This window comes from Pantoea cypripedii (assembly GCF_011395035.1).
In the GTDB taxonomy this organism is placed as follows: Bacteria; Pseudomonadota; Gammaproteobacteria; order Enterobacterales; family Enterobacteriaceae; genus Pantoea; species Pantoea cypripedii_A.
Genome location: NZ_CP024769.1, coordinates 100,540 through 288,442 on the forward strand (window position 1 = coordinate 100,540; position 187,903 = coordinate 288,442).

Below are 187,903 nucleotides of genomic sequence, written 5' to 3' on the forward strand. Positions count from 1 at the left end.
AAAAGCGAAATTCCAGCAGATCCTTAAATTCCAGATCGTTAAGGCTAAACACAAAGGTGCCGCTCTTTGGTTTGATCTGCACCAGACCTTCGCTCTGCAAGCGCCGCAAGGCATCACGGACCGGGGCTTTGCTTGCCGCTAAACGGGTGGCGAGGGCTGACTCTGAAAGCTTTCCGCCCATTGGCAGCGAGCCATTAACGATCATGTCCTTGATTCGTTTGTACACCACATCTTTCAGAAGATCCTGCGCCATAGTTTTACTGTCTGCTCCACCACTAATCGGAGCAGTATGTATACCAGAAATGCAGCCATTCGGACATGAGGTAAATCGCGCTCCGCACAGCCAGATTAACGTTTAGCCGTCTGCTCGTTATCAGCGTTATGTCGTCGTCCGGCGGCCGCTAACTCAGGACCATAATTTGCCACCAGCACCGAGAACGTTTCCTGGGCCTTGATGCGATACAGCTCCTCTGAGGGGTGAATACAGTCAGGTGACAGTAACGATTGCCAGTCTTTCATCTGCAAAATACGTTGATACTGCCTGACCAGCGGCACGGATTCCGCGCGTGCCACGGCATCAAGTTTGCTGACATAAGGCGCGATATGCCATTTCTCACCGCCGCCGCAAATAGGATGTGGTTCCTGAAGGATCACTTCTTTTCCTGCTTCGCGAGCAATATTCACGAGTTGCGTCATTACCGTAGTGTATTTATCCGGGCTGACACGATAATCCGGCTCAATATCCCGAAAATGAAAATGGCGCGCATCGTTAGTCGCAAAATTCAGCAAAATGATCCTGGCAGGGGATTTTTTCATTTCTTCACGCCAGCTTTTATTGTTTTTATAGAAATACTTTCCATTTAAAAGGTCCATGGCTTGCGATGAAGATGCACCTTTGTTGACGACGGAGATACCCGCGCCGTATTTTTCTTTGATGAATTGGTTAATAAGGCCTATTTCGTTATTTTTTATGAAAACAGGATGAACCTTACCGTTTTCCCGGACCGCCATCGCTCCCTGAGTGCTCGAACCACCGTAAGCTTCAATAATAAAATTATTATTGGTAGTGCCAGTGGCAGATATGGCCGGGTTGATTGCTGTGCATGATGAGAAAAATATTCCAATGTGCAACAGTTTCGCTTTCATGACGATTGCGCCTTTAGTCACGGGATATGAAAGAATTTAAGATTGTGAGTATATATGCCATATGACGGCAGCTGAAGTGCCATCAGAAGACTCCTAAAGGATTTTAAAATAAATTACTTCAATGAAAAATTAAGATAAAGATCTTATTTTGTTTAAAATCATTATGTTGGTGATTTTTAGTGGTTGTATTGTAAGGCGGGCTGGATTTCCTGTTGATAAAATTATAATTACATTTTCTTTATATTTTCATTGTGAAATGTTTATAAATAAATTGACCTTTAATGGATGGGTTAGATAATACCATGCCAGGAAAATCATTCGGTTAAGGAGTGGAGATTCATTCAGGTGCATGCCAAATAATATCAGGGTGTCACGTTTTATCTGCTGCATTTATTTTTCGCAATATTAATGCTGTTGCAGGGTTTGATTATAAAGCAATAGCGATATTCTTAAATTAGGTAAACGAACTGTAAATGAGTGAGTGAAATGCTAGCATTATTTTGAGTGAGGTCCTTTCCCCTTTAAATAATTCATCACTGAAGGTGCGAACGTGAATACACAATCATTTCTCTCTGGCCGAAATATCGGTCTCGACCTGCTGCGCGCGGGATTAATTCTGGAAGGTGTGCTTTTACATGCTTCAAGAAGTCTGCCAGGTGAAAATGGCTGGTATTATGTCGCGCAGCGCGATCCGTCCGAGTTATTTACTGCTTTTCTGAGTATGTTTCATACATTCAGAATGGAAGTGTTTTTCTTTCTTTCGGGAATGTTTGCGGCATTAATTGTATTGCGCAAAGGTCAAAAGAGTTTTCTTGAGAACCGCCGCAAACGCGTGCTGATGCCACTCATCACGGCATATTTGTTTATTCCACCTTTAATGTATGTAATTGCCGGGCAAATGAAAGGCACTCCCTTATCCATAACGGGTTGGTTACACAGTTATTTATGGATGCACCACCTGTGGTTTCTGGTTTCGCTGTCGGTAATGTCCATGGTGATTCCGGGTAGCTTCTATCAATTTGTATCCCGGCAATTAGCCAAATTATCGCTGCCGATGCTGCTGGTGACACTAATCCTGCTGGCTAATGCCTGTTTTTTACTCAAATTTTTGATTAAAGGGCAGGGTGAGTTTATTGAATTGATTCCCGTTACCGCGCGCTTTCTGGTTTATTACGCCGCAGGCTTCGCGCTGTATGTTAACAGAGAGAAAATCGCAACATATGCGCACAGCTGGCTGCTCAATAAATGGTTGATAGCGGCGATGGCGCTGGTCACCTGGCTGGGATTCTATGTGGTTGCGCATCAGCATATTGGTAGCGCATTGAAATATCTTCCGGTGCTGATGGGTAGTGTGCTGTCAGTGCTGCTTTCTTACTGGCTGGTCTTTACCTTTGAACGTCTGCCGCTGAAAGAAAACCGTTTGCTGACGGGGGTGGTGGATTCCGCACTGGTCATTTATCTGCTGCATTATCCGGTGGTGATCACCTTCTCGTGGCTGATGGATGTCTGGCTGCCGGCCAACCTGTCGATTATCTATGTGCTGATTAACTGCGCCATCGGCCTGGCGGTGAGTACCCTGTGTTATTGGCTGATAAAACGCTCACGGGTCACATCATTGTTATTTGGCTTGAAACCGCAGACGAAGAAAGTGGTGATGCCAGCCGAAGTGAGTTTGTAATGAAAACGCCAGCCTGCTGTTCGGCAGGCTGGCAAACTCAACGCGCCGCGTGGAGGAAGGTTTCAACCTGGTTATGGTCAGGGATCGGTGCCACAGCACCATAACCCGTGGTGGTGAGTGCGGCGGCAGCGTTGGCGTAATGCAGTGCGCTCTGTGGGGCATCACCCGCCAGCAGCCGGGTGAGAAAAGCCCCCGAGAAGCAGTCCCCTGCGCCGGTGGCATCGACGGTCGCCACTTTATGGCCTGCCGCGACCACGCGTTCCGAGGCGCTGGCGTACATGGCACCTTCGCTACCCATTTTCAGCACCACCTGTTTAACGCCGAGTTGCAGATAGAAATCGGCGATGGCATCGGCATCCTGCAAACCGGTCAGCAAACGTGCCTCATCCAGGCTTGGCATGCAAATATCCACCTGCCGCGCGACTTCATGGATCACTGCTCGCGCACGTGCCAGTGGCCACAGCTTCAGGCGCAGGTTGGTATCGAAAGAGGTGACCGTTTGATGTTTGCGTGCCAGTTCCAGGGCAGCAAAAACGCTGTCGCAGGCGTTATCGCTGATCGCCAGGGTAATTGCTGAAGTGTGCAGCAGACGCGCTGCTGCGATGGCAGCTTCCGGCAGATCCTGCGGACGCAGGCGTGAAGCGGCAGAACCTTTACGGTAGAAAGTAAAATGGTGGCCACGTTCATCGTGACTAATAAAGTAGATGCCGGTAGGGGCATCTGCATGGCGCAGCACCCAGTCGCAGCGCACGTTTTCCTGTTGCCACAAGGCGACAAACTGATCGCCAAAGACATCGTTGCCGAGTTGGGTGAACATCGCCACTTTCGCCCCCTGACGTGCGGCGCTGACGGCAAAGTTTGAGGTGTCACCGCCATAACCGCTCAGGTAGCTAACCGGCTGCTGTGCACCCGGTAACTGGCTGAATTCGTAGAGTGGTTCACCGAAGGAGAGAATATCCAAATCTTTCATGTTGTTGATCCTGTCAGACGACCACGACGGGGTGCCGTGGCCGTTTATCACGGTTAAATGCGGCCGTATTTGGCCAGCCCTTCACGCAGCGATCCTGACTGGATAATCAGTTTGGCCTGTTCCAGCTCGCGCTGATCGATGGATTTGGACAGTTCCAGCACCGCTTCAACCTGGGCCTGCGGGACACACACCACGCCATCGACATCACCCACAATCAAATCACCCGGGTGAATCGTCACCTCGCCCAGGGTTAAGGTGACGTTGGCGTCGAGGGTTTTGAAGCGCCCCAGCGTGGTGCCAGGGGTCACGGTTTTGGCAAACACCGGGAAATCGTAATCACGGCGGATCTCGGTTAAGTCACGCACGCCGCCCATCAATACCGCGCCCTCATGCTTATTCGCGACTGCGCCAGCGGTCATCAGGCCACCCCAGACAGCAACGTTTTCCAGTGCCGGGCTGCCGCCGATCACAATCACGGAACCGGCTTCTGACTCATCAATGGCATCCAGCGCATGCTGTGGCGGTAATTTTTCCTCGGTGACATCTTCGAGGATGGTTACTGCCGGGCCGACAATCTTCTTATCGTTGATACGGTTCTTCACCTCAAACGGCAGGAACATGGTTTTACCGACAATCTGGTCGCAGGCATCCGCAATCGAAGCGGTGGAAAAAATGGCGCGATAACCTTCAATAATCTCTTTGCTATACATCTTCTCTTCCTCTTGGCAGGGCGGGTGATTAACGATTCACCCAATTCAGGGGTTTGTTACCTTCAAAAACGCGCAGCACTTCCTGCGCGGCTTTGCGTTGCAGTTCAATCACTGATTCCTCAGTGAACCAGGCGGTATGGTCGGTACAAATCACGTCAGGTAATGTCAGGAGCGGGTGGTCAGCGCGGATGGGTTCCTGTTCAAACACATCAAGACCGGCAGCGAACAGCTGACGATTTTGCAGGGCCTGAAACAGGGCGGTTTCATCGATCAGGCCGCCGCGTGAGGTGTTTACCAGCACGCTGGTGGGTTTCATCATCGCCAGCTGTTCCGCGCCGATCAGATGGCGGGTTTTCTCTGACAACGGGACATGCAGGGAGATAAAGTCGGCTTCACGACACAATGTTTCCAGCGAGACGTTGACCACCCCGGCATCTTCTGCGGCCTGAGCATCCAGCAGCGGATCGCACACCAGCAGCGAGCGGAAACCGATGCCGCGAGCTTTAGCCGCCAGGCAGCGGGCGATACGACCAAAGCCCACCACGCCCAGCACTTTGCCGCTCATGCGGAACATGGGTTCAGCCTGGCCGATGTTCCACTGGCCCTGATGAACCTGCTGATTGCGTGAGGTAATGCGGCGGGTAGCGGCCAGCAGCAAGGCCAGCGCGTGTTCGGCGACGTCTTCCGATCCGTAATCCGGTACGTTGGCGACATAAATCCCTTTCTCTTTCGCCGCCACGAGATCGACGTTATCCACCCCGACGCCGTAGCGCACCACCGCCTGGCATTTATCCAGTGCGGCGATCATGCCGCTGTCGAGGCGTGCTTCACGCAGCATCACGGCATCGGCATCACGCAACTGTGCCAGCAGCGTGTCCCGCGCGGTATTGGCAGGGATCACCACAAACTGCGGATGAAAGGCGGCGAGAATGGCTTCTTCTTCACGGTAATGCACGTAACCCGGTTCGAGAACCACAATCTTTTTCATGACAACCTTCTTAAACTGACATGTTAGTTTTGATTGATGTTGACGGTGAATATCCGTATCAGCAAGATTTAAGTCTGATATTGGTGATATGCGTCACGTTTTATTGATTAAATCTGAAATGTTAGATTAATGTCCCGGCATCGGAGCAACGCTGGGTTCGCGCTGACGTTGCAGCCATTTGATGATCATCATGGTGCAGATCCCGCCTACCAGCATGACGATGCTGAGATAGACCATCGGCGCGGTGGCGCTTTGCATTTGATCGCGGACCAGTGGGATGGTGTTTTGGGCGAAGAAACCACCGAGGTTAGCCAGCGAGTTAATGATGGCAATACCCGCAGCCGCTGATGCGCCGGAGAGGAATTTGGTCAGATTCCAGAAGCAGGGCTGGATGGCGAATACCGATAACACCACGCCGCAGATAAAGGCAAAACTGATGACCGGCTGGCTGGCAAACCACACCGAACCGATAAGGCAGACGGCAGAGGTAAACATCGGCAACGCGACATTAATGAACGGGTTATTGGTGCGTTCCGGCTTCTGTGTCAGCCAGCGCAGCATGATCATCACCAGCGCCCAGGGGATCATATTGACGAATCCGTTGGTCATATCGGTGACCCCGAATGATTTCACGATGGTGGGCATCCAGTAGCTGATGCCATAAGCACCGAAGCAGATAAAGCCATACACCAGGGCCAGCGCCAGTACGCGTTTATCCGTCAGGGATTTGAATAGCGTATCGACAGATTTATCGGTCTCCTGACGGCGTTCTTCATCCAGGCGTTGTGACAACCATTGCTTTTGTTCGGCTGTCAGAAACGAGGCGTGGGACGGACTGATCGGGAACCAGAACAAGATCGGAACGATAAGCACAATCGCCAGCAGGCCGGTGATCAGGAACAGCCATTGCCAGCCTTCGTAACCCATAATGCCGTGCATGCTGAGCAGCGCGCCGTTAAGCGGGGCACCAATCATATTGGCAAACATGCTGGCTGTGACGAGGAACCCGACAATGCGCGGACGGTATTTAGTCGGGAACCACTGCGTTGAGTAATAAATCAGGCCGGGATAGAAGCTGGCTTCCGCCAGTCCAAGCACAAAGCGCAGGCTGTAGAACATGGTCAGGCTTTGTGTGAAGGCGAGGGCGATGGTGATGATGCCCCAGGCAGCGAGGCTGAGGGCGAACCAGCGTTTCGCACCGACCTTAGACAGGATCAGGTTACCCGGTACGCTAAAAATCAGATAACCAATAAAGAACAGCGACGCCCCGAGGCCAAATGCCGACTCACTCCAGCCGAGGCTGCTGACCATCTGCAATTTGGCAAAACTGATATTTTGCCGATCGATATAGGCCACCACGTACATCGCCACCATCAGCGGCACCAGCATGGTGATGATTTTACGGATAGTGGTGTGCTCGATGTCGTTGATAACATCGCGCGTTTTACTCTCTGTCAAAGTACTCATGGCTGCTTTCCTGATTCTTATACGATTGAATGACAGCGTGAGAAGCCGCGAAAAGAAAACGTCTGCTCCCTGGTGGGGTGGTGGTGCAAGGTGGGGTTGAGGTAATGCCTCACCATGCATGGACGTTAACTTCGCGCTGAATGTCACTGGGTGATAAAACTGACATGTCACAAATCTATCAGGTGGCAGGAATAAAGTTAGGTGTATGTTAGTTCTTTGCTAAATCGATCACAAAAAGTGCAGCAGATAGCGATTTAATGTGATGACTATCACGCAGGGAGGTGGATTTGAGCACAGATCTTGCAGTCCGAGAGGCAATATCCAATTCTCAATCTAACATGTTAGTTTTGGTTTTGTGAGAATATTATTGATAATCAATGTGATGAAAGAAGTTTGGGTATGGCTTTTTCCCCCTGACGCAGCCAGGGAAAGAAGACAAAGAATGCCGAAGAGCGGCAAAGATCACATATCATTTCAGCTGATAGCCGCCATAACCCCGACTGATGTCTGCGCTGGATTTTGTGAGGCAGTATGCAAAATCACCACATGGCCCCTTTACCTGATAAACGAGGATGCTAGATTCTGACATGTCAGAAATCGACACATAACCACAATAAAACCATCCTTCAGGGGTAAAATTATGTTCTATGCATCTCCCTCATACCCGCTCAAAAAGCGTTCTGCGCTGATGTTGTTACTCATAGCGAGCGGGGCCGGATTGCCAGCGCTGGCAGCGGCACAACCCAAACTGGATGTGGTCGCCGAGTGGAACCGTCTGCCTTATGACCTGAGCGATCCTGCTGCTGCCGCGGCATGGCAAAAGAACGACACCAAAGCGATGCTGCATGGTGTCAAAGTCGATGCGCACGGCAACCTGTATGTCAGCACCGCCCGCTGGGGTGGTCCTGAAGTGCCCGCGACCTTGTCAAAACTGGTGAAAAAGGATGGGCAGTGGATGCTGAAACCTTTCCCCAGCGAAGCGATGAACGATGTACACAATCCGCAGGGTTTAAAGGCGGTGCTGGGATTTGAGATCGATCGTAATAACGTGATGTGGATTCTCGATCAGGGCCACATTGCGGGTGCGCCGAATAAACCCGGTGATGAAAAGCTGGTGGCCTGGGATTTAAATAAAAACAAAGAAGTGGCGCGTTACACCTTTACCAACGATCAGGTCGATTTTACCTGTTCATTCCTCAATGATGTGGCGGTAGATAATGATGCCGGTGTGGTTTACATCACCGATTCCGGCATTATGTGCCATCCGCTGAAAGGCGGTTTGCTGGTGTACAAAATGAAAACCGGTGAGGCCAAACGGGTGTTATCTGCGCCTGAATGGGTTAACGACCAGCCTGGTTTTACCTTCAGTATCCACGGTGAAAAAGTGCTGAAGGATAAAGACGGTAAAGCCAATCCGATGCTGACCGGTGCCGACGGGATTGCGCTATCCGGTGATAAGAAAACCCTTTACTGGACCAATCTGACGGGTAACCGGTTGATGAAAGTGCCAACCGCCGTGCTACGCAACTTTAATAACAGCGAAGCGCAGATCGAGCAGGCGATCAAGGTGGACACGGTGTTACCGTCGAATACCGACGGCATCACGGCGGACAGGCAGGGCAATCTGTATCTCACAGCGCTGATGCTCAATGGCCTGATGAAGCGTGATGCAAAAACCGGCAAAGTCACCCCGTGGGTGACCAGCGACGCAATCGCCTGGCCGGATACCATCGGCTGGGGACCGCATGGCGATCTTTACTTTGTCAGTAACCATCTCAACAGCTGGGTCGGTGGGGAGATGAACTTCAATAATCCGCCGGTGCCCAATTTCCGTATTTACAAAGTCCATGTGGGTGGCGAGTCGTATACGGCGAAATAACCGGGTTTGCACGCCGTAACGGCACGATTTAAGCGCCGTTACGGTTTGTTGCCAGGCTAATTATTGCGGGCGTCGTCGAGGGCATCTTCGGCATCCGCCAGTTTCTGACGCAGTTGTTTCACTTCACGTTCCCTGCGGCGAATTTCCTCCGTATTACCGTTACGCGAAACCGAATCGCGGCAGTGTCTTTTCACTTCAGTGATGGCACGTTCCAGCCCGGCAATCTCATATTTGTTGTCATATTCCTGGGCGTAGCTCATCTGGCGCTGAAGCGCCGCTTTGCGCTGTTCACAGTTTTGGGTTTGGTCAGACGCATGGCTGGCGACTGAGAATGCCACGAGGGGCAGCGTTAAAAACATTTTCATCGATAAATATTATCTCCTTGAATATTAGCGTGTTCTTCCTGGATGAATCGTTGTCATATTCAGGCCGAAGTGCATACGCAGCCTTTACTGCGTTCGTCAGCCGTAATCTAACGCTATTTATTTTTCAGGCTTTCGGTTTTGGTCTATTTCTTCTGTTTATTGGCAACCAGGATAAGAAGCAAATTCACCAACCAATTGAGCGAAATCCAGAAGTTCAGGTCTTTTCCCGATAATTCCGCCGGACTGTCAGTAACTGTCGTCCTGGACGCCGAAGGCAGATGCTCCAAAGACGGGCGATCAGAGCGTGGGGATGCAGCGCGCGCGGGAAGAGACCTGTTTTCCAGTGACTCACGGCTTGTCAGGTCCACCGGCGAAGTGGTGGACAAGTGTGGTGCGATGCTGCTGCCGGAGAACCCCCACGGCAGAGGAGAGTGAACGAAACGCCAGCAGATGTGGCAGCTCCGGTTGCAGAAAACAATGCTGATCCGCTGGTAACAACATAAAGTTATCCCTTTGGCTCAATTCTGCTCCGACAGCTGCACCGCCATGGTATTTGGCTCCAGTGCTTCAAACAGGTGTGGCTCGTCGGCGGGATAGCAAATGTAATCGCCGGGGCCGAGCAGTACCGGGGCATCACTCGGGCCAACCAATGCTCGCCCCTGGGCGATAATTACATGCTCCACCGAACCGGGCGGATGCGGTTTTGACGCACGCGGTGCACCAGGTTGGCTGGTGATCAGATAAAGATCGCGACGTCCGCCTGGCGGGCAACTCGCCAGCAGCGCGGCCTGATAATCCGCCAGTTCAGCAGACACCACCATCCCTTCACCTTTGCGAATCACCTGTAACCGCTTCACTTCCGGCTCCATCAGGCGCGCAAAGGGAATATTCAGCGCCACACATAACGACCACAACGTTTCCAGGCTGGGATTGCCGTTAGCCGCTTCCAGCTGCGAAAGGGTTGATTTAGCGATACCTGCACGGCGCGCGACTTCAGCCAGCGAAAGTCCGGCGCGCTGGCGTTCACGTATCAGTCCGGCGGCAATAATGTCAATCGGCGGGGTCAAAGCTACTCCTGTTCGATATAACGAACGATCGTTCATCTTGTAAAACGGTGTCGGGGCGTTCATTATAACGGCTTTCCTGTTCGATATGAGATCAAATTATTATGCGTCTGGGAGCAGTGACTCTGGATAAAGGGGTGATAAAAGCGATTGTCCTCGTTTGTCTGGCCGATGGTATCGTCGGACTTTCTTATGGATCGCTGGCAGCAGCGGATGGTTTCCCGCTCTGGGTGCCGATTGCGCTGTCCACTCTGGTGCTGGCGGGCGCATCCGAATTTCTGTTTATTGGTATTATCGCCGGTGGCGGCAGCCCGTTAACTGCGGCGGCTGCCGGGTTGCTGGTCAACGCGCGTCATTTGCCGTTCGGCATCGCGGTAAAAGATTTGGTCGGGCAGGGCGGTCGTGCGCTGTTTGGCTGCCATATCATGAATGATGAAAGCGTGGTGTTTGGCATTTCCCAACCGAAGCTGGCCCAGCGTCGCGTGGCTTACTGGATTTGCGGTCTGGGTATTTTTGCCATCTGGCCATTGAGCGTGATCAGCGGTGCGGTGATTGGTCGTTTTATCCCGGACGTGTCGGCGATTGGACTCGATGCGGTATTTCCCGCCATTCTGATCGCCCTGATTTTCCCGGCACTGCGCCAGCGACGCACGCGCATACCGGCTTCGCTCGGGGCCATGCTCTCAGTACTCGCCACCCCATTTGTGCCTGCCGGAATGCCGGTGTTGTTTTCTTTATTAGGTTTGCTGAGCTGGCGGGAGCGTAAATAATGGAAAATGGCTTAATCATTGCGGGTATCGCGCTGCTGGCGAGCGGGACATACCTGATCCGTTTTGCCGGATTCCGTCTCGGTAGCCGTATGCAGATGTCGGAACGCGCGCGCAGCATGTTGTCCGACGCCGCCACTGTGTTGCTGCTGGCAGTGGCGGTCACCACTGCACTGTTTGAAGGGACTCACTTCGCCGGTGTTGCCCGTATCGCAGGTGTGCTGTTTGCCGTCTTCCTTGCCTGGCGCAAAGCACCGTTGATTGTGGTGATCATTGGTGCGGCATTGATGACGGCAATCCTGCGTTACCTCGGTGTCCCCTGATCGCGCCAGGTATGCGCACGTAATTCATACACCAGGCTGGCGGGGGCGCCGGGAATGTCCACAACCCGGTCATAACAGCGCAACCCCGCCTTCTCCAGTACCTGCTGTGAAGCCAGATGATCTTCACGTACCGCCGCATCCACCACTGGCAGCTGGCAGTGATCAAAGGCATAGGCAATCACCGTGCGGGCAAATTCAGTGGCATACCCTTTGCCCCACACCTCTTTTGCCAGCCGGTAACCAAGATTATTCACGGGCCGGCCGGCAAACTCCCGCACCGTTAATCCGCCAAAACCCACGACTTCTTCAGATCGCTCGCGCAGACAAATCGCCCAATTGCCAAACGGATAGGATTGCCAGTGCGCCAGCCAGCGTGTTAACACTTCTTCAGTAAAGTTGAGGTCAGGAAAAGGACCGGCTGGATTAAACATGTTGCTGTCGGGATCGCCATAAATGGCGAACAGGGTATACAGATCCCGCATTTCAACCGGACGCAGAAACAGTCGTGCCGAGAACAGTTGCATGTGACTCACCTTATGTATCTTCCTGATCGCGTTTCTGGATTATAAGCACAGCAGGAGAAACCATGACACCTCGTTTAGCTCGTCCTGATGAAGCTGCCGCACTCTGGCGTATCCGTAACCTTGCGATTCGTCACGGTTGTCAGGCAGTGTATCCCGCCGATGTGATTGCCGCCTGGACGCCGGACGCGTTACCGGAGGGGTATTTTGAAGCGATTCGCGGCAATCCTTTCTTTGTGGTTGACGATCCCAGCTATGGCACGGCTGCCACCGGTTTTCTCGATCTGGCGAATGGCAGCGTTGAAGCCATCTTCACCCTGCCATCCTGTTATGGCAAAGGCTACGCCAGCGCCATTATGCAGGCGATTGTGCAGGAAGCACGGCAGCGTGGTTTTCGCCAACTGACGCTGGCGGCGACACCCAACGCCTGTGGATTTTATCTGCGTCACGGTTTTAGCGTGGTGAAAGAAAGTCTGTATCACTCGGCGCTGGCCGGTGCAGCGTTACCTTGTGTTGAGATGAAATATGACCTTTAAGACTATGATTACAGGACGTCAGCAGAAGAAGGATCTGGATAAGATGGTGATTAACTGCGTGGTCTATCGCCACGGCAAGCGTGAAGAAAACGTCAACATTGCCGACATCAGTGAGGTGTTAAAAGAAGAAAACACCTTTGTCTGGCTGGGATTGTATCAGCCGGATGCCGCCTTTATGCAGACGCTGCAACAGGAGTTCAGCCTGCATGAGCTGGCCATTGAAGATGCGCTGGTGGCGCATCAGCGGCCGAAAATTGAGCAGTATGGTGAGTCAGTGTTTGTGGTAGTCAAAACTGCGCACCTTGACGATCAGCAACGTATCACCTTTGGTGAAACGCACTTTTTCCTCGGTAAAAACTTCCTGATCACCGTGCGTCACGGTTCCACCGATGGCTATGGTGGCATCCGTGCGCGTGCCGAAAAAAACCAGGCGATGATGAGCGAAGGGCCAGGCTACGCCATGTATTGCATTCTCGACTGTATCGTTGATAACTACGCCAAAATTACCGCCAGCCTGAGTCAACGTATCAGCGAAATGGAAGACCAGATGTTCACCACCCGTTTCCATCGTGACACGCTGGAAGAGGTTTATCATCTGCGCCGTGAGTTGTTGTCGCTGCGCAATGCGGCGATGCCGGTCACCGAGATTTGCCCGCAGCTGGTACGCTTCCACGAAAATCTGATCCCAAAAAATCTGCGCGCCTACCTGCGTGATGTGCAGGACCATGCGCACCACGTGATGATCGATGCTGAAGATATGCGCGAAATGCTCACCAGCGCCATGCAGGTCAATCTGGCGTTGGTATCGGTGCAGCAAAGTGAGGTGAACAAGAAGCTGGCCGGATGGGGTGCGGTGCTGATTGTACCGACCATCATTTTTAGTATGTATGGCATGAACTTCGCTGATATGCCGGAACTGCACACCCACTTTGGTTATCCGGTGGCGCTGCTGGTGACGTTTATGATCTGCGGTTTTATGTGGTGGCGACTGAAACGTTCTGGCTGGCTGTAATCGGGCACGACGATTTTTGATCAAACGATTTTGTTATCACTGCGCGCGGAAAAGGGGCAATTTGTCGGTTGTCTCATGTTCCGCGCGTTTATCGTCCGCTGAGCGCTAAAACTGCTGGCTGCACCAGCAACAGTGATTCCGCTAGTAAAATATTCAACCGCGTGTCAATTCTCTGACATTTTATGCTGTCTCCTGTCATCACGCTTTCCTATCATTGCATCCAGATAAATACAACATATCCCACATTAACAACAAAAATCGGTCTTGCATCTCTGTGTAGCTATGCCACTATCAGCTCAACAGTTAGTCGGAATAACAGAGCGTGAAATATGCAGGGTATGCCGGATTTATTAACCGCAGCGGCACAGATTCGTCAGGGTGAACGCAGCAGCGTGGCTTTAGTGGAAAGTTGTTTACAGCAAATAAAAACCCACAATCCCACATTGAATGCATTCGGCGATGTCTATGACCAGCAGGCATTAGCCGAAGCGGAAATCTGCGACCGTGAACGCCAGCAGGGAACATTGCGCGGTCCACTGCATGGCGTGCCGTTCGGTATTAAAGATCTGTTTTCCACCGCCGGATTGCGTACCCGCAAAGGATCGCTCACCGCTATGGATAATGTCCCGGATAGCGATGCACCGATCATTGCGCGCTTAAAAGCGGCCGGGGCGATCATTATTGGCAAAACCGCCACCACCGAATTTGGCTGGACCGGATCCAGTTATTCTCGCGTGTATGGTCATGGCCGTAACCCGTGGGATCCATCCCTGACCAGCGGTGGCTCCAGCTCTGGATCGGCGATTAGCGTGGCGGCACGCATGGTGCCTGCGGCGCTGGGTTCTGATGGCGGTGGCTCGGTGCGGATTCCTGGTGCATTTTGCGGCATTTTTGCCCTCAAGGCATCGCTGGGTCGTATTCCCACCTGGCCGTGGTCGGCGACGGAAATGCTCAGCCATGCCGGGCCGATGACCCGCACGGTACGAGACAGCGCGCTGCTGTTTGATCTGCTCTCCGGCCCGGATGCGCGCGATCATCAGGCGTTACCGGCGAAAACCGAAAGCTGGCTGGAACGTTGTGATGCACCGCTGCCACCGCTGCGTGTGCACTACAGCCCGACGCTGTTTAACACGCCAGTGGATGCCCGTATTGCCGCCTGTGTTGAACAGGCCGTTGAGCAGATGGCGCATGCGTTGCCCATCACGCTGACCGCGAAGCCCCTCAGCTGGCAAAGCCCGTTCGGCACCTTCGATACCTTGTGGAGTGGGGGACGCGGCATCGCCTATGGCGCAGCACTCCGGCAGCAGCTCGACCAGCTGGACCCCGGTTTTGCCGCCCTGATTGAACGTGCGCAACGTATCGATCTGGCCGATTACCTGAACGCGCAAAAACAGCGCGCCCATTTTGCCACCCAGGTACACGCGTTGTTTGATGAGGTGGATTTACTGATTACGCCTACGCTGCCGATTCTGCCCTTTGCCGCTGATCGCCACGTCCCGCCAGGGCAACCGGACGGGGACAGTGGCGTGGAGTGGGCGCGCTGGACCCCCTTTACCTGGCCTTTCAATCTGAGCGGTAATCCGGCAGCCACGGTTCCGTGCGGTTTTACCCCGGAAGGCTTGCCGGTGGGATTACAGGTGATCGGACGTCGTTATGCTGAAGGGGAGGTGTTGCAGTTCTGCGCCGCGCTGGAAGCATTAATGCCATGGGATCAGCATTCTCCCAACCTGTAGCGAATACCTTGTCAGGATTCTATGGGTATACTGCGTTTTTCTTCGCAGAAACAGAAGGGTAAGCATGATCAATCAGCCGCGACTCGATGAGATCAAACGGGTACTGAGCCACGACAAACGTGTGCGCGTCACCGAACTGGCGCAGAAGTTTGTGGTATCGGAAGAGACCATCCGCCGCGATTTGAAGTATCTGGAAGAACAGGGCGTGCTGCGTCGGGTGCACGGTGGCGCGATTCTGCCGGTGCCGAGCGAGGAGCAGCCGCTGCAAATTCGCAGCCGCATTAAACCGCGCGCCAAAGTGCGTATGGGGCAGCTGGCGAGTGAACTGGTTGAAGAGGGGATGGCGTTGTTCCTTGATACCGGCACCTCGACGCTGGCGCTGGCACAACAGCTGACGCGCTTCTCGCGGCTGAAAATTATCACTAATTCACTGGATATTGCGACGCTGCTGACGCAGCAGAGCGAGAATGCTGTGACGCTAACACCAGGGCGCGTCCGGCGTAATGATAACGCACTGATTGGCCCCCATACGCTGGATTTTGCCCGGCAGTTTCACTACGACATCGCCTTTATGGGCATCGGCGCGGTGGATCGGGACAACGGCTTTATGGACTACGAGGAGCCGGAGGCGTTATTACGGCGCGTGCTGAGCACGCACTGCCGCCAGAGTGTGATTCTGGCGGATGAAGGCAAATTTGGACTGCGTACCTTTGTGAATACGCTGCCGTTCAGCGCGGTCGACACCTTAGTGACCAATGCGCCGCCACCGGCAGCTTTTGTAGCGAGTCTGGAGAACGCCCATGTCAACATCCTCCATCCCGGCACGGCCGCGGATGACGTCACGCGACTATCAGGCATTTGATGCGCTGTTTGCCACCAGCAGCCGCATTGGTGCCACGGCGGCAGGCGGTTTGCATCGTCTGACGGCCAGCGCCGAAGATCAACAGGTACGCGATGCCTTTTGTACCTGGCTGACCCAGCAGGGTTTTGACGTAAAGATTGATGAAATCGGTAATATTTTTGGTCTGATGACGTTGCGCCCAGGGGCACCCTGGCTGCTGTGTGGATCGCATCTCGATAGCCAGCCGCTCGGGGGACGTTTCGATGGCGCTTACGGCGTCACCGGTGCCGCAGCCACCCTTGCCGCGCTGGCGCGGCAGTTGCGTGACCATCCCGCTGAAGCACAATGCAACCTCGCAGTGGTCAACTGGACCAATGAAGAAGGCGCGCGTTTTCAGCCGAGCCTGATCGGCAGCTCGGTCTTCACTGGCGCTGTGACGCTGGATGACGCACTGGCCTGTACCGATGCCGATGGCATCACGCTGGCAACCGCGCTGGCAGAAATTGGTTATCGCGGTAAAACGCTACCGGCATTGCCGTTGCGCGCCTACCTCGAATTGCATGTGGAACAGGGCCCGCACCTTGAGCAACAGGGTAAACAGATTGGCGTGGTGACGGAAACCTGGGCGGCGCTGAAATGGCAGGTGACGTTTCGCGGTGAGCAAAACCACACCGGCCCGGCGTTGATGAGTCGCCGTCGTGATGCGTTGCTGGCGGCGGCACAGACTATCGTTGCGGTACGTGCCGAGGCCGATCGTCATGGAGAAATCCTGCACACCTCGGTGGGGCGTCTCGAAACCAGCCCCAACTCCCCCAACGTGGTGACGTCTGAAGCCACGGTGTACATCGAATTCCGCTCTGCTGATGAGGCGTTGTTGCATCAATTACGTGACAGCTTCAGCCAGCAGATGCAATCGATTGCTCAGGCCACCGCTACCGATGTCAGCCTCGATCGCGCGCAATTTCGCGCGCGACAACAGCTGGATGCCGGACTGGCACAGCGCGCGTTGCAGCAGGCAGAACACCTCAGTCTGAGTGCCATGCCGCTGCGTAGCGTTGCCGGGCATGATGCCGTCAGCCTGAGTTATCACTGCCCCAGCGCGCTGCTGTTTGTCCCGAGTGCGGGCGGGTTATCCCATAACGAGCGTGAATTTACCGCCACTGACGACCTGCATCGTGGGTTGGACCTGCTGATGGCGCTATTGAGCGATCTCATCCTGCAACCCGTCCCGGAGGAAACCGCATGATGACGCGCTTAGAACAGGTTCTGGAAGCGTGGCAACCCGGTCAGCGCTTTGTTGTCGAACCCGGCTGCGCCGGGGTGGCTTCACCCCATCGGCTGGCGACGGAGTGGGCAGGATTTCGACTTGAGCATGCGGGCCAGCGCTTTTACGCCAAAGTGTTATGTGATGATCAACGCGCGCTGCTGGATGTGCGCCGCAGTGCCGAAATCAGTCGTCAGGCCGGTGAGTTGGGCATTGCCCCTGCGCTGCGCCATGTTGATGAACAGGCTGGCGTGCTGATCTTCGCCGCGCTGGATGACGATTTTCGCTGGGCGAAACTGGCCAGCTTCAGCGACCCGGCGCAGTTCGGCGCGCTGACTCGCATCCTGGACCGCTTGCACGATGCCGCGTTACCGCTGCCACAGCATACGCGTCAGCAGGACATGCTGCGGCTGCGCCAGCAAATAGGGCAGGCAAACATCGCATTGCCGGAGGAGATGGTATGGCTCGGTGAGTGTGTTGATCTGGCCTGGCAGGCACTGCTGGCTGCACCCTTTACGCCGGTGCTGATTCACGGCGACCCGATTGCCAGTAACTGGATGGTCAACAGCCAGGGTGACTGGCGTCTGCTGGATTTCGATTACGCGGCGCAGGGCGATGCCTGGCATGATATCGCCACCTTAATTCATGAACAGTTGCCCACTGATGATCGCTGGCGCGATGCGATCCGCGCCTGGCGCGGTGAATGCAGCGAAGCCGATGTCGCGCGCTGCCGTTTGTACGCGCTGGCGGATGATTACCACTGGACACTGTGGGGCATGCTGAATGGCCACACCAGCGCACGCGGGCTGGAGTTTGCCAAACTTGGCCAGTGGATGTTGCTGCGCTGCCGCCAGAGCGCGCGCGATCCCCGATTCGAACGTTGGTTAACCCTGACAGCGGAGCAATCACGATGAGTAAACAACCCGGACAAGCCGTAAGCTGGCAGGAGCAGCGTCTGGAGCAGGCAATCGCTGCGATGCCCGGCTGGCAGAACAAAACCATCCACTATCGCCCGGTTTGCGGGGGAATCTCGAACGCTAACTGGCATGTGGCGGTTGCAGGTGCGCCCAGTGCTTACTTCGTCAAAATTCCCGGTGAAGGCACCGAGCGGTTTATCAATCGGGACACCGCACACGAGGCCAGCGTCAAGGCGGCACAAACCGGTTATGGCGTGCCGGTAGTGGCTTATCTGCGCGAGTTAGGGGTGGAGATATTCGAGTTTATTGACGGCTGGCGAGCTTCATCCAACCTCGATTTTCAACAACCGGCGATTCGCCACCGCGCGTTGCATGCGTTGAAAAGTTTTAACGACCAGCCGCTGCTTACCGAGAACAAAACCGTGTTCGATATGCTTAATGAACATATTGGACAGGTGCAGGCGCTCAATGCTCCCTTTTCGGCGGATGCCGTCTGGCTGCATAAACAGGCGCAACGTGCACAACAGGCGCTGGAAGCCGCGGGACTGGATAGCGTGCCTTGTATGAATGACACCCTGGCCGGGAATTTTATGCTGAATGCCAGTGATGAAATTCGTCTCGTAGATTTCGAGTATGCCTCGAATAATGACCGTTGTTACGAACTGGCATTATGGTTTGGCGAAATGTTTTTTACACCGCAAATTGAACTTGAGTTGCTGGAAGATTATTTCGGCAAAGTGGATAGCGCGATATTTGCCCGCGTACAGATCCATAAATATCTCGCTGATATGAAGTGGTCAACCTGGGCGATTATTCAGCATCAGGTGGCGGAGATTGATTTTGATTTCTCGAAATATGGTCGCTGGAAAGAATTACGCGCCCGCAGCGTATTAAATCATCCCGACTGGGAAAACTGGTTGCGCGCTGTTTAATCAACTTATTATTCTGATTAACCGAAGGGTCGGCATTGATGCCGACCGGGTCAATAATCGCACGTTTTCGTAGCGGCGCGATTTATCGCGCGGGTTCCAGTGGATATGGTCTTATTGCACCACAGGGGAAAGGCTGTCTGACAGCAGGTAAAGGAGTGCGAACACCGTCATTCTACATATCGGAGGGGATTATGAGTACCATGATCATGGCGCAACAATTGCGCGATCGCATTCGTATTAAAAATAAAATCTTTGCCGTCTATCTGTTGGCGTTATTACTGCTGGCGCTCTGTCCGCCGTTATATTTAAGCATCAGCGGCAGCAGTGCATTGTTTCTGGGTATTCCGTTGCCGATTATTTACTGGCTGGCTATTGCGGTATTTCTTGGTGTCGGATTATGGGTGATGTATCTCGCTGAGTGTGCATTTGGCGAGATTCCCGCGGATGAGGAAGTATCATGAAAATTAGCGCCGCAGAACCACATTATTTAATTACCTTTGGCATGATCGGTTTATTTTTGGCGATCATGATTGCTGTACTTTATGCCACCAACCGTAAAAGCACTTCGTTCTCCGATTACGCCGTTGGCGGGCGCTCTTACGGTCCCTGGTATATCGCCATGAGTTACACCAACTCCTGGTGGCCGGGTGCGACCTTCACCGCGTTTTTTGCGCTCTCTGTCAGCGGTGTGATTGGCTTCTACGGCGCGGTGTATTCCACGCTTGGCGTCACCGCCATGTATCTGATGGCGCGCCGTGCCTGGAAATGGGGCCAGCACTTTAACCTGACCACGCAGCCCGATCTGCTGGGAATGCGTTACAACAGCCCGGCGGTCAAACGTGTGGCATCGATCATTGGCATCATCTGCGTGTTTCCGTGGGTGGTGATGGGCATCCAGGCACTGGCGTTGCTGGTGGAGTTCGCCAGCTTTGGTCGCTGGGGCGTCACCACTTGTCTGGTCGCGGGGGTGTTACTGATTCTGGTACGCCAGTACTGGACGGTAAGTATGGGCATGCGTGGGTTGATCATGACCGATATGTACCAGGGCATCATCGCTTATGGTCTGGGCGCGCTGGTGTGTGTGGTGCTGCTATTCAATGGCGATCACAGCTTCGGTCAGCTATCGTCACTGCCACCGACGATGTTGCAGATTCCGGGTGCCGAAGGCTCGCATTACGGTTCGTGGTATATGTTCAGCCTGATTTTCACCGGCGTGGTGGGTTCGATGTGCTGGCCGATGAGCTTCCAGCGTATCTACACGGCCAGCGGTATCAAGGCGGTGAAGAAGGGCACGTTGCTGACCATTCTGCTGGTGGGCGGTTTCTACGCCATCCTGATGTTGTTTGCTACGGCGGTCAGCCAGGACCCGAATGTGCAGGCCAACCCACAGAACGGTTTCTTCACGGCCTTGTTTGATCAGGGTGGTCCGTGGCTGCTGGCGTTAGCGCTGGTGATTGTGCTGGCAGCGAGCATCGGCCACGTCGATGGTTGTGTGCAGGTATGCGGCACGCAATTCGCCAATGACCTTGCCACCTGGAACAAACCGCGTAGCGATCGTCAGTTAACGGTGCTGGCAAAATCGGGCATGGTGGTGTTTATTGTGGCGGCTGCGTTGCTGGCGTATTTCACCTTTAACTATTCACGTTTGCAGTTGCTGGCGCAGATCTCCTACCAGGGGATTATCCAGCTGGCGGTGCCGCTGTTCTTCGGTATTTTCAGCCGCTTTGGCAACAAGCAGGGCGCACTGCTCGGCATGATGACCGGCATCATTATCGCCATCGTGCTGACGGTATTTTTCCCCGATGACATTCCGGCTCTCGGCTCGCTGACCAGCGGCATTGTCGGCCTGGCAGGTAACCTGCTGGTGTTTGTCGCCTGCGGCGTACTGGTGCCGGTGGATGCCAAAGAGAAAGCGCGGGTTGAGGAACTGTTTGCGCTGGCGGAACGCCCCACGCAGCCGCTGGGGAAACCGGTGCTGAATTAATGCGGATGTAAAAAAAGCCCCATTTATTGGGGCTTTTAATCAGATGGCGAAGACATCCGGACCTTTTATCGCAATGGTATTAAGTACGCGAAGCGCAGCGCCATTGGGTTTTTTTTCACCACGTTCCCATTTTGAAATAGTCACAACGGACATATTCACGTACAACGCCAGCATGGCCTGACTTAAGTGGAAACGATCACGTAAGGAACGTATTTCTTCGCCATTCATATCCTGAACTACTGGCAGGCTTGCACGTAGTTCTCGCAGCTGGACGCGGGCATCAATACGTTTTACCAGGTCATCAGAAACCACGCCGATTTCGTTGAAATCGTGAGCGATTTCCTGCAAATCTTTAAGATGATTCACCATCACACTTCACCTCTCTCATTTTCCCTGCCTTAATGGCTATCTGTGCCTGTTCAGGCGTCATACACATCAATTGCACTGCAACCGCTTTATAGAACGCAAGTTCAGCATCCGGGATTTCCTTACTGTTCTTCTTCACATCATTTTTAACCCAGCCATTCATGAAAAATAAATCCTGACCTGACTTAAACGCGATGATTACGCGAGCACCGTAACTTTTTCCCCGGTTTAATGGGATACGTTTTTTATAAACATCCCCACCCAGATTGGCTTCATAGTGGCCCGCCATAACTTCCTTTGCAGCTTTGCATAACTTTCCGTTGTCGACGTCAGTACCTTTAAGGTTCCTGTCGAACGGTTTTAAAACGTAATTTGTCATCACTTTTCCTTGTTGATTTTATTAGAGCTTCCCTGCTCGCAATCACACTATATATAGTACTAAGTATTGTATATGACGACAACCTAATCAATGGTTGCTTAGGAAGCAGATGCATCTTCCGCCAAATAAGTCCATGATAAGCCGATGATTCCCAACAGGAGCCGATCATGGCGATGTCCACCCCTTTCAATATTGGCCTGCTGCTTTTTCCTTCTCTGACACAACTCGATCTTACCGGCCCGTGGGAAGTCTTCGTGCGGATGCCGGGCGTGAATAACTACCTGGTATGGAAAGATCGCCAGCCGGTGATGTCTGACCGGGGGTTAGCCATCATGCCGACGGCCACCTTTGCGGATTGCCCGCCACTGGATCTGATCTGTATCCCTGGTGGTCCGGGGCAAATTGCGCTGATGGAAGATGACGAAACGCTGGATTTTGTCCGGCGTATGGCCGACAAGGCGCAGTGGGTGACCTCGGTCTGCACCGGCTCGCTGGTGCTGGGTGCGGCGGGATTGTTGCAGGGCTATCGCGCCACTTCCCATTGGGGATCGCTGGATCAATTAAGTTTGTTTGGGGCGACGCCGGTACAGGAGCGAGTGGTGCGCGACCGTAACCGTATCACCGGTGCTGGCGTGACTTCCGGTATCGATTTTGCGTTGACGGTAGCGGAAGAACTGCTGGGCCGTGCAGCGGCAGAAAATATTCAGTTGCAGATGGAGTACGATCCGGCACCACCGTTCCACAGCGGTTCACCACGCAGCGCTTCAGCAGAGAGGCTGGCCGAAGCGCAGCAGCAGATCGCGGAATTTATCGCCCGCCGTCGGGTGGCGAGCGAGAGAGCGGCCGGGCGGCTTAAGCGTTAAGTAGCTGGCCCAGCTCCAGTTTAAGGCAGCGATCGGCGAGGTGAAAATAGCGATCGTCATGGGTTATCACCAGCACGGTTTTACCCCGCGCTTTCAACGCGGGCAGCAGCTGGTGATAAAACACTTCGCGGAACGCCGGGTCCTGATCGGCAGCCCATTCATCAAACAGATAAAATGGTCGATCTTCCAGCCACGCCACCAGTAACGCCAGCCGTTTGCGCTGGCCGGTGGAGAGTGCCAGCGTCGAAAATACGCCATCCTGCAACGTGACTTTGTGGTTAAGCTGCAACGCTTCAAGTAGCTGTTGTGCTTCATCATTCCAGCGTGCGGTATCAATCCCCTGAAGATCGTCGAACAGGTGAAAATCGTTGAATACCGCCGAGAACAGCTGCCGATAGCGCGCGCGGCTGGCATCGGTGATGGCCACACCATCCAGCAGCAACTCGCCGCCATCCGGTTGATATAAGCCGGTAATTAGCCGGGCCAGCGTGGTTTTGCCGCTGCCATTACCGCCGGTGAGATACACCAGTTCACCGGCGGTAAATTGCAGCGAAATCGGTCCGACCTGAAAACCCTGCGCTGCGCCATGATGGTAGGTCAGGTCGCGCAGCTCCAGCCGCTGAAATCCCAGTGGGGCCGAATCGATATGGGTTTGCTCGGGTGGTAATTGCAGCTGCATCGCATTGATGCGCTTCAGGGCAACCTGGGTCAGGGTCAGCGAGGGCAGGGTAGAGAGCGCGCTTTCAATCGGCACAATCATATAAAGAAACACCATGGCAAACCCCGACAACACCGCACCGTGCAGGTCCAGCACGCGGGTCAGCAGAAACATCACCACACCGATAAACGCGAAGAAAAATACGCTGGCCCAGATATTCGCCAGCGAATACAACACGTAACCACGCGTGCGCTCGACGCGCACTTTCTCAATAGTGGTGAACAATCGATTATGCAGAAACGCCTGCTTGCGCGCGGCGTGCAGCCGCAACTCCTTGGCCCCGCTAAACAATGCATTGACATCGCCGGTCAGGGTTTCTTCGCGCTGGCGCGACTGGCGCATCAATTGCAACGCACGGCGATGAACCCAGCTGTAGGCGAGGGAACCAATCAGCACGGTCACAACCGCAATCCCCATCACCACCGGCGACAGGTAACCCAGATAGGCCATACAGCCAATAATCACCGCCAGCGACATGACAAAAGCCGGGAGCGAAACGAAAAATATCACCACCTGATCCAGATCCTGGGTCAGGATGCTGAGTGCGCGCGGCATACCGTGCAGCTCCAGATCGGCGTAGCGGGCATCCGCCACCTGCTGCACCAGCATGCGTCGCAGCTGTGCTTTGCTGCGCTGGCCCATCGCCATAAACAGTGACTGACTCAGGGTTCGGGTACCGAGCATCAGCAGCGCCAGCAGACCAAACTGCCAGGCCAGTTGCAGGCGTTGCGCGTCCGTAGCGTTCAGCCCCTGGTTGATTAATGCCAGCAGCGCGGCGTTGCTTAAACCACCCACCACGCTACAGCCCAGTGCGAGAAAAAATAGCGCACCGGTGGTGCGCAGTAACATCAGGTAAATCGCCACCTCATCTCCTATGAGTTTGTACTATGCAACGGACGCCACAGCAGTAGCGCCAGCCATGGGCCGCCGATCAACGTTGCCATCAGTCCGGCCGGAATTTGTCGTGGATAAAGTAAGTTGCTGCCTGCCCAGTCAGCCAGCATCATCAGCACCGCGGCAATCAGCACCGCCAGCATCAGTTGTCCGAGCGGACGACGTGCGCCCAGTTGCCGGGCCAGCTGGGGTCCCAGCAGACCGATAAATGACAATGGGCCGACGATCAGGGTCGCCACGCCCGTCATCGCTGCCGCCAGCACCATCAACAGCAGGCGCGCCCGTGTGACGTTCAGCCCCAGCGAGGGCGATACCGTATGCAGTGGTAACAGCAGCAATGCGCGGCGCAATAACGGGGTCAGCGCCAGCAACAGCAGCGCCAGTACCAGCGCAATTGCCGCCGTGCTGGCGTTGACGTAGTAGGTTGAACCGGTCATCAGTTGGCGCAACATCGCCGCCGCCAGCCCATTATTACTCATTACGATCGCCGCCACGGACTGGAACAGTGCGGTAATTGCCAGACCGCTTAACAACATGCGTTGTGGATTGAGGGCATAATGGCGCGCCTGCCACAGAGTGAGCGCCAGGGTCAGCAGAGCACCGCTGGCGCTACTGGCCAGCATCAATGCGACGCCACCGAGCGGCCAGAGCAACAGTTGTACCGTGATACCCAGTGAGGCACCTGCGCCAATACCCAGCAATTCCGGGCTGGCCATCGGATTACGGCTGACCCGCTGGATGATCACACCCGCAGCTGCCAATAATACGCCTGCCGATAATGCCGCCAGCAGACGTGGCAGACGGAATGGGAGCAGCGCCTGTAGTTCCGTGGCCGAGTTCCAGTGCCAGCCGTTAATACCGCGAGCGAAATCGAGCGACACCGCCAGCATCAGAAAAAACATCACCATCACCGGCAGCAGGATCATGCGATGGGTGGGGAAGGGAGACTGAGAAGGTTCACTGACGTCAGGTTGAAAGACATGACGCAGGCGGGGCAAAAACCACAGTAGCAGCGGTCCACCCGCCAGTGCCGTCATCATGCCAGTTGGCAGCAGCAGACCACCGATGCCGTTCAGACGACTGACGCCCTGGTCGGTCAGCCACAGCAACCCGGCAGCCAGCAACGGCGACCAAATCAGTTTCTGGCGCAGATGCTTTGCCCCCGCCAGCGTGGCGAGATGTGGGGCGGCGAGGCCAATAAAACCAATCACGCCGACCACACTGATCACCAGGCTGCTGATCACCAGCGCTGACAACAATGCAATGCCCCGCACCAGTCCGGCGGGCATGCCAATTGAATGCGTTACCCGCTGATCCAGCGCCAGCAACCGCAGTGGCCGCAGGATCAGCACCACTGGCAAGGCGGCGACAAGCACGCGCGGCAGTAGCCACCAGAGCTGGCTGGCATTCTGCTGGGTTAGCGTACCGCCGCCCCAGATAAATACCGCCGCCAGTGAACGGTCATAGATGATTGTCAGGAGCAGATTGACAGAGCCACAGTAGAGATTGACCAGCATGCCAGCCAGCGTCAGTGCCAGAGGCGTAAAGCCCTGGCGCAAACTCAGCAGAAACACCACCGCAAAGGCCAGCAGTGCACCGCTCAATGCGATCCATTCCCGCCCGGCCAGTAGCCACGCAGGGCCAGCCAGCGACGCGATTGACAGCGCCAGCGTGGCACCGGAAGCGATGCCCAGCGTCATTGGCTCTGCCAGTGGATTGCGCAGCGCCTGCTGCATCACCACGCCGGTAAAGCCCAGCGCCAGCCCGCACAGCAACGCCATTCCCTGACGCGGTAACCACATCTGGCTGAAGATCTGTTGCGTCAGGCTGGGCTGCGGCGCGCCTTGCAGTGCCTGCCAGATATCTGACCACGCCAGCTGTTGGCTGAGTTGTTGCAGGTTGAGGCACATCGCAAACGCGAACAGCAGGAAACAGAGCAGGGCCGGATGGCGCGTTATCATGCGTGAGCCTCCTGCAACGCGCTGACCAGCGTCTCAGCAAAACGTACCGCAGTGAGCACGCCACCCTCGGTCGATAAACCATCGGGCAACACCAGCAGGCGGTGACCGCCGCGCGTCAGGGTATGCCACAACGGGGAGTTGATGACCAGTGTCAGATCGACCTCCGGCCACGAGGGCAGCAGTACCAGCCAGCCGGGGGGCATTTGCGCCAGTTGTTCCAGCTCCAGCGTCGCCATGCCCTGTGGGCCGACGGCGAAGGGGGGATGATGATCCAGCCCCAGCAACCTCAGCATGTCGTTAAACAAACTTCCCGGACCGAGCGCCAGCACATGCAGGGTATCCAGCGGATGCAGCAGATAGATGGGCCGTGGCTGAAATTGTGCGGCTAGTTGCCGGGCCTGGTCGAGCCGTTGCAGCAGGGTTGCCATCACCTGGTCCGCCCGGAGGACATCTCCCGCCAGTTGTGCCATAGCATGCAAATTCTGCTGTGCCTGTTGCCAGGGATGAGGGCTATAAATCGCGAAGTAATGCAACGGCGCGATGCGTGACAGCTGCGCTTCGGCCATGCGGTGTGCGGGGGTGACCAGCAATTGAGTGGGATGCAGTTCAAACAGGGTTTCATAGTTAGGCTGAAACAGCAGGCCGACATCAGCCACCTGAGGTGGCAGTGGCGGCTGGCTGAATAAGCGACGATACCACTCTGGCGCAGCCACACCCACCGGCGTGACGCCGAGCAGCAGCGCCATTTCGGTCAGACCCCAGTCGAGGATCACCCAGCGAGGCTGGGCTGCCGCGCGCAACGGAAACGAAAAAAGGGCAGCGCTTGCCAGCGCGCCCTGTAGTAATTGCCGACGACTGATTACCACTGATAACTCACCGTGGCGATCAATTGCCGCCGCAGACCGAAGTGGCAACCGAGATCATTACAGTTGCTGATGTACTGTTTATCGGTGAGATTTTGCAGGTTCAGCGCCAGCTGCCAATCCTGCCAGCGGTAACGCATCATCGCGTCGTAAATCATCACCGCCGGTACTTTAAGGCTGTTATCGGTGGTGGCGTAGTTGGTGCCCACGTAGCGCCCACCGCCGCCGATAGTCACACCATCAAGCACGCCCGGTAAGGCGTATTCGGTCCACAGGCTGGCAGTCTGTCGTGCGATCGCCACCGGCTGTTTACCCTCGGTATCATCGTTAGCCGAGATCACTTTCGGGTTGGTGAGTGCGTAAGAGGCGTTAACCAGCCAGCGTGACGTGATGTTCGCTTTTGCTTCCAGCTCGAAGCCCTGAGAGCGGATCTCACCGGTTTGCACCGAATAGTTAGCATGCTCCGGGTCGGCGGTCAGGACATTGGTCTGACGCAGGTCGTAGAGTGCCGCGCTGAACAACGCGTTAAAGCCATTTGGCTGGTACTTCACGCCCACTTCGGACTGCTTGCCTTTGGTTGGCGTAAAGGGATTGCCCGCGTATGAGGTGCCGGACTGCGGCTGGAACGAGGTACCGTAGCTGATATATGGCGCAATACCGTTATCGAAGTGGTACATCAGACCGGCGCGACCGGTAGTGGCGTAGTCGTTCAGTTCAGTACGGGTATCGGTGACCCAGTTCTGAGCGCGGCTTTGCGCTTTGTCATAACGTCCACCCAGATTCAGGATCCAGTGGTTCCACTTCATGCTGTCCTGGAGGTAAAAACCCAGCTGGGTCATAAAGGAACGGCTGTGATAATCGATCGACGGGCTTGCAACCGGCGTACTGTAATCCGGGTTGAGGTAGCTGATATCAGACGCGGTACCGTAGCCGCTATTCTGACGTAAATCGTCGTGCACGTAGTCCATGCCCACCGTCACCGCATGGTTGACCGGGCCGGTATACAGATTGCCTTGCAGATTGGTATCGACATCAAAGGCATTGAAGGACTCGATCACGCGCATACTGTCACGGCTTACCGTCGCTGACCCGTCAACCACGGTATTGGTCGGATAGACCATCTGATAATCGCTGCTGGTGTGCAGATAACGCAGGTTCTGGTGCAGGCTCCAGCTATCATCGAACTTATGCATAAAGTCATAGCCGATGCTGGCCTGTTCGCGGCGATAGTAATCGAAGCCTGGCTGGCCGCCGTAGAAGTTGTCGGAGTAATTGCCCTGCGCGAGGTGGATTAAACTGCCTTCCAGCGGCATCTGGTTATAAAACCCGGCGTAAGGATCTTTACGGAACTGCCCAAGCAGCGTCAGGCGCGTGTCATCGTTGGGTTGCCAGGTGAGCGCCGGGGCGATGTCGTAATGCTTGTATTTGGTGTAATCAACCTGGGTGTCGTTACGTGACCAGGTGCCGGTAATACGGCCCAGCCAGTGTTCGTCATTGTCCAGCGCACCAGAGAGATCCAGCCCGGTTTCAAACAGGTTATGGCTACCGGTGCTGACAAAAATCTGGTGGATAGGTTCGGCGGTGGGGCGTTTGCTCACCAGGTTAACCACGCCCCCTGGGCTGGCTTGTCCAAAGGTGACCGAATCCGGGCCTTTGACCACTTCGACGCGATCCAGCAGGAAAGTATCGAAATTCGGACGCGACCAGTAAGTCACCGTAGGCAGACGCAGGCCATCCAGGAACTCATCGGCAGCGAAACCACGAATGTAGATATCATCGAAACGGTAATCTGCGCCACCCCCTTCTGAGCCGATGCCGCTGTTATAGCGCAACGCCTGGGCCACGTTCAGTGCCCCCTGGGAGGCCATCTGCGCCTGAGTGATCACCGAGATGCTTTGTGGCGTTTCGATTAACGGGCGGCTGCTTTTGGTGGCAGAATCCGCTTTTTTCGCCACCTGGTTCCAGCTGTCGGCATCGCCGCCATCGGTATCCACGTTATTGGCGGTGACGGTCAGCGTATTGTCATGCGAATTATTATTGTTATCTGCTGCCCATGCAGGTGTGCTGCTGAATAACACCAGCAGCAATGCGCTCAGTGGTGTGCGTTGAAAAGTGCGATGACGCAAGATTTTTATCCCCGATATAGTCCAACGGCCCTAAATAGTGATACAAATGATAATCATTACTATTTTATTTGATAGCGCCGCGCTGGCGGCTTCGCGTGATAGGTTTCTGAAATAACGCCAGGCAGACAGCAATCGGCAATCTGACAGGATTGGATGTGATGGTATTGAACAAACCACGGCTAACCGATGCCAGCCCGGCCTTACCGTTATTAACCACACGGGAAATGCATTATCACGCGGGACGTGAGGAGCGATGGCATGCCCATGAAGTGGCGCAGCTGGTGCTCTGTTTGCAGGGGGTGATGCGGGTGCAAACGCATAGCGCGTCATGGACATTAACGCCGGGCAGGGCGCTGTGGTTACCCGGCACCTTACCCCATGCGTTAACGGCGCTGAGCGATATTCGCAGCCTGAGCCTCTATCTCGAACCGGTGGTGGCGCGCGCCTTCTGGCCGGACGCGCGCAGCATGATGATTTCGCCACTGCTACAGGCGTTGATGCAAACGCTGGTGGAGATGGAACAGCAACCTGGTCCCGATCCACTGCGGGTGGAGCTGATAACACCGTTGCTGCTGGATGAAATCCGTCGTGCACCCGAGGGGCCGGTCTGCGTGCTGCCGCTACCTGCCGATCGTCGTCTGATGAACATCTGCCAGCAGTTGCTGCAAAGCCCGGCCAGCAGCGACACGCTGGAAGAGTGGGGCAATCGTGTCGGAGCCAGTTCGCGTACCCTGGCACGCCTGTTCCGCGATCAAACCGGTATCACTTTTACGCAATGGCGGCAGCAGTTGCGGTTGTCAGAAGCGCTGGTGCAACTGGCGCAGGGGCAACCGGTACTGCGCATTGCCAGCCAGCTTGGCTATCAAAGCCCCAGCGCCTTTATCTCGATGTTTCGTCGTTTGCTGGGCGATACGCCGCAACGATTTTTGCGGATTTCAGGGTGAAATCGCCAGCCGGTTAAGCATCAATGCCCGCGTGCGGTGGGTGATCGGGTGAGATCCTTTGTGGTTATTTCGCCCGTCACTCTTCCGTGATTCTCAGCACCAAAAATAGAAATTCCCACCGTTTTACAACAGCCACCTGTCATTCTTGCGCATCTTTATGACGCCACAGGATCCTATGCAGAACCTCTCAGCCGGGATGCGGTGGCTATGACTACATCGTGTCAGCAAAATTATTTTTACCTAAACTTCGTACCACGCTGATAAGTTGATGCAGTCCTGATTCTAATTCTGTGGCGGTGCTGGTTTCAGGGAGGCGGAGTATGGCCAGTAACGCTTTCTTGTCGGCATCTGCTGCCAGTACCACCGGGCTGGAATAATTGAGTTGCAGCACGTTGTGCAGAAAATTCACCTCGCTGGGTAAGGGGCCGACAGGACAACACATTTCCAGACTATTTTCTGACTCATGGAAATAAATCGTCAGTTCGTCATCAACGATTAAAATCGGATCGTCACCGTCTATTTCAAGTCCGAGCGCGTCATAAAGACTATAAATAATATTTGACATAATTTCTCAACTCTTAACCAGTGGTGACAGGCCTTGTGTATCGTTTAATATCTTGCTGTTGCCTATGCGATCATTAAATGACAGATTCATGCCGGGAAGTGGCAGGAATTTGATGACTTTATTACCCGCAACACCAGTGTTGTAAACCTGAATTTCGGCATTGCCGCCCTTTGCAAGCACTTCCTGAAACAATTCCTGGTCGCCTTTACTGTGAGGGCTACCCGGCTTACTTAATGGTTTTCCCTGGTGCTGGCTTATCACTTCTCTTTTGATTTCCGCGTCCATCATACCTGTTCTGTCTTTACCACTTTTACAGTTCCAGCACGGCACGGCACCTATTTCATAGGCCAGCATGGCGATACGCTGTGCTGCTTTGTAAGGTTCGCCACCATCATGATGATGGGATTTGTCAGTAAAAATCTTCCTGAGTTGCTGGCTAAGTTCCAGCAATTTTGGGCCATTAACGGGGTTGCTTTTCAGATAGTTACCGACCATGCCGCCAGGTTGAGCGCTGGCTCCCAGGTCTGGGCCCAGGAGTTGCTGCAGGGCCTGGGCATTATATTTGTCTGAGGCAGACCAGCCCAGATTGAACTTCAGTGCGACTTCGTTGACCCCCAGGTTAAATGCGACAACGTTCAGATTCACCTTGATCTGTTTTAATTCGCCTTGTTCATCCCTGACGGTAAGACTCAGCGGTGTTTGTTTGGTCAGTGATTGCCAGGCGTACATTTGGTCAGCGAGCATAGCATCCTCTTTTCCGATCGAACTTGCTGTAACCAGTGACGTGGAGACAAGGTCTAAAGAGACTTCCTGACCGGAGAGTGCTTTCGTCAACAAATGAGGTTTTGTATATAAGGCCGCGGTTATTACCTCCTGCGCCCGAGCTAACGCACCGGCCTGGCGAGCGGAATCACCCTTTTTCAATCCATATGGCGAGAGAATACCGTGACGGACGCCGCGGAATAACGTCTCAGGATGACCTTCCTTATCCGGAACCGTAATTTCTGACATCCATAAATTTGTGGCGTGTTGAGTATCAGTATTTGATGAGCTGCAAACACCTTTGTCCAGATAGGATGTTGGGAAAATATCCTTGCTGCCCAGTTTCATTTTTCCAGCGGGAGTCAATGTGCTGAGGTAATTAAGGCCGCCATGTTCAATGGTCGTGTTTATTTTCTCCCAGTTAATGTTATTCCTTTTTTTTATTGCAGCCTGTTTGAATTCCTGTTTAATGATTTTTTTGACGTCCTTTAAGGGAAAGCGATGTTTATTGCTGAATGCACTGGAAATATGGTCGATGAGTTTTCCATGCAATTTTTCAGCGGAGTTCATTTGCTCTTTTGTGGCCATATGAATGTCTGACTCTGTCGCTTTTAACAGCCCCGGCAACGATCGCAACCTGTTTGTATCGAGTTTCAATTTCTCCATGACACATTCCGCGGTGTGGAGAAGATCGGTCTGGAAGGCCAGCAGCGCATTGACCGAACGGGGTGGTGTGGAAATATTGCCCCCCGTTTCTGAGCGGACCGGGCAAGCGAGGTAGGGATTGGGTGCATGACTACTGGTGAACGGCAACTTATCCTGCATGGCAGAATGGGGTGGTACTTGTTCAGAGCACACATCATGGTTTCTGAGTTCTGCGTGCGATCGTACAACCTGCATCACATTAATCTCCTGATAATAAGACAAAATTTACCGTGCGAATGTGGTGACATGTGGCACTGAATAAACTCAGTCTACTCAATCAGGTGAATGACTTTTTTTAAAAACAACCTTTTCTTATAGTTTTAGTACAACCGACTGACATCAGCGCTTGCAACGAAGTCGCTTAAAAATCCAGCAACTATTCGTTCAGTAACAAAATCAGAAATACTGATGATCCGCCGTCGATTATGAATGTTATGACTGGTTCATTTCCTGCTTATGGATTTTTATCCTGTTTTCGCAGGGGATTAGCAAAATATCATGAAAATTCAGCAAGTAACCCACAAGAAAGCGCGTTGCATTCTGCCAGGGGCTGTGAATAAATACAGAGACTTTCTTCATAAAAATGCCATATAGGCCGGGCGCAAGCCTGAAAAAGACCATCGTAACCATGACAGACCATCAAGCCAGTTTGGCCAGGGAAATCAGCGCCAAAAGCGAAAGCCTGGAAGCCCATCTCATCAATATCCGTCGTGATATTCACGCTCATCCTGAACTGGGTTTCGATACCCACCGCACCGCGAAAATCGTTGTGCAGGAGTTGTTAGCCCTCGGCCTGACGCCGAAAACTGGTGTCGGGAAAACCGGTGTGATGCTGGACATCGTCGGTGCTCACCCGGGCAAAACCTTGTTATTGCGCGCCGATATGGATGCGCTGCCGATTCACGAGCAAACCGGTTTGCCGTTCAGCAGCAACTATCCGGGCAAAATGCACGCCTGCGGCCATGATATTCATACCGCGACCCTGCTGGGTGTGGCGGCCATCCTGCCGCATTATCGTGACCAGCTGCACGGCACGGTACGCCTGATTTTTCAGCCAGCGGAAGAGACGCCGGAGAGTGGTGCGGAAGCGATGATCGCCGACGGTGCAGCGGAGGGTGTCGATCTGGCAATCACGTTGCATAACAAGCCGGAACTGGCGGCCGGTGAAATCGGCCTGACGCGTGGGGCCAGCACCGCCTCCAGCGATGAGTTTGATTTGGTGGTGCACGGCACCTCAACCCATGCGGCGCGCCCGCATATGGGCACCGACCCGATCATTGCGGCGGTGCATCTGATCACCCAGCTGCAAACTATCGTTTCCCGTGAACTCGATCCGGCTAATTCGGCGGTGCTCACCGTCGGTCATATCCACGGTGGTACCACCCACAACATCATTCCGGATAGCTGTCTGATTCAGGGCACGGTGCGGGCGAAGTCCCCGGCGGCGCGTGCGCATATCGAGACGGCGTTTAAACGTATTTGCTCGGGTGTGGCGCTGGCGCTGAATACGCGTATCGAGGTCAATTATCAGCGCGGTGTGCCGCCACTGATGAATGATGACGCGTTGATTGACCAACTGGAAACCATCCTGTCGCATCAGTTTGGTAAAGCGATTATCGCCAAACCCAGTGCCAGCTTCGGCGCTGAGGATTTCTCGCTGTTTACTGAACGCGCACCGGGCTGCCAGATTCATATCGGTTCCGGCGCGCCAGGGCGCGACGATCACCTGCACAACTCGGATTATCAACCCGATGAACGCAGTATCCATGCAGGCACTCAGGCATTAGCCCGTTTAGCCATCGATTTACTCTCCAACAATCAATAACGAACCTTGAGGTTTTATGATGATGCGTAAAGGGCTTTTCACCGCTTCTGTTGGCATGCTGCTGCTTGCCACTTCTGCTCTGGTCCAGGCGAAAGATTTTGGCACCCTGAAATTTGCCACCGAAGCGGCTTATCCTCCGTTCAACCAATCCACGCCGAGCGGCAAAATTGTCGGGTACGAGCCGGATATGGTGGCGGAACTGGCAAAACGCGTGGGCTTTAAATACGAGCTGGTGGCACAGAAATGGTCAGGCATGATCCCCGGCCTGGTGGATGGAAAATATGATGCGGTGGTCGATGCGGTGACCGTGACGCCGAAGCGTGAAGAAGTGGTGGATTTCACCCATCAGTACACCGTTAGCGTTTCTGGCTTTGTCACCCTGAAAGGCAGTGCGCTGGATACCCTGCCAGGTAACAACGAAGTGGTGCAGGCCGGTGATGACGCGGGTATGACCAAAGCCATCGATGCGCTGAAAGCGAAGTTCAAAGGCAAAACCATCGCGGTGCAGGTTGCCACCATCCAGGCTGACTTCCTCAACAAATATCTGTCTGATGTTGCCACCATCCGTACTTATCAGGGTGGCCCGGAAACCTTCGCTGACCTGCTGAACGGTCGCGTTGATGCGGTGATGGCGTCACGTACCAACCTCAACGCCTATGTGAAAAAACATGCGGATACCGTGAACAGCACCGGCTATGGTTTCGTTGGCGGTGTGCTGGGTCAGGGTTCAGCCATTGCGCTGCGTAAAAACAATCCAGAGCTGAAAGCTGCGCTGGATGCGGCCCTGGTTTCCATGATCAAAGACGGCACGCTGAAACAGCTTTCAATTAAATGGTTCGGCGAGAACGTCGCACCTGCGGAATAATGCCTGACGCTTATGACTATCGACTGGCAACTGTTAGGATTCGGTGATGAAGGGTGGGGCGGCGTGTTGCTTAATGCCGCTACCGTCACCGTGACCGTTTCTCTCTGCGCCTGGCTGCTGGGCGCAATTCTTGGCAGCCTGTTGTGCTGGATGCAGATTGGTGGCTCGCGCTGGCAGCAAAAGCTGGCGGGTGGCTATATCACGCTGTTTCGCGGTGTGCCGGAACTGTTGGTGATCTACCTGTTTTACTTTGGTGGCCGCCAGGTGGTGGGCTTCTTTGGTGCGCTGCTGGATTTACCTGGGCCGTTCGATGTGAACGGCTTTGTCGCTGGCGCTATTGCCATTGGCCTGATCTCGGGCGCGTATCAAAGCGGCGTGTTCCGTGGGGCTTACCATGCCATTCCGAAAGGGACGCTGGAAGCCGCGACTGTCACGGGCATGGGGCGTTTGATGTTATTTCGCCGCATGATTGTGCCGCAGGCGCTGAAAACTGCGCTACCCGGCATGGGTAACCAGTGGCAATCGGTGATTAAGGAATCGGCCCTGGTCTCAGTGACTGGCCTGGTCGAAACCATGAACCAGATTTCTACGGCCTCCAACTCAACGCAAATGCCGTTCTTCTTCTACAGCGTGGGTGCGGTGATTTATCTCATCATCACGACCTGTTCCGATTTTGTTTTCCGCTATGTGGAAAAAGTGGCCATGCGCGGACAACAACGCGCCCGGTTGTAAGGAGGCCCGATGGATTTTTCCTTTTTGCAGCACACGCTGGTAGCGCTGCTGCGCGGATTACCGCTGACGCTGAATCTTGCCATCCTGTCGCTATTGGGCGGCGGGGTGCTGGCGTTACTGTTGAATTTGCTGCGACAAACTCGCGTGGGCAGCTATGTCGCGCGTTTTTACGTCTGGCTGTTTCGCGGTACGCCGTTGCTGATTCAGATTTTCATGATCTATTACGGACTCGGCAGCTTACCGGCGGTGCGGGAAAGTCTCTTCTGGCCGCTGCTGCGTGATCCATATTGGTGTGGTCTGATCGCCCTTGTTCTCAATGATGCGGCTTATACCTCCGAAATTCTGCGCGGTGGCCTCAACGCGGTGAGCGTGCAATCGCTGGAAGCGGCGAGGGTATGCGGCATGTCGCGCTTTACCATGCTACGTCGTATCACGCTGCCGATTGCTGTGCGTCAGGCGCTGCCTGCTTACAGCAATGAAATCATCTCGATGATTAAATCAACGTCGCTGGTCAGCACCATCAGCTTGATGGAAATGACCGGGATTGCCGATTCGATTGTGTCCGAAACCTTCCGCGCGCTGGAAGTATTTATCAGCGCGGCGATTATCTACCTGCTGCTGACCGTGCTGGTGAGCAAAGGTGTGGCGCTACTGGAGCGCCGTTTGTCCCCTTACTACGCTGGAGCACGTTAATGAGCAAACCGACTATCGCCCTGAGCCATCTCAGAAAAAGTTACGGTGGCCATGAAGTGCTGCACGACATCAGCCTGACGGCGCAGGATGGCGATGTGATCTCGCTGATTGGTGCCAGTGGTTCAGGCAAAAGTACCCTGTTGCGCTGCATCCCCTTTCTCGAAATTCCACAGGGGGGAGAGATCGCGGTGGGTGACGAAGTGGTGACTATCGATAATCCGCACGAAAAACTGAATCGCGAGCAGCGTAACCGCATCAAGCTGATGCGTATGCAGCTGGGTTTTGTGTTCCAGAGCTTCAATCTGTGGCCGCATAAAACCGTGTTGCAGAACATCATCGAAGCACCGGTGCATGTGCAGAAACGCAGCCATAAAGAGGCGCTGGAAGAGGCCGAAGCGCTGCTGCATAAAGTCGGTCTGTATGAAAAACGCCATGTGTGGCCGTCACAGCTTTCCGGGGGGCAGCAGCAACGTGTGGCGATTGCCCGCGCGCTGGCACAGCAGCCGAAGGCGATTCTGTTCGACGAGCCTACCTCGGCGCTGGATCCGGAGCTGGTGGGGGAAGTGTTGCGCGTCATCCGTGGGCTGGCGGAGGAAGGGCGTACCATGATTATCGTAACCCACGAGATGGGTTTTGCCCGCGACGTTTCCAATAAAGCGGTGTTTTTACATCAGGGTAAAATCGAGGAGTCCGGTTCACCACAGCAGGTGTTCAGCGACCCGATTTCGCCCCGTTGTAAAGCCTTTGTCAGCAGCCATTTGCAACGCAACAGCTAACCTTCCCCGGATTTGAATGTAAGTAGATTTTACATGATGTCTTAAAAATGCCTGATTCCGCACCGGTGTGGTGTTAAAAAGCAAGACCACGCCAGTGCTGGAGTCAGACAATTATTCTCCCGAGGTGCCTGACGTTCGCAGTATCTGCTGTCTTTTTACCTGGTGCTATTCTCGCAAATCCCTGACGGAATGCGGCTTCACGGCTGATTTTCGCCGGTGGAGATGTGGCCGTACCCAGACTATTATCAGCGCTCTCATCACGTTTCAGCTGCGGGATAAATTGATGATTGCGACGGTCTGGTTAGTGGAAGATGACGTATCAGTGCGCGAATCCCTTGGGTTCCTGTTGAAAGCGTTGGACTATCAGGTGGTGGATTTTGTTGATCTTACCGATTTTGAGGACGCGACAGCGGGTGCCAGGCCATTACGGGGTTGTCTGCTGCTGGATGTGCCACTGCCGGACATCAACGGACAAAACTGGCTGGAGGAACACACCCAACGCCACCCGTTATTACCGGTGATTATTATGGCCGACCATGACACACCGGAAGCCTATCGCCACGATGCTTTTGCTTTTTTCATCAAACCGCTGGATATGGAACCCTTGCTGGCAAGTATTAAACAAGCGGTGGAGGAGAGTGCGCGGCGCGTTGAGCGCTGGCACTCAGGGTGACGATGTTATACCAGTGCGACTTTCCCCTGTTGCAGACGTCGCGAGGTGACAAAGCACAGCAGCGGTACCGGTAAAGTAAACAGCAACAACAGCCATAGCAACACGTACACGGCATCGACACCGTCATTTTGCAGGTTGTTGTACAGCTGAACGGGCATTCCCTGGGGGAAGTAAGCAAAGATCATCACGATACCGAATTCGCCCATGGCACGAACCCATGCCAGAGCAGTGGCCGATGCCAGACCCGGAGCGGCCAGCGGCACGGACAGGCGCCAGAAACGCTGCCACGGCGGCGCACCGAGAGTGCGACCGGCTTCGAGAATTTCTTTTGGCACGCCAGCGAAGGCGGAACGCGCGGCGGTGATAAAGTAAGGCAACGCGCCATACCATTGCGCCAGCACAAAGGCTGCCGGGTTATTCACCAGCGTCATGCCGAATCGCCCCAGCAGTTCACCAGGGACACTGTATGGCCCATAGGCGCTCACCAGCAAAATCCCCATCGCCAGCGGTGGCGTAAGTAGCGGGATCAATACCAGCAGCTCTACGATCAGGCGCGCTTTACCCCGCGCCTGTGATAGCCACCAGGCCACCGGTAATCCGCTGATAAAAATCAGCACCAGCGCCACCGCCCCGAGAGCGAGCGAGGTGGCGATGGCGTGGCTATCGCCCCATGCCAGCCGCAGATGTTGCCAGTGCGTCACACCAATCAGCGTGACGAACGGGACAGCCAGCAGCAGCAGGGCAGGGAGTGAGAGCCACAACGCGGTGGACTGGCGTTTCCTCATGGCTGGTACAGCACGCCACCTTTCGGTGCTGCATAGCCGTTCTGTTTCAACAGCGCCTGGCCCGGCTGGCTCAGCATAAAGTCAACAAAGGCTTTACCGGCAGCGGTGCCGTTTGGTGCATTTTTCAGTACGGCGGCGTAGTACACCATCGGTTGAGTATGCAGGGTTTTTTCCTCACCTTTGCTGTCTTTCACCTGGAAGCTGACCGTGTCATACCACTGTTTCGCCTGATCCGGATTGCTCAGATTGATTTCATCCGGCAGCGCGATATAAGGCAGATGGGCGGAGATCACTTCACTTTCGTAACCGGCCGCCGCATCAACCTGGCCACTTTCCAGGCGTGCCAGCAGGCCACCTTCCAGATGGGTTTGCGCCGGGTTCTGCACTCCACCCATGATTTTTTCGGCGATACCCGGCTGGTGGTAATACTTCTCAGCCAGCAGCAGGGTAAAGACGATGTTCTGGCCTTTCGGATCGTTAATCGGATCGGTACGACCAAATTTCAGACCCGGCGTCGCCAGCACTTTCAGCCAGCTGGCATCGCTGCCTTTGGCCTGAGCAAACTGCTGCGCGTATTTCCCTTTCGGGCTATAGGCGATCACCATGCTGGTACTGGCGACGGGCACTGCGGTATCGATCAGTCCGGCATCTTTCAGGATCTGCATCGGCCCTGGGGTGATGGAAACAAATACATCGGCAGTGATTTTCTTACTCGCCAGCAGGCGAGCCATGCCGTAAGCCCCCTGGCCCTGACCCTGGTAGTTACCGTTATTTTCTTTAGCAAACGCTGGACCTAATGCCTGGTCCATGACTTTGCCCATCGAACCGGCATAGGTCACACGGATGTCGGTCTTTGCCAGGGCATTGAGACTGAGACTCGCGCCTGCGGTAAGCAGTAACGCGCTAAGCAGTTTATGTTGCATTCCATTTCTCGCTATATAATTAGGTAAATAACGATTAACAGGATAAGCATAACGAGGCAAGGAGTAAACTATTGCTAAATATAGCGAAAGGCCCGACGACGCGGGCCTTGGGATCAGGCAAGAATCCGTTTTGCCCAGGATTCGATCTCATCACCACTGCCAATATCCGCCTGCACCAGCCCATTGACCATAAAGGTGGGTGACACGTGGATACCGTTCTGGCGTGAATATTTGCAATGCCATTTGATTTCGTTCTGCAATTCAGCGCGGTCAAAAGGCTCGCGTGCATTGACACCGCTGTATTGCTCCAGACGATCGAGGATCTGGTTCGGCGTAGCGTCCATATTGGGGCCGCGGGCGTGATCGGTGAACTCGAACTCTTCGCGGTGATCGGCCACCGCTTTCAACACCGCTTTGGCGGCGGCTTTGCCTGCCGGCAGGGTGGAGGCGGCAAGAATGTAGCGCACAATCAGGCCGGAATACATATGCCATGGTTGTGATTGCAAACGGATTTTCAGCGTCATCTTCTCTTCGCCGACCAGGTTTAATAACGCATCAAACTTATTAAATGCGCGCACCGAGAACGGGCAAGTGGGTTCGAGAAACACTTCAAACACCTTCGGGCCATGGCCCCAGACCAGTGGATCGGCATGCAATGCGGTTGACTGACTCATCGTGACTCCCTGTGTAGAGAAAAAGTTTTTCTACTTTGACAAAGCGTTGCGGCGACGACCAGCACAAGCTAAGGCTTTTTTGTTACAAAGCCATTCTCTGGTGTCATAATTCGTGCCAGATAAAAATCAGTTTGCAGATCCGCGAGCTACGAAATTGTCAGGCGCTATGCCCTTTGCCAGCCAAATAACCAACTATAGTTATCCTACATTTTCGATGTTTCAGGCGCTGCGACCGCCGCGCCTTTTTTTATTCATTTGCCCGGAGCTGAGAGAGATAAAAAAGAGGTTAATCGTGCTTGCCGAAATTTCCTGGAAAATCATCCATCAGGTTATCAATCAAACGATTGCGGAGATGGTGGATGAGCAGCAGACGCTGGATGTGTTGACCCTGCGTGGGCGGTTAAGGGAAATGGCCGAAAACGAGAGCGATGAAGAGATGGTGCTATGTTACTGGCAGGCGATGAAAGTGTTGACGCACTTGCCGCCAACGGTGACAGCCAGTCAATTGATTGAGGCGGCGCGCAATGCCTTCCGCAGCCCGATCAATCATGACCCGTTTTAACTTTGCATGCTTTTCTGCTGCACCGCAGCAGGTGCTGACGTAATCGTATGATTATTCGGCATAATAATGGGGCGTGATTTGATAGACTCCTGTCATCAGAGACCAACCACTGAGGACAGCGATGAAAATTACGAGCTATGCCGCCATGCAGGCGGGTGAGGCGCTGGTGCCTTACGAATACGAAGCCGGTCCACTGGCTGATGAAGATGTGCAGGTAGCGGTGGATTACTGCGGCGTTTGCCACTCTGATCTGTCGATGATCGATAATGAATGGGGCGGTTCAACGTATCCGCTGATTGCCGGTCACGAGGTGATTGGGCGTGTGGTGGCGCTGGGGGAAGCCGCGCAGAATAAAGGACTGAGCCTCGGACAGCGTGTCGGTATCGGCTGGACAGCTAAAAGCTGCCAGCATTGTGACGCCTGTATTACGGGCGACCAGGTCAACTGCGAAAATGGCAAGGTCTCCACCATTAATAACCACGGTGGTTTTGCCAGCCATCTGCGCGCTAACTGGCAATGGGTGATCCCGCTACCAGAATCGCTGGATATCGCCACCGCCGGTCCTTTGCTGTGCGGCGGCATCACGGTGTTCAAACCGTTGCTGATGAACAACATCACTGCGACCAGCCGCGTCGGGGTGATTGGTATCGGTGGCCTCGGCCATATGGCGATCAAACTGTTGCGCGCCATGGGAGCGGAAGTGACGGCATTCAGTTCGTCTGCCGGTAAAACCGAGTCGATTCTGGCGATGGGTGCTGACCGCGTGGTCAACAGCCGCGATCCCGAAGCGCTGAATGCGCTGGCGGGGCAGTTTGATTTGATTATCAGCACCGTGGCGGTTGATCTCGACTGGAAACCTTATTACCAGGCACTGGCGCGTCAGGGCAAGTTCCACACCGTCGGTGCGGTAATGAAGCCGTTTGAGGTTCCGGCATTTAGCCTTATTGTTGGCGACCGCGCGGTTACCGGTTCTTCCACCGGTTCTCCGGGCCAGCTGCGTGCATTGCTGAAACTGGCCGCGCGCGTTGATATCGCGCCGACCGTGGAAGAATTCCCGATGTCGCAAGTGAATGACGCGCTCGATCATGTCCGTGCCGGTAAAGCGCACTATCGCGTGGTGCTGAAGGCGGATTTCTGACAGGAGAGGCGCGATAAATCGCGCCTCTCAGGCACTGACTTGAAGCGGCGCGATTTATCGCGCTGTTTTTATCACGCCGCTACGGCACAGGCGTTACCCCTGCGCATCATCCTTCTCGCCGAGGAACCAATACCACAGCGGAATCGACATCAACGCGGTAAACACCGTGGTATAGAGCGCGATCATAAAGCCCTGCGTCAGATACATGGTCAGTGACCAGCTGCTGAACGGGATGCCATATTGATCAATCACCCCGCCAATAATCGCATTGCTCATCACCGAGCCGACAATCAATGCCAGCACACACAGCCCATACAGGAAGTGGCGCATCTCTTTGCGCTTAACGGCGAATCGGGCGCGAATAATGCCAAGCGGAGATTGCTGGGCTGCCAGCAGCGCCTGCTCGTCAACCGGTGCGCGTTGCTGACGACGGAAACGCAGCATATCGACCAGCAAAAACGTCAGCAGACTCACACCCATCACCGGCAACGCATAACCCAGCGCCAGTGCCAGGAGTAAACAGGCTCCTTTGGCATAGTGTGGTAACGCCAGCCAGGCTGATGTCAGGGTTTGGGTCGGACTGGCTTCCGCCTGCTGTGGACGACGCAACCACCACATGCGATAACCCAGCACAATCATGGTGCATAAACCCAGACCGAAGGCCGCCAGCAGCAACTGATTCGCCAGGCCAAACAACACGCCCATGTGCGCATCCACCCCCCAGCGTGTCAGCTTCGCCACCAGCGGGAAACGATCGAAATACACATGATCGACGATGGTGAAATCCTGCGGATTCACGGCAACCGCATCCACCTGGGTAGGCCAGCTGCGATCGATTTCGCTTACCGTCCATGCCTTATCGGCATTCTTTGGCTGGCGTAACTCGACTTTGGCCGCCGAAATCCCCGCGGCTCGCGCTGCGTGCAACGCGCGATCCCAGTCACCATCGGCAACATTCACCGGGCCATGTTGTACCGGCATCGCCATCGTCGACATATCCATGCCCGGCATACTTTGATGGTCGGCATGGGGGTCGGCAGCCATCGCAGGTTCATCATGGTTGAGCGCGGTGTTGACCTGCGGTGTCAGCCAGTTCAGTTCGGTGCGCCAGCGATCAATATTGCCACCCGCCCATTGCGACCAGGTTAGCCCGGTGACGGAGAAAAACAGTAAGCCCAGCAGCAGCGTCAGGCCAAGGGTGATATGCCAGTGTCGGCTCAAGGCAAAACCTGCGCGTGGTGTTTTTGCCTTGCGGCGTGGACGCGTCCCCAGCCACAGCAGTACACCGCCGAGCGCCGCCACCCACAGCCAGGATGCCGCCAGCTCGCTGTAGTTGCGGCCAAAATCACCCAGCAGCAGGCTGCTATGCAGCAGGTCGATGGTCATACGCAGCGGCAACACGCCGCTGGTGCCATACACCGTCATATCGCCCTTCACCTGTAAGCTGTAGGGATCAATAAATACCGAACGTGACTGCGAAGCACCAAGGCTGGGATCGCTGAACTGCACACGCGTGGTATCGGTGGCACCCGGTGCCGGGCGGACGGCGTAGATACGTTGTTTATCGCCAGCATACGCACGGGCGGCGGCGATTTGTGCCGACAAGGGTTGTGCGTGGTCGCCAGGCTGAACACGTAACGCGTCTTTATACAGCACGTTTTCCAGCTGGGGCGTCAGCACATACAGCGTGCCGCTCAGCGCAGCGATAAAGATAAAAGGGGCGACAAACAGGCCAATGTAAAAATGTAAGCGGCGTAGCAAATTAAGCACCGCGCCGCGCGGTGCTACAGAGTGAACAGCAGACAAAGCCGTCTTCCTTGCGATAAAAGAATGCTCAAGCGTCACCCAACGGGATGCGCTACCGATCGAATCATGTCAGCAGGAGAGAAGGGCAGGCGGCGCGCGCGGTCGATGGGTCGTGATTTGACGACGGATCACCGGTGCGATGACGCAGGGCAGCGGTGGGGCACGGGAAATGACCAGCATCAGCCAGATGAAGGGGATAAACACCCACATCATCAATGGCACATGTACCAGCAGATCACAGTAGCCACAGGCAAATTCGCCGTCGTCCATCATATGATGGTCCATGCCCGGCATCATCATATCCGGCATGGCTTCGTGATGCATGGGCATATCGGCTATCATGCTTTGCATGTGGTTCTGCCGTTCCAGCAACGTTTTCGACACCACCGGCGCAACAAACAGCAATAACACCGCCACGATGGCGATGCAGGCAGTCAGGCGCTGGCGAATTGCAGACGAAAACATCATGGCACAAACGGGGGTTACTGATTAAATTGGGCGGAAGTGTAACGCGATTACCTGGGATGGGTTAAAAAAACTGAGGGCATTTAAGAAATAATTCGCATCTTTTGAAAAAAATCACGTAACACCCAGCTTTTGTTAACCTTAATGCAACCTGGCAAGATCAATAGAGAAACATTAAAGCGGAGAAGCAATGAAGATTGTCACCCTTGACGGCGATACCCTGCCACGCGCGCCACAGCGTCCCCAATGGTGTACCGACTGGCAATATCGCGCCACCACCTCGCTGGCGGAGCTGGTCCATGTGCTGCATGATGCGGAGATTGTGATCACCAACAAGGTGCCGTTGCGCGCTGATACGCTCCGTCAGCTGCCCGCTTTGCGTTACATCTGCGTGGCGGCCACAGGTTATGACTGCATTGATCTGGCGGCCTGTCGCGAGCGTGGCATTGTTGTCAGCAACGTACCGGGCTACTCCACGCGTAGCGTGGCGGAATGGGTGATGGCGGCATTATTTGCCCTGCGGCGTCATCTGGTGGACTACGTCAACAGCACGCGTAGCACCTGGCCAGCCTCGTCGCATTTTTGCGTCCATCGTCAGCCGATTCAGGACATCTATGGCGCGACGCTGGGGGTCATCGGGAAAGGCGATATTGGCCGCGCAGTCGGAGAGATGGCTCAGGCGCTCGGGATGAAGGTGCTGTATGCCGACCGTAAAGGCAGCACTGTCTTGCGCGAGGGGTATGTGCCGTTTGAGCAGGTACTGGCGCAAAGCGATGTGCTGACGCTGCATTGCCCGCTGACGCCAGAAACCAGGCAGCTGATCAATTTATCCGCGCTGGCGCAGATGAAGCCTTCCGCCCTGCTGATTAACACTGCGCGTGGCGGTCTGATCAACGAAACCGAGCTGGCCCACGCCCTGCGTCAGGGGGTGATTGCCGGGGCGGCGCTGGATGTGCTGACCAGTGAACCGCCTGCTGCCAATCATCCGCTATTACAGGCTGATGTGCCCAACCTGATGCTGACGCCGCATATCGCCTGGGCCAGCCAGCAGGGGGTTACCAACCTGCTGCGCGGTATTGAGAGCAATCTCGCCGGATTCTGGCAGGGCACGGCGCAGAATGTTGTGTAGCGGCGCGATTTATCGCGCTTTGATGTGACAAACTAAAAAATCGATCGTCCCAGCCGTTCCGTCAGCATTTCCAGCATCACCGTACCGGCCAGTGAGTTGCCCGAGCTATCCAGCGCGGGCGACCACACCGCGATACTCATTTCTCCCGGGATGACAGCGATGATGCCGCCGCCAACGCCGGATTTTGCTGGCATTCCCACACGCCAGGCGAACTCGCCCGCACCATCGTACATGCCGCTGGTCATCATCAGCGCGTTCACCTGCCGTGCATGACGCGGTGAAATCACCGTAATTTCATCGCCGAGGCTGCGTCCCTGATTCGCCAGGTAGAAGAACGTGCGAGCCAGTTCGGTGCAACTCATTGCCATCGCGCAGTAGTGAAAATAGGTTTCCATCACTTTGCTGACATCGTTGTGGAAATTGCCAAAGGACTTCATCAGCCAGGCAATTGCGGCGTTGCGTGCCGAATGTTCGTATTCGGAGCGCGCCACTACCCGGTCATAATTGATGCCATTGCGCTGCGCCAGATGACGCACAATCTCCAGCATGCGCTGACGCGGTGCCGTCAGTCGGCTTTCCAGCAGGTCACACATCACCAGCGCCCCGGCGTTGATAAACGGATTGCGCGGTTTGCCCTGTTCCAGCTCCAGTTGCAGCAGCGAATTAAACGCCTGGCCGGATGGCTCTTTGCCGACGCGCTGCCAAATATCCGGTTCGTCATATAACGTCAGCGCCAGGGTCAGTGACAACACTTTCGAGATCGACTGAATGGAAAAACGGGTATCGGCATCCCCAGCCTGATAACAGGTACCGTCGGCGACATAAATTGCGATGCCTGCCTGATCGGGTGACACCCCCGCCAGCGCGGGAATATAGTCCGCCACTTTTCCCTGCCGGGCCAGCGGGCGAACCTGTTCAATAATCTCTTCCAGCAATGCGTTACTGAGTTCAGTCACTTTTATGCTCCGTGCATAGCCATTCTGACCGGGGATGATCGGGACTTGCAGCCTGAGCGTCAATCAGTGACACAAAAAACTGTGAGCAATCAGGGTGAAGCCTGCGTTACAGTGCATTGATTATGCACCGATGATGAGACATCACCATGTTAACCAATCTGTTGCAGGCCTTCCCTGCAGCGGCCCAGGCAGGCAGTTCTGAAACCTTCGAGCAACTTCTGCAACGTCCCAACCTGCGTATCGAGCGTATTGTTTCGACCGGTCAGGCCAGCCCGCCGGATTTCTGGTATTGCCAGACGCAGGGTGAATGGGTGTTGATCGTGCAGGGGGAGGCCGGTTTGCAGCTGGAGGGGGAAGCCGAACGGCAACTGCGCCCGGGTGACTTTGTTGATATCCCTGCTGGCTGCCGTCATCGGGTGAACTGGACGGCGGCAGATCAGCCAACGGTGTGGCTGGCGATTCACTACGGTGAGTTGCCCGATGTAGAAGAACAATAAATTTAAACATAGAGGATGGCATGTCTGTTACACAAGATTCTGCGCAGCCGGAAACGGTGATGCGCGCGGGGCGTTTTCTATTGCTGCAACGCCTGATGCGGCGCGATAAAACGCCAGTGGCGCTGCTGTTACTGGCGGCGCTGGTTGGCATTTTAACTGGCCTGGTGGCTGTCGCCTTTGATAAGGCGGTGAACTTTATTTTCCATTCACGGGTGAACTGGCTGGCTGATCAGGCGAGCAACCCGGTTCTGAATGTGCTGTGTGCTTTCTTTGCGGCCGCACTGCTCGGGGCGCTGGGGTACTGGCTGGTGCGACGCTTTGCGCCTGAAGCGGGGGGATCGGGCATTCCGGAAATTGAAGGTGCGCTGGAGGAACTCAGACCGGTGCGCTGGTGGCGTGTATTGCCGGTGAAGTTTATCGGTGGGATGGGCGCACTCGGTTCGGGCATGGTGCTGGGGCGTGAAGGTCCGACAGTGCAGATTGGTGGCAATATTGGGCGTATGTGTACCGATATGTTCCGGGTGCGTTCGTCAGAAGCGCGTCATACCTTGCTGGCAACCGGTGCGGCGGCCGGGCTTTCAGCCGCGTTCAACGCGCCGCTGGCGGGGATTCTGTTTATCATCGAGGAAATGCGCCCACAGTTCCGTTACAGCCTGATTTCTATCAAAGCGGTGTTCGTCGGTGTGATTATGTCGAGCATCGTGTTCCGCCTGTTTAATGGCAATGAAGCGATTATCAATATCGGACAATTAAAAGATGCACCGACAGCCACCTTATGGCTGTATCTGCTGCTCGGCATCCTGTTTGGCGGCTGTGGCGTGGCATTTAATCGTCTGATTTTCTGGACGCAGGATCAGTTCCAGCGGTTGCATCACGGGCGTACTGCGCCCTGGGTGCTGTGGGGCAGCCTGCTGGCAGGTATTTGTGGCGTGCTGGGTTGGGTGCTGCCGGAAGCCATCAGTGGCGGCATCACGTTGATCCCGGATTTCTCTGCCGGACATTTCACCGCCCTGGGATTATTTGCTCTGTTCGCGTTACGTGTGGTGATCACCATCTGCTGCTTTGCCTCAGGTGCACCTGGCGGGATTTTTGCGCCGATGCTGACGCTGGGCACTCTGCTCGGTACCTGTTTTGGTCAGCTTTGCATACATTGGTTTCCGGGTTATCAGCTGGAAGCGGCGACGTTTGCCGTCGCCGGGATGGGGGCGCTGTTTGCCGCTTCGGTGCGTGCACCGCTGACTGGCATCGTGTTGGTCCTGGAGATGACCAATAACTATCAGCTGATCCTGCCGATGATCATCACCTGTCTCGGGGCCACGCTGGCGGCGCAATTCTTTGGTGGCAATCCGCTGTATTCGTCATTGCTGGCGCGCACCCTGGCGAAAGCCCAGCGCCGCGAAAATGCGCCGTAGCGGCGCAATTTATTGCGCGGGGTTTTGCAGCATCAAGCTGTTCATTGCACGATAAATCGTGCCGCTACCAATTTATGCAATGGGCCGTCGCCGCTGACTTTTACGGCCGTTTACCCACGCTGTGGGTAAGCCGGGTCCATTTACGCGCTTGCTCGCTCAGGCTGAAGCCGAGGCCGTGGCGGTCAGAAATCAGCATGCGCCCATCACGCAGCTCCAGCTGTTCATTGAACAGCGGATTGAGCCACTCAAAATGTTCCAGCCAGGGTTCAATCGGGTAGGTTGCTGCCAGATGGATATGAATTTCCATGGCGAAATGTGGGGCCAGCTTGCGTCCATGGCGTGCTGCCAAATCCATAATCTTCAGAAACGGCGTGATACCGCCGACGCGTGGCGCATCGGGCTGGACGAAGTCGCTGGCGTTGCCAAGGATCAGTTGTTCATGTTCACGGAAGCTGGTGAGCATCTCGCCGGTGGCAATCGGGGTATCCAGCGCGGCGGTCAGGGCCGCGTGCCCCTCAACATCGTAAGCATCAAGGGGTTCCTCAATCCACACCAGATTGAATTGTTCCATTTTTCGGCCCATGCGAATGGCCGTTTCGCGATCCCATTGCTGGTTAGCATCGACCATCAGCGGGAAATCATCACCCAGCGTCTGACGTACCGCCGCCAGGCGACGCAGATCTTCTTTGGTATCAGGCTGACCGACTTTTATTTTGATGCCGCCAATGCCGTTCTCGCGTGAAATGGCGACATTCTTCAGCACCTGATCGAGCGGGGTATGCAGGAAGCCGCCCGAGGTGTTGTAGCACTGCACCGAATCGCGATGCGCCCCAAGCAGTTTTGCCAGTGGCAGGCGCGCGCGCCGGGCTTTCATATCCCACAGCGCAATGTCGAAGGGTGAAATAGCTTGTACGGCCATGCCGCTGCGTCCGACCGATGCGCCTGCCCACAGCAGTTTGGTGTAGATTTTGTCGATATCGTTAGGATCTTCTCCGAGTAACGCATCGGCGATTTCACAGGCGTGAGCATAAATACCCTGACCCCCAGCGCGTTTGGAATAGCTGAAACCGATACCTTCAAAACCATCACGTGTGGCGATTTCCGCCACAATAATCGCCACTTCGGTCAGTGGCTTCTGGCGTCCGGTCAACACTTTGGCATCGCTCACTGGCGTCGCCAGCGGCAGAAAAGCCAGCGATAAATTGACCCAGACGATACGGTCGCCACTTTCGGCAGCAGTGGCGGCACCCTGCGCTTTGGCATAAGTCACTGCGGAGGAATTAACACCTGACATGCGAGTCTCCTGTTAAAATGATTGCGCTAACATTTTTGTTTCGTAGGGACTATGCGCCAGGATGTTCGGTCGTTAATGTTCGATTGATCACATTTCCGATATTATGATGGATAAAATGATAGCCCTAACATTTACCGGGGAACTTCGTTTTACGTTATGCTATCCGCTGGTTTTCTCCAGGCTAAGTGGCAATGAAACAACGTAATCTGGCGCGCAAAGGTGCGCCCACGCTGGAAGATGTGGCCCGGGTTGCCGGTATTTCACCGATGACAGTTAGCCGTGCGCTCAATTCGCCCCAGCAGGTTCGGCCCGCGACGGTTGAGAAGGTGCTGGCTGCCGTGCAGGCGACCGGCTATATCCCGAACGCGCAGGCGGGTAGCCTCGCCACGAATCGTAGCCGCTTGATTGCTGTGGTGGTGCCGCAAATCAACAACAACATGTTTGTTGATACCATCCAGAGTCTCAATGACACCCTCAGCGCACAGGGTTATCACATGCTGCTGTGCGTGACCGGCTATGAGGCCGAGACTGAGGCGGAAACGGTTGCCACATTGCTGTCGCGACGACCCGATGGTGTGGTGCTGACCGGTATCCATCACAGTAGCCAGCTGAAGAAGGTTTTGTTGCAGGCCGATGTGCCGGTGGTGGAGATTTGGGACATGACACCGACCCCCATTGATATGCTGGTCGGCTTTTCTCACGAAAAAGTCGGCGCATGCGTGGCGTCATATCTGGCGCAGCGGGGTTATCAACGCCCTGCGTTGATCTGGACTGACGATCAGCGTGCATTACAGCGTAAGCAGGGCTTGCTGGAGGCATTGAAAGCGCAGGGTATCACCCCGCTTGCCGATGCACCGGTAGCACTCCCTGCGCTGATGACACGTGGACGTGAAGCCTGTGCTGAGGTGCTGGACACCCAACCCACGGCGGATGTGCTGGTGTGCAGTTCCGATACCCTGGCGCAGGGTGCGCTGATGGAAGCGCAGGCGCGCGGCCTGGCGGTTCCCCGTCAGCTGGCGGTGATTGGTTTTGGCGATCTCGATTTTGCCGCCGCTAATTTTCCTGCGATTTCCACGGTGCGTATCGATCGTCAGGCCATGGGCCAGCTGGCTGCACAGCAACTGCTGACCCGGTTGCAAGGCGAAACGGTGATCACGCCGATTATCGATATGGGTTTTACCATGATTTCCCGTGGTTCGGGTTAAGGCGCGTGATCCTCATCACTGGTGAAAAATATTTTCCATGTTATAAAATGTGGAAATTTTATTTCATATGGAGAGGAAACCGTTATGTCGTCATCGCTTAACCTTGAAACCCTGTTGCAACAGGAAGCGGAACACCGTCTGCCGCAGTTTGACTTCGATCTTGCCTGGCAAATCGGTCAGAGCATCCAGCAGCGCGGCCGTGAAGCGCAGGCACCCATCTCGATTGAAGTTTATGCTTTTGGTCAGGTGCTGTTTCTGGCGGCGTTGCCAGGATCCTGTCCGGATAATCTGGAGTGGATGCGACGCAAGAGAAATACCGTGTTGCGTCACGGCCACTCTTCAATGTATGTGGGGCTGCTTAACGAGCAGAAGGGCGAGCGGATGGAGCGGCAGGCGTTTATCAGCCAGGCGGATTACACCGATCACGGCGGCTCTTTCCCGTTGCTCAATCCTCAGGGCGCGATTATTGGCGCTGTCAGCGTCAGCGGTTTACCTTCTGAAGACGATCACGCGTTAGCATTATGGGGGATTGCCCAGCTGCTCTAGACAGGAAGTCAGGCTGACCGCTTACTGCGGCCAGCCTGATTCGGTTACTTCATGGCGGGTGTTTTCAGCTTATCTCCGGCATCAGTCGCCTGGCGCAGCGTTGCCACATCGCTGGCTTTCACCTCTGCTGCCTGATTACCCCACGAATTGCGCACGTAGTTGAGCACATCAGCCATCTGCTGATCGTTCAACTTCCAGGCGAAAGCCGGCATCCCTGCCGCCGTTGGGCGATCTTCGGTATGGGGCGCACGCGCACCATCCAGCAGCGCATGAATCATATTGGTGGGATCGTTAAGCATCGCCGTGTTACCCGCGAACGCTGGTACCATGCCGTGAATGCCTTCCCCGGCCAGACCATGACATGCCGAACAATCCACCTCATAACGCAGCGCCGCCTGATCATGGCGTGCCTGCTCCATCACGAAGCCGGTCGGCTGCGGGGTCGCGGAGGCGGGCAGGCTACGCAGATAGGTGGCAATGGCGTGCAGATCATGATCGTTGAAATATTGCGTCGAATGCTCGACCGCTTCAGCCATCGGACCCGCCGCCACGCTGCTGCCATTGGAACCGGTTTTCAGGTAATCGGCGATCTCCTCATCCGTCCACTTGCCGATACCGGCATGGGGATTTTGTGAAATATCCGGGGCATACCAGCTGCCGAGGTTGCCACCCTGAAGATACTGGCTGCTGATTTCGCCGCCGAGGGCATTGCGCGCGGTGTGGCACACGCTACAGTGCGCCGGGCCATCGACAATGTATTTGCCGCGATTCCAGGCATCGGTCTGCGTAGTTTGTGGTTTAAACGCGGCATTATCGAAGAACAACAGGTTCCAGCCTGCCATCGCCAGACGAATGTTGTACGGGAAATTCATCCCGGCATTTTCGTCGATGGCATTTTTCACCGGTTGCTGCGCGGAAAAATAGGCCCAGAGATCGTGCATATCCTGATCGCTGATCTGCGTATAGGCGGTGTAAGGCATGGCCGGATAGAGGAAGCCATGCTCGCCACGCCCCTGGCGTACTGCGTTGAAGAAATCACGCTCGGTCATCTTACCGATGCCAGTTTCGCGATCCGGCGAGATGTTGGAGGTCAGCAACGCACCGAAAGGCGTATCGATCTTATAGCCACCGGAGAAATCAGCGTTATGGCAGGCGGCGCAGTCGGAAAGGCGCATGACGTATTCACCGCGTTTAATGGCGGCATCGTCGTTGCTGTGAAAATCCGCCAGCTGCACCTGATCGTCTGCCACGTCTGAGCGGGCGCTATCCAGCACCACCCACATTCTGCCGGTCACGCCAATTGCTGCGACCACTGCCAGCGCGGCGAGGGTCCAGCTAATCTTTTTTGCTTTCGCCATGATTACGCTCCCACCAGCGGTGCCGGGTTTTTAATGTAGGTCTGGTGGATGGCTTGTGCCGCACGTACCGCCAGCGCACCCACTGTCACTGTTGGGTTGTAACCGCCATTGTTGGGGAAGGCGGACGCACCGACCACAAACAGGTTGTGAGCGTCCCAGCTTTGCAGATAGGGGTTCAGTGCTGAGGTGCGGGGATCCGCGCCCATCACCACACCACCGATGGTGTGCGAGCTGTGTTGCATATAGGGGTTCCAGCTTTGTTCTGCCTGGTTATCCACCACCAGATGCTGGCCGCCCACTTCTTTCATGATGTTGATAGCGCGATCGGTGACGTATTTCGCCATGCGCACATCATTCTGGTTCCAGTCAAAGGTCATGCGCAGCAGCGGCTGGCCGTGACGATCTTTGTAGTTGGGGTCAAGATCGAGGTACGCCTCGCGCATCGGCATCGAGGTGCCCTGGCAGAAAATGGTACCCGCGGTCTGATAATCACGCGCATAGCCCGCTTTCCACTCGCTGCCCCAGCGTTTGGTACCCGGACGCAGCCCGTTCATGTTCTGAATCGGGCGGCCATTGGTGGAGAAGCCCATAATTCCAGCACCACCAATAAAATCGAGGCTGCTATGGTCAAAGTTATCGCCATTGAAATCATCGATTTGCACCGCCAGCGCACCGCCGCCAATAAACGGGTTCATATATTCGTTATCGAAAAAGCCGGTGACGCTGGAGCAGGTCTGGTAGTTGTAGTTACGGCCAATGGTGCCGCGCCCGGTAAGGGGATCGTATTTTTCACCCACCTGTGACAGCAGCATCAAACGCACATTATCCATCTGATAAGCGGTGATGCAGACGATATCGGCGGGCTGGAAACCTTCCACGCCTTCTTTGGTAATAAACTTCACCCCTTTCACCGTCTTACCGTCTTCATGTTTTACCGCATGCAGGACTTCAGTTTCCGTCAGCAGCGTGAAGTTGGGACGGCGCATCAACACCGGTAGAATGCAGGCCTGGGGTGAGGATTTGGAGAAGTTACCGCAGCCGTGGAAGTCGCAGAAACCGCAGTAGGTGCACGGCCCCATGCTGACGCCCAGCGGGTTAACATAGGCCTGCGACAGGTTGCCTGCCGGAACGGTAAACGGGTTATACCCCATCTTTTCCGTGGTCTGGCGGAACTTGCTCATCCAGTGGGTATCTTTCAGCGGGGGAGTCGGATAGTCACGCGAGCGCGGTCCTTCGAACACATTGCCGCCTTTGCGGCGTTCGCCATTGAGATTACCGGCGAAACCGGAGGTGCCGGCGATACGTTCGAAGCGGTCGTAGTAGGGGGCCAATTCATCATAGGTGATACCCCAGTCCTGCAACTGCAATCCCTGCATTTTCCCTGCGCCGTAGCGTTCGCGGGTCTGCGTTGCGACCTGAAAATCCCACGGGGTAAAACGCCATGACATCCCGGCCCAGTGCGTACCGGCACCGCCAACGTTCCAGCCAAACTGAAACGCTGACCAGTTACGCACCGGTGCGGCCAGCTGATCGCTACGGTTGCGGAACGTCGTGGTTTCAACGCTCATCGGTTGCAGAATTTTACGTCGGGTATGGAAACGCAGCTCATCGGCATCAATGGAAACCGGAAAATCGGTGGAGGTATCGCGCCACGCACCACGCTCAATCGCGACAACATTCAATCCGGCACGGGTCAGTTCTTCAGCCATCACCGAACCGGCCCAGCCCAGGCCGACGATAACCACGTCAGCCTTATTTCTTATTTGTGACATTGACTCAGCTCCAGCGTATTAATCGTTGGGAATCAGACTGACGGGAATCAGCGCCAGGTTTTCGTTGCGGCGCTCAATATAAGGGCGATAGTCATAGCGTGCGCCGGGGAAGCCAATCATCTTCCAGCCCGCCATATTTTTATTTCCACCGTAAATCGGATCGGATAAATAGCCTTCGCGCACGTTTTGCAGCATTAATTCAAAAAACGCCTGGCTGTTTACCGTATTTCCCAGATCAACTTTGCCATCTTCCATTTTTGTCAGAAAGTCATCGACTTGTTGCGCATTTAAAGTATGAAATGACGCCTGATGGTTTTTCTGTGCCCAGGCTTCCAGCGCAGTCAGCCCGGTTAAATAACGTTCCTTTGGCGTGGAGAGAAATTGCGGACTACCCATAATTTTCTCTTCATTTTCCGGGTGCAGCGGTGCGGCTAAATAAAGCGCCGCGCCGGAACCATAATCGCCCGCCAGCTGGCTATCGAGAAATTCAATACAACCCGCTTCACTGGCTGAAGGGCCGAGGTGGTCTGCGGGAATTAAACGATCAAAAATCGCTGCCAGATTCTGGCGATCCAGAGGGTTGGTCAGTACCTGGTAACCCTGCTGCCACGCGGGCTGCGGCAGGTGATCGGCACTCATTTGGGTTTGCAGCGGGACATTATGCAACTCCTTCGCGCGCAGCTGCGGGGCGACGGCAAGCGACGCAACAATCGAGCTGAGCGAAAAGAGCGCTTCTCTTCGGTTCATACATCTTTCCTTTCATCATTCCGTCTGCTGACGGATACGGCAGATAAATTTTACAGAGCACGACGTTCTAAACAGATGGCACGGCGATGCCGCGCGATAAATTGCGTGCAGGCATCAGCGACGAATCTGCATTCGTTATTATTTTCTCAGAAGGTATTTAAATACGGTTCGGACGTGTTGATATTATCGGTACGCCGTTCCGCAGGCTGGAATTTCCTGGCCTGATTAACAAGCATTAAATTTTAATTGATATAATTTGCTGCCATCGCTGCGGGTCCTGACGGCAGCAACTCTGGCAGCGATATTCACGTTGGGGCAGAATGACGTCTCCTTCTTATTACCTCACGGCTTCAGGTGAGAGCGTCGTATACGCAATTCTCCCTGAGTCCAGACGCCACCAGGGGTGGCACGTTCATCAATCAGACGGTTTAAGGCTTCTTCAATTAACAAATCAATGCGCTGGCTAAAGGTGGTGAGTTGCCAGCCGGGCAGGGCGGCCTCATCGATACCATCAAAACCCACCACCGCCATATGTTTGTTGCCAGCGCCCTCGCGCAATGCTTCCAGCGCCCCCAGTGCCAGCGCATCATTCTCACAGAACAAGGCGTCGATGCGGTCAGCAGGCGCGTTGGCATTGAGATACCCGGTCAGCACCGCATAGCTGCGCTCCTGAGCATAGCCACCCGCCGTCAGCATCACTTCCAGCGTTAACCTCGCTTCTGTCAGCGCCTGCTGTAAGCCATCGAGACGCTGCAAATGGTTGCTGCTGGTTTCTGGTCCGCGCATATAACCAAAGCGGGTATATCCCTGCGCCAGCAATAACTCGCCCAGCTGTTTTCCTGCACGCTGGTCATCGATCTTCACTACATCGATACCGGGAACATCATTGTTGCGACACAATTGCACCAGCGGGATGTGGTGCAGTTCCTGCGCGATATCCACCAGTTCTTCCGTCAGCACCGTGCCGAGAAACAACAAACCATCGACCTGCAATTGATCGGCCAGCATCATCACCGATTTATGGTTCTCGCTGTTGGTGATGTTCAGCAGCAGGGCCATGTAACCGCGTTTCTGCAACTGATTGGTTACCGTATCAATCAACAATAGCGAGTGCGGATTTCTCATCTCATCAATCACTACCCCGATAATGTGCGTCTTTTTTTGCGACAGGCTGCGCGCCAGCAGGTTAGGGCGATAGCCCAACTCGGTTGCTACGGCCAGCACGCGTTCACGCGCTTTGTCGGAGATCGAAGCCCCTGGCGTAAAGGCGCGCGATACTGTCCATTTCGATACACCCGCCTGGCGTGCGACATCGCTGGCGGTGGCTTTGTGGGGTTTTGTAATGGGTTTGCTCATAGCACCTGCATATCGGAGTTAGCGAAAGACCCCTGCATTGAACGTGAAACCCAATCGAAAATAAACACCCAAAGCGAGTTTGTGCGTCGAAACCCGTCGTGAAATAACCCTGTTTTTATGATGTTGCGATTATGTTTGATCTATGCACCCGATTGCAACGTTTTTTGCAATCGGGTGCAAATGATTCACATTTTGTGATCGTTTCCGCTGATTTGCATTTTGCCGGATTGACTAAATTTTCGGCGTAGACGACATTTTCGCCAGTGCCCCCCGAAGATTTGACTGTCCGTCTCTTTTTTTTGTTTATTTTGCACCCGGGTGCAAAATGCGAAAATCAGCAGTGTCGCTCTTCCGGTCGGATCATAACGACATGACCCTACAGGAAATGACCATGAAGACTTTGAAAACGATAGTTCTGACATTAGGTGTGTTGGTGTGCGGCAGCGTGCAGGCTAAAACCTGGCAGGTTGGTGTTGCGCTGGCCAATTTCGATCTCAATTTCGTCTCAATTCTGCGTACCCAGATGGTGCATGAGCTGGATAGCTCCGGTATGAAAGGACAGTTTTCCGATGCCAAAGGCGATGTGGCTCTCCAGGTTCAGCAGGTGGATGATTTTATTAACCAGGGCGTTGACGCCATTATCCTCAACCCGGTGGATACCCAGGGGGTAAGGCCGATGATGGAGGCGGCAAGACGCGCCAATATCCCGCTCGTCTTTGTGAATCGTAAACCGGAGGTGAAGCTGACAGGGCAGATGGCGTATGTCGGTTCTGATTCAGCCCTGAGCGGAAAAATGGAGATGGAAGCGCTGGCGCAACGCATGAACTACAAAGGCAATGTCGCCATCATTATGGGGGCGTTATCAAACGAAGAAGCGCGCGAACGCACCCGTGCGGTGGAAGAGGTGATTGCTGCGCATAAGGATATGAAAGTAGTGGAAAAGCAGACCGCGAAATGGCAGCGCAACGAGGCGGTGGATGTGGTGTCCAGCTGGTTACTCAACGGTACGCCAATCGATGCCATTGCCGCCAACAACGATGAAATGGCGATCGGTGCCATCATGGCGCTGAAACAGGCGAAGAAGGAACACGTGCTGGTGGCCGGTATTGATGGCACGCCGGACGGTCTGCAATTTATTAAAAACGGTGACATGGCGGTGACCATCTTCCAGGACGCAAAAGGACAGGCGACCGGGGCGGTGCAGGTCACCAAAGCGATGCTGGATAAACAGAAAACCGCACCCTACAACTGGATTCCGTATGCCACGGTCACCCAGACGAATTACCCGCAATTTGAACAGAAAAACCAGAAATAAACCCTTACCTTTGACCTCAATTGCACCCGAGTGCAAAATAATTAAGGAGTGGCTATGCAAAACGGTGAAAAGAAGATCCCCCGTCCTTTACGCTGGGCAATGATCGGTGGCGGGCGTTTAAGCCAGGTCGGCTATAAACATCGCTCCGGCGCGCTGCGTGACAATACCGCCTATCAGCTGGTGGCCAGCGCATTCGATATTGATGCCGAACGAGGCCGTGATTTTGGCGTCAACCTCGGATTGGCCGCCGAACGTTGTTACGACAACTATCAGCAGCTGCTGGCGGAAGAGGCGCAGCGCGAAGATGGCGTTGAAGTAGTAACCATCGCCACCCCCAACGGCACCCACTATGAGATCACCAAAGCGGCACTTAACGCAGGTCTTCACGTGATCTGCGAAAAACCACTATTTTTCACCACTGAGGAAGCACAGGAAATTAAGGCCCTGGCGGCAGTTAAGGGGCTGATCGTCGGCGTCACTTATGGTTTCTCCGGCCATCCTTTGCTGATGCAGATGCGGGCGATGATCGCCAAAGGCGATATTGGCGAAGTACGCATGGTCGAGCTGCAATACACCCACGGCTTTAGCGCTAACGATAGCGCCGACAAATTCAGTGATGCGCAGAAATGGCGTGTTGACCCGAAAATCGCCGGGCCATCATTCGTGCTGGGTGATATCTCCACCCATACCTTCTATATCTCGCAACTGGTGCTGCCACAGCTGCATATCACATCGTTGTTATGCGATCGCCAGAGCTTTATCCCCTCCCGCGCGCCGCTGGAGGACAATGCACTGGTGCTGATGCATTACGACAACGGTGCCGTTGGCCGCATGTGGGCGTCATCGATCAATGCCGGTTCGATGGATAGCCAGAGCATTCGCGTGATTGGCTCACGCGCCAGCCTGGAGTGGAGTGATTACAACCCCGGCGAGCTGAAATATGAAGTGCAGGGACAGCCAAATCAGGTACTGCATCACGGCATGCCCTATCTCGATGACAGCGCGCTGGCGGATGAACGCCTTGGCGCACTGCATACCGAAGGGCTGGCGGAGTCGTGGGCCAATATTTACCTCAAATTCGCCATCGCCATCAACGCCACGCAGCGTGGTGACCAGCAAACCCTCGCCAGCCTGATCTATCCCGACATTAACGCCGGGCTGGAAGGGGTGCGCTGGATCGAAAACTGTGTCCGTTCGGCGGATAACGGTGCCTGCTGGGTTAACTATCAATAAGGAACCATCATGAGACTTTCTTTCAGTCAGTAAACCTTTTAACACGGTGGGCGATAGCTCGCCGTGTTCTGTACATCCCGCCGTGTCTGCCCGATAATTCGACTTAATGCGTACCATTGAGAGACAGCCTATGACCAGACATCCACAGCGCGCAGAGATTCGCCTGGAAAGCGTGCTGGCGGCGCTGGGCAACCCGATGCGGATGACGGTGGTGAGCATCCTTGCCGATGGTGGTGAACATACCTGCGGTTCGTTGCTCCAGGGCGTATCAAAATCCACGCTGACCCATCACTGGCGCGTCTTGCGCGACAGTGGCGTGATCTGGCAGCGGCCTTCCGGGCGTGAAAACCTGTTGTCACTGCGCCGGGAAGATTTGAATGCACGTTTTCCCGGACTGGTGGATGCTTTGCTGACGGCAACCGAACAGGATGCGCTCACCCGCGCCACCCTCAATGATTTCCAGCCGTGAAATGCGTTGCATTTGCCACAGCATGGCAACAACGCCTGTTGCGACTGCAACTGTGTTAACCGATGGCTTACCACTCATTCCTTTATAATCAATAAATTACTTGCTGGGTAAAACTGGCATAGCCACTGCATAACGACATATAGCCAAAAGATTTAAGTGCTATTAAATCTTTTGATTTTCGATATAAGTCGCGCATCGCATGAGGACTCGCTATGTCAGTACCACAACCTGTTAGCCAACCCCTGCAATTTGCCTATTGGGTGCCTAACGTTTCCGGCGGTCTGGTGATCAGCCAGATTGAGCAGCGCACGCACTGGGACGCGGAATACAATCGCCAGCTGGCGAAAATCGCCGAAAGTGCTGGGTTTGATTACGCGTTGACCCAGATTCGTTTCACTGCCGGATACGGCGCAGAAAATCAGCACGAATCCGTGACCTTCTCTCAGGATTTGCTCAGCCAAACCTCACGTCTGAAGGTGATTGCCGCCTTATTGCCGGGACCGTGGAATCCGGTGCTGGCGGCCAAACAAATTGCCACCATCAGCCATTTGTACGGACCACGCATTGCGGTGAACATTGTCAGCGGCTGGTTTCGGGGGGAATTTAAAGCGATTGGTGAACCCTGGCTCGATCATGAAGAACGTTATCTGCGCTCGGAAGAGTTTATCCGCTGCCTGCGCGGCATCTGGGGCGAGGAACGCTTCACTTTCGCCGGGGACTTCTATCGCTTCCGCGATTATTCGTTAAAACCCAAACCACTGTCGCCACAGCCGGAGATTTTCCAGGGCGGTAGCTCCCGTGCCGCGCGTGATATGGCTGCGCGGGTTTCGGACTGGTATTTCACCAACGGCAATACGCCGGAAGGGGTACGCCAGCAGGTGGAGGATATTCAGGCCAAAGCCCTTGCCAGCCAGCACCGGGTGAAAATTGGACTCAACGGTTTTGTGATTGCGCGCGCGAGCGAGCAGGAAGCGCAGACGGTATTGCAGGAAATTATCGCCAAAGCCAACCCGGATGCGGTGAAAGGTTTCCAGCATGAAGTGAAAAATGCGGGCAGCGCCTCGCCGGAAGGGGAAGGCAATTGGGCGAAATCATCGTTTGAAGACCTCGTACAGTACAACGACGGCTTTAAAACCAACCTGATCGGCACGCCGCAACAAATTGCGCAGCGCATTATCGCGTTGAAGCGAGCCGGTGTGGATTTGCTGTTGCTGGCATTCCTGCACTTCCACGAAGAGGTGGAGTATTTTGGCCGTGAAGTGATTCCGCTGGTCCGTGAGCTGGAACGGCAGGAAGCAGAAACAGCGGTGCTGGCCTGATCAGAGATGGCGCGCCCGCCCGGCGAGGGGGGCCATCACCATTTGTATCGCAGCAATCACCACCAGCAATGTCAGCGGTAGCAGCCAGTTGCCGCTGGCATCGTGCAACATACCAAAACAAAGTGGCCCCAGCGCCGCCAGGCCATATCCCACACATTGCGCCATGCCGGATAGCTTCGATGCCTGGCGATGATCCTGGGTACGGAGATTAAATAACGCGAGGCAAATCACCATTGATGCCCCCGCACCCAGACCCGCCAGTACCAGCCACAACAGCGCCAGTGCCGGTGCCAGTAATAACCCCGTTACCGCAACAAAAATCGCCAGCGAAGCGGCAAAGCCAATGGCACGTTGATCGCGGAACTTTTTTAGCGCGCTCATACAGGCCAGGTTAGCGACAATCGCCACAATTTGATAGATGAACAACATCCAACCGGCTTCCAGCTGACTGATACCGTTGTCCTGGGCAAACGGGGTGAACCAGCCAATCAGGGTGTAAAACGTCAGTGACTGGCAGGCCATAAATAACGACACCTGCCAGCCAATGGCGGATCGCCAGGGCGACCGCGTCGGTTGCTGGGTTGCCGTGGCATGGGGATGTGGTGCGGTTTTTTTCAGTTTTGGCAGCCAGGCCAGTAGCGCGACGACGGCGGGGACTAACCAGACACCCAGGGCCAGATGCCAGCCCGAGTCGGTGAGTTGTGCCAGCGGCACCGCCACACCTGAAGCGATGCTGGCGGTGATCGCCATCGTGGTGGCGTACAGGCCGATATAACGTGCGGTATGCGCGGTGAAATCGCGTTTGATTAATGGTGGCAGCAACACGTTGGCGGCGGCGATACCTGCGCTGAGCAATAGCGTGCCGCCCCATAACGCGTTTTCACTGCCGCTGATGCGCAGCAGCGATCCCAGGGTGATGAATAGCAACGCGCCCCACAAGCTGCGCTCTAACCCGAAACGGTTGCCCAGCCATGCCGCAGGTGGCGCGAGAGTGGCAAACATCAGTAACGGCAGGAAATTCAACACCCCTGCGGCGCTGGCGCTCAGGCCAAAGGTCAGACGAATATTTTCCAGCACCGGCCCGGTAGCGGTGATCGGCGTGCGCAGATTGGCTGCAGTCAATAGCAGCAGGAACAGGAAAAAACCGGAACGGCGCAGGGCAGGAGTTGCAGAGAAAACAGTCTGGGTCATTTTTTCGCACCATAGAAAAAGGCAGAACAATTCTGCTCATGGTGCGTTGGTTGACGTTAACGCTTACGCAACGGCAGGTTGCCGTTGGGAGTCGGTGATACTAACGAGGCCGGGAGGGGATGTAAAGGGGGCAATGTTCATGATTCATGAACATTGCGAAGGCGTGAACATTTTCAGCGTCAATGGCGGGCCTGCACCCGCCAGCAGCCGTGATTATTTTGCCAGTAACGGCGGGATGGAGGGCACTTCCGGCGCATTGTCGATATCACTCTGCGTCATACGGAAAGCTTCCGGGTAATGCTCGCGCTGGGTACGCCGGGCGGGTTCGGTATCACGCCAGGTGTACAGGCAGTGCTGGCACTGGAAAACCGTCCAGACCCCTTTCACCGGTGATGTTGCCATCGTTTCAATATATTCGTCAGCACAACGTGGACAGATCATCTGTTTCTCCTTATTTGCGATTTGCCAGCAAGGCGGTAAGTTTTTCGACCCATACGGCGGTTTCCGGCAGGTCTTTCACCGGCTGGCTGTAGTGACCACGGGTATCCGGTGCAACCGGGGTGGTGGCGTCAATAATCAGTTTGTCAGTGATACCCGCAGGGCTGGAGCCGGGGTCGAGTTCCAGTACCGACATATTTGGCAACTGAACCAAATCACCCGCCGGGTTCACTTTTGATGACAACGCCCACATCACCTGGGGCAGGTTGAACGGGTCCACATCTTCATCAACCATAATCACCATTTTGACGTAGCCCAGCCCATGAGGGGTGGTCATGGCGCGTAGCCCTACCGCGCGAGCAAAGCCGCCGTAACGTTTTTTGGTGGAGATGATGGCGAGCAGGCCGTGGGTGTACATGGCGTTCACCGCCTGCACTTCCGGGAAATCGGCTTTCAGTTGTTGATAAAGCGGTACGCAGGTCGCCGGTCCCATCAGATAATCAATTTCTGTCCACGGCATACCCAGATACAGCGATTCGAAGATCGGTTTGGTGCGATAAGAAACCTTGTCGATGCGCACCACCGTCATGTTACGCCCACCGGAATAGTGGCCGGTAAATTCGCCAAACGGCCCTTCAATTTCACGCTTCCTCCCTTCAATCACCCCTTCAAGAATCACTTCGGAACCCCAGGGGACGTCAAAGCCGGTCAGCGGCGCGGTGGCGATGGGATAGGGGCTTTCGCGCAGCGCGCCAGCCATCTCATATTCGGATTGGTCATAGCGCAGTGGCGTGGCACCCATCAGGGTAATAATCGGGTCGTTACCCAGGGTGATGGCAATCGGCAAATCTTCGCCACGTTCTTCGGCTTTATGCAGATGCAGGGCAATGTCGTGCATTGGCACCGGCTGTAAACCCAGTTTACGTTTGCCTTTGACCTCCATACGGTAAATGCCGACGTTTTGTTTGCCAAAATGGTCAGGATCAAGCGGGTCGCGTGAAACCACACAGGCTTTATCCAGATAGAAGCCGCCATCGCCGTCGTTCAGCCGGAACAGCGGCAGAATATCGAACAGGTTGATGTCGTCGCCATCTACGGTATTTTCCGACCAGGGGGCATTCTCGCGACGTTCCGGGGCGACCGGGAAGTTATCCCAGCGGCGAATAAACTCATCAATTTGTTGTTTGACTGGCGTATTGGCAGGCAGACCGAGAGAAATTGCATGGTTTTGCCAGGAACCAATGGTGTTCATGACCACATGCGCATGGTTAAAACCTTTTATCCTGGTGAAAGAGATTGCCGGTGCACCGTCACCAATCCGCCCGGTGGCATTGGCCGCTGCAGCGATATCAGGCTCTGCCTGTACTTCTTCTTCGATATTCAGTAGCTGCCCCTGTTCATCAAGGGCTTGCAGAAAACTACGCAGGTCATCAAAGGCCATTCTTAACTCTCCTGTTTCAGGACATCTTGTGAAGTCGGTGTGCGTAAACCCTGCCAGCGGCGGGCCCTGGGAAACTCAAGGCCAAACTGATCGAGCACGCGGGTTACGATGTGGTTGGTCACGTCATCAATGGTTGCGGGATGGTTATAAAAAGCGGGCATCGGCGGCACCATCGCGACACCGAGGCGGGAAAGCGCCAGCATGTTTTCGAGGTGAATGGTGCTGAGCGGGGTCTCCCGGGGCACCAGCACCAGCTTGCGCCCTTCTTTGAGCACCACATCGGCAGCGCGTCCCACCAGACCCTCGGCATAGCCGGAGCGAATACCGGCCAGTGTTTTCATGCTGCAGGGGATAATGATCATCCCATCGGTGCGGAAAGAACCGGAGGAGATGGAGGCTGCCTGATCCGCCGGGCTGTGCACCACATCCGCCATTCCGGCAACATCACGTGCGCTATAGGGGGTTTCCAGCTCAATGGTGGTTTTTGCCCATTTGCTCATCACCAGATGGGTTTCCACCTCGTTGATGGGTTGCAGTGCCTGAAGCAGTGCCACACCCAGCGGTGCGCCGGTGGCACCGGTCATTCCGATAATCAGTCTCATAACATCCTCTGAATATTTTGTTCGTGTACGAACGTTATATTTAAACTAACGCCACCAGAGACAGTGTGCAAGAGTCCAGAGCAAAAAAATTCGTATACGAATTTTATTATCAAAGCGGGAAGTGTTAAGCAGGTTGGCGCTATCCGTACTTGTTGCATTACAATCAAGCGCTTAAGCATCTTCATTTCAGCCCCGGACGACATCATGCAAAAAGAATTGGGTAATGTGTTTTTTCATCTGATGCGGGAACTGCTGCAGGAACACACCTCCCTGTGGCAGAAATCGCTGCCTGAATTGACCAAACAGCAATATGCGGTGCTGTGTGCTGTCGAGGAACAACCGGGGATTGAGCAACTCGATCTCACCGAGGCGGCCTTAAGTACCAAGGCGACGCTGGCGGAATTGCTGGTGCGGATGGAAAAGAAAAACCTGATTGAACGGCAGCACGGCACCAGCGACAGACGCCGCCGGTTTATTTTCCTGACATCGGAAGGGAAAAAAGCATTAAGTGAAGCCAGGCCGATTGCCGAACAGGTTGATACTTTTTTTCTTTTCCGGCTCGGAGAACAGCAGCAAAGCGAAGTGGTGGTATTGCTGAAAACCATGCTTGGAAAGGGAAATTGAAGTTAATTATAACATTCAGCAGCGTTATCAATATGAAACGATATTGTTTCTTCCGATAATTTCGCGACTACCTTCACTATTTCAGACTTTAATGCTTGCTGGGATAGTCATATTCAGGTGAAAGTTATTCCAGGAATCAAAAAGCCAGGCTAAATAAGGATGGCCTGAATAACTTTCATCTCTAGTCAGCAGAGCATTTATATTATGCCAGATAATAATGTCATCGTGCCAGTGACCGGGCGCGGGATCATTCAGCCTTCAGTGCAAGCACGTCAACTTCCTGTTGCCAGAATGACAGGGGCAGTTAATCGTATTACCCCCTCGGTTGCAGCAATATCCTCATCGTTACCGCCGCGAGAGAAAATGTATTCTGATGGTGCTATTGCGCGGCCTGAAACGATATTAACCCGGCCATCAATTCTCCGGGAAAGAATTGTTCGGCCTGAGAAAGTTATCGCTCAAAATCATTTTCTTTCTGGTAATAAAACACCCGTCACGGGTGGCCGTGAACCACTGACAGTCAGTGCTATTCTGACCGCGAAGTTACAAGAAAATCGACGGGGAACGGGGAAAGTCAAATCCATCAGAATAAATACCCAACGTTCCCAGGGGAGTCGGTCAGGTCTGGATCATTTGCTGAGCCGAAAAGAATGGGCGGCAGAGCTAAATAATTCACAGCAACGGTTAGCGCGCATTAATCTCAGCGATGTAAATCAGGCAATATCTGAGCATAGGAGGGGTAGTGATCCGCTGCAAATGTCGTACATGAATACTGGTGCCAGTACATCACAGCAGCCATCATCGCCCGCCACCGATGTTCCTCCGATACCGCAAACGTCTTATCGGGGTGAGGGTGACCCGTGTGAAATGTATGCGCAGCAACAACAGCATATGGTGATTTTGACCCGTGGTGCGGGCGTGTACGCGCAATTTCCTAATCTGCGACCCGCGCTGGTATTAGCGAATAAAGTTGTGGGTGAAGCGTTCAGGAAAATAAAAAACCCGGAACATGTCGGTGAAGTGATGGATGCTATTGCATTTTGCACGGGTATTCGGCCAGAACGCGTCACCTTTACTATCTATCGCGACTTTTTAGGGCAGGTTCACTCTTTGTTGCGCCAGTTAACCACTTACCTGCCGGGTGAAATAAATGAAAACCAATTTGCTATCGTTGCAACCCCGCCAGGAAGCATTATGGCAGCGGCAACCATCCCACAGGATCCCCATAACCGGATATGGTTTGCCCGCAATCAGTCGACAACCGGCCTGGCTGAATTATTCAAGACAGTGATACATGAGCTTGGTCACATGTTCACAACAGAGAACCCGGCGTTTGATTTCATCTATCTGATACCGCAGGGGTGTAATGAGCAGGAGGTCTGTGATGTGGATGAATTGCAAAAAGCGTTAATCAATGAAGTTGCGTATATTGGGCATAATGTCGACGTGCGTGAAGCCTATTTTAAAAACACGATGAATATGCTGGGAAACAGTTATCCTGGCGCGCCGTTACAGGACATTTTCAGAGCCAGAACTTCCACTGAGGCTGCACGCGCAATGGAATATGATGACTGGCTGCGCTATGCGTTAGTCAGCAGAACATCCGATTTACTGAGTATATTGGTGATGAAGTTAGGCTATGAAAAATTTCTCAAAGGCTTACCGCCTCAGGCACGTTCTACGGCTGATCCTGCATCGGAGATGGCCAGGATAGAAGCAATCAAGGACAGAGCATCGATTAACCTGCATCTGAATACCATCTGTAATGTTATGCGCGATATTACAACGGATTTCAGAGCAGCCAATGGCGCAATGAGAAAGCTGGCCAGTATTGCGTTGCCTTATCCCGCCGAAACAGCGCAATGGTTAAAATTAATGGGGGGAGAGCTTCCCAATATGATGGGGCGTCTTTATCGCAATGAACCAAAAAATTCTGCACATGTCCTGGGTACGGTTAATTGTATTTTAACCTGGTTAATGGAAAAGGGGAGTTTACCTGCCAGCTATGTAAAAGGATGTCTTCTGCCGATTCCCTATACTTATGATTTTTACAACCCTAAAAAAAGTGAAGAGATATGGCGGGATAAACTGATTAATTGCTGGCTGGATTTATTACGCAGTTATCTCAGACAATCTTCTCCCATTCCACGGCAGGGGGACATCGAACACCTCATCAGGATATTGATCCAGCAATCGATGCACTACAGGAACATACCCGGATCTGTGCCATTTTATAAAGCTCTGGCAGTCGAGCTGGTACGTCGTATGAACTGGTTTAATCATGCAGCTATAAATCAACCCGCAAAAAGTGACGAACCTGAAAGAAAAAAAGTGAAAACCACGCCAGACCAGCCCGATAGCCAGCTGGTCAATCTGGCAAAAAAACAGCTCTGGTATGTCGTGATTGAAGATATAGATGGGGAATTTTTGCGTGGCTTCACTCCGGCAGGAGAACGTATTGTGGTGCGGGAAATTTTCACTGAACGACTCAGCAGGCCCGCCGCGCCCGGAACCAAAAAAATACGATGTACCCTACGAGAATGGCAGGAAAACGGACAGGTTTATTATCACGGTACAAAAGATGATGGGACACTCCTGCGCTGTGAGAATGATGAAAATAACCTCAGCCGGGCGGCAATGGCTGCTTATTTGCGGGAAGAGCCCACGGAAGAGCAAGTCATCATGCTGGCAAGAGAGTTAGCGGCCGGGGAAGACAACCACTGACAAAAATCTGGGCTATTTTGAGTAAGGATACTGACCCGTTAACGAAGAAGGACGGATGATGCTTTGGTTATTGAATACGCTAATCCTGCTTTCCACCGTCGTGCTGATGGAGGTGGTGGCCGCGCTGGCGCATAAATACATCATGCACGGCTGGGGATGGGGCTGGCATTTGTCACACCATGAGCCACACCACAACAAATTCGAACTCAACGATCTCTACGCCGTGGCATTCGCTGTGCTGGCGATTGTGCTGATCTTCCTCGGCGTCAAAGGGCTATGGCCCATGCAGTGGATTGGCGCAGGTATGACGGTATACGGTGCGCTGTATTTTATGGTGCACGATGGTCTGGTTCACCAACGCTGGCCGTTCCGCTATATTCCGCGTCGCGGTTACCTCAAACGCCTGTATATGGCGCACCGCATGCATCACGCGGTGCGCGGACGTGAAGGTTGCGTCTCGTTCGGTTTTTTATATGCCCCGCCGTTGCCTAAGTTACAGGCGGCGTTGCGCCAGCGACAGGGGCGAGAAAGGGTGTCAAAGAATCATACGCAACGGTAGCGGCGCGATTTATCGCGCGGGGTTTTCCGGTCGTTGCCACAGCCCAGCCGGGCGCGCCAATGGCGCAACCAGCCGCGATCGCATTGCCAGCATGGCTCCCTTCAGCAGTAACCCAAGTTTCTCACCTTTGCTGGTATGCTGACGCGCATCCCACGCCTGTGCGCCTGCCTGCAATACTTTCATGCCAACTTCACGATACACGCCGTGAGCAGTGGCGATAGCCCAGGCCGAACGCAGCGGCAGCCCTGACAATCCGGCGTATGCGGACTGATAATAAGGTTCTGCTTCTGCCACCAGCCGTGCAGCTAACGTGGCAATCGCTGCACGATGTTGCACATCGGCGAGGTTTTCGGCGTGTAAACCCAGCGGATGCAGCCAGTCCGAAGGCAGATAGCAGCGACCATTGCGTGCGTCCTCGATGATATCGCGTGCGATATTGGTCAGCTGAAACGCCAGCCCTAAATCACAGGCGTGATCCAGCACCTTTTCATCACGCACCCCCATGACGCGCGCCATCATTAAACCCACCACCCCCGCGACGTGATAGCAGTAGCGCAGGGTATCGTCGAAGCTCAGATAGCGCTGGTTACGCGCATCCATAGCAAAACCTTCGAGATGGTCGAAAGCCAGTTGCGGTGGGATATGGTGCATCAACGCCACTTCCTGAAAGGCTGCAAACGCCGGTTCAGTCATGGTGGCACCGCTGTAGGCCCGGCGAGTTTCCAGTTGCAAATGCGCCATACGGGCCAGTGCATCATCGACAGCATGCTGCGATCCGGGCATTCCCAGCGTTTGGCCATCAATGACGTCATCGCAATAACGACACCAGGCATACAGCATCAGCGTGCTGCGTCGCGTTGAGGCATCAAACAGCTTTGCAGCGGTTGAAAAACTTTTTGAGCCAGCAGCCATGGTCCAGGTGGCGTGCTCCATTAGCGGCATACTCATCCGGCAAGATCCTCCAGCATCAGTTGCGCAGTGGCTTTGGCCGAGCCAATGACCCCAGGAACCCCGGCACCGGGATGGGTGCCTGCGCCAACCAGATATAAATTATGAATCGCAGCATCGCGATTGTGTGGCCGGAACCAGGCGCTCTGCGTCAGAATTGGTTCCAGCGAAAACGCTGAGCCATGATGGGCATGTAGCGTGTCGCGAAAATCAAAGGGCGTGAACATGCGCTCGGTCACCAGTTGCGAACGCAAACCAGGCATCTGGTGCTGCTCAAGATAAGCAAAAATACGATCGCGTAAGCGCGGGCCTTCCTGCTGCCAGTCAATATCCGCCGTGCCCAGATGTGGCACGGGCGTCAGCACATAAAAACTGCCACATCCCGGCGGTGCCAGACCCGGATCGCTGGCGCAGGGGGCATGCAGATACAGCGAGAAATCCGGCGAAAGCTGGTTGCTATGGAAAATCTCATCAATCAACCCGCGATAGCGTGGGCCGAAACATACCGTGTGATGTGCCAACTGCGCATGTGGTTGATTCAGGCCGAAATAAAGTACAAACAGCGAGTTACTCATGCGTTTGCGTTTTAGCGCAGCAGCGCGTTTGGCGGCCAGGGGATGATGCGCCAACAGGCTGGCATAGGTATGAACCACATCGGCGTTGGAGGCCACTGCCGCTGCGGCAAAACGTCGCCCATCGGCCAGCTGCACACCGCTTATCCGGTCACCCTCAGTTTCAAGCCTGTCCACCTGCGCATTCAGCAACAGTTCGCCGCCGAGATCCTGAAACAGCTTCACCATGGCGTTGATCAGCGCCCCGGTGCCACCACGCGGAAACCACACGCCCCATTCACGTTCCAGCGCATGGATTAAGGTATAAATCGATGATGTGGCAAACGGATTACCGCCCACCAGCAGCGAGTGAAAAGAAAAAGCCTGACGCAGATGGTCATCCTGCACAAACTTCGCCACCATGCTGTAAACGCTGCGCCATGCCTGCAAGCGACCGAGTTGCGGACCGGCGCGCAGCATAGCGCGTAGCGACAAAAAAGGGACGGTGCCGAGTTTCAGGTAACCCTCATTGAAGACATCGCGTGAATAGGCGAGAAACTGACGGTATCCCGCCACATCAGGCGGGTTAAATGCGGCGATTTGTTGCTCCAGCCGGGTCTGGTCGTTGTCATAATCGAGCGTCCGACCATCCTCCCAGCACAGGCGATAAAAGGGGGTGACGGGCATCAGTTCGACATAATCACGCAATGACTTGCCCGCCAGCGTGAACAGCGCCTCAATGGCGGTGGGATCGGTAATCACCGTGGGGCCGGCATCGAAGGTAAACCCCTGATCCTGCCAGACATAAGCACGGCCACCGGGTTTATCGCGCTGCTCCAGCACGGTGGTAGGGATGCCCGCTGCCTGTAGACGGATTGCCAGCGCCAGGCCGCCAAAGCCCGCGCCAATCACGTAAATACGCTTCATGGTTTCTTCCCTGTTTGCACTTTTGTCGCCAGCAGCGCCCGCAACGCGGCAGCGGGTGGGACCGGAGGTTTGCCGCACAGAATGCGTACTTTGTCGGTAAGGGTCAGCTGCCCGGCATAAAAGCGGCCAATTAATCCGGCATTCAGCTGGTAAAAACGTTGCATCACGCGCCAGCGTTGATTGGGCTGACCGGCGAGAAACAGCATGCGATTCAGCAGGCGGAAAAAGCGTTGCTCACGCCACTGTCGTCGGGCAAAGGTCTCGATATGTTGGCTCAGCGTATTGGCATCGGTGGGCAGCAGGCTGGCGATGTGTTCCGCCAGCGCCACCGCCGTGGGTAATGAATAGCCGGTGGTGGCGTGGAACAATCCGGCGCGCAGGCCGCTGCATGGCTGCCCACGTTGCTGCTGCCAGAAAGCGTCAATATCTCCGCTCAGGGTGATGGGCAATGCGCCGCGTTCCTCACGTATCAGCAGGCTTAAGTGCCAGCGCTGCTGTCGGGCATAATCGGCGATATGCTGTCGTGCCACTTCCTGTGCCAGCAGAGGGGTATCGATATAGTGGGTGTCCTCAATCAGCAACCGGTCATTGCTGAGTGGCAGGGTGTAGACAAACCGGTAACCTTGCTGCTGCGGCACTGTTGCATCCATCAGTATCGGTTGGGTCAGCCCATGCGGTTGCGCCAGTTGCCATTCCTGACCGATAAACACCTGATAGCCGAGGGACAGATGCGGGGAATATTGCACGCCACGACCGTCGATCACCACCGGAGCCTGCCATTGGCGGCCATCAGCCAGCGTGACGCTACAGGGCGTCAGCTGTTGTACGGTACAGTGGGTGCAGAGGTCATCGCCGAAGATGGCATGCAGCTGACGGGCAAAGGTGGCCGACGAAATCGTGAAATAATCACCGGGCAGGGTGCGTTGCAACGCCGGGAAACGCACCTGATATCCTGACCAGCGCCGGGTAACCAGTGGCGCGATCCAGCGATGCTGATCGGCATGTAAATCCTCCTGATGAAACGACCAGGTGTGGTTACCGCCTGCCTGGGGCTGGCTTTCCAGCAGCAGGCATTTCAGCGTGGGATGTTGCTGGCGCAGCCGCAAAGCGATCAGCCCGTTTGCCAGCCCGGCCCCCACCAGGATGACGTCATAGTCGCTGCTCAGTTGAACCTCGCCAGCTGTTGATTAAACAGGGCGTGCATGTACTGGCGGGTAGCCATACCGCGATGGCAGGCGCAGGCCAGATGCGCATCGGCGCTGCGCAGATGGTCACGTAAGCGGCGCTCGGCACCTTCTGCCCCCAGCATCGCCACCAGTGTGGATTTTCCCGCGTCCTGGTGGCGATCTTTACCGGTGTGCTTGCCGCCATCGGCGAGATCGTCAAGTAACTGAAAGGCCTGGCCTAAGTCCTGAGCAAAAAAGCTCAGTTTCTGTCGTACCGATGGCGAAGCGTTTGCTGCGATTGCCGCCATTTGTAGCGTGGCGCGGAATAACACGCTGGTTTTGAGTTCATTGGTGAGTTCGATGGCTTCGGCACTGCGTATATGAGCGCCATCATGCAGATCCTGAAATTGCCCCTGCACCAGTCCCTGTAAACCTACCGCCGAAGATAGCTCGGCAACGGCGGCGGATTTATGTTTTGCTGCCAGGCCGGGTGCCAGTGCGATCACCTCAAAAGCGCGGCTAAGCAGCGCCACCGCCGCGAGGATGGCGACATTCTCGCCAAATTCGCGGTGCACGGTGGGGCGGCCGCGACGCATCTGCGCATTATCCATTGAGGGGATGTCATCAAGAATCAACGACGCGGCGTGCACCATCTCCACCGCGCAAGCGAGGTCGAGCAGGCCCGGTTGTTGGATGTCGCACCCCATATCATGCGCCGCCAGCAACAGCAGCAAGGGACGAATGCGTTTGCCGGGTGCCAGTGTGCCTGCCCGCATTGCTGCCCGCACGCGATCTGCCTGCTGCCCGCCAGGGAGCAACTGCTCAAGATGTAACTGCAACCGCTGTTGCAGCCGGTGCAGCTCGCTGTGCGGGTTGGCAAGAGTATCAACACGGGCAGACATAGCGTTTTCCAAAGGTTATTAAATCTTTGTGGTTTTTTTAACCGTAGACTGCACAGGGGGACTTCGCCAGATAAGCGAAGCGATTTGTATTGAGACTCTGAATATGACTGGCCTAAAGCTGCGCAATAGTTAACGTGATCGCTGCGACGAAAAAAGTAACCACTCGCCGTAACATAACGTTAATCCGTTAGTCTGAGGATGAACCCAATTTATCGCGGAAAGAAAAATGCCAACCACACAACCTGAAATCCTTATTATTCAGCCGTTGATGCCGCTGCTGGATGAAAAGCTGACGCAACATTTTCACTGCCATCGCTTATATGAGCATGATGATGCGGCGTTATTTTTGCAGCGCGAGGGAAAGTCCATCGAGGCAATTGTCACGCGGGGTGACGTTGGGGTGGATAATTCTCTGCTGGCGCAATTACCGGCCTGTAAAGCGATTGCCGTTTTTGGTGTCGGTACCGATCGTATTGACCTTGCCAATGCCGCATCACGCCAGATACAGGTCAGTATCACCAAAGATATTCTGACCGATGACGTGGCGGATCTGGCGCTGGGACTGACGCTGGCCTTTTCCCGTAAATTGCTGCATTACGATCAGTTTGCCCGTTCCGGCCAGTGGGAAGTGCAGGCTCCGGCGCTTTCCAGCAAAGTCAGCGGCAAAAAGCTCGGCATCGCCGGGCTTGGCGCGATTGGTCTGGCGATTGCCCGCCGCGCAGAGGCCTTTGGTATGGAGGTGGCCTATACTGCCCGTAGTGCCAAAGCGGTGAGCTATCGTCGCTGCGATAATATCGAACAACTGGCGGCATTCAGCGATTTTCTGGTGCTGGCTCTGCCGGGTAGCACGGAGAATCAGCATATTGTCGATAAAACCGTGCTGAAAGCGCTCGGTGCCGAGGGGGTGCTGATCAATGTGGCGCGCGGCAATGTGGTTAATGAAACGGATCTGATTGCGGCATTACAGCAGGGGGTCATTAAGGGCGCGGCACTGGATGTTTATCCGCAGGAACCGATTATTAACCCAGCCCTGTGTGCGCTGGAGAATGTGATATTAATGCCGCATATTGCCAGCGCTACCTATGAAACGCGTGAGCAGATGGCAAATAATGTGCTGGAGAACCTGTTGTCTTATTTCTCCACCGGAGAAATTGTCAGCCCGGTATAATTTTATTATCTGACTTCAGAAGAAAAACTTATATCCATTGTGGCAATGCAGCTGGCGGGAATTTACTTTCCGCTGGCCGCTATTGATTATGATATGGTTGATTTTTTTTTCAGGGAGCCAGATATGACAGCGCAAAAAATTGCAGTGATTGGTGGTGGCGTCATCGGCATGGCGGTAGCGCGTGCGCTGGCCTTGCAGGGCGTGCAGGTCACCATTTTCGAGCAGCAACATATGGGCGCAGGTACCAGCAGCACCTCGTTTGCCTGGCTTAACTCCAATGGCAAACAACCCGAGAGTTATCACCAGCTTAATGTGCTGTCGATGGAAGAACACGTGAAATTGCAGCTGTCGCATCCCTCGGGCTTGCGCTGGCTGGAAACCTGCGGCACCTGGGAGTGGGCCTCGGAGGCGGGGCAGGCAGAACTGCAGCAGCGGGCCGCACGGCTGCAATCTATGGGTTATCCGGCGCGGGAAGTGACGCTGGGCGAATTGCAGCGCGAAATCCCGGAATTGCGCAGTGCGGCGGTCAGCGGCAGCCTGTGGCATTTCCCTGCGGAATCATTGCTTTATCCCTCACTTTATCTGGCGCGGTTATGGGCTGATGCCCGTGCCTCCGGTGCGATATTGCACCAGCATTGTCAGGTGACAGCTGTGCAGGAGAGCGCCAGCCAAGTCCGTTTACAGCTGGAAAACGGCGAACACTGGCAGGGTGATCGGCTGGTGGTGGCGACCGGACGCTGGTCTGCCGAACTGCTGGCACATCTCGGCCTGCAACTGGCGCTGACTGACGCTACCCAGCCCAATAAAATCGGCTGTAGCTTCCTCGCGCGAACCGCGCCGCAGCCGTTATCGCTCGGCACCAACCTGATTTCACCGCAGTTGAATGTGCGTCCGGATGGCGGCGGTCGCCTGCTGTTACAGGCGCTGGATATGGATGACCAGGCCGATCCCGCCGCGCCACCCGCGACCGACAGCGACCTTGCCAGACAAATGCAGGCGCGTTACCGCGAATTGTTTGATGACGCCGGTTCGTTGCAAATTGAGCGCATTGTGGTGGGCCAGCGTGCACGTCCGGCAGATGGCTTACCGGCGCTGGGATTTGTCACACCGCATCAGCGGGTGTATCTCGCGGTGATGCACAGCGGCATGACGTTGTCGCCGCTGATTGGTCGCCTGGTGGCGGAGGAATTAATCAGTGATGCTCCCAATGCTTTGCTGCATGATTTCCGTCCGCACCGGTTGCTGGGCAAAACCGCTGCGGATTTCCCCACACCTGTTCATTACTTCCCGGCTGCGCAGTAATAATGTTCCGAAACTCTCAATTATGAAATGTTCGTGTTGTTTAACGGTGTATTTTTGCTATCGTTTGCAATGATGCATCATCAACAACTTATGCCGTTCACGGAGGGAATATGAGAGTTGGATTAGTGGGTTATGGTACTGGCGGTCAGAACTTCCATGCACCATTTATTTCAGCAACTGAAGGATTGGAACTGGCGGGTGTAGTGGCGCGCGCACCTGCCACGATTGCCAAAGTCAGAGCTGATTTCCCGGATGTCCCCATCTACCCCAGCCTGACAGCGTTGCTGGCTGCCGGGGTGGATATCGTCACCATTACCACGCCACCTCAGACGCGCCGTGAACTGGTGCTGGAAGCGATTAGCGCGGGCGTGGCGGTGATTGCCGATAAACCCTTTGCTCCGGACGCAAAAACCGGGCGTGAGCTGGCTGCTGCTGCTCGCGCAAAAGGCGTGGTGCTCGGTGTTTATCACAACCGTCGTTTTGATGCGGATATGCAGACGTTACGCCAGCTGATTGAACAGCAAAAGGTCGGCAAGTTATGGCGCTTGCATAACCGTATGGATCTTGATGAGCCGCACACGCTGGAAGGCGGTGAAACGGGTGGGTTGCTGCGCGATATGGGTAGCCATCTGGTGGATCAGGCGATGTGGCTGATGGGGCCGGTGACCGCAGTGCTGGCGCATCTGGATATTGTTGATCGTCCCGAAGGGCCGACGGATGCCAGTTTTGTGCTGACCTTAACCCACAGCAGTGGTGCCCATTCTTATATTTCCTCAAGTAAAATCAATCATCTGGCGATGCGTGAGCTACGGTTATACGGTGACAAGGGCAGCTATGTTGCTCAGGGATCGGATGTGCAGGCGCGTGCGATCTATGCCGGTCAGCGTCCACTGGATGATCGAGCCAACTGGGGATTTGAACCCCCGGAGCACTGGGGCACGCTACATACCGCGGCAGGGGATGAAAAGATCCCGTCAGCGCAGGGGGCATATCATGATTATTACGCCGCGTTTGCGGCGGCGGTGAAAACCGGCAGTGCTCCGCCGGTTACGACGGAGCAGGCGATTAGCGTGCTGGAAGTGCTGGATGCGGCATTTGTTAGCGCGCGTGAAGGGCGGATTGTTAGTCTGAACCCGTAACCTGCCAGCAACGTACCGATCGTTCTCCTCCGATCACCCGCAGCGTCTGCGGCTGCCCACATCCCTCATTTGCCTGCGGGCAGCGATCGCGAAAATAACAGCCCGCAGGCAGGATACGGTTGCCGGGGAGATCGGTTTTACGTAACGCGATATGCTCCGCGAGGGGTTGGTGAATATCAGGCACCGAAGCCAGCAGCAGCCGGGTATAAGGATGTTGTGGCTCCGATAAGACCTGCTCCGCCTGACCCAGCTCGACAATTTGCCCCAGATACATCACCGCCACGCGGTCGCTCATATGGCGTACAACGGATACGTTGTGTGAGATCAGCACATAAGTCAGGTTGCGCTGCTGTTGCAGCGTGACCAGCAGATTGAGGATCTGAGCCTGTACCGAAATATCCAGCGCCGAGGTGGGTTCATCCAGCACGATAATATCCGGGCTGGAGGAAAGCGCCCGGGCGATAGCGATACGCTGACGTTGTCCGCCAGAAAAAGCGTGTGGCAGGCGATCAAGATATTCCACGCGAATCCCCACCAGTTGTGCCAGCTCTGCCGCCAGCTGTCGGCGTGCGGATTCCTTCAGGCGCTGCTGAATCCATACCGGCTCGGTGATAATGCGCCACACCGGCAGGCGCGGGTCCAGCGAGGATAGCGGGTCCTGAAACACCATTTGCATCGTGCTTTTGGCCTGTCCGCTACGCTGACACTCACCCTGCTGTGGTTGCAGCATACCCATCAGCAACTGGGCGAGGGTGCTTTTTCCGCAGCCCGATTCGCCGACAATTCCCAGCGTTTCGCCGCGTTTTAGTTGCAGATCGAGCCCATTCAGCGCATGGGCCTGTTCAGTCACACGACCCAGCCAGTTACGGCGCAGCGGAAAGTTGACGTGCACATCGCGCAGTTCCAGCAACATATCAGACATAGGCGTTCTCCTGTTGCGGATACCAGCAGGCGGTAAACTGGCTGGCGTTGCCGCAGGGTTGCAGCGTGGGGATTTCAGCGCAGCGTGGTCCGGCGGCGAAGCAGCGATCGCGGAAGGCACAGCCTGTCGGCAAATGCGCCAGATTGGGTACGGTGCCGGGGATCGCGGGCAAGGTTGAGCGTGGTGCGCGCTGTTCCGGTGCACACTGCAATAACCCCTGGGTATAAGGATGAACCGGGTGGCGAATCAGATCCTGAGTCGCGCCACGTTCAATCACGCTACCGGCATACATCACGTACAAGCGATCGCATAACTGCGACACCACCGCCATGTCATGGCTGATAAACAGTACCGAGGTGCCGCTGGTACGCGCTTTTTGCTTCAGCAGGCGCAGCACCTGAAGTTGCACCGTCACATCCAGCGCGGTGGTCGGTTCATCGGCGATGATCAGCGTCGGGTCACAGGAGAAGGCCAGCGCAATCATCACGCGCTGGCGCATGCCGCCCGAGAGTTCAAACGGATAGCGTTTCATCACCTGCGCGGCATCGGGGATTTGCATCTCCTCCAGCAGGCTGATGGCTTTTTCTTGTGCAGATTTGCGTGTCAGCGCCTGGTGATGACGGATCACCTCAATGATTTGCCGACCAATGCGTCGGGTCGGGTTGAGTGCCGTCATCGGTTCCTGAAAAATCATCGCCACGCGCGAGCCACGCCATTGTCGTAGCTGCTTTTCGCTGGCGTGTAACACATCTTCCCCGAGTAGCGTGACCTCACCCTGTGGCACGCGATAACGTCCCTCTGGCAGCAGACGCATGGCCAGCATCGCCGTGACCGATTTCCCGGAGCCAGACTCACCCACCACACCCACAATCTCGCCACGTCCCACATTCAGCGACACATGATTCAGCGCGTGGACTTCGCCCTGATAAATCGGGAAGCTTAACTGCACATCGCGCATTTCCAGTACCGGAGCCACCATCAGTGTTGTCCTCCCGTTTTTGGATCAAGCAGGTCGCGCAGTCCGTCACCAAACAGATTAAAGCCGACCGCGGTGATCAGGATCGCCGCACCGGGGAAGGTGCAATACCACCATTGGTCCAGCACGTAATTACGACCGACCGCGACCATCGCCCCCCATTCGGCGGTGGGTTGCTGCGCGCCAAGGCCGATAAAACCCAGCGTTGCCGCCATCAGGATGGCGCTGCCAATATCCAGTGATGCCTGCACGATCAACGGCGGCAGGGCATTACGCAGGATATGCCAGCTGATCAGATGCCAGCGTGAGGCACCAAAGGTGCGTGCGGCCTGCACATAGGTAAACTGGCGCACGATCAGGGTTTGTCCGCGCGCCAGTCGCACGTAAAACGGGATACGCACGATGGCAATCGCCAGCATGGCATTCACCAGGCTCGGCCCCAGCGCCGCCGCCAGCGCCATGGTCAGCACCAGCGACGGAATCGATAACATGATATCCATCAACCGCATGATCAGCGCATCACCGCGCCCGCCCAGCACGCCGGAAAAGCAGCCCAGCAGCGAGCCAATCCCTCCGGCAATCACCACCACCATCAATCCCGCCACCATGGATTGCTGGCTGCCAACCAGTACGCGGCTGAACAGGTCGCGACCCACTTCATCGGTGCCGAACCAGTGCAGCGCTGAGGGTGCCTGCAACCTGGCGGTGAGATCCAGCGCATTGGGATCGTAAGGTGCCAGCCACGGCGACAGCACCAGCAACATTAACATCAGCAGCATAATCAGCCCCCCCACTAAGGTGAGCGGGCTTTGGCGCAGCAGCCAGAAGGTTCGTTTCAGGCGGGCAGGCCAGACTTTGCTGCGGCGCACACGCGGTTCGACTTCCGTCATCATCATGCGTCACCTCCGCGACCGATGCGCGGGTCGATCCACAGGTAGATCAGATCCACCGCCAGATTGACCAGCACATAAACAAAAGAAACCACCACGGCAAAACCCATTACTGCCGGGAAATCGAGTGCCTGGATGGAGGCCACCACCCATGCGCCCATGCCGGGCCAGGAAAATACGGTTTCAGTGAGGACGGCACCGTACAACAGGTCACCCAGCGCCAGACCCAATACCGTGACGGAGGGGATCAGTGCGTTTGGCAGGGCATAACGCAGGATGATCACCCGATTCGGTAACCCGCTGGCACGCGCGGTACGGATATAGTCTTCGCTGAGTTGTTCCAGCATCGCGCCACGGATCTGGCGCGCCACAATGCCAAGATGAACAAAGGCCAGTGTCAGCGAGGGCAGAATCAGATGCTGGAGCGCATTGAAAAATACGTCGCTGTCGCCCGCCAGCAAGGCATCAATCGTGTAAAAGCCGGTGATCCGAGCGGGCGGATCGAGCCAGTCATCCAACCGTCCGCCGCCGGGTAACAGTTGCAGATGACCGTAGAACAGCACAATTACCCCCAGTCCGAGCCAGAAGGCCGGGGTAGAAATGCCGGTGATGGCCAGCAGACGGACCAGATGATCCAGCCAGCGATTGCGATACACCGCCGACAGCACGCCGAGCGGAATGCCAATCAGCAGCGCCAGCACCAACGCACAGCTGGCCAGTTCCAGTGTGGCGGGGAAAAAGGTACGCATCTCCTCCAGCACTGGGCGTCCAGTGCGGATCGAGGTGCCAAGATCGCCATGCAGTAAGGCCATGACATAGCGTCCGAACTGCACCCATAAAGGTTGATCCAGCCCGAGTTGCTGACGGATATGCTGCACAATCGCCTCACTGGCCCGGTCTCCGGCCAGCAGGCGCGCCGGATCGCCCGGTATCAGGTGCGAGATAATAAAGGTGATCACGCAGACCCCAGCGACGACCAGGAAAAGTCCCCAGCAGCGCTGGCGTAAAATTTGCCAGAGTGTCATCGGCGCTCCCTGACGGCGCCGTTACCGACGCCGTGTGTTGAGTGGCTTACTTACTCATGCTGGCGATGTTAAACACCTGTTCCAGCATCGGGTTAAATACATAACCTTTTACCTGCTTGTTCATCGCCAGCTGGTAGTTCTTCTGGAACAGATAAACGTAGGCAGCTTCGTCGATGACGATTTTCTCCGCCTGCTGATAATCTTTGGTGCGCGCCTGCTGATCGGTGGTGGCCAGCGCACTTTTCAGCAGCTTGTCCACTTCGGCGTTTTCATAAAAGGAACGGTTACCCGGCAGGCCTTTCTTATCCGACTCGAACCAGTAGTTCATAAACATGTAGGGGTCGGCGAAGTCCGGACTCCAGTTACCGATGGCGATGTCATAATCCCCTTTGCCCACGCGCTCACGCATGGTGGCGTTCGCCAGCTTCTCCAGCTTCACGTTGACACCGATCTTGCTCAGGCTGGCCTGGGTGGAAAGGGCAATCGGCTCCCAGTTGGGATCGTTATCTGAATAGAGGAAGGTCAGGCTGGTGGGTTTCTGTGGCACTTTGTCCAGTGCGGCTTTGGCTTTCGCTTCATCCATGCTGTATTGCATGGCGGAGGCATCATAGCCCCACATCCCGTCCGGAATCGGGCCGCGCATTTGTTTGCCGTTACCGCTAAGAATGCCTTTTACCATGCCCTGATAATCGGTGGCCCAGGAGATCGCACGACGCAGATCGACCTGACTCATCGGCCCCTTGCCGTTGTTGAGGTAGAGATAAGTCACGCGCAGCGACGGATATTCTGCCACCTCGACTTTGCCTTCCTGCTTCAGGGCAGTGAGTTGATCGACCGGCAGTGAGTCAGCGATATCGATATCGCCGCGTGACAGTTGCAGACGGCGCGAGGCGCTTTCACCAATGATTTTTACTGATACGCGTTTAAACGCGGGTTTCGCACCGGCGTAATGTGGGTTCGGTACCAGCACCAGCTGCTGACCTTTCTGCCAGCTTTTCAACATAAACGGGCCTGAACCGGCGGTATGCTCAGCCAGATAAGCGCGCGCATCATCATCAGGGTGCGCTTTCAACACCGCCGGGTTAATGATCGAGGCACCGTCGTTCGCCAGGGTATACAGGAAAGGGGCGAACGGCTGGCTGAGGGTGAATTTCACCGTGTGCGCATCAATGACGTCTATTCTGAGGTCAGCCGGGTAAGCTTCTGCCGGGCCTTGTTTAATTTTCAGCAAACGTTCAAACGACGCTTTCACCGCGTCGGCAGTGACGGCGCTGCCATCATCAAATTTCGCGTTATCTTTTAGTTTGAAAGTCCAGGTTTTCTGGTCTGCTGATGCCTGCCAGCTGGCGGCCAAATCACCCTCTACTTCGGTAGAGCCTTTGCCATCCACCGTTTTGTAGCGCACCAGACGCTGATAGGCCGGGTAGGTGACGGTCCAGTCGTTATTATCAATGGTGACCGCCGGATCGAGGGTTTGCGGATCGGCGGCTTTGCCGATCACCAGCATATCTTTTGGCACCGCCGCCTGCACGGCAGCAGGAAGGGCGAGTGCCAGCGCGCTGGTCAAAAGGGCCGGACGTAACAGCGAACGGAACAGGTGTGTCGTCTTCATCGCAAAGCTCCAGTTAACAGGAAAGAAAGGTGTTGTCGTAACAGGAAAAACGATCGTCCAGCAGCGGATAACGCAGCGCATCAGGTAGTTCGAAATGCCACCATTCGCTGCTCATGCCAACAAAGCCGCCGCCAAACATAATCGCGTTGAGTAACAGACGATTACGCTGTGCCGCGACCGGCACGGAAGGATGGTACTGATGAGAACGTTCATGCATCTCATCAAAACCCGCACCCATATCGAGGATTTGCCCGTGCGGGTCCATCAGCGTGAGGTCAATGGCAACGCCGCGACTGTGATTGGAACCGAGGGTGAGATCGGCGACATATTGCGGGTCGGGACAGGCTTGCCACAGCAGTGCCTGTGCCTGACGTGGACGATAAGCGTCATAGACGCGCAGTTGCAGACCGGCCAGCGCAGCAATGGCGAGGCTTTTTTCCAGCGCGGTAACGGCGTCGGGGTGCAGCAGGCAGCGCGCTTCGCGGTAAATGGGGCGTCCGGTGATGTTATCGTCCGTGGCGTATTTCAGATCGATCAGCAACTCTGGAAAATGCTGCGCGAGATCGACCAGTTCACAATTGTCAGACATAGCAATCCTTAACGTTCAAATTGACCAAATTCCTGCTGCAACTGGCGATTGGTCGCCAGGCGAGTGGCCAGGCCATCGCCCAGTTGATCGACCACACCCGAAAGCAGCAGATTAAACAGACAGGAGATTGGTGCCAGCGAATCCCAGAAATGGCCGGTATCGGTTTTCACCTGCAATAAATCCAATGGGTAATCACGCGCCCACGGGCACCAGATATCGGTAATCAACGCCAGTGCCACCTGTTGTTCGCTGGCGACACGACAATACTGGCGTGCGATGGCGGAGTAAGCGCGCGTGTCAGTGATCACCACATAGGGGCGTTCGAAACCCGAGTTGAGTGATTCCACCCAGCTGCCGGACAACCCTTCGGCATAGCTGACGCGCGGACGCAAATATTCCAGATGGCTGAAAAAGGCGTTGGCGATACCACGCGTGGACTGAATGCCGAGGACAAACACCGCATCGGCGTGGGTGAGCTGCTGTACCACGCGCTGGAAAACGTCGCTCTGCGCCAGTTGATAAACGTGCTGGATGGCATCCAGCTCCAGATCCAGCGACTGTTGTGAACGACGCGGCAAATGGTTTTGCTGCTGCCAGGCATCGAGACGTTCGTTCATGCCCCAGGCCTGATAAGGGATGGCTGGCAGGTCGCGCAGGCTTTTCTTCACGTCGTCGAGGTTGCGATAACCGAGTTTGCGCAGATAGCGGCCAACGGTGATACCTGTGGTGCCGGTGGCACGGGCGATACTGTCCGCTGTTTCAAACGGAATCTGCGCGCTGTGCGTCAGCAACCAGCTGGCAATACGCCGGGCACTGGGCGTTTGCTGGCTGAAACTGGCTTCAATGCGGGCGATCAATTCGGGTTTTGCAGTCATCGCGGCCTCCGTGTTAGCGGGCTGTCATCGGCTGACATCCTGTTAGTTAAATAACAATGCAGAACGCGTGCCAATGTCGCAGGGCGCAAAAAACCGGCGAAATGATGGCGAAGTGAATTAACAACAGATCAACATTTGTGCAGCGTAGTTCACTTTTGGTGCAATACGGCAGCAGGTGAAGTCGATTCTGTGCGGCGGGTCAGACATTTTCGCGGTCACTAACGGCAAAGCGCGAATTGGTTATTTTTTGTCCCGAATTAAATTCTATTCTGACGCAAATCAATAAAACTTATATCTGATGGCTCAACCATGGAGATCAAATCACAGATGAAGAGGAGGTTATGATGCGTAACTCAGTCATGACGTTGCCGGAAATGGCACGCTATCTGGGGGTTCCGCCAGCGACCTTAGCGCGGGCGATTTGCAATCGCGGTACGCTGGAGAGACTTCCGCTACCAGAAGCGGTAGATGAAGATGTTCCCCTGTCGCGCCGTTGCTGGTTCCCGCATGACGTAAGGCAATTCCGCCATGCGCTGCAACGGGCAAGACATGGAGGTTAGTCACGCACAAGTATATTCCCGCGTGTTGGGAAAGGGGTGAGGCAATGGTTGATGTGACCTCACCCTGAAAGCGCCTGAATCCCCGCCGATGACAAACATCTGAAAATTCACACCCCATCCCCTGCCTGATTTTTTCCTGACTATTAACCGGATACCTCGACTTTCATCCATTGCACTGACAAAACATTGAGTCGGTCAGGGACGGGTCTGCCACAGACCCGGCGGTGGCATGACGCCATAAACGCAAAAATCCAATATCGTGGTCACTCAGGGAGGAGAGTAAATATGCGCAGTACCTCTACGCCGTTTATCCTGCTGGGAACGTTGTTTACCGCTGGAGGATACGGTGGCACGTTCCTGATTTCTGCCTGGTTCCGTGCCCAGGGTGGCAGTGATATTGATACCGGAAATGCCCTCAGCATGGCATTGGTTGGGACGCTGATGGGCGTCCCGCTGGTCGGCTGGTGTGCCGGTAGAATTGATGCGGCCAGGCTGGCAGCAGTAGCTGCACTGGTGCTGGCCGGAGGTTATGTGCTGCTGGGCAATCTGCCCGGTCTGCATCCTGATTCTCTTCCCCGGCTGGCGACGTTACTGATGGGACTGGGGTGGGGCATGTTTTACCTTGCCGCACCGCTGGCGTTGTCGGAGCGTCTGACTGACGCTGAGCGCGGATCCGGCTTTACGCTGTTTAGCGCCTTTCAGATGACCGGGATTTGCGGGAGTCCGGTATTGCTGGGAGCAGTGATGGTGCACGCGGGATTATCGCTGCAAACCACGTTTCTCTGTGTAGCCGCGATGGGGGGCGTGGCTTGCCTGCTGCTGATGATCTTTGGCTCCAGGGAGCCGCGACCCGGCGTTGAGCGCAATTTGCGCCCCTGGGTGCGGAAGTTGCCTGCGCTGGTGGCGGGAGCCGCGCTGCGCCCGGTGATGATGGTCGGTCTCGGAGGGGCGGTGTTCTCTGGAATGATGGCGTTCCAGGTGTCTCTGACGGAAGGAACAAGTGTCAGTGCCGGAACATTCTTCACCGTACATGCGGTGACTGCCGTTGTCGCTCGCCTGTTGCTGGTGCGACGTTTGCCCACCTGGCCACGTTTACCACTGATGGTGGGGTTGCTGGGCTGTCTGATTGCGGGGTTGATTTGCCTGCTGGGGCTGGCAATCCATCCCGCGTTCCAGATTGCGGCCGGGATGTTGACCGGTGGCGGTTATGGTCTGCTCTATCCGGTGATTCAGACCTGGGCGGTTAACGACTCACCGCCGCCGGATCGCCACGCAGCCCTGACATGGTTTGTGGTGTCATATTTTGTCGGCATATTTGGCTTTCCGGTTTTCGGCGGCTGGCTGCTGGTGACCGCAGGCAAAAGCGCGTTTGTCTGGTCGCTGGTGCTGCTGGCGCTGCTGGAACTTGCGGTCGCCGTGGTGAGAAAACCACTCGTCGGGTACGCTCTGTAGGGTCGGCATTCATGCCGACCAGGCCAATAACGCACGTTTTCGTAGCGGCGCGATGTATCGCGCAATGGTGCATTGTTACGCCGGGGCGATTAGCTGCTGTAATGATGCCGCGCTGGTGGCATCGTCAGGCACATAAACCAGCAAACGGTCACCGTTGCGCGAGGCCGACCACCAGTTGTTCTGGCGCAACGTCATTTCCCCCACGCTGGCGCGGTGAAAACGCTTCACGCGGTTTTCCACTTTACCCAATTCATAACGCTGCCAGGTGCGGCCAAATTCGTCGGAACTGGCGAGCAAGCGAGCAAGAAAACTTTCCCAGTGTGGATCGCCGAGGTGTTCGCCCATCTGCCCGCGAAACATCGCCACCATTTGCGGCATGACTTCCTCCCAGTCGGCCATGGCAGCACGCCAGGCAGGATGATTGAACGCCAGCCAGATGCAGTTGCGATCCTCCGGGGCAATCTCTGCCATGTTCACCCCCATCAACTGACACCATGCGGCGTTGTAACCCAGGATATCGAAGCGGGGTGTTTCGATAATCGCCGGTAACTGGATGGCATCCAGCATTTGCTGATTGTGTTCGGCAATTTTGCAGCAGGCGGCCGCTACGCGCACCGAGGGCAGAATATGCCCGGCAAGGGAGAACAGGTGCTGAGTCTCCACATCGTTGCATTGCAGCGCGGTGGCGATGGCGGTGAGGGTTTTCGGCGAGGCCTTGATATCGCGCCCCTGTTCCAGCCAGGTGTACCATGTCACCCCCACATCGGCCAACTGAGCCACTTCTTCACGGCGTAACCCCGGCGTCCGGCGGTGGCGCATACGCGGTAGCCCCAGCCGGTTCGGATCGAGACTTTCCCGGCGTGTGCGCAAAAAGGTGCCGAGTAATTTACGGTTGTGATTGGCGGTGTTGCTGGCCAGTTGCGCGGTAATCATCAGCAGAACTCCTGACAAGACGGGTAGTATTTATACCATGATAAACAAGCACTGGTACCCGTTTAATGGTTGGGTAATGCTATGCCCCACTGCACACAAAAACAAGGGCAAAACCGATGCATACATCGCAACTTCAACGAGCAGGATTGGTGGTCCTGCTTTCCGGGCAGCTGCTGCCTATGATCGATTTTTCAATCGTCAACGTTGCGCTTGACGCCATGGCGCATAGCCTGCGCGCTACACCAATTGAACTGGCGCTGATTGTGGCGGTTTACGGCATTGCCTTCGCCATTTGTCTGGCGATGGGCGGCCGCCTGGGGGATAACTATGGTCGCCGTCGGGTTTTCCTGGCAGGCGTCTGGACTTTTGGCATCGCATCTCTGCTGTGTGGCATTGCCAACAATGTGGGCATGCTGATGTTCGCCCGCGTGTTACAAGGGGTTGGTGCTGCATTTATCGTGCCGCAAATCCTCGCGACCTTACACGTCACCCTGAAGGGGCGGGCGCATGCGCGTGCCATCGGTCTGTATGGTGGCATTGGTGGGCTGGCATTTATTGTCGGCCAGGTGTTGGGGGGCTTCCTGATCAAAGCAGATATTGCCGGCTACGGCTGGCGCAGCGTGTTTCTGATCAACCTGCCGATTTGCCTGTTTGTGCTACTGACCGCGCGGCGCTTTGTTCCGGAAACGCACAATAACCAGCGCGTCGCCATTGATGTCAACGGCACGCTGTTGCTGGCCGGTGCGATAGGGTGCCTGATGCTGGCTCTGGCGTTGGGTCCGGTGCTGCATTGGTCATGGCCGTGCATCCTGCTGCTGGCGTTGTTCCCGCTGTTTCTGCATCGCCTGCGTCAAAGTTCATTGCGCCTTGAAGCCGCACAGGGTGCGCCGTTGTTACCGCCTTCGCTGATGCGTCTGCCGGGGGTGCGTTTTGGTTTAACCATGGCGGTGCTGTTCTTCTCCTGCTGGAGTGGCTTTATGTTTGCGGTGGCACTGACGCTGCAATCTGGCCTGGGGCTGAGCGCTTTTCAGTCTGGCAATGCCTTTATCGCGCTGGGGATCGCCTATTTTATCGGCTCGTTGCAAAGTACACGTATGGTCGAAAGGCGCGGGAAACGTGTCACGTTATTGACCGGTTGCACCATTCAGATGCTGGGGTTGCTGGCGCTGATCGCTACGCTGCAATATGCCTGGCCAAACGTGGGGGTGGTGACGTTGATCCCTTCCACCGTGCTGATTGGCTTTGGACAATCGTTTATTGTCAGCACCTTTTATCGCATTGGCATGACCGGCGTGCCGCATCATCAGGCTGGCGCGGGGAGCGCGATGCTGTCAACGGTGCAACAGTCGGCGCTGGGGTTAGGGCCAATGTTACTGGGGAGCATATTCACCCAACTCTATCTGCATGGCACTCATCTGTCGGCGATTACCGGCACCCTGATTGTCGAGTGGCTATTAATGGCAGTGCTGGTGGTGTTAACCAGCATCAACCGTCGCTCCTTTCAGACGGCGGCGGCAGAAGGTTAATTGTTTGCCTGGCGTAATTCTTCTGATTTGATTTAAGCAGCAGATTTTCAGCTTATTGTAAAATAACCGAAAATCGGCCTGTCGCAATGAATTTACCATAGGCTTTGCGGTCTTTTTTCCGGAACATAACGCCACTACCGATGGGCTGAACCATGTGTTCAGCCCATTTTTTGTGGTGCGGGAATCAAGGCATTCGCAACAGGCACAGGAATAACGGCAGGCTCATAGCAGATGAAAAAGATGTTAACCGGGTTACTTTTCATGGTAACCACCACTGCCTTTGGTGCAGATGATTTCACCCTCAGGGATATTCATTTTGATGGATTACAGCGTGTCGCACCCGGTGCGGCGATGCTGAGCATGCCATTGCGCGTCGGCGATCGTGTCAATGATGACGACATCAAAAATACCATTCGTGCCCTGTTTGCTACAGGCAACTTTGAAGATGTACAGGTGTTGCGTGACGGCGACACGCTGCTGATTAAGGTGAAAGAGCGTCCGGCAATTGCCAGCATCTCTTTCTCCGGCAACAAAGCGATTAAAGAAGAACAGCTGAAGCAGAACCTGGATGCGACCGGTGTACGCGTGGGTGAAGCGCTTGACCGCACCATGCTCTCGTCAATTGAAAAAGGTCTGGAAGATTTTTACTACAGCGTCGGCAAATATACCGCCAGCGTTAAAGCGGTTGTCACACCCTTGCCGCGCAACCGCGTCGATCTGAAATTTATCTTCACCGAAGGTGTCTCGGCTAAAATTCAACAGATCAATATTGTCGGCAATCACGCCTTTTCTGACGATGAACTGATATCGCGTTTCCAGTTGCGTGATGACGTGCCGTGGTGGAATTTTATTGCCGACCAGAAATACCAGAAAGAAAAACTCTCCGGTGACCTCGAATCGCTGCGCAGTTTCTATCTCGACCGTGGTTATGCGCGTTTTAATATTGACTCCACCCAGGTCAGTTTAACGCCAGACCGCAAAGGGATTTATATCACCGTTAATATTAACGAAGGCAATGTCTATCATGTCAGCGGCGTGGTGGTGAACGGCGATTTAGCCGGGCATTCTGCTGAGATTGAAAAACTGGCGCAAATCCCTAAAGGCGGTTTGTACAGCGGTGCGCAGATTACCCAGAATGAAAACGCTATCAAGAGCCTGCTCGGTCGTTATGGTTACGCTTTCCCGCAGGTTAGCACCCAGCCAGAAATCAACGATGCGGACAAGACGGTAAAATTGCACGTCAATGTGGATGCCGGTCGTCGTTTCTATGTACGCAAGGTGCGCTTTGAAGGTAATGACACCTCAAAAGATGCGGTACTGCGTCGTGAAATGCGTCAGATGGAAGGTGCATGGCTGGCAAATAACCTGGTAGATCAGGGGAAAGATCGCCTCAACCGTACCGGCTATTTCGAAACGGTGGATGTTGATACCCAGCGCGTGCCGGGCACCCCGGATCAGGTTGATGTGGTGTACAAGGTCAAAGAACGTAACACCGGCACGTTCAACATTGGTGTCGGCTATGGTACGGACAGTGGCGTAAGTTTCCAGTTGGGTGTCAGCCAGGATAACTGGATGGGCACCGGGAATACCGTTGGCTTTAGCGGCACCAAAAATGATTACCAGACTTATGTCGAAGTTTCGGCGACCAACCCGTATTTCACGGTGGATGGTGTTAGCCTCGGCGGCAAATTGTTCTACAACGATTATAAAGCCGATGATGATGATCTCTCGGAATATACGCTGAAAAGTTTTGGTGCGGGCAGTACGTTAAGTTTCCCGATCAGCGAAAATAACAGTATCAACACCGGCCTGGATTACGTGTATAACCGCGTCAGCAATATGGCTCCGCAGGTGGCGATGTGGCGTTATCTGGGTTCTGTAGGCATGCATCCTAAAGTGATCGAAACCAATGAAGATAGTGATGATGATTACTCAACCAGTTCTGAATCCATAACCGCGAATGATTTCTTCTGGAACGTTGGCTGGGGTTATAACTCGCTGGACCGTGGTTTCTTCCCCACCTCGGGTGTGACGGCAGGCTTTAACACCAAGGTCACCATTCCCGGATCGACCAACAGTTATTACAAAAGCACGCTTAGCGCCACCGGCTATCTTCCGCTCAGTAGCGATCATCGTTGGGTGCTGATGGGCCGTACTAAAGCCGGTTACGCCGATGGTCTGGGCGGCAAAGAAGTGCCGTTCTACGACAACTTCTATGCTGGCGGGTCCAGTTCAGTACGTGGTTTCTCATCCAACACCATTGGTCCGAAAGCGGCTTATTACAGTTGTACCGGTAGTGAAAGCAGCTACAGCAACTGTGCGGTCAGCAAATCGGATGATGCGGTCGGCGGTAACGCCATGGCCATCGCCAGTGCTGAGTTGATTGTGCCGACACCGTTTGTCAGCGAACGTTATGAAAATTCGCTGCGTACTTCGTTATTTGTCGATGCCGGTACGGTATGGGACACCAAATGGGAAAATACCGCAGCAACTCGCGCAGCAGGTATTCCTGATTATGGTGATCCGAGTGAAATCCGTGTTTCCAGCGGCCTGGCTTTGCAATGGCAATCGCCACTTGGACCACTGGTGTTCTCATATGCTGTGCCGATCAAGAAATATGAAGGCGATAAGTCTGAGCAGTTCCAGTTTAATATTGGTAAAACCTGGTAGCGGCGCGATTTATCGCGCCTCAACTAAACGACATTCTGCAAAGGGTTTTACAGTTTCTTTAAACGACAAAGACAGACGAATAAATCTGAACAGGTAAAATAGTCCACGTGCAATGCTCACGGAATGAGTGTTCGCGTCCATCGTTGTTATGCTATACAGATTTCTTAAATATTATTTCGCCACCCTCACTGAGGGTGGCTTTTTTATTCTCAGCTATTGGATTCATTTAAACGCTGGCCGGTTTCACTGTCGAAAAGATGTATTTTCTCGCTATTAAAACCCAGCATCAACGCATCACCACTGTTGGCGGCATGACGTCCGGCAATCTGCATATGCAATGCGTGGCCGTGCCAGTCGAGGTGCAGCAGGGTAGATTCGCCGGTGATCTCCACCACGTTAACCTGTGCCGGTGCGCCATTACTGACTTCACGCAGGTCGTGCGGACGTATCCCGATGGTGACAGTGTCACCGTCACGTTCACGCGCCACACCATGCCAGCGCGTGGGTAGCGGCTGCCATAAATCCTGACATTGCACACCGGGTACACCGTCGTGCGCAATCAGCTGCGCCGGTAACAGATTCATCGGTGGCGAGCCAATAAAACGTGCTACGAAGGTGTTGGCCGGACGATCGTAAATCGCCAGCGGTGCCCCCTGTTGCACGATATGGCCTGCCTGCATCACCACAATCTGATCCGCCAGCGTCATCGCTTCCACCTGATCGTGCGTGACATACACCATGGTGGTTTTGAAACGCTGATGCAGCGACTTAATCTCGGCCCGCAGCTCCATACGCAGCTGCGCATCAAGGTTCGATAGCGGTTCATCGAATAAAAATACCTGCGGATTGCGCACCATCGCCCGGCCCATCGCCACACGCTGGCGCTGTCCACCCGACAGGGCACGCGGATAACGCTGCAACAGCTGGTCGATGCCGAGAATCGCAGCAATACGCTGGATTTTGCTCTGCTGCTCCTCACGTTTGATCTTTTTGACCTGCATATGAAAGGCCAGGTTCTCGGCCACCGTCAGGTGTGGATAGAGCGCGTAGCTTTGAAACACCATGGCGATATCCCGGTCGGCGGGATCGCGATCGTTGATCTGTACCTGGTCCATCAGAATGGCACCTTCGGACAGACTCTCCAGCCCGGCCAGCAGACGCAACAGCGTCGATTTGCCGCAGCCGGAAGGCCCGACCAACACGGTGAAGCTGCCATCAGGAATGGTCAGATCGAGCGGATGCAGCACCGACTGCTTGCCATAGCGTTTGGCGACTTTGATCAGTTCAACACTGGCCATAATTACTGTTCCTTTGCCGAAGATTGGAGTTGTTGCCAGGTGGGGTAGCGTCGTGGCGCGGTGCTGATTGCCAGTGCGGCTACTGCGATCCCCCACTGAAGTGCCTGGGCGATATCCTGCTGATGCAGCAGTGCGGTCAGAAAACCGGCGTTAAAACTGTCGCCAGCACCGATGGTGTCAACCACCCTGACCGGCTGAGCAGGCTGGCTCAGGCTACGATCCTGCAACCAGCAGCGTGCGCCCTGTTCACCGCATTTCACCACGCAACCGCCGCGTCCGCTGAGTTGCAGCGTTAGCTGCATCGCGCTGGCGTCTAAGGATGCCGCCGCCCCCAGCCCGAGGGTTTCCACCTCGTTAAGCAGCAGCCAGTCGCACTGCGGCAACCAGCGGCTGATGTCCTGCTTAACCTGATCCGTCCAGCCTTGCGGGGGCCAGCCGGTATCCACGGCGATCAGGTAGCCGCGCAGGCGCAGTTCGCACAGCAGGGCAAGATATTCATCGTAAAGATGCAGACAGAGAAAGGTGCCGCACAGCAGCACGATATCACCGGCAGCGGCCTGCTCCGGCAACTGCTCCAGCACCTGCTGCGCCGTCAGTTGCACAATATGGCCGTAATTACTGATAAAGGAACGTTCATGATCGGAGTGCGTGACACCGACGGTCAGCGAGGTTTCGCTCTGGCTGCGCGGCCAGTACGCCGCGCTATGCGGGAAATAACCGGCCAGCCACTGGCTGAGACCATCGTCACCCTGGTTGGCGATGGCGCGGTGGCGCACCTGCATCGCTTCCAGCGCCAGCGCGCAATTGCCTGCCGAACCGCCTGGGCGTAATTCGCTGTTTTTGACCATCACTTCGGTCCCGCGCTGTGGCCACTGATCCAGCGTGCCCATAATCAAATCGACGTTAATGTTGCCCGCCACATAGAGCGTGGCGGTGGGTGTTGTTGTGCTGATCATCCCTTACTCCCGCCGCTGGCAAGTCCGCTGACCAGGGTTTTCTGTAGCCAGATAGCAATAAACAGCGGCGGTACCGAAGCCAGGATGCCGACTGCTGCAATCAAACCGTCATCGGTGGCACGTCCGGCGGTAAATCCGGCAATGGTCACCGGCAGGGTCTGCGCCGCGATATTGCTGGTGAACAACAGGGCATAGAAAAATTCGTCCCACGCCAGCAACCAGCCAAACAGCGCCGCGGCACCCAGTACGGGTTTCGCCAGCGGTAGCGTTATCCGCAGCAGCACCTGCCAGACACGCAGACCATCAAGGCGTGCCGCCTGTTCGATATCCTGTGGCAGGGCATCGAACTGGTTTTTTAGCATCCAGGTGAGGAAAGGTAAGATCAGCGAACAATAAACAATGATCAAACCGGGTCGGGTGTTGAGCAGGTCGAAATGCTGCAACAGAAAATAAAGCGGCAGCACAAAGGCGACCGGCGGCACCATGTAGATGGCAAGGGAGGCAAACAACCAGCCGTCGCGCCCACGATAGCGTGAGAAACTGAACGCTGCCGGAATCGCCAGCAGCAAACAAATCACCGTCGCCCCGGTGGCGACGATCAGACTGTTGCCCAGGGCGTGCAGGAACAGGGTGCCAGGCTGATCCGGTGCCAGCGACAGCAGCCTGCCGTAGCGGGTGAAGTCCCACTGACGCGGCACCCATTCCAGCGGTACACGCGTAAGGTCGCTGGTGGCACTGACACTCATCAGAAACAGCCAACCCATCGGTGCCAATACCGAAATGGCGACCAGCAGCGCGGCGACGTATTTCGCCACCGTGCGTAATTTAGCCTTCATAGGCACTCCCACGGCGACGTTGACGCCACAACAGCAACATGTAAATGGTGATCAGCACCGCACAAACCAGCGTCATTAAGATGGCGTAAGCCGCGCCACTGCCAGCGCGCAGATAACTGAACGACTCCTGATAGACGTAAAAGCTGAGGGTTTTGGTGCTATCGACCGGTCCGCCACGCGTCATCACGTAAATAATGTCGAAGATTTTAAAGGCATCGATAGTACGCAACACCAGCGCCACGCTGAGCGGGCCGACAATCGCTGGAAAAGTAATCACGCGGAAACGTCGCCAGGCCGATGCGCCATCCAGCCGTGCGGCCTCAAACAGATCGTCAGGGATCGATTGCAGCGCGGCCAGCACCAGCAGCGTGACCAGCGGATAGTTTTTCCAGATATCCGCTAACATCACGGCGTTAAGGGCGGAATCCGGTGAACCCAGCCAGCTACGATAGCTATCAATAATGCCCAGCTGGGTTAGCAGCGCATTGATGCTGCCATAATCCGGGTTGAAGTTAAGTCGCCACATCATGGCGTTAACGATGGTGGGGAGTGCCCACGGCAGGATCACCAGCACACGTAAGACGTTACGACCGATGAATTTCTGATTGAGCAGCAAGGCAACCAGCACCCCAATCACCCCTTCAATGGCGACCGACACCACGGTGAAGTAGAGCGTGCGCCAGAGCGAGGACTGAAAATCTGCATCGGTGAGAGCAAAAAGGTAGTTATCCAACCCCACCCAGCCGGGAGCCTCACCGCTGCCGATCAAAGCGGCATCGGTGAAACTGAGCCAGATGGTGCGTAGCAGAGGCCAGGCGGTGAGCAGCAGCATCACCAGTAACATGGGTGCCAGTAGCACCCATGCCTGCCGCTGTTCGCGTTGACGCAAACTCAGCATACTGACTCCTTAATGCAGATGCGCCGCGCTTTTATCCACCGCCTGCATCGCCGCTTCCGGCGTCGCACTGCCCAGCAGTACCTGCTGTAATTGCTGTTGCAGCGTATTAGACAGGCGGGAATAATCGGCGGTTTCCGGGCGAGACAGCATCACGTTGAGCGATTTATCTGCGGCGGCAATCAGGCTTTCCTGGTTTTTCAGCACGGCGGGGTCCTGATACGAACTTTTCCAGATTGGCAGGCTCAGGGTGGCGTATTTATTCTGCACCGGCTGGGAAGTCATATAGCTGATGTATTGCCAGGCTTGTTCCGCATGGCTACTGCCTTTGGCGATGCCCAGACCCATCGAACCGTTAACTGCCCCCACTTTGCCTGGCGCGTCACCCGGCGCTGGCATAATACCCACCTGGCCCGCAACCTTGCTCTGCTTCGGATCGTTGGCCATGTTGTACATGTAAGTCCAGTTCAGCGCGAAAGCGGCATCACCGTTGGAGAAGGATTTACGCACGTCCTCTTCCAGATATTCGCGCGAAGCAGGGTTGGTCAGACCTTCATCCAGCGAACTTTTCATCAGTTTCACCGCCTGTAACGAGGCCGGGCTGGAAAAATCGAGTTTGCCATTCTGGTAGAACTTGCCGCCAAAACCAGACACCAGCGTGGTGTAATCACACACCAGCGCTTCCGCCTGCGACCAGCTCCATACCAGCGGATATTTAACAATATTCTTCTGTTTGATGGTGCGCGCATCATCCATCACCTGCTGCCAGGTTTGCGGCAGGGTGGTGATACCGGCTTTTTCCAGCATCGCTTTGTTGTAGTAAAGGTATTTAGTGTCGAGGATCCACGGCATGCCGAGAGTTTTACCTTTGAACACCACGGTGTTCATCGCACCGGGGAAAATTTGTGATTTTTCTTCCGGCGTAATGCGGCTGCTTACGTCCTGGAGTAAATCAAAGCGGGTAAACTCGGCGGGCCAGATGGCATCAAACAGCACCACGTCATAGCCGTTACCACCGGCCCCGCGCGCTGCGACGATTTTATCGTGCAACGCTTCGTAAGGGACAAACTCCAGATTAACCTGCACATCCGGGTGCGCTTTTTCAAATTCCTGGGTCATGGCGCGAATGTCGTTTTCACTGTAAGCGGCCTGGGTCATAAACAGCGCATTGAGCGTGGTGGCCGCGGAGGCGCTCCCTGCGCTCGCTAACAGCAGGGCTGCAAAACATCCTTTCAGCGTGGGGGTGAATCGGGTTTTCATGGTTTTCTCCGCCTTGATGCAAAAAGAGGGTGTTTAATTAAATCAATTTGATTGATTTAATAACGCGCACAGGTTGTCAGATTGCTGCGGCTGACATCGATTAGCTATAGCAAGTGACGTGCCAGGGTAGAAATCCCGGCGACTACTGCGCTTAACTCTGCACAGATTTTTGCATCTGTCAGGTAAACAGCATGGAAAATGTGTGGCCGATCATAGATATTGATGCCGATGCGCTTAAGAGCTAAGGGAGTACGATGAAAACTTCGGGAACCAATCTGGAACACGCACGCGCGCACAATCGCCGCGTGATCATCGAAGCCATTCGCCTGCATGGCGAATTGACGCGTGCTGAGCTGGCGCGACTGACCGCTCTAACGCCGCAGACGGTGTCCAACATTGTGGCGGAACTGGAAGAGGCAGAGCTGCTCGCCAGCCGTCAGCCACGCAAGCAGGGACGGGGACAACCGGCGATTCCGGTGACGCTGAACCCGGCCAGCGCCTGGTCGATTGGCATTCATCTTGACCATCAAACATTGTTGATTGTGCTGGTAGATTTGACCGGCGAAATTCATTTTCGCCGCCTTATTCTGGTGCAAAAGCCCCAACCCGGTGCCACCTTAGCGCGCATTGCTGACGTGCTGGCGGAGATCAAAGCCCAGCTGGGTGATCGCTGGCATAAAGTGTTGGGGATTGGCGTGGTGATGCCTGGGCCTTTTGGTGTCGAGGGGATTTCATCGGTAGGACCCACCACGCTGAACGGCTGGGAAAAGGTGGATATTGAGGCTGAACTGGCAGCAATGAGTGGCCTGCCGGTGACGCTGGAGAATGATGCGACGGTGGCCGCTATCGGCGAACGTTTCCACGGCGTCGCGCGGCAACTCAACTCCTTTATTTACCTTTATATCGGCACAGGACTCGGGGCCGGCATTTTTACTGATGGCCATATTTATACCGGCCATGCGCACAACGCCGGAGAGGTGGGGCATATCGTTATCGAACCGGGTGGACGCGAATGTTATTGCGGCAATCACGGCTGTCTGGAGCGTTATGTGTCGTTGCAGGCAGCCTACGAGTTTTGTGGACTGGACCCGATGAGCGCGTTGCCGGACGATTTACTTGAAGTTGACCCGGCGCTGTTTGATCGCTGGATCGACAGCATACTGGCACCGCTCCGTCAGGCGATTAATATGCTGGAGTGCGTTTTCGATGCCGAGAGCGTGATTATTGGTGGCATGATGCCTGCCACGCTGCTGGATAAAATCATTCAGCGTCTGCCGCCGTTATATCAATCGGTACGGGGACGTTATCTGACCGGTTCACGCCTGAAAACCGGCATGACGGGCAGCGATACCGCAGCATTAGGTGCTGCGGCATTGCCCATCTTTGACGAATTTAATCCACAGTTTCAGGTATTAATGAAATAAGGATTAGAAGGTTTCGGCGAACAGCGCGAACATACGTTTAAATGCACGTTCCGCGACCTGCGGATGATAGTGCGCGACGCCCGGATTGCTTGCCGTCGGGTCGGTGAAGGAGTGCACTGCTCCGGCATAGCTGACCAGCTGCCAGTCTACCTGTTTTGCACTCATTTCACGGGCGAATTCACTCAGTTGTTCACGCGGCACCAGCGGATCGGCGGCACCGTCGAGCACCAGCACGCTACCTTTGATGGCATCAAGCGCATAGTCGCCTTTGGTGTCCAGCGTACCGTGGAAAGAAACTGCCGCTTTGATATCTGCGCCGCTGCGTGCCAGCTCCAGCGCGCAGTGACCACCAAAACAGAAACCAATCGCCGCCAGCTGATCCACGGCCACGGGTGCCTGTTGCTGATCAAGCAGTGCCGCCAGCGCTGCCTGCATGCGCGCCACTTCTGCCGGAGTGTCTTTGACAGCCATCATCATGCTGCCCGCTTCTTCACCGTTTGACGGGCGTTGGCCTTCACCATACAGATCCGCCACCAGCACCACAAAGCCCTGGGCAGCGATCTTTGCTGCCACGTCTTCGGCCATCGGGGTGACACCCATCCAGTTCGGGGCCATCACCACACCAGGGCGTGGATTATTGATGCCATCCTGATAAACAAGAGAACCGGCTAAGGTTGCGCCGTTTGATGAATAAGTGAGTGGTGAAGTGACAATGGTAGTCATGAATAATTCCCTGATAAATAAGTAGGTTAAAACCAGATACCGTGCAGGGAAATGGTGATCAATGCAATGATTTCAGCTCGTGATAGCAGGAAATGTTAAGGGTGGTGGTTTACGCGGAAATGAAGCAATTTATTGGCGCAAATTTTAATCAATTTTTTTGAATGTTTTCAGCAAAACCCTCAGCTTTTACTCCGCAGGCGACAGGTCTATTCTTTCACACATCGGGGCACAACACCCCACTCAATCAAAATTATCTCTGAGGAATTGACCATGAAATCTATCAAAACTTTCGTTGCAGTTGCGGCCCTGTCACTGGTTTCTTTCGGCAGCTTCGCGCACAGCATCACCGCCTCCGCTTCTACTCTTGATGGCGCAGAAGCCAAAATCGCTGCTCAGGCAGCACAGCAGGGCGCACAGTACAAAATTACCGAAGCGAACACCAATAACCGTGTTCACATGACCGCAGAATTGTACAAATAACGGATGGTCGTACAGGTAAGTGCCGGAAGAGGTCGCCGTAAGGCGGCCTTTTTTACTTCGGGTGTCTGAAGCGATGGATAACTCAGTAAATTCAGTGACCGCTAACGGCGAGCATCGCCATGCCCGCCGGGGTTAAATAGCTTTCGAACAATAACGTTTGGAGGCGGTATGGCTTACATAATTAGCGGTCTGGATGGCAACGTATTCGCGCATTTGTTTGGTAAAGACGAGCATTATCTGGCAGCGCATCGGGCGGTGCGGGTAAGGGCTGAAGCAGCATCAAGATATCCCGACCGTATTGCGTTGCGTGATGTCCCGGAAGGCGAGAATGCTATCCTGATCAATCACGTCTATCAATCGGCGGAGAGTCCCTACTTTGGCACTCATGCCATCTATATCCACGAGGGGGCAACCACGCCGGGGCTGTATGTTGATCAGATTCCGGATTATCTCGCCACCCGGCTGCTTTCATTGCGGGCCTTTAACGATCAACACCGGATTATGACGGCGGATGTGACGCCAGGGCACGAAGCCGAGCGGTTAATTTTACAACTGCTGGATCGCCCGGATACCCGGTATATACACGCCCACAGCGCCCGGTTTGGCTGCTATCTGTGCCTTATCGAGCGAAGTTGACGCAGAGAAAAGAAAAACCCCGCACCTGGCGGCACGGGGTTGAGACTTACAGCGCCATATCGTGTTGTGGCGAGGAAGTCGTTTTAGCCGGAGTCGTTGCCTGTGGCTGTGCGGCAGCGGCTGGCATATTGATTACCGGGGGTTTGGTCAGTTGCAGCGTCGCGGCGGTGTCATCCCAAACCTGCTGCGCCAGTGCCGCGTTGTCGTTCAGTTTCTGGCCATAGGCCGGAACGATTTGATGGATCTTCTGCTGCCATTCCGGGCTGGCGAATTCAGTCGGGAACAGCTGCTTGATCACGTTAATCGCGATTGGCGCTGCGGTTGACGCTCCCGGTGATGCACCCAGCAGGGCGGCAACGGTTTTCTGCTGATCGGTCACGATTTCCGTACCCAGCTTCAGCACACCGCCTTTCTCCGCATCTTTCTTGATGATCTGAACGCGCTGACCTGCCTGAATCAGTTTCCAATCTTCTTTCTTCGCTTCCGGGAAGTATTCCTTCAGCGCGGCGAAACGGTCGTCGTCGTTCAGCATCACCTGACCGATCAGATATTTCACCAAGTCGAAGTTATCAATGCCTACGTGGGTCATCGGCATAAAGTTGCTGGTAGTGGTGGTGCCTAACAGATCAAACAGCGAACCATTTTTCAGGAACTTGGTTGAGAAGGTGGCGAAAGGTCCAAACAGCACTACACGCTTGCCATCGAGGAAACGCGCATCAAGATGCGGTACGGACATCGGTGGTGCACCCACGGAAGCCTGACCATACACTTTTTCCAGATGACGGCTGGTGATCGCCGGGTTCTCGGTAACGAGGAAAGAACCACCCACCGGGAAGCCAGCGTAGTTTTCACCCTCAGGGATACCGGTTTTCTGCAGCAGTTTCAGCGCGCCGCCGCCCGCACCGATAAACACGTAACGTGCATCGATGGTGCGATTCTCGCCGCTTTTCACATCTTTGATGGTGACGTGCCAGCTGTTATCGCTGTTACGTTTAAAATCGGTGACTTCTGACGAAGTTTCCAGCGAGAAATTATCGTTCTTTTTCAGGCTGCCAATCAGCTGACGGGTGATTTCGCCATAGTTGACATCGGTGCCAACCGGGGTCCAGGTCGCTGCCACTTTCTGTTGTGGATCACGGCCTTCCATAATCAACGGTGCCCATTGCTGGATTTGCGCGTGATCGGTGGAGAATTTCATGCCCTGGAACAGCACGGTTTTCTGCAACGCTTCATAACGTTTCGTCAGATACTCAACGTTTTTATCGCCCCAGACAAAACTCATGTGCGGAGTAGAATTAATAAAGTTATGCGGGTTATTTAATACGCCACGTTTAACCTGCGAGGTCCAGAATTGACGGGAAATCATAAAAGCTTCGTTGATTTCCAGCGCTTTGCTGACATCAATACTTCCGTCCGGACGTTCTGGCGTGTAATTCAGCTCCATATTCGCGGAGTGACCCGTACCGGCGTTATTCCAGCCGTTCGACGATTCCAGTGCCACGCCGTCCAGCTTTTCGACCATAACCTGTTTCCAGCTGGGTTGTAATTCTTCCAGCCAGGTTCCCAGAGAAGCACTCATGATGCCCCCGCCAATCAGCAGCACATCGGTCTTTTCCGGTGTGTCGGCGGCATGAACAGCAGAACTGACGAGCAGTGCGGTGAGCGAAAGCGAGGTGAATAATGTAGTTGATTTTTTCATTGCGATAACAACGTTTCTTAGCGATGAGTAAAAAGTTCGCAACAAATTTAAAACATTGTTATTGAAATTTTAAAATTTATTTAGTTTAAAAACTATTGAAGCAAAATGGCGGATTTATTTGGTTACAAATGTATTTCGTTATTTCCATGTGCAGCAAGCGGTTATTTGGTGCGACTGTACAGAATTTATAACCGCTATTTTGGCAAGGGCAATCCTGAATCAGGAAATTAATTTCGCTTAAGAAATCGACGTAATGGATGAATTTGCTGGCCGGTATCATCGATATTTTCGTTGTCTGACCAATGTGTTATCGCCTGATAAATGGCAGGCCATTCGCTATCGATAATCGACAGCCAGTCGGTGTCACGATTACGGTGTTTGCGCGTCATTGCCTGACGGAAACGACCTTCAAACGTGAAGCCCATGCGTTCCGCGGCACGTCGCGATGCATGATTCAGCGAGTCGCAGCGCCACGCCACCCGACGATACCCCAACGTGAAGGCCTGAGTCAGCAGCAGAAACAACGCCTCAGTGCCCAGCACATTACGCTGCATCAGCGGCGACCAGGTCACATGGCCGATTTCCAGTGCGCCATTTTGCGGGTCAATATTGGCGAAACACACCACGCCCACCGCCTGCTGGCTGGCATGGCTGATCACTGCATAGGGTATCAGCGAGGCATCAGCCAGTTTGTGTGCGACCCAGAGCTGCATCTCTTCCAGCGAGCGGGGTTGTTCGGCACCCAGCCAGGTCCAGTCGCGATCGTCTTCAGCCTGAGAAAATGCCACAAACAGCGATGCGCAGTGTCCGGTCTGTAAAGGTTGCAGCGTACAAAACCGCCCAACCAGGGGGATAACGGAGGGACGCGCGACGGGCTGCCAGTCCGGCAGAGCAAAACCTACGGCTTGCCCATATTGATTAAACTGAGACACGCAACATTCCTTGATAAAGTAGCGGGGAGCAATCCTTATAACGTAACGCATTTTCCCGTAGCGGCGCGATTTATCGCGCGGGTTTTCAGGCTCGATACACGAAATTGCGCGATAAATCGCGCCGCTACAGCCTGGGCATGCGGTCACTATGGCTACTCCATCACCCAATGTCCGTTGCTCACTTCGCGATAGCGACGTGTTTCCGGCACATAACCCAGCGGCCTGACCGGGCTTTTTAGTTCGCTGACTTCAATATGCCGCCTGAGCTGGCGTCGCGCCGGATCAGGCACCGGCACTGAGGAGAGCAACTTCCGGGTGTAGTCATGCTGCGGGTTTTCAAAAATCGCCGCTCGCGGGCCAATCTCGACAATTTCACCCAACAACATCACCGCCACCCGATGGCTGATGCGTTCCACCACCGCCATATCGTGAGAAATAAACAGATACGACAAGCCCAGACTTTGTTGCAAATCGAGCAGCAGGTTAATGATTTGCGCTTTCACCGTCACATCCAGCGCTGACACCGATTCGTCGGCAATGATCATTTTGGGATCGAGCATTAACGCCCGTGCGATACAGATACGTTGTCGCTGGCCGCCGGAGAATTCGTGCGGATATCTTTTCAGCATCGTTGCCGACAATCCCACGCGCTCCATCAGTGCAGCGGCTTTTTGCTGTGCCTGAGCTTTGCTGCCTAACCGATGCTGCAAAAAGGGTTCGGTCAGTGCTTCCTGCACTGACATACGCGGGTTCAGGCTGGCGAAGGGATCCTGAAAAATCATCTGCATCGCGCAACGCAGTTTACGTAATTCACCAGGGGAGAGGCTGAGCACATCATAGCCGTCAAACTCAATCTGGCCTGATGCGGCGCGGGTCAGGCGGGTGAGGGAGCGACCCGTAGTGGATTTACCACAACCCGATTCACCCACCAGCGACAGGGTTTCGCCCGGCATCAGGTCAAAGGAGATATTTTCCACCGCATGCACCGCACCGGTTTTGCGACTAAATATTCCCTCGTGAATACTGAAGCGGGTCGTCAGATTCTTCACCGATAGCAGTGGCTGTGCCGACAATTGCGGCATCGCATATGACGAGTGGGAGTCTGAAAACTTACGTGGCCCTTCAATACCACGCATTGCCCCAAGCTGAGGGACGGTGGCAATCAGCGTGCGGGTATAATCCGCCGCAGGAGCTGAGAAAATCGCGGCGGTGGAGCCGGTCTCCACCACATCACCCTGGTACATCACCAGCGTGCGGTCCGAGACTTCGGCCACCACGCCCATATCGTGGGTGATAAACAGAACCGCCGTGCCTTCTTCTTCCTGCAAGGTTTTAATCAGATCAAGAATTTGTCCCTGAATGGTGACATCCAGCGCCGTGGTCGGCTCATCCGCTATCAGTAATTTTGGCCGCAGCGCCAGCGCCATCGCGATCATCACGCGCTGCCGCATCCCACCCGAAAAATGATGGGGATAGTCATCAAAGCGTTTCGCTGCATTAGGGATGCGTACCTTTTCCAGCAGACGGATCGTCTCTTCTCTGGCAGCTCGCGAGGACATTTTCCGGTGCGTGGTCAACGCTTCGGCAATCTGATGGCCGATGGTGAATGAAGGATTCAGGCTGGTCATCGGCTCCTGAAAAATCATCGCCACGGCATTGCCACGAATATCCCGCATCGCGGCTTCACTCAGCAGCAGCAAATCGCTGCCGTTGAGCAACACCTTCCCGGTGATGCGCGCGTGACGGGCATTCAGCAAGCGCATGATCGCCATTGATGTGACGCTTTTGCCGGAGCCGGATTCACCCACAATTGCCAGCGTTTCACCAGCATGAATCTCAAACGAAACGTTGTTCACTACCTCGCGCCAGTGATCTTCGTGGCGAAATGCCACCGACAGATTTTCTATGCGCAGCACCGGTTCCTGTGTCTTCATAGATGCGGTTCTGCCACAAATCGTGCGGACAGGGTGCTCACCGGCAAGAAGGCAAAATCGGTATCAAAAGGGTAAGCAGGCTGGGTTTTACGCTTACGCACCAGACGTTCCACGTACTGATCCACCACGCCTTCTGATAGCGCCATCAGGTTAGGATTGGCGAGCGGTGCCAGTTCGGGAGACAGGTAACCGGATTTCACCACCACAATATTGGCGGTTGCCGGATTCAGCCCCAGCAGAGCGAAATCCGCCAGATTGTGATAGGGACGACGTCTGTCCGCCACCACGACGGTAATGTCTCCCGTTTGCAGCAGCGCCTGCTTCGCAACCGAGGCAGGGTCATCCACCAGCCTGGTTACCACGAATTGCGCACTGGCCTTGCCACCCGCGGGATCGAGCGTAGCGCCAATGGTCAATTGCAGCGTGGCGCCGATTCCGGCAGCAAAAGCGGCGTCGGTCGCCGGTTTGTCGGTAATCCCTGCGACGATCACCCCTTGTGCGCCCTGGCGAATCAACTCGGCCAGCATATCGCCCCGATCACCCACACCGCCACCGGTGGGGTTATCGCCGGAATCAGCCAAAATGACCGGATGGGTAGGGCTGGCAATCGCCATGCGAACGCATTCTTCGGTACTGCCGGTGACACAACCAAAACTGAATTGTTCTCGTGCCTGCCAGTACGCCAGCGCCAGTTTCGCCGCCTGTTCTGCCAACACAGCGGCATCGGTGCCCGTCATAATCGCTGCCGCCGTTGCGCGCGGTTCATCCGCCCAAACATAACCCACCATCAGTGAGGCATCCCAGATATGTTCGATCGCGTTAATGGCGGGCAGGCGGGCATAGAGACTTTTCGCCGGTTCATCTTCGGTGCTGGTACGTTCGCCGGGTAGCACCACCGGAATCGGTGCCCAGACGACGCCAGGTTTCACGCCGCTGTGCAGGCTTTGCACCAGCATCGCGACTGAACGACGCATGGTTTCTTCCACATCGATATGCGGCGCGGTACGGTAGGTGGAGAACATATCAATTGCATCGATGATGCGTTGCGTGACGTTACCGTGCAGATCATAGCTGACAGTGATCGGACAATCGTTACCGACCAGTTCACGGGTGGCGGTGATCCAGTCACCCTCGGCGTCTTCCATCCCTTCAACGTAGACCGCGCCGTGCATCGCCAGATACACGCCATCTACGGGCAACAATGCCGCCAGTCGGCTGAGAAAATCCTGCTTAAAATCTTCATACGTGACGCGTGCGACCGGGCCACCGGCGATGGCGCGGGCATGGAAAGTCGGCAGGAAGTGGGCATCGTAGTCGGCAAGAAACGCAAAATAAGGACTCGCCGTCAGTTCATCGCCGCGCAGAATACGGAAGTCGTCAGCATAATTCAGCACCGGGTTATAGGTACTGCACTCAGTATGAATACCACCAAAAGCAATGCGCATTGCGGCCTCCGTTACTCGGGTAAATGAATTAAAAAACGATAGGCCGCCACACTGGCAGCGGCTCTGGCCCAGCTTTCGTCGCCAAGGACGATGGTCGAAATGGGGGTCTTACCCATGATGGAAGGCAGGACATTGGCATCAATGGCCTGCATCACCACGGTTTTCAGCAATCCATCAAACGCGCCGGAATGATGGGCAATGACGATCAATTCCGGGTCGTTCATCTGAATGATATTGGCGATGGCAAGGCCGAGCGCGTTACCCGCACGGTGCAGGATGGCAATTGCCGTACTGTTGCCTTTCACCGCCAGATTTTCCAGCTCCGCCAGCGTCCGGGCATCGAGCGTTTTCTCACGTATGTTTTCGCGGATGGCGGTTAAGGATGCCAGAGTGTCGAGGCAGCCGCGTTTGCCACAGCGGCAGGGATGGCCACCGGGTTCAATGGTGCAGTGGGCAATTTCTCCGGCACCGCCGTGGGCGCCACGATGCAGCTGCCCCTGAAAAAAGTGCGCCGAACCAATGCCATCGCTGTGAGAAATCAGGGTGAAGTTGCGGACTTTTTTCGCCAGACCAAAGATTTTCTCGCTTACCGCCAGGGCTTTGGCATCATTTTCCAGCGACACCTCCAGCCCGGTTGCCTGTTTCAGCATGTCCGCCAGCGCGACATTTTTCCAGCCGAGCAGGGCTGACTGCACGCACACCGCCTGATGTTCATCGACAAAGCCGGAAAGGGTGACGCCAAGGCCAATCAGTTGATCGGGAGAAATACCGTTACCCTGCACCAGTGGTGGGATGGCTGCGGCAATGGCCTGGGTGAGTTGTTGTGGATCGAGGCTAAGGGGCAGCACGCTGCTTGCCAGCGTATGCCCATGCATATCGATCAACACCAGGGTAATGTGCTCACCGAGTAACGACGCGCCAAGAAAATAAGCGCTATCGGCTCGCATTTTTAATAACACTGAAGGGCGACCCTGGCCGCTGGCTTCAGGAACACTTTCTTCCAGCAAACCGGCATTGAGCATCTCTTTTATCAGGGTGCTAATGGCCGCTTTACTCATTTTCATCTTCTGCGCAATAGCCGTGCGGCTCATGCCATGCGAAGCGATAAGCAAACGAATAATTTGTTGCTGATGGGCATTGAGCATCAGAAGTCCCGCGATCAAAGAACTGTTTTACTGACAATAATAAGCCATAAGAACAAATACAATCGCATTTAGTTAATTTTCTGAACCTGGATCGTAATATAAGTAAAATATATGAACCAACCTATTGGCTTTTGTTTTCGAGTTGTGCCTTATATGGCCTGGATAATTCACCAATCGTATCTGAGGGCCTTCATGGAAAGCACACTTAAGCGTTTCAGGGTTATTACTCTCGCGGGCTGCATGATGTCGCTATTTGCCAGCGTCTCTGCGTTTGCCAGCCAGCTGGTCATTATGCAGAACGAACCGCCACGCAGCATGGATCCGGGTAATCAAACCGCCACTTTTACCGGTACGGTGCTGGATCCGATGTATGAAGGCCTGACGCGACTGGGTGATGATGGCAAGGTGGTCCCGGCGCTGGCCGTCTCCTGGAGTAGTGACGCCAGCGGGCTGAACTGGACTTTCAAACTGCGTCCCAACGTAAAATTCCATGATGGCACACCTTTTAACGCCGATGCGGTGGTAGAAAACTTTCAGCGCCATCTCGATACCAAACGCGGCCTTGCCGCCAGCGGTAAAATTCGCACCTTTGTTCAGGACGTGAAGAAAAAAGACGATCTGACGGTGGAGTTTCAGCTGAAAAAAATAAACCCGGCGTTTTTGACGGTGCTGGCGTCGGGTCCGGGATTAATGGTTAGCCCGAAGGCGGATAAAGACGGCAGCATTAATAATAAAGCGGATGGCACCGGGCCTTATAAGCTGGTGCAATATAAATCCGGTGAATTCGTGCTGGAACAAAAGAACGCAGATTACTGGGGTAAATCAACCGGGCCGGACGAAATAAAATGGACATGGAGCAGCGAGCCTTCGGTGATGAATATGGCGCTGCAATCCGGCCAGGTTGATATTATTAACCCGGTGCCACCTCAATTTGCCGGCATGTTAAAAAACAATGCCAACATCATCCTGAAACAATCACCGGGTGCGGCGGTATTCTGGGTTGATCTCAATACCCAAAGTAAAGCGTTGAGTGACGTCCGCGTGCGTCAGGCGCTTAACTTTGCCACCGATCAGCAGGCGTTGAGTAAGGCGGTGATGTTTGGTTATGCCCAGCCTGCCAACTCCGCGCTGGCACCGGTTGATGCGAACTACGATAAAAGCCTGCATGACTATCCTTACGATCTCCAGAAGGCCAAAGATCTGCTGAAAGCGGCGGGTTATGCCGATGGTTTTGCCATGTCGATTGCGGTACAGGCACCGGATGCGCGCACCGCGCAGGTGTTGCAGGGCATGTGGAGCAAAATCGGCGTGAAACTGAACGTGCGTCAGATGGAAAGTGGCGTCTGGACCAAAGCAGCCTTCGCCGATGCAAAAGAGAAAGCCACGCAGGGTACCGATGCGGTGCTGGCCTCATGGTCATCGGGTTTATATGGCTCGGACCTGCAACTGCGCCCGTTGTATCACACCAGCAGTTTCGCTCCGGGTGGCGCGAACCTCGGCTTTTTCAGTGATAAGCAAACCGATGATCTGATCGATACCGCCGCTTCGACCATGGATGATGCCAAACGCAAAGCACTCTACTTCGAGGCGCAGAAACGCATCAGCGCGCTGGCACCGCAGGTGTTGCTGTTTTACCAGGATGATCTGTATGCAGCGCGGAAAAATATCAGCGGCGTGACCATGCAACCGGGTGGTCAGTTAGTGGTGCGGGATGCGGCCAAAAATTAACCCAGGCGAGTTGCTATGAAAGCGTATGTCGCGAAAAAGGTGCTTTCACTGCCGTTGATCATATTCGGGGTGTCAATCATCGTTTTTATCGCCATCCGCGCGCTGCCGGGCGATCCGGCGCGCCTGATGGCGGGGCCAGAAGCCCCGCAGGAAGCGGTGGATAACATGCGTATCCGCCTGGGGCTTGATCAGCCGCTGCCGCTGCAATATGTAAAGTTTGCGGCGGAGGCGCTGCACGGCAATCTGGGGATGTCGTTGCAGTCGCAGCGTCCGGTCATCACCGAAATCAGTGAGCGACTGCCCTATACCTTATCGCTGGCGGTGCTCGCCTATCTGCTGGCAATCGCCATCGGCGTACCCGCCGGTATGACCGGGGCGATTTACCGCCAGCGTATCCCGGACCAGGTGGTGATGGTGCTGACCATTGCCGGGGCATCAATTGCCAACTTCTGGCTGGCGCTGCTGGCGATGAACTATTTTGCGGTACAACTCGGCTGGCTGCCGCTGCTGGGGGCCGATTCGTGGCGTAATTACATCATGCCCACCGTGACGCTGGCGATTTTGCCGATGGCGATGATCGCCCGCATGACGCGTTCCAGCATGCTGGATGTCTTAAGCCAGGACTATATTCGCACCGCCAAAGCTAAGGGGTTGTCGGCGCGCAGCATCCACTGGAAACACGCGTTACGCAACGCGCTGATTCCGATCGTGACCATTGTGGCGCTGAACTTCGGTAGCCTGATTGGTGGCGCGGTAGTGACGGAATCGGTGTTCAACTGGCCGGGTATTGGTCGTTTGCTGGTGGATTCGGTGCGCTATCGTGACTACCCGGTGATTCAGGGTGTCACCCTGGTGGCCGTGACCGGAGTGGTGCTGATGAATCTGGTGGGGGAAATCCTTATCGGTTTGCTGAATCCGAAAATAAGGTTCGACTGATGAACAGCATCGAGACGTCTCTGGTGTCGCGCCGATCGCGCAGCAGGCAACTGTTGCGCTTCCTCGCGGCGTATCCGTCGATTGCCATTGGCGGCGGATTGGTGTTGCTGGTGGTGCTGGCGGCACTGCTGGCTCCGCTGATTACCCATTGGGATCCGATTGATCAGGATTTGCTGAATACCTTACAGGCACCTTCCGCCGCGCACTGGTTTGGCACCGATGATTATGGTCGCGATATCTTCGCGCGCGTGATTTATGGGGCGCGTATCTCGTTATTTGAAGTTTGCCTTAGCGTGGCAATTTCGATGGTGATTGGCATCCCGCTCGGCATTATTTCGGGCTTGGCGGGGCGCAAAATCGATGTAGCGATCATGTGGGTGATGGACGTCATTTTTGCCTTCCCGGGCATCGTCCTGGCGATTCTGATTGTCAGCGTGTTGGGCGAGGGGCTGACCAATATGCTGATCGCCATTTCGCTATTCTCCATCCCGGTTTATGCCCGTCTCAGCCGCAACCTGACGCTGGGGCTGAAAAATATGGAGTACATCGAAGCGGCACATATGCTGGGGGTGCGCTATCCGCGCATCATCACCCACTATATTTTGCGTAACTCGATCGGCCCACTGATTGTGCAATCCACCCTGACTGCTGGCGCAGTGGTGTTGTCGGCTGCCAGCCTGTCATTCCTCGGGCTGGGGGTGCAGCCACCGATGCCAGAGTGGGGCACCATGATGAGCGATGGGCGTAACTTCCTTGGACTTAACATTTACGTCTCCCTTTTCCCTGGCCTGGCCATTTTGATTACCGTACTTGGCTTCAACGTGTTGGGTGACGGTTTGCGCGATGTAATGGATAAGCGTTTATGAATACGGTGATTTGTTTCGACTTAGGTGGTTCATTTATCAAACTGGGGATGGTGACGGGGAACGGTGAATTAACCCTGCTCTCGCAGGAAAAAATGCCGACCACCTCGTGGCCTGCGTTCACCCGGTTAATCCGTGCGATGATCGACCAGCATCAGCAACATTTTAGCGCCAGCAGCCCGGTGGCGATTTCCACCGCCGGAATTGTGGCACCGGATAGTGGCGAAATCTTCGCCAGCAATATTCCGGCCTTTCATCAGCGCAACCTTGCCAAAGAACTGTCAGATGAACTGCAACGTGAAGTTATCGTTCATAACGATGCGGACTGCTTTACTTATGCCGAAGCGCAGGCCGGAGCAGGCCAGGGGCATAAGGTAGTGTTTGGTGCGATTCTTGGTTCTGGCGTCGGCGGCGGGTTAGTGGCCGATGGGTACATTGTCATCGGGCAAAATGGGTTAACCGGCGAATGGGGGCATGGCCCAATCACGTTGACGGAAGTCGAGATTGACGGTGAATGGCGACGCCTGCCGCGCCAGCTCTGTCCGTGCGGGCAAAGGGGCTGCCTCGATAGCTATGGCGGCGCGCGTGGGATGGAGAATCTGCATCGCACTTTACATGACGAGTCCGCCAGCAGCCTCGACATTATTGCTCGCTGGCAAAGTCAGGAGGCACTGGCCGGACAAACCATCAGCGCCTGGCTACAGTTGGTCAGCCAGCCGCTGGCGTACTGCATCAACATCACCGGTGCTTCCGTGGTGGTGGTGGGTGGCGGTCTGGCCTCGGTGACACCACTGATCGCAGCGCTGGATACGGCGGTACAAGGTTATGTGTTACGGCGTAGCGCGCAGCCATTGGTGGTGCCGGGAGCCTTTGCCCATCATGGCGGGATGCTCGGGGCGTCGTTGCTGGCTACGCCAGCTTCTGCTGCAAAAACGCCATAAACACCCGGTTGACCTCGCTGCGCTGGCGATGTTGGGGATAGAGCGCATTCAGGCTGAGCGAGGAGGGGTGCCAGTCATCCAGCACGGTGATCAGGTCGCCGCTGGCGAGGGCGGGGGCAACGATAAATTCCGGTAGCAGGATCAAGCCTAACCCGGCAATCGCCGCATCGCGCAGCATTTCACCGTTATTGCTGACCATCGGTCCCTGCACGTTAATCACCTCGCGCTTTTCCCCCTGAAATAACTCCCAGCCGGTCTGGCTTTCACGGCCATAACGCAGGCAGGCGTGATCCAGCAAATCCTCCGGGCGACGCGGTGCATCGGCCCCTTGCAGGTAACTGGGGCTGGCGCAGATCACGCGGCGAAACTCCCCGAGTTTTTTTGCGATCAGGGTTGAGTCGGGCAATGTGCCGATACGAATCGCCATATCGAAGCCTTCGCCAATCATGTCCACATAACGGTCCGCCAGTTCGACCTGGAATTGCAGCGCCGGATGCATACTGAGAAATTCAGCGATAAACGGCGACAGATGGCTGATGCCGAACGACATCGGTACGCTGAGGCGAAAACTGCCCTGTAAAACCTGACGACGTCCCGATACCGCCAGCTCCGCCTCCTGCACATCATCGAGGATGCGCTGTGCGTGGCGGGCAAATAGCTGGCCGTTATCCGTCACTGACAACTTGCGCGTGTTGCGATTGAGCAGGCGTGCGCCGAGCGATTCCTCCAGCGCAGCGATGCGGCGGCTGACATATTGTTTGGAAAGCAGCAGCTGTTCTGCGGCGGCGGTGAAGTTGCCGGCTTTAATCACGGCGACATAGATGCGGAGATCGTCTATCTGCATATTGTCCACTTATTGGTGACGGTCATTGTCAATGCAACACATTGTTGGGCGATTCAGTTTACGTATACTGAGTCACATCAGGAAGCAATATCGACTTCCGCCAACAAATTTGAGGAGCAGACCATGATTGAACAAAGACTGTCAGCCCAGCGCGGCCACGGTGACCACGGCTGGTTGAACTCACGCCACACGTTTTCTTTTGCCAACTACTGGGACCCGAAACAAACCGGTTTCTCCGATTTGCTGGTGATTAACGATGACCGTGTCGCGCCGGGACGAGGTTTTGGTGCCCATCCGCACAGCAACATGGAAATCATCTCCTATGTACTGGAAGGTGCGCTGGAGCATAAAGATTCCATGGGTACAGGTTCGGTGATTGTCCCCGGTGATGTGCAGCTGATGAGTGCCGGTAGCGGCGTAACGCACAGCGAGTTTAACCACTCGAAAGCGGAAAACGTTCATTTCCTGCAAATCTGGATTGTCCCGGCAGAACGCGCAACGCAACCCGGTTATCAGCAGGTTTCAGTGGCAGAAAGCGACAAACGTGGTCAGCTGCGCCTGATTGTTTCCCCGCAGGGTGATGAAGGTTCACTGAGCGTGCGTCAGGACATTCGCATCTACGCCGGATTATTCAACGGTGAAGAACAGCAGACCTTTACGCTGGATGCCGATCGCTACGCCTACATTCATGTGGCTCGCGGCAGCATTGAAGTGAACGGTGTGGTGTTCAACGAAGGTGACGGTGCGCGTGTGCGTAACGAAACCGCTCTGCAATTCGCCAACGGTAAAGACGCGGAAGTGCTGTTGTTTGACCTGCGTCCACTGGAAGTGAATCATCCGCAGCGTTAAGCCATGATAAGGGAGGCCGGGTGCCTCCCTTAATATTTGCACGCCATTGCGCGATAAATCGCGCCGCTTGTAGCGGCGCAATTTATTGCGCGGGTTTCTGAACAGCGATGTTTTACAACAACGATGCCGGTACCACCGGCTGGCCGGTCTTCAGTGATTCCAGCGCCGCATCCGCCAGCAGCAGGGCCTGCAAACCATCATTCCCTCCCGGATACTGACCTTCTCCTTGCACCAACGCCTCAATAAAGGTTGCCAGCTCGTTGCGGTAGGCTTCGGCATAACGTTGCAGGAAGAAATGCTGTGGCTTTTGCGCCACCACGCCAGACGCCACGGATTTTACCAGCTGGGTTTCCAGCTGATTGGTGACTGCCAGCATTCCTTCGCTGCCATGCACCTCAATCCGCTGGTCATAGCCGTAACTGGCACGGCGACTGTTGGTGATCACCGCCATTTTGCCGCTGGCGCAGGTGAGGGTGACCACGGCGGTGTCCACATCGCCTAATGCTTTGATTTGCGGATCGACCAGCGCAGCGGCTGAGGCATACACCGATACTGGTTCCTCGTTCAGTAACCAGCGCGCCATATCGAAATCGTGAATGGTCATATCACGGAACAACCCGCCGGAGACTTTAACGTATTCCGCCGGGGGCGCGCCCGGATCGCGAGAGCTGATCGTGACCAGCTCGGTGCTACCGATTTCACCGGCACGCAGGCTGGCCTGTAAATGCGCCATGCTGGGATCAAAGCGACGGTTAAAACCAATCATCAAAGGCACACCGGCGGCACGTACCGTGGCGAGGCAGCTTTGTACCCGCGCCAGGCTGAGATCGACCGGTTTCTCGCAAAATATCGCTTTGCCAGCTTTGGCTGCCGCTTCAATCAAATCAGCATGGGTGTTGGTGGCACTGCAAATGGCGACCAAATCGATGCGGCTATCCGCCAGAATGGTGTCGAGATCGGCGACGGTAGCTGCGTATTTTTCCGCCAGCGCATTGGCGGCAGGCGCGTAGACATCCATGACGTAAGCCAGTCGGCACTGTGGATGTGCAGCGATATTGCCTGCATGAATCTGTCCGATTCGGCCAGCACCTAATAAAGCGACATTCAGCATTGGGTGATTCCTCTGAGGGTTACAAGGCAGTGGCGCTATTAATCGATTCTGATGCGGACTTAGTCAAAACAAAGACCGGATGACATCACAAATTGATGAAGCTGATCACAGGTTTTTTTGATGGCAATCACATCAAATAATTATTATTTCTTTAAATTCATTATGTTATATCTATTTGATTTGTCATTTATTAAACGGTTACTGTTATCTGATGAGGTCAAAGACATCAGGAATTACGATGAAGTCACATGTCTGGAAAACGCCGTCGATCAAACAAATTGCTCAGGAAGCGGGGGTCAGCCCGGCCACCGTTGACCGGGTCGTTAATGGCCGTGATGGTGTGCGTGAAGTGACACGCAAAAAGGTTGCAAGCGCGATGGCGCGTCTGGGGTTGGGTTTAAATCCGGTGACGGAGAAGGTCAACAGACCACGTATTGCTGTTATTTGCGAGTCGGGTTCCAGTTTTTTGCACCAGGTCGAACAACAGGTCCGTGCCGCGATTGCGGTTTATCCGCAGCTGCATTTCACCCTGGATAGCGTGCCTAACGTGCAATTTAACGCCGAACGATTCAGCCAGTTGATCACCCGCCGTGCTGCTGAGTGTCAGGGCATCATTCTGCTGTGCCGGGACGAAGTAAAAATCAATCGTGCGGTAAAAGCGGCGACAGATGACGGCATACCGGTGATCTGCCTGACCAGCGATCTGCCCAATTCGCGACGTACCGCCTATGTCGGGGTGGATCAGAGCGCGTCGGGTGCCACGGCCGGATGGTTTATGGGCCGTATGCTGCCCCACCAGCAAGCGGGCAATATCCTGCTGATTTGCAGCTCGACTTATCGGACGCAGGAAGAACGTGAAATTGGTTTTCGCCGCGTGCTACGCGAGGCGTTTCCCTGGCTGACCATCCGCGATCGCGTCAATATTAATGATGAGGCCGATACGGCGTATCGCTGCGTAAAAAAATGGCTGGAAGCGGGGAATCCGCTGGCTGGCATCTACAACACCGCAGGCGGCAACGAAGGGGTGGCAAGCGCACTCAGCGACTTTGGCGTAAAGGAGCAGGTGATATTTATCGGACATGAACTGAGTGAATCGAGTCGCCTGCTGCTGGAAAACGGGTCGATGGACTTAGTGCTGGGACACGATCTGCGCCGTGAAATCGAACTTTGTCTCGCGCTGATACAGCAACCCGGCAGCAGCCAGCCGATTAATGACATCAAAACCCCCTTGCTGACCTGGCACCGTTTTTCATACTTCGCCTGAAGCTGAAGGTTACGGGCAAAATACGCACCATAAAATGATGACGCCAAATATACATATCAGAACGGCGGAAATCACTGAATCAACACACATAATTTGCCTGCCAGGCCAGAAGGATCGGAGACCTCAGCATACCCGGCAATCGTGGAGAAAAGTGCATGATCCTGAAACAGGAGATTTTGATCGGTTAGGCTTTGTTGCTGTGCTGATGCTTGACGAAGTCAGGCGACTACAATACAAATAGACGCGTCGGGGGAGTCTCGCCAGAGAGACTGAGAGGCTAAAAGCGCATTGCGCGGCTTAGCGACCCTTTGAACCTGACCCAGTTGATACTGGCGTAGGAAGACTGACAACCTGCAACGCAGGCTGTCTGGCAGCGGGGCGTTTCCGTGCTACGTATGCTATTTCCCTTCCCCTGTATCCGGGTCTCAGTACAACGACTGAGAGGCCGATATGCAATCTCCTGTTTCTTTTCCGGAATGTCCGTTATGAGTCGCTGGTCGGTTATTGGCGGCGGTGTGACGGGCCTGTGCGTGGCGACCCTGTTAGCGGAACGCGGTGAGCAGATCGAAGTGATAGTCGATGCCAGCCGCACTCCGGCATCCTGGTTTGCGGGCGGTATGCTCGCGCCCTGGTGTGAAGCCGAAAGCGCACCGCGTGCGGTAATTGACCTTGGTCAGCACGCCGCCGCGTGGTGGCAGCAACGGGTCAGCAGCGTCGAACATCAGGGTACGCTGGTGGTGGCACCCTCGCGTGATAGCCAGGAGCTGAACCGGTTTGCCCGCATGACAGAACAGCATCAATGGGTGGATCCTGCCGCAGTGGAACCGGCACTGGCTGGCCGTTTTGCCCGTGGTTTATTTTTCGCCCAGGAAGCTCACCTTGATCCGCGTCTGGCGTTGCTGGAGATGCGAGAAAAATTACAGCAACGTGGCGTGCCGTTTCACAGTGGCAAAGCCACTGGTCGGGTGATTGATTGCCGTGGCATTCATGCTGCCCCTGAGCTGCCGCGACTGCGCGCGGTGCGCGGCGAAATGCTGATTTTGCACAGCGATGAGGTGCAATTCTCACGCCCGATTCGTCTGCTGCATCCCCGTTTTCCCTGCTATCTGGTGCCACGTCGTGGCGGTCATTTTATGCTCGGTGCCACTATGGTGGAAAGCCATGATGCCAGCGCCATCAGTGCGCGCGCCATGATGGAGCTACTCAGCGCGGCTTATACCCTGCATCCGGCACTGGCCGAAGCCCGCATCATTGAAAACGCCAGCGGCCTGCGCCCGGCGTATCCGGCCAATCTGCCGGAAATCCACTATCAAAATGACACCTTTTATCTGAACGGCATGTATCGCCATGGCTTCCTGCTGGCACCGCTGATGGCGGAACAGCTGATGCAGCGCCTGTCTGAGGAACACTTTTATGAACATTCAGCTTAACGGTCACCCGGTGCTGACTGCCGCCAGCACCCTGAGCGAGTTGCTACGCGAGCAGCAAATTGATGCCGCCTGTGTCGCCACCGCGTTTAACGGCATGTTTGTGCCCAGAACACAGTACGACAACCAGCTGCTGGAAGAAGGCTGTCAGCTGGAAGTGTTATCACCGATGCAGGGAGGCTAAATCATGTTTTATGGCTTTGAACCACAATCACGTTTTTTACTGGGCACGGCAGGTTATCCCTCCCCGGCGATTCTGCAACAGGCGATCGCCGCCTCGGGCAGTGAAATCATCACCGTCAGCCTGCGACGCGAAGGCATCGCCGGTGCCGCGTTTCGTGAACTGCTGACGCAGCTGGATATGCGCGTACTGCCGAACACCGCCGGTTGTCACACGGTGCAGGAAGCGGTGACCACTGCGCAGATGGCGCGCGAATTATTTAACACCCCGTGGATCAAGCTGGAGGTCATCGGCCATGCCGATACGCTGCAACCTGATCCCTTCGCACTGGTGGAAGCAGCACGCATTCTGTGCGCCGAGGGCTTCCAGGTTTTCCCTTACACCACGGAAGACCTGATTGTCGGTGAAAAATTGCTGGAGGCCGGTTGCGAAGTGTTGATGCCGTGGGGCGCGCCCATCGGTTCTGGTCAGGGACTGCGCAATATTGAGGGTTTGCGGGCGATGCGTGCCTGGTTTAACGATATCCCACTGATCATTGATGCGGGCATTGGTGCGCCATCGCAGGCAGCACAGGCAATGGAGCTGGGCTTTGATGCTGTTTTGTTGAATACGGCGGTGGCGAAAGCGGGCGATCCGGTGCGGATGGCAGCGGCGTTCCGTCAGGCGATTGAGGCCGGGAAAGCGGCACGCGATGGCGGATTGATGGAGAAACGCGATATGGCGGTTCCCTCGACCCCGGTTTTTGGTCTGGCAAATCTTTGCTGAGGAGAACCTGTATGGATCGCTATCAACGTCAGACGATGTTGCCGGAAATGGGTGAGCAGGGTCAGCAGCGGCTGGAGAAGGCCAGGGTGCTGGTGGTGGGGGCAGGTGGACTGGGGTCGACGCTGCTACCGCTGCTGGTGGGAGCGGGTGTGGGTTTTATCCGCCTCTACGATGACGATACGGTGGCGCTGCATAATCTGCATCGCCAGACGTTGTTTGATATGGAGGATGTGCAGCAATCAAAAGTCGCCAGTGCCCAGCGTGCGTTGCTGCGACGTAATCCACAAGTGCAGGTGGATGCGGTGTCACAGCCGCTGACGGCCAGCAATGTGCAGCAGGCAATGCGTGACATCGATCTGGTCATTGATGCGGCAGATAACTTTGCGGTCACTTATCAGCTATCGGATGCCTGCCATCCCGCAGGGATACCGTTGATCAGTGCCTCGGTGTTAGGGCGTCAGGGCTACGTGGGCGGATTTTGTGGCGCGGCCCCCAGCTATCGCGCGGTCTTCCCGCAGTTACCCACCAGCGCCGCGAACTGCAATACCGCTGGGGTGATGGGACCTGCGGTGGCGACACTTGGCGCGATGCAGGCGCAAATGGCGCTGAGCGTCTTGATTGGCCTGGAGCCTTCGCCGCTTGGTTGCCTGGTGAATTGTGACTTTGTGCACTGGCACTTTCGCCAGTTTCGCTTCGATCGGGCGGCGGAGCCGGATCAGCCCTGGGTGCCTTTTATTGATACCCAGTTACTCACCGCGCAGGACTGCATTGTGGAACTGCGCAGCCGTGAAGAAGCACCGGTCAGTGTGGCAGCCTCGGCGCAGCGTATCCTGCCGCACCAGCTTGACACCTGGCAGCCTCCACAGGATCGACGCATTGTGCTGGTCTGCGCCAGCGGTATTCGCGCGGCCCAGGCTGCGACGACGCTGGCGCAGCGCGGTTATGCGCAGCTGGCCATTCTGGCAGCGAATCGATCATGAGCCAGGATATTACGCTGCATGACCTTGGCTTTGGCTGGGGGGAGCAACCTTTATGCCAGCACCTGAATCTGCACCTGCGTGGCGGCAAAACCACGGTGATGCTGGGCCGCAGTGGTATCGGTAAAAGCACGCTGCTGCGGCTGGTGGCGGGTTTGCTCCAGCCACAGCAGGGCAGCATCAGTGGTGTTGCGGCGAGTGTGGCCTGGATGGGACAACAGGATTTGCTTTATCCGTGGTTATCGGTGCTGGATAACGTGATGCTGGCGGCGCGTTTGCAGCGTGACAAACCCGATCCTGAACGCGCACGGCACCTGCTGGAGCAAGTTAAACTGGCTCATGTCGCCGATGCACGACCTGATACCCTGTCGGGTGGTATGCGTCAGCGCGTGGCGCTGGCTCGTACCCTCTACGCACAACGGGAAGTGGTGCTGATGGATGAACCTTTTGCCACCCTTGATGTAATGACCAAACTCAGCCTGCAAACGCTGACGGCAACCCTGTTACACGGCAAAACCGTGCTGCTGGTGACGCACGATCCGCTGGAAGCCTGCCGCATGGCCGATGACATTTTGCTACTCAGTGGACAGCCGTTGTGTATTGAACACTGGCCGGTACCCGACGGGGTGGCACCTCGCTCGATTGACGACGCAGGCCTGTTGCTGGCGCAGGGCCATCTCTTTACCCGATTGAATCAAGATGAAAAAGAATCTGTTTAGCGCCGTCTATCTGCTGGTGGTGTTGCTGTGCGGCTGGCTGCTGGTGCGGCGCAGCGGTGTGCCCAACTTTTTGCTGCCGGCCCCCGAGGCGGTGCTGGAAGCCTTGTGGAGATATCGCCAGTTGTTATGGCATCACATGCTGTACACGCTGGCGGAAATTGCGCTGGCGTTGCTGCTGGGGGTGGGGGCGGGCGTCCTGCTGGCGGTGCTAATGGCTGCCAGTCCGATGCTGCGACGCGCATTGTTTCCGCTGGTGACAGCCAGCCAGGCAATACCGGTCTTCGCGCTGGCTCCGCTGCTGGTGCTGTGGCTGGGTTTTGGCATGGCTTCCAAAGTGGTTGTTGCGGCGTTGATCCTGTTTTTCCCGCTGTGTTTGTCGTTGTTTGACGGCCTGTGCCGCACTCCGCCAGGTTGGCTGGAACTGGCACAAACCCTGAATGCCTCGCGTTTTCATATTTTCTGGCAGGTACGCTGGCCAGCCGCTTTGCCGCAGTTCTTCTCCGGGTTGCAGATGGCAGTGGTGCTGGCTCCGATTGGCGTGGTGATTGGCGAATGGGTTGGCGCAAGCGAAGGGCTGGGCTACCTGATGATGCAGTCTAATGCCCGGCTGGACACCGCCACCAGCTTTGCCGCGTTGTTGTTGTTACTGATTCTGGCGTTGTTGCTGTCCGGTAGCGTCGCCCTGATCCGCAAGAAAACTCTCTGGCACTTAACCTAAGGATGCACTTTGAACACCCTACGTACTGCGATCACCGCCTTGCTGCTGCTGGCAACCACCAGCGTCGCCCACGCCAATGAAAAGGTTCGTCTGCTGCTCGATTGGTTTGTGAACCCTAATCATGCGGCCATTTTTGCTGCGCAATACAGCGGCGCGTTTAAAAAAGAAGGGCTGGATGTTGAGATGATCGCGCCTGCGGATTCTGCCTCCGTTCCTTTGCTGCTGGCGGCGGGCAAGGCCGATCTTGCTATCAGCTATCAACCACAGCTTTACACGCTGGTGGATAAAGATGTGCCGGTGATCCGTGTGGGCACGCTGATCAATCAGCCGCTGAATACCCTGACCACGGTGTCCCCTGATATCCATTCGCTGAAGGATTTTGCCGGAAAATCGCTCGGTTATGCCATTCCAGGTTTTGAGGATGTGGCGATTCGCAACATGCTGAAATCACAGGGCGTAGATGCGGACTCGGTCAAACTGATCAACCTGAATATGGATGCGGAATCTGCGTTGCTGACGCACAAAATTGATGGAGCCATGACGGTATATCGCAACTATGAGTTGATCGACCTGAAAAATAAGGGCGCGAACCCGGTGGTATTTAAGCCAGAAGATTTCGGTGTACCGGCTTACGATGAATTGATCATTCTGGCAAACCAGAAAACTGCGGCACAGGACCCGCGTATCCCGGCCTTTCTGCGCGGGCTGGATGCGGGCGTAGCCTGGTTGCGTGCGCATCCGCAACAAGCCTGGCAGGCCTTTATTAAGCAATATCCTGAGCTGAACACCCCGCTGAATCATCAGGCATGGCAGGCAACGTTGCCTTATTTCGCCAGCCATAGCGCCACACTGGATACGCAACGCTATCAGGCCTTTGCTGAATACATGAAAGCCAATGGATTAATCCAGCAGGTGGCACCGATGGCAAGGTATTCGTTGCAATAACCTGTTGCTGACTTCCCTGGCGGCGCTAATATCGCCGCCTTTTTTGCATTGCGTGCGGCGCAGGGGCTGAACAGGGGCTGATTTCGGAAAATACTGGAATTGTGTGACTGTCATCACTGATGGTCGCGCGCTAAAATACGCCTTTATCTTTCAGAAAAAGGTTTTTCGTCACGATGCTTTTACGTTACTCGCTGGCTGGCCTGATGGCCGCAACATTGCTTACCGGTTGTGCTCATCATGCTGCTGATACTACAGCTGCTGTCACCGCTGCCACTCCGGCTCCGATTGAGAATGACAACATGGCATCGCCGTTTGATCAGGGCCCGACAGTGATCAATATCACTCATGAAGTGACGCGTACCGATGACGGCTCTGCCATCTATGTGACGGTTGATGGTCAGGATGCAGGTCTGCTGACGAAAGGTGAAGAGAAGCAGGTTCATGTTGCGGCGGGTAAACATAAGGTGGGTGGTTACGTCCAGACACTGTTTGGCTTTGGTCGTGTGACCATTCAATCAGTTGACGTGACGACAGACCCGAACAGCGCGAAAAACGTGGTTTATTCTGTCAGCAAACAGAAACCGTCGTTTAGCGAAACAGCAGCGAGCAAACCTGATAATTCCTGATAGCAGGACGTTGTAGCGGCGCGATTTATCGCGCAATAATTGCGCTGCTACAAAAGCCTTCGGCTAAGCCCCCATTTCACGCCCGTGGCGACAACGCGACATTTTTCCATGCCAGATCTGTTAATTAGGTGTTAATTCGCTATGCTGTGATTCCACTTAACCAGGGTGCCAGGAAGGAGAGGGATTGTGAATCTGAGCCAGCGCGAGCATATCGCCAACGTGGTTACCAGCGTCGAACAGGCGGGTGCGGCAAATATGCTGACTCCGCAGGATAATGCGGTGCAGGCATCCTGGTTACGCTGTGTCACAAGACACGGTCTGGATCCCAGTCGTATGCAGGAAGCGCGCATCCTGCCCGCCCATCAGCTGCGTGAACATTGTCAGCAACTGGAAGAACTGCGTTACGTGGCGCAGCATGGCTTACAACGGTTATATCAACAGATTGCCCCTGCCGGTTACATTCTGCTGCTGGCCGATGCGCAGGGCGTGGCGGTGGATTATCTCGGCGATACCAACGCAGAAATCAGCCTGCGTCGCGCTGGATTGTTCCTCGGGGCGCAGTGGTCAGAAGCGCTCTCCGGCACCTGCGCCGTCGGCACCGCCCTCGCGACGGGGGAAGCCATCACCATCCATCAAACCGAACATTTTGACGCCACCCATATCCCCCTGACTTGTAGCGCAGTGCCGCTGTTCGATTCACAGGGCGATTTGCAAGCGGTGCTGGATATTTCTGCGCTTACCTCCCCACAGCCACGTACCAGCCAGCATCTGGTCATGCAGCTGGCGCGGCAGCAGGCGCAGCAGATCGAGAACGCCTGGCTGTTGCATCGTCACCGTCACGATTGGGTGCTGAAACTCAGCAGCAATCCGGCATGGGCCGATGTACAGCCGGAGTTTTTACTGGCGTTTGACAGCAACGGCCAACTGGTGGGGTTAAATCCGGCAGCCCGCCGTTGGCTGGAGGCCGGGCAACGACCAACTGAATTATCGGTATCAACGTTATTTGATCGTTCGCTCGAGCAGTTGTTGCAGACACAGCAGCTGGAGGATATACACGGGCAGCGACGTTTCTATGCGCAAACTTTATCTCCGGTACGGGTAGCGGCATCCTCTCCTGCAACGAAGAATGTGACGATATCCGCTGAACTGGCGGCGTTAACCGGTGGCGATGCACAACTGGCGCAGCAATTACGCCGAGCAACGCGCCTGTTGGATGCTCCGTTGCATCTGCTGGTTCAGGGCGAAACCGGTAGCGGGAAAGAGTATTTTGCCCGCGCCTTTCATCAGGCCAGCACCCGCCGTAACGGTCCATTTATCGCAGTGAACTGCGCGGCAATTCCGGCCAGCCTGATTGAAAGCGAGTTATTTGGTCATCTGCCGGGGAGTTTTTCCGGTGCGGGTAGTAAAGCGCGCAGCGGGCTGATTCAGGCCGCGCAGGGTGGCACGCTGTTCCTCGATGAAATCGGTGATATGCCGCTGGAGATGCAAACGCGTCTGCTGCGGGTGCTGGCCGAGCAGGAGGTACTGCCGATTGGGGCTCGTCAGCCACAGAAGGTGGATATCCGCGTGATCTCCGCTTCGCACCATGCGTTGACGCAACGTGTGGCTCAGGGGCTGTTCCGTGAAGATCTGCTCTATCGTCTCCAGGGGGCCTGCATAACGCTGCCGCCGCTGCGTGACCGTACCGATATCAACTGGCTGGTTGATAAACTCCTTGCCGGGCGCGCACAACTCAGTGACCCGGCGCGCCTTGTCCTGAACAGCTATCGCTGGCCGGGTAACCTGCGCGAGTTAAATCATGCGTTGCAGTATGCGCTGGCAATGTGTGAGTCAGGAATAATTCAGCTGGGCGATCTGCCCGATACGCTTCAGGCGGCACAGCAGCCTGATCAGACGCAAAGTGAGGCGGGACAACTGATCCAGCAGTTACGCGCTGTGCGCTGGAATATGAGTGAAGCCGCGCGCCAGCTTGGTATCAGCCGCATGACGTTATACCGTCGTCTGCAAAGATTCGCTATTCAGCTGCCGGAACGGCATTAAAGACGGGCCAGCCAGGCTGGCCCGATTAACATTACTGCGGTGGACGTACCAGAATTTTGACCTGCTGTTTCTCTTTCACCAGCGCTTCAAAACCCTGCTCGACCAGATCAGCCAGCTCAATGCGTTTGGTCACCAGTTTGTCAGCCTGGAAATAACCCTGCACCATCAACTCCATCACTGCCGGGAAAATATGACGGTAGGCGATGATGCCTTTGATGCTACGCTCGCTCAGTACCACTTTGTTCGGGTGGAATGCGGCTTCACCTTCCCAGATAGATACGATAACGGTCTCTCCTTCGTAGTTGGTGCTGTCGATACACTGTTTCAGCACCACCGGTACGCCGGTCACCTCATAGGCCACATCAACGCCGCCATCGCTCAGCTCGCGAATTTTCGCCACGGCATCTTCTTTGCTCGGATCGATGACCACTTTTGCGCCCAGTTCGCGCGCTTTCTCCGCACGTTGCGGGGAGAGTTCCACTACGTAGATCTCAGCGGCACCGGCGGCGCGCAGCGCTTCGATAACCAGCAAACCAATCGGGCCGGCACCAAATACCGCCGCTTTGTCGCCTGCTTTCAGCTTGCTCATGCGCACCGCATGTAACGCCACCGCAGCAGGTTCCACCAGCGCACCTTGTTCATAAGAAAGGGCGTCCGGCATGCGATGCACCATATGTTCTGCCACTGTGGTATAGCTGGCGAAACCACCGCCGCCACCGGACAGACCGTGGAAACCGAGGTCACCACACAGGTTATATTTGCCTTCACGGCAGGCCGGGCATTCGCCGCAGGAGAGAATCGGCTCGACCACCACGCGGTCGCCAACTTTGACTTTAGTGACACCTGTACCAACCTCAACCACCTGACCCGAAAACTCATGACCGAGAACAATCGGCGCAATGTCATGGCTGATTTTGTGCGGTTTTTCTACCGGGACGAAGATCGGACCCGCGATGTATTCATGCAGATCGCTGCCGCAGATGCCGGTCCATGCGACTTTGATTTTGACTTTTCCGGCTGTGACCTGGGGTTCTTCAATGTCATCGACGCGAATGTCGCGTGCTTTATACCAACGTGCCGCTTTCATTATGTTCTCCTTGAGGCTGGCATTATTTCTGTCCATTGCCACCAAAGGTGGCCGGTGCAGAAGCTCAGCGTGGCTATAGCGAAAACTGTGCCAGTCCGATGGGGAGGGTAACTATATGAATTTAAAGGATGGTGTTATCAGGGAGAATGTCGCAGTGATACAGTTGTAACAGGTGCAGATGTAACACTGTGACATAAAAGGCGCGCGATAAATCGCGCCGCTACGCTGTTGGCACGGATGGGTAGCGGCGCGATTTATCGCAGATTCGAGGCAAACTAAGCTGAAAGCTGCGCGGTCAGCGCGCGCAGATGGGTGCGCAACAGCTGATGCAATGCCCGGATGGCCGGGGAAAATTGTTTGCGATGCGGGCAGATAAGATGCAGTGGGGTGCTTTCACCAGGTTGCTGTGGCAGCACCACTTCCAGCCGTCCCTCTCGCACGTCGTCACACACATCAAGCCAGGATTTATAAGCGATGCCCATCCCAGCAACCGCCCAGCGGCGGGCGACATCCGCGTCGTCACAGAGCAGACGGCTTTTAACCGTAATCTGGCGGCGCATCCCTTCCTGGGGAAAGGTCCATTTGTCGTACACATGGCCGTTCATCACAAACAGCAGGCAATTATGCCGCGCAATATCCTCCAGCGTTTCCGGACGGCCATGCTGATCGAGCCAGGCCGGTGAGGCTACCATCACCCGGCGATTATCTTCGGCCAGCGGCAGAGCAACGTAACTGCTGTCATCCAGTTTGCCGTAGCGAATGGCGATATCCACCGGATCACGAAATACATCGCTGATTTGATCAGAGAGGAAGAGACGCACCGACAGCGCCGGATGCTGGCGGCAAAATTCGGTAATCAACGGCAGTACGATATTGCGCCCGATATCCGATGGCAGCGCGATTTTCAGTTCACCGGATAACGCATCTTCATGGCTTTGCAGGCTTTCGGCACCGGCCTGCATCAGCGCCAGCATCTCCTGGGCGTAGGGCAGGTACTTTTCCCCTTCAGCGGTGAGACGCAGGCTGCGAGTGGATCGGGCAAATAACCGTTTATCCAGCTCCCGTTCCAGACGCTGAATGGCCGCGCTGACCTGGCCTGGCAGCAGATCAGCCTCACGTGCAGCGCGAGAAAAGCTGCCAAGCGCAGCGGAACGCACAAATAACGTCACATCTTCCAGTCTGATCATTTCAATTCCCCAGCGACAGCGGATTTTCACTCTAAAAGTGAAAGTGTTCACCGGCAAGTGATGTTTTTCGCAAGGATGGGGCAGCGTAGGCTTATCGTCATTCCATGAACCCCTTGAGATATAAGGACTGACCGATGAAAGCCATTGTTTACAGCCAGAATGGTTTACCGATTTCTGATGAAAATGCGTTGTATGACCTTGATGTTGCCAAACCCCAGCCGGGCGATCGTGACCTGTTGGTCAAAATCAATGCCATCGCCGTTAACCCGGTCGATACCAAGGTACGTGCCGGTGCACCAACCGATAAACCGCGGATTCTGGGTTGGGATGCGGTGGGTGTGGTGGAAGCGGTGGGCGAGGCGGTGACGTTGTTTCAGCCAGGTGATGAAGTTTATTACGCCGGTGATATCACCCGCCCCGGTAGCTATGCCGAGTATGGGCTGGTGGATGAGCGTATCGCCGGTCATAAGCCGCAATCATTGAATGATGCTGATGCTGCCGCGCTGCCTCTCACCGCGTTAACCGCGTGGGAATTACTGTTTGATCGCCTTGAAATCAAGGCTGAGGATAACGCCGCGCTATTGATCATCGGCGCAGGGGGCGGTGTGGGTTCAATGCTTACCCAGCTTGCCAGTAAACTCACCCGCCTGACGGTAATAGGGACGGCATCCCGTGCTGAAACGGCGGAATGGGTGCGCTCACTGGGGGCTGACCACGTGATTGATCATCAACTTCCGCTGGGTGAGCAACTGAAGGCGCTGGGTATTAGCAACGTACGTTATGTCGCCAGCCTGACGCATACCGATAGCTACTACCCGCAGCTGATTGATGTGCTGGCCCCGCAGGGTAAGCTGGCGCTGATTGATGATCCTGAAACGCTGGATGTTGTGCCGCTGAAGCGCAAAGCGATCTCGTTGCACTGGGAGTTGATGTTTACCCGTTCCCTGTTTCATACCGCCGACATGCAACGCCAGCATGACATCCTGCAACAGGTGAGCGCGCTGATTGATGATGGCACCCTGCAAACCACCGCTGGTGAACATCATGGCACCATCAACGCCAGCAACCTGCGTAAGGCCCATACCTTAATCGAGAGTGGCCGGGCGCGCGGAAAAATTGTGCTGAGCGGCTTTTAACGTATTGAAACACAAATCGTTAACCCGTGAGTTAGCGAGGCGGATATCGTATTGCCACATAACCCGTTACTGTTCTGGAGAAAAACATGACGCTGAATGATGCTGTGGTCCGTCGCCACACGGTGAAAGCCTTTACTTCCGGTAAAAGCCTGCCGGACAGCGAGATTGAAACCCTGCTGCATGTGCTGCGCAACAGCCCTTCATCGGTGAATTCGCAACCGTGGCACTTTGTGGTGGCCTCGACCGCTGCCGGTCGCGAGCTGATCGCGCAATCAACACAAGGCCCCTTTGTTTATAACGGCCCTAAAGTGCTCAATGCCTCGCACGTTATCGCGCTGTGCATGCGTACCGATCTCGACGAAGCGCATTTACAAAATGTACTGGCGCAGGAAGAGAAAGACGGTCGCTTTCTGAAGCCGGAGGCTAAGGCTGGTCAGGATAAGAGCCGTCGTGGCTATGTCGATATTCACCGTTACGAACAACGCGATATTCCGCAATGGATGGAAAAACAGGTTTACCTCGCGTTGGGTGGCCTGCTGCTGGGCGCTGCGATGCAGGGTATTGATGCCACGCCGATGGAAGGTTTTGATCAACGTGCGCTGGACCAGGCGCTGGGACTGCGTGAAAAAGGGCTGACCAGCGTGGTACTGGTTTCGCTTGGCTACCGTAGCGAAGAAGATTTCAACGCGGCACTGCCGAAATCACGTCTGCCGCGCGAAGAGATTTTTACCTTTATTTGACGATTCAAATACGTTCCGTAACAGCGCGATTTATCGCGCTGTTTTAAAAGACGCGCGATAAATCGCGGAAGCGATGATTACGTCAGAGGATAATGGAGCCTGATGGCCTTATTCATTTCTGCACCGCGTTCGCCAGGTATTTTGTAGCTGGCGACAATATCTACCACAATGGCAGAGCAGGTGTAGGTACTACCTGATTGCGGCATCAGACGTTCCTTCCACTCATCCGCATCAACGGGATTAATCATATCGGGTCGAAACTGCTGGATATCATCGATCAAATCCCTTGCCAGCTGGCGTGGGGCATTGGCCGAAACCTCTTCCTCTGCATAAAAACGGGTGGAAAACAGGTCTGCCAGCATACGTATGATGATCATCCCGGCGATAATTTTTTGCTCAGCATCAGAGAACTTCTTGCGGCTCAGTGCCAGCCGATGTTGAGCAACTTCAATCAGTTGCCAACGCAGTGCTTTGGCTTTATTTCTGTCCTCATCAGTTTCAGCGCGATAAAAAGGCTCCAGTATCTCGCATAACAGAGATTCGTCGGCTGCTGTTATGAGTTTCGTGGATACAGCAACTTTGCGCATCAGCAGGGAAACCATATGGTTTTCAATCTCTGTAGCCCTGTCCTTTTGCAGACTTTCAAGGCCGGAAGAATGGGAAAACAGAAAACGAATCACCGGAGTCATAATGCCGCCGGACCGGCTCCAAAGGGAATGCAGCTTAGGGAAAACTTCCAGCACGCTGCTGATATTCGTTAGTCCAGCGGGGATATCTGTAACGGTTTTTTCCTCCTGGTAGCGCAACAATGCGTAGCGCTCTGGTGTCTGGCTGGCGTAGAGCAGGCCGATGAAATCCTCTGCCGGAAGATAGAGGGCGGTCTTATTATCAGGATTATAGAAAATCTGATGTGGTGCATCGGCATCTTCCAACATCATTTCATTTTCTATATAACTGACAAAATCCTTAATCGGTGTTTGTCGATAAAATTTGTCCCTTAGCTCGCTGTTAGACTTAATGAGCTGGTTTATCGGGAACTGATAATCAAGGAATTCCTCTTCCTTCAATTTCATGAATAGCTCAGAGAGATCGGCATGTGGGGAGTCCGAAAGCAATGCATTCTTGCTGTGACGCAATAACTCACGATCGATAAAATCTTTGATAATTGTCGAGTCGGCATAACAATTATTGGTCATTTCTCTAATGAATGATAATTTCAATGTGGTGGAATGATTAAATGTTTCTGCCAGTAAGCTATCTCCATTGAGCATCGCGATCACTTGTTCGGCAAAATCACAACGAACGACATTATTTTTAAGTGTGGCAAGTATTTTAAAAAATAACGCGCCACTTTCAGTGTTGTTAATACTGTCCAGATAAAGGTCGATATCTCTGAGGGAAGCAAACATTTCAGGGTTAATGGTAATTGAACCAGGCTGATAATCACCAAAGTTTATCCCTGATAAGTTGCACCTGCCTGACGGGGAAAATTTATCGATGTTAATATCAGTAAAGTCCACATTCCTCCGGCAATCAACGTTGTCGAGAGCAAAATCTGTTGCTTTTACTTTCCTGAAACTGATATCTTCAAGCCCAAAGTCACATTGAAATCCTCCTGAGATTTTCACGTTTTGCCATTCACTATTGGAAAAATCCACCCCTTCCATCAAATGTGAACGATCATCAAAGATCACAAGATTTTTCAGTTTGCAATTTACCATGGTGGTATATGAAAATTCACAGCATCTGAGGATGCCCTGTTCTCCCTGGTATAATCCATCGATGATTGTTCCATCCATACTGGTGTTTTTAAGAGCCATTCCGGCCCACAAAAATTTATGCTTTTCCGCTTTAATCAGGCAGTTATTCATCTCCATCCGGCTGGTGACATAATGATTATCGAATTTTAAATCGATAAAAGTGTCACCATTAAATATCAGTGGTTCATAAAAAGCACCAGGTTTAAAACTTTTCTCATAGCCAAAACCCAGGCCGCGAAAAGTTCTGGGACGTTGATCATGAGGCCGGATATTATGCATATAATCAATAAAGGTCTCGCCGGTAATATCTTTCAGTTCAGTGACGTTGTCAGCATGCAGGATATTAACGACTGATGGCGCATTTGATGAGGGGCGCGCTGAAGTATTATTGATTACCGGGAGAGATAGCGCTCCGGGCTGAAGGTCTTCTGATGAGCTTACCGGGGGGGAGGGTATAACATTAACAGACATATCGGACATAATATCTTTCCTGAAAGATGTGAGATATCGCGCCGGCGTGCTCCTTTTCCTCAGCGGAAAAGGAGCATATAACCGGGAAGTGAGTTAACTTAGAGGATAGTAAAGTTGCATTATTTTATTCATTTCCTCACCATATCTCCCGGATATCTGGTAGCTATCCATCCTGCGAGCTAATGCCACAGAACTGGATAATTCATTTTCTGATTTTGGCATCAGCAGGCTAGTCCACAACGCCGCTTCGTCTTCAGAAATGGCTTCAGGTGCAAAAGCCTTAAGGTCCTCAATCAGTTTTAGGGTGAGCTGTCGAGGGGCATAAGGAGATTTGTCTGTCACTGTACAATAACGCGTATAGAAAATATCAGACAACGTTCTTATTAAGTACACGATCGCGATGGTTTTCTGTTCGTGTCCCGGGAATTGTTTTATTTTTGGCGACAATTCCCGTTGCATTAATTCTACCAGCTGCCAGCGCGCATTGTCGGCATTCGGCCCATCAATATAAAAAGGAGCAAACATCTCGCTTAGTAAATTTGCGTCATTTTTTAAGTCTAATCTTCTTGTCCGATAAGACTTATGCTTGAACATTGAAATCATCTGATTTTTGATCTGCTGTGCTCGTGCAGCCTGTCCTGCATCCAATGTGTTACTACGTTCGAACAGAGAATGGACGACTGGTGTGAAGAGACCATCGGCACGGCTCCATAGACTATGCAATGCCGGGAACTCAGACAGAACACGGCTTTGACGTTCTACGGTAGCTGACTCCTCAATAACCCTGTTTTCTTCGCCCGCCCTGTATTGCAAAAAGGAAAACTGCTGTGGTACCTGATTCGCTTCAACTAACTTTTTATATTCCGTGACGGGAAGATATAAAGCGGTTTTCATATCATCCGGATTATAGAAGATATGATAGACTGAATTCCCACCCGTCGTCGTTTTTTCATTTTCTAAATACTTAACGAATTCCTTAATCGGTGTTACCTGATAGAACCTCTCCTTCAATGAAGGATATTCGGCGATTAACTGATTGACAATAAATTGACGACCAAGGAGTTCGCTATCTTCGAGCGCACAAAGAGCACGATACATAGAGGGTCGCAAACTCTCAGGAATAAGGATGTCATTGCCTTCTTTTAACAACTCGGTTGTTATAAAATTCTGAATCTTAGGGGATGTGTCATAATCCGAATGAGCCAAATGGGTAATGATGGATTGTCGCAGAGTTATCGAGTTGGCATAAATGACTGACAATACCGGTTCATGTTTTATCATCTGAATGAGCTGTTCAGCGAAATCATGCTTCACGGTCTTGTCAGGTATCGAGTCAAGGGTGTGTAAAAAAAGTGCGCCCAACGCTACATTATTTATGTTGTCGAGATAGGGATCAATCTTTCTCACATCGTTAAACATTGCCGGGTTGATTGTAATCATACGTTTTTGGTAAATGCCAAATCTTGCATCGGTAAATTCGGTTCCTCCCAGCGGTGAAAATTTGGTTATTTTCGCATTGATCAGATCAACGTTTTTGGCACATTGTACTGCATCCCATGTCAGATTGGTGGCTTGCATATTACGAAAGCTGGTATCTTCAAATTTATAATAACTTATGTCGTCCAAACCTCGAAAACCTTCAAACGCCATATTTATCATGGTGGAATCAGTAAATTTAGCCCCCGCAATCAACCTGGTATCGCTATCATAAATTCTAAAATTTTTCAATGTACATTGAGACATATCTGCGTCAGAAAAATAACACGATTTGATCTCTGATCTTGAGCCTTTATATGAACCATCGATGGTAGAACCCTGCCAGTTGGTTTTTCCTAAGTCTACTTTTAACCAGCTTAATTTATGTTCTCCCGTTCCGATCATGCAATCATTGAATTTAACATTCATATCCTTGCTAATGTTAAAGCAATATAATTCCATATCGATAAACGTATCATTCTTGAAGTGCAGTGGCCCTCGGTATTCTCTGGGGTTGTACTCCGCATAAGGTGAAAATTTAATATTACGAAATGTCGCTGGGGTGGGTGTCGTGGATTTTCGCTTATTCATAAAAGCCACAAATGTTTCGGGGGTGACGTCATTCTGCACCGGAACACTATCCACCTCCATAGCTTCCCTGGGTGTAGTAGCCATTGAAGCGGGAAGTGTTCCAACATTATCAATCTTTACAGGGACGACGGGAGGTGGGTTGTTCTCACCTGAAGACGACGGTGTTATTGGAGATGTTGATTGAATTGAGTTTGTGATCATAATCTTTCCTGATTGGTGATGTAATTTGTCCGCCTGACTTGAGATGCGGTCGGCGATATAAATAGGTGTATTATCTCTTAACGGTAAAACTGCATTCTGAAATATGACTGAATAGATAATGATAAAAGTGTGATCCGGGTGGTGTGCTAATCGGTAAACATCTTTGGTACATGCGGCATGGCCTGATAACTGAGGTATTAAGAAAAAATTAATGCCGTATAAAGAATTCTCTAACACATTAAATAATATAAGATTTTACTCTGGATGAATGTTGTCTATTTTCTGGTGAGAAGGCAGGCCGCATGTTATTTAATCTGAGTGTCGTGCTTAAACTCACCTGCATTCCGGAGATAACATGAAAAAGAACTTGTCCCTCGCGTTGCTGCTTTCGCTTACTGCGTTTACCCAGGTTGCTCTGGCGCAGCAAACCCTGCGCTTTGGTGTTGATCCCACCTTCCCACCGTTTGAATCCAAAGCGGCTGATGGTTCACTCCAGGGTTTTGATATTGATTTGGGTAATGCGATTTGCGCCCAGGCAAAGGTGAAGTGCCAGTGGGTGGAGATGGGTTTTGACAGCAGCATTCCTGCCCTGCAGGCGAAGAAATTCGATGCCATCCTGTCAGCGATGTCGATGACCGATAAACGTCGTCAACAGGTGGCGTTTAGCGACATGCTGTATAACACGCCGAGTGCGTTGCTGGCACCCTCAGCCAGCAAGCTGACGACCGATATTGCCTCCCTGCGCGGCAAAACCATCGGGGTGGCGCAGGGCACCATCCAGGAAACTTACGCCAAAACCAAATGGGCACCGGAAGGGGTCAATGTGGTCTCCTATCCGAATCAGATGGAGGTGTACCCTGATCTGCTGGCCGGTCGTCTGGATGGCAGCCTGAGCAATGCCGTCTCCGCTGAACAGGGATTCCTGACCAAACCGGAAGGCAAGGACTACGCCATCAAAGGCACGCTGGTCGATAAAAAGATTTTTGGCGACGGTGTGGGTATCGCGTTGCGTAAAGGGGATGAAGAAAACCTGAAGATGATCAACGCGGCTCTGGCAAAGATTCATAAAAACGGCACCTATGATCAGCTGACCAAAAAATACTTTAAATTCAAGGTTTATCCCTGATTATCCCGGCATGACGATTCGCAGGAGTCTGAAAATATGTCATTACCCCAATACAGCGTTCAGCGTGCGCGCTTTCTGGCAACTGCGGAGAGCAAAGGTGCTGTGATTACGTCTTACCCACATCCTCTGCCTGGCCCGCAGGGGGAAAATCTCTACACCGACGTGGCGCGACTTGGCCCGGTCGCCGCATCACGTCTGATGCTGGTGGTATCCGGTACTCACGGTGTTGAAGGCTACTATGGCTCGGATTGCCAGATTGCCTGGCTCGATACGCTGGATGAAAAGACATTACCTGCGGATACCGCAGTGCTGCTGGTCCATCTGCTGAATCCCTGGGGAGCGGCCCATCTGCGGCGTGTCAACGAAGACAATATTGACCTCAACCGTAATTTTATCGATTTTAGCCAACCGGTCCCTGCCAACCCGGATTATGCCCAGTGGCACGGTATTTATCATGGTGACCGTGGCAGTGCCGATCGGCAACTGGCTGAAGCGCTCGGGAGCGTTGGCTGGCAGGCGGTAAAACGCGTAGTGGAAGCTGGGCAGTACGCGACTGCCGAAGGTTTCTTCTTTGGTGGTCACGGGCCGTCCTGGTCGCATCAGACGATGGCGGCCATCATCGATCAGCATCTTACGCTGGCGAAAACCATCATCAGTTTTGATCTGCATACCGGGGCCGGGGCCTGGGGGCATCCGATGCTGCTGTCCATTGCGGAGCAGCGTTATGCCGTACATGACTGGGGTAAGGCAATTTACGGTGAATGGCTGACGTTGTTGTTTACCGGGGCTGGACGTGACAGCGCGACAGGCGTTACCGCGACGGCGACGGGTTATCTGTCGCAATACCTGCTGACGACGCTCGCCGACACCCGAATTTTGCCGCTGGTGGTGGAATGCGGGACTTACGTGGGGGAAGAGATGCACCAACGGGTACGGGAAGATCACTGGCTGCATTTGTATGGTGAACCTGCCAGTGCGGCAGGTCAGGCTATCAAGCAGCAACTGGTGGAGGGATTCTGGCCCAGCGATGCTGACTGGCGTGCGTTAGTGGCTTTCCGCACGCAACAAATCTTTCTGCGCGGCTGGCGTGCCCTGACGGACACGCCCTGATTTCACAGCCTGCCGTAAAACGTCATACGTGCTGTTTCGGATAAGGCAATACCCGGCTGAGTGTTGTACGCCAGCACCGCCAGCATCCGCGTGACATCCCCTTCGGTAGGGGTCACGCGATGCAGGGAATTACGACCACGAAAGAGCACCAAATCACCGGCATCAATCGCCAGCGCCTCAACCGGCTGGCGTTCATCCAGCACAGCCTCGACACCCGCAAAGTTCATCTCACCGGCATCAGCATCCCGCAAATCTTTTACGTACTGAAATACGCCGCCAGCCAGTGGTTTCTGTACCAACAAAGTGATGGCAAATGAGGAGTTGTCGAAGTGCCAGCCCAGTTCCTGGCCGTCAGGCGCGTAGTGGAGGTTGATGGAGGAAAGGGGGTCAGCGTAGGGATACAGCGCTTCTTCACCCAGCACCTCACACAGGAAACTTTTGAACAGGGCATCATTATAAAGCTGACGCAGTGGTGATTCAGCAGCGATGGCATCATCGGTGATACAACCTTTGGTACTGATCACATCACGATTACGCGGATGCTCAGGGCTGAAAGCCTCATCAGGCTTCATCAGATAAACATTATGTTTGCTGCGGGTGTGGTAAGCCAGATGGCGTTGCGCATCACCTTCATTAATGATCGCCTGCAATGCCGCGGGTAGTAAAAACTGACGCAGAACCAGCGCGCCAGATTGGTTTAATTGCTCACGACAGCGTTGACGCCAGTCGTGATCGGCCAGCGGATGCAGATCCAGACGAACAAGGGAGCCAGACATAGCAACAATTCTCATGGTTAGCAGGTGTGATGTTACTCTAACTGTGGCCTGCAAAGCTGTGTAACGATAAATACTTAATACCCTGATAAGGAAGACTTAATGCCTGCACAATCGCCACGGTTGCCAAAAATCAGCGTCATCCAGTCATTTAAAGTGGCCGCCGAACTGGGCAGCCTGGCAAAAGCGGCTGCCCAGCTGGCGTTAACACCGGCGGCGGTCAGCCAGCAGATTCGCCAGCTGGAAGAGCAACTGGGCAGCGCTTTGTTTTTGCGCACGCAGAGTGGCGTGATGCTGACTGAAGTCGGGAAGGAATATTTACGCTATGTCACCGAAGCCTTTGATATTTTACACCTCGGGCAGCAGAACATCCGCCATGCGGCCAGTGCCCCCAGGCTGACGGTGTATGCATTACCTGCGCTGGCGTCCAAATGGTTATTGCCACAGCTGGCAACCTGGCGCACCCATTGTCCTGATATCGATTTGTCACTCCATGGCACCCATGCCCAGGTTGATTTCACCGCCATACCGGCCGATTTTGTTATCTGCTTTGGAGAAGACCGTTATCCGCAGCTGGATAAACAGTGGTTGTTCCATGATGAAGTGCTGCCGGTTGCCAGCCCGGCCTTATTAAAGCGTTTTGCTGCCAACGATCTCTTTAACCATGCGCCGTTAATCCACCTCGACTGGGGCAACGAAGGGCGTTTTCTGCCTGACTGGCGTAGCTGGTTTCAGGCCAAAGGCATGGACGAACCGGTGCCGCAACCCGCATTTAGTTTCAATCTGACCTCACTGGCGATTGATGCCGCAGTGGCCGGTGTCGGACTGCTATTGGGGCAGCGACGGCTGATCGCAGCGGAGCTGGCCCGGGGTGATCTGGTGGTGATTGATGAGCTTTGTCTGCCCCTCAGCAAACCCTATTTTCTTGCCTGGCCACAGCGCACCCTGAGCCAGCCAGGGAGTGAAGCGATGATTCACTGGCTGCGTGAGTTGGGGGCGGGCGGCCAATAGTTGGTGGCTGTTATCCGGCCTGATATAGTTTGTTTCTTTAGTGTTGCACCAGCCAGGAGTCGTTATGTCAGCCAAAATCGTTAACGCCAGTAGCAAAGACTGGGTCGATTTTCGCCGCGATGACGAAACCGGTATTGAAAGCGTGAATGCCCATTTTTGCGGACATGCTTACGATCCTCATGATCATGACGAGTTGCTGGTGGGGGTGACACAGCAGGGTTTGCAGCGCTTTAATTGCCACCGCGCACTGCATACCAGCACACCGGGGCGATCGATTCTGATCGAGCCGGGTGCGGTGCATGATGGCCATGCCCCGGATACCGCAGGCTTCACCTATGTGATGCTTTACCTGCCGCAGGCGTGGGTGGCGCAGATGATGCAGCGGCGTGGTTTAGGTGATATTGCCAATATAGAAGCGGTCTTTCGCTCGACCCTGAACGACGACGCGCTGCTCGCCAGCGCCATTCAGCAGGCATGGTACGCAGTGCATCACGCAGAAGGGCGACTGGCGCGTGACCAGAGCCTTGATCATCTGTTGACCATGTTGTCACGGCACCTGGATCCCCGTCCGGGGATACCGTACAACGCAGCACTGGCACCGATGCAGTTGCTGCGTGATTATCTGCATGATTTTATGGCGGAAGATATCGGCCTGGAGGAACTGGCGCGGTTATCGGGCATCGATCGTTTCCGCCTGACACGTCAGTTCAAAAAAGCCTTTGGACAGTCCCCCCATGCTTATCTGGTGCGCTTACGGCTGGGTAGCGCACGCAATCTGCTGGCGCAGGGCGTCGAGCCAGCCCAGGTCGCCTCGCAGGTGGGTTTTTCTGACCAGAGCCACCTTGGCCGCTGGTTCCAGCGTGCTTATCGGATGACACCCGCTTCTTATCAGCGCCAGTGCACAAACGTTCCAGACCGCCTGCCACTCTCTTGCTTATGATAGGGTTTTGACCCAAACGGAGAGTTGTTGCAGATGTTTGATACTAAAATCGCCCTGATCGTGCGTGATGATTTAGCTACCTGGCAGCGGCTGAATGTGGTGGCTTTTCTTGCCACCGGGATTGCCTCGGCTGCGCCAGAAATGATGGGTGAAGCTTATGTTGATGCTCGCGGACGTCATTACGGCAATATGGCCGGGCAGCCGATGCTGGTGTTTGCCGGTGATCTGCCAGGACTGCAACGCGCCCATCGTCAGGGACTGGAGCGCGAACTGACCATCATCCCTTATGTGTACGCCATGTTTTCCACCGGCCATGATGCGGCTAATCGCGAAGTATTCCTCGCCGAAGATGCTGATAACCTGAATCTGGTGGGTATCGCACTACGTGGCCCGAAGAAAGCGGTTGATAAAGCGATCAAGGGCTTGTCATTGCATGGCTGATATTTTTTATTTTATTTCGCGCAATGAAAAATTTATATTTTAGTAAAGGTCGTGCTCAGTAAGTAATAGATTGATTGCGCCGCCCGAAATTGAGGGTGGCGTTACATAAGAGAATTGTTTCTATTTTGGGTGATTTCCTCTTCGCTTTCACATCAAAGCTATGATTTAATTAAATATATTCTCCATTCCCTTTCCCCGACTCAAGATGAATGCATGAAAAAGTCTTACCTTTTCACTCCGCCATTCATTACTAAAAATGATAATTAAGTGCATTTTAAAATCAACATAAAAAGATAAAAATATTTTTTGTCTTAAAAATCATAATATTGAAATTTTATTGCTGACTCAAATCCATAAGTTTTTTACATTATTTTCTGTTAAAAAATATATCAGCAGGATGGGTTTTTAAAAGCTCTCCCTATGAAACAATGGAAATTATTCGTAATCTCTTCCTGCTGAAATTTCCAGAAAAATCACGAATACCTCACAATAAACATTTTCATATTCTCTTGTCTGAGTGTGGTAAGGATATTTGCACAATAAAAAAATCAGATGATAATAAGGTCGTTCCGCTTAGGAACATCGATGTAAATGAGCTCTAAATACAGATGTCCTTATTAACTCATCCTGAAAGGAATAACTTATGTCTTCCTATTCTCTCTCTGTATTAAACTCCAGCGGTGGCGCTGCGAATGTTGCTATTTACCAAACTTTCCCAAATCTTATTGCAGGTTTGCCATTGGTCTGGCTGCTGCAAACAATCAACGACGGAAACACGAATACTTATAACTGGACCATCGACTGGGCGCTAAACTGGGGTACTTCAGCCCAGCCTATAGCCCCCGGAGTGCAATGGAGTTCCGGTGGGCCGATTCAGAATATGAACCCAACTGCCTCGGGCGGAAATAATGCGATGGGTGTGACCTATTCAAATGGGCAGTTCCAGACCCAGCCCACCGCATTTAACAACAGTAGTGTCGCCAGTGGCAGTATGCTGGTGACAACCGACGCGACTTTTACCGTTGCACAATCAAAAGCAATGAGCCTGGCAGTGTATATGAACTCTCTGCCAGCGTTTGCGATGCAGGGTAAACCCAACGGGAATTTCCTGTTTGATACGCATCCAACCTATTGGATCTGTACCACAGATTCTAAGCAAGGTGTCGCCGTGTCAGGGACTTATGTCAGCAGTCCTACGCAGTTCTCCTTCGCGGATGGCGTAACCTCGTTGAAGTTCGAACTTAATGAAACCTTGCAGTTTGTTCCCGTTTCCTGATATCGCCATATTTTGCGGTAATGAATTTTTGCACAGCTAAAGATTAAGAAAGCCAATCTGCTGATTTTCGGCAGATTGGTTTTTCAAGTGAGTTTTATTTTAGAAGGATATCCAATCGTGGCTTATTCTGTGCAGGTAGTCAATAACAGCAGCGCAGCGCAATATATAGCGATATTCCTTGTCGATGCATCGGGAGGCAATGAGTTTTCACTTGTCTGGATGGTGAATGGAGCCAATAACGGTGGAGGAGTGTCTTTCAGCTGGGACCCGACGGATTTTAGATTAGGTTGGGGAAGTACGCCTCAGCCGCTGAATACCAATATTCTTTTTACTTCAGGTCAACCCGCCATTGCTGTTTTTCCCGCCACCGTAGGCGGATATAATGTCCTGCCGGTACTGCATAACCAGTATGGATTTGCTTCGGGGAATCCTTATAACAAAAGTAGTATTTATAACAAGCTGGAAATTATCACTGACAGCAGCTTCACCGTCTCGGATGCGAATAATATGGCGGTTGCACTGTATGTTGAACAATATCCAGCCTTAGCCATGCAAGGTGCACCTAATACGATTTATTATTTTGATGCTGCGCAAATATCATACTATCTGACGGTCACCGATTTCGCGTTGGGGGTAGCGCTGCCTCAGATGAGTAATTCATTAAATAACCGTCGCTTTTCCGTTTCAGGTTCCAGCATGAGTACGCCAGTGAAGATTGCATTCGGATCCGGCAGCACCGACCTGAAATATATTTTGAATGGTAACTTAAATTTCCTGCAAGTCTGACCCTCCATCGCCAGGCCGTAACGAATTAAAACGTTGTGATGTTGCAACAAACCGCTGCATTTATTGCAGATTTCTCTCGATGAAAAAGGACGTATCTCATGCAAACAAAACGTATTGCCTATTTCCTGACAGCTGGCCTGATCCTGAGTGCATTTTCCGCCATGTCACTACCGGCCTTCGCTGTTGATTTGCCGTTCAGTGCCAATTGCACCAACTATGCGCAAATCCAGGTTACGGCACCCAATACTGGTATTACCTTCCGCAAAAACCCTAATAGCCCCGCAACACGGGCGGCTACTGCCACCATCTTCGCTATTCAGGATATGCATAATATCTCGTTCCCGGCGAATGCCTCATCCTGTTTCTTTGCCATACAAGCACCACACTCAGACAACTATTGTTTTCAGGCGTCGAATAATCCACAGGCCTTTACCAATATCAATGCGGTAGCCAATACGAACGTTGCTGGCGCACCAAACTGCCAGTAGCGGGCAATACGTTGACCATTGCCGCCACTGTGGCAATGGTCTAGCGCCCAATCTCCGCCATCCGTGCTGCTGCGTACAGCAACAGATCTTCCCGTCCACGCAATGCCAGCAGCTCCATGCCAATTGGCAATCCCTGGGCGGTAAAGCCCACCGGGATGCTGATAGCCGGTGCCCCGGTTACCGCAGCGAGCAGGGCGTTGTTGCCAGGTTGCAACTCGCCATGCCTCACCGGAGGATGTTTTACCACCGGGTAGGCCAGCAGGTTGATCCTGCGCTGGGCAAACAGCTGGCTGAGGGTTTGATAAAGCGTGCGCTGACGTACCTGCTGTACCACATAACTTTCGCTGGCCTTGCCTGGATGGCTGGCGCGTGCGGTAAATACCGCTTCCAGTTGCGGATGATGACGCCCCGATGCCACCACCTCGCTGAGCGTGCTCACTTCGGCCTGCGGTTTGTCGGCCAGCCAGTCTGCCAGCGCTTCAGCGAATTCCCAGGGAATGATACTGGCATCGGTGGCAAGGGTTTCAAGCTGCGGGAAGGTAATCTCCTGTTGCGTGCCATCCTCGCCAGTCAGCGCCGCTACGGCAGCCCTTACCGCCTGGTTGATCGCCAGCTCACCGCTGGCAAATCCTTCCAGCCATAGGCCGATGCGCAGGGGTTCATTGCCCTCGGCAAGCTGCTGCCCGCTCAGGATCTCACTGGCAAGGCGTAGATCGTCAGGATGTCGCACCAGCGCGCCGGGAATATCCTGGGTCGGTGATAGCGGTACAATGCCTTCGATACTGATAGCACCGTGCGTCATGCGCAGGCCATACAGATGATTGAAGGCGGCCGGAATACGGACCGAACCTGCGGTATCGGTGCCGATCGCCAACGGAACATAGCCTGCCGCGACAGCCACCGCCGAGCCACTGCTGGAGCCACCCGGTGAATGGCCCGCCAGCCAGGCGTTGTCGGTAAAACCATTGAGGGAGGATGCGCCGGTAATCCCTGCCGCCAGTTCATGCATCGCCGTTTTGCCGAGCAGCACCGCACCTGCATCGCGCAGCGCCGTCACCAGAGGCGCGTCCTGAGCGGCGATGACTGCGCGTAACAAGACTGAACCGGCGCTGGTGGGCCAGCCTTGTACCTCGATGTTATCTTTGATTAAGACCGGGATACCTTCCAGGCGACCCAGTGATTCACCCCGACGGCGGCGCGCATCGCTGGCCGTAGCAGCAGCCAGTGCCTGGTCGGCAAACAGCCAGGTGATGGCGTTATAACGTGGGCCGGTTTGATCGGCTTCCGCAATGCGTTGCAGGGCAAATTCTGTTAACTGGCGAGAGGTGGTGGTGCCTTGATTAAGCGCCTGGGTCAGGTCGCTTAGCGAAGCACGAAAATAATCAGCATATTGCATCCGGTTCGGCCTCCAGTGGTATCCAGTGAAGCAGCCCATCTTTAGCAGGGGTAACCCTGCCACATGAGCTGGCAGAAAAATGGGAACTGAACCAGATTGCCTGATGTTGCTGGCACCAGTCCATCGCCTGTTGCCGTGAACGCACCGCCAGCGCTTTATTTTCACAAAACACCGAGTTCCAGTGCGGGAACTGAAACTGAATGGGGTGATGCATGACGTCGCCGGAAAAGAGCGCATGCTGGTGGTGGCTGGTAAGCACCAGCGAAGCATGATCGTAGCTGTGACCGGGGGTAGACAGATAGCGCAGTACCCCGGCAAACAGTGGCGAATTATCGACATCTACCGTCTCCAGCTGGCCGCTTTTGATCAGCGGCAGAATGCTATCGAGATATAACGCCTGCATCGCCGGGTTGCTCTGGCATCGCGCCAGTTCCCGCGCAGAGCAGATGTAACGCGCACGCGGAAACATCGGTTGCCAGCGCCCATCCTGCCAGTGGGTATTCCAGCCAACATGATCGGTGTGGATATGCGTCATCAATACTATCGTCACTTCCTGTGGCTGCACACCGGCCTGAACCAGGCGTGCGGCATAATCGGTTTGTAGCTGGTGAAACAGGGGCTTATGGTCTCGTTCACGTTGGTTGCCCGTGGCGGTATCGATAATGATGATGTCGTTACCGGTTCGCACCACCCAGCTGTGGATCGACAATTCAGCCGTTTGTTGCGTCAGCGCACTGGACATTTCATGGCGATGATCGGGATATAGCGAGCCAAAGGGGATGGCTGCGGTTTGTTCGGTCACTTTCTCGATCAGGCAGTTGCCCACACGGATTGGCATAATTCTCTCCCGGTCAGTTAATGGAGCCACTATACTGAAGCCATAAACATTACTTAAATCGATTAAAATCATGGAAATCATCAACGAAAATGATTTAACTCGCGTCGATCTTAATCTTCTGGTGGTGCTGCTGGTGATGTACGAAGCACGTAGCGTAACGGGCGCGGCGCAGCGGTTGTATCTCGGACAGCCAGCAGTCAGCGCGGCGCTGAAACGTTTACGTGAGATGTTTGGCGACCCGTTATTTGTGCGTTCCTCGCAGGGAATGACGCCGACGCCACGCGCGGAGCAACTGGTGAAGCAAATTGCGCCGTTGTTGCAGGGCGTACAACAGGCAATTTTTAGTACGCCAGCGTTCAACCCGCTGGAGGATCGTTACAGCTTTCGTCTCGGTATGAGCGATTGGATCGAGCAGTGGCTGATGCCGGATTTACTGGCAGATTTGATGACAGAAGCGCCGCTGGTGGATATCACGGTGCTGGCCGCCGATCCCTGGCAGGCCATTCCGCTGCTGGAGAAACAGCAGGTGGATATGGCGGTGATGGTTGGCAACGAAACCAGCCGTGATTTGATACGAGACCCTATCACCAGCGCCGGTTTCTGCACCTTGTGGGATAACCGGCATATTCGGCTCACTTCACCGCTAACGCTGACCGATTTCGTTCAGCACGATCATGTACTGGTGTCGTATCGCGGCGTGAGCGAAAGTGCGCTCGATGAACAACTCAGGCAACAGGGGGTTGCCCGCCATGTGCGGTTTGTCACGCCGCATTTCTCCGCATTACCGATGATGCTAAACCGTATGCCGCTTTTCGCTACCGTGCCACAGGGGCTGGTCAGTAGCTGGTGCCAACGTTATGAACTGTGTGCTGCACCCGTACCGGTGTTGATGCCTGATTACAGGTTATCGCTGCTGTGGCATAAGGCGGGGAACGAGGATGCAGCCCATCGCTGGATGCGCGAAAAACTCCGCCAACTGGTGCTGCGCAAACTGCGTTAAAGGCATTACCACGGTACCACGCGGCCAAGATAGTCGAGATAATGTAACCCGGTGCGGCCACGCCATGTTTCCATGGTATTCAGGAGGTTGGGGATGCTCTCTTCAATACTCAGTCGCGCTTCGGGTCCGCCCATATCGGTGCGTACCCAGCCCGGCGCCATCAGCAATAAGGTGCGCCCATCGTCCTGATGACGTGCGGCAAAGCTGCGCATCAGCATATTCAGAGCGGCTTTGCTGCCACGATAGACTTCGTAATTGCCATTGGTGTTATTGGTGATACTGCCCTGGCCGGATGACATCACTACAATGGTGCCATCGGCGCTGACATTATCTTTGAAGGTTTCTATCACGCGCAGCGGGCTGAGTGCGTTGGTCACCATCACACGAATAAACTCGTCTGTGGAGACGTCGGCGATGGTTTCACCATCCTGATTTTTCACCCCGGCATTGACGAATAACATCTCGAACTGGCGATCGCCGAGGCGCTGCTGCAGAGCGCTTACCTGATCCGGTTCGTTGATATCCACGCTTTCTACACTCAGGGTGTCTGGGTAACGTTGACTCAGCTTATCCAGTGAGACAGTGGAGTGCTGGCGGCCGGTCGCGACGACGTGATAGCCGCGTTGTAACATGGTCTCAGTCAGGGCAAAACCCAGTCCGCGAGAGGCACCGATAAGTAAAACACGTGGGGTTGCTGAAGGGTTCATAAGATTCTCTCCGGTGATTAACGTTGCTGCAAAAGTGTAGCGCCGTTAGTCAGCAGGCGGAACGCGCAGCATTTGCATTGATAACATGCACCAAACGCCGGTAGTGGCGCATTGAGGTACGACCCGGTCAATAACTGCGAGGATCCGTAGCGGCGCGATTTATCGCGCAGATTTTATGATGCGGCTAAATATCTGGAAAAAGCGCGATAAATCGCGCCGCAACAAGTCTGTGCAGACACGTACAATCAGGGGGAAGAAAACTCAATGGGCAGCCAGCTCAAGATAAAAAGCCGGATTAGCCTGGATAGTAGCCAGTACCTTCGCTGCCAGCCCGGTTGGATTACGCCGTTTGGCTTCCCAGCTTTTGATAGTATCGATACTGGTCCCTAATGCTCTTGCCATTTCTGCCTGTGAAACGTTCAGCTGTTCTCTGATGGCTTTTACATCTGCAATCTCATAGCGAGCAACACGAGCTGGAGTCTTAACGCCACTTTTTATATCAACAGCTTCTTCCAGTGAAGTTTTTAGATCGTCAAAAAAACTCATTTCATACCTCATCTTTCAATAATTTTGTCAGTTTCTTTAGTTCAGACTTCTCAGATTCAGTCAGGCTGTCTTTAATACTTTTCGGATAGGCCATTACAAGGTAGATGACTTCTTCAGTCGCTAAAAAATAGATCACTCTATTGCTACCACTTTTTCCCTGTGCGCGCGTTGCCATTCTGATTTTACGCAGTCCGCCAGTTTTCTGTATCAGATCACCTTTATGGGGTGAACCTATAAGTTCCTTTTGAAGTTCTCTAAGCTCATCATCGGTTGCGATCTGCTTTATCTGACGGGTAAACATCGTGGTTTCGATGAACTCTATCGCATGGCTCACAGCTTTGCTCTCCTTCGCATGAGTACACTGTACGCCATTTAAGAGTACAATGTACACCTTGTAATCATAATTACCACCAACGGCAGTTGTAGCGAAATCCAGCATGGGGCACATCTGATAATTTCCTGAAAAATCACCAATGTCTTCCTCACATTAACTATCCCACCTGCACCAAACGCCTTGTTTCCTCAGCATCAATCAGCGAGGATAAAGTATGAATGAACCCGATCTGAATTTGCTTTTCGCGCTTGATGCGCTGCTGACTGAAGGCAGTGTGACAGGGGCTGCGCGTCGCCTTGGTCTGAGTGAATCCGCTATGAGCCGCACGCTGGGGCGATTGCGCGCCACCACCGGTGATGCGTTGCTGGTGAGGGCAGGGCGTAATATGGTGCTGACCCCCTACGCTGAAGAGATTCGGCAGCGAACCCAGCATAGCGTCAGTGAGGCGCGCGCGGTGCTGCAACCGGCGGCGATGCCACTGGATCTGGCGACGCTGGACCGCAGTTTTCATCTGCGCACCAATGAGGGCTTTGTCGAAGCCTTCGGTGGCACCTTAATCAACGCAGTGGCGCAGGTTGCGCCGCGTGTGCGGCTGAACTTTGTGGCGAAGCCGGAAAAAAGTTCGCGCGATTTACGTGAAGGACGGGTCGATCTGGAGATTGGCGTGCTTGGCAACATGGGGCCGGAAATCCGCATGCAGGCGTTGTTTCGCGATCGGTTTGTGGGCGTGGTGCGCCAGGGACATCCGCTGGCGCGGCGGGTGACGTTAAGCGAACTGGCTGCCTGGGGACAGATCGTTGCTTCACGTCGCGGAGAGCTGGGTGGGCCGATCCATGATGCACTGACGGCTGCGGGCTATACCCGGCAGATTGCCGCCGTCGTCCCAGCGTTTTCCACGGCGGTGGCGATTGCGCAAGGCTCCGACCTGGTGGCGCTGGTGCCCCGTTCGCTGTTTCTCTATCATCCGTTAATTAAAGCCAACCCGGCACTGGTGAGTTTTGAACTGCCGTTCAGCACGCCGGAAATGACAGTTTCGCAGTTCTGGCATCCCCGGCTGGAAAATGATGTGGCGCATCGCTGGCTGCGTAGTCTGGTGCGCGAGCAGCTTCCTCTGCCCTGACAAGGTGCAAAAAAGGCGTCGGTCAGCGTTATCTGATGCTTAATGGTGCAGTAAAAATCCTGCGTCACCCTGCAAATTGCCAATTTTCCCGTTTAAGAATGCCATCGTGATCCCGAATACATGGCACGGTGCTTGCTTGATCTTTATTACTTAGCCTAAAGCTATGCAAACCATTCACCTGACAATATTCTATAACGGTTTTTTCATGACACATTTCACGCTCAAGCAACTTAAATATTTTGTCACCGTGGTTGAGACCGAAAGCATCGCTGAAGCATCGCGTCAGCTGCATATCGCCCAGCCTTCGATTTCGGTCGCCATCAAAAATCTTGAGGACGCTTTTGAACAGCAACTGTTCATTCGCCATCACGCGCAGGGTGTATCGCTCACCTCCAGTGGCAGGCGGTTCTACGAAAAAGCAAAGGAGTTGCTACGGCTGTCATATGAGTTTGAGCAAAGTTCACGCGCAGAAAATGAGCTGGTCTGCGGCACCATCGCCGTGGGTTGTTTTGAATCGGCGGCCCCGCTGTATATGCCAAAGCTGATTGCGGGCTTCAAAAAACTCTATCCGGAAATCAATATTCAGCTTTACGACGGTGAACAACATGAGCTGATGCACGGCTTACACCGTGGCCGTTTTGATATGGCATTTCTCTACGATCTTGACCTGGACAATGCGATTCAGAAAGAACCGCTTAATGCGCCGCATAAACCCTATGCGCTACTTCCGGCTGCTCATCCGCTGGCGAAAAAAAGTGCGGTGACATTGCAGGAACTGGCCAACGAACCGATGATCCTATTGGACGCCGTACCCAGCAAAAATTACTTTATCAGCATTTTCAAAGAGAATGGTTATTACCCCGAAGTGGCCTATAGCTCACCGTCAATTGAAATGGTGCGTTGCATGGTCGGGCAGGGGTTGGGCTTTTCGGTGCTGGTGACCCGCCCCTGTTCAGATATGACATATGATGGGCAGCGGTTGGTGCAACTCGATATTGTCGATGAAATGGCGGCATCGACGCTGATTATGGCTTATCTGCAAAATAATGAACCAACGCGTCCGACGCGTTTATTTATGGATTATTGTCGCAGCGTAGAATTAACCCCGGCTGTCAGCACCTCTTAAGTTGCTGCTCTACCCGGTTGCGAGACCGGGCAGAGCAAGCGTCTAAAGTCACTGGCGTAATTCAATCCAGGTGGTTTTTAATTTGGTGAACTTATCAAACGCATGTAAAGAAAGGTCACGACCGAAGCCCGATTGCTGATTACCGCCAAATGGGACAGTCACATCCAGCGCATCAACGGTGTTAACGGAGACCGTTCCAGCATTCAGTTTACGCGCTACGCGGTAGGCCTGATTAAGATCGTCCGACCACACTGACGCGGCGAGGGCGTAAATATGATTATTCGCCAGTTCAATGGCTTCCGACTCATCATCAAAGACTTTCACCGCTAATACCGGACCGAAGACTTCATCACGCCATAAGGCCATATCCTCGTTCCCCACTTCAATCACCGTAGGAAGAATGTAGTTAGCAACCGTCTCGATTTCCCGGGTTTCGCCACCGGCGCGTAAAACACCACCCTGGGCAATGGCGGTGTGAATAAAATCCATCACCTTATCTTTGTGTGCTGTTGACACCATTGCCCCCATCTTTGCATCCAGGTTAAGTGGATGATCGGGTTGCCAGTTGTTCAACTTACTGATCAATTTCGCCATAAAGGTGGGATAGATCTTACGTTCCACTAATAATCTGGAGTTGGCAGAACAGACCTCACCCTGATTAAAACAAATACCGAAAGCGGCTTTTTCCGCCGCTAAATCAAGATCCTGGCAATTGGCAAAAACAATGTTGGCGCTTTTGCCGCCACATTCCAGCCAGACTTGTTTCAAATTGGATTGGCCTGAATACCCCATAAAGGCTTTGCCCACCGCTGTCGAACCGGTAAAGGTAATAACATCGACATCGTTATGCAGACCCAGTGCAGCACCGGATTCGATACCAAGCCCGGTGACGACGTTTAACACCCCAGCTGGCAATCCGGCCTCCAGCGCCAGTTCTGCCAGCTTCAGGGCGGTGAATGGCGAATTCTCGGAAGGTTTAAGGATCACACTGTTTCCGGCGGCCAGCGCCGGGCCGATTTTCCAGGCGGCAATATCGAGGGGAAAATTCCACGGTACAATGGCGGCAACAACGCCGACAGGTTCACGGGTGATGGTTGCCAGCGTTCCCGGACGGGTGGGAGCGACTTCGCCATAAATCTTATCGATGCTTTCTGCGTACCAGGCAATCACATGAGCTGCACTGGGCACATCAACGTTATACGCATCGAGCACCGGTTTGCCCATGCTCACGCTTTCCAGCAGCGCCAGTTCTTCCCGGTGCGCCAGCATCAACTCCGCCAGCCTGCGCAACACGGCTTTGCGTTGCTCTAACGGGCATTCCGACCAGATACCCGAGGTAAATGCCTGGCGCGCGGAACGCACCGCTGCATCAATATCCTCAGCCTGGCAAGCGGTAACTTCAGATAGCACCGCATTGGTGGCGGGATTCACCACTGCCCAGGTTTTTTCCGCTTTAGCGAAGTAAGGTTTACCTTCAATAATGGCATGCGTGCTAAAGCGTTGTTTATTCAGCAGACCTTGCCAGTAATCACGATTATGCATACGCGTTTTCCTTATTCGTTGCGGTGTCAGATACTGGCGTTCCTTTGAGGAGCATGCTTGCCGCACGTTCGCCGATCATAATTGAGGGCGCATTGGTATTACCGCTGATAAGCGAGGGCATGATTGACGCATCAGCCACGCGCAAATTTTCCACGCCATAGACTTTGAGGGTATCCGGTGCGACAACGCTCATTTCATCCCTCCCCATCTTGCAGGTGCCAACCGGATGAAAAACGGTGGCGCAATATTCTTTGACGTATTGATGCAGTTGTTCGTCGGTCTGAATATGTTTGCCAGGCAACATTTCTTCGCCGCGCAAAGCATTGAATTCCGGCTGCGCAAGAATACTCCTTGCCACTTTTATCCCCTCAACCAGCACGCTGGCGTCATAAGGGTTGGCGAGAAAATTAAAATCAATAGCGATTTGCCCATCATGCCTTAACTGCAACGCGCCGATCGATTTCGGGCGTAACACGCAGGTGTGAATAGCGTAGCCGTGACCCCATTCAAATAAGCGCCCCCGGTGGCTGCGATAACCCGGCACAAAATGGAACTGAATATCGGGTTCATCGCTACTGAGTTTTGTCGCGGCAAAGCCACCAGCTTCAACATAATTGGTGGTTAACCATCCTTTGCGACGAAAGAGATATTTGAAGGGTGATGTCAGGATCGGTTTCCAGGCGGCGAGGGAAAAACCAAGCGTCAGCGGGTTTCTGGAACGCACGGTGACCAGACCATCCAGATGATCCTGAAGATTTTTTCCTACGCCGGGAAGAGGGTGCACCAGCGGAATACCTGCGGCTTCAAGTTCAGCAGCTGGCCCAATACCTGACTTCAGCAGAATATGCGGTGAGCCGATCGAGCCTGCCGAAAGGATAACTTCGTGGCGGCAGAAAATGGATGTGGGTTGATCGCGACCATGCTCAGTTATTCGCACACCTTTCACCACTTTGTCTTCAATAATCAGTGTTTGCACGGTGCAATCGGTCATGACAGTTAAATTGCTGCGACCAATATGGGGATGCAAAAATGCACGAAAGCTTGATAATCGTTTGCCATCCTTTTGCGTGACGTTGTAAATGCCGACACCTGCCAGCGATTTACCGTTAAAGTCGCTATTCTCCACTAATCCGCTGCGCACCCCGGCAGCGACAAACAGCTTAGATACCGGATTGGGATCGCGCGGTTTATCGACCAGTAGCTCACCATTAAAACCATGGTAAGCCGGGTCCTGTGACAACAGATTCTTTTCCGAGCGTTTGAACCACGGCAAGACACTGTTCCAGTTCCAGCCATCACAACCTTGTTGTTCCCAGCGATCATAATCTGACGGCAACCCGCGGATATAAATCATGCTGTTCATGGATGAGGAACCGCCCAGCGCCTTGCCGCGCGGGACGTGGATTTGCCGCCCCCCTAAGCTTTTTTGTGGCGTTGAATAAAAGTTCCAGCTGAACTTTTTACTTTTATACAGGGTGATGGTGCCCGCAGGCGTCTGGATGCGCGGGGTATCATCCCGGCTTCCGGCCTCAATCAGACAGATCTTTAAATCTTTCTCTTCAGCAAGCCGGGCGGCCAGTACTGAACCTGAGGAGCCACCACCAATAATGATGTAGTCGTAGGTGTTGCTATTATTCATAGTCATCCCGGTGATTACTTAACAACAGAGGTTTGTGCGACTGCCTGCGTACGGCAGAGGAAATAATAAACAGGTGAGACGATGGCTAAACCAATAATCCAGGAGATATCGGCACCACCCAACATGTTGGCCGCCGGGCCGGTATAGATGGCGGTGGACATAAAGGGGATTTCCACCACGATACCCAGCAGATAACAGAAAATGGCTTTCGAATTGAAGTAACCATATATCCCTCCGTCACGACGGAAGAAAGACGCAACATCATAATTGCCGTGGGCCACCAGGTAATAATCAACCAGGTTAATTGCTGTCCACGGCACCAGCACATACAGCAACATCAGAATAAAGTTGGTGTAATTCACCAGGAAGTTTTCCTGACCATAAATCGCTATCAAGACTTCAATCAGGATGGTGACAATCGAAACCACAATGCGGGCACCAGAAAGCGGCGACCATTTAGGCAGAAATGTCTGGCCCAGAGTCAGGGTGCAGAGCACACCACAATACAAATTCATTGCATTGGTTGCGGCAATGCCTAAAGCGAAAACAATGATCACGGTTGAAGATAACCCGCCGGTCATATTAACAATGCCGGTGATTAAATCGCCGTCCACAATACAAATTGAAACCAGAATGCCGAGAATCATCGGGAACAATGAACCCAGTACACATCCCAGATAACTACACCAAAAGACGCTTTTTTCGCTGATATCTTTTGGCATATAACGTGAATAGTCGGAAACATAAGGGGCATAGGCCAGCTGCCATAACGCGGCGATAGAAATAGCGCCGAGGAATCCGCTGAGATTAAAACCATTACGGGCGAGAAAATCAGTTGGCAGACCATGTACGAAAACAATCCACGCAAAGGCCGCGAGCAAAATAATACCGGATACCCATGACATGACTTTGGTGTAGGCATGAATCAGGTTATAGCCGAAGGCGCAGGCCACCAGACTCAGCACCGCAGACACCAGAATGCCGGTATCGGTTGAAACGGGTGCATAGATGGCATGCAGTGATTGACCACCCAGCACCAGATTCGAAGCCAGAAAACCGATATACATGATGACCACTAACGCAACCACCAGTACGGAGCCATAAGAACCAAACTGACCACGGGTTTGCACCATCTGCGGCACACCTAATTGTGGCCCCTGTGCAGAATGCAGCGCCATAAACAGCCCACCGGCAAGGTTACCAATCAGTACGGCGAGGGTGGCCCACATAAAAGATAAGTGGAAAATACTTACCGCGAGCGCACCGGTAATCACGGTGAGCAACATAATGTTTGAACCAAACCAGATAGTAAAAAGATCCCGTGGTTTGCCATGACGCTCATTTGCGGGAATAGGCTGGATGGTGCTCAACTCTATCGTGGTTGCAACAGCACTATCTTTTGGGTTGTTTGTCATCATAGTTATCTCAACAAAGTCATTTGCAGGCTTGCCGCATGGTTGCGGTTATAACCACCCAAAAAATTGGGAGGGGTGAAAATAACGTTGATGGGATGTTGCAACAGTTGGCTATGGAGAGAAATGAAGAAAAATATAGCTAACTAATATAAAAAAAAGATGCAATCTCGCTTATGGATTCGCCGCCCTAAAATGGGACGTCGCAAAATAGAAAAATGAATGATGATGCTATGAGGTAACTTAATGATTTTTAGGTTTTAAATATTATTGCCGCAGGCTAATGCATCATTTTAGTGCACCATTGCACACGAGTGAATCAACTCTGGCAATAAAAAATGTTTTCAATTTTGCAAAATTAGAAAGTAAAAATATTGCCTGTAAATAGTGTCGCTTTGATTTATCTCAGTACCTTTTTACGTGGGTTATGTAGAGCCGCTGCGGCTTTAGCGCGATCTTATGCTTTATTTCGCTGGTTAACGTTGCCATCAGGTTAAATATTTTCTATCCAGACGCTCACTTTATAATATTTTACCGTCTGCATGCGCTCCAATAGTCTTGGGTCCTTCTTAAGTGGTTAATCCCCTGCATGATGCGGGATGAAGGACGTTGAAATGACATCATTAAAAACTGAAACAGATACGCTGATTATTGGCGCGGGTCAGGCGGGGGTTGCCATGAGCGAACACCTGACGCGTCTGGGCATTCCGCATCTGGTACTGGAGAAAAATCGTATTGCCGAATCCTGGCGTAGCCGTCGCTGGGATTCGCTGGTTGCCAACGGTCCGGCGTGGCATGACCGCTTTCCGGGAATGGAATTTCCTGGCTGCGCGCCAGACAGCTTTGTGGCGAAAGAGCAGGTTGCCGATTATTTTGTCAGCTACGCCGCCATGCACCAGGCACCGATTCATACTGGCGTCGAAGTGTTAAGCGCTGAACGCAATCAGGGACGCAGTGGTTTTACCGTCACCACCTCCGCAGGCGTCATTCATGTGCAGCGGATCGTGGCGGCCACCGGACCCTTCCAGCGCCCGGTTATCCCGGCGATTGCCCCGCAACATAGCCAGGTCCAACAGCTGCACTCGGCAGACTATAAAAATCCGCAGCAGCTGCCGCAGGGTGGCGTATTGGTGATTGGTGCCGGTTCTTCCGGAGTGCAGATTGCCGATGAACTGCAACGCGCCGGTAAGCCAGTGTGGCTGTCGGTGGGGCCGCACGATCGCCCGCCGCGTTCCTACCGTGGCCGGGACTTCTGCTGGTGGCTTGGGGTGCTCGGCCTGTGGGATGCCGCAGCCAGCCAACCGGGTAAAGAACATGTCACTATCGCCGTAAGTGGCGCACGCGGTGGACATACCGTTGATTTCCGTCGTCTGGCGGCGCAGGGCGTTAACCTCGTTGGCCTGACGGAAAGTTTCACTGATAACAGCGTGCGTTTTCAGGACGATCTGGCACTGAATATTGCGCGCGGCGATGCGAATTACCTCGCGTTGCTGGACGCCGCTGATGAATATATCGACCGTAATGGTCTTGATTTGCCGCCAGAACCGCAGGCGCGTGAATTCCTGCCAGACCCCGCCTGCGTCACCCATCCACAGTTGTCCCTCAATCTGGCTGAAGCCGGGATCACCAGCATTATCTGGGCGACGGGCTATGTCGCCGATTACAGCTGGCTGAAGGTCAACGCGTTTAATGAACAGGGTAGACCGCAGCATCATCGCGGCGTTTCCAGCGAGCCTGGCGTCTATTTCCTCGGCTTGCCGTGGTTGTCACGCCGTGGTTCCACCTTTATCTGGGGCGTCTGGCACGATGCCAAATTTATTGCTGACCAGATTGCTATTCAGCGCCAGTACCAGCAGTACCGCGCTCCCTCCGACTCGCTTTAAGGAACTGTTATGCCTACTCATCAACGTATTCGTATGTTCAACACCAAAGAAACCTATCCGAATCAAACGCTGGACAACGATCTCTGCCAGGCGGTGCGCGCCGGTAATACCGTCTACGTGCGCGGCCAGGTCGGCACCGATTTTGAAGGGAATCTGGTGGGACTGGGCGATCCACGCGCCCAGACTGAACAGGCGATGAAAAACCTCAAACAATTACTGGAAGAAGCCGGTAGCGACCTGAGCCATATCGTAAAAACCACCACCTATCTTATCGATCCGCGCTATCGCGAGCCGGTTTACCAGGAAGTGGGGAAATGGCTGAAAGGGGTGTTTCCCATTTCAACCGGGCTGGTGGTATCGGCGCTGGCACAGCCGCAGTGGCTGATGGAAATTGATGTGATTGCAGTGATCCCGGATGGCTGGGAGGCAAAATGACGCTTTCGATTGCCGCACGCTGTGCGGAATCCGGCCAGCTTGGTATCGCCATTAGCTCATCAAGTATTGCCGTCGGCGCGCGTTGCCCGTGGCTGGTAGCCGGAGTGGGGGCGGTATCCAGTCAAAACATTACGTTACCGGCGCTCGGGCAGCAGATTCTTGCGCGCCTCGAAGAGGGCCAGGCACCGGAACAGGCGCTAAAGAGCGCGCTGGCGGAAGATCGCTTTAGCGAATATCGCCAGGTTACGGTGATGGACGCCAGCGGTCGCAGCGCCGCCTTTAGCGGCGACAAGACGCTGGGTATTTATCATGTGGTGCAAGGTAAAGACTGCGTGGCGGCTGGCAATATGCTGGCGGATCAAGCGGTGATTGCTGCGATGGTGGCGGCTTTTGAAGCCACAACCGGTGAACTTACCAGTCGTCTGATTACGGCGTTGCAGGCGGGAATCGACGCCGGGGGGGAAGCCGGTCCGGTGCATTCTGCTGCCGTGAAGGTGGTGGATGATTACACCTGGCCGCTGGTGGATCTGCGCGTTGACTGGGCGGAGGACAACCCACTGGCTGAGCTGCACCAGTTGTGGCTGGCGTATGAACCGCAGATGCAGGCTTACGTCACCCGTGCACTCGATCCGCGCGATGCCCCGAGCTATGGCGTACCCGGCGATGAGTAGCGCAGTGCGTGATATCCTCGCGGCGCTGCTGGCGTTCGATACCACCAGCCGCGAATCCAATCTGGCGTTGATTGCCTGGATTGAGGATTTTCTGGCCCAGCGCGGCATCGCATCGCAACGCATCATGGATGACAGCGGGCGCAAAGCCAATCTGTATGCCCGGCTGGGACCGGGCGGTGATGGCGGGGTGATGTTATCCGGCCATACCGATGTGGTGCCGGTCGATGGTCAGCAATGGACGCTGCCGCCGTTTGCCCTGACGCAACAGGATGGATGTTACTATGGCCGCGGCAGTGCCGACATGAAAGGCTTCCTCGCCTGCGTGCTGGCATCGCTGGATAACTTTCTGGCCCAGCCGTTACGCCTGCCGCTGCATCTGGCTTTTTCCTATGATGAGGAAGTGGGGTGCCTTGGCGTGCGTAGCATGGTGGATTATCTGCGCGCGTCTGCGGAAAAGCCCGCCATGTGCATCATCGGCGAGCCAACGGAGATGCGTCCGGTATATGGGCACAAAGGCAAGGTGGCGATGCGTTGCCAGGTTCATGGCCGCGCCTGTCATTCGGCCTATGCACCTTCCGGCGTCAATGCCATCGCATACGCGGCAAAGCTGATCAACCAGCTTGGCGATGCGGCTCAGCAACTGAAGCAGGTAGAGGATGCGCGTTTTGATCCTGCATACAGCACGCTTCAGATCGGTGTGATTCAGGGCGGTAGCGCCTTGAACATCGTGCCGCAGGATTGTCAGTTTGATTTTGAAATTCGCTATCTGCCAGGCGCAAATGTTCAGAGCGTGATTACCGAGTTCGAGCAGTTCGCGCAGCAGCAATTGTTACCGCAAATGCAGGCGGTGGCAGCCGAAAGCGCGATTCGTTTTCAGCCGCTGAGCCACTATCCTGGCTTGCTCACCGATCCACAATCGCAATTCGCGCAGTGGCTGGCGCAATGGAGTGGCAGCGATGATTTCTCAACCGTGGCGTTTGGCACCGAAGGGGGATTGTTTGATGCAGCGGGGATTGCCACGCTGATTTGCGGACCGGGCAGCATGGCGCAGGGGCATAAGCCGGATGAGTTTATCGCTATTGAACAAGTCGAACGCTGTATGACGATGCTGGATAATCTGTGCCAGTGGATGCGTTGTATCGTTTAAGATTCGCGCGATAAATCGCTCCGCTACACCAATTCCTCCGGATGATGTTATAAAGCTCTTTTCGCGCAATGGGTCCTGATTTGTGTCGCTAAACGCATCTGAATGGCTGAATCGTAATGGTATTGAATGTTCCCGCGTCACCGCCAGTGACAGCGGTTTTCCGCGTCATTTACATGATGAATATGTGATTTGCGCTAACCTGAGTGGCCGGGAAGCGATCTGGCTGGATGGTAAAGAACATGAAGCGATGGCCGGGCAGGTCACGGTTTACAACCCGGCGTCGATTCAGGCGTCAGCGTTCAGCCTGGAACCGGTGAGTTTTATTAGCGTGCATCTGCCGCAGTCGGTGCTGCGCGCAGTGGTGGCGCAGCAGGGGTTGCGCAGCACCAGTGAGGCTCCGGTTTTGCGTGAGGGAGCGTATTACGATGCACGGGTGTTTGCTGCCATTTGTCGCTTTGCGGATGCGGCGCAGCAGGATGACGAACAACGGCTGATGTGGTTATGCGGCGAGTTGCTGGATGATCAAGCCAGTTGCCAGCAGGGCGATGAACAGCTTATCGCTCAGGTGAAAGAGCTGCTGCGAGTTGATCTGAGTATCAAACCGCAGCTGGATACGCTGGCGCAGCAGGTCGGTCTCAGTAAATACCATCTGGTGCGGCGTTTTACTCAACTTACCGGCATGCCACCCCTGCAATACCATATGCAGCTGCGTTTACATCAGGCGCGTGATCTGCTGCGTTGTGGTGTGCATCCCCAGGAGGCGGCGCTGCAACTTGGTTTTTACGATCAAAGCCATTTTATCAACGCCTTCCGCAAGGTGATGGGCACCACGCCGCATCTTTATGCGCATCAGCTAAGGATAAATTCCCGATAGCCAGAGCTGATGACATAGACAGCGAAGTAACAGAAAATCAGCGCCGACGCGAGATAGGAATATTTCAGCAGGCGCTGTCCCAGCAGTTTCCCGCCCATGCTGCCCACCAGACATAACACGCAGGTCCAGAAGACTCCGGCGATAAAGAAGCCGCTGAGGAACCATGAGGTGGAACCCGTATTCCCGTGCCCCATACGTGAAATCAACGCGCCACCAACGCTGGCAAACCACAGGATAGCGGTGGGGGATGATAGCGCCAGCATCACGCCACGGCTGAATTCACGTATCAATGAACGTTTGGGTTGTTGTTCGGACATATTGATTGCGGTGACCGAATGGTATGCCGCCAGCAGCATTTTGAGCGCGAACCAGACTAATAACAGCCCGCCACCAATCCACAGTACCCAGCGTACCGCTGCAAACTGCAACACTACCGCCATGCCTGCCAGTGCCAGCAGCGCATAAATCAAATCGCCAACGCAAGTGCCAATCCCCAGCCAGAAACCGTGGAAATAACCGCGCTGCATTGCCAGAGTGATCATGGCGATATTCGCCAGACCGATATCGAGGCACAACGACAAACTCAACAGAAAACCATTGGAAAACTGCAACATAGTTAAACACGCATCCCGCGCTGGTAAGAGTGGCGCTATTTAACCATGTTGTCGTTTGCGGGTATTGGAAAGAATTGCGCATGCACCGCCGTGGTGCTGAATGCCGCGCAAACGTGCAGCAGCAATAAAATAATCGTTCTGTCTGGTATCACAACCCGCGAATGTTCTGAGCTGGCCGGGAATGATTAAGACTGGCCCGCTTATTGCTTCCTGAAAATATTGCCCCAGCGTTGTGGCAATCTCATCTTTTTTAATGCAGACAGCGTTGTCTGCCAGCTGCTGGTTTCACCCTGTCCGGTTCTCCCGGAAATCCATTCTGTTGTTCTAACTGACTCATAACTTCTTTCAGAGGGTGCTATGGCTATTAGTCGTCGTTCATTTCTTCAGGGATCTGCATTATCGGCATTAGGTCTGGCTGCGGGCGTTGCACCGAAAATCAGTTTTGCGGCGGATAATAAAGACGCCATCAAAGTGGCGACCATTCTCGATCTTTCCGGTGGTCTGGATATCTACGGTAAACCGATGTCCAACGCCATCAATCTGGCGGCCGACGAAATCAATGCGGCCGGGGGCTTGCTGGGCCGACCGTTGCAGATGATTAATTATGATGCCCAATCCAATATGCAGCTGTATGCGCAATACGCGCAGCAGGCGGCGTTAAAAGACAAGGTATCCGTGGTGCACGGTGGCATCACTTCAGCGTCGCGTGAGGTGATCCGCCCGGTACTGGATCGTTTCCGCACCCTCTATGTTTACCCCACCCAATATGAAGGCGGCGTTTGTGACCGCAACTACTTCTCAACCGGCTCTACGCCAGCACAAACCGTGGAAAAACTGGTGCCCTACGCGATGAAGAAATGGGGCAAAAAGGTCTATGTGCTGGCCGCCGATTATAACTATGGCCAGATCGTTTCCGCCTGGGTGAAAAAGTCGGTACATGATAACGGCGGGGAAGTGATGGCGGTGGAATTCTTCCCGCTCGATGTCACCGACTTTGGGGCCGCTATCTCAAAAATCCAGAGCGCCAAACCGGATATGGTGTGGTCGGCACTGGTCGGCGGTGCGCATATCTCCTTCTATCGCCAGTGGCACGCGGCGGGCATGAGCGGCAAGATTCCGATTGCTTCGACGGTATTCGGTGGCGGCAACGAACACATCATCCTGTCACCGGAGGAGAGCAACGGCATCCTGGTGGCGGCTAACTATATGCAGGAGATCGCCACCCCGGAAAACCAGGCCTTTGTGAAGAAATTCCATGATCGCTACGGCGCTGATACCCCAAATATCAGCGACCTGGCGATGGGCGCTTATCAGGGCATGCTGGTGTGGGCGGAAGGGGTACGCAAAGCGGGAAGCATTGATCGCATGAAGGTGATTGAAGCGCTGGAATCGGGCGTTAGCGTGACCTCGCCGAGTGGCAAAGTCACGGTTGATCCGGCCACGCATCATTGCTCGCTGGATGTGCACATTGCTGAAGTTGAAAACCATCAGATGAAGATCCTCGAAACCTTCACCGATCAGCCACCGAGTGATACCGCGATGGTGTGCGATCTGAAGAAAAATCCGCGCGATACCAAACAGTATCAAATCGAGCTGTAACAGGAGCCACTATGGATCTGTTAATTATCTACGGCATTGAGGTGCTCAATGCTATCGCGGTGCTGATTATCATGAGCCTCGGTCTGGCGGTGGTGTTTGGCATGATGAAAATTGTCAATATGGCGCATGGCGAATTTATGATGCTCGGCGGCTATAGCGCGATTCTCGCCACCAACCGACTCGGCATCCCTATCTGGATCGCCATGCTGGTGATTGCGCCACTGGTGGTGGGGCTGTTTGGCATCGTGATTGAGCGCGTGATTATCCGCCACCTTTATGGCCGGATGATTGACACCATGCTGGCAACCTGGGGATTGAGTCTGGCACTGATCGGTGCTGCGACGATGGTTTTTGGCAACACGACGCTGGGTATCAGTTCACCGCTACCCAGCGTCAGCATCGGTAGCTACAGCACCAGTGGTTACTCGTTATTTACCATCGTGTTTGCTTTGTGTCTGGTCGGTGGGTTGTGGCTGCTGCTGCGATTCACCACCCTCGGTCTGTGCGCACGTGCCACCATGCAGAATGCGCGCATGGCGGCGGCGCTGGGCACCAATCCTGGCAAAATCTACAGCCTGACCTTCGGCCTCGGTGCGGCACTTTCCGGTCTGGGCGGTGCGCTGCTGGCCCCGATTACCGGGGTGATTCCCACGATTGGCATCAGTTTTATTGCGAAGGCGTTTATCACGGTGATTGGCGGCGGCAGCGCCATCATCGCCGGGACGCTCTCCTCATCCACCCTGTTTGGCACCATCTCCCAGCTGGCAACCTACGCCTGGACACCGGTATTTGGCGCAGTGGCGTTGCTGCTGAGTGCGATTGTGCTGCTGCGTCTGCTGCCACAGGGCATCACCGGACGCTTCTTCAGGAGATCGCTGTGATGAAACTGCTTTCTGAACGGGTACAAATCATCGTGGTCGCGCTGGTGGTGATGCTGGCGGCGTTCTGGCTCTCAGGCACACTGGAGCTGTATACGCTGCTGTCGGTGACGGTGTTTCTGGTGATGGGGCTGCTGGCGCTCAGCCTGGCGTTTATCTGGGGTTACGGTGGCATTCTGTGTTTTGGTCAGGCGGCGTTTTTCGGCCTGGGTGCCTATACCTACGCGATATGCGCCATCAACTGGGGTGATTCCACCTGGGCGGTGGTGATGGCTATGCTGTTGCCGACGCTGTTTTCGCTGTTGCTGGGTTATGTGATCTTTTATGGCGGCGTGAGCGATGTGTATCTTGGCGCGATCACCCTGGCCGTCAGCCTGGTGTTGTTTAACTGGGTGAACTCCACGGCGGGCAGTGAATACCATATTGGTCAGGCACTGCTTGGCGGCTTCAATGGTATTCCCTCGGTGCCCACCCTCAACCTGCCATTCCAGCCAGATGCCATTTTGTCACCAGAAGCGATCTTTATGGTGACGGCTGGCTGTCTGGCGCTGTGCTACGCGCTGCTGAAATTCGTCCTGTTGAGCCGTTTTGGCAAAACGGTGGTGGCGATCCGTGAGAATGAACAACGCGCCGGTCTGCTCGGTTATAACGTTCCGGCCCACAAGCTGGCGACTTTTGCCATCGGTGCGGCCATCGCCGGGCTGGCGGGGTGTCTGTACGTTAACTGGGGCGCATTTGTCAGCCCCGGCGTGTTCAGTATCAGCCAGTCAGCGCAGATCATTATCTGGGTGATTGTCGGCGGGCGCGGCACGCTGCTTGGTCCGGTGATCAGCTGCATTCTGTTGCAGTGGATGGTGACGCGGCTGGGTGCGCAGCAAACGGTGGACGTCAATCTGGTGCTCGGGGTGATTCTGGCCGTCTTTGTGCTGCTGATCCCCGGCGGAATTTTGCCCACGCTGCAACGGCTGGGACGACGCAAGCGGCAACCGACGGCGCAGGCAAATCAGCCGCAGGTGAGTGAGGTGAAACAATGAACGCACCGGTACTGTTACAAACTCACAAGATGGGTGTCAGCTTTGGTGGGGTCCACGCAGTGAAAGAGGTGGATTTTACCCTGCATGAGGGCGAACTCCGTTGCCTGATCGGGCCGAACGGCGCGGGTAAAAGTACCTTCTTCAAAATGCTGAGCGGGCAGGTGACGCCGAGCCGGGGTGAATGCCGCTATCGTGATCAGGTGATTTCCGGGCTGCGACCATGGGCGATTGCCCGTCTCGGGATTGGCATCAAAACTCAGGTGCCGAGCGTGTTTGAAGGGCTGAGCGTGCGGGACAACCTGTGGCAGGCGGCGGCGAATAAAATGGCGAAAGCGGAGGTGCCGGCTGCTATTGATCGCGTGTTACAGGATATCGGCCTGGCTAGTCTTGCAGACGCCACCTTAGCGGAGCTGGCACACGGTCAGCGGCAATGGGTCGAACTGGGGATGATCCTGATTTCCCGCCCGCAACTGGTGCTGCTGGATGAGCCTGCCGCCGGGATGACGCATCACGAAGTCCGCAAAACGGCTGAGCTTATTAAAGCCATCAATCAACAAAGTACCGTGGTGGTGGTGGAACACGATATGGAGTTCATCAGCATGATCGCGCAGAAAGTGACGGTGTTTAATCAGGGGGCGGTGCTGGCGGAAGGGACTTTCCGCGAGGTCACCAGCAACCCGCTGGTCAAAGAGGCGTATCTCGGTAACGTGGAGATTAAACATGCTTGAAATCAAAGCGATGGTCTCAGGTTATAACAAAATTCCGGTGCTGCATTTGTCTGAGCTGTTCGTCGGCGCAAAATCGTTTACCGGTGTGTTAGGGCGCAACGGCATGGGCAAGACCACGCTGCTGCGCACCATTATGGGGGAACTGCCCGCCTGGCAGGGCCGCATAGCGCTCAACGGTATCGATATCACCGCGTATCAGGCGCATCAGCGGGCGGCGGCGGGGATTGGGTTTGTGCCGCAGGGGCGGCAAATCTTTCCCCTGCTGACGGTGGAAGAAAACCTGCGTATGGGGTGCGTGAAGCACTTCTCGCGCGCCGGGCAAATTATCGAGCAGATGCTGGAGATTTTTCCACGCCTCAAGCGGTTGCTGGCCCAGCCAGGAGGGGCCTTGTCTGGCGGTGAACAGCAGCTACTGGCGCTGGCGCGTTGTTTATGCGGGCAACCGCAGCTGGTGTTGCTGGATGAGCCCACTGAGGGGATCCAGCCAAATATTTGCGAGGAAATTATTGAGACGCTGCAACGGCTGCGACATGAGATGGATATCTCAATTATCCTCGTGGAGCAGGATATTGAGTTTCTTTATGCGCTGTCGGATCAGATCCATGTGATTGAGAAGGGGCAGATTATTCACCATATCGATCCGCAAACCAGCTCAAGCGCCAGTATCGCCGAGCAGTTTTTAGGGTTTCATGCCTGATGGGCGACCCGGCCTGTCTCATCTGACACAATCCCCGACCGCCACAACAAAGCAGCCACGGATTGGGTTGCTTACTGTAATGCTTCCCACTTGATCACCACAGGGTGAAGCATGACTGAGCAATCTTTACTGGCGACGCTTGCAGGCGTCCGGCTGTATCTTTTCCATCCTGAAGCACAGAGCGTTCGCGCGTTCTGTGCTTCTCTGACGCAACTGGGTTGTCAGGCACAACACAGCTGGCCGCTGCCAGCCCACGCGCCTGATGATGTGCACTTGGTGATTGTCGCGGTGGAACCGCATTATCAGCAGGCGCTCCAGCCACTGATGCGAGCCTGGCGTCGGGCGCAGATCCCGGTGATCGCCCTCGCTGATTGCCATCATGCCCGGCTATTCCCGCTGTTAATCGAGCTGCAACCGACGGCCATTGCGGAACGTACCCTCAACCCGTTTGCCTTGATTGTGCAGATGATCGGCACGCTACAGGCCGTCAGGCGGCAGGTAAAAGGCAAAAGCGAGCGTCTGGTGCAGGCGAAAGGCATTCTGATGCGTGAATACGGGCTGGATGAATCGGGGGCCTACCATTTTATGCGCAGCGAAGCGATGAACACCCGCAGCAGCATGGAATATACCGCCGAGCGGGTGATCAACAGCCTGCAAAAGTAGTCAGCTCTGCGGCTGACGGATCAAACTGCTGGGGGTGTACCCGAAAGCTTTGCGAAAGGCCAGACTGAAGTGCGACATATCGCTAAAGCCGTGGTCCATCGCCACCTGGGTGATATTACGCGCTTTGCCTTCGGCCAACGCTTTGTGGCTGGCCTGTAAGCGCTCCTGCCAGACAAAATTCATCGGCGTGGTGCCATGGGCGGCAAATATCCGGCTGACGGTACGTGGCGAAACATGATGCGCATTGGCAATCTGCGCCACTGATAACTCATGCTCGTGCAGGTTCAGCCGCAAATAGCTCACCATGCGCGAGAAAAGATCGGGTCTTAGCGCATCGTCACTTTTTTGCAAATTGAGGCTGACGGAGATCATATTCAGCAGCGTGTTGGCGAATTGCTCAGTCAGAAACGCATTCTCACGCTCGGCGTTAAAGGCAAAGGTTTCAGTCAGCATTTGCCTGAGCGACAACATACCCGGACGGCTGAGATCCAGCGCTTTGCCTGCCAGCCGGGCGATGGCCGGAGCCTCTTTTTCAATCATCGGACGTGGCAAATGGACGATATTGATCGCCACATTGTCCATCGCGAAATCAAACGGTGTGGCAGCATCATAAATCACCACATCCCCGACACTGACGCGTGACCGGTTGTCGTTCTGGCTGAGTGTGCCAGAACCGGAGCAGATATAGCCAAGATAGAAATCGTGATTGGGGTGGCGGCGAATGCATTCCCTTGTACGTTGCCACACCAGCGCAGTGCGGGAAATGTGGTTAGCGATGTCCACATGCCCCAGCATCGAATAGCCAAAACTCCCGGAAAACTCCCCGCTATGCGTCTGTCTGGCTTCGGCTTTGATCAGACGTGAACATACCGCATCGCGCCAGGCGTCAAAGCGATGACGGTTTTCCAGGTTATCGGTGGTGAAATTTTCTTTCATGGCAACGTCCCCTGAACATGGCGAAAAGGGCGGCAGTGGGAGAAATAAAGCAATTTTTGGGCCATGAAAGTGATAAAAAGGCCGCCGCGTCAGGGCGCGGCGGGAAATGCGCTGCTGATTTACAGGGCCGGGTGTTTTTTATGCCAGTCGGTAACCTGCTGATAAGCCCACGCGCCCTGGATCATGGTGGCTTCCGCAAAATGGGCGGCCACCAGCTGGAAGCCAATAGGCGCACCGGCAGCGGTCATGCCACAAGGCAGCGTGATGGTGGGGTGGCCGCTGGCATCGAATGCACTGGTATAGCGCAGCACGCCGTTAAACAGTGCCTGATCGGTGCCAAAACGGGTCATGGTGTCCCAGGTTAATCCGGCGAAGGCAGTGGCAGGAGCCAGCACCAGATCCACCTTACTGAACAACGCGGAGATATCGCCCCGCAGTGCCGCACGGCTGAGCAGCAGACGTTGATATTCCAGCGCGGTAACCTGATGGCCCAGATCCAGTAATCCGGCGAGGCCCGGTCCATATTTTTCTTTCTGCGCCGGATAGGTATCTTCATGCGCCAGTGCGGTTTCCACCGCACACAGGGCGCTCCACTCCGCTGCGGCCTTCTCGGTATCCGGCAGGGTGATATCGACAAAAGTCGCACCGAGTTCGCCCAGGGTAGCAATGGCTGACTGCAAGGCGGCGCGGGTGTCATCATCCACCTGATCCAGTGCCCAGGCCTTATCGAGGCCAATGCGCAATTTACTGACACCACGGGTCATCAGCGCCAGATAGTCCGGCACCGGCTCGCTGCTGGAAGTCGGGTCTTTCTCATCCCGTCCGGCAATCGCCTGCAACATGGCGGCGGCATCTGCGGCGGAGCGTGCCATCGGGCCGATATGGTCGAGGGACGCCGCCAGTTCACAGGCACCGTGACGGGTGACACGGCTCCAGGTCGGTTTGATGCCGGTCAGGCCGTTGGCGTTCGACGGGAAGCGGATTGAACCGCCGGTATCGGTGCCTATCGCGCCGTAGCACAGGCCCGCAGCAGTGGCGACGCCGGAGCCACTGGAGGAGACGCCGGTCCAGAGCGCGCTGCCCCACGGGTTGGTCGGGCGGGTGATCTCTGGATGGTGGTCGGCGAAGGCGCTTTCGGTTTGTGTCAGTTTGCCCATGATCACCGCACCGGCAGCGCGGAAACGTTCCACCACCGTTGAGTCCTCCGCCGGGTAGTGATCTTTGTGGATGATCATGCCGTGGCTGGTGGGCGCGTCTTTGGTCCAGATCAGATCTTTCAGCGCGATGGGAACCCCATGCAGTGGGCCGCGTAACGTGCCGCTGGCAATCTCGCTATCCGCTGCTGCCGCCTGCTTTAACGCGCTATCGCGCATGACGTAAAAATAGCTGTGCAGCGTTTTGTCCAGCGTATCGATACGCGCCAGCAGGGCCGTGGTGACCTCAACCGAGGTGATCTCCCATGACTGAATCAGGCGGCCAATTTCCAGCAAACTTTTGTAGTGCAGGTTGTTCATCGTGCGCTTTCCTCGCAGAAAAATGTGGATGAACAACAACGTAAAGCAGACGTGTCGGCCAGGCTTTGTTAAGCCGGACAACCGTTGTGCCAGGAGTGACAGGCGATCTCAGGTAATAATCAGCGATTGGCTGAGGTGCTTACGCAAATGCTCAACGTAATAGCGAATTTTTGGCAGCTGCTGGCGGTCGGCGAAGGTGAGGAAATGCACGGGTTTACCGGGCGTGGTTATGTGGCTGAACAATTCAATTAATCTCCCGGAACTAACATCCTCAGCCAGCAACACTTCGGGTTGCATGATAATGCCCGCACCGTTCAGCGCAGACTGCCGTAGCGCTTCGCCATTGTTCAGCGACATCACCAGTTTGACTGGCACCGAGAGCGTTTTACCGTCCTCAATAAACTGCCAGGCACCGCTGGCGAGGGGATGAGCATAGCCAAGGCAGCGGTGCTCAATCAGCTGCGAGGGATGTTGCGGTACGCCGTAAGAGGCCAGATAGTCGGGTGATGCACAGACCAGAGAACGATACTGTGCTAAGGGGCGGGCAATCAGGGAATTAACCTGTTCAAGCTCGCCGATTTTCAACATGACATCAATACCTTCCTCGGCCATGGCGACGGTTCTGTCACTGAGGCGCATATCCAGCGTGACGTCGGGCCAGGTTTGAAGAAACTGTGCATTCAGCGCGGATAACACATGGACTCCCAGTGAGACCGGGCTGGCAACGCGTAGCAGCCCTCGTGGTCGCTGGTGCAGGCTGGAGGCGAGAGATTCCGCCTCGTCGATATCCGTCAGAATTTGCTGACAGCGATGATAGTAGTCGTGACCAAAATCAGTCAGGCTCTGGCGTCGGGTGGTGCGGTTGAGCAAACGCACGCCGAGATAGTTTTCCAGCCCCTTAATATGCAAACCGACCATGGTGCTGCTGATGCGCATCTCCTCCGCGACCGCAGTGAAACTACCTCTATCCACCACACGCACAAAAACCGCCATACTTTCCAGCTTGTTCATGATTACAAAGTTTTCCTTGATAGTGATGCAAGGTTTTTGCTGTTTTTCGAAGTTTAACACTGAGTTTAAATCAAGGCTTCACTCACTGGAGAAGTATGATGATCACTCAACCTGAATTACGTCAGCGCGGCCTGGCCCTGTTTAACGAATTGTATGGCAATGGTGCCGGAGAGGCATTGCGGCAGGATATGGCGGATATTTGCCCGGATTTCACCGATATCAGCATTGAATGGGCGATGGGCGGCATTATGAGCCGTGCGGGTCTTGATCCCATTACGCGTGAGCTGGTGGTCATTGCCTCCTGCGTCACGCTGGGGCATACGGTGCCGCAGCTCAAAGCCCATACCCAGGCTGCACTGAATGCCGGGGCCAGCCGTGAGCAGATTATCGAGACGATTTTGCAATTACTGTTTTATGCCGGGGGAGCAGCGGTGCGTAATGCGCTGGTGCATGTGCGGGAAATCCTCAATAGCCCACAAGATAAATAACTGGCAGGGATCGTAGCTACCGTCTTGAGCGTCAATCCTGGTGCGAATAAATTCGCACCCTACGCGTGTAGGGGCGGCATTCATGCCGACCAGGCCAATAACCGCAGGTTTTCGTAGCGGCGCGATTTATCGCGCTGTTGTTTCGTTGCGGTTTTTCAGAGGCGCGCGATAAATCGCGCCGCTACGGGATATATACGCTTTGCAATTCGTTAGCGATATTTCTTCTTAAGACAAAAAACATCGTTATTAATATTACATTGCACGTATCTGCACCTGAGATAATAGTTATCTCAATAATGAAAACCCTTGTGCAGATATAGCATAACCACGCTATTTACTTGTTTTATCCCCGCTGATTATTATCGCTTTCATTCGGTTATTTCCCCGCGCATAGCCAAAAGTGAATAAATCATGACGAAGATATTGAATAATGACGCTGAAGCGCTTGACGCGGCGCGCCATCTGGCAGAGCAGGCAAAAGCGGGTGCTGTAGAGCGTGATCAACAACGTATTTATCCCACCGCATTGCTGAATGAATTTACCCGGCTGGGCCTGGGAAGTATGAGTGTGCCTCGTCAGTTTGGTGGGGCCGGTTTATCATTTCAGACCGTGGCGGAAATATTCCGCCTGATTTCTGCCAGCGATCCGTCGCTGGGGCAAATCCCACAAAATCATTTTGGTTTGATTCAGTTCATTCTTGGGGAAGGGACGACAGAACAGCAGCAGCGCCTGCTGGGTGCCGTGGTGAGTGGTAAGCGGCTGGGCAATGGCGGACCAGAAAAAAACACCCGTCATACCCGTGATGTGCAGGCGAAGCTAGTGACAACGTCACAAGGGCTGCAACTTACCGGTGAGAAATTCTACTCAACCGGGGCGTTATTCGCTGACATCCTGGTGACCACGGCGCTTCTTGATGATCAGCCGGTGATGGCGTTTATCCCGCAGCCAGCCACTGGCGTTGAAATCGTTGATGACTGGTCGGGGATGGGGCAGCGCACCACCGCCAGTGGCACGGTGCGGTTGCAGCAGGTTGCAGTTGACCCCCAACTGGTGATGCCGTTGCCCGCGCCGGAAAAACCCACCTTGCGCGGTGCGGTATCCCAGTTAATTCAGGCAGCGATTGATGCCGGTATCGCCCAGGGTGCGCTGGATGATGCGCTGACGTTTGTACACAGCAGTTCACGTCCGTGGGTGGATGCCGGTGTCAGTCGTAATGCTGACGATCCTTACATCATTGCTGATGTGGGCCGACTCAGCACCGAACTGACGGCGGCAAATGCCTTGCTGGCGCGTGCCGCGCGGGTGCTGGATAGCATCGATCAACAATCGCTGACTGTGGAAAACTGTGCACAGGCGTCGATTGCGGTCGCAGAAGCCAAAGTGCTGACCACCGAGGTTGCGCTGCATGCCAGTGAAAAGTTGCTCGAATGGGGAGGCAGCCGTGCCACTTTGCTGCGGCATGGTCTTGATCGCCACTGGCGCAATGCGCGCACCCACACCCTGCACGACCCGGTGCGCTGGAAAACCCATGCCATTGGCAACTACTACCTCAATGCAGTGCTACCGGCACGCCATGCCTGGATTTAAGGAACAACCATGACGCAGGTTCAGCCCAAACAACCCGCTACACGCCTTGCTGATGCGCAACAGGCGCTGGCGGCAGCGCAACAACTGGCAGCGCAGTATCGGCACGATGCCGCGCTGCGTGACCGCGAACGCCAGCTACCCCACGCCGAGTTGCAGCAGTTCTTCGCGGCGGGTCTGGGGGCGATTACCGTGCCACGGGCGTTTGGTGGGATAGCTATTGCCTCGGGGCAACTGGCGCAGATTGTCGCCACCCTCAGTGAGGCGGATGCTGCCATCGGCCAGGTGCCGCAAAATCACTTCTACGCGCTGGAAGTGCTGCGCGTTAATGGCAGCCCGGCGCAGCAGCAGCGCTTATATGACGAAGTGCTGGCTGGGGTGCATCTGGGAAATGCGCTGGCAGAATTTGGTTCCCCGACGGCGCACCAGCGCAGTACGCGCATCGCCGATGGAAGGCTGAACGGCAGCAAGTTTTACGCCACCGGCGCGCTGTTTGCTGACCGTATCCCCACCGCAGCGCGCGGTGATGATGATAAAGAACAACTGGTATTTGTCCCGCGCCTTCAGGCGGGTGTCACGGTTATCGATGACTGGAGTGGCTTTGGCCAGCGGACTACCGGCAGCGGTAGCGTACAGTTTGTGGATGTGGCCGTCAGCGCTGCGGATGTAGTGCCGTTCCAGACCGCTTTTGAGCGACCCACAGCGGTTGGCCCCTTTGCCCAGATCCTGCACGCGGCAATCGATCAGGGTATCGCCCGGGCGGCCTTTAACGACATGCTGGATTTTCTGCGTCATCGCGCGCGTCCGTGGCCGGACAGCGGCGTGGATCGCGCCGTTGATGACCCGCTGACGCTGGACCGCACCGGTCGCCTCGCAGCGCGTTTATCCGCCGGTGATGCGCTACTGGCATTGGCGGGGGACGCTGTCGATAGCGCACAACGTCACCCCACAGCCGAAAGCGTGGCGACGGCCTCAATTGAGGTGGCGAAAGCGCGGGCGTGGACCACGGAAGTGGCGCTGGAAGCGGGTAATTTGCTATTCGAATTGGGCGGCTCGCGGGCCAGCCTGCGTGAGCATAATCTTGATCGCCACTGGCGCAATGCGCGCACCCACACCCTGCACGATCCGGTGCGCTGGAAATATCCGGCGATTGGTAACTATCTGCTGAATGGCGTGTTACCGCCGCGTCGGGGGACCTTATGAGCCACAAGCAGATCCTGCTGAACGCTTTCAATATGAACTGCGTGGGTCATATCCATCACGGCATGTGGACCCATCCGCAGGATCGTTCCGTCGATTTTAATTCACTGACCTACTGGACCGATCTCGCTCGCCTGCTGGAGCGCGGCTTATTCGATGGCATTTTTATCGCCGACATCCTCGGCGTCTACGACGTCTATCAGCAGGGCATCAATCTCACGGCCAGTGAGTCGATCCAGTTGCCGGTGAACGACCCGCTGATGCTGGTCTCGGCGATGGCTGGCGTCACGCAGCATTTGGGGTTCGGCGTCACCGCCAACCTGAGTTATGAAGCGCCATACCCTTTTGCCCGCCGCCTTTCGACGCTCGATCATCTGACGCAGGGGCGCATCGGCTGGAATATCGTCACCGGCTATCTCGACAGCGCCGCGCGGGCGATGGGGCAGCGCCAGTTGCTGGGCCACGATCGCCGCTACGATCAAGCCGATGAATTCCTGGACGTGGTGTATCAGCTGTGGGAAGGCAGCTGGCAGGACGATGCGCTGGTGGTGGATCGGCAACGGCGGCTGTACGCCGATGCGCAGAAAATTCATCAGATAAACCATCAGGGTGAGTTTTATCAGGTACAGGGTTATCACCTGAGTAGCCCGTCTCCGCAGCGCACACCGTTGTTATTTCAGGCGGGCAGCTCGGCGCGAGGCATGCAATTTGCGGCGCGCCACGCCGAATGTAGTTTTGTTAACGCCAGTTCCCCGGCGGCAATGCGCCAGCAAACGCAACGCCTGCGCCAGGCGGCAGTGGATGCCGGGCGGCTGGCTGAGGATCTGCGCATTTTTATGGGGGTCAGCGTGATCGTCGCCCCCACCGAGCGTGAGGCTCAGGAGAAATATCGCAGCTACCTCGCCTATGCCAGCCCGGAGGCGGGGATAGCCCACTTTTCCAGTTCGATTGGCATGGATCTGGCCGCCTTTGAGCTTGATGAGCCGATTACCAGTGGCGACACGCGCGCAATTGAGTCGGTAAGTAAAGCCTACAACGGCTGGACGCGTCGGCGTTTGCTGGAGCAACACGCGATGGGCAGCCGTTATCCGCTGGTGATTGGCAATCCGGCACAGGTGGCGGAGCGACTGATTAACTGGATCGACGAGGGCGATATTGATGGTTTTAATCTGACGCGCATCCTCAACCCGCAAAGTTATCAGGATTTTATTGACCTGGTGGTACCGGAACTTCAGCAGCGCGGACGTTATAAAACCGCGTATCAGCCCGGTTCACTGCGTAAAAAGATTTTTCAGCATCAGGACCGTCTGCCCGACCGCCATCCGGCGGCACGCTGGCGGCCTGGAATCAACCTTCGTTAATCCATTTATCTCAGGGAATTGCTATGAAAATTGCGTTAACACTGGCCGCCGCATTGCTGGCCGTAAGCTCGCTGGCGAGTGCTGCGAATTATAGTGGCCCGTTAAAAGTCGGCACTACGGCGGCCTTTGCACCGCCGCTGGAAACCGCCGTTGCAGAAGCGAAAAAACAGGGGCTTGATGTTCAGCTGGTGGAGTTTACCGACTGGACCGCACCGAACGTCAGCGTGGAAAATGGCGATATCGATGTCAATTTATTCCAGCACAAACCTTTCCTTGAAAACGCCAACAAAGAGGGCGGTTTCCATCTGGTGCCTTACGCGCCCGCCATCATCAATAACATCGGCCTGTACTCGAAAAAACATACTTCGCTGGACCAGATCCCGCAGGGCGGCACGGTAGCCATTGCCAATGACCCCATTAACGGTGCACGCGGTCTGCTGCTGTTGCAGAAGGCCGGGTTGATTAGCTTAAAACCGGGCGTCGGCCTCAAAGCCACCGTCGATGATATTGCCAGCAATCCAAAAGATTTGAAGATTATCGAAGTCGAGGCGGTACAGCTGTCGCGCTCACTGGATGAAGTTGATCTGGCACAGGGCTATCCACACTATCTGCGCCTGGCGAAAACCATCGATCCGGAAAAAGCCTTGCTGTTTGATGGCCTGGAACACCCGGAGTATGTCATTCAGTTCGTGATTCGTGATGGTCATCAGGACGACCCGCGTCTGGCGAAGTTCGTCGACATTTACCAGCATTCGCCGGTGGTGCGCGCCAAACTGGACAGCTTCTATGGCAAGTTGTACCAGCCAGGCTGGAGCCAGTAAGTATGGTCAGCCTGACATTGCCCGGCGAACAGGATGCCTTGCTGGAACCCACTCGCGAGGGATCGGGCAAGGTACATGTGCAGATCCGCGACTTAACGAAACGCTACGCCGGGCAGGCGCAGGAGGCGTTGAAGAACGTCAGTCTGCAGGTTAAGCGTGGTGAGATCTTCGGCATCATTGGCCGCAGCGGTGCCGGTAAGTCTACGCTGATCCGCTGCCTCAATCGGCTGGAAGCGCCGACGGCCGGGCAGGTGGTTATCGACGGGATCGATCTTGGCACACTGAGCGATCGCGAACTGGTGCAGTGGCGACGCCGCACCGGCATGATCTTCCAGCACTTCAATTTGTTGTCGGCGAAAACGGTGCGCGAAAACATCGAGCTGCCGATGAAGGTGGCCGGGGTGCCAGCGGCACAACGTCAGCGCAAAGTTGATGAATTGCTGGCGCTGGTGGGGCTGGAACAACGCCAGCACGCCTGGCCCGCGCAACTTTCGGGTGGGCAAAAGCAGCGCGTCGGCATTGCCCGCGCGCTGGTGCATGACCCGGAATTGCTGCTGTGTGATGAGGCTACCTCGGCACTGGACCCGGAAACCACCCGCGCCATTCTGGCGTTGCTAAAGAAAATCAATCAGCAGCGTCATATCACCATCGTGCTAATCACCCATGAAATGGATGTGGTGCACGACCTTTGCCATCAGGTGGCGGTGATCGATCAGGGCGAAATTATCGAACGTGGCCCGGTGTGGCAGGTATACAGCGATCCGCAGCAGGAAACCACCCGTCAGCTGCTTAACCCGCAGCATCAGGCGCTGCCGGAAAATCTTGTGCCCCTGCTCACACCACAACGTCAGCAGGCCGATTCTCGCTTGCTGGTGCGGCTGCGCTACACCGGACAGGGCGCGTTACCGGATATCGGCGCACTCAGCCAGCGTGTTGCAGGGCAGGTGACCTTGCTGTTTAGCGCGATTGAATGGGTAGAAAACAAGCCCACTGGCCAGCTGCTGGTGCTGCTGGATGCGCTTCATGACAAGACGGACGCGCAGCTGGCATTGAGCGGCATTGCCGACCAACTGGAGATAGCAGGTTATGTCACTGGGCTTTGAACGTTTATGGACCGGGTTGCTGGATACGCTGTTAATGGTAGGGGTGTCGTCGCTGTTTGCGCTGGCACTGGGGTTACCAATGGCGGTGATCCTGGTGGTGACAGGGCGGGGTGACCTGTTCCCGAATCCGCTACTGAATCGCCTGCTTGGCTGGCTGGTGAATCTGTTTCGATCCATCCCGTTCCTGATTCTGATGGTGGCCCTGATTCCATTTACCCGCTGGGTTGTGGGCACCACTTATGGCGTATGGGCAGCGACAGTGCCGCTGACGCTGGCGGCGACCCCTTTTTTTGCGCGGATTGCCGAAGTGAGCCTGCGCGAAGTGGATAAAGGGCTGACGGAAGCGGCACAGGCGATGGGATTCCACCGCTGGCATATTGTCTGGCACGTCTTGCTGCCGGAAGCTCGCCCCGGCATTGTTAGCGGTTTTACCATCACCCTGGTGACCATGATTAACGCCTCCGCGATGGCCGGGGCGATTGGTGCGGGCGGTCTGGGTGATCTCGCCTATCGCTACGGTTATCAGCGCTTTGATATGCAGGTGATGTTGACGGTGATTGTGGTGCTGGTGGCACTGGTCACCCTGCTGCAATTCTTTGGTGACCGCTTATCCCGCCGACTGAATCATCGTTAACGAATGGGCAGCTGGCTGAGGGCGCTGAGCAACGCATCTACCTTCGGCAATAACTGTTTGCGGCGCGGCCAGACCAGGGTCAGCGCCAGCCCATCGGGCTGATGAGCGGGCAGGATAATCTCCAGCTCTCCACGCGCCAGTTGCTCACGCACCAGCCATGAGGGCATTTGCCCGACCCCCAGCCCGGCGCACACTGCCTGCACCTGTGCATCCACATCTCCCAATGCCATCCGGTACGGTACGTTGCGCCATTGCAGATGGCCGTCTTCCGCCTGCAACAGCCAGGGTTTGGTGCTGCCATCCACGCGTTCGTACATAATTGCCCGATGTTGCATCAGCTGGGCGATATCGGCCGGTCGCCCGATGCGTGCCAGATAATCTGGCGCGGCGCAGAATACCATCCGCTCACGTCCCATCTGACGACAACCCAGTGAGGTGGGCAGATCCGGGGTGTCACCGATGCGCACCGCCACATCAATCCCTTCTTCAAACAAATCGACAAAACGATCGGAGAAACTCAGGCTGAGTTCCAGCTCCTGATGTTGCTGGCAAAAGGGCATCAGCAGTGGCATCACCGCCAGGCGGCCGTAGGTGTTTGGCACTGCCAGACGCAACCGGCCGGAAGGAATCGTGCGCTGCGCTGCCAGCACCGCTTCAGCCTCCGCCAGCTCTTCCATAATACGGATACAGGTTTGATAGTAAGCGCTGCCTGCATCAGTCAGTTTCAGGCTTCGCGTGGTACGTTCCAGCAGGCGCGAGCCAAGGCGCGTTTCCAGGCGGGTAACGCTTTTGCTGATCGCTGAACCTGTGAGGTGCAGCCGTTCCGCTGCGGCGGCAAAGCTGCCACTTTCCACGCTGGCAACAAAGGGGACGATGTCCTTCAGACGTTGATCGTGCATCGATTCATGAATCCAGGTTGGTAATGATGTGAATTAATGCCAGAGATAGGAATTTAATTCTCTATTACGCTAATGATTACGCAAACTGAGGAGAATTGAAATGCAAAAGCAGGCGTTAATTGTCGGTATCAGCGGTGTGATTGGGCGCGCGCTGGCGGAGAAGCTGTTAAGCGAGGGCTGGCAGGTGACGGGCCTGTCGCGTGGGCGTGGGGCGGTGCCGGAGGGCTGCCGCAGCCTGACGGCAGATCTGACCGATGCGGATGCGGTCAATGCGGCACTGACCGGGGCGAAACCGGATGCGCTGTTTTTTAGCGTCTGGTCGCGCCAGGAGAATGAAAAAGAGAATATCCGCGTCAACGGCGGCATGGTGCGCAACGTGATTAACGCGCTGGGCGATCGTTTGCAGGGCGCGCATGTGGCGCTGGTCACCGGGCTGAAACACTATCTTGGGCCATTCGAAGCTTACGGCAAAGGGGCCGTACCGGTCACGCCTTTCCGCGAAGAACAGGGCCGTCAGCCAGTCGATAATTTCTACTACGCGCAGGAAGATGAGATCTTTGCCGGGGCGGAGAAATTTGGCTATCGCTGGAGCGTACATCGCCCCCATACCATCATCGGCTACGCACTGGGTAACGCGATGAACATGGGCCAGACGCTGGCAGTGTATGCCACGTTGTGTCGTGAAAAGGGCTGGCCGTTTATTTTCCCCGGGTCAACGGAACAATGGAACGGTCTGGCGGATGTGACCGATGCCGGTTTGCTGGCGGAGCAACTGCTGTGGGCGGCAACCTCTCCTGCTGCGGCTAATCAGGATTTTAATGCGGTGAACGGTGATGTGTTCCGCTGGAACTGGCTGTGGCCGCGTCTGGCGAACTATTTCGCTATCGAGGCGGCAGCGTATCCGGCGCAGATGATGCCGCTGGAAGGGCGAATGCAGGACGCAGCGGCGGCATGGCGTGACATTGCCCAGCGCGATGGGTTGCGCGAAGCCGATATCAACAAGCTCGCCTCGTGGTGGCATACCGACGCCGATCTGGGCCGTCCGATGGAAGCTTTCACGGATATGAGCAAGAGTCGCAAGGCCGGGTTTAGCGGGTATCGCAGTACGCTGGATTCGTTTATTCAGTTGTTCGATAAATTAAAGGCGGAGCGAGTGATTCCGTAACGTTGCATAAGAATCTGTCACGGATCGCAGAACTCAGAAAAAAACACGGATTAGCGTAACGCAGTAGATAAAAATTTGGGATAAGTCAGACAGTTGGATTAGAATCGCGACGGGTGCTTGAGGCTTTCTGCCTTAAGCATTTGCCAACGGCGGAAAGAGAAAAGCCCCAGTTAACATATGACGTCTTGCAGGACGTTTAATATTAAGCTGAGGCCACTTCTTAACGCCACACACGTTAAAAGTAGCCTCTTACGGACCTTCGGGTCAAGGAGAAGTAGGCTATGAAGCAGCATAGGGCGTTTCTTGTCGCGCTGATCGTAATCTGTACCACCGTTTTGATGGTGGTGCTGGTTTTGAGGAAAGACCTTTGTGAGGTCCGAATCAGAACGGGCAATACGGAGGTCGCTGTCTTCACTACCTGTGAATCTGTCAAGTAAGAGACCCGGCGGGGAGTGTTCCCCGCCAACTCTTGAGGTTGTTGCGGCTGGCCTCAATGCACCCGTTCCTCAACATTCGTCCCGTTTACGTTATCGCCACCCAGCGTTTTCCAAACAGCACTGTCAACGCCACGATGGTGACAATCGCTGCCAGATGCATCATAAAGTCCTCTTTATGCAAATGCACCGGGTGGCAAAAGGCCAGCAAGGTGACCGCCATGCAGGCAACACCAAAGCCCGCCATCGCCAGGCTGCGTACCGGGTAAAGCGCACGGGTACGGCGCAGACTGGCAATCATCATCACCATCATTGGCGTGCTGACCACCAGTAAAAAGGTGTAGCAGTTGGTGCCATCTCCCACATGCAATGGCGGTTCGACGCGTGGAATGTTGAGAATACTCAACACCAGCCACAGCAAACCCAGTGGCAACAAGGCTTTCCAGCTGATGCTGTGCCGTCCGGCAATGCTCATGTTAAAGGCGCTGCGAATCGCCAGTGTGCCGAGCACAAAGGCCAGCGCCAGTTGCAGCATTGCCCAGTGCGCGCCAGGTTGTGACCAGTCAGTCAGGCTGCGCTGCACCAGAAAACTCGCCACCACACCACAGGGTAATGCGCCCGCCAGCCAGGCCAGCACCCGCCACCCCGTTGCCTGCGGGCGTTTCACAGGCTGCGCAGATTGGCTGAGTTTTTCAATCAACAGGTTGTGGTCAGTCATGATGTGCTCCAAAGCGGCGTAAATTGGTCAGCGCACGATGCAACAGCGATTTCACCGCTGCGACGCTCAGATTGTTATGCGCTGCCGCCTCTGTCAGGCTCATTTCGCGTAAATGGACGTGTTCAACAATTTCCCGCTGGCGTGAGGGCAGCTGACGCAAATATCCTGCCAGCTCCTCTTGTGAATCCTGGCGATGTGTATCCGCCGGGGCGGGAGCTTCCGTCAGATGTTCCTCTGCCACTTCCCAGCGCTGATGACGTCCACGACGGCGCAAGGCATCCACCCCGCGTGCCGAGATGATTGCCATCAGCCAGGGTAAGAAGGGATAAGCGGGATCGTAGGTATGACGGACCCGATGCACTGTCAGCAGCACATCCTGAATCACGTCTTCGATCAGCACGTCGTCAGCGAGCTGTTTTCGTACCTGCGATCGAATCACCGGCACCAGCGCTTGCAGCAAGCGTGTATACGCCAGCTGATCGCCTGCCTGCGCCCGTTCCATCAGTGCAGGCCAGCTGTCGCGCCCGGTATCGCTTGTATCCATATTCCGCCTTGTTGGGTCAGGCTTTTTTGTTCGCTGCCTGAGTCAGCGCATCAACCACGATGCCGGGTGTTAACACCTGCGGCAACACTTTTGGCGGTCCGCCATTGGCCGGATACACCAGGTACATTGGCAGGCCACCCTGGCCAAACTGGCCGAGCGCATCATCGACATCGGGATTAAATTTGGTCGAGTCGGCCACCATATACAGCGTACCGGTTTTCGCCAATGCGTCTTTAACCGCCTGGGTCGAAAGGGTGGTTTTTTGGTTAACCTGACAGGTTATACACCAGGATGCGGTGAAATCCACAAAGATGGCTTTACCGTGACCGCGCTCTGCCGCAACAGTTTGTGGCGTCCATTTTTCCTGCGTAATGGTCGCTGCCACCTGGTCACCCGGCAGTCCCGCTCCGGATTTGATCATCCCTGGCAGCGGAGCCAGCACCGCAACCACCAAAACGGCAGTGACGGCAAACAGGACTTTGTGACCTTTTCCGGCGAAGCGACGTTTTTGCGCCATGCCGTATAACCAGCCAGCAAAGCCCAGCACCACCGAACCGGCCAGTAAGGTTGCCAGCGCACCGCTGCCTGACTGTTGTGCCAGTACCCACACCAACCAGGCGTAAGCACCGAACATGGGAAACGCGAGGCCGCGTTTCAGAACATCCATCCATGCACCGGGACGCGGCAGGAATTTTGCCAGCGCCGGAAACAGCGATATCAGTGTAAAAGGCGCGGCAAAACCCAGCGCCAGTGCAAAGAAGATGACCAGTGCAACGGCTGGGGGCTGGACCAGTGCATAGCCGATGGCGCTGGCCATAAAGGGCGCGGCGCATGGCGTGGCGACAATAATTGCCAGCGCTCCCGTCAGGGCCGAACGGACAAAGGCTCCGCGGCCGATGTCGATTGCGCCCACCTGCTGAACGGACAAACCGACTTCAAACACGCCAAGCAGGTTGAGTGCGGCCGCGAGGATCACCAGCGCCAGCAGGGCGATGACCAGCGGTGATTGCAGCTGGAAGCCCCAGCCGACTGCCGCGCCGCCCGCACGCGCCGCCAGCAGAATACCCGCCAGTGCCATCATGGTCACGACAACGCCGAGCAAAAACGCCAGACCTTCACGGCGCGCGCTGGCGCTGTTATCAGCATGACGTAACAGGCCCAGCGCTTTCAGTGACACCACCGGAAACACGCAGGGCATAAAGTTGAGAATGATGCCGCCAATAAAGGCGGCCAGCATGGCGGTTAACATCGCTGGCCTCGTCGATTAGTTAGTCGCGGTTTGCGGATGGCTGTCGCTGTACTGTTTCACGGCGGCGAGTGCTTTCTCGATATGGGTGTCCGGGTTTCTGTCAGTATAACTCAGCAGGATATCGCCATTGGGGGCGATGACATAGGAGGTACGGTCAGACAGGGTTTTACCCTTCATCTCCATGGTGGTTTTGTATTCTGCGGCGACTTTGGCACCCGGATCGGCAGCGACTGTGAATTTATCGCGGCACTCCAGTTTGGAGAAATCGCTGACCTGGTCGGTGTTACCTGCGGTCACGCCAATGACTGTCGCACCCATTTTTTTGAAGTTGTCGGTGGCTTCAGCAAAATCATGCGCTTCCAAAGTACAACCCTTACTGAAGGCAGCAGGGAAGAAATAGAGCACCACCGGTCCTTTCTGTAACGCCTGTTGCAGCGAGAAGGTCAGTGGTTTGCCTGCCAGAGCGCCCTGTAATTCAAAGTTGGGCGCTTTGGCACCGACGGGCAGCGCGGCCTGCGCAGTGAGGGCAGTGGCGGACAGGCCCAGCACAGTAGCCAGGGTCAGGATACGAACGAGGTTTTTCATGGGTTTCATTATCTGCTCCTGCGGGTTTGAGGGTGTTCCGGTTTTGTAACGCTGTTAATCAGTTCGCTGGATGTGCGGCAAAGGTTTCGGTCAGGTGAAAATTTTTTTCATGTGTGTGTTAAAGACCCAGCGGTCAATGCCGATACACACGGATGTGTACTTTTATTTAAGCGGGATATTTTTGCAAAGGAGCAGGCATGCAAGGTTTGGTGGTTATCGTCATCTGTATCGCAGTCACGATTTTAAGTTACAGGAAGGTGGCAAATCGTTGCCGTAATAAAGGTCGCGGTAAATTCAGAACCTTTTTTACCGCCGCAACAGTCAGTTTTTTCATTTTCGTGGTGACAATGGGTGTAGGTGTGGCTAATTTTTTCCCAAAAGACCCGAACTCAGACGTTGTCGATGTGCCGAAAGTCCCCATGATTAAATGGACAGACGCGAAGGATATGTCGCTGGTACATACATTGATTGCGCAGGATATGAAAGAAAATCCAGCGCTGACCCAGGAAATCCTGAAAGAAATCTCTACTTACGCTGAAGGCTCGCTTGACAGGGGCATGGCTGAAAGTAATTATATTGATTATGGAGTCAGTAACAGTAAATATATGACGGCAATAGAAGCTTCAGATTGCCGCCAGCAATACAAAACCCAGCTTGCCCCTTACAAGGCGTGGCGTGATGCGCAGGACTGGCGTCCTTTCTCAGAATTCCCCAGAGAGATGGTGAAGCAGGAAGCTTACAGAAGAGACCAGGTGACATCTGAATATCTTACCAGGGCAGCAGAAGTTGGTAATGTCTTAAATAAATGCACATTTGCTCTTATTCGTTCAATTCCTCATCTTTCACGACCCGATGCGAAGCCAATATTTTTACCGCCTTATGAATCAGAAGGGTTGAAGTGCGTAAGGAATAATGGTGGGAATTTTAATGCGTGTTATTAATCAAGCCATTCTGTTAGCCTCGTTGGCGCTGGCATCAGTATCTGCTTTTGCCGCACCGATTGACGGGGTGGCTGGCGAGCCATTCAAGGTTAACAACGAGGTTATCTGCCTGAAGGAAATACAACAGCAGATGACGCCGTATCTTAAATCCTTTGAAGAAGAGCAAGGCGTTGAATATAAATATATCGTCAAGGCAGGGCTGAGCTATAACCATATGGCCGGGCTGCGGCTGGAGGTGAAGCGGGTTGATGCCGGACTGAATGACCATATCGCCGATATAGATTATTACTGGGTTCAGGAACGCGGTAGCATGTGTCAACCGGCTTATCTTATTCTCGATCGCACTGAAAAATAACTTCACTCAGTAACACGCGCCTCCAGCCTGGTGGCGCGTGTTAACTAACCAGCATATCAATATAATCTCCATTCACTTACGTCGTCACCCCTGTTTTTCTACCAGATTCATGAGCTGATTCGCATCACTTAATACGTTAAGGGCTGGTGCGGTTCCGCTCAGCTACGACTAAGCTAATTCTCCCGGATAGAAAATCTATCTGTAAAAGGAGTTTTATGATGAAAGAAGGAATCAGCCATTTATCCAGATTTAACATCAATGTGCCTTTGACTCAGGTTATCCCCACCTATAATTGGGCAATGAATAAGGTCAGCCACATCACAAATGCCCCCTTTCACCCGCTGTCGCAGTCAGTGAACAAGGGGCTTTCCTCTCTGTTTTCTCGCATGTCACCTGCCGCTGATAAGGCACCAGATGATTATCGCCATCAAACCCTACCTTATGCGCGCTATATTTATCTCAGCCCTGCGTTACGATTATTTAAAATAAAGGAAAACCGGGAATTATTGGATCATTTATTTACGCCTTCGCCTTTTCCTCCTCCGGAGAAAGTTGTCGGAAAAAAACACGAAAAAACCATTGCAGATTTTTTGTCGGTGACCGGCGTTGCCTGGGCTACGCCCGTTGCGGTTAATCCATCGGTATTTAAGCAATTAGTGATGGTATTAAAGCAGGGCGGTGCATTGACAGAAGAAAGTATCAACGGGTGTTCTGCCTCCACCTTTGCGCCAGAATGGGTGCTACTCAACTTTTTCGCTTCGCTTATCCCGGCCTCCAGGGACATGTCCTGCGCGATTACCGTTGCGATAAAACAGGTTTTCTGGTCGGGACTTTGTCAGCTGGTGCCTCAGGCCAAATGGCTTTGCTGGCTGTACGATGCAGCTAATCCTTTGCATTGGATAACGCAGGAAACCGATATCAGCCAGATCCTGCGCACGGCAAAAATGCAACGCCATCTCAGGTCACTACCCACAAAAACGCCGGATATTATCCCCATCACTGACAATCAGGGGCTACGATTTCCAGCAGCCGATGCCGCTAACCCATTGACCCGATTTACCGAATCCTGGTGGAACGCCCCTCTTGCTACCCGAATGAGGCGATCCATTGCCATTGCCCGAACTGGAAATGAATTACAGGCACCGCCCGTAAACGTGACTGCGCCAGCTCCGTTGAAAGTGAATGCCAGGAATGGAGTCAACTGGCAGGCAGACTGGCAAATTTACGTCAATACCAGCAACGAGGTGATTGATAATTTTCAGGGGATTTTTGATTTTGTCGGGGATGAGGTTAAAAAGGCGATTAAGAAGTGCTGTAATATCGATGTTGATCCGCATCGTACTTATTATCATAAGTTCGGGTTTGCCAGTTCATCGCCCTATACCATTACCGGCTGGGAACACCTCGGGCCGCCCGAAAAATCCCGCACATTAACTGAAAAAGCGATGGAAAACTTTAGCGCCGATGAGCGGATTGATGATGACACGTTAAATGGTAATGCAGGAATTTATAAAGATGATAATAAGGCGAAGTACTATAACGAAAAAAATCAGGTTGCGATTACACCAAGGAAATTGAAAGACATTTTTATCAATATGGATTTTGCTAATGATTTCCATCAGTTCCAGGTTGATTACTGGAGCAAATATTCCTTGGGGGCCAGGCTAATCACTAAGGGACAGGCGATTAGTCAGGCAATGTGGCAACGGGTGAATGAGACGTTGTCTCCTCAGGGTTTAGATTTACTGGATAGCGCCATTTTTGGCAATGTATTAAAAAACTCCAATATTTCAGTGAGGACACTGAAAGAAGAAGTCAGTCGCAGAGAAGGTGTGACTCTGACGACATTTGATATAAATGGCTATCCCGCCAGTAATATTTTTATGCTACGTGGAAGAGAGGGTAAAATCGTTGTCTATCTCCCCTCAGAGGACAGCTATTATCAGGAGTTTGACTCAGAGCAGCAGATGAAACAATGGTTTTTAGATCTCATTAAAAACCCAGGTAAAAGTGAGACGCTGGCACGCCATTTCACCTTGCTTAACCGGCAGGATGGTATGCTGGTCACCGGGGTGCTTTCCGCTATGAAGAAAATCCAGACAGGCAGCTGGGGCAGTGAAGCGATCAACAAAAATCCGCAAACCATTACTTATGATCCTTTTACCTGGCTGCGTGACCAGATGAAAGCGCGTATTTTTAGTGATGCCGAAGTGCTGACCACGTCGAATCATGAAGTGTTAAAACAACAAATAATCATGAATCTGGAAGCGGCGAAAAGCACTATTGGTACGCTGTTTATCGTAGTCCCGGCTGTCGGGGCCGTTACTTATCTGGGAATGGATATTGCGGAAGCGGGTTTGGATCTGGATCAGGCAATTAACGGAGATACCTATGCGCAGCGCAAAAAGGCGATTAAAGGTCTTTTTTGGGACGCAGCGGCGATCTTATTCGACGGTGTCGCAGCGGTGGAAAGTATCGGTGTCAGAGAGAGTAATGGGATAAGATTTGGCAGGCTTTTTATTTCCGATGAAGTCAATATCTTTAAATATCCACGCAATATGGAGACCGCCGGTGAAATTAAAGCTGAAGCCGAAATGGGCGCCGTAGCGCATTCACAACCTGAACTGAAAGAAATAAAATTAAACTTCTGGGAGAAGTACGTTCTTCTCCCAACCAACAGAGTTGCGGTCATTGCCGGAAGCCTGAAAAAGCTCTATAAACGCAGTCCGCAGCGCGGGGTTATGCTGAACGCGGCTATGGTAAAAGCGGTGCCCACGATGCAGAAAGCGTTGGTGAAACTGGGCACCGCCAGAGGAAGAGAAATTCTTTCTTTGCATCTTGGTTACATTGAACGAACTGAAGATTTCCGCACGGCGGTACGTTCATTCGATGGTTTTAAGTCCGCGGACATTGATATGATTAAAAAATATATTAAGAAAGACCCTATCACACGCTCTTATACTATCGATACCAGCATCAGTAAAAAACCAACTGGAAAAGTCGCTACAGCATTGCGGAATATAGATGGATTAAATCAAAATGAAATGCGCTCATTATTGCATGATGTTAAAACACTGGAAGAATATGATTTAGATAATCGTTTTTCGCAATACCTTGAGAGGCTGACGCTAAAAGATGTCAATGATGCCAGGGACCGTATTAAAGCGATGATTGACAGAGCAGAATGGGCATTGAAAGTGGATAAAAGCTTTCGTTATGAAATCCTGACAGATAAAAGAGACCAGAATATTGTTGCCGTCTGGCATCAGGATGATAAATGTTTTGGCGTTACCGAGGCATTTATGAAATTAAAACCAGAAGCTCAACTACAGACAATTTTGCATGAATATGTTCATCCCAGCATATTAGTTAATGGTAAACCCTCTCCGGATCTGATTTATATGCTGGCAGGCTATGGTGACAGCGGAGCAGGTTTTGTTAAGGCGAAACGCGACCAATCCATTCTCTTCGCCAGGGGAGATTACAGCTCACATTTTATTACTGATGGGGGAGAGCATGTGAAAAATGGCGAATTTGCGAAACGATTTGATCCCGAACATCATTCTTCGGTAATAGCGGATATTCGCGTCAGGGAAAATCATGCGTTGCGGCGTCAGGTATTTTGGGAAAATGCAGACTCATTTTCCCTGTTCGTGGCCGAAGCTGGGGATGAAATTGAGGGAACGACTAATCCAGACGGCACACTCAACACGCCTTTTCGATCAGCATAATCCACATTGCGTGGTTAAAGCGGCCAGCTATGCTGGCCGCATCCCGTTACAGAACAGGCTGAGTGTATGCGCGACAATCATTTCGCGGTTGAATGCCGGATCGCCGGCAAAACGGGTAAACGGCACCAGGACCATACTCAGAATTGATGTCATCAGCAGCTGCGGTTCCAGGTCCGCATTGAGCAGCCCTTGCTGCTGCCAGCCCTCGATCAAGCTCTTGACCTTATCGCGTTCCGTATGTCCAAAGCGGCTTTTGATGTGATGACCTAATCCGCCCTGGCCTTCGGTGACTTCCTGCATCCACAGCGGCGCGAACCAATTATGCGTCTCAATGATGTCGGCTATTTCACGGATAAAGGCGCTGAAGGTTGTGACGGGGTCACTCGGTTCATGCATAAAATGGCCGACAAGGCGTTGCCGCAGCGGCAGAAAACGCTCTTCAACCACCACATCAAGCAATGCCTCGCGTGACTGAAAGTAATAATTCAGCATTGCCGGGCTGACCCCCGCTTTGCGGGCAATGGCGTTGAGGGAGGTCTCGCCAATCCCTTTCTCGGCGTACAGCGCCAGGGTGATATCCAGCAGATGTTCGCGCTGCTGCGCATTAATTGCACCACCTCGTGGACGACCGGGACGGCGGGGTTCGGATTTCGCTGATTTCGCGTCTAAAGGGACTTTCTGTGCGGTCATTTTTGCGTGCTCACTTGTTTCCTGCCAGACTTCGATCAATATTAATTGTGTATTTAATTAATTTCAACATGGTGTTCCCTATGAAATCCCATTCTCTGGCACAGCCCGCTGCCAGCGCCGACACGAAGCGCCAGTCATTTGGCTGGCTGCTGGGGGCGTTACTGCTGGTAATGTTGCTGTCCGCCCTGGACCAAACCATTGTTTCTACAGCTTTACCGACCATCGTTGGGGAGCTGGGCGGATTGGATCGCCTGTCGTGGATCGTCACCGCCTATATGCTGGCCTCGACCCTTGTTGTACCGCTCTACGGTAAATTTGGCGACCTGTTTGGCCGTAAGCCAGTGTTGCAAATCTCCGTGATTCTGTTCCTGGTTGGCTCAGCGTTGTGCGGGCTGGCGCAAAACATGGAGCAGCTGATTTTTACCCGTGCGTTGCAGGGGCTGGGTGGGGGCGGTCTGATGGTGGTCAGTATGGCGGCGGTTGCCGATGTGATCCCGCCTGCCGATCGAGGTAAATATCAGGGTTTGTTCGGCGGTGTATTTGGCCTCGCGACGGTAATTGGTCCGTTGCTGGGTGGTTTTATTGTGCAGCACGCGTCATGGCGCTGGATTTTCTATATCAATCTGCCGCTGGGTTTATTTGCCCTGCTGGTGATTAATGCGGTGTTCAAAACCGACAGCAAACGCAAGGCACATGAAATCGACTATCCCGGTGCGTTTTTCCTCTGTCTGGCGCTGGTGGGTATCACGCTGTTCACCAGTGAAGGCGGTTCGGTACATGCCTGGTCTGATCCACAGCTGTGGTGCATTTTCGCCTTTGGCGTGGTGGGGGTGATTGGCTTTATCTATGAAGAACGTCGCGCGTGGGAACCGATTATCCCGCTGACGTTATTCCGTAACCGCACCTTTCTGCTCTCCAGCCTGATTGGTTTTATTATCGGCATGTCGCTGTTTGGCAGTGTCACCTTTCTACCGCTTTATTTACAGGTGGTGAAAGCATCCACCCCCACCCAGGCCGGTCTGCAATTGCTGCCACTGATGGGCGGCTTGCTGGTGACCTCAATTGTCAGCGGGCGTGTGATCAGCCGCACCGGCAAATATCGGTTATTCCCGATTGCCGGTACTCTGCTGGCGACCATCGGCATGGGGTTGATGACCACGCTGACGCTGGATGCGCCGGTCTGGCACATTTATCTGTTCTCCAGCATCTTAGGCATGGGAATGGGGATGGTGATGCAGGTGCTGGTGCTGGCTGTGCAGAACACCGTCACGCCTGACAGCATCGGTGTGGCGACCTCTTCGGTGACGCTGTTCCGTTCGGTGGGCGGCTCAATTGGGGTGGCGCTATTCGGTGCGGTGTTCAGCCAGGTGTTGAAATCCGGGCTGACAAAGCTGGTGGACAAGGGGATTGAGCTGCCACGTAGCCTCGACCCGGATGCCATCCATCATCTGGCGCTCGATGTGCAGACCCCGTATTTGCAGGCGTTTGTTGATGCGGTACATGCGGCCTTTCAGATGGCGGCAGGCGTGATGTTGCTGGCGTTTATTCTGTCGCTGTTTATGCCGGAATCACCGTTACGTAAAAAAGACGCCTGACCGCTTTCCACGCTATCGCTGATGCGGCATAGTAGGGCCGCATTACAATGCGCCTGGATCAGCAGACAGGCAATAACTGAGCTGGCTAACCCTTATGTTTAACCACTGAGAGGAGCCAGCCATGTGCGCTGCCCGTATCTGGATCAAAAATCCCCTTGCCGTATTTCTTCCCGACAATCCTGATGGCCGTGGCGGCCTGGTCATTGAAGGTTCGCGTATCAGCGAAATTCTGTCCCTGGGGCAGACCCCGTCTCAGCCTTGCGACAGCGTGGTCGATGCCCGTGACCACGTGGTATTACCCGGATTGATTAACGCCCATCATCACTTTTATCAAACCCTGACCCGTGCCTGGCTTCCGGTGGTGAATCAACCGCTTTTTCCGTGGCTGAAAACGCTGTATCCGGTATGGGCGCGCCTGACCCCCGAGGCGCTGCATCTGGCGAGCCAGGTGGCGATGGCGGAGTTGTTGCAGTCCGGCTGCACCACGGTGAGCGATCATCACTATCTTTTTCCCCAGGGGATGGAGCAGTCGCTTGATGTGCAGGTGGAAGTGGTACAACAACTGGGCATGCGTGCGCTGTTAACGCGCGGTTCGATGAATCTGGGAGAAGAACAGGGTGGTTTACCACCGCAGCAGACTATCCAGGATGCCGACACCATTTTGCAGGATAGCCTGCGTCTGATTCAGCAGTATCACCAGCGACACGAAGGGGCACAGATTCAGATTGGCCTCGCGCCCTGTTCACCGTTTTCCGTCACCACCGATTTAATGCGTGAAATTGCCCGACAGGCGGAACAGCATGATGTCCGTCTGCATACCCATCTGGGGGAGACGCTGGATGAAGAAGCGTTTTGCCAGCAAACCTTTGGTATGCGTACTGTCGATTATCTGGAACATGTGGGCTGGCTCAGTAATCGCACCTGGCTGGCACATGGCATTCACTTCAATGATGATGAAATCAAGCGTCTGGGTGCCGCAGGAACCGGTATCTGTCATTGTCCGGTATCGAATATGCGTCTGGCTTCAGGCATTTGTCCGACGGTGGATCTGGAGGCAGCGGGCGCCCCGGTTGGTCTGGGGGTGGATGGTTCGGCCTCGAATGATGCGTCGAATTTAATGTACGAAGCGCGCCAGGCACTGTATCTGCAGCGGTTGCGCTATGGCGCGGAACAAATCACCCCGCAGCGCGTACTGCGTTGGGCGACAGCCGGGTCAGCACGCTTGCTGGGACGCAAGGATATTGGTGAACTGGCGGTGGGTAAACAGGCGGACCTGGCGTTATTCAAGCTGGATGAACTGCGCTTTAGCGGCAGCCACGACCCGCTGTCTGCGTTGATTTTATGTGGCGCGGAACGTGCAGACAAAGTGATGGTTGGTGGGGAGTGGCGTGTGTCAGAGGGTGAAATCATCGGACTGGATGCGACAGAGCTGATGGTGAAACATCGCGCAGCGGCAAAAGCGCTGATAGCCGGAATGTAATCATTAAGCCGTAGATACTCTGTCTCGCGTCAAGTATTTACGGATGCCTGTCACTAAAAAGTTTCGATGCATCAAAGTCCTGACCGTGTTTTATGCAACTCCATAAGCCGGTCAGGTATTTTCTCATGATGGCGCATATCGCCTGGATTTTTTTCCTGCCCCTCGCCACTAACGCCGTGTAAAACGCATTGGCCCGTGGTTCATGGTGCGCCGCACTCAGCGCCGCCATATACATTGCCCTGCGCAGGTGACCGTTCCCTGCCTTACCCAGACGCCCCGGCCGGTTTACGCTGCTCCCTGACTGG

General features: G+C 54.5%; 180 protein-coding genes and 1 riboswitch (1 of these 181 cut by a window edge). Of the genes, 98 read left to right on the plus strand and 82 right to left on the minus strand.

The genetic code is table 11. The features are described 5' to 3' along the window. Both CUN67_RS20845 and CUN67_RS20850 read right to left on the minus strand, forming a co-directional pair. On the minus strand, nucleotides 1–253 hold the 5' end (the start) of the coding sequence (locus CUN67_RS20845; protein WP_084881200.1) for a GntR family transcriptional regulator. Its footprint begins 383 nt before the window's first position; 253 of the gene's 636 nt are visible here — the first part of the coding sequence; its start codon is at nucleotides 251–253; its stop codon lies beyond the left edge, outside the window. A 95-nt stretch (nucleotides 254–348) separates the two neighbouring features. Then, nucleotides 349–1,146: an SGNH/GDSL hydrolase family protein gene (locus tag CUN67_RS20850; RefSeq protein WP_208717371.1), complete on the minus strand. Its 798-nt coding sequence runs from the start codon at nucleotides 1,144–1,146 to the stop codon at nucleotides 349–351. Between the two features lie 550 nt (nucleotides 1,147–1,696). Between CUN67_RS20850 and CUN67_RS20855 the strand changes: the two genes are divergently transcribed. Beyond that, the gene (locus CUN67_RS20855; RefSeq protein WP_208717372.1) at nucleotides 1,697–2,824 is read left to right on the plus strand and encodes an acyltransferase family protein; all 1,128 of its coding nucleotides are present in this window, start codon (nucleotides 1,697–1,699) and stop codon (nucleotides 2,822–2,824) included. Between the two features lie 37 nt (nucleotides 2,825–2,861). Here CUN67_RS20855 and CUN67_RS20860 read toward each other — a convergent pair whose 3' ends face one another. The 4 genes from CUN67_RS20860 to CUN67_RS20875 all read right to left on the minus strand — a co-directional run bounded on the left by CUN67_RS20860 (nucleotide 2,862) and on the right by CUN67_RS20875 (nucleotide 6,959). After that, nucleotides 2,862–3,794: a sugar kinase gene (locus CUN67_RS20860; RefSeq protein WP_208717373.1), complete on the minus strand. Its 933-nt coding sequence runs from the start codon at nucleotides 3,792–3,794 to the stop codon at nucleotides 2,862–2,864. A gap of 53 nt (nucleotides 3,795–3,847) precedes the next feature. Next, nucleotides 3,848–4,504, minus strand: a complete 657-nt coding sequence (locus CUN67_RS20865; protein WP_208717374.1) for an RraA family protein — start codon at nucleotides 4,502–4,504, stop codon at nucleotides 3,848–3,850. Between the two features lie 28 nt (nucleotides 4,505–4,532). After that, on the minus strand, nucleotides 4,533–5,492 hold the full coding sequence (locus tag CUN67_RS20870) for a C-terminal binding protein (RefSeq protein ID WP_208717375.1): 960 nt from the start codon (nucleotides 5,490–5,492) through the stop codon (nucleotides 4,533–4,535). A gap of 126 nt (nucleotides 5,493–5,618) precedes the next feature. Next, the gene (locus CUN67_RS20875; protein WP_208717376.1) at nucleotides 5,619–6,959 is read right to left on the minus strand and encodes an MFS transporter; all 1,341 of its coding nucleotides are present in this window, start codon (nucleotides 6,957–6,959) and stop codon (nucleotides 5,619–5,621) included. Between the two features lie 640 nt (nucleotides 6,960–7,599). On the opposite strand from CUN67_RS20875, the gene CUN67_RS20880 reads away from it, so the two are divergent. Next, on the plus strand, nucleotides 7,600–8,838 hold the full coding sequence (locus tag CUN67_RS20880; protein WP_208717377.1) for an L-dopachrome tautomerase-related protein: 1,239 nt from the start codon (nucleotides 7,600–7,602) through the stop codon (nucleotides 8,836–8,838). Between the two features lie 56 nt (nucleotides 8,839–8,894). On the opposite strand, the gene CUN67_RS20885 is transcribed toward CUN67_RS20880, so the two are convergent. From CUN67_RS20885 to CUN67_RS20895, 3 genes are all read right to left on the minus strand, one after another. Beyond that, nucleotides 8,895–9,203, minus strand: coding sequence for a DUF1090 family protein (locus CUN67_RS20885; RefSeq protein ID WP_208717378.1), 309 nt, complete (start codon nucleotides 9,201–9,203; stop codon nucleotides 8,895–8,897). Between the two features lie 348 nt (nucleotides 9,204–9,551). After that, nucleotides 9,552–9,704, minus strand: a complete 153-nt coding sequence (locus tag CUN67_RS20890) for a hypothetical protein (protein WP_208717379.1) — start codon at nucleotides 9,702–9,704, stop codon at nucleotides 9,552–9,554. Nucleotides 9,705–9,721: 17 nt separating this feature from the next. Further along, entirely contained in the window at nucleotides 9,722–10,270 is a 549-nt protein-coding gene (locus tag CUN67_RS20895; RefSeq protein WP_208717380.1) for a helix-turn-helix domain-containing protein, read from the minus strand. A gap of 101 nt (nucleotides 10,271–10,371) precedes the next feature. On the opposite strand from CUN67_RS20895, the gene CUN67_RS20900 reads away from it, so the two are divergent. Both CUN67_RS20900 and CUN67_RS20905 read left to right on the plus strand, forming a co-directional pair. Next, a complete protein-coding gene (locus CUN67_RS20900; protein WP_208717381.1) occupies nucleotides 10,372–11,037 on the plus strand; it encodes an AzlC family ABC transporter permease in 666 nt (221 codons plus the stop codon). After that, nucleotides 11,037–11,357, plus strand: coding sequence for an AzlD domain-containing protein (locus CUN67_RS20905; RefSeq protein ID WP_208717382.1), 321 nt, complete (start codon nucleotides 11,037–11,039; stop codon nucleotides 11,355–11,357). The genes CUN67_RS20900 and CUN67_RS20905 overlap by 1 nt, the downstream gene beginning before the upstream one ends. On the opposite strand, the gene CUN67_RS20910 is transcribed toward CUN67_RS20905, so the two are convergent. Continuing rightward, on the minus strand, nucleotides 11,339–11,881 hold the full coding sequence (locus CUN67_RS20910) for a GNAT family N-acetyltransferase (RefSeq protein WP_208717383.1): 543 nt from the start codon (nucleotides 11,879–11,881) through the stop codon (nucleotides 11,339–11,341). The genes CUN67_RS20905 and CUN67_RS20910 overlap by 19 nt on opposite strands. 62 nt (nucleotides 11,882–11,943) lie before the next feature. Between CUN67_RS20910 and CUN67_RS20915 the strand changes: the two genes are divergently transcribed. The 9 genes from CUN67_RS20915 (at nucleotide 11,944) to CUN67_RS20955 (ending at nucleotide 21,097) form a co-directional block, all read left to right on the plus strand. After that, entirely contained in the window at nucleotides 11,944–12,414 is a 471-nt protein-coding gene (locus CUN67_RS20915) for a GNAT family N-acetyltransferase (protein WP_208717384.1), read from the plus strand. A gap of 43 nt (nucleotides 12,415–12,457) precedes the next feature. Beyond that, on the plus strand, nucleotides 12,458–13,426 hold the full coding sequence (gene corA / locus CUN67_RS20920) for a magnesium/cobalt transporter CorA (RefSeq protein WP_208717841.1): 969 nt from the start codon (nucleotides 12,458–12,460) through the stop codon (nucleotides 13,424–13,426). 338 nt (nucleotides 13,427–13,764) lie between these two features. Further along, on the plus strand, nucleotides 13,765–15,159 hold the full coding sequence (locus CUN67_RS20925; protein ID WP_208717385.1) for an amidase: 1,395 nt from the start codon (nucleotides 13,765–13,767) through the stop codon (nucleotides 15,157–15,159). A 64-nt stretch (nucleotides 15,160–15,223) separates the two neighbouring features. After that, nucleotides 15,224–16,021 carry a DeoR/GlpR family DNA-binding transcription regulator gene (locus tag CUN67_RS20930; protein WP_208717386.1) on the plus strand — a complete coding sequence of 266 codons (798 nt, stop codon included), beginning with the start codon at nucleotides 15,224–15,226 and terminating at the stop codon, nucleotides 16,019–16,021. Then, a complete protein-coding gene (locus CUN67_RS20935) occupies nucleotides 15,960–17,246 on the plus strand; it encodes a Zn-dependent hydrolase (protein WP_208717387.1) in 1,287 nt (428 codons plus the stop codon). The genes CUN67_RS20930 and CUN67_RS20935 overlap by 62 nt, the downstream gene beginning before the upstream one ends. Continuing rightward, on the plus strand, nucleotides 17,243–18,178 hold the full coding sequence (locus tag CUN67_RS20940) for a phosphotransferase (RefSeq protein WP_208717388.1): 936 nt from the start codon (nucleotides 17,243–17,245) through the stop codon (nucleotides 18,176–18,178). The genes CUN67_RS20935 and CUN67_RS20940 overlap by 4 nt, the downstream gene beginning before the upstream one ends. Then, a complete protein-coding gene (locus CUN67_RS20945; RefSeq protein ID WP_208717389.1) occupies nucleotides 18,175–19,113 on the plus strand; it encodes a choline/ethanolamine kinase family protein in 939 nt (312 codons plus the stop codon). The genes CUN67_RS20940 and CUN67_RS20945 overlap by 4 nt, the downstream gene beginning before the upstream one ends. Before the next feature lie 191 nt (nucleotides 19,114–19,304). Next, nucleotides 19,305–19,574 carry a hypothetical protein gene (locus CUN67_RS20950; RefSeq protein ID WP_208717390.1) on the plus strand — a complete coding sequence of 90 codons (270 nt, stop codon included), beginning with the start codon at nucleotides 19,305–19,307 and terminating at the stop codon, nucleotides 19,572–19,574. Beyond that, nucleotides 19,571–21,097: a sodium:solute symporter family protein gene (locus CUN67_RS20955; protein WP_208717391.1), complete on the plus strand. Its 1,527-nt coding sequence runs from the start codon at nucleotides 19,571–19,573 to the stop codon at nucleotides 21,095–21,097. Before CUN67_RS20950 ends, CUN67_RS20955 begins: the two co-directional genes overlap by 4 nt. Nucleotides 21,098–21,136: 39 nt before the next feature. Here CUN67_RS20955 and CUN67_RS20960 read toward each other — a convergent pair whose 3' ends face one another. Together CUN67_RS20960 and CUN67_RS20965 are read right to left on the minus strand one after the other, a co-directional pair. Beyond that, a complete protein-coding gene (locus CUN67_RS20960) occupies nucleotides 21,137–21,466 on the minus strand; it encodes a helix-turn-helix domain-containing protein (protein WP_208717392.1) in 330 nt (109 codons plus the stop codon). Further along, nucleotides 21,450–21,842 carry a type II toxin-antitoxin system RelE/ParE family toxin gene (locus CUN67_RS20965; RefSeq protein ID WP_208717393.1) on the minus strand — a complete coding sequence of 131 codons (393 nt, stop codon included), beginning with the start codon at nucleotides 21,840–21,842 and terminating at the stop codon, nucleotides 21,450–21,452. The genes CUN67_RS20960 and CUN67_RS20965 overlap by 17 nt, the downstream gene beginning before the upstream one ends. A gap of 173 nt (nucleotides 21,843–22,015) precedes the next feature. Here CUN67_RS20965 and CUN67_RS20970 point away from each other — a divergent pair, with 173 nt between their 5' ends. Continuing rightward, the gene (locus CUN67_RS20970; RefSeq protein ID WP_208717842.1) at nucleotides 22,016–22,705 is read left to right on the plus strand and encodes a DJ-1/PfpI family protein; all 690 of its coding nucleotides are present in this window, start codon (nucleotides 22,016–22,018) and stop codon (nucleotides 22,703–22,705) included. On the opposite strand, the gene CUN67_RS20975 is transcribed toward CUN67_RS20970, so the two are convergent. The 4 genes from CUN67_RS20975 to CUN67_RS20990 are packed head-to-tail and all read right to left on the minus strand — an operon-like array spanning nucleotide 22,695 to nucleotide 29,267. Beyond that, nucleotides 22,695–24,287 carry a cyclic peptide export ABC transporter gene (locus tag CUN67_RS20975; protein WP_208717394.1) on the minus strand — a complete coding sequence of 531 codons (1,593 nt, stop codon included), beginning with the start codon at nucleotides 24,285–24,287 and terminating at the stop codon, nucleotides 22,695–22,697. The two genes, CUN67_RS20970 and CUN67_RS20975, sit on opposite strands and share 11 nt — an antisense overlap. Nucleotides 24,288–24,295: 8 nt before the next feature. Then, the gene (gene fhuB / locus CUN67_RS20980) at nucleotides 24,296–26,278 is read right to left on the minus strand and encodes a Fe(3+)-hydroxamate ABC transporter permease FhuB (RefSeq protein ID WP_208717395.1); all 1,983 of its coding nucleotides are present in this window, start codon (nucleotides 26,276–26,278) and stop codon (nucleotides 24,296–24,298) included. Next, nucleotides 26,275–27,144, minus strand: a complete 870-nt coding sequence (locus CUN67_RS20985) for an ABC transporter substrate-binding protein (RefSeq protein ID WP_208717396.1) — start codon at nucleotides 27,142–27,144, stop codon at nucleotides 26,275–26,277. The genes fhuB and CUN67_RS20985 overlap by 4 nt, the downstream gene beginning before the upstream one ends. Continuing rightward, complete coding sequence (locus CUN67_RS20990) at nucleotides 27,138–29,267, minus strand: TonB-dependent siderophore receptor (protein ID WP_208717397.1); 2,130 nt, start codon at nucleotides 29,265–29,267, stop codon at nucleotides 27,138–27,140. The genes CUN67_RS20985 and CUN67_RS20990 overlap by 7 nt, the downstream gene beginning before the upstream one ends. Before the next feature lie 158 nt (nucleotides 29,268–29,425). Here CUN67_RS20990 and CUN67_RS20995 point away from each other — a divergent pair, with 158 nt between their 5' ends. Further along, nucleotides 29,426–30,211 carry an AraC family transcriptional regulator gene (locus CUN67_RS20995; RefSeq protein ID WP_208717398.1) on the plus strand — a complete coding sequence of 262 codons (786 nt, stop codon included), beginning with the start codon at nucleotides 29,426–29,428 and terminating at the stop codon, nucleotides 30,209–30,211. Between the two features lie 211 nt (nucleotides 30,212–30,422). Here the strand turns inward: CUN67_RS20995 and CUN67_RS21000 are convergent, their stop codons facing one another. Together CUN67_RS21000 and CUN67_RS21005 are read right to left on the minus strand one after the other, a co-directional pair. Further along, on the minus strand, nucleotides 30,423–30,776 hold the full coding sequence (locus CUN67_RS21000) for a hypothetical protein (RefSeq protein ID WP_208717399.1): 354 nt from the start codon (nucleotides 30,774–30,776) through the stop codon (nucleotides 30,423–30,425). Between the two features lie 6 nt (nucleotides 30,777–30,782). Further along, a complete protein-coding gene (locus CUN67_RS21005) occupies nucleotides 30,783–32,438 on the minus strand; it encodes an inositol phosphate phosphatase SopB (RefSeq protein WP_254711426.1) in 1,656 nt (551 codons plus the stop codon). 433 nt (nucleotides 32,439–32,871) lie between these two features. Here CUN67_RS21005 and CUN67_RS21010 point away from each other — a divergent pair, with 433 nt between their 5' ends. The 6 genes from CUN67_RS21010 to CUN67_RS21035 all read left to right on the plus strand — a co-directional run bounded on the left by CUN67_RS21010 (nucleotide 32,872) and on the right by CUN67_RS21035 (nucleotide 37,807). Beyond that, nucleotides 32,872–34,068, plus strand: a complete 1,197-nt coding sequence (locus CUN67_RS21010; RefSeq protein WP_208717400.1) for a M20 metallopeptidase family protein — start codon at nucleotides 32,872–32,874, stop codon at nucleotides 34,066–34,068. A 16-nt stretch (nucleotides 34,069–34,084) separates the two neighbouring features. Next, a complete protein-coding gene (locus tag CUN67_RS21015) occupies nucleotides 34,085–34,933 on the plus strand; it encodes a transporter substrate-binding domain-containing protein (protein ID WP_208717401.1) in 849 nt (282 codons plus the stop codon). A 12-nt stretch (nucleotides 34,934–34,945) separates the two neighbouring features. Then, complete coding sequence (locus tag CUN67_RS21020; protein WP_208717402.1) at nucleotides 34,946–35,665, plus strand: ABC transporter permease; 720 nt, start codon at nucleotides 34,946–34,948, stop codon at nucleotides 35,663–35,665. A gap of 9 nt (nucleotides 35,666–35,674) precedes the next feature. Then, nucleotides 35,675–36,358: an ABC transporter permease gene (locus CUN67_RS21025; RefSeq protein ID WP_208717403.1), complete on the plus strand. Its 684-nt coding sequence runs from the start codon at nucleotides 35,675–35,677 to the stop codon at nucleotides 36,356–36,358. Continuing rightward, nucleotides 36,358–37,134 carry an ABC transporter ATP-binding protein gene (locus CUN67_RS21030; protein ID WP_208717404.1) on the plus strand — a complete coding sequence of 259 codons (777 nt, stop codon included), beginning with the start codon at nucleotides 36,358–36,360 and terminating at the stop codon, nucleotides 37,132–37,134. Before CUN67_RS21025 ends, CUN67_RS21030 begins: the two co-directional genes overlap by 1 nt. 283 nt (nucleotides 37,135–37,417) lie before the next feature. Beyond that, nucleotides 37,418–37,807, plus strand: coding sequence for a response regulator transcription factor (locus CUN67_RS21035; RefSeq protein ID WP_208717405.1), 390 nt, complete (start codon nucleotides 37,418–37,420; stop codon nucleotides 37,805–37,807). Between the two features lie 5 nt (nucleotides 37,808–37,812). Here the strand turns inward: CUN67_RS21035 and CUN67_RS21040 are convergent, their stop codons facing one another. From CUN67_RS21040 to CUN67_RS21050, 3 genes are all read right to left on the minus strand, one after another. After that, nucleotides 37,813–38,592: a molybdate ABC transporter permease subunit gene (locus CUN67_RS21040; protein ID WP_208717406.1), complete on the minus strand. Its 780-nt coding sequence runs from the start codon at nucleotides 38,590–38,592 to the stop codon at nucleotides 37,813–37,815. Next, complete coding sequence (locus CUN67_RS21045) at nucleotides 38,589–39,515, minus strand: extracellular solute-binding protein (RefSeq protein WP_208717407.1); 927 nt, start codon at nucleotides 39,513–39,515, stop codon at nucleotides 38,589–38,591. The genes CUN67_RS21040 and CUN67_RS21045 overlap by 4 nt, the downstream gene beginning before the upstream one ends. A 113-nt stretch (nucleotides 39,516–39,628) precedes the next feature. Beyond that, a complete protein-coding gene (locus tag CUN67_RS21050; protein ID WP_208717408.1) occupies nucleotides 39,629–40,189 on the minus strand; it encodes a DsbA family protein in 561 nt (186 codons plus the stop codon). A 292-nt stretch (nucleotides 40,190–40,481) separates the two neighbouring features. On the opposite strand from CUN67_RS21050, the gene CUN67_RS21055 reads away from it, so the two are divergent. Next, nucleotides 40,482–40,751: a hypothetical protein gene (locus tag CUN67_RS21055; protein WP_208717844.1), complete on the plus strand. Its 270-nt coding sequence runs from the start codon at nucleotides 40,482–40,484 to the stop codon at nucleotides 40,749–40,751. 121 nt (nucleotides 40,752–40,872) lie between these two features. Then, nucleotides 40,873–41,889, plus strand: a complete 1,017-nt coding sequence (gene ahr, locus CUN67_RS21060) for an NADPH-dependent aldehyde reductase Ahr (protein WP_208717409.1) — start codon at nucleotides 40,873–40,875, stop codon at nucleotides 41,887–41,889. Nucleotides 41,890–41,982: 93 nt separating this feature from the next. Here the strand turns inward: ahr and CUN67_RS21065 are convergent, their stop codons facing one another. After that, a complete protein-coding gene (locus CUN67_RS21065) occupies nucleotides 41,983–43,695 on the minus strand; it encodes a DUF2534 family protein (RefSeq protein WP_208717410.1) in 1,713 nt (570 codons plus the stop codon). A gap of 69 nt (nucleotides 43,696–43,764) precedes the next feature. Continuing rightward, a complete protein-coding gene (locus CUN67_RS21070) occupies nucleotides 43,765–44,163 on the minus strand; it encodes a DUF2946 domain-containing protein (RefSeq protein ID WP_208717411.1) in 399 nt (132 codons plus the stop codon). Between the two features lie 187 nt (nucleotides 44,164–44,350). On the opposite strand from CUN67_RS21070, the gene CUN67_RS21075 reads away from it, so the two are divergent. Continuing rightward, complete coding sequence (locus tag CUN67_RS21075) at nucleotides 44,351–45,289, plus strand: D-2-hydroxyacid dehydrogenase (protein ID WP_208717412.1); 939 nt, start codon at nucleotides 44,351–44,353, stop codon at nucleotides 45,287–45,289. A 32-nt stretch (nucleotides 45,290–45,321) separates the two neighbouring features. On the opposite strand, the gene glsB is transcribed toward CUN67_RS21075, so the two are convergent. After that, complete coding sequence (gene glsB / locus CUN67_RS21080; RefSeq protein WP_208717413.1) at nucleotides 45,322–46,245, minus strand: glutaminase B; 924 nt, start codon at nucleotides 46,243–46,245, stop codon at nucleotides 45,322–45,324. Between the two features lie 146 nt (nucleotides 46,246–46,391). Here glsB and CUN67_RS21085 point away from each other — a divergent pair, with 146 nt between their 5' ends. Next, the gene (locus CUN67_RS21085) at nucleotides 46,392–46,742 is read left to right on the plus strand and encodes a cupin domain-containing protein (RefSeq protein ID WP_208717414.1); all 351 of its coding nucleotides are present in this window, start codon (nucleotides 46,392–46,394) and stop codon (nucleotides 46,740–46,742) included. Nucleotides 46,743–46,762: 20 nt separating this feature from the next. Beyond that, on the plus strand, nucleotides 46,763–48,154 hold the full coding sequence (gene clcA / locus CUN67_RS21090) for a H(+)/Cl(-) exchange transporter ClcA (protein WP_208717415.1): 1,392 nt from the start codon (nucleotides 46,763–46,765) through the stop codon (nucleotides 48,152–48,154). A 100-nt stretch (nucleotides 48,155–48,254) separates the two neighbouring features. Here the strand turns inward: clcA and CUN67_RS21095 are convergent, their stop codons facing one another. Then, nucleotides 48,255–49,448 (minus strand): L-talarate/galactarate dehydratase, encoded by a 1,194-nt coding sequence (locus CUN67_RS21095; RefSeq protein ID WP_208717416.1) that lies wholly within the window; start codon nucleotides 49,446–49,448, stop codon nucleotides 48,255–48,257. A 191-nt stretch (nucleotides 49,449–49,639) separates the two neighbouring features. Between CUN67_RS21095 and CUN67_RS21100 the strand changes: the two genes are divergently transcribed. Beyond that, nucleotides 49,640–50,653 carry a LacI family DNA-binding transcriptional regulator gene (locus CUN67_RS21100; protein ID WP_208717417.1) on the plus strand — a complete coding sequence of 338 codons (1,014 nt, stop codon included), beginning with the start codon at nucleotides 49,640–49,642 and terminating at the stop codon, nucleotides 50,651–50,653. An 84-nt stretch (nucleotides 50,654–50,737) separates the two neighbouring features. Further along, nucleotides 50,738–51,199, plus strand: a complete 462-nt coding sequence (locus CUN67_RS21105; protein WP_208717418.1) for a heme-degrading domain-containing protein — start codon at nucleotides 50,738–50,740, stop codon at nucleotides 51,197–51,199. Between the two features lie 44 nt (nucleotides 51,200–51,243). Here CUN67_RS21105 and CUN67_RS21110 read toward each other — a convergent pair whose 3' ends face one another. From CUN67_RS21110 to CUN67_RS21125, 4 genes are all read right to left on the minus strand, one after another. After that, nucleotides 51,244–52,557 (minus strand): cytochrome c, encoded by a 1,314-nt coding sequence (locus CUN67_RS21110; RefSeq protein ID WP_208717419.1) that lies wholly within the window; start codon nucleotides 52,555–52,557, stop codon nucleotides 51,244–51,246. Nucleotides 52,558–52,559: 2 nt separating this feature from the next. After that, the gene (locus CUN67_RS21115) at nucleotides 52,560–54,329 is read right to left on the minus strand and encodes a GMC family oxidoreductase (RefSeq protein WP_208717420.1); all 1,770 of its coding nucleotides are present in this window, start codon (nucleotides 54,327–54,329) and stop codon (nucleotides 52,560–52,562) included. A gap of 18 nt (nucleotides 54,330–54,347) precedes the next feature. Beyond that, nucleotides 54,348–55,076: a gluconate 2-dehydrogenase subunit 3 family protein gene (locus CUN67_RS21120; protein WP_208717421.1), complete on the minus strand. Its 729-nt coding sequence runs from the start codon at nucleotides 55,074–55,076 to the stop codon at nucleotides 54,348–54,350. A gap of 342 nt (nucleotides 55,077–55,418) precedes the next feature. Beyond that, complete coding sequence (locus CUN67_RS21125; protein ID WP_208717422.1) at nucleotides 55,419–56,432, minus strand: LacI family DNA-binding transcriptional regulator; 1,014 nt, start codon at nucleotides 56,430–56,432, stop codon at nucleotides 55,419–55,421. Nucleotides 56,433–56,823: 391 nt separating this feature from the next. Here CUN67_RS21125 and CUN67_RS21130 point away from each other — a divergent pair, with 391 nt between their 5' ends. The 4 genes from CUN67_RS21130 to sfnG all read left to right on the plus strand — a co-directional run bounded on the left by CUN67_RS21130 (nucleotide 56,824) and on the right by sfnG (nucleotide 60,768). Continuing rightward, nucleotides 56,824–57,747 (plus strand): substrate-binding domain-containing protein, encoded by a 924-nt coding sequence (locus CUN67_RS21130; protein WP_439332288.1) that lies wholly within the window; start codon nucleotides 56,824–56,826, stop codon nucleotides 57,745–57,747. 54 nt (nucleotides 57,748–57,801) lie between these two features. Continuing rightward, the gene (locus CUN67_RS21135) at nucleotides 57,802–58,980 is read left to right on the plus strand and encodes a Gfo/Idh/MocA family protein (RefSeq protein WP_208717424.1); all 1,179 of its coding nucleotides are present in this window, start codon (nucleotides 57,802–57,804) and stop codon (nucleotides 58,978–58,980) included. Between the two features lie 130 nt (nucleotides 58,981–59,110). Continuing rightward, on the plus strand, nucleotides 59,111–59,449 hold the full coding sequence (locus tag CUN67_RS21140) for an ArsR/SmtB family transcription factor (protein ID WP_208717425.1): 339 nt from the start codon (nucleotides 59,111–59,113) through the stop codon (nucleotides 59,447–59,449). Nucleotides 59,450–59,661: 212 nt separating this feature from the next. After that, entirely contained in the window at nucleotides 59,662–60,768 is a 1,107-nt protein-coding gene (gene sfnG / locus CUN67_RS21145) for a dimethylsulfone monooxygenase SfnG (protein ID WP_208717426.1), read from the plus strand. Here the strand turns inward: sfnG and CUN67_RS21150 are convergent, their stop codons facing one another. From CUN67_RS21150 to CUN67_RS21165, 4 genes are all read right to left on the minus strand, one after another. Beyond that, nucleotides 60,769–61,959: a CynX/NimT family MFS transporter gene (locus tag CUN67_RS21150; protein ID WP_208717427.1), complete on the minus strand. Its 1,191-nt coding sequence runs from the start codon at nucleotides 61,957–61,959 to the stop codon at nucleotides 60,769–60,771. It lies immediately after the preceding gene. A 213-nt stretch (nucleotides 61,960–62,172) separates the two neighbouring features. Then, nucleotides 62,173–62,400: a non-oxidative hydroxyarylic acid decarboxylases subunit D gene (locus tag CUN67_RS21155; RefSeq protein ID WP_208717428.1), complete on the minus strand. Its 228-nt coding sequence runs from the start codon at nucleotides 62,398–62,400 to the stop codon at nucleotides 62,173–62,175. Nucleotides 62,401–62,410: 10 nt separating this feature from the next. Next, nucleotides 62,411–63,838 (minus strand): non-oxidative hydroxyarylic acid decarboxylases subunit C, encoded by a 1,428-nt coding sequence (locus tag CUN67_RS21160; RefSeq protein WP_208717429.1) that lies wholly within the window; start codon nucleotides 63,836–63,838, stop codon nucleotides 62,411–62,413. A gap of 2 nt (nucleotides 63,839–63,840) precedes the next feature. Then, nucleotides 63,841–64,440 carry a non-oxidative hydroxyarylic acid decarboxylases subunit B gene (locus tag CUN67_RS21165; protein WP_208717430.1) on the minus strand — a complete coding sequence of 200 codons (600 nt, stop codon included), beginning with the start codon at nucleotides 64,438–64,440 and terminating at the stop codon, nucleotides 63,841–63,843. Between the two features lie 204 nt (nucleotides 64,441–64,644). Between CUN67_RS21165 and CUN67_RS21170 the strand changes: the two genes are divergently transcribed. The 3 genes from CUN67_RS21170 (at nucleotide 64,645) to CUN67_RS21180 (ending at nucleotide 68,347) form a co-directional block, all read left to right on the plus strand. After that, the gene (locus CUN67_RS21170) at nucleotides 64,645–65,064 is read left to right on the plus strand and encodes a MarR family winged helix-turn-helix transcriptional regulator (RefSeq protein ID WP_208717431.1); all 420 of its coding nucleotides are present in this window, start codon (nucleotides 64,645–64,647) and stop codon (nucleotides 65,062–65,064) included. Between the two features lie 204 nt (nucleotides 65,065–65,268). Next, nucleotides 65,269–67,788 carry a hypothetical protein gene (locus CUN67_RS21175; protein WP_208717432.1) on the plus strand — a complete coding sequence of 840 codons (2,520 nt, stop codon included), beginning with the start codon at nucleotides 65,269–65,271 and terminating at the stop codon, nucleotides 67,786–67,788. 58 nt (nucleotides 67,789–67,846) lie between these two features. Next, complete coding sequence (locus CUN67_RS21180; RefSeq protein WP_208717845.1) at nucleotides 67,847–68,347, plus strand: sterol desaturase family protein; 501 nt, start codon at nucleotides 67,847–67,849, stop codon at nucleotides 68,345–68,347. A 9-nt stretch (nucleotides 68,348–68,356) separates the two neighbouring features. On the opposite strand, the gene crtB is transcribed toward CUN67_RS21180, so the two are convergent. From crtB to CUN67_RS21200, 4 genes are read right to left on the minus strand one after another with little or no spacing between them, the layout of a single operon-like run. Further along, nucleotides 68,357–69,295 (minus strand): 15-cis-phytoene synthase CrtB, encoded by a 939-nt coding sequence (crtB, locus tag CUN67_RS21185; RefSeq protein ID WP_208717433.1) that lies wholly within the window; start codon nucleotides 69,293–69,295, stop codon nucleotides 68,357–68,359. Beyond that, a complete protein-coding gene (locus tag CUN67_RS21190) occupies nucleotides 69,292–70,773 on the minus strand; it encodes a phytoene desaturase (RefSeq protein ID WP_208717434.1) in 1,482 nt (493 codons plus the stop codon). Before CUN67_RS21190 ends, crtB begins: the two co-directional genes overlap by 4 nt. Beyond that, complete coding sequence (gene crtY, locus CUN67_RS21195; RefSeq protein WP_208717846.1) at nucleotides 70,770–71,939, minus strand: lycopene beta-cyclase CrtY; 1,170 nt, start codon at nucleotides 71,937–71,939, stop codon at nucleotides 70,770–70,772. The genes CUN67_RS21190 and crtY overlap by 4 nt, the downstream gene beginning before the upstream one ends. Continuing rightward, complete coding sequence (locus CUN67_RS21200) at nucleotides 71,936–72,841, minus strand: polyprenyl synthetase family protein (protein WP_208717435.1); 906 nt, start codon at nucleotides 72,839–72,841, stop codon at nucleotides 71,936–71,938. Before CUN67_RS21200 ends, crtY begins: the two co-directional genes overlap by 4 nt. Before the next feature lie 226 nt (nucleotides 72,842–73,067). Between CUN67_RS21200 and CUN67_RS21205 the strand changes: the two genes are divergently transcribed. From CUN67_RS21205 to CUN67_RS21215, 3 genes are all read left to right on the plus strand, one after another. Continuing rightward, on the plus strand, nucleotides 73,068–74,009 hold the full coding sequence (locus CUN67_RS21205) for a 2-hydroxyacid dehydrogenase (protein WP_208717436.1): 942 nt from the start codon (nucleotides 73,068–73,070) through the stop codon (nucleotides 74,007–74,009). A gap of 123 nt (nucleotides 74,010–74,132) precedes the next feature. Continuing rightward, on the plus strand, nucleotides 74,133–75,311 hold the full coding sequence (locus CUN67_RS21210) for an NAD(P)/FAD-dependent oxidoreductase (RefSeq protein ID WP_208717437.1): 1,179 nt from the start codon (nucleotides 74,133–74,135) through the stop codon (nucleotides 75,309–75,311). 110 nt (nucleotides 75,312–75,421) lie between these two features. After that, nucleotides 75,422–76,450 (plus strand): Gfo/Idh/MocA family protein, encoded by a 1,029-nt coding sequence (locus CUN67_RS21215; protein ID WP_208717438.1) that lies wholly within the window; start codon nucleotides 75,422–75,424, stop codon nucleotides 76,448–76,450. On the opposite strand, the gene CUN67_RS21220 is transcribed toward CUN67_RS21215, so the two are convergent. Genes CUN67_RS21220 through CUN67_RS21250 form a run of 7 tightly spaced genes read right to left on the minus strand, consistent with a single transcriptional unit; the run spans nucleotide 76,434 to nucleotide 83,339 of the window. Continuing rightward, nucleotides 76,434–77,372 (minus strand): oligopeptide/dipeptide ABC transporter ATP-binding protein, encoded by a 939-nt coding sequence (locus tag CUN67_RS21220; protein ID WP_208717439.1) that lies wholly within the window; start codon nucleotides 77,370–77,372, stop codon nucleotides 76,434–76,436. The genes CUN67_RS21215 and CUN67_RS21220 overlap by 17 nt on opposite strands. After that, nucleotides 77,365–78,351 (minus strand): ABC transporter ATP-binding protein, encoded by a 987-nt coding sequence (locus CUN67_RS21225; RefSeq protein ID WP_208717440.1) that lies wholly within the window; start codon nucleotides 78,349–78,351, stop codon nucleotides 77,365–77,367. Before CUN67_RS21225 ends, CUN67_RS21220 begins: the two co-directional genes overlap by 8 nt. Further along, complete coding sequence (ddpC, locus tag CUN67_RS21230; protein WP_208717441.1) at nucleotides 78,351–79,244, minus strand: D,D-dipeptide ABC transporter permease; 894 nt, start codon at nucleotides 79,242–79,244, stop codon at nucleotides 78,351–78,353. The genes CUN67_RS21225 and ddpC overlap by 1 nt, the downstream gene beginning before the upstream one ends. Then, on the minus strand, nucleotides 79,241–80,263 hold the full coding sequence (locus tag CUN67_RS21235) for an ABC transporter permease (protein ID WP_208717442.1): 1,023 nt from the start codon (nucleotides 80,261–80,263) through the stop codon (nucleotides 79,241–79,243). Before CUN67_RS21235 ends, ddpC begins: the two co-directional genes overlap by 4 nt. Nucleotides 80,264–80,309: 46 nt before the next feature. Then, entirely contained in the window at nucleotides 80,310–81,875 is a 1,566-nt protein-coding gene (locus tag CUN67_RS21240; protein ID WP_208717443.1) for an ABC transporter substrate-binding protein, read from the minus strand. Nucleotides 81,876–81,888: 13 nt separating this feature from the next. Next, a complete protein-coding gene (ddpX, locus tag CUN67_RS21245) occupies nucleotides 81,889–82,464 on the minus strand; it encodes a D-alanyl-D-alanine dipeptidase (RefSeq protein WP_208717444.1) in 576 nt (191 codons plus the stop codon). A gap of 8 nt (nucleotides 82,465–82,472) precedes the next feature. Further along, the gene (locus tag CUN67_RS21250; protein ID WP_208717445.1) at nucleotides 82,473–83,339 is read right to left on the minus strand and encodes a MurR/RpiR family transcriptional regulator; all 867 of its coding nucleotides are present in this window, start codon (nucleotides 83,337–83,339) and stop codon (nucleotides 82,473–82,475) included. A gap of 341 nt (nucleotides 83,340–83,680) precedes the next feature. On the opposite strand from CUN67_RS21250, the gene CUN67_RS21255 reads away from it, so the two are divergent. Together CUN67_RS21255 and CUN67_RS21260 are read left to right on the plus strand one after the other, a co-directional pair. Then, the gene (locus tag CUN67_RS21255) at nucleotides 83,681–83,899 is read left to right on the plus strand and encodes a hypothetical protein (RefSeq protein ID WP_439332289.1); all 219 of its coding nucleotides are present in this window, start codon (nucleotides 83,681–83,683) and stop codon (nucleotides 83,897–83,899) included. Between the two features lie 285 nt (nucleotides 83,900–84,184). Beyond that, on the plus strand, nucleotides 84,185–85,351 hold the full coding sequence (locus tag CUN67_RS21260) for an MFS transporter (RefSeq protein WP_208717446.1): 1,167 nt from the start codon (nucleotides 84,185–84,187) through the stop codon (nucleotides 85,349–85,351). A 75-nt stretch (nucleotides 85,352–85,426) separates the two neighbouring features. Here CUN67_RS21260 and CUN67_RS21265 read toward each other — a convergent pair whose 3' ends face one another. After that, nucleotides 85,427–86,284, minus strand: a complete 858-nt coding sequence (locus CUN67_RS21265; protein ID WP_208717447.1) for a helix-turn-helix transcriptional regulator — start codon at nucleotides 86,282–86,284, stop codon at nucleotides 85,427–85,429. Between the two features lie 116 nt (nucleotides 86,285–86,400). On the opposite strand from CUN67_RS21265, the gene CUN67_RS21270 reads away from it, so the two are divergent. Further along, on the plus strand, nucleotides 86,401–87,810 hold the full coding sequence (locus CUN67_RS21270) for an MFS transporter (protein ID WP_208717448.1): 1,410 nt from the start codon (nucleotides 86,401–86,403) through the stop codon (nucleotides 87,808–87,810). Nucleotides 87,811–88,041: 231 nt separating this feature from the next. Continuing rightward, nucleotides 88,042–90,480 carry an outer membrane protein assembly factor BamA gene (gene bamA, locus CUN67_RS21275; RefSeq protein ID WP_208717449.1) on the plus strand — a complete coding sequence of 813 codons (2,439 nt, stop codon included), beginning with the start codon at nucleotides 88,042–88,044 and terminating at the stop codon, nucleotides 90,478–90,480. Nucleotides 90,481–90,689: 209 nt separating this feature from the next. Here bamA and CUN67_RS21280 read toward each other — a convergent pair whose 3' ends face one another. Genes CUN67_RS21280 through CUN67_RS21300 form a run of 5 tightly spaced genes read right to left on the minus strand, consistent with a single transcriptional unit; the run spans nucleotide 90,690 to nucleotide 95,725 of the window. Continuing rightward, on the minus strand, nucleotides 90,690–91,778 hold the full coding sequence (locus tag CUN67_RS21280) for an ABC transporter ATP-binding protein (protein WP_208717450.1): 1,089 nt from the start codon (nucleotides 91,776–91,778) through the stop codon (nucleotides 90,690–90,692). Nucleotides 91,779–91,780: 2 nt separating this feature from the next. Continuing rightward, a complete protein-coding gene (locus tag CUN67_RS21285) occupies nucleotides 91,781–92,734 on the minus strand; it encodes a carbohydrate kinase family protein (protein WP_208717451.1) in 954 nt (317 codons plus the stop codon). Next, nucleotides 92,731–93,570 (minus strand): carbohydrate ABC transporter permease, encoded by an 840-nt coding sequence (locus tag CUN67_RS21290; protein WP_208717452.1) that lies wholly within the window; start codon nucleotides 93,568–93,570, stop codon nucleotides 92,731–92,733. Before CUN67_RS21290 ends, CUN67_RS21285 begins: the two co-directional genes overlap by 4 nt. Beyond that, nucleotides 93,560–94,468, minus strand: a complete 909-nt coding sequence (locus CUN67_RS21295; protein ID WP_208717453.1) for a carbohydrate ABC transporter permease — start codon at nucleotides 94,466–94,468, stop codon at nucleotides 93,560–93,562. Before CUN67_RS21295 ends, CUN67_RS21290 begins: the two co-directional genes overlap by 11 nt. Nucleotides 94,469–94,477: 9 nt before the next feature. Beyond that, complete coding sequence (locus tag CUN67_RS21300) at nucleotides 94,478–95,725, minus strand: extracellular solute-binding protein (protein WP_208717454.1); 1,248 nt, start codon at nucleotides 95,723–95,725, stop codon at nucleotides 94,478–94,480. Between the two features lie 254 nt (nucleotides 95,726–95,979). On the opposite strand from CUN67_RS21300, the gene CUN67_RS21305 reads away from it, so the two are divergent. Next, nucleotides 95,980–97,149, plus strand: coding sequence for an ROK family protein (locus CUN67_RS21305; protein WP_208717455.1), 1,170 nt, complete (start codon nucleotides 95,980–95,982; stop codon nucleotides 97,147–97,149). 3 nt (nucleotides 97,150–97,152) lie between these two features. On the opposite strand, the gene CUN67_RS21310 is transcribed toward CUN67_RS21305, so the two are convergent. After that, complete coding sequence (locus CUN67_RS21310) at nucleotides 97,153–97,872, minus strand: dienelactone hydrolase family protein (RefSeq protein WP_208717456.1); 720 nt, start codon at nucleotides 97,870–97,872, stop codon at nucleotides 97,153–97,155. 270 nt (nucleotides 97,873–98,142) lie between these two features. On the opposite strand from CUN67_RS21310, the gene CUN67_RS21315 reads away from it, so the two are divergent. Together CUN67_RS21315 and CUN67_RS21320 are read left to right on the plus strand one after the other, a co-directional pair. After that, nucleotides 98,143–98,352: a YdgH/BhsA/McbA-like domain containing protein gene (locus tag CUN67_RS21315; RefSeq protein ID WP_208717457.1), complete on the plus strand. Its 210-nt coding sequence runs from the start codon at nucleotides 98,143–98,145 to the stop codon at nucleotides 98,350–98,352. 168 nt (nucleotides 98,353–98,520) lie between these two features. Then, nucleotides 98,521–98,988: a DUF1203 domain-containing protein gene (locus tag CUN67_RS21320; RefSeq protein ID WP_208717458.1), complete on the plus strand. Its 468-nt coding sequence runs from the start codon at nucleotides 98,521–98,523 to the stop codon at nucleotides 98,986–98,988. 46 nt (nucleotides 98,989–99,034) lie between these two features. On the opposite strand, the gene mqo is transcribed toward CUN67_RS21320, so the two are convergent. The 5 genes from mqo to CUN67_RS21345 all read right to left on the minus strand — a co-directional run bounded on the left by mqo (nucleotide 99,035) and on the right by CUN67_RS21345 (nucleotide 106,143). Further along, complete coding sequence (mqo, locus tag CUN67_RS21325) at nucleotides 99,035–100,687, minus strand: malate dehydrogenase (quinone) (protein WP_208717459.1); 1,653 nt, start codon at nucleotides 100,685–100,687, stop codon at nucleotides 99,035–99,037. 227 nt (nucleotides 100,688–100,914) lie between these two features. Then, nucleotides 100,915–101,619, minus strand: a complete 705-nt coding sequence (locus CUN67_RS21330; RefSeq protein WP_254711423.1) for a GNAT family N-acetyltransferase — start codon at nucleotides 101,617–101,619, stop codon at nucleotides 100,915–100,917. 152 nt (nucleotides 101,620–101,771) lie between these two features. Beyond that, nucleotides 101,772–103,553, minus strand: coding sequence for an ABC transporter ATP-binding protein (locus CUN67_RS21335; RefSeq protein ID WP_208717461.1), 1,782 nt, complete (start codon nucleotides 103,551–103,553; stop codon nucleotides 101,772–101,774). Further along, entirely contained in the window at nucleotides 103,550–104,998 is a 1,449-nt protein-coding gene (locus CUN67_RS21340) for a M81 family metallopeptidase (protein WP_208717462.1), read from the minus strand. Before CUN67_RS21340 ends, CUN67_RS21335 begins: the two co-directional genes overlap by 4 nt. Nucleotides 104,999–105,009: 11 nt before the next feature. Next, nucleotides 105,010–106,143, minus strand: a complete 1,134-nt coding sequence (locus tag CUN67_RS21345; protein ID WP_208717463.1) for an ROK family transcriptional regulator — start codon at nucleotides 106,141–106,143, stop codon at nucleotides 105,010–105,012. Between the two features lie 192 nt (nucleotides 106,144–106,335). Here CUN67_RS21345 and CUN67_RS21350 point away from each other — a divergent pair, with 192 nt between their 5' ends. From CUN67_RS21350 to CUN67_RS21365, 4 genes are read left to right on the plus strand one after another with little or no spacing between them, the layout of a single operon-like run. Next, on the plus strand, nucleotides 106,336–107,871 hold the full coding sequence (locus tag CUN67_RS21350) for an ABC transporter substrate-binding protein (RefSeq protein WP_208717464.1): 1,536 nt from the start codon (nucleotides 106,336–106,338) through the stop codon (nucleotides 107,869–107,871). Between the two features lie 15 nt (nucleotides 107,872–107,886). Next, nucleotides 107,887–108,807, plus strand: a complete 921-nt coding sequence (locus CUN67_RS21355) for an ABC transporter permease (RefSeq protein ID WP_208717465.1) — start codon at nucleotides 107,887–107,889, stop codon at nucleotides 108,805–108,807. Then, nucleotides 108,807–109,673 (plus strand): ABC transporter permease, encoded by an 867-nt coding sequence (locus CUN67_RS21360; protein WP_208717466.1) that lies wholly within the window; start codon nucleotides 108,807–108,809, stop codon nucleotides 109,671–109,673. Before CUN67_RS21355 ends, CUN67_RS21360 begins: the two co-directional genes overlap by 1 nt. Next, nucleotides 109,670–110,611 (plus strand): ROK family protein, encoded by a 942-nt coding sequence (locus CUN67_RS21365; protein WP_208717467.1) that lies wholly within the window; start codon nucleotides 109,670–109,672, stop codon nucleotides 110,609–110,611. The genes CUN67_RS21360 and CUN67_RS21365 overlap by 4 nt, the downstream gene beginning before the upstream one ends. Here the strand turns inward: CUN67_RS21365 and CUN67_RS21370 are convergent. After that, a complete protein-coding gene (locus CUN67_RS21370) occupies nucleotides 110,580–111,455 on the minus strand; it encodes a LysR family transcriptional regulator (RefSeq protein WP_208717468.1) in 876 nt (291 codons plus the stop codon). The two genes, CUN67_RS21365 and CUN67_RS21370, sit on opposite strands and share 32 nt — an antisense overlap. Before the next feature lie 123 nt (nucleotides 111,456–111,578). Between CUN67_RS21370 and CUN67_RS21375 the strand changes: the two genes are divergently transcribed. After that, nucleotides 111,579–112,304, plus strand: coding sequence for a pirin family protein (locus tag CUN67_RS21375; protein WP_208717469.1), 726 nt, complete (start codon nucleotides 111,579–111,581; stop codon nucleotides 112,302–112,304). Between the two features lie 112 nt (nucleotides 112,305–112,416). Here CUN67_RS21375 and iolG read toward each other — a convergent pair whose 3' ends face one another. Continuing rightward, nucleotides 112,417–113,415, minus strand: a complete 999-nt coding sequence (gene iolG / locus CUN67_RS21380; RefSeq protein WP_208717470.1) for an inositol 2-dehydrogenase — start codon at nucleotides 113,413–113,415, stop codon at nucleotides 112,417–112,419. 238 nt (nucleotides 113,416–113,653) lie between these two features. Between iolG and CUN67_RS21385 the strand changes: the two genes are divergently transcribed. The 10 genes from CUN67_RS21385 to CUN67_RS21430 all read left to right on the plus strand — a co-directional run bounded on the left by CUN67_RS21385 (nucleotide 113,654) and on the right by CUN67_RS21430 (nucleotide 123,077). Further along, entirely contained in the window at nucleotides 113,654–114,679 is a 1,026-nt protein-coding gene (locus CUN67_RS21385; RefSeq protein ID WP_208717471.1) for a LacI family DNA-binding transcriptional regulator, read from the plus strand. Nucleotides 114,680–114,917: 238 nt separating this feature from the next. Further along, nucleotides 114,918–115,037, plus strand: a riboswitch (TPP riboswitch). Nucleotides 115,038–115,164: 127 nt separating this feature from the next. Next, a complete protein-coding gene (locus CUN67_RS21390) occupies nucleotides 115,165–116,109 on the plus strand; it encodes an FAD-dependent oxidoreductase (protein ID WP_208717472.1) in 945 nt (314 codons plus the stop codon). Beyond that, nucleotides 116,093–116,290, plus strand: coding sequence for a sulfur carrier protein ThiS (gene thiS, locus CUN67_RS21395; protein WP_208717473.1), 198 nt, complete (start codon nucleotides 116,093–116,095; stop codon nucleotides 116,288–116,290). Before CUN67_RS21390 ends, thiS begins: the two co-directional genes overlap by 17 nt. Before the next feature lie 3 nt (nucleotides 116,291–116,293). Continuing rightward, nucleotides 116,294–117,052, plus strand: a complete 759-nt coding sequence (locus CUN67_RS21400) for a thiazole synthase (RefSeq protein WP_208717474.1) — start codon at nucleotides 116,294–116,296, stop codon at nucleotides 117,050–117,052. A gap of 11 nt (nucleotides 117,053–117,063) precedes the next feature. After that, entirely contained in the window at nucleotides 117,064–118,032 is a 969-nt protein-coding gene (locus tag CUN67_RS21405) for a HesA/MoeB/ThiF family protein (protein ID WP_208717475.1), read from the plus strand. Beyond that, entirely contained in the window at nucleotides 118,029–118,748 is a 720-nt protein-coding gene (locus CUN67_RS21410) for an ABC transporter ATP-binding protein (protein ID WP_208717476.1), read from the plus strand. Before CUN67_RS21405 ends, CUN67_RS21410 begins: the two co-directional genes overlap by 4 nt. Next, nucleotides 118,729–119,466 (plus strand): ABC transporter permease, encoded by a 738-nt coding sequence (locus CUN67_RS21415; RefSeq protein ID WP_208717477.1) that lies wholly within the window; start codon nucleotides 118,729–118,731, stop codon nucleotides 119,464–119,466. The genes CUN67_RS21410 and CUN67_RS21415 overlap by 20 nt, the downstream gene beginning before the upstream one ends. Before the next feature lie 9 nt (nucleotides 119,467–119,475). After that, the gene (locus tag CUN67_RS21420) at nucleotides 119,476–120,411 is read left to right on the plus strand and encodes an ABC transporter substrate-binding protein (protein WP_208717478.1); all 936 of its coding nucleotides are present in this window, start codon (nucleotides 119,476–119,478) and stop codon (nucleotides 120,409–120,411) included. A 173-nt stretch (nucleotides 120,412–120,584) separates the two neighbouring features. Continuing rightward, nucleotides 120,585–121,037 carry a hypothetical protein gene (locus CUN67_RS21425; RefSeq protein WP_208717479.1) on the plus strand — a complete coding sequence of 151 codons (453 nt, stop codon included), beginning with the start codon at nucleotides 120,585–120,587 and terminating at the stop codon, nucleotides 121,035–121,037. Between the two features lie 186 nt (nucleotides 121,038–121,223). Continuing rightward, the gene (locus CUN67_RS21430; RefSeq protein WP_208717480.1) at nucleotides 121,224–123,077 is read left to right on the plus strand and encodes a sigma-54-dependent Fis family transcriptional regulator; all 1,854 of its coding nucleotides are present in this window, start codon (nucleotides 121,224–121,226) and stop codon (nucleotides 123,075–123,077) included. A 31-nt stretch (nucleotides 123,078–123,108) separates the two neighbouring features. Here CUN67_RS21430 and CUN67_RS21435 read toward each other — a convergent pair whose 3' ends face one another. Together CUN67_RS21435 and CUN67_RS21440 are read right to left on the minus strand one after the other, a co-directional pair. Next, nucleotides 123,109–124,164 (minus strand): 2,3-butanediol dehydrogenase, encoded by a 1,056-nt coding sequence (locus CUN67_RS21435; protein WP_208717481.1) that lies wholly within the window; start codon nucleotides 124,162–124,164, stop codon nucleotides 123,109–123,111. A 275-nt stretch (nucleotides 124,165–124,439) separates the two neighbouring features. Then, the gene (locus CUN67_RS21440) at nucleotides 124,440–125,351 is read right to left on the minus strand and encodes a LysR family transcriptional regulator (protein ID WP_208717482.1); all 912 of its coding nucleotides are present in this window, start codon (nucleotides 125,349–125,351) and stop codon (nucleotides 124,440–124,442) included. 134 nt (nucleotides 125,352–125,485) lie between these two features. Between CUN67_RS21440 and CUN67_RS21445 the strand changes: the two genes are divergently transcribed. Then, entirely contained in the window at nucleotides 125,486–126,487 is a 1,002-nt protein-coding gene (locus CUN67_RS21445) for a zinc-binding alcohol dehydrogenase family protein (protein WP_208717483.1), read from the plus strand. An 86-nt stretch (nucleotides 126,488–126,573) separates the two neighbouring features. Beyond that, complete coding sequence (gene nfsB / locus CUN67_RS21450; protein WP_208717484.1) at nucleotides 126,574–127,227, plus strand: oxygen-insensitive NAD(P)H nitroreductase; 654 nt, start codon at nucleotides 126,574–126,576, stop codon at nucleotides 127,225–127,227. A gap of 77 nt (nucleotides 127,228–127,304) precedes the next feature. Here nfsB and CUN67_RS21455 read toward each other — a convergent pair whose 3' ends face one another. Next, nucleotides 127,305–129,467 (minus strand): hypothetical protein, encoded by a 2,163-nt coding sequence (locus CUN67_RS21455; RefSeq protein ID WP_208717485.1) that lies wholly within the window; start codon nucleotides 129,465–129,467, stop codon nucleotides 127,305–127,307. Nucleotides 129,468–129,551: 84 nt separating this feature from the next. Continuing rightward, a complete protein-coding gene (locus tag CUN67_RS21460; protein ID WP_208717486.1) occupies nucleotides 129,552–131,726 on the minus strand; it encodes a hypothetical protein in 2,175 nt (724 codons plus the stop codon). A 355-nt stretch (nucleotides 131,727–132,081) separates the two neighbouring features. Between CUN67_RS21460 and CUN67_RS21465 the strand changes: the two genes are divergently transcribed. Both CUN67_RS21465 and CUN67_RS21470 read left to right on the plus strand, forming a co-directional pair. Then, nucleotides 132,082–132,852, plus strand: a complete 771-nt coding sequence (locus tag CUN67_RS21465) for an ABC transporter substrate-binding protein (RefSeq protein ID WP_208717487.1) — start codon at nucleotides 132,082–132,084, stop codon at nucleotides 132,850–132,852. A 36-nt stretch (nucleotides 132,853–132,888) separates the two neighbouring features. Continuing rightward, nucleotides 132,889–133,962, plus strand: coding sequence for a DUF2817 domain-containing protein (locus CUN67_RS21470; RefSeq protein ID WP_208717488.1), 1,074 nt, complete (start codon nucleotides 132,889–132,891; stop codon nucleotides 133,960–133,962). Between the two features lie 2 nt (nucleotides 133,963–133,964). Here CUN67_RS21470 and CUN67_RS21475 read toward each other — a convergent pair whose 3' ends face one another. Next, on the minus strand, nucleotides 133,965–134,738 hold the full coding sequence (locus tag CUN67_RS21475; protein ID WP_208717489.1) for a HalD/BesD family halogenase: 774 nt from the start codon (nucleotides 134,736–134,738) through the stop codon (nucleotides 133,965–133,967). Between the two features lie 99 nt (nucleotides 134,739–134,837). Here CUN67_RS21475 and CUN67_RS21480 point away from each other — a divergent pair, with 99 nt between their 5' ends. The 6 genes from CUN67_RS21480 (at nucleotide 134,838) to CUN67_RS21505 (ending at nucleotide 139,677) form a co-directional block, all read left to right on the plus strand. Further along, complete coding sequence (locus tag CUN67_RS21480; protein WP_208717490.1) at nucleotides 134,838–135,746, plus strand: LysR substrate-binding domain-containing protein; 909 nt, start codon at nucleotides 134,838–134,840, stop codon at nucleotides 135,744–135,746. A 64-nt stretch (nucleotides 135,747–135,810) separates the two neighbouring features. Beyond that, nucleotides 135,811–136,686 (plus strand): AraC family transcriptional regulator, encoded by an 876-nt coding sequence (locus CUN67_RS21485; RefSeq protein WP_208717491.1) that lies wholly within the window; start codon nucleotides 135,811–135,813, stop codon nucleotides 136,684–136,686. A gap of 33 nt (nucleotides 136,687–136,719) precedes the next feature. Next, a complete protein-coding gene (locus CUN67_RS21490; RefSeq protein ID WP_208717492.1) occupies nucleotides 136,720–137,127 on the plus strand; it encodes a DUF2000 family protein in 408 nt (135 codons plus the stop codon). 643 nt (nucleotides 137,128–137,770) lie between these two features. After that, nucleotides 137,771–138,403 carry a hypothetical protein gene (locus CUN67_RS21495; RefSeq protein ID WP_208717493.1) on the plus strand — a complete coding sequence of 211 codons (633 nt, stop codon included), beginning with the start codon at nucleotides 137,771–137,773 and terminating at the stop codon, nucleotides 138,401–138,403. 117 nt (nucleotides 138,404–138,520) lie between these two features. After that, entirely contained in the window at nucleotides 138,521–139,189 is a 669-nt protein-coding gene (locus CUN67_RS21500) for a hypothetical protein (protein WP_208717494.1), read from the plus strand. A 98-nt stretch (nucleotides 139,190–139,287) separates the two neighbouring features. Next, a complete protein-coding gene (locus CUN67_RS21505; protein WP_208717495.1) occupies nucleotides 139,288–139,677 on the plus strand; it encodes a hypothetical protein in 390 nt (129 codons plus the stop codon). Nucleotides 139,678–139,717: 40 nt separating this feature from the next. Here CUN67_RS21505 and CUN67_RS21510 read toward each other — a convergent pair whose 3' ends face one another. Next, on the minus strand, nucleotides 139,718–141,073 hold the full coding sequence (locus CUN67_RS21510; protein ID WP_208717496.1) for an amidase: 1,356 nt from the start codon (nucleotides 141,071–141,073) through the stop codon (nucleotides 139,718–139,720). Next, nucleotides 141,060–141,911: an MBL fold metallo-hydrolase gene (locus CUN67_RS21515; protein WP_208717497.1), complete on the minus strand. Its 852-nt coding sequence runs from the start codon at nucleotides 141,909–141,911 to the stop codon at nucleotides 141,060–141,062. Before CUN67_RS21515 ends, CUN67_RS21510 begins: the two co-directional genes overlap by 14 nt. 70 nt (nucleotides 141,912–141,981) lie before the next feature. Between CUN67_RS21515 and CUN67_RS21520 the strand changes: the two genes are divergently transcribed. After that, nucleotides 141,982–142,911, plus strand: a complete 930-nt coding sequence (locus CUN67_RS21520) for a LysR family transcriptional regulator (protein ID WP_208717498.1) — start codon at nucleotides 141,982–141,984, stop codon at nucleotides 142,909–142,911. 5 nt (nucleotides 142,912–142,916) lie between these two features. On the opposite strand, the gene CUN67_RS21525 is transcribed toward CUN67_RS21520, so the two are convergent. From CUN67_RS21525 to CUN67_RS21535, 3 genes are all read right to left on the minus strand, one after another. Then, nucleotides 142,917–143,618, minus strand: a complete 702-nt coding sequence (locus tag CUN67_RS21525; protein WP_208717499.1) for an SDR family NAD(P)-dependent oxidoreductase — start codon at nucleotides 143,616–143,618, stop codon at nucleotides 142,917–142,919. A gap of 261 nt (nucleotides 143,619–143,879) precedes the next feature. Beyond that, nucleotides 143,880–144,164 carry a NadS family protein gene (gene nadS / locus CUN67_RS21530; RefSeq protein WP_208717500.1) on the minus strand — a complete coding sequence of 95 codons (285 nt, stop codon included), beginning with the start codon at nucleotides 144,162–144,164 and terminating at the stop codon, nucleotides 143,880–143,882. A gap of 1 nt (nucleotide 144,165) precedes the next feature. Next, nucleotides 144,166–144,498 (minus strand): type II toxin-antitoxin system RelE/ParE family toxin, encoded by a 333-nt coding sequence (locus CUN67_RS21535; RefSeq protein ID WP_208717848.1) that lies wholly within the window; start codon nucleotides 144,496–144,498, stop codon nucleotides 144,166–144,168. Between the two features lie 214 nt (nucleotides 144,499–144,712). Here CUN67_RS21535 and CUN67_RS21540 point away from each other — a divergent pair, with 214 nt between their 5' ends. Both CUN67_RS21540 and CUN67_RS21545 read left to right on the plus strand, forming a co-directional pair. After that, nucleotides 144,713–145,618, plus strand: coding sequence for a LysR family transcriptional regulator (locus CUN67_RS21540; RefSeq protein ID WP_208717501.1), 906 nt, complete (start codon nucleotides 144,713–144,715; stop codon nucleotides 145,616–145,618). Nucleotides 145,619–145,823: 205 nt separating this feature from the next. Then, nucleotides 145,824–146,744, plus strand: coding sequence for a LysR substrate-binding domain-containing protein (locus tag CUN67_RS21545; protein ID WP_208717502.1), 921 nt, complete (start codon nucleotides 145,824–145,826; stop codon nucleotides 146,742–146,744). A 48-nt stretch (nucleotides 146,745–146,792) separates the two neighbouring features. Here the strand turns inward: CUN67_RS21545 and CUN67_RS21550 are convergent, their stop codons facing one another. Genes CUN67_RS21550 through CUN67_RS21560 form a run of 3 tightly spaced genes read right to left on the minus strand, consistent with a single transcriptional unit; the run spans nucleotide 146,793 to nucleotide 151,343 of the window. After that, nucleotides 146,793–148,286, minus strand: a complete 1,494-nt coding sequence (locus CUN67_RS21550; RefSeq protein ID WP_208717503.1) for an aldehyde dehydrogenase — start codon at nucleotides 148,284–148,286, stop codon at nucleotides 146,793–146,795. After that, nucleotides 148,279–149,925 (minus strand): GMC family oxidoreductase, encoded by a 1,647-nt coding sequence (locus CUN67_RS21555; RefSeq protein WP_208717504.1) that lies wholly within the window; start codon nucleotides 149,923–149,925, stop codon nucleotides 148,279–148,281. The genes CUN67_RS21550 and CUN67_RS21555 overlap by 8 nt, the downstream gene beginning before the upstream one ends. 14 nt (nucleotides 149,926–149,939) lie before the next feature. After that, nucleotides 149,940–151,343, minus strand: a complete 1,404-nt coding sequence (locus CUN67_RS21560) for a purine-cytosine permease family protein (RefSeq protein WP_208717505.1) — start codon at nucleotides 151,341–151,343, stop codon at nucleotides 149,940–149,942. Between the two features lie 608 nt (nucleotides 151,344–151,951). On the opposite strand from CUN67_RS21560, the gene CUN67_RS21565 reads away from it, so the two are divergent. From CUN67_RS21565 to CUN67_RS21585, 5 genes are all read left to right on the plus strand, one after another. Continuing rightward, nucleotides 151,952–153,220 carry a flavin-containing monooxygenase gene (locus CUN67_RS21565; RefSeq protein WP_208717506.1) on the plus strand — a complete coding sequence of 423 codons (1,269 nt, stop codon included), beginning with the start codon at nucleotides 151,952–151,954 and terminating at the stop codon, nucleotides 153,218–153,220. Between the two features lie 9 nt (nucleotides 153,221–153,229). Continuing rightward, on the plus strand, nucleotides 153,230–153,655 hold the full coding sequence (locus tag CUN67_RS21570) for a RidA family protein (RefSeq protein ID WP_208717507.1): 426 nt from the start codon (nucleotides 153,230–153,232) through the stop codon (nucleotides 153,653–153,655). Beyond that, nucleotides 153,652–154,326: a DUF1028 domain-containing protein gene (locus CUN67_RS21575; protein ID WP_208717508.1), complete on the plus strand. Its 675-nt coding sequence runs from the start codon at nucleotides 153,652–153,654 to the stop codon at nucleotides 154,324–154,326. The genes CUN67_RS21570 and CUN67_RS21575 overlap by 4 nt, the downstream gene beginning before the upstream one ends. Further along, nucleotides 154,319–155,473, plus strand: a complete 1,155-nt coding sequence (argE, locus tag CUN67_RS21580; protein WP_208717509.1) for an acetylornithine deacetylase — start codon at nucleotides 154,319–154,321, stop codon at nucleotides 155,471–155,473. Before CUN67_RS21575 ends, argE begins: the two co-directional genes overlap by 8 nt. A gap of 82 nt (nucleotides 155,474–155,555) precedes the next feature. After that, entirely contained in the window at nucleotides 155,556–156,347 is a 792-nt protein-coding gene (locus CUN67_RS21585) for an AraC family transcriptional regulator (protein WP_208717510.1), read from the plus strand. Here the strand turns inward: CUN67_RS21585 and CUN67_RS21590 are convergent. Beyond that, on the minus strand, nucleotides 156,323–156,961 hold the full coding sequence (locus tag CUN67_RS21590) for a LysE family translocator (protein WP_208717511.1): 639 nt from the start codon (nucleotides 156,959–156,961) through the stop codon (nucleotides 156,323–156,325). The genes CUN67_RS21585 and CUN67_RS21590 overlap by 25 nt on opposite strands. 357 nt (nucleotides 156,962–157,318) lie before the next feature. Between CUN67_RS21590 and CUN67_RS21595 the strand changes: the two genes are divergently transcribed. The 6 genes from CUN67_RS21595 to CUN67_RS21620 all read left to right on the plus strand — a co-directional run bounded on the left by CUN67_RS21595 (nucleotide 157,319) and on the right by CUN67_RS21620 (nucleotide 162,560). Then, nucleotides 157,319–158,560, plus strand: a complete 1,242-nt coding sequence (locus CUN67_RS21595) for an urea ABC transporter substrate-binding protein (protein ID WP_208717512.1) — start codon at nucleotides 157,319–157,321, stop codon at nucleotides 158,558–158,560. Between the two features lie 11 nt (nucleotides 158,561–158,571). Continuing rightward, entirely contained in the window at nucleotides 158,572–159,441 is an 870-nt protein-coding gene (locus CUN67_RS21600; protein WP_208717513.1) for a branched-chain amino acid ABC transporter permease, read from the plus strand. Then, nucleotides 159,441–160,472: a branched-chain amino acid ABC transporter permease gene (locus CUN67_RS21605; RefSeq protein WP_208717514.1), complete on the plus strand. Its 1,032-nt coding sequence runs from the start codon at nucleotides 159,441–159,443 to the stop codon at nucleotides 160,470–160,472. Before CUN67_RS21600 ends, CUN67_RS21605 begins: the two co-directional genes overlap by 1 nt. After that, nucleotides 160,469–161,200, plus strand: a complete 732-nt coding sequence (locus CUN67_RS21610) for an ATP-binding cassette domain-containing protein (RefSeq protein WP_208717515.1) — start codon at nucleotides 160,469–160,471, stop codon at nucleotides 161,198–161,200. Before CUN67_RS21605 ends, CUN67_RS21610 begins: the two co-directional genes overlap by 4 nt. Continuing rightward, nucleotides 161,193–161,897, plus strand: a complete 705-nt coding sequence (locus tag CUN67_RS21615; RefSeq protein ID WP_208717516.1) for an ABC transporter ATP-binding protein — start codon at nucleotides 161,193–161,195, stop codon at nucleotides 161,895–161,897. Before CUN67_RS21610 ends, CUN67_RS21615 begins: the two co-directional genes overlap by 8 nt. Before the next feature lie 111 nt (nucleotides 161,898–162,008). Next, complete coding sequence (locus CUN67_RS21620) at nucleotides 162,009–162,560, plus strand: ANTAR domain-containing response regulator (RefSeq protein WP_208717517.1); 552 nt, start codon at nucleotides 162,009–162,011, stop codon at nucleotides 162,558–162,560. Here CUN67_RS21620 and CUN67_RS21625 read toward each other — a convergent pair whose 3' ends face one another. From CUN67_RS21625 to CUN67_RS21635, 3 genes are all read right to left on the minus strand, one after another. Beyond that, nucleotides 162,561–163,496 carry a helix-turn-helix domain-containing protein gene (locus CUN67_RS21625; RefSeq protein ID WP_208717518.1) on the minus strand — a complete coding sequence of 312 codons (936 nt, stop codon included), beginning with the start codon at nucleotides 163,494–163,496 and terminating at the stop codon, nucleotides 162,561–162,563. It lies immediately after the preceding gene. Between the two features lie 119 nt (nucleotides 163,497–163,615). Continuing rightward, entirely contained in the window at nucleotides 163,616–165,010 is a 1,395-nt protein-coding gene (locus CUN67_RS21630) for an amidase (RefSeq protein WP_208717519.1), read from the minus strand. A gap of 108 nt (nucleotides 165,011–165,118) precedes the next feature. Then, nucleotides 165,119–166,021: a LysR family transcriptional regulator gene (locus CUN67_RS21635; protein ID WP_208717520.1), complete on the minus strand. Its 903-nt coding sequence runs from the start codon at nucleotides 166,019–166,021 to the stop codon at nucleotides 165,119–165,121. A gap of 98 nt (nucleotides 166,022–166,119) precedes the next feature. On the opposite strand from CUN67_RS21635, the gene CUN67_RS21640 reads away from it, so the two are divergent. From CUN67_RS21640 to CUN67_RS21670, 7 genes are all read left to right on the plus strand, one after another. Next, complete coding sequence (locus CUN67_RS21640) at nucleotides 166,120–166,509, plus strand: carboxymuconolactone decarboxylase family protein (protein ID WP_084880740.1); 390 nt, start codon at nucleotides 166,120–166,122, stop codon at nucleotides 166,507–166,509. 411 nt (nucleotides 166,510–166,920) lie between these two features. After that, nucleotides 166,921–168,096, plus strand: coding sequence for an SfnB family sulfur acquisition oxidoreductase (locus CUN67_RS21645; protein WP_208717521.1), 1,176 nt, complete (start codon nucleotides 166,921–166,923; stop codon nucleotides 168,094–168,096). 9 nt (nucleotides 168,097–168,105) lie between these two features. Continuing rightward, entirely contained in the window at nucleotides 168,106–169,296 is a 1,191-nt protein-coding gene (locus CUN67_RS21650; protein WP_208717522.1) for an SfnB family sulfur acquisition oxidoreductase, read from the plus strand. Then, complete coding sequence (locus tag CUN67_RS21655) at nucleotides 169,293–170,654, plus strand: LLM class flavin-dependent oxidoreductase (protein ID WP_208717523.1); 1,362 nt, start codon at nucleotides 169,293–169,295, stop codon at nucleotides 170,652–170,654. The genes CUN67_RS21650 and CUN67_RS21655 overlap by 4 nt, the downstream gene beginning before the upstream one ends. A gap of 23 nt (nucleotides 170,655–170,677) precedes the next feature. Continuing rightward, nucleotides 170,678–171,475: a MetQ/NlpA family ABC transporter substrate-binding protein gene (locus CUN67_RS21660; RefSeq protein ID WP_208717524.1), complete on the plus strand. Its 798-nt coding sequence runs from the start codon at nucleotides 170,678–170,680 to the stop codon at nucleotides 171,473–171,475. A 2-nt stretch (nucleotides 171,476–171,477) separates the two neighbouring features. After that, nucleotides 171,478–172,578 carry a methionine ABC transporter ATP-binding protein gene (locus CUN67_RS21665; protein WP_208717525.1) on the plus strand — a complete coding sequence of 367 codons (1,101 nt, stop codon included), beginning with the start codon at nucleotides 171,478–171,480 and terminating at the stop codon, nucleotides 172,576–172,578. Continuing rightward, complete coding sequence (locus tag CUN67_RS21670) at nucleotides 172,562–173,212, plus strand: methionine ABC transporter permease (RefSeq protein ID WP_084880755.1); 651 nt, start codon at nucleotides 172,562–172,564, stop codon at nucleotides 173,210–173,212. The genes CUN67_RS21665 and CUN67_RS21670 overlap by 17 nt, the downstream gene beginning before the upstream one ends. On the opposite strand, the gene CUN67_RS21675 is transcribed toward CUN67_RS21670, so the two are convergent. After that, nucleotides 173,209–174,111 carry a LysR family transcriptional regulator gene (locus tag CUN67_RS21675; RefSeq protein ID WP_208717526.1) on the minus strand — a complete coding sequence of 301 codons (903 nt, stop codon included), beginning with the start codon at nucleotides 174,109–174,111 and terminating at the stop codon, nucleotides 173,209–173,211. The two genes, CUN67_RS21670 and CUN67_RS21675, sit on opposite strands and share 4 nt — an antisense overlap. Before the next feature lie 100 nt (nucleotides 174,112–174,211). Between CUN67_RS21675 and CUN67_RS21680 the strand changes: the two genes are divergently transcribed. Both CUN67_RS21680 and CUN67_RS21685 read left to right on the plus strand, forming a co-directional pair. After that, complete coding sequence (locus tag CUN67_RS21680; RefSeq protein WP_208717527.1) at nucleotides 174,212–175,276, plus strand: SDR family oxidoreductase; 1,065 nt, start codon at nucleotides 174,212–174,214, stop codon at nucleotides 175,274–175,276. Nucleotides 175,277–175,557: 281 nt separating this feature from the next. Further along, nucleotides 175,558–175,713: a Hok/Gef family protein gene (locus CUN67_RS21685; RefSeq protein WP_208717528.1), complete on the plus strand. Its 156-nt coding sequence runs from the start codon at nucleotides 175,558–175,560 to the stop codon at nucleotides 175,711–175,713. An 85-nt stretch (nucleotides 175,714–175,798) separates the two neighbouring features. Here CUN67_RS21685 and CUN67_RS21690 read toward each other — a convergent pair whose 3' ends face one another. From CUN67_RS21690 to CUN67_RS21705, 4 genes are read right to left on the minus strand one after another with little or no spacing between them, the layout of a single operon-like run. Continuing rightward, complete coding sequence (locus tag CUN67_RS21690) at nucleotides 175,799–176,428, minus strand: NrsF family protein (protein ID WP_208717529.1); 630 nt, start codon at nucleotides 176,426–176,428, stop codon at nucleotides 175,799–175,801. After that, nucleotides 176,421–176,972, minus strand: a complete 552-nt coding sequence (locus CUN67_RS21695) for a sigma-70 family RNA polymerase sigma factor (RefSeq protein ID WP_208717530.1) — start codon at nucleotides 176,970–176,972, stop codon at nucleotides 176,421–176,423. The genes CUN67_RS21690 and CUN67_RS21695 overlap by 8 nt, the downstream gene beginning before the upstream one ends. 16 nt (nucleotides 176,973–176,988) lie before the next feature. Next, a complete protein-coding gene (locus CUN67_RS21700) occupies nucleotides 176,989–178,221 on the minus strand; it encodes a protein-disulfide reductase DsbD family protein (protein ID WP_208717531.1) in 1,233 nt (410 codons plus the stop codon). 15 nt (nucleotides 178,222–178,236) lie between these two features. After that, the gene (locus CUN67_RS21705) at nucleotides 178,237–178,815 is read right to left on the minus strand and encodes a peroxiredoxin (RefSeq protein WP_208717532.1); all 579 of its coding nucleotides are present in this window, start codon (nucleotides 178,813–178,815) and stop codon (nucleotides 178,237–178,239) included. A gap of 188 nt (nucleotides 178,816–179,003) precedes the next feature. Between CUN67_RS21705 and CUN67_RS21710 the strand changes: the two genes are divergently transcribed. The 3 genes from CUN67_RS21710 to CUN67_RS21720 all read left to right on the plus strand — a co-directional run bounded on the left by CUN67_RS21710 (nucleotide 179,004) and on the right by CUN67_RS21720 (nucleotide 183,833). Beyond that, entirely contained in the window at nucleotides 179,004–179,747 is a 744-nt protein-coding gene (locus CUN67_RS21710; RefSeq protein ID WP_208717533.1) for a hypothetical protein, read from the plus strand. Continuing rightward, nucleotides 179,734–180,102: a hypothetical protein gene (locus CUN67_RS21715; protein ID WP_208717534.1), complete on the plus strand. Its 369-nt coding sequence runs from the start codon at nucleotides 179,734–179,736 to the stop codon at nucleotides 180,100–180,102. The genes CUN67_RS21710 and CUN67_RS21715 overlap by 14 nt, the downstream gene beginning before the upstream one ends. Before the next feature lie 215 nt (nucleotides 180,103–180,317). Then, a complete protein-coding gene (locus CUN67_RS21720) occupies nucleotides 180,318–183,833 on the plus strand; it encodes a dermonecrotic toxin domain-containing protein (RefSeq protein WP_208717535.1) in 3,516 nt (1,171 codons plus the stop codon). A 27-nt stretch (nucleotides 183,834–183,860) separates the two neighbouring features. Here the strand turns inward: CUN67_RS21720 and CUN67_RS21725 are convergent, their stop codons facing one another. After that, the gene (locus CUN67_RS21725; protein WP_208717536.1) at nucleotides 183,861–184,523 is read right to left on the minus strand and encodes a TetR/AcrR family transcriptional regulator; all 663 of its coding nucleotides are present in this window, start codon (nucleotides 184,521–184,523) and stop codon (nucleotides 183,861–183,863) included. Nucleotides 184,524–184,603: 80 nt separating this feature from the next. Here CUN67_RS21725 and CUN67_RS21730 point away from each other — a divergent pair, with 80 nt between their 5' ends. Both CUN67_RS21730 and CUN67_RS21735 read left to right on the plus strand, forming a co-directional pair. Continuing rightward, complete coding sequence (locus CUN67_RS21730) at nucleotides 184,604–186,118, plus strand: MDR family MFS transporter (RefSeq protein WP_254711424.1); 1,515 nt, start codon at nucleotides 184,604–184,606, stop codon at nucleotides 186,116–186,118. A gap of 121 nt (nucleotides 186,119–186,239) precedes the next feature. Continuing rightward, nucleotides 186,240–187,598 carry an 8-oxoguanine deaminase gene (locus CUN67_RS21735; RefSeq protein ID WP_208717537.1) on the plus strand — a complete coding sequence of 453 codons (1,359 nt, stop codon included), beginning with the start codon at nucleotides 186,240–186,242 and terminating at the stop codon, nucleotides 187,596–187,598. A gap of 37 nt (nucleotides 187,599–187,635) precedes the next feature. Here CUN67_RS21735 and CUN67_RS21740 read toward each other — a convergent pair. After that, on the minus strand, nucleotides 187,636–187,903 hold a 268-nt coding region (locus tag CUN67_RS21740), incomplete at its 5' end, for a transposase (protein ID WP_208714323.1).

Bases quoted from the DNA above. Each gene is read 5' to 3' on its own strand.
- CUN67_RS20850 (WP_208717371.1), bottom strand. From the start codon at position 1,146: ATGAAAGCGAAACTGTTGCACATTGGAATATTTTTCTCATCATGCACA.
- CUN67_RS20860 (WP_208717373.1), bottom strand. From the start codon at position 3,794: ATGAAAGATTTGGATATTCTCTCCTTCGGTGAACCACTCTACGAATTC.
- CUN67_RS20865 (WP_208717374.1), bottom strand. From the start codon at position 4,504: ATGTATAGCAAAGAGATTATTGAAGGTTATCGCGCCATTTTTTCCACC.
- CUN67_RS20870 (WP_208717375.1), bottom strand. From the start codon at position 5,492: ATGAAAAAGATTGTGGTTCTCGAACCGGGTTACGTGCATTACCGTGAA.
- CUN67_RS20875 (WP_208717376.1), bottom strand. From the start codon at position 6,959: ATGAGTACTTTGACAGAGAGTAAAACGCGCGATGTTATCAACGACATC.
- CUN67_RS20880 (WP_208717377.1), top strand. From the start codon at position 7,600: ATGTTCTATGCATCTCCCTCATACCCGCTCAAAAAGCGTTCTGCGCTG.
- CUN67_RS20885 (WP_208717378.1), bottom strand. From the start codon at position 9,203: ATGAAAATGTTTTTAACGCTGCCCCTCGTGGCATTCTCAGTCGCCAGC.
- CUN67_RS20890 (WP_208717379.1), bottom strand. From the start codon at position 9,704: ATGTTGTTACCAGCGGATCAGCATTGTTTTCTGCAACCGGAGCTGCCA.
- CUN67_RS20900 (WP_208717381.1), top strand. From the start codon at position 10,372: ATGCGTCTGGGAGCAGTGACTCTGGATAAAGGGGTGATAAAAGCGATT.
- CUN67_RS20905 (WP_208717382.1), top strand. From the start codon at position 11,037: ATGGAAAATGGCTTAATCATTGCGGGTATCGCGCTGCTGGCGAGCGGG.
- CUN67_RS20910 (WP_208717383.1), bottom strand. From the start codon at position 11,881: ATGCAACTGTTCTCGGCACGACTGTTTCTGCGTCCGGTTGAAATGCGG.
- CUN67_RS20915 (WP_208717384.1), top strand. From the start codon at position 11,944: ATGACACCTCGTTTAGCTCGTCCTGATGAAGCTGCCGCACTCTGGCGT.
- corA (WP_208717841.1), top strand. From the start codon at position 12,458: ATGGTGATTAACTGCGTGGTCTATCGCCACGGCAAGCGTGAAGAAAAC.
- CUN67_RS20925 (WP_208717385.1), top strand. From the start codon at position 13,765: ATGCCGGATTTATTAACCGCAGCGGCACAGATTCGTCAGGGTGAACGC.
- CUN67_RS20930 (WP_208717386.1), top strand. From the start codon at position 15,224: ATGATCAATCAGCCGCGACTCGATGAGATCAAACGGGTACTGAGCCAC.
- CUN67_RS20935 (WP_208717387.1), top strand. From the start codon at position 15,960: ATGTCAACATCCTCCATCCCGGCACGGCCGCGGATGACGTCACGCGAC.
- CUN67_RS20940 (WP_208717388.1), top strand. From the start codon at position 17,243: ATGATGACGCGCTTAGAACAGGTTCTGGAAGCGTGGCAACCCGGTCAG.
- CUN67_RS20945 (WP_208717389.1), top strand. From the start codon at position 18,175: ATGAGTAAACAACCCGGACAAGCCGTAAGCTGGCAGGAGCAGCGTCTG.
- CUN67_RS20950 (WP_208717390.1), top strand. From the start codon at position 19,305: ATGAGTACCATGATCATGGCGCAACAATTGCGCGATCGCATTCGTATT.
- CUN67_RS20955 (WP_208717391.1), top strand. From the start codon at position 19,571: ATGAAAATTAGCGCCGCAGAACCACATTATTTAATTACCTTTGGCATG.
- CUN67_RS20960 (WP_208717392.1), bottom strand. From the start codon at position 21,466: ATGGTGAATCATCTTAAAGATTTGCAGGAAATCGCTCACGATTTCAAC.
- CUN67_RS20965 (WP_208717393.1), bottom strand. From the start codon at position 21,842: ATGACAAATTACGTTTTAAAACCGTTCGACAGGAACCTTAAAGGTACT.
- CUN67_RS20970 (WP_208717842.1), top strand. From the start codon at position 22,016: ATGTCCACCCCTTTCAATATTGGCCTGCTGCTTTTTCCTTCTCTGACA.
- fhuB (WP_208717395.1), bottom strand. From the start codon at position 26,278: ATGATAACGCGCCATCCGGCCCTGCTCTGTTTCCTGCTGTTCGCGTTT.
- CUN67_RS20995 (WP_208717398.1), top strand. From the start codon at position 29,426: ATGGTATTGAACAAACCACGGCTAACCGATGCCAGCCCGGCCTTACCG.
- CUN67_RS21000 (WP_208717399.1), bottom strand. From the start codon at position 30,776: ATGTCAAATATTATTTATAGTCTTTATGACGCGCTCGGACTTGAAATA.
- CUN67_RS21005 (WP_254711426.1), bottom strand. From the start codon at position 32,438: ATGCAGGTTGTACGATCGCACGCAGAACTCAGAAACCATGATGTGTGC.
- CUN67_RS21010 (WP_208717400.1), top strand. From the start codon at position 32,872: ATGACAGACCATCAAGCCAGTTTGGCCAGGGAAATCAGCGCCAAAAGC.
- CUN67_RS21015 (WP_208717401.1), top strand. From the start codon at position 34,085: ATGATGATGCGTAAAGGGCTTTTCACCGCTTCTGTTGGCATGCTGCTG.
- CUN67_RS21020 (WP_208717402.1), top strand. From the start codon at position 34,946: ATGACTATCGACTGGCAACTGTTAGGATTCGGTGATGAAGGGTGGGGC.
- CUN67_RS21025 (WP_208717403.1), top strand. From the start codon at position 35,675: ATGGATTTTTCCTTTTTGCAGCACACGCTGGTAGCGCTGCTGCGCGGA.
- CUN67_RS21030 (WP_208717404.1), top strand. From the start codon at position 36,358: ATGAGCAAACCGACTATCGCCCTGAGCCATCTCAGAAAAAGTTACGGT.
- CUN67_RS21035 (WP_208717405.1), top strand. From the start codon at position 37,418: ATGATTGCGACGGTCTGGTTAGTGGAAGATGACGTATCAGTGCGCGAA.
- CUN67_RS21040 (WP_208717406.1), bottom strand. From the start codon at position 38,592: ATGAGGAAACGCCAGTCCACCGCGTTGTGGCTCTCACTCCCTGCCCTG.
- CUN67_RS21045 (WP_208717407.1), bottom strand. From the start codon at position 39,515: ATGCAACATAAACTGCTTAGCGCGTTACTGCTTACCGCAGGCGCGAGT.
- CUN67_RS21050 (WP_208717408.1), bottom strand. From the start codon at position 40,189: ATGAGTCAGTCAACCGCATTGCATGCCGATCCACTGGTCTGGGGCCAT.
- ahr (WP_208717409.1), top strand. From the start codon at position 40,873: ATGAAAATTACGAGCTATGCCGCCATGCAGGCGGGTGAGGCGCTGGTG.
- CUN67_RS21070 (WP_208717411.1), bottom strand. From the start codon at position 44,163: ATGATGTTTTCGTCTGCAATTCGCCAGCGCCTGACTGCCTGCATCGCC.
- CUN67_RS21075 (WP_208717412.1), top strand. From the start codon at position 44,351: ATGAAGATTGTCACCCTTGACGGCGATACCCTGCCACGCGCGCCACAG.
- CUN67_RS21085 (WP_208717414.1), top strand. From the start codon at position 46,392: ATGTTAACCAATCTGTTGCAGGCCTTCCCTGCAGCGGCCCAGGCAGGC.
- clcA (WP_208717415.1), top strand. From the start codon at position 46,763: ATGTCTGTTACACAAGATTCTGCGCAGCCGGAAACGGTGATGCGCGCG.
- CUN67_RS21095 (WP_208717416.1), bottom strand. From the start codon at position 49,448: ATGTCAGGTGTTAATTCCTCCGCAGTGACTTATGCCAAAGCGCAGGGT.
- CUN67_RS21100 (WP_208717417.1), top strand. From the start codon at position 49,640: ATGAAACAACGTAATCTGGCGCGCAAAGGTGCGCCCACGCTGGAAGAT.
- CUN67_RS21105 (WP_208717418.1), top strand. From the start codon at position 50,738: ATGTCGTCATCGCTTAACCTTGAAACCCTGTTGCAACAGGAAGCGGAA.
- CUN67_RS21110 (WP_208717419.1), bottom strand. From the start codon at position 52,557: ATGGCGAAAGCAAAAAAGATTAGCTGGACCCTCGCCGCGCTGGCAGTG.
- CUN67_RS21115 (WP_208717420.1), bottom strand. From the start codon at position 54,329: ATGTCACAAATAAGAAATAAGGCTGACGTGGTTATCGTCGGCCTGGGC.
- CUN67_RS21120 (WP_208717421.1), bottom strand. From the start codon at position 55,076: ATGAACCGAAGAGAAGCGCTCTTTTCGCTCAGCTCGATTGTTGCGTCG.
- CUN67_RS21125 (WP_208717422.1), bottom strand. From the start codon at position 56,432: ATGAGCAAACCCATTACAAAACCCCACAAAGCCACCGCCAGCGATGTC.
- CUN67_RS21130 (WP_439332288.1), top strand. From the start codon at position 56,824: ATGAAGACTTTGAAAACGATAGTTCTGACATTAGGTGTGTTGGTGTGC.
- CUN67_RS21135 (WP_208717424.1), top strand. From the start codon at position 57,802: ATGCAAAACGGTGAAAAGAAGATCCCCCGTCCTTTACGCTGGGCAATG.
- CUN67_RS21140 (WP_208717425.1), top strand. From the start codon at position 59,111: ATGACCAGACATCCACAGCGCGCAGAGATTCGCCTGGAAAGCGTGCTG.
- sfnG (WP_208717426.1), top strand. From the start codon at position 59,662: ATGTCAGTACCACAACCTGTTAGCCAACCCCTGCAATTTGCCTATTGG.
- CUN67_RS21150 (WP_208717427.1), bottom strand. From the start codon at position 61,959: ATGACCCAGACTGTTTTCTCTGCAACTCCTGCCCTGCGCCGTTCCGGT.
- CUN67_RS21155 (WP_208717428.1), bottom strand. From the start codon at position 62,400: ATGATCTGTCCACGTTGTGCTGACGAATATATTGAAACGATGGCAACA.
- CUN67_RS21160 (WP_208717429.1), bottom strand. From the start codon at position 63,838: ATGGCCTTTGATGACCTGCGTAGTTTTCTGCAAGCCCTTGATGAACAG.
- CUN67_RS21165 (WP_208717430.1), bottom strand. From the start codon at position 64,440: ATGAGACTGATTATCGGAATGACCGGTGCCACCGGCGCACCGCTGGGT.
- CUN67_RS21170 (WP_208717431.1), top strand. From the start codon at position 64,645: ATGCAAAAAGAATTGGGTAATGTGTTTTTTCATCTGATGCGGGAACTG.
- CUN67_RS21175 (WP_208717432.1), top strand. From the start codon at position 65,269: ATGCCAGATAATAATGTCATCGTGCCAGTGACCGGGCGCGGGATCATT.
- CUN67_RS21180 (WP_208717845.1), top strand. From the start codon at position 67,847: ATGCTTTGGTTATTGAATACGCTAATCCTGCTTTCCACCGTCGTGCTG.
- crtB (WP_208717433.1), bottom strand. From the start codon at position 69,295: ATGAGTATGCCGCTAATGGAGCACGCCACCTGGACCATGGCTGCTGGC.
- CUN67_RS21190 (WP_208717434.1), bottom strand. From the start codon at position 70,773: ATGAAGCGTATTTACGTGATTGGCGCGGGCTTTGGCGGCCTGGCGCTG.
- CUN67_RS21200 (WP_208717435.1), bottom strand. From the start codon at position 72,841: ATGTCTGCCCGTGTTGATACTCTTGCCAACCCGCACAGCGAGCTGCAC.
- CUN67_RS21205 (WP_208717436.1), top strand. From the start codon at position 73,068: ATGCCAACCACACAACCTGAAATCCTTATTATTCAGCCGTTGATGCCG.
- CUN67_RS21210 (WP_208717437.1), top strand. From the start codon at position 74,133: ATGACAGCGCAAAAAATTGCAGTGATTGGTGGTGGCGTCATCGGCATG.
- CUN67_RS21215 (WP_208717438.1), top strand. From the start codon at position 75,422: ATGAGAGTTGGATTAGTGGGTTATGGTACTGGCGGTCAGAACTTCCAT.
- CUN67_RS21220 (WP_208717439.1), bottom strand. From the start codon at position 77,372: ATGTCTGATATGTTGCTGGAACTGCGCGATGTGCACGTCAACTTTCCG.
- CUN67_RS21225 (WP_208717440.1), bottom strand. From the start codon at position 78,351: ATGGTGGCTCCGGTACTGGAAATGCGCGATGTGCAGTTAAGCTTCCCG.
- ddpC (WP_208717441.1), bottom strand. From the start codon at position 79,244: ATGATGATGACGGAAGTCGAACCGCGTGTGCGCCGCAGCAAAGTCTGG.
- CUN67_RS21235 (WP_208717442.1), bottom strand. From the start codon at position 80,263: ATGACACTCTGGCAAATTTTACGCCAGCGCTGCTGGGGACTTTTCCTG.
- CUN67_RS21240 (WP_208717443.1), bottom strand. From the start codon at position 81,875: ATGAAGACGACACACCTGTTCCGTTCGCTGTTACGTCCGGCCCTTTTG.
- ddpX (WP_208717444.1), bottom strand. From the start codon at position 82,464: ATGTCTGACAATTGTGAACTGGTCGATCTCGCGCAGCATTTTCCAGAG.
- CUN67_RS21250 (WP_208717445.1), bottom strand. From the start codon at position 83,339: ATGACTGCAAAACCCGAATTGATCGCCCGCATTGAAGCCAGTTTCAGC.
- CUN67_RS21255 (WP_439332289.1), top strand. From the start codon at position 83,681: ATGATGCGTAACTCAGTCATGACGTTGCCGGAAATGGCACGCTATCTG.
- CUN67_RS21260 (WP_208717446.1), top strand. From the start codon at position 84,185: ATGCGCAGTACCTCTACGCCGTTTATCCTGCTGGGAACGTTGTTTACC.
- CUN67_RS21265 (WP_208717447.1), bottom strand. From the start codon at position 86,284: ATGATTACCGCGCAACTGGCCAGCAACACCGCCAATCACAACCGTAAA.
- CUN67_RS21270 (WP_208717448.1), top strand. From the start codon at position 86,401: ATGCATACATCGCAACTTCAACGAGCAGGATTGGTGGTCCTGCTTTCC.
- bamA (WP_208717449.1), top strand. From the start codon at position 88,042: ATGAAAAAGATGTTAACCGGGTTACTTTTCATGGTAACCACCACTGCC.
- CUN67_RS21280 (WP_208717450.1), bottom strand. From the start codon at position 91,778: ATGGCCAGTGTTGAACTGATCAAAGTCGCCAAACGCTATGGCAAGCAG.
- CUN67_RS21285 (WP_208717451.1), bottom strand. From the start codon at position 92,734: ATGATCAGCACAACAACACCCACCGCCACGCTCTATGTGGCGGGCAAC.
- CUN67_RS21290 (WP_208717452.1), bottom strand. From the start codon at position 93,570: ATGAAGGCTAAATTACGCACGGTGGCGAAATACGTCGCCGCGCTGCTG.
- CUN67_RS21295 (WP_208717453.1), bottom strand. From the start codon at position 94,468: ATGCTGAGTTTGCGTCAACGCGAACAGCGGCAGGCATGGGTGCTACTG.
- CUN67_RS21300 (WP_208717454.1), bottom strand. From the start codon at position 95,725: ATGAAAACCCGATTCACCCCCACGCTGAAAGGATGTTTTGCAGCCCTG.
- CUN67_RS21305 (WP_208717455.1), top strand. From the start codon at position 95,980: ATGAAAACTTCGGGAACCAATCTGGAACACGCACGCGCGCACAATCGC.
- CUN67_RS21310 (WP_208717456.1), bottom strand. From the start codon at position 97,872: ATGACTACCATTGTCACTTCACCACTCACTTATTCATCAAACGGCGCA.
- CUN67_RS21315 (WP_208717457.1), top strand. From the start codon at position 98,143: ATGAAATCTATCAAAACTTTCGTTGCAGTTGCGGCCCTGTCACTGGTT.
- CUN67_RS21320 (WP_208717458.1), top strand. From the start codon at position 98,521: ATGGCTTACATAATTAGCGGTCTGGATGGCAACGTATTCGCGCATTTG.
- mqo (WP_208717459.1), bottom strand. From the start codon at position 100,687: ATGAAAAAATCAACTACATTATTCACCTCGCTTTCGCTCACCGCACTG.
- CUN67_RS21335 (WP_208717461.1), bottom strand. From the start codon at position 103,553: ATGAAGACACAGGAACCGGTGCTGCGCATAGAAAATCTGTCGGTGGCA.
- CUN67_RS21340 (WP_208717462.1), bottom strand. From the start codon at position 104,998: ATGCGCATTGCTTTTGGTGGTATTCATACTGAGTGCAGTACCTATAAC.
- CUN67_RS21345 (WP_208717463.1), bottom strand. From the start codon at position 106,143: ATGCTCAATGCCCATCAGCAACAAATTATTCGTTTGCTTATCGCTTCG.
- CUN67_RS21350 (WP_208717464.1), top strand. From the start codon at position 106,336: ATGGAAAGCACACTTAAGCGTTTCAGGGTTATTACTCTCGCGGGCTGC.
- CUN67_RS21355 (WP_208717465.1), top strand. From the start codon at position 107,887: ATGAAAGCGTATGTCGCGAAAAAGGTGCTTTCACTGCCGTTGATCATA.
- CUN67_RS21360 (WP_208717466.1), top strand. From the start codon at position 108,807: ATGAACAGCATCGAGACGTCTCTGGTGTCGCGCCGATCGCGCAGCAGG.
- CUN67_RS21365 (WP_208717467.1), top strand. From the start codon at position 109,670: ATGAATACGGTGATTTGTTTCGACTTAGGTGGTTCATTTATCAAACTG.
- CUN67_RS21370 (WP_208717468.1), bottom strand. From the start codon at position 111,455: ATGCAGATAGACGATCTCCGCATCTATGTCGCCGTGATTAAAGCCGGC.
- CUN67_RS21375 (WP_208717469.1), top strand. From the start codon at position 111,579: ATGATTGAACAAAGACTGTCAGCCCAGCGCGGCCACGGTGACCACGGC.
- iolG (WP_208717470.1), bottom strand. From the start codon at position 113,415: ATGCTGAATGTCGCTTTATTAGGTGCTGGCCGAATCGGACAGATTCAT.
- CUN67_RS21385 (WP_208717471.1), top strand. From the start codon at position 113,654: ATGAAGTCACATGTCTGGAAAACGCCGTCGATCAAACAAATTGCTCAG.
- CUN67_RS21390 (WP_208717472.1), top strand. From the start codon at position 115,165: ATGAGTCGCTGGTCGGTTATTGGCGGCGGTGTGACGGGCCTGTGCGTG.
- thiS (WP_208717473.1), top strand. From the start codon at position 116,093: ATGAACATTCAGCTTAACGGTCACCCGGTGCTGACTGCCGCCAGCACC.
- CUN67_RS21400 (WP_208717474.1), top strand. From the start codon at position 116,294: ATGTTTTATGGCTTTGAACCACAATCACGTTTTTTACTGGGCACGGCA.
- CUN67_RS21405 (WP_208717475.1), top strand. From the start codon at position 117,064: ATGGATCGCTATCAACGTCAGACGATGTTGCCGGAAATGGGTGAGCAG.
- CUN67_RS21410 (WP_208717476.1), top strand. From the start codon at position 118,029: ATGAGCCAGGATATTACGCTGCATGACCTTGGCTTTGGCTGGGGGGAG.
- CUN67_RS21415 (WP_208717477.1), top strand. From the start codon at position 118,729: ATGAAAAAGAATCTGTTTAGCGCCGTCTATCTGCTGGTGGTGTTGCTG.
- CUN67_RS21425 (WP_208717479.1), top strand. From the start codon at position 120,585: ATGCTTTTACGTTACTCGCTGGCTGGCCTGATGGCCGCAACATTGCTT.
- CUN67_RS21435 (WP_208717481.1), bottom strand. From the start codon at position 124,164: ATGAAAGCGGCACGTTGGTATAAAGCACGCGACATTCGCGTCGATGAC.
- CUN67_RS21440 (WP_208717482.1), bottom strand. From the start codon at position 125,351: ATGATCAGACTGGAAGATGTGACGTTATTTGTGCGTTCCGCTGCGCTT.
- CUN67_RS21445 (WP_208717483.1), top strand. From the start codon at position 125,486: ATGAAAGCCATTGTTTACAGCCAGAATGGTTTACCGATTTCTGATGAA.
- nfsB (WP_208717484.1), top strand. From the start codon at position 126,574: ATGACGCTGAATGATGCTGTGGTCCGTCGCCACACGGTGAAAGCCTTT.
- CUN67_RS21455 (WP_208717485.1), bottom strand. From the start codon at position 129,467: ATGTCCGATATGTCTGTTAATGTTATACCCTCCCCCCCGGTAAGCTCA.
- CUN67_RS21460 (WP_208717486.1), bottom strand. From the start codon at position 131,726: ATGATCACAAACTCAATTCAATCAACATCTCCAATAACACCGTCGTCT.
- CUN67_RS21465 (WP_208717487.1), top strand. From the start codon at position 132,082: ATGAAAAAGAACTTGTCCCTCGCGTTGCTGCTTTCGCTTACTGCGTTT.
- CUN67_RS21470 (WP_208717488.1), top strand. From the start codon at position 132,889: ATGTCATTACCCCAATACAGCGTTCAGCGTGCGCGCTTTCTGGCAACT.
- CUN67_RS21475 (WP_208717489.1), bottom strand. From the start codon at position 134,738: ATGTCTGGCTCCCTTGTTCGTCTGGATCTGCATCCGCTGGCCGATCAC.
- CUN67_RS21480 (WP_208717490.1), top strand. From the start codon at position 134,838: ATGCCTGCACAATCGCCACGGTTGCCAAAAATCAGCGTCATCCAGTCA.
- CUN67_RS21485 (WP_208717491.1), top strand. From the start codon at position 135,811: ATGTCAGCCAAAATCGTTAACGCCAGTAGCAAAGACTGGGTCGATTTT.
- CUN67_RS21490 (WP_208717492.1), top strand. From the start codon at position 136,720: ATGTTTGATACTAAAATCGCCCTGATCGTGCGTGATGATTTAGCTACC.
- CUN67_RS21495 (WP_208717493.1), top strand. From the start codon at position 137,771: ATGTCTTCCTATTCTCTCTCTGTATTAAACTCCAGCGGTGGCGCTGCG.
- CUN67_RS21505 (WP_208717495.1), top strand. From the start codon at position 139,288: ATGCAAACAAAACGTATTGCCTATTTCCTGACAGCTGGCCTGATCCTG.
- CUN67_RS21510 (WP_208717496.1), bottom strand. From the start codon at position 141,073: ATGCAATATGCTGATTATTTTCGTGCTTCGCTAAGCGACCTGACCCAG.
- CUN67_RS21515 (WP_208717497.1), bottom strand. From the start codon at position 141,911: ATGCCAATCCGTGTGGGCAACTGCCTGATCGAGAAAGTGACCGAACAA.
- CUN67_RS21520 (WP_208717498.1), top strand. From the start codon at position 141,982: ATGGAAATCATCAACGAAAATGATTTAACTCGCGTCGATCTTAATCTT.
- CUN67_RS21525 (WP_208717499.1), bottom strand. From the start codon at position 143,618: ATGAACCCTTCAGCAACCCCACGTGTTTTACTTATCGGTGCCTCTCGC.
- nadS (WP_208717500.1), bottom strand. From the start codon at position 144,164: ATGAGTTTTTTTGACGATCTAAAAACTTCACTGGAAGAAGCTGTTGAT.
- CUN67_RS21540 (WP_208717501.1), top strand. From the start codon at position 144,713: ATGAATGAACCCGATCTGAATTTGCTTTTCGCGCTTGATGCGCTGCTG.
- CUN67_RS21545 (WP_208717502.1), top strand. From the start codon at position 145,824: ATGACACATTTCACGCTCAAGCAACTTAAATATTTTGTCACCGTGGTT.
- CUN67_RS21550 (WP_208717503.1), bottom strand. From the start codon at position 148,286: ATGCATAATCGTGATTACTGGCAAGGTCTGCTGAATAAACAACGCTTT.
- CUN67_RS21555 (WP_208717504.1), bottom strand. From the start codon at position 149,925: ATGAATAATAGCAACACCTACGACTACATCATTATTGGTGGTGGCTCC.
- CUN67_RS21560 (WP_208717505.1), bottom strand. From the start codon at position 151,343: ATGATGACAAACAACCCAAAAGATAGTGCTGTTGCAACCACGATAGAG.
- CUN67_RS21565 (WP_208717506.1), top strand. From the start codon at position 151,952: ATGACATCATTAAAAACTGAAACAGATACGCTGATTATTGGCGCGGGT.
- CUN67_RS21570 (WP_208717507.1), top strand. From the start codon at position 153,230: ATGCCTACTCATCAACGTATTCGTATGTTCAACACCAAAGAAACCTAT.
- CUN67_RS21575 (WP_208717508.1), top strand. From the start codon at position 153,652: ATGACGCTTTCGATTGCCGCACGCTGTGCGGAATCCGGCCAGCTTGGT.
- argE (WP_208717509.1), top strand. From the start codon at position 154,319: ATGAGTAGCGCAGTGCGTGATATCCTCGCGGCGCTGCTGGCGTTCGAT.
- CUN67_RS21590 (WP_208717511.1), bottom strand. From the start codon at position 156,961: ATGTTGCAGTTTTCCAATGGTTTTCTGTTGAGTTTGTCGTTGTGCCTC.
- CUN67_RS21595 (WP_208717512.1), top strand. From the start codon at position 157,319: ATGGCTATTAGTCGTCGTTCATTTCTTCAGGGATCTGCATTATCGGCA.
- CUN67_RS21600 (WP_208717513.1), top strand. From the start codon at position 158,572: ATGGATCTGTTAATTATCTACGGCATTGAGGTGCTCAATGCTATCGCG.
- CUN67_RS21605 (WP_208717514.1), top strand. From the start codon at position 159,441: ATGAAACTGCTTTCTGAACGGGTACAAATCATCGTGGTCGCGCTGGTG.
- CUN67_RS21610 (WP_208717515.1), top strand. From the start codon at position 160,469: ATGAACGCACCGGTACTGTTACAAACTCACAAGATGGGTGTCAGCTTT.
- CUN67_RS21615 (WP_208717516.1), top strand. From the start codon at position 161,193: ATGCTTGAAATCAAAGCGATGGTCTCAGGTTATAACAAAATTCCGGTG.
- CUN67_RS21620 (WP_208717517.1), top strand. From the start codon at position 162,009: ATGACTGAGCAATCTTTACTGGCGACGCTTGCAGGCGTCCGGCTGTAT.
- CUN67_RS21625 (WP_208717518.1), bottom strand. From the start codon at position 163,496: ATGAAAGAAAATTTCACCACCGATAACCTGGAAAACCGTCATCGCTTT.
- CUN67_RS21630 (WP_208717519.1), bottom strand. From the start codon at position 165,010: ATGAACAACCTGCACTACAAAAGTTTGCTGGAAATTGGCCGCCTGATT.
- CUN67_RS21635 (WP_208717520.1), bottom strand. From the start codon at position 166,021: ATGAACAAGCTGGAAAGTATGGCGGTTTTTGTGCGTGTGGTGGATAGA.
- CUN67_RS21640 (WP_084880740.1), top strand. From the start codon at position 166,120: ATGATCACTCAACCTGAATTACGTCAGCGCGGCCTGGCCCTGTTTAAC.
- CUN67_RS21645 (WP_208717521.1), top strand. From the start codon at position 166,921: ATGACGAAGATATTGAATAATGACGCTGAAGCGCTTGACGCGGCGCGC.
- CUN67_RS21650 (WP_208717522.1), top strand. From the start codon at position 168,106: ATGACGCAGGTTCAGCCCAAACAACCCGCTACACGCCTTGCTGATGCG.
- CUN67_RS21655 (WP_208717523.1), top strand. From the start codon at position 169,293: ATGAGCCACAAGCAGATCCTGCTGAACGCTTTCAATATGAACTGCGTG.
- CUN67_RS21660 (WP_208717524.1), top strand. From the start codon at position 170,678: ATGAAAATTGCGTTAACACTGGCCGCCGCATTGCTGGCCGTAAGCTCG.
- CUN67_RS21665 (WP_208717525.1), top strand. From the start codon at position 171,478: ATGGTCAGCCTGACATTGCCCGGCGAACAGGATGCCTTGCTGGAACCC.
- CUN67_RS21670 (WP_084880755.1), top strand. From the start codon at position 172,562: ATGTCACTGGGCTTTGAACGTTTATGGACCGGGTTGCTGGATACGCTG.
- CUN67_RS21675 (WP_208717526.1), bottom strand. From the start codon at position 174,111: ATGCACGATCAACGTCTGAAGGACATCGTCCCCTTTGTTGCCAGCGTG.
- CUN67_RS21680 (WP_208717527.1), top strand. From the start codon at position 174,212: ATGCAAAAGCAGGCGTTAATTGTCGGTATCAGCGGTGTGATTGGGCGC.
- CUN67_RS21685 (WP_208717528.1), top strand. From the start codon at position 175,558: ATGAAGCAGCATAGGGCGTTTCTTGTCGCGCTGATCGTAATCTGTACC.
- CUN67_RS21690 (WP_208717529.1), bottom strand. From the start codon at position 176,428: ATGACTGACCACAACCTGTTGATTGAAAAACTCAGCCAATCTGCGCAG.
- CUN67_RS21695 (WP_208717530.1), bottom strand. From the start codon at position 176,972: ATGGATACAAGCGATACCGGGCGCGACAGCTGGCCTGCACTGATGGAA.
- CUN67_RS21700 (WP_208717531.1), bottom strand. From the start codon at position 178,221: ATGTTAACCGCCATGCTGGCCGCCTTTATTGGCGGCATCATTCTCAAC.
- CUN67_RS21705 (WP_208717532.1), bottom strand. From the start codon at position 178,815: ATGAAACCCATGAAAAACCTCGTTCGTATCCTGACCCTGGCTACTGTG.
- CUN67_RS21710 (WP_208717533.1), top strand. From the start codon at position 179,004: ATGCAAGGTTTGGTGGTTATCGTCATCTGTATCGCAGTCACGATTTTA.
- CUN67_RS21715 (WP_208717534.1), top strand. From the start codon at position 179,734: ATGCGTGTTATTAATCAAGCCATTCTGTTAGCCTCGTTGGCGCTGGCA.
- CUN67_RS21720 (WP_208717535.1), top strand. From the start codon at position 180,318: ATGATGAAAGAAGGAATCAGCCATTTATCCAGATTTAACATCAATGTG.
- CUN67_RS21725 (WP_208717536.1), bottom strand. From the start codon at position 184,523: ATGACCGCACAGAAAGTCCCTTTAGACGCGAAATCAGCGAAATCCGAA.
- CUN67_RS21730 (WP_254711424.1), top strand. From the start codon at position 184,604: ATGAAATCCCATTCTCTGGCACAGCCCGCTGCCAGCGCCGACACGAAG.
- CUN67_RS21735 (WP_208717537.1), top strand. From the start codon at position 186,240: ATGTGCGCTGCCCGTATCTGGATCAAAAATCCCCTTGCCGTATTTCTT.